This is a genomic window from Citrobacter gillenii, from assembly GCF_013337685.1.
GTDB classification, from domain to species: domain Bacteria; phylum Pseudomonadota; class Gammaproteobacteria; order Enterobacterales; family Enterobacteriaceae; genus Citrobacter; species Citrobacter gillenii.
The window spans coordinates 1-230686 of the sequence record NZ_SUQN01000004.1 but is presented as its reverse complement, the minus strand read 5'-3'; the positions used below and the strand labels follow the sequence as shown (position 1 = coordinate 230686).

Annotated in this window: 220 protein-coding genes and 6 pseudogenes (1 of these 226 cut by a window edge); 115 read left to right on the top strand and 111 right to left on the bottom strand. The window is 52.0% G+C overall.

The genetic code is table 11. From position 1 onward, the window contains the following. Together FCH32_RS10870 and FCH32_RS10865 are read left to right on the top strand one after the other, a co-directional pair. Nucleotides 1–180 carry the final stretch of an arylamine N-acetyltransferase family protein gene (locus FCH32_RS10870; RefSeq protein ID WP_115258457.1) on the top strand. It extends 687 nt beyond the left edge of the window, so 180 of the gene's 867 nt are visible here — the last part of the coding sequence; the start codon falls outside the window, past its left edge; it ends in the stop codon at nucleotides 178–180. 5 nt (nucleotides 181–185) lie between these two features. Next, a pseudogene (locus FCH32_RS10865) lies at nucleotides 186–1712 on the top strand (SulP family inorganic anion transporter); the annotation flags it as partial. Nucleotides 1713–1924: 212 nt separating this feature from the next. Here FCH32_RS10865 and yncL read toward each other — a convergent pair. Then, the gene (gene yncL / locus FCH32_RS10860) at nucleotides 1925–2020 is read right to left on the bottom strand and encodes a stress response membrane protein YncL (protein ID WP_115258458.1); all 96 of its coding nucleotides are present in this window, start codon (nucleotides 2018–2020) and stop codon (nucleotides 1925–1927) included. A 192-nt stretch (nucleotides 2021–2212) separates the two neighbouring features. Here yncL and FCH32_RS10855 point away from each other — a divergent pair, with 192 nt between their 5' ends. After that, nucleotides 2213–2386 carry a GhoT/OrtT family toxin gene (locus FCH32_RS10855; protein WP_096756988.1) on the top strand — a complete coding sequence of 58 codons (174 nt, stop codon included), beginning with the start codon at nucleotides 2213–2215 and terminating at the stop codon, nucleotides 2384–2386. An 8-nt stretch (nucleotides 2387–2394) separates the two neighbouring features. Here the strand turns inward: FCH32_RS10855 and FCH32_RS10850 are convergent, their stop codons facing one another. Genes FCH32_RS10850 through FCH32_RS10840 form a run of 3 tightly spaced genes read right to left on the bottom strand, consistent with a single transcriptional unit; the run spans nucleotide 2395 to nucleotide 8847 of the window. Next, nucleotides 2395–4554, bottom strand: coding sequence for a virulence factor SrfC family protein (locus FCH32_RS10850; protein WP_174360882.1), 2160 nt, complete (start codon nucleotides 4552–4554; stop codon nucleotides 2395–2397). Next, entirely contained in the window at nucleotides 4551–7532 is a 2982-nt protein-coding gene (locus FCH32_RS10845; RefSeq protein WP_096759398.1) for a virulence factor SrfB, read from the bottom strand. The genes FCH32_RS10850 and FCH32_RS10845 overlap by 4 nt, the downstream gene beginning before the upstream one ends. A 4-nt stretch (nucleotides 7533–7536) precedes the next feature. Then, the gene (locus FCH32_RS10840; RefSeq protein WP_174360881.1) at nucleotides 7537–8847 is read right to left on the bottom strand and encodes an SrfA family protein; all 1311 of its coding nucleotides are present in this window, start codon (nucleotides 8845–8847) and stop codon (nucleotides 7537–7539) included. Between the two features lie 282 nt (nucleotides 8848–9129). Between FCH32_RS10840 and FCH32_RS10835 the strand changes: the two genes are divergently transcribed. Further along, the gene (locus FCH32_RS10835) at nucleotides 9130–10728 is read left to right on the top strand and encodes an ABC transporter substrate-binding protein (RefSeq protein ID WP_174360880.1); all 1599 of its coding nucleotides are present in this window, start codon (nucleotides 9130–9132) and stop codon (nucleotides 10726–10728) included. Nucleotides 10729–10745: 17 nt separating this feature from the next. Continuing rightward, the gene (locus FCH32_RS10830; RefSeq protein WP_174360879.1) at nucleotides 10746–10979 is read left to right on the top strand and encodes a YdcY family protein; all 234 of its coding nucleotides are present in this window, start codon (nucleotides 10746–10748) and stop codon (nucleotides 10977–10979) included. Between the two features lie 87 nt (nucleotides 10980–11066). Here the strand turns inward: FCH32_RS10830 and FCH32_RS10825 are convergent, their stop codons facing one another. Together FCH32_RS10825 and FCH32_RS10820 are read right to left on the bottom strand one after the other, a co-directional pair. Continuing rightward, a complete protein-coding gene (locus FCH32_RS10825; RefSeq protein WP_096756993.1) occupies nucleotides 11067–11516 on the bottom strand; it encodes a DMT family transporter in 450 nt (149 codons plus the stop codon). Further along, a complete protein-coding gene (locus tag FCH32_RS10820) occupies nucleotides 11513–12031 on the bottom strand; it encodes a GNAT family N-acetyltransferase (RefSeq protein WP_096756994.1) in 519 nt (172 codons plus the stop codon). Before FCH32_RS10820 ends, FCH32_RS10825 begins: the two co-directional genes overlap by 4 nt. Nucleotides 12032–12068: 37 nt before the next feature. On the opposite strand from FCH32_RS10820, the gene FCH32_RS10815 reads away from it, so the two are divergent. The 4 genes from FCH32_RS10815 to FCH32_RS10800 all read left to right on the top strand — a co-directional run bounded on the left by FCH32_RS10815 (nucleotide 12069) and on the right by FCH32_RS10800 (nucleotide 15378). Next, nucleotides 12069–12644: a helix-turn-helix domain-containing protein gene (locus tag FCH32_RS10815; protein ID WP_096756995.1), complete on the top strand. Its 576-nt coding sequence runs from the start codon at nucleotides 12069–12071 to the stop codon at nucleotides 12642–12644. 69 nt (nucleotides 12645–12713) lie between these two features. Next, a complete protein-coding gene (locus FCH32_RS10810; RefSeq protein WP_174360878.1) occupies nucleotides 12714–13748 on the top strand; it encodes an NADP-dependent oxidoreductase in 1035 nt (344 codons plus the stop codon). A gap of 209 nt (nucleotides 13749–13957) precedes the next feature. Next, entirely contained in the window at nucleotides 13958–15019 is a 1062-nt protein-coding gene (yncE, locus tag FCH32_RS10805; protein ID WP_115258463.1) for a 7-bladed beta-propeller protein YncE, read from the top strand. Between the two features lie 137 nt (nucleotides 15020–15156). Then, nucleotides 15157–15378 carry a YgdI/YgdR family lipoprotein gene (locus FCH32_RS10800; protein WP_096756998.1) on the top strand — a complete coding sequence of 74 codons (222 nt, stop codon included), beginning with the start codon at nucleotides 15157–15159 and terminating at the stop codon, nucleotides 15376–15378. Nucleotides 15379–15421: 43 nt separating this feature from the next. Here FCH32_RS10800 and ansP read toward each other — a convergent pair whose 3' ends face one another. Both ansP and FCH32_RS10790 read right to left on the bottom strand, forming a co-directional pair. After that, nucleotides 15422–16864 carry an L-asparagine permease gene (gene ansP / locus FCH32_RS10795; RefSeq protein WP_096756999.1) on the bottom strand — a complete coding sequence of 481 codons (1443 nt, stop codon included), beginning with the start codon at nucleotides 16862–16864 and terminating at the stop codon, nucleotides 15422–15424. A 146-nt stretch (nucleotides 16865–17010) separates the two neighbouring features. Then, entirely contained in the window at nucleotides 17011–18552 is a 1542-nt protein-coding gene (locus tag FCH32_RS10790) for a methyl-accepting chemotaxis protein (RefSeq protein ID WP_153879581.1), read from the bottom strand. Between the two features lie 496 nt (nucleotides 18553–19048). Between FCH32_RS10790 and FCH32_RS10785 the strand changes: the two genes are divergently transcribed. The 6 genes and pseudogenes from FCH32_RS10785 (at nucleotide 19049) to FCH32_RS10760 (ending at nucleotide 25664) form a co-directional block, all read left to right on the top strand. Continuing rightward, a complete protein-coding gene (locus tag FCH32_RS10785; protein ID WP_174360877.1) occupies nucleotides 19049–20047 on the top strand; it encodes an MsnO8 family LLM class oxidoreductase in 999 nt (332 codons plus the stop codon). Beyond that, entirely contained in the window at nucleotides 20047–21168 is a 1122-nt protein-coding gene (locus FCH32_RS10780; protein ID WP_115258466.1) for an amidohydrolase, read from the top strand. The genes FCH32_RS10785 and FCH32_RS10780 overlap by 1 nt, the downstream gene beginning before the upstream one ends. Before the next feature lie 25 nt (nucleotides 21169–21193). Next, nucleotides 21194–23452: pseudogene (locus FCH32_RS10775) on the top strand (NtaA/DmoA family FMN-dependent monooxygenase). A 9-nt stretch (nucleotides 23453–23461) separates the two neighbouring features. Then, nucleotides 23462–23971 (top strand): GNAT family N-acetyltransferase, encoded by a 510-nt coding sequence (locus FCH32_RS10770; protein ID WP_174360876.1) that lies wholly within the window; start codon nucleotides 23462–23464, stop codon nucleotides 23969–23971. A gap of 9 nt (nucleotides 23972–23980) precedes the next feature. Further along, nucleotides 23981–24907, top strand: a complete 927-nt coding sequence (locus FCH32_RS10765; protein WP_117342809.1) for an amino acid ABC transporter permease — start codon at nucleotides 23981–23983, stop codon at nucleotides 24905–24907. After that, nucleotides 24891–25664 (top strand): amino acid ABC transporter ATP-binding protein, encoded by a 774-nt coding sequence (locus FCH32_RS10760; protein WP_146716843.1) that lies wholly within the window; start codon nucleotides 24891–24893, stop codon nucleotides 25662–25664. The genes FCH32_RS10765 and FCH32_RS10760 overlap by 17 nt, the downstream gene beginning before the upstream one ends. A 139-nt stretch (nucleotides 25665–25803) precedes the next feature. Here the strand turns inward: FCH32_RS10760 and FCH32_RS10755 are convergent, their stop codons facing one another. Together FCH32_RS10755 and FCH32_RS10750 are read right to left on the bottom strand one after the other, a co-directional pair. Then, on the bottom strand, nucleotides 25804–27114 hold the full coding sequence (locus tag FCH32_RS10755) for an MFS transporter (protein ID WP_174360875.1): 1311 nt from the start codon (nucleotides 27112–27114) through the stop codon (nucleotides 25804–25806). A 74-nt stretch (nucleotides 27115–27188) separates the two neighbouring features. After that, on the bottom strand, nucleotides 27189–28385 hold the full coding sequence (locus tag FCH32_RS10750; protein WP_135912026.1) for an L-talarate/galactarate dehydratase: 1197 nt from the start codon (nucleotides 28383–28385) through the stop codon (nucleotides 27189–27191). Between the two features lie 388 nt (nucleotides 28386–28773). Between FCH32_RS10750 and FCH32_RS10745 the strand changes: the two genes are divergently transcribed. Together FCH32_RS10745 and pptA are read left to right on the top strand one after the other, a co-directional pair. After that, nucleotides 28774–29709 carry a LacI family DNA-binding transcriptional regulator gene (locus tag FCH32_RS10745; protein ID WP_244958408.1) on the top strand — a complete coding sequence of 312 codons (936 nt, stop codon included), beginning with the start codon at nucleotides 28774–28776 and terminating at the stop codon, nucleotides 29707–29709. Nucleotides 29710–29731: 22 nt separating this feature from the next. Next, nucleotides 29732–29959, top strand: coding sequence for a tautomerase PptA (gene pptA, locus FCH32_RS10740; RefSeq protein WP_096757011.1), 228 nt, complete (start codon nucleotides 29732–29734; stop codon nucleotides 29957–29959). A 39-nt stretch (nucleotides 29960–29998) separates the two neighbouring features. Here pptA and FCH32_RS10735 read toward each other — a convergent pair whose 3' ends face one another. Then, complete coding sequence (locus FCH32_RS10735; RefSeq protein WP_137363323.1) at nucleotides 29999–31975, bottom strand: alkyl/aryl-sulfatase; 1977 nt, start codon at nucleotides 31973–31975, stop codon at nucleotides 29999–30001. A gap of 208 nt (nucleotides 31976–32183) precedes the next feature. Then, nucleotides 32184–32756: a flavin reductase family protein gene (locus tag FCH32_RS10730; protein WP_174360873.1), complete on the bottom strand. Its 573-nt coding sequence runs from the start codon at nucleotides 32754–32756 to the stop codon at nucleotides 32184–32186. A gap of 157 nt (nucleotides 32757–32913) precedes the next feature. Between FCH32_RS10730 and nhoA the strand changes: the two genes are divergently transcribed. Continuing rightward, nucleotides 32914–33759: an N-hydroxyarylamine O-acetyltransferase gene (gene nhoA, locus FCH32_RS10725; RefSeq protein ID WP_137363321.1), complete on the top strand. Its 846-nt coding sequence runs from the start codon at nucleotides 32914–32916 to the stop codon at nucleotides 33757–33759. A gap of 51 nt (nucleotides 33760–33810) precedes the next feature. Here the strand turns inward: nhoA and FCH32_RS10720 are convergent, their stop codons facing one another. From FCH32_RS10720 to FCH32_RS10690, 7 genes are all read right to left on the bottom strand, one after another. Next, nucleotides 33811–34707 carry a PhzF family isomerase gene (locus FCH32_RS10720; protein ID WP_174360872.1) on the bottom strand — a complete coding sequence of 299 codons (897 nt, stop codon included), beginning with the start codon at nucleotides 34705–34707 and terminating at the stop codon, nucleotides 33811–33813. A 120-nt stretch (nucleotides 34708–34827) separates the two neighbouring features. Further along, nucleotides 34828–35508: a respiratory nitrate reductase subunit gamma gene (gene narI, locus FCH32_RS10715; RefSeq protein WP_096757016.1), complete on the bottom strand. Its 681-nt coding sequence runs from the start codon at nucleotides 35506–35508 to the stop codon at nucleotides 34828–34830. Then, nucleotides 35505–36200, bottom strand: coding sequence for a nitrate reductase molybdenum cofactor assembly chaperone (gene narW, locus FCH32_RS10710; protein WP_174360871.1), 696 nt, complete (start codon nucleotides 36198–36200; stop codon nucleotides 35505–35507). The genes narI and narW overlap by 4 nt, the downstream gene beginning before the upstream one ends. Further along, nucleotides 36200–37744 carry a nitrate reductase subunit beta gene (gene narH, locus FCH32_RS10705; RefSeq protein ID WP_096757018.1) on the bottom strand — a complete coding sequence of 515 codons (1545 nt, stop codon included), beginning with the start codon at nucleotides 37742–37744 and terminating at the stop codon, nucleotides 36200–36202. Before narH ends, narW begins: the two co-directional genes overlap by 1 nt. Then, the gene (locus FCH32_RS10700; protein ID WP_135912029.1) at nucleotides 37741–41481 is read right to left on the bottom strand and encodes a nitrate reductase subunit alpha; all 3741 of its coding nucleotides are present in this window, start codon (nucleotides 41479–41481) and stop codon (nucleotides 37741–37743) included. Before FCH32_RS10700 ends, narH begins: the two co-directional genes overlap by 4 nt. A 55-nt stretch (nucleotides 41482–41536) precedes the next feature. Continuing rightward, a complete protein-coding gene (locus FCH32_RS10695; RefSeq protein ID WP_174360870.1) occupies nucleotides 41537–42922 on the bottom strand; it encodes a NarK family nitrate/nitrite MFS transporter in 1386 nt (461 codons plus the stop codon). A 207-nt stretch (nucleotides 42923–43129) separates the two neighbouring features. Then, the gene (locus tag FCH32_RS10690; protein ID WP_115258482.1) at nucleotides 43130–43708 is read right to left on the bottom strand and encodes a TetR family transcriptional regulator; all 579 of its coding nucleotides are present in this window, start codon (nucleotides 43706–43708) and stop codon (nucleotides 43130–43132) included. Between the two features lie 116 nt (nucleotides 43709–43824). On the opposite strand from FCH32_RS10690, the gene FCH32_RS10685 reads away from it, so the two are divergent. Then, nucleotides 43825–45312 carry an MFS transporter gene (locus tag FCH32_RS10685; RefSeq protein WP_096757025.1) on the top strand — a complete coding sequence of 496 codons (1488 nt, stop codon included), beginning with the start codon at nucleotides 43825–43827 and terminating at the stop codon, nucleotides 45310–45312. On the opposite strand, the gene FCH32_RS10680 is transcribed toward FCH32_RS10685, so the two are convergent. The 3 genes from FCH32_RS10680 to yddG form a co-directional block, all read right to left on the bottom strand. Then, nucleotides 45313–45693, bottom strand: a complete 381-nt coding sequence (locus tag FCH32_RS10680) for a GFA family protein (protein WP_096759399.1) — start codon at nucleotides 45691–45693, stop codon at nucleotides 45313–45315. 143 nt (nucleotides 45694–45836) lie between these two features. Continuing rightward, complete coding sequence (gene ompD / locus FCH32_RS10675; protein WP_115258483.1) at nucleotides 45837–46916, bottom strand: porin OmpD; 1080 nt, start codon at nucleotides 46914–46916, stop codon at nucleotides 45837–45839. A gap of 460 nt (nucleotides 46917–47376) precedes the next feature. Next, nucleotides 47377–48258 carry an aromatic amino acid efflux DMT transporter YddG gene (gene yddG, locus FCH32_RS10670; RefSeq protein ID WP_115258484.1) on the bottom strand — a complete coding sequence of 294 codons (882 nt, stop codon included), beginning with the start codon at nucleotides 48256–48258 and terminating at the stop codon, nucleotides 47377–47379. A gap of 288 nt (nucleotides 48259–48546) precedes the next feature. On the opposite strand from yddG, the gene fdnG reads away from it, so the two are divergent. Genes fdnG through fdnI form a run of 3 tightly spaced genes read left to right on the top strand, consistent with a single transcriptional unit; the run spans nucleotide 48547 to nucleotide 53141 of the window. Continuing rightward, the gene (gene fdnG, locus FCH32_RS10665) at nucleotides 48547–51594 is read left to right on the top strand and encodes a formate dehydrogenase-N subunit alpha (RefSeq protein ID WP_117342799.1); all 3048 of its coding nucleotides are present in this window, start codon (nucleotides 48547–48549) and stop codon (nucleotides 51592–51594) included. Nucleotides 51595–51607: 13 nt separating this feature from the next. After that, entirely contained in the window at nucleotides 51608–52492 is an 885-nt protein-coding gene (gene fdnH, locus FCH32_RS10660) for a formate dehydrogenase N subunit beta (protein WP_115258486.1), read from the top strand. Next, entirely contained in the window at nucleotides 52485–53141 is a 657-nt protein-coding gene (gene fdnI, locus FCH32_RS10655) for a formate dehydrogenase-N subunit gamma (protein WP_096757031.1), read from the top strand. Before fdnH ends, fdnI begins: the two co-directional genes overlap by 8 nt. Nucleotides 53142–53245: 104 nt before the next feature. On the opposite strand, the gene FCH32_RS10650 is transcribed toward fdnI, so the two are convergent. The 5 genes from FCH32_RS10650 to sra all read right to left on the bottom strand — a co-directional run bounded on the left by FCH32_RS10650 (nucleotide 53246) and on the right by sra (nucleotide 58038). Further along, entirely contained in the window at nucleotides 53246–53530 is a 285-nt protein-coding gene (locus FCH32_RS10650; protein WP_096757032.1) for a HigA family addiction module antitoxin, read from the bottom strand. Then, the gene (locus tag FCH32_RS10645) at nucleotides 53530–53808 is read right to left on the bottom strand and encodes a type II toxin-antitoxin system RelE/ParE family toxin (protein ID WP_096757033.1); all 279 of its coding nucleotides are present in this window, start codon (nucleotides 53806–53808) and stop codon (nucleotides 53530–53532) included. Before FCH32_RS10645 ends, FCH32_RS10650 begins: the two co-directional genes overlap by 1 nt. A 187-nt stretch (nucleotides 53809–53995) precedes the next feature. Next, nucleotides 53996–55711, bottom strand: a complete 1716-nt coding sequence (locus tag FCH32_RS10640; RefSeq protein WP_174360869.1) for an ABC-F family ATP-binding cassette domain-containing protein — start codon at nucleotides 55709–55711, stop codon at nucleotides 53996–53998. 309 nt (nucleotides 55712–56020) lie between these two features. Continuing rightward, nucleotides 56021–57718 (bottom strand): malate dehydrogenase, encoded by a 1698-nt coding sequence (maeA, locus tag FCH32_RS10635; RefSeq protein ID WP_115258488.1) that lies wholly within the window; start codon nucleotides 57716–57718, stop codon nucleotides 56021–56023. A 179-nt stretch (nucleotides 57719–57897) separates the two neighbouring features. Beyond that, entirely contained in the window at nucleotides 57898–58038 is a 141-nt protein-coding gene (gene sra / locus FCH32_RS10630) for a stationary-phase-induced ribosome-associated protein (RefSeq protein WP_096757036.1), read from the bottom strand. 228 nt (nucleotides 58039–58266) lie between these two features. On the opposite strand from sra, the gene FCH32_RS10625 reads away from it, so the two are divergent. Beyond that, on the top strand, nucleotides 58267–58698 hold the full coding sequence (locus tag FCH32_RS10625) for an OsmC family protein (RefSeq protein ID WP_096757037.1): 432 nt from the start codon (nucleotides 58267–58269) through the stop codon (nucleotides 58696–58698). A gap of 42 nt (nucleotides 58699–58740) precedes the next feature. Here FCH32_RS10625 and FCH32_RS10620 read toward each other — a convergent pair whose 3' ends face one another. Genes FCH32_RS10620 through FCH32_RS10595 form a run of 6 tightly spaced genes read right to left on the bottom strand, consistent with a single transcriptional unit; the run spans nucleotide 58741 to nucleotide 64456 of the window. Next, nucleotides 58741–59511 (bottom strand): 3-hydroxybutyrate dehydrogenase, encoded by a 771-nt coding sequence (locus tag FCH32_RS10620; protein WP_174360868.1) that lies wholly within the window; start codon nucleotides 59509–59511, stop codon nucleotides 58741–58743. An 11-nt stretch (nucleotides 59512–59522) separates the two neighbouring features. Next, a complete protein-coding gene (locus FCH32_RS10615; protein WP_197970846.1) occupies nucleotides 59523–60917 on the bottom strand; it encodes a GntP family permease in 1395 nt (464 codons plus the stop codon). Nucleotides 60918–60960: 43 nt separating this feature from the next. Then, a complete protein-coding gene (locus FCH32_RS10610) occupies nucleotides 60961–61884 on the bottom strand; it encodes a 3-hydroxyacyl-CoA dehydrogenase family protein (protein WP_115258490.1) in 924 nt (307 codons plus the stop codon). Next, entirely contained in the window at nucleotides 61874–63079 is a 1206-nt protein-coding gene (locus FCH32_RS10605; protein ID WP_146716832.1) for an acetyl-CoA C-acetyltransferase, read from the bottom strand. Before FCH32_RS10605 ends, FCH32_RS10610 begins: the two co-directional genes overlap by 11 nt. Before the next feature lie 10 nt (nucleotides 63080–63089). Next, entirely contained in the window at nucleotides 63090–63746 is a 657-nt protein-coding gene (locus FCH32_RS10600; protein WP_115258492.1) for a CoA transferase subunit B, read from the bottom strand. 2 nt (nucleotides 63747–63748) lie between these two features. Then, the gene (locus FCH32_RS10595) at nucleotides 63749–64456 is read right to left on the bottom strand and encodes a CoA transferase subunit A (protein WP_096757043.1); all 708 of its coding nucleotides are present in this window, start codon (nucleotides 64454–64456) and stop codon (nucleotides 63749–63751) included. 142 nt (nucleotides 64457–64598) lie between these two features. Between FCH32_RS10595 and FCH32_RS10590 the strand changes: the two genes are divergently transcribed. Continuing rightward, complete coding sequence (locus FCH32_RS10590; RefSeq protein ID WP_096757044.1) at nucleotides 64599–65489, top strand: LysR family transcriptional regulator; 891 nt, start codon at nucleotides 64599–64601, stop codon at nucleotides 65487–65489. Nucleotides 65490–65516: 27 nt separating this feature from the next. On the opposite strand, the gene FCH32_RS10585 is transcribed toward FCH32_RS10590, so the two are convergent. Genes FCH32_RS10585 through FCH32_RS10555 form a run of 7 tightly spaced genes read right to left on the bottom strand, consistent with a single transcriptional unit; the run spans nucleotide 65517 to nucleotide 72442 of the window. After that, nucleotides 65517–66455, bottom strand: a complete 939-nt coding sequence (locus FCH32_RS10585) for an oligopeptide/dipeptide ABC transporter ATP-binding protein (RefSeq protein ID WP_174360867.1) — start codon at nucleotides 66453–66455, stop codon at nucleotides 65517–65519. Further along, nucleotides 66448–67434: an ABC transporter ATP-binding protein gene (locus FCH32_RS10580; RefSeq protein ID WP_174360866.1), complete on the bottom strand. Its 987-nt coding sequence runs from the start codon at nucleotides 67432–67434 to the stop codon at nucleotides 66448–66450. The genes FCH32_RS10585 and FCH32_RS10580 overlap by 8 nt, the downstream gene beginning before the upstream one ends. Beyond that, entirely contained in the window at nucleotides 67431–68327 is an 897-nt protein-coding gene (gene ddpC, locus FCH32_RS10575) for a D,D-dipeptide ABC transporter permease (RefSeq protein WP_174360865.1), read from the bottom strand. Before ddpC ends, FCH32_RS10580 begins: the two co-directional genes overlap by 4 nt. Beyond that, nucleotides 68324–69346, bottom strand: coding sequence for an ABC transporter permease (locus FCH32_RS10570; protein ID WP_096757048.1), 1023 nt, complete (start codon nucleotides 69344–69346; stop codon nucleotides 68324–68326). The genes ddpC and FCH32_RS10570 overlap by 4 nt, the downstream gene beginning before the upstream one ends. A 48-nt stretch (nucleotides 69347–69394) precedes the next feature. Then, a complete protein-coding gene (locus FCH32_RS10565) occupies nucleotides 69395–70957 on the bottom strand; it encodes an ABC transporter substrate-binding protein (protein WP_096757049.1) in 1563 nt (520 codons plus the stop codon). Nucleotides 70958–70973: 16 nt separating this feature from the next. Continuing rightward, nucleotides 70974–71561 carry a D-alanyl-D-alanine dipeptidase gene (gene ddpX, locus FCH32_RS10560; RefSeq protein WP_096757050.1) on the bottom strand — a complete coding sequence of 196 codons (588 nt, stop codon included), beginning with the start codon at nucleotides 71559–71561 and terminating at the stop codon, nucleotides 70974–70976. A gap of 14 nt (nucleotides 71562–71575) precedes the next feature. After that, nucleotides 71576–72442, bottom strand: a complete 867-nt coding sequence (locus tag FCH32_RS10555; RefSeq protein WP_117342793.1) for a MurR/RpiR family transcriptional regulator — start codon at nucleotides 72440–72442, stop codon at nucleotides 71576–71578. A 400-nt stretch (nucleotides 72443–72842) separates the two neighbouring features. Between FCH32_RS10555 and hdeB the strand changes: the two genes are divergently transcribed. Both hdeB and FCH32_RS10545 read left to right on the top strand, forming a co-directional pair. Continuing rightward, nucleotides 72843–73172, top strand: a complete 330-nt coding sequence (gene hdeB, locus FCH32_RS10550) for an acid-activated periplasmic chaperone HdeB (RefSeq protein WP_115258498.1) — start codon at nucleotides 72843–72845, stop codon at nucleotides 73170–73172. Nucleotides 73173–73328: 156 nt separating this feature from the next. After that, the gene (locus tag FCH32_RS10545) at nucleotides 73329–75272 is read left to right on the top strand and encodes a methyl-accepting chemotaxis protein (RefSeq protein WP_115258499.1); all 1944 of its coding nucleotides are present in this window, start codon (nucleotides 73329–73331) and stop codon (nucleotides 75270–75272) included. Nucleotides 75273–75320: 48 nt separating this feature from the next. Here FCH32_RS10545 and FCH32_RS10540 read toward each other — a convergent pair whose 3' ends face one another. Together FCH32_RS10540 and FCH32_RS10535 are read right to left on the bottom strand one after the other, a co-directional pair. Beyond that, nucleotides 75321–76460: an HlyD family secretion protein gene (locus tag FCH32_RS10540; RefSeq protein WP_115259944.1), complete on the bottom strand. Its 1140-nt coding sequence runs from the start codon at nucleotides 76458–76460 to the stop codon at nucleotides 75321–75323. 2 nt (nucleotides 76461–76462) lie between these two features. Continuing rightward, complete coding sequence (locus tag FCH32_RS10535; RefSeq protein WP_096757054.1) at nucleotides 76463–76801, bottom strand: DUF3302 domain-containing protein; 339 nt, start codon at nucleotides 76799–76801, stop codon at nucleotides 76463–76465. A gap of 375 nt (nucleotides 76802–77176) precedes the next feature. On the opposite strand from FCH32_RS10535, the gene FCH32_RS23360 reads away from it, so the two are divergent. After that, nucleotides 77177–77638, top strand: coding sequence for a helix-turn-helix domain-containing protein (locus FCH32_RS23360; protein WP_137363555.1), 462 nt, complete (start codon nucleotides 77177–77179; stop codon nucleotides 77636–77638). A gap of 40 nt (nucleotides 77639–77678) precedes the next feature. Here the strand turns inward: FCH32_RS23360 and FCH32_RS10525 are convergent, their stop codons facing one another. From FCH32_RS10525 to FCH32_RS10505, 5 genes are all read right to left on the bottom strand, one after another. Beyond that, nucleotides 77679–79046: a glycoside hydrolase family 10-like protein gene (locus FCH32_RS10525; RefSeq protein ID WP_174360864.1), complete on the bottom strand. Its 1368-nt coding sequence runs from the start codon at nucleotides 79044–79046 to the stop codon at nucleotides 77679–77681. A 12-nt stretch (nucleotides 79047–79058) separates the two neighbouring features. Beyond that, on the bottom strand, nucleotides 79059–79346 hold the full coding sequence (locus FCH32_RS10520) for a VF530 family protein (protein WP_096757060.1): 288 nt from the start codon (nucleotides 79344–79346) through the stop codon (nucleotides 79059–79061). A gap of 157 nt (nucleotides 79347–79503) precedes the next feature. Then, a complete protein-coding gene (locus tag FCH32_RS10515) occupies nucleotides 79504–80838 on the bottom strand; it encodes an HlyD family type I secretion periplasmic adaptor subunit (RefSeq protein ID WP_135912042.1) in 1335 nt (444 codons plus the stop codon). A 2-nt stretch (nucleotides 80839–80840) separates the two neighbouring features. Further along, nucleotides 80841–82580, bottom strand: coding sequence for a type I secretion system permease/ATPase (locus tag FCH32_RS10510; protein WP_135912043.1), 1740 nt, complete (start codon nucleotides 82578–82580; stop codon nucleotides 80841–80843). Nucleotides 82581–82590: 10 nt separating this feature from the next. Next, nucleotides 82591–87918, bottom strand: coding sequence for a peroxidase family protein (locus tag FCH32_RS10505; RefSeq protein ID WP_174360863.1), 5328 nt, complete (start codon nucleotides 87916–87918; stop codon nucleotides 82591–82593). Between the two features lie 849 nt (nucleotides 87919–88767). Between FCH32_RS10505 and FCH32_RS10500 the strand changes: the two genes are divergently transcribed. From FCH32_RS10500 to FCH32_RS10480, 5 genes are all read left to right on the top strand, one after another. Next, nucleotides 88768–89955, top strand: a complete 1188-nt coding sequence (locus FCH32_RS10500) for an OmpP1/FadL family transporter (RefSeq protein ID WP_174360862.1) — start codon at nucleotides 88768–88770, stop codon at nucleotides 89953–89955. A gap of 279 nt (nucleotides 89956–90234) precedes the next feature. Beyond that, nucleotides 90235–90864: a winged helix-turn-helix transcriptional regulator gene (locus FCH32_RS10495; RefSeq protein WP_117342784.1), complete on the top strand. Its 630-nt coding sequence runs from the start codon at nucleotides 90235–90237 to the stop codon at nucleotides 90862–90864. A gap of 308 nt (nucleotides 90865–91172) precedes the next feature. Further along, nucleotides 91173–93155 carry an alkyl/aryl-sulfatase gene (locus tag FCH32_RS10490; RefSeq protein WP_137363302.1) on the top strand — a complete coding sequence of 661 codons (1983 nt, stop codon included), beginning with the start codon at nucleotides 91173–91175 and terminating at the stop codon, nucleotides 93153–93155. A gap of 112 nt (nucleotides 93156–93267) precedes the next feature. Next, nucleotides 93268–93564 (top strand): type II toxin-antitoxin system TacA family antitoxin, encoded by a 297-nt coding sequence (locus FCH32_RS10485; protein WP_174360861.1) that lies wholly within the window; start codon nucleotides 93268–93270, stop codon nucleotides 93562–93564. Further along, nucleotides 93555–94037 carry a GNAT family N-acetyltransferase gene (locus tag FCH32_RS10480; RefSeq protein ID WP_137400129.1) on the top strand — a complete coding sequence of 161 codons (483 nt, stop codon included), beginning with the start codon at nucleotides 93555–93557 and terminating at the stop codon, nucleotides 94035–94037. Before FCH32_RS10485 ends, FCH32_RS10480 begins: the two co-directional genes overlap by 10 nt. 100 nt (nucleotides 94038–94137) lie before the next feature. On the opposite strand, the gene FCH32_RS10475 is transcribed toward FCH32_RS10480, so the two are convergent. Next, nucleotides 94138–94902 (bottom strand): SDR family oxidoreductase, encoded by a 765-nt coding sequence (locus FCH32_RS10475; RefSeq protein ID WP_174360860.1) that lies wholly within the window; start codon nucleotides 94900–94902, stop codon nucleotides 94138–94140. Between the two features lie 148 nt (nucleotides 94903–95050). On the opposite strand from FCH32_RS10475, the gene FCH32_RS10470 reads away from it, so the two are divergent. Beyond that, nucleotides 95051–95944 carry a LysR family transcriptional regulator gene (locus FCH32_RS10470; protein ID WP_146716824.1) on the top strand — a complete coding sequence of 298 codons (894 nt, stop codon included), beginning with the start codon at nucleotides 95051–95053 and terminating at the stop codon, nucleotides 95942–95944. A 34-nt stretch (nucleotides 95945–95978) separates the two neighbouring features. Here FCH32_RS10470 and FCH32_RS10465 read toward each other — a convergent pair. Next, nucleotides 95979–96251 (bottom strand): annotated as a pseudogene (locus tag FCH32_RS10465) (aldo/keto reductase); the annotation flags it as partial. A gap of 462 nt (nucleotides 96252–96713) precedes the next feature. On the opposite strand from FCH32_RS10465, the gene FCH32_RS10460 reads away from it, so the two are divergent. From FCH32_RS10460 to FCH32_RS10450, 3 genes are all read left to right on the top strand, one after another. After that, nucleotides 96714–97763: an NAD(P)-dependent alcohol dehydrogenase gene (locus FCH32_RS10460; RefSeq protein ID WP_137363299.1), complete on the top strand. Its 1050-nt coding sequence runs from the start codon at nucleotides 96714–96716 to the stop codon at nucleotides 97761–97763. 92 nt (nucleotides 97764–97855) lie between these two features. Continuing rightward, the gene (locus FCH32_RS10455) at nucleotides 97856–98011 is read left to right on the top strand and encodes a cyclophilin-like fold protein (protein WP_161959027.1); all 156 of its coding nucleotides are present in this window, start codon (nucleotides 97856–97858) and stop codon (nucleotides 98009–98011) included. A 24-nt stretch (nucleotides 98012–98035) separates the two neighbouring features. Continuing rightward, nucleotides 98036–98827: a carboxymuconolactone decarboxylase family protein gene (locus tag FCH32_RS10450; protein WP_174360859.1), complete on the top strand. Its 792-nt coding sequence runs from the start codon at nucleotides 98036–98038 to the stop codon at nucleotides 98825–98827. An 89-nt stretch (nucleotides 98828–98916) separates the two neighbouring features. On the opposite strand, the gene FCH32_RS10445 is transcribed toward FCH32_RS10450, so the two are convergent. Continuing rightward, on the bottom strand, nucleotides 98917–99432 hold the full coding sequence (locus FCH32_RS10445; RefSeq protein WP_174360858.1) for a LysR family transcriptional regulator: 516 nt from the start codon (nucleotides 99430–99432) through the stop codon (nucleotides 98917–98919). A gap of 220 nt (nucleotides 99433–99652) precedes the next feature. Here FCH32_RS10445 and FCH32_RS10440 point away from each other — a divergent pair, with 220 nt between their 5' ends. Beyond that, nucleotides 99653–100525 carry an aldo/keto reductase gene (locus FCH32_RS10440; protein ID WP_174360857.1) on the top strand — a complete coding sequence of 291 codons (873 nt, stop codon included), beginning with the start codon at nucleotides 99653–99655 and terminating at the stop codon, nucleotides 100523–100525. A gap of 52 nt (nucleotides 100526–100577) precedes the next feature. Here FCH32_RS10440 and FCH32_RS10435 read toward each other — a convergent pair whose 3' ends face one another. Then, on the bottom strand, nucleotides 100578–101642 hold the full coding sequence (locus FCH32_RS10435; protein ID WP_174360856.1) for an alpha/beta hydrolase: 1065 nt from the start codon (nucleotides 101640–101642) through the stop codon (nucleotides 100578–100580). Between the two features lie 138 nt (nucleotides 101643–101780). Continuing rightward, nucleotides 101781–102023, bottom strand: a pseudogene (locus tag FCH32_RS10430) (carboxymuconolactone decarboxylase family protein); the annotation flags it as partial. Here FCH32_RS10430 and FCH32_RS10425 point away from each other — a divergent pair. Beyond that, a pseudogene (locus FCH32_RS10425) lies at nucleotides 102022–102867 on the top strand (alpha/beta hydrolase); the annotation flags it as partial. The pseudogenes FCH32_RS10430 and FCH32_RS10425 overlap by 2 nt on opposite strands. A 344-nt stretch (nucleotides 102868–103211) precedes the next feature. Here the strand turns inward: FCH32_RS10425 and FCH32_RS10420 are convergent. Next, nucleotides 103212–103466 carry a hypothetical protein gene (locus FCH32_RS10420; protein WP_174360855.1) on the bottom strand — a complete coding sequence of 85 codons (255 nt, stop codon included), beginning with the start codon at nucleotides 103464–103466 and terminating at the stop codon, nucleotides 103212–103214. Between the two features lie 177 nt (nucleotides 103467–103643). Between FCH32_RS10420 and FCH32_RS23450 the strand changes: the two genes are divergently transcribed. The 3 genes from FCH32_RS23450 to FCH32_RS10415 all read left to right on the top strand — a co-directional run bounded on the left by FCH32_RS23450 (nucleotide 103644) and on the right by FCH32_RS10415 (nucleotide 104804). Next, nucleotides 103644–103898 carry a phage baseplate protein gene (locus FCH32_RS23450; protein ID WP_420838399.1) on the top strand — a complete coding sequence of 85 codons (255 nt, stop codon included), beginning with the start codon at nucleotides 103644–103646 and terminating at the stop codon, nucleotides 103896–103898. Between the two features lie 476 nt (nucleotides 103899–104374). After that, nucleotides 104375–104503, top strand: coding sequence for a hypothetical protein (locus FCH32_RS23315; RefSeq protein ID WP_255432753.1), 129 nt, complete (start codon nucleotides 104375–104377; stop codon nucleotides 104501–104503). Then, nucleotides 104490–104804: a hypothetical protein gene (locus tag FCH32_RS10415; protein WP_244958402.1), complete on the top strand. Its 315-nt coding sequence runs from the start codon at nucleotides 104490–104492 to the stop codon at nucleotides 104802–104804. Before FCH32_RS23315 ends, FCH32_RS10415 begins: the two co-directional genes overlap by 14 nt. 372 nt (nucleotides 104805–105176) lie before the next feature. Here FCH32_RS10415 and FCH32_RS10410 read toward each other — a convergent pair whose 3' ends face one another. Both FCH32_RS10410 and FCH32_RS10405 read right to left on the bottom strand, forming a co-directional pair. Beyond that, complete coding sequence (locus tag FCH32_RS10410) at nucleotides 105177–105386, bottom strand: DUF6500 family protein (protein ID WP_115258510.1); 210 nt, start codon at nucleotides 105384–105386, stop codon at nucleotides 105177–105179. Nucleotides 105387–105388: 2 nt separating this feature from the next. Further along, nucleotides 105389–105943, bottom strand: coding sequence for a GNAT family N-acetyltransferase (locus FCH32_RS10405; RefSeq protein ID WP_137400117.1), 555 nt, complete (start codon nucleotides 105941–105943; stop codon nucleotides 105389–105391). 157 nt (nucleotides 105944–106100) lie between these two features. Between FCH32_RS10405 and tam the strand changes: the two genes are divergently transcribed. Continuing rightward, nucleotides 106101–106859, top strand: coding sequence for a trans-aconitate 2-methyltransferase (gene tam, locus FCH32_RS10400; RefSeq protein ID WP_117343113.1), 759 nt, complete (start codon nucleotides 106101–106103; stop codon nucleotides 106857–106859). Between the two features lie 104 nt (nucleotides 106860–106963). Here tam and FCH32_RS10395 read toward each other — a convergent pair whose 3' ends face one another. Both FCH32_RS10395 and FCH32_RS10390 read right to left on the bottom strand, forming a co-directional pair. Then, nucleotides 106964–107470 (bottom strand): CaiF/GrlA family transcriptional regulator, encoded by a 507-nt coding sequence (locus FCH32_RS10395; protein ID WP_174360854.1) that lies wholly within the window; start codon nucleotides 107468–107470, stop codon nucleotides 106964–106966. 369 nt (nucleotides 107471–107839) lie between these two features. Beyond that, the gene (locus FCH32_RS10390; protein WP_174360853.1) at nucleotides 107840–110599 is read right to left on the bottom strand and encodes an autotransporter outer membrane beta-barrel domain-containing protein; all 2760 of its coding nucleotides are present in this window, start codon (nucleotides 110597–110599) and stop codon (nucleotides 107840–107842) included. Nucleotides 110600–110926: 327 nt separating this feature from the next. On the opposite strand from FCH32_RS10390, the gene FCH32_RS10385 reads away from it, so the two are divergent. Beyond that, nucleotides 110927–111310 carry a GFA family protein gene (locus FCH32_RS10385; protein WP_115258515.1) on the top strand — a complete coding sequence of 128 codons (384 nt, stop codon included), beginning with the start codon at nucleotides 110927–110929 and terminating at the stop codon, nucleotides 111308–111310. Nucleotides 111311–111315: 5 nt separating this feature from the next. On the opposite strand, the gene FCH32_RS10380 is transcribed toward FCH32_RS10385, so the two are convergent. The 6 genes from FCH32_RS10380 to sad all read right to left on the bottom strand — a co-directional run bounded on the left by FCH32_RS10380 (nucleotide 111316) and on the right by sad (nucleotide 117404). Beyond that, nucleotides 111316–112230 (bottom strand): bestrophin family protein, encoded by a 915-nt coding sequence (locus FCH32_RS10380; protein WP_174360852.1) that lies wholly within the window; start codon nucleotides 112228–112230, stop codon nucleotides 111316–111318. A gap of 215 nt (nucleotides 112231–112445) precedes the next feature. Continuing rightward, the gene (locus FCH32_RS10375) at nucleotides 112446–113897 is read right to left on the bottom strand and encodes a tagaturonate reductase (protein WP_096757073.1); all 1452 of its coding nucleotides are present in this window, start codon (nucleotides 113895–113897) and stop codon (nucleotides 112446–112448) included. A gap of 106 nt (nucleotides 113898–114003) precedes the next feature. After that, nucleotides 114004–114531 (bottom strand): GNAT family N-acetyltransferase, encoded by a 528-nt coding sequence (locus FCH32_RS10370; RefSeq protein WP_135912062.1) that lies wholly within the window; start codon nucleotides 114529–114531, stop codon nucleotides 114004–114006. Nucleotides 114532–114612: 81 nt separating this feature from the next. Further along, the gene (locus FCH32_RS10365) at nucleotides 114613–114972 is read right to left on the bottom strand and encodes a DUF4186 domain-containing protein (RefSeq protein ID WP_117343108.1); all 360 of its coding nucleotides are present in this window, start codon (nucleotides 114970–114972) and stop codon (nucleotides 114613–114615) included. Further along, nucleotides 114972–115898, bottom strand: coding sequence for a glutaminase B (gene glsB, locus FCH32_RS10360; protein WP_096757076.1), 927 nt, complete (start codon nucleotides 115896–115898; stop codon nucleotides 114972–114974). The genes FCH32_RS10365 and glsB overlap by 1 nt, the downstream gene beginning before the upstream one ends. 117 nt (nucleotides 115899–116015) lie before the next feature. After that, nucleotides 116016–117404 (bottom strand): succinate-semialdehyde dehydrogenase, encoded by a 1389-nt coding sequence (sad, locus tag FCH32_RS10355; protein ID WP_174360851.1) that lies wholly within the window; start codon nucleotides 117402–117404, stop codon nucleotides 116016–116018. A 102-nt stretch (nucleotides 117405–117506) separates the two neighbouring features. On the opposite strand from sad, the gene ptrR reads away from it, so the two are divergent. Beyond that, a complete protein-coding gene (gene ptrR / locus FCH32_RS10350; RefSeq protein WP_174360850.1) occupies nucleotides 117507–118382 on the top strand; it encodes a putrescine utilization regulator PtrR in 876 nt (291 codons plus the stop codon). A 150-nt stretch (nucleotides 118383–118532) separates the two neighbouring features. Beyond that, a complete protein-coding gene (locus tag FCH32_RS10345) occupies nucleotides 118533–119723 on the top strand; it encodes a sugar transporter (RefSeq protein ID WP_096757079.1) in 1191 nt (396 codons plus the stop codon). A gap of 53 nt (nucleotides 119724–119776) precedes the next feature. Here the strand turns inward: FCH32_RS10345 and FCH32_RS10340 are convergent, their stop codons facing one another. After that, entirely contained in the window at nucleotides 119777–120442 is a 666-nt protein-coding gene (locus tag FCH32_RS10340) for a MarC family NAAT transporter (RefSeq protein WP_096757080.1), read from the bottom strand. A gap of 256 nt (nucleotides 120443–120698) precedes the next feature. Here FCH32_RS10340 and marR point away from each other — a divergent pair, with 256 nt between their 5' ends. Genes marR through marB form a run of 3 tightly spaced genes read left to right on the top strand, consistent with a single transcriptional unit; the run spans nucleotide 120699 to nucleotide 121784 of the window. Continuing rightward, nucleotides 120699–121133, top strand: a complete 435-nt coding sequence (gene marR, locus FCH32_RS10335) for a multiple antibiotic resistance transcriptional regulator MarR (RefSeq protein ID WP_096757081.1) — start codon at nucleotides 120699–120701, stop codon at nucleotides 121131–121133. 18 nt (nucleotides 121134–121151) lie between these two features. Continuing rightward, the gene (marA, locus tag FCH32_RS10330; protein WP_138140554.1) at nucleotides 121152–121535 is read left to right on the top strand and encodes an MDR efflux pump AcrAB transcriptional activator MarA; all 384 of its coding nucleotides are present in this window, start codon (nucleotides 121152–121154) and stop codon (nucleotides 121533–121535) included. A gap of 30 nt (nucleotides 121536–121565) precedes the next feature. After that, entirely contained in the window at nucleotides 121566–121784 is a 219-nt protein-coding gene (marB, locus tag FCH32_RS10325; protein WP_096757082.1) for a multiple antibiotic resistance protein MarB, read from the top strand. A gap of 31 nt (nucleotides 121785–121815) precedes the next feature. Here marB and eamA read toward each other — a convergent pair whose 3' ends face one another. Continuing rightward, nucleotides 121816–122715, bottom strand: a complete 900-nt coding sequence (gene eamA / locus FCH32_RS10320; protein ID WP_174360849.1) for an O-acetylserine/cysteine exporter — start codon at nucleotides 122713–122715, stop codon at nucleotides 121816–121818. 198 nt (nucleotides 122716–122913) lie between these two features. Between eamA and ydeE the strand changes: the two genes are divergently transcribed. The 3 genes from ydeE (at nucleotide 122914) to FCH32_RS23445 (ending at nucleotide 124556) form a co-directional block, all read left to right on the top strand. Beyond that, complete coding sequence (ydeE, locus tag FCH32_RS10315; RefSeq protein ID WP_115258524.1) at nucleotides 122914–124101, top strand: efflux MFS transporter YdeE; 1188 nt, start codon at nucleotides 122914–122916, stop codon at nucleotides 124099–124101. 243 nt (nucleotides 124102–124344) lie between these two features. Next, nucleotides 124345–124440: a protein MgtS gene (gene mgtS / locus FCH32_RS10310; protein ID WP_096757085.1), complete on the top strand. Its 96-nt coding sequence runs from the start codon at nucleotides 124345–124347 to the stop codon at nucleotides 124438–124440. Next, the gene (locus tag FCH32_RS23445; RefSeq protein ID WP_420838396.1) at nucleotides 124440–124556 is read left to right on the top strand and encodes a hypothetical protein; all 117 of its coding nucleotides are present in this window, start codon (nucleotides 124440–124442) and stop codon (nucleotides 124554–124556) included. Before mgtS ends, FCH32_RS23445 begins: the two co-directional genes overlap by 1 nt. A gap of 153 nt (nucleotides 124557–124709) precedes the next feature. Here the strand turns inward: FCH32_RS23445 and FCH32_RS10305 are convergent, their stop codons facing one another. Both FCH32_RS10305 and dcp read right to left on the bottom strand, forming a co-directional pair. Beyond that, a complete protein-coding gene (locus tag FCH32_RS10305; RefSeq protein ID WP_153879549.1) occupies nucleotides 124710–125630 on the bottom strand; it encodes a diguanylate cyclase in 921 nt (306 codons plus the stop codon). A 151-nt stretch (nucleotides 125631–125781) separates the two neighbouring features. Continuing rightward, complete coding sequence (gene dcp / locus FCH32_RS10300; RefSeq protein WP_174360848.1) at nucleotides 125782–127827, bottom strand: peptidyl-dipeptidase Dcp; 2046 nt, start codon at nucleotides 127825–127827, stop codon at nucleotides 125782–125784. A 71-nt stretch (nucleotides 127828–127898) separates the two neighbouring features. On the opposite strand from dcp, the gene ydfG reads away from it, so the two are divergent. The 3 genes from ydfG to ydfZ all read left to right on the top strand — a co-directional run bounded on the left by ydfG (nucleotide 127899) and on the right by ydfZ (nucleotide 129812). Further along, nucleotides 127899–128645 carry a bifunctional NADP-dependent 3-hydroxy acid dehydrogenase/3-hydroxypropionate dehydrogenase YdfG gene (gene ydfG / locus FCH32_RS10295; RefSeq protein ID WP_096757088.1) on the top strand — a complete coding sequence of 249 codons (747 nt, stop codon included), beginning with the start codon at nucleotides 127899–127901 and terminating at the stop codon, nucleotides 128643–128645. Nucleotides 128646–128731: 86 nt separating this feature from the next. Then, on the top strand, nucleotides 128732–129418 hold the full coding sequence (locus FCH32_RS10290; protein WP_115258527.1) for a GntR family transcriptional regulator: 687 nt from the start codon (nucleotides 128732–128734) through the stop codon (nucleotides 129416–129418). Between the two features lie 190 nt (nucleotides 129419–129608). Beyond that, nucleotides 129609–129812, top strand: coding sequence for a putative selenium delivery protein YdfZ (ydfZ, locus tag FCH32_RS10285; protein ID WP_096757090.1), 204 nt, complete (start codon nucleotides 129609–129611; stop codon nucleotides 129810–129812). Between the two features lie 76 nt (nucleotides 129813–129888). On the opposite strand, the gene FCH32_RS10280 is transcribed toward ydfZ, so the two are convergent. From FCH32_RS10280 to FCH32_RS10260, 5 genes are all read right to left on the bottom strand, one after another. Then, nucleotides 129889–131355 carry a mannitol dehydrogenase family protein gene (locus tag FCH32_RS10280; protein ID WP_174360847.1) on the bottom strand — a complete coding sequence of 489 codons (1467 nt, stop codon included), beginning with the start codon at nucleotides 131353–131355 and terminating at the stop codon, nucleotides 129889–129891. A gap of 155 nt (nucleotides 131356–131510) precedes the next feature. Beyond that, nucleotides 131511–132890, bottom strand: coding sequence for an MFS transporter (locus FCH32_RS10275; RefSeq protein ID WP_174360846.1), 1380 nt, complete (start codon nucleotides 132888–132890; stop codon nucleotides 131511–131513). A gap of 53 nt (nucleotides 132891–132943) precedes the next feature. After that, nucleotides 132944–133963 (bottom strand): Zn-dependent oxidoreductase, encoded by a 1020-nt coding sequence (locus FCH32_RS10270; protein WP_135912069.1) that lies wholly within the window; start codon nucleotides 133961–133963, stop codon nucleotides 132944–132946. Between the two features lie 13 nt (nucleotides 133964–133976). Next, complete coding sequence (gene rspA / locus FCH32_RS10265) at nucleotides 133977–135191, bottom strand: starvation-sensing protein RspA (protein WP_096757093.1); 1215 nt, start codon at nucleotides 135189–135191, stop codon at nucleotides 133977–133979. A 108-nt stretch (nucleotides 135192–135299) separates the two neighbouring features. Continuing rightward, a complete protein-coding gene (locus FCH32_RS10260; RefSeq protein ID WP_115258531.1) occupies nucleotides 135300–135626 on the bottom strand; it encodes a YnfA family protein in 327 nt (108 codons plus the stop codon). A 153-nt stretch (nucleotides 135627–135779) separates the two neighbouring features. On the opposite strand from FCH32_RS10260, the gene FCH32_RS10255 reads away from it, so the two are divergent. Continuing rightward, nucleotides 135780–136121 (top strand): DUF1283 family protein, encoded by a 342-nt coding sequence (locus FCH32_RS10255; RefSeq protein ID WP_096757095.1) that lies wholly within the window; start codon nucleotides 135780–135782, stop codon nucleotides 136119–136121. Between the two features lie 37 nt (nucleotides 136122–136158). After that, a complete protein-coding gene (gene speG, locus FCH32_RS10250) occupies nucleotides 136159–136719 on the top strand; it encodes a spermidine N1-acetyltransferase (protein WP_115258532.1) in 561 nt (186 codons plus the stop codon). Between the two features lie 5 nt (nucleotides 136720–136724). Here speG and FCH32_RS10245 read toward each other — a convergent pair whose 3' ends face one another. After that, nucleotides 136725–137435: a YnfC family lipoprotein gene (locus FCH32_RS10245; protein ID WP_146717034.1), complete on the bottom strand. Its 711-nt coding sequence runs from the start codon at nucleotides 137433–137435 to the stop codon at nucleotides 136725–136727. A 106-nt stretch (nucleotides 137436–137541) separates the two neighbouring features. Here FCH32_RS10245 and FCH32_RS10240 point away from each other — a divergent pair, with 106 nt between their 5' ends. The 6 genes from FCH32_RS10240 to clcB all read left to right on the top strand — a co-directional run bounded on the left by FCH32_RS10240 (nucleotide 137542) and on the right by clcB (nucleotide 143864). Further along, nucleotides 137542–137847, top strand: coding sequence for a DUF1161 domain-containing protein (locus FCH32_RS10240; protein WP_174360845.1), 306 nt, complete (start codon nucleotides 137542–137544; stop codon nucleotides 137845–137847). A gap of 148 nt (nucleotides 137848–137995) precedes the next feature. Then, nucleotides 137996–140434, top strand: coding sequence for a selenate/tellurate reductase subunit YnfE (ynfE, locus tag FCH32_RS10235; protein WP_117343091.1), 2439 nt, complete (start codon nucleotides 137996–137998; stop codon nucleotides 140432–140434). Nucleotides 140435–140444: 10 nt separating this feature from the next. Next, on the top strand, nucleotides 140445–141062 hold the full coding sequence (locus FCH32_RS10230) for a DMSO/selenate family reductase complex B subunit (protein WP_117343090.1): 618 nt from the start codon (nucleotides 140445–140447) through the stop codon (nucleotides 141060–141062). A gap of 1 nt (nucleotide 141063) precedes the next feature. Then, nucleotides 141064–141918 carry a dimethyl sulfoxide reductase anchor subunit family protein gene (locus tag FCH32_RS10225; protein WP_174360844.1) on the top strand — a complete coding sequence of 285 codons (855 nt, stop codon included), beginning with the start codon at nucleotides 141064–141066 and terminating at the stop codon, nucleotides 141916–141918. Between the two features lie 42 nt (nucleotides 141919–141960). Then, nucleotides 141961–142575 carry a Tat proofreading chaperone DmsD gene (dmsD, locus tag FCH32_RS10220; protein ID WP_115258537.1) on the top strand — a complete coding sequence of 205 codons (615 nt, stop codon included), beginning with the start codon at nucleotides 141961–141963 and terminating at the stop codon, nucleotides 142573–142575. Further along, nucleotides 142575–143864 (top strand): voltage-gated ClC-type chloride channel ClcB, encoded by a 1290-nt coding sequence (clcB, locus tag FCH32_RS10215; protein ID WP_137363276.1) that lies wholly within the window; start codon nucleotides 142575–142577, stop codon nucleotides 143862–143864. The genes dmsD and clcB overlap by 1 nt, the downstream gene beginning before the upstream one ends. On the opposite strand, the gene bioD is transcribed toward clcB, so the two are convergent. The 3 genes from bioD to FCH32_RS10200 all read right to left on the bottom strand — a co-directional run bounded on the left by bioD (nucleotide 143820) and on the right by FCH32_RS10200 (nucleotide 146889). Then, nucleotides 143820–144515 (bottom strand): dethiobiotin synthase, encoded by a 696-nt coding sequence (gene bioD / locus FCH32_RS10210; protein WP_096757100.1) that lies wholly within the window; start codon nucleotides 144513–144515, stop codon nucleotides 143820–143822. The two genes, clcB and bioD, sit on opposite strands and share 45 nt — an antisense overlap. 125 nt (nucleotides 144516–144640) lie before the next feature. After that, nucleotides 144641–145861 (bottom strand): sugar metabolism global transcriptional regulator Mlc, encoded by a 1221-nt coding sequence (gene mlc, locus FCH32_RS10205; RefSeq protein WP_115259946.1) that lies wholly within the window; start codon nucleotides 145859–145861, stop codon nucleotides 144641–144643. A gap of 128 nt (nucleotides 145862–145989) precedes the next feature. Further along, nucleotides 145990–146889 carry a LysR family transcriptional regulator gene (locus FCH32_RS10200; RefSeq protein WP_115258538.1) on the bottom strand — a complete coding sequence of 300 codons (900 nt, stop codon included), beginning with the start codon at nucleotides 146887–146889 and terminating at the stop codon, nucleotides 145990–145992. A gap of 96 nt (nucleotides 146890–146985) precedes the next feature. Here FCH32_RS10200 and FCH32_RS10195 point away from each other — a divergent pair, with 96 nt between their 5' ends. Continuing rightward, on the top strand, nucleotides 146986–148239 hold the full coding sequence (locus FCH32_RS10195; protein ID WP_117343085.1) for an MFS transporter: 1254 nt from the start codon (nucleotides 146986–146988) through the stop codon (nucleotides 148237–148239). 32 nt (nucleotides 148240–148271) lie between these two features. Here FCH32_RS10195 and FCH32_RS10190 read toward each other — a convergent pair whose 3' ends face one another. Next, complete coding sequence (locus tag FCH32_RS10190) at nucleotides 148272–148961, bottom strand: CPBP family intramembrane glutamic endopeptidase (protein ID WP_135912074.1); 690 nt, start codon at nucleotides 148959–148961, stop codon at nucleotides 148272–148274. Nucleotides 148962–149139: 178 nt separating this feature from the next. Between FCH32_RS10190 and FCH32_RS10185 the strand changes: the two genes are divergently transcribed. The 4 genes from FCH32_RS10185 (at nucleotide 149140) to FCH32_RS10175 (ending at nucleotide 152177) form a co-directional block, all read left to right on the top strand. Next, a complete protein-coding gene (locus FCH32_RS10185; RefSeq protein ID WP_135912075.1) occupies nucleotides 149140–150627 on the top strand; it encodes a carboxypeptidase M32 in 1488 nt (495 codons plus the stop codon). Nucleotides 150628–150764: 137 nt separating this feature from the next. After that, nucleotides 150765–151085 carry an acid resistance repetitive basic protein Asr gene (gene asr, locus FCH32_RS10180; protein WP_115259947.1) on the top strand — a complete coding sequence of 107 codons (321 nt, stop codon included), beginning with the start codon at nucleotides 150765–150767 and terminating at the stop codon, nucleotides 151083–151085. Between the two features lie 89 nt (nucleotides 151086–151174). Continuing rightward, nucleotides 151175–151255, top strand: a complete 81-nt coding sequence (gene ydgU / locus FCH32_RS23525; RefSeq protein WP_459554019.1) for a small membrane protein YdgU — start codon at nucleotides 151175–151177, stop codon at nucleotides 151253–151255. A 100-nt stretch (nucleotides 151256–151355) separates the two neighbouring features. Next, a complete protein-coding gene (locus tag FCH32_RS10175; RefSeq protein WP_117343082.1) occupies nucleotides 151356–152177 on the top strand; it encodes a trypsin-like serine peptidase in 822 nt (273 codons plus the stop codon). Nucleotides 152178–152212: 35 nt separating this feature from the next. Here the strand turns inward: FCH32_RS10175 and mdtI are convergent, their stop codons facing one another. From mdtI to FCH32_RS23440, 3 genes are all read right to left on the bottom strand, one after another. Further along, complete coding sequence (gene mdtI, locus FCH32_RS10170) at nucleotides 152213–152542, bottom strand: multidrug/spermidine efflux SMR transporter subunit MdtI (RefSeq protein WP_174360843.1); 330 nt, start codon at nucleotides 152540–152542, stop codon at nucleotides 152213–152215. Continuing rightward, nucleotides 152529–152894: a multidrug/spermidine efflux SMR transporter subunit MdtJ gene (gene mdtJ / locus FCH32_RS10165; protein ID WP_170972989.1), complete on the bottom strand. Its 366-nt coding sequence runs from the start codon at nucleotides 152892–152894 to the stop codon at nucleotides 152529–152531. The genes mdtI and mdtJ overlap by 14 nt, the downstream gene beginning before the upstream one ends. Nucleotides 152895–153001: 107 nt before the next feature. Continuing rightward, nucleotides 153002–153172, bottom strand: coding sequence for a protein YdgV (locus FCH32_RS23440; protein ID WP_096757107.1), 171 nt, complete (start codon nucleotides 153170–153172; stop codon nucleotides 153002–153004). Nucleotides 153173–153308: 136 nt separating this feature from the next. Between FCH32_RS23440 and FCH32_RS10160 the strand changes: the two genes are divergently transcribed. Beyond that, a complete protein-coding gene (locus FCH32_RS10160; protein WP_115258543.1) occupies nucleotides 153309–154343 on the top strand; it encodes an AI-2E family transporter in 1035 nt (344 codons plus the stop codon). Nucleotides 154344–154422: 79 nt separating this feature from the next. Here FCH32_RS10160 and pntB read toward each other — a convergent pair whose 3' ends face one another. Continuing rightward, entirely contained in the window at nucleotides 154423–155811 is a 1389-nt protein-coding gene (gene pntB / locus FCH32_RS10155; RefSeq protein WP_096757109.1) for a Re/Si-specific NAD(P)(+) transhydrogenase subunit beta, read from the bottom strand. 10 nt (nucleotides 155812–155821) lie between these two features. Continuing rightward, nucleotides 155822–157351 (bottom strand): Re/Si-specific NAD(P)(+) transhydrogenase subunit alpha, encoded by a 1530-nt coding sequence (gene pntA / locus FCH32_RS10150; RefSeq protein WP_096757110.1) that lies wholly within the window; start codon nucleotides 157349–157351, stop codon nucleotides 155822–155824. Between the two features lie 525 nt (nucleotides 157352–157876). On the opposite strand from pntA, the gene ydgH reads away from it, so the two are divergent. The 3 genes from ydgH to folM all read left to right on the top strand — a co-directional run bounded on the left by ydgH (nucleotide 157877) and on the right by folM (nucleotide 161147). Then, nucleotides 157877–158821 carry a DUF1471 family protein YdgH gene (gene ydgH / locus FCH32_RS10145; RefSeq protein WP_096757111.1) on the top strand — a complete coding sequence of 315 codons (945 nt, stop codon included), beginning with the start codon at nucleotides 157877–157879 and terminating at the stop codon, nucleotides 158819–158821. A 186-nt stretch (nucleotides 158822–159007) separates the two neighbouring features. Next, the gene (locus FCH32_RS10140) at nucleotides 159008–160390 is read left to right on the top strand and encodes an amino acid permease (RefSeq protein ID WP_174360842.1); all 1383 of its coding nucleotides are present in this window, start codon (nucleotides 159008–159010) and stop codon (nucleotides 160388–160390) included. A 37-nt stretch (nucleotides 160391–160427) separates the two neighbouring features. Continuing rightward, entirely contained in the window at nucleotides 160428–161147 is a 720-nt protein-coding gene (gene folM / locus FCH32_RS10135) for a dihydromonapterin reductase (protein WP_153879534.1), read from the top strand. Here the strand turns inward: folM and FCH32_RS10130 are convergent. Continuing rightward, nucleotides 161144–161479, bottom strand: a complete 336-nt coding sequence (locus tag FCH32_RS10130) for a GlpM family protein (protein WP_096757114.1) — start codon at nucleotides 161477–161479, stop codon at nucleotides 161144–161146. The genes folM and FCH32_RS10130 overlap by 4 nt on opposite strands. Nucleotides 161480–161605: 126 nt before the next feature. Here FCH32_RS10130 and rstA point away from each other — a divergent pair, with 126 nt between their 5' ends. Both rstA and FCH32_RS10120 read left to right on the top strand, forming a co-directional pair. Beyond that, entirely contained in the window at nucleotides 161606–162340 is a 735-nt protein-coding gene (gene rstA, locus FCH32_RS10125; protein WP_167456051.1) for a two-component system response regulator RstA, read from the top strand. A gap of 242 nt (nucleotides 162341–162582) precedes the next feature. Then, on the top strand, nucleotides 162583–163935 hold the full coding sequence (locus tag FCH32_RS10120; protein WP_115258545.1) for an L-cystine transporter: 1353 nt from the start codon (nucleotides 162583–162585) through the stop codon (nucleotides 163933–163935). A 57-nt stretch (nucleotides 163936–163992) separates the two neighbouring features. Here the strand turns inward: FCH32_RS10120 and FCH32_RS10115 are convergent, their stop codons facing one another. The 3 genes from FCH32_RS10115 to FCH32_RS10105 all read right to left on the bottom strand — a co-directional run bounded on the left by FCH32_RS10115 (nucleotide 163993) and on the right by FCH32_RS10105 (nucleotide 166715). Then, on the bottom strand, nucleotides 163993–165021 hold the full coding sequence (locus FCH32_RS10115; protein WP_115258546.1) for a HoxN/HupN/NixA family nickel/cobalt transporter: 1029 nt from the start codon (nucleotides 165019–165021) through the stop codon (nucleotides 163993–163995). A gap of 121 nt (nucleotides 165022–165142) precedes the next feature. Continuing rightward, nucleotides 165143–165973 (bottom strand): aminoglycoside phosphotransferase family protein, encoded by an 831-nt coding sequence (locus FCH32_RS10110; protein WP_174360841.1) that lies wholly within the window; start codon nucleotides 165971–165973, stop codon nucleotides 165143–165145. A 289-nt stretch (nucleotides 165974–166262) separates the two neighbouring features. Continuing rightward, entirely contained in the window at nucleotides 166263–166715 is a 453-nt protein-coding gene (locus tag FCH32_RS10105) for an SgcJ/EcaC family oxidoreductase (RefSeq protein WP_096757119.1), read from the bottom strand. Nucleotides 166716–167310: 595 nt separating this feature from the next. On the opposite strand from FCH32_RS10105, the gene rstB reads away from it, so the two are divergent. Both rstB and tus read left to right on the top strand, forming a co-directional pair. Next, a complete protein-coding gene (gene rstB / locus FCH32_RS10100) occupies nucleotides 167311–168612 on the top strand; it encodes a two-component system sensor histidine kinase RstB (protein WP_174360840.1) in 1302 nt (433 codons plus the stop codon). A 73-nt stretch (nucleotides 168613–168685) separates the two neighbouring features. After that, the gene (tus, locus tag FCH32_RS10095; protein WP_117343078.1) at nucleotides 168686–169615 is read left to right on the top strand and encodes a DNA replication terminus site-binding protein; all 930 of its coding nucleotides are present in this window, start codon (nucleotides 168686–168688) and stop codon (nucleotides 169613–169615) included. Here the strand turns inward: tus and fumC are convergent. Together fumC and fumB are read right to left on the bottom strand one after the other, a co-directional pair. After that, complete coding sequence (fumC, locus tag FCH32_RS10090) at nucleotides 169612–171015, bottom strand: class II fumarate hydratase (RefSeq protein ID WP_096757122.1); 1404 nt, start codon at nucleotides 171013–171015, stop codon at nucleotides 169612–169614. The two genes, tus and fumC, sit on opposite strands and share 4 nt — an antisense overlap. Nucleotides 171016–171158: 143 nt before the next feature. Beyond that, on the bottom strand, nucleotides 171159–172805 hold the full coding sequence (gene fumB, locus FCH32_RS10085) for a class I fumarate hydratase (RefSeq protein WP_174360839.1): 1647 nt from the start codon (nucleotides 172803–172805) through the stop codon (nucleotides 171159–171161). Nucleotides 172806–173068: 263 nt separating this feature from the next. Between fumB and manA the strand changes: the two genes are divergently transcribed. Further along, the gene (gene manA / locus FCH32_RS10080) at nucleotides 173069–174244 is read left to right on the top strand and encodes a mannose-6-phosphate isomerase (protein ID WP_153879526.1); all 1176 of its coding nucleotides are present in this window, start codon (nucleotides 173069–173071) and stop codon (nucleotides 174242–174244) included. A 107-nt stretch (nucleotides 174245–174351) separates the two neighbouring features. After that, nucleotides 174352–175854 carry a YdgA family protein gene (locus tag FCH32_RS10075; protein WP_174360947.1) on the top strand — a complete coding sequence of 501 codons (1503 nt, stop codon included), beginning with the start codon at nucleotides 174352–174354 and terminating at the stop codon, nucleotides 175852–175854. A gap of 74 nt (nucleotides 175855–175928) precedes the next feature. Here FCH32_RS10075 and FCH32_RS10070 read toward each other — a convergent pair whose 3' ends face one another. After that, the gene (locus tag FCH32_RS10070; protein ID WP_117343075.1) at nucleotides 175929–176957 is read right to left on the bottom strand and encodes a Mal regulon transcriptional regulator MalI; all 1029 of its coding nucleotides are present in this window, start codon (nucleotides 176955–176957) and stop codon (nucleotides 175929–175931) included. 170 nt (nucleotides 176958–177127) lie between these two features. Between FCH32_RS10070 and malX the strand changes: the two genes are divergently transcribed. The 4 genes from malX (at nucleotide 177128) to add (ending at nucleotide 181465) form a co-directional block, all read left to right on the top strand. Next, nucleotides 177128–178720 (top strand): maltose/glucose-specific PTS transporter subunit IIBC, encoded by a 1593-nt coding sequence (gene malX, locus FCH32_RS10065; protein ID WP_174360838.1) that lies wholly within the window; start codon nucleotides 177128–177130, stop codon nucleotides 178718–178720. Nucleotides 178721–178730: 10 nt separating this feature from the next. Then, the gene (locus FCH32_RS10060) at nucleotides 178731–179903 is read left to right on the top strand and encodes a MalY/PatB family protein (protein ID WP_174360837.1); all 1173 of its coding nucleotides are present in this window, start codon (nucleotides 178731–178733) and stop codon (nucleotides 179901–179903) included. 163 nt (nucleotides 179904–180066) lie between these two features. Beyond that, entirely contained in the window at nucleotides 180067–180237 is a 171-nt protein-coding gene (locus FCH32_RS10055; RefSeq protein ID WP_164496619.1) for a YnfU family zinc-binding protein, read from the top strand. A 226-nt stretch (nucleotides 180238–180463) separates the two neighbouring features. Then, the gene (gene add, locus FCH32_RS10050) at nucleotides 180464–181465 is read left to right on the top strand and encodes an adenosine deaminase (protein ID WP_174360836.1); all 1002 of its coding nucleotides are present in this window, start codon (nucleotides 180464–180466) and stop codon (nucleotides 181463–181465) included. A 47-nt stretch (nucleotides 181466–181512) separates the two neighbouring features. Here add and FCH32_RS10045 read toward each other — a convergent pair whose 3' ends face one another. Beyond that, nucleotides 181513–182553, bottom strand: a complete 1041-nt coding sequence (locus tag FCH32_RS10045) for an oxidoreductase (RefSeq protein WP_096757129.1) — start codon at nucleotides 182551–182553, stop codon at nucleotides 181513–181515. 241 nt (nucleotides 182554–182794) lie between these two features. On the opposite strand from FCH32_RS10045, the gene blr reads away from it, so the two are divergent. From blr to gstA, 12 genes are all read left to right on the top strand, one after another. Next, nucleotides 182795–182929 carry a division septum protein Blr gene (gene blr, locus FCH32_RS10040; RefSeq protein ID WP_096757130.1) on the top strand — a complete coding sequence of 45 codons (135 nt, stop codon included), beginning with the start codon at nucleotides 182795–182797 and terminating at the stop codon, nucleotides 182927–182929. A gap of 285 nt (nucleotides 182930–183214) precedes the next feature. Next, nucleotides 183215–183430 carry a transcription modulator YdgT gene (gene ydgT, locus FCH32_RS10035; protein ID WP_096757131.1) on the top strand — a complete coding sequence of 72 codons (216 nt, stop codon included), beginning with the start codon at nucleotides 183215–183217 and terminating at the stop codon, nucleotides 183428–183430. Between the two features lie 91 nt (nucleotides 183431–183521). Next, on the top strand, nucleotides 183522–183962 hold the full coding sequence (locus FCH32_RS10030; RefSeq protein ID WP_115258559.1) for a DUF2569 domain-containing protein: 441 nt from the start codon (nucleotides 183522–183524) through the stop codon (nucleotides 183960–183962). 76 nt (nucleotides 183963–184038) lie between these two features. After that, complete coding sequence (gene rsxA / locus FCH32_RS10025) at nucleotides 184039–184620, top strand: electron transport complex subunit RsxA (RefSeq protein WP_174360835.1); 582 nt, start codon at nucleotides 184039–184041, stop codon at nucleotides 184618–184620. Further along, the gene (gene rsxB, locus FCH32_RS10020) at nucleotides 184620–185198 is read left to right on the top strand and encodes an electron transport complex subunit RsxB (RefSeq protein WP_096757133.1); all 579 of its coding nucleotides are present in this window, start codon (nucleotides 184620–184622) and stop codon (nucleotides 185196–185198) included. Before rsxA ends, rsxB begins: the two co-directional genes overlap by 1 nt. After that, nucleotides 185191–187218 carry an electron transport complex subunit RsxC gene (gene rsxC, locus FCH32_RS10015; protein WP_174360834.1) on the top strand — a complete coding sequence of 676 codons (2028 nt, stop codon included), beginning with the start codon at nucleotides 185191–185193 and terminating at the stop codon, nucleotides 187216–187218. The genes rsxB and rsxC overlap by 8 nt, the downstream gene beginning before the upstream one ends. Beyond that, nucleotides 187219–188271: an electron transport complex subunit RsxD gene (rsxD, locus tag FCH32_RS10010; protein ID WP_174360833.1), complete on the top strand. Its 1053-nt coding sequence runs from the start codon at nucleotides 187219–187221 to the stop codon at nucleotides 188269–188271. Nucleotides 188272–188280: 9 nt separating this feature from the next. After that, on the top strand, nucleotides 188281–188901 hold the full coding sequence (rsxG, locus tag FCH32_RS10005) for an electron transport complex subunit RsxG (RefSeq protein ID WP_115258562.1): 621 nt from the start codon (nucleotides 188281–188283) through the stop codon (nucleotides 188899–188901). Between the two features lie 3 nt (nucleotides 188902–188904). Then, the gene (locus FCH32_RS10000) at nucleotides 188905–189600 is read left to right on the top strand and encodes an electron transport complex subunit E (RefSeq protein ID WP_115258563.1); all 696 of its coding nucleotides are present in this window, start codon (nucleotides 188905–188907) and stop codon (nucleotides 189598–189600) included. Then, entirely contained in the window at nucleotides 189597–190232 is a 636-nt protein-coding gene (gene nth / locus FCH32_RS09995) for an endonuclease III (protein WP_174360832.1), read from the top strand. Before FCH32_RS10000 ends, nth begins: the two co-directional genes overlap by 4 nt. A gap of 614 nt (nucleotides 190233–190846) precedes the next feature. Next, on the top strand, nucleotides 190847–192352 hold the full coding sequence (dtpA, locus tag FCH32_RS09990) for a dipeptide/tripeptide permease DtpA (protein WP_115258565.1): 1506 nt from the start codon (nucleotides 190847–190849) through the stop codon (nucleotides 192350–192352). Between the two features lie 104 nt (nucleotides 192353–192456). Then, on the top strand, nucleotides 192457–193062 hold the full coding sequence (gene gstA, locus FCH32_RS09985) for a glutathione transferase GstA (protein WP_096757141.1): 606 nt from the start codon (nucleotides 192457–192459) through the stop codon (nucleotides 193060–193062). An 85-nt stretch (nucleotides 193063–193147) separates the two neighbouring features. Here gstA and pdxY read toward each other — a convergent pair whose 3' ends face one another. The 5 genes from pdxY to anmK all read right to left on the bottom strand — a co-directional run bounded on the left by pdxY (nucleotide 193148) and on the right by anmK (nucleotide 197720). After that, on the bottom strand, nucleotides 193148–194008 hold the full coding sequence (gene pdxY / locus FCH32_RS09980; protein WP_115258566.1) for a pyridoxal kinase PdxY: 861 nt from the start codon (nucleotides 194006–194008) through the stop codon (nucleotides 193148–193150). A 55-nt stretch (nucleotides 194009–194063) separates the two neighbouring features. Further along, nucleotides 194064–195338, bottom strand: a complete 1275-nt coding sequence (tyrS, locus tag FCH32_RS09975; protein WP_096757143.1) for a tyrosine--tRNA ligase — start codon at nucleotides 195336–195338, stop codon at nucleotides 194064–194066. 126 nt (nucleotides 195339–195464) lie between these two features. Then, nucleotides 195465–196121, bottom strand: coding sequence for a pyridoxamine 5'-phosphate oxidase (gene pdxH, locus FCH32_RS09970; RefSeq protein WP_096757144.1), 657 nt, complete (start codon nucleotides 196119–196121; stop codon nucleotides 195465–195467). 60 nt (nucleotides 196122–196181) lie between these two features. Then, on the bottom strand, nucleotides 196182–196505 hold the full coding sequence (mliC, locus tag FCH32_RS09965) for a C-type lysozyme inhibitor (protein WP_096757145.1): 324 nt from the start codon (nucleotides 196503–196505) through the stop codon (nucleotides 196182–196184). Between the two features lie 93 nt (nucleotides 196506–196598). Continuing rightward, nucleotides 196599–197720, bottom strand: a complete 1122-nt coding sequence (gene anmK, locus FCH32_RS09960; protein WP_115258567.1) for an anhydro-N-acetylmuramic acid kinase — start codon at nucleotides 197718–197720, stop codon at nucleotides 196599–196601. Between the two features lie 273 nt (nucleotides 197721–197993). Between anmK and slyB the strand changes: the two genes are divergently transcribed. Beyond that, nucleotides 197994–198461, top strand: a complete 468-nt coding sequence (slyB, locus tag FCH32_RS09955; RefSeq protein WP_096757147.1) for an outer membrane lipoprotein SlyB — start codon at nucleotides 197994–197996, stop codon at nucleotides 198459–198461. 50 nt (nucleotides 198462–198511) lie between these two features. Here slyB and slyA read toward each other — a convergent pair whose 3' ends face one another. Further along, the gene (gene slyA, locus FCH32_RS09950) at nucleotides 198512–198952 is read right to left on the bottom strand and encodes a transcriptional regulator SlyA (RefSeq protein ID WP_269473706.1); all 441 of its coding nucleotides are present in this window, start codon (nucleotides 198950–198952) and stop codon (nucleotides 198512–198514) included. Between the two features lie 193 nt (nucleotides 198953–199145). Here slyA and FCH32_RS09945 point away from each other — a divergent pair, with 193 nt between their 5' ends. The 3 genes and pseudogenes from FCH32_RS09945 (at nucleotide 199146) to FCH32_RS09935 (ending at nucleotide 202285) form a co-directional block, all read left to right on the top strand. After that, nucleotides 199146–199382, top strand: coding sequence for a DUF1656 domain-containing protein (locus tag FCH32_RS09945; RefSeq protein ID WP_096757148.1), 237 nt, complete (start codon nucleotides 199146–199148; stop codon nucleotides 199380–199382). A gap of 2 nt (nucleotides 199383–199384) precedes the next feature. After that, nucleotides 199385–200248, top strand: coding sequence for an efflux RND transporter periplasmic adaptor subunit (locus tag FCH32_RS09940; RefSeq protein WP_117343063.1), 864 nt, complete (start codon nucleotides 199385–199387; stop codon nucleotides 200246–200248). Continuing rightward, nucleotides 200245–202285: pseudogene (locus FCH32_RS09935) on the top strand (FUSC family protein). The gene FCH32_RS09940 and the pseudogene FCH32_RS09935 overlap by 4 nt, the downstream one beginning before the upstream one ends. Here the strand turns inward: FCH32_RS09935 and sodC are convergent. From sodC to FCH32_RS09920, 3 genes are all read right to left on the bottom strand, one after another. Continuing rightward, nucleotides 202261–202782, bottom strand: a complete 522-nt coding sequence (gene sodC, locus FCH32_RS09930) for a superoxide dismutase [Cu-Zn] SodC (RefSeq protein ID WP_115258570.1) — start codon at nucleotides 202780–202782, stop codon at nucleotides 202261–202263. The pseudogene FCH32_RS09935 and the gene sodC overlap by 25 nt on opposite strands. An 80-nt stretch (nucleotides 202783–202862) precedes the next feature. Next, complete coding sequence (locus FCH32_RS09925; protein ID WP_174360830.1) at nucleotides 202863–203759, bottom strand: aldo/keto reductase; 897 nt, start codon at nucleotides 203757–203759, stop codon at nucleotides 202863–202865. 49 nt (nucleotides 203760–203808) lie between these two features. Further along, a complete protein-coding gene (locus FCH32_RS09920) occupies nucleotides 203809–204048 on the bottom strand; it encodes a DUF1289 domain-containing protein (protein WP_137362581.1) in 240 nt (79 codons plus the stop codon). 101 nt (nucleotides 204049–204149) lie between these two features. Here FCH32_RS09920 and FCH32_RS09915 point away from each other — a divergent pair, with 101 nt between their 5' ends. From FCH32_RS09915 to rnt, 4 genes are all read left to right on the top strand, one after another. Further along, nucleotides 204150–204749: a TetR/AcrR family transcriptional regulator gene (locus tag FCH32_RS09915; protein WP_174360829.1), complete on the top strand. Its 600-nt coding sequence runs from the start codon at nucleotides 204150–204152 to the stop codon at nucleotides 204747–204749. 58 nt (nucleotides 204750–204807) lie between these two features. Continuing rightward, nucleotides 204808–205905, top strand: coding sequence for an alkene reductase (nemA, locus tag FCH32_RS09910; RefSeq protein ID WP_096757155.1), 1098 nt, complete (start codon nucleotides 204808–204810; stop codon nucleotides 205903–205905). A 97-nt stretch (nucleotides 205906–206002) separates the two neighbouring features. After that, entirely contained in the window at nucleotides 206003–206410 is a 408-nt protein-coding gene (gloA, locus tag FCH32_RS09905) for a lactoylglutathione lyase (RefSeq protein WP_115258575.1), read from the top strand. A gap of 94 nt (nucleotides 206411–206504) precedes the next feature. After that, nucleotides 206505–207152 (top strand): ribonuclease T, encoded by a 648-nt coding sequence (gene rnt, locus FCH32_RS09900; protein WP_096757157.1) that lies wholly within the window; start codon nucleotides 206505–206507, stop codon nucleotides 207150–207152. Between the two features lie 50 nt (nucleotides 207153–207202). Here the strand turns inward: rnt and grxD are convergent, their stop codons facing one another. Continuing rightward, nucleotides 207203–207550: a monothiol glutaredoxin 4 gene (gene grxD / locus FCH32_RS09895; protein WP_003832760.1), complete on the bottom strand. Its 348-nt coding sequence runs from the start codon at nucleotides 207548–207550 to the stop codon at nucleotides 207203–207205. 332 nt (nucleotides 207551–207882) lie between these two features. Here grxD and FCH32_RS09890 point away from each other — a divergent pair, with 332 nt between their 5' ends. Continuing rightward, nucleotides 207883–208713 carry a C40 family peptidase gene (locus tag FCH32_RS09890; protein ID WP_117343058.1) on the top strand — a complete coding sequence of 277 codons (831 nt, stop codon included), beginning with the start codon at nucleotides 207883–207885 and terminating at the stop codon, nucleotides 208711–208713. A 127-nt stretch (nucleotides 208714–208840) separates the two neighbouring features. Further along, entirely contained in the window at nucleotides 208841–209422 is a 582-nt protein-coding gene (gene sodB / locus FCH32_RS09885) for a superoxide dismutase [Fe] (protein WP_174360828.1), read from the top strand. A gap of 40 nt (nucleotides 209423–209462) precedes the next feature. On the opposite strand, the gene FCH32_RS09880 is transcribed toward sodB, so the two are convergent. Further along, nucleotides 209463–210632, bottom strand: a complete 1170-nt coding sequence (locus FCH32_RS09880) for an MFS transporter (protein ID WP_115258577.1) — start codon at nucleotides 210630–210632, stop codon at nucleotides 209463–209465. Nucleotides 210633–210810: 178 nt separating this feature from the next. Then, complete coding sequence (gene cydH, locus FCH32_RS09875; RefSeq protein WP_072036634.1) at nucleotides 210811–210900, bottom strand: cytochrome bd-I accessory subunit CydH; 90 nt, start codon at nucleotides 210898–210900, stop codon at nucleotides 210811–210813. Nucleotides 210901–211197: 297 nt separating this feature from the next. Between cydH and purR the strand changes: the two genes are divergently transcribed. Beyond that, nucleotides 211198–212223, top strand: a complete 1026-nt coding sequence (gene purR / locus FCH32_RS09870; RefSeq protein ID WP_096757161.1) for an HTH-type transcriptional repressor PurR — start codon at nucleotides 211198–211200, stop codon at nucleotides 212221–212223. 17 nt (nucleotides 212224–212240) lie between these two features. Here the strand turns inward: purR and punR are convergent, their stop codons facing one another. Next, nucleotides 212241–213152, bottom strand: a complete 912-nt coding sequence (punR, locus tag FCH32_RS09865; RefSeq protein ID WP_096757162.1) for a DNA-binding transcriptional activator PunR — start codon at nucleotides 213150–213152, stop codon at nucleotides 212241–212243. A gap of 112 nt (nucleotides 213153–213264) precedes the next feature. Between punR and punC the strand changes: the two genes are divergently transcribed. After that, a complete protein-coding gene (gene punC / locus FCH32_RS09860; RefSeq protein ID WP_096757163.1) occupies nucleotides 213265–214473 on the top strand; it encodes a purine nucleoside transporter PunC in 1209 nt (402 codons plus the stop codon). A 285-nt stretch (nucleotides 214474–214758) separates the two neighbouring features. Beyond that, nucleotides 214759–215907: a cyclopropane fatty acyl phospholipid synthase gene (cfa, locus tag FCH32_RS09855; protein WP_174360827.1), complete on the top strand. Its 1149-nt coding sequence runs from the start codon at nucleotides 214759–214761 to the stop codon at nucleotides 215905–215907. 45 nt (nucleotides 215908–215952) lie between these two features. Here cfa and FCH32_RS09850 read toward each other — a convergent pair whose 3' ends face one another. Beyond that, a complete protein-coding gene (locus tag FCH32_RS09850; protein WP_096757165.1) occupies nucleotides 215953–216594 on the bottom strand; it encodes a riboflavin synthase subunit alpha in 642 nt (213 codons plus the stop codon). Between the two features lie 217 nt (nucleotides 216595–216811). On the opposite strand from FCH32_RS09850, the gene mdtK reads away from it, so the two are divergent. Continuing rightward, nucleotides 216812–218185, top strand: coding sequence for an MdtK family multidrug efflux MATE transporter (gene mdtK, locus FCH32_RS09845; RefSeq protein WP_153879519.1), 1374 nt, complete (start codon nucleotides 216812–216814; stop codon nucleotides 218183–218185). 45 nt (nucleotides 218186–218230) lie between these two features. Here the strand turns inward: mdtK and FCH32_RS09840 are convergent, their stop codons facing one another. Then, nucleotides 218231–218929: an RluA family pseudouridine synthase gene (locus FCH32_RS09840; protein WP_115258581.1), complete on the bottom strand. Its 699-nt coding sequence runs from the start codon at nucleotides 218927–218929 to the stop codon at nucleotides 218231–218233. Nucleotides 218930–219072: 143 nt separating this feature from the next. Between FCH32_RS09840 and FCH32_RS09835 the strand changes: the two genes are divergently transcribed. Next, the gene (locus tag FCH32_RS09835) at nucleotides 219073–219381 is read left to right on the top strand and encodes a monooxygenase (RefSeq protein WP_096757168.1); all 309 of its coding nucleotides are present in this window, start codon (nucleotides 219073–219075) and stop codon (nucleotides 219379–219381) included. A gap of 127 nt (nucleotides 219382–219508) precedes the next feature. On the opposite strand, the gene catA is transcribed toward FCH32_RS09835, so the two are convergent. The 4 genes from catA to FCH32_RS09815 all read right to left on the bottom strand — a co-directional run bounded on the left by catA (nucleotide 219509) and on the right by FCH32_RS09815 (nucleotide 221736). Beyond that, a complete protein-coding gene (gene catA / locus FCH32_RS09830; protein ID WP_174360826.1) occupies nucleotides 219509–220186 on the bottom strand; it encodes a type A chloramphenicol O-acetyltransferase in 678 nt (225 codons plus the stop codon). Between the two features lie 214 nt (nucleotides 220187–220400). Beyond that, the gene (locus tag FCH32_RS09825) at nucleotides 220401–220649 is read right to left on the bottom strand and encodes a hypothetical protein (protein ID WP_135912098.1); all 249 of its coding nucleotides are present in this window, start codon (nucleotides 220647–220649) and stop codon (nucleotides 220401–220403) included. A gap of 82 nt (nucleotides 220650–220731) precedes the next feature. Beyond that, nucleotides 220732–221106, bottom strand: coding sequence for a hypothetical protein (locus FCH32_RS09820; protein WP_174360825.1), 375 nt, complete (start codon nucleotides 221104–221106; stop codon nucleotides 220732–220734). Nucleotides 221107–221346: 240 nt separating this feature from the next. Continuing rightward, on the bottom strand, nucleotides 221347–221736 hold the full coding sequence (locus FCH32_RS09815) for a hypothetical protein (RefSeq protein WP_117343051.1): 390 nt from the start codon (nucleotides 221734–221736) through the stop codon (nucleotides 221347–221349). A gap of 729 nt (nucleotides 221737–222465) precedes the next feature. Here FCH32_RS09815 and FCH32_RS09810 point away from each other — a divergent pair. Further along, nucleotides 222466–222810 (top strand): DUF1294 domain-containing protein, encoded by a 345-nt coding sequence (locus FCH32_RS09810; RefSeq protein WP_117343122.1) that lies wholly within the window; start codon nucleotides 222466–222468, stop codon nucleotides 222808–222810. A gap of 28 nt (nucleotides 222811–222838) precedes the next feature. On the opposite strand, the gene FCH32_RS09805 is transcribed toward FCH32_RS09810, so the two are convergent. Beyond that, the gene (locus FCH32_RS09805) at nucleotides 222839–223411 is read right to left on the bottom strand and encodes a TetR/AcrR family transcriptional regulator (RefSeq protein WP_174360824.1); all 573 of its coding nucleotides are present in this window, start codon (nucleotides 223409–223411) and stop codon (nucleotides 222839–222841) included. Between the two features lie 99 nt (nucleotides 223412–223510). Here FCH32_RS09805 and FCH32_RS09800 point away from each other — a divergent pair, with 99 nt between their 5' ends. The 5 genes from FCH32_RS09800 (at nucleotide 223511) to trpS (ending at nucleotide 229694) form a co-directional block, all read left to right on the top strand. After that, entirely contained in the window at nucleotides 223511–224404 is an 894-nt protein-coding gene (locus FCH32_RS09800) for an ABC transporter six-transmembrane domain-containing protein (RefSeq protein WP_174360823.1), read from the top strand. A gap of 119 nt (nucleotides 224405–224523) precedes the next feature. Next, nucleotides 224524–225633, top strand: coding sequence for an AI-2E family transporter (locus FCH32_RS09795; protein ID WP_096757171.1), 1110 nt, complete (start codon nucleotides 224524–224526; stop codon nucleotides 225631–225633). Between the two features lie 118 nt (nucleotides 225634–225751). Next, nucleotides 225752–227536, top strand: coding sequence for a diguanylate cyclase (locus FCH32_RS09790; RefSeq protein ID WP_117343049.1), 1785 nt, complete (start codon nucleotides 225752–225754; stop codon nucleotides 227534–227536). A gap of 116 nt (nucleotides 227537–227652) precedes the next feature. Next, entirely contained in the window at nucleotides 227653–228456 is an 804-nt protein-coding gene (locus FCH32_RS09785) for a PhzF family phenazine biosynthesis protein (RefSeq protein WP_174360822.1), read from the top strand. Nucleotides 228457–228689: 233 nt separating this feature from the next. Further along, nucleotides 228690–229694: a tryptophan--tRNA ligase gene (gene trpS, locus FCH32_RS09780; RefSeq protein WP_174360821.1), complete on the top strand. Its 1005-nt coding sequence runs from the start codon at nucleotides 228690–228692 to the stop codon at nucleotides 229692–229694. On the opposite strand, the gene FCH32_RS09775 is transcribed toward trpS, so the two are convergent. Continuing rightward, nucleotides 229680–229865, bottom strand: coding sequence for a hypothetical protein (locus FCH32_RS09775; RefSeq protein WP_115258589.1), 186 nt, complete (start codon nucleotides 229863–229865; stop codon nucleotides 229680–229682). The genes trpS and FCH32_RS09775 overlap by 15 nt on opposite strands. 197 nt (nucleotides 229866–230062) lie before the next feature. Here FCH32_RS09775 and FCH32_RS09770 point away from each other — a divergent pair, with 197 nt between their 5' ends. Then, nucleotides 230063–230446 carry a cupin domain-containing protein gene (locus tag FCH32_RS09770; protein WP_174360820.1) on the top strand — a complete coding sequence of 128 codons (384 nt, stop codon included), beginning with the start codon at nucleotides 230063–230065 and terminating at the stop codon, nucleotides 230444–230446. Nucleotides 230447–230686: the final 240 nt, after the last annotated feature.

The window sequence follows — 230686 nt, the reverse complement described above, 5'->3', positions numbered from 1 at the left end:
AAAACCGATGGCGAAGTCGTTACGACTCACATCTCAACGTCTTTACCAGAGTGGCAGGAAGTGCTTGATGAAGAATTCGGTCTGACTTTCGAAAACGTTCCTGAGATATCGCTTAAAAAACTGTGGGTTAAAGTACAGAAGATCCATGAAGAATGGGTCCAGACTCGCGAAAGTACGTAAAACATTCACGTCAGCTTATTGTTGGCCCTGATGCTACAACCTGCGCGGTGATTGCGGCCGTCGTGTTTCCCCTCTCTGCAGGTAATCCCGAACTGCACTGGCAACTGACGATCATCATGACATTGATGATGGGCGGATGGTGCCTGCTTGCCAGTAAATTTCGCCTGGGCGCACTTGCCGATCTGCTTTCTCATCCCATTCTTACTGGTTTGCTTAATGGCGTAGCCGTGACGATTATTGTCGGGCAATTAGGTAAGGTTTTAGGGATCACACTTGATGAGGCGCAGGTTATTGAAAAAATAATTGCCTTGCCAGGCCGAATCGCAGACAGCCATTTATTAACCTTAGGACTATCACTTTTAACGTTAGTTATTTTAATGGTTATCAAAACGTATCGCAGCCACTGGCCAGCACCGTTGATTGCCATTGTGATAACAACGGCGCTGGTATGGGGAACATCAGCACAAAATCATGGGATTGCCACTATTGGAGGCGACGGTTTTCAGCCTGGTTTACCCGTCGTTAACTGGGCGGCGTTCCAGCCAGGTCTGATGCGTGATTTAGTGATCCCGGCGCTGAACCTGGCTTTGGTCAGTTTTGTCAGTCTTATGCTGACCGCCCGTAGTTTCGCCGCGAAAAATGGCTATGACATTAATGCTGATGCTGAGTTTAGAGCTCTGGGTATTGCGAATCTCATGTCTGGATTATCTCAGGGGTTTGCTATCAGTGGAGCCGATTCCCGAACCGCTGTTAATGATTCAACTGGGGGGAAAAGTCAGCTGGTTTCCGTGGTCGCAGCCTTACTCATCGGTATCATAGTCGTATTTTTTACTCAGCCATTACAGTTTATTCCGGTTTCTGCATTAGGTATTGTTCTAATGTATGCCTCGTGGTCATTGATTGATTTACGTGGGCTATGGAACCTGAGGCGAAGAAATAAACAGGCATTTCGTTTGGCCTTCTTCACCTTTGGCTGTGTGTTAATTATCGGTGTAATCCAGGGAATCGGGCTTGCCGTGTTGCTCGGTCTGTTACAGTTCCTGCGTACAGTCTTTCGTCCTTCTGAGCACTTACTGGGAACTGACGAAAATGGAATGATTCACTCATTAGGTAATTCAACCGATATTAAAATGGTTCCGGGCGTGTTGATGTATCGATTTAACTCCCCGTTGACCTATTTTAATGTGGCTTATTTTAAACGTCGGGTATTGAACTTAGTTGATGGTACAACATTACAACCTAAATGGGTGGTTATTGATGCCGTTGCCTGCTTCACCTATTCAGATATAAGTGTCCTGGCCACCATTAATGAGTTAAAGCGTGACCTGAAAAGTCGACAGATTACGTTAATCCTTGCGGGCCGGAAAACGGAATTAACACGCTGGTTTAAAGAAAGCCGACCAACAATGAATGATGATGACATGCTTCTGGCTCCAGACCTCTATTTGGCACTCCGGTTCATTCAAAGCAAAGAGAGTGCGGGTGAGGGCGAATCCGACGGTGATGTACCATCCCAGCGACACAATTCCTGAAAGGGGTCCAAATTCAGTAGACCACTTCATACGGAACAGTTTAGGGGGCAATGCATGCCGGGTTTCGCTATCTCATTACCGCAGAAAGGTTAGGGCTATTACACACTAAGGATAATTTACTGGCAGGTGAAGCAGTGGGAAGATCGCACATCAATGGCAGAGAGAATGTTCTCTCTGCCAGCAGACGCTGCAATTAATCAACAAGAGTCACATCAAGCAAACCAGCCAAACCTTGCGGATATCAGGCTGAAAAGTCCTACAGCAGCAAAGAGATTTATCAGTACTACGGTTTTACTGGAAACATTCATTTTTGCCACCTTTCGATTTAACCCTTATGGGTATAGTACGGGTTAAAACTATCCGCAATAGTACGAAATCTGAACATTACGGAGAACGGTTGTTTTCTCGCCAGTTTTCTTAAAAAAATGAATAAAACTTGATGTGTGTCATAAAAAAGAGCATATTGCGCTCGATTTTCCCTTCTGGCCCGGATGCCCTAAATGTCTTTGTACCAAAACATGCTGGTTTTTTATGCGGTAATGGCCGCCATCGCGGCTATCATCACCTGGTTTCTATCGCGCGATAAAAAGCGTATTCGCTTTCTCAGCGCGGTATTAGTCGGGGCGACGTGGCCGATGAGCTTTCCCGTCGCACTCCTGTTTTCTCTTTTCTAATGACGTCGTCAGGCCTTTAGCAGCGCGATTAATCGCAACCTGTCAGCGTCAGTCACGTCCAGCGGATGCTGATAGCCGACGTTTTCATTGGCGCGGGTGTACAGGGCAACCAACCAGTCATACACGTATCGGCTGGCACCATGCCGAGGTTGCTCGTCCAGTTTTGCCAGTCGACGCATCGGTTGTTGCGGCGGGGCGCTAAAGATAGCGGCACCTTTTAGGATCCTGCTGGCAGGGCGCTGTTCCTCGGCAACGCGAGCAAACCCAAGCCAGGTAATAAAATCACCGATATCCGCGTGCAGCTGCGCTGCGCAGACGTTCTCGCGCTGCATAATAGCGTGCAGGCGTTGCGGCATCTCCAGCCGGTAACTGGTGGTCACTAGGATGTCAGCAACCTGCCTTAAAGTTTCCGGCTCCAGGTGCAGGCGACGCGCGTTATTCTCATTACGACACCACTGGCGCACATGGTTGATCCACATTTTATGCGCCAGGTATCCGGTCTCTTCACTCTCTTGCGGGTGAGACGTATCTCGCGCGTCAGCAAACAGGTCGATCGCATCATTAAATAAGCCGCTAACCTGCTCCTCACGCGGTTGTTGAATACGTAACAACGACTCCACGCTGCGCATAGGCGGCAGTAGTCCCTCCAGCAGCTCGCCATGTTTTGCCGCCTGAGCTTGCAACTGGCGAATAAGTGATTCACTCGCCCCAGTCGTCTCGTCATCCGTGTGTAGCCAGCTCATTAACGTGGCGCGAATTCGCTGCTGGAGCTGTTCGTGCAGAGAGATAAACCGAGCCTGACGCTGAGCGGGCGAAGTGGCCTGCGACAACCATTCAACCAGCCGCTGTAAACTGTGCTTATCCAGCGCCTGCAGCGTGCCCCAGTGCAGTCCGGGTTTGCCCAGTAATTGCTGAACGGCTTCATCGAGGTTCTGCTGGGTGCTAAAACGCGCATCCTGTGGGGTAATGGCCCACACCACGCCCGGTAACGCAGCATCGTGCAGCGGTTGGGTATCGTTGATCCAACCGAGTAGCGTGCGGGTGACGGTCGGCGTCTGCGAACGGGTGGATACCGCGTTGCAGATGACTAACACATCGGGTTGCAGACACTGGCGGTAATGCTCCAGCATCCAGTCTAATTTTGCTTGCCATAGCGGGTGTGGATGCGCATCCGGTGCCAGGGGGATATCCAGCAGGTCCGTGCTCTCCAGCACTGTGTCTTCTACCGTCAGTACCAGTTCGCGGGTCAACAGCGCCAGTGATTCCAGCGACAGGCTGACCGCATTAAGCAACTGATTGTCGGCAATGGGATGCACCACCACATCACTTGGCGCGTCGTGCCCGGTCAGTGCCGCCTGAGTGAGAAAGCTTTCGGCGGGCAAGCCGAAATGGTCGACCAACAGGCTAAACGGCGCAGCTAATTCTTTGGCATGCCCGGTTTGTTGCAGCGTATGCGCCAGTGCCAGAAACTGCTGCGTGAGTTCTGGCTGTTCTCCCCACAGTAATGCCCAGGCATGTGCCCGGGTGGTGAGATCCAGTGCCGGAAGCAGCATGGCAAACTGGTGCCACAGCGCATCGTCAATTTGCTGCTGGTTTGAGGGAACACGAGAACGCCAGAAACGCGCGATGGTGGCCACGTCTTGTGCGCAGATCCCCGGCACAGGATGGCGCTGGCGCAGCGTCTGCCATTTTTCTAACCGCGTCTCAATGATCGCTTTTTCAACCTGACGGTTGTCAAGTAACGCACAGAACTGGGCGATAAACAGCTGAACCAGATCCGCCTCGCTCATCAACCGCAGGCGCAGCGGCCATGCGCTGTCCAATGGTGTTTCGTCGCGGGTGAAGCGAATAGCCATGTTGGTTGGCGCATGGCCGGGGTTAATGTGCGTAAAGTAATCGATGCTGCGATCCGGCGTGGTGATGTTCAGTTTGCCACCCGAATCGCTGCACAATGCGCAGAGCAAATGCGCTTTCGCCGCCTGTGAGTGGCCGTACAATCCCACACAACCCGGCGCGGCGAATGTCTCATTGAGCGCGGTTTCATTGACCGCGGCTAACGTGAGCTGAGCCAGCAGGGAATCTGCTTCATCATCCAGGCGTGCCGCGCGTGTACGTACGTCCGTTACCCATTCGATGGCGGCCTGTGCGGTGTTTAACGTCTTGCTCATTTCAGGTACACACTCCCGCTATCAATCCAGTAATGGCTGCCGCTGTGGCGGCGGTCTGCCAGCGTATTCAGTTTTAAGGTTAAGGCGTTAGCGGCAACGGGTGTGCCATCCTGCAGCCAGGCATCGCTGAGGACGAAGTATTCCGGGCCGGTCTCTTTGCTACCGCCACGTAATTGCAGACGCACATTTAATACGCCATCACCGGCGATGGTTTTCGCCAGCTCAGCAGAGTTGATACTGAGCGTATACAGCGGGGTGGCGGGCCAGCGGCTGTTCTCCAGCTGGCGGAAACCTAACGTCACATTGCCACGCAGCGGGAAATTCAGGCGCGCGTCCAGCTTTGCGCCTGGCTTGTCGAGGTCGATATCGTGATACCAGATATTCTCATCGCGCAGCGTATTAACCGTGTTATCTAACACGCCGAGATAGCGTACCGTCGAGTACGCGCCGATATCGGCGGCTTTAAAGTTAAAACGCGGCAGACGCAAATCCAGCGCCAGGCTGCACAGCATGGCGCCCACGGCGGCGGTGGACTTCGGATTGCCAATGCGCCCTTGCTGGCTAAACGGATACCACTCATGCACGCGGTAGCTGTCCATCCAAATCATACGATTAACCGGAACGGGTTGCAGATGACGAATCAGCGCCTGTACGCCTGGTAAACAGGCGGGTCTGCCGGTTACCAGTAAAATGTCACAACGATAGTGCGAGATGGCTTCACACACGGCGTGCAGCGGAGAGGTCAGGGTAAACTGCCCGGCCAGCAAGGCTTCCTGTAATGGCCTGAACTGCACTTGCAGTGGCACGCTCAGCACGTCAAAAACCGGCGAGCCCGCAGGCAACGCATGATCGATGGCCTGCTGGATATAGTTCATCACGTTGCGCGTTGGCGGCTGGGCCAGCAGTTCACCAAAGGTGGCATGTAGCCCCGCTACCGGGTCGTTAACATCGCTTTGCTCCCACGCGGAGAGCACCGCATGCCCGAGCGGCATAAACAGCTGTAACGCCGTTTGCTGGCGTAAAATCGCTTGGGTGTCGATGCGCCCGGAGTCGCCAAACAGCGTGGCCAGCAGGGCGGCGGCGTCGGTAACCCCCGCCTGTTGTAAGCGGGTTTGCAGGGCAGGTAGCACGCAGCGTTGGATAACATCGAGCAGCAAGTCATCCCCGGCAACCTTGAATCCTTCACGAAACAACAGATGCGGCGTGATTTTGACATTCGCCCCCACGCCATCATCTAACTGATAATGGACCACGGCCATATCCGTGGTGCCGCCGCCAATGTCGATTGATGCCACACGCAGGGCGCGACCGTTGACTTCACCCGGTTCCGGCAGGCGGTCCGGGCGGGCGAGGGCGTTGAAGAACGATTCGGTGTGCCCGTCGTAGTGTGAAATCGCTTCATTGTATAGCCAAACCAGCTGCCCACAGCTGGCTTCATCCCATTCCATCTGGATCTCAGGGACGGGGACTACGCTTTTTTCCTGCTGCTTGCGGGTGGTAAAATCGTCATCCTGCGGATGCCAGCCCATCGCTTTCCACACTAATGCAATAGCCTCAAACATGCGCAGGCGGAAGATCTCACGCTCTTGTTTTGGCATCGCCGACGGCAGGGTCAGGATCAGCGTACGCAGCTGGCGAGGCGAGGCCGGAAAACCAAGGCGCAGACGTGTCGCCACGCTGTTAATTTGCCCCAGCGCCTGCGCCAGAACTTCGCACAGCATATGAGTCATCAGCGTGCTGCGACTGTACTGCGGTGAGAATACCGGCAGCCGGTCATCCTGCGGCAGGCTAAACAGCGGTTGGCCATCATCGTTCATCAGATTCATCAGCGGGAAGGCAGTTGCCAGCGGTTCGCGCTGAGTTTTGCCATTCATCTGGCTAAAGCGCCAGTCGTGCAACACCGGTGTTTCATCCCACAGATACCGACGCGGGCTGGAGATCCCGCTGCTGCCTTCGGTGCCGACGCGCTGCATGGCCAGTTTGCGGGCTTCATCGCCGACACGAACGATCGACGGCCAGATGAAGGCATCGTCACGACCGCTCTCCACGGAAAAGTGCTGTTTCCCAAAACGCGCCTCGGAAAACTCCAGTCGGCTAGTGAACAGCGGATCGTTGAGGTATTGCGGCTCGCTTAATGAACGGACCTGTAATTCTGCCGTCTGGCGTAGCCCGTCATTGGCGTCACCGTGATCTTCAATCAATACGCCGCAGGTATGGGTATTGCCGATATCCAAGATCAGATCGACGGGGATGGCCGGGGTGCTAAGGGTGTGCGTCACCAGCTTTACTTCCGGAATGGCAAGCTGCTCGCCTAACAGGGTCAGCACATTCAGCCAGTGCGCCTGATATTCGAAATTTCGCAGCGCGAGCTGGATCTCTTGTTCGGCGCGGTTTTCTTGTTGCGTCACATAGTGCAAAAAAGACTCGCGCAGCCAGCCGTCAATCCACGTCTGGTCGAGGAAATCAGCGATTTCTTTATCGTGCCAGGCCAGCGCAAATCGCGTGCCGTTGAGCAAATCGTTTTCATTTGGCGTCAATACGGCGGGGGCATGCTCGGTTAACTGGCTGTCCAGCGCCACGGTCACACGGTGCGTGTTGCCCGCACTGTCCGGTTGTGCCAGCTTGCGCACCTGTACGCGCGCCCAGTTATCCGGGCCTTCGACAAACGTGCGCGGCGGATTAAAGCGCAGGAATGGCAGCGGCAGCCAGACGCCGTCGAGCACGTCCAGTGAATAATGTAATGTCTGGGTGCTTTCTGGCTTGACCACTTCGGGTTGCCCGCCAGTGCTACCTGGTAACGTATAGCGGCCCGTTGTCAGGTCGAAATCCAGTCGCAGCAGCGGGCCGTTGGCCGTTTTGCGCACAAAGCGCCCGTGATGCGCGGATTCCTGCGGCGTCAGGCCAAAATCCAGAAACTGTACGCCGCTATTGGCAATGAGCGTCACACTCTGTTTGTAATCACACAGATTCACCAACATAAAATCAGGCACCTATCTTTTTGATGGTCATGGGGATCTCCGCGTGATCGTCATAACGTGCGGTGCAGGCGGCTACGTCGTTGGTTCCCGCTTTACAGGTGATTTCCGGCATCGGATAACGCGAGCCGTCCGTACAACGCGCGTTCCCACGACTTTTAATCATTAATTCACCCGACTGGTGCAGACCGGAGAAAATCTCCGCACGACACACCACATTGTCGCCGTGGACGACTCGCGCAGTGCCTTTATTGGTCTGGATCTGATAACGCAGCGAGGGCGCTTTACCGCTGACCGGATCTTTGATGTCGACCATCACGCGCCAGTTACCGTTGAGGAAGCGGGTGGTGCCGACCTTCATCTGGTTCGCGTCCATGACCAGCGCATCTTTCGGGATCGCGGCAATCACCACCGGCCCCTCGGCAGGCTTCTCTTTTTTTACCACCGGGACAACTTCTGCGCGATGCAGCGGCAGCGAAGGTGTCAGTACGGGTAGCGGCTTGATGTCGACCTTCGCAACCTCAATCGGCTGCAGCGCGGGCGCAGGGCGTGTCGCCTGCTGTTTCCACAGTAACGGTCCAACGATAGCGGCAATAATGACCGCGGCAACCGGCAGGCTCCACAGCGGCAGTTTACGCGCAGGTGTTGGCAATACGGGCGGTGGTGAGGCCTCGGGTTCATTTACGATGACCGGGGGCTGCGGTTCAGGTTCTGCGGACTTGGGTGTTTCCACGACCGGAGTCAGTAAAGGTGCATCGGCTTCGGCAAAGGTGATTTCCGGGACGACCATATCTTCTTCAGGTTCGGCTTGCGGTGCGGGCATGACCGGAGGAACATCGGCAATCCGCAAGCAGTCGAGCACATCGTCACGCGTGTTTTCGTTCAGATTGACGAATCCCCAGAACGTTATCACCGGTTTGCCATCAACCAGAAAAACGTGATTTTCCCCAGGAAACTGAACTGCCTTTTCCAGCAGAGATCCAAACAATTGCAGCGAGGTTTTACCCGATTGCAGGCTTTTACGACTGAGAGTCGCCGCGCTGTCCAGCGTGCTGGCCAGATAGCGTAATGCCCGAAAGCGCGCGTCTTCATCAGCGGCTTTCCAGGCGACGGCTTGTCCTTCAATCGGGGAGTACCAGTCAACCCTATCGCCATTATCATTGACTTGCGGGATCGCCAGACAATCGGCCATGGCCTGCTGTTTTCGCAGACGAAGCGTTTCACGAATTTGCAATGCTGAATCAAAAACGGCCTGACCACCGCCGCCCACGGCCTGATAGTCATCCAAATTGCCGCTGCGCAAGAGAGTTTTTGCCACGTTGTTATCCCTTAGACTTCTTCACACATCTACTTTACGGCTTATAAACGCGAGCAAACGGTGGAAGAGAGGCAAAAAGGGGCGAATTTTCATGGCATAGAGCACGGGGAAAAATCTTGACGTTTTGAAAAAGACTTAAGGGAAATTATTTCACCGGTGCTGTCGAATTAATCAGCGAAAACCACCGGATAAGAATAACCTGATAGTGATTTGTTATTAGTCAGTTTTTGTCAGCTATGCTCTGATAATGAGATGAATAATAAAATAAGAAGGCATACAACAATGATTGCAAGGAAAACGTTGCTCGCGCTGGCGCTCAGCGCGGGATTACCAACCGGTGCTGCATTTGCTGCCAATACCGACACCCTTATCTACTGCTCTGAAGCGTCTCCCGAATCCTTTAACCCGCAAATCGCCAGCTCCGGTCCGTCGTTTGTGGCCAGTTCTCAGGTGCTGTATAACCGACTGATTAACTTTGATCCGGTGAAAAACACCCCGGTGCCGTCTCTGGCTACCGACTGGACGATATCCCCGGATGGCTTGACGTATACCTTTACCCTGCGTCAGGGCGTGAAGTTCAACAGCAATAAATTCTTCAAACCGACCCGTGATTTCAACGCGGATGACGTGCTGTTCTCGGTATTACGTCAGAAAGATGCCGATCATCCGTACCATAACGTCTCGCAGGGTAACTATGAGTACTTCAACGATGTCGGGTTGGACAAGCTGATCAAAGAGGTGAAGAAGGTTGATGATTATCATGTCCAGTTTGTGCTGAACGAACCTAATGCGGCGTTTCTGGCTGACTGGGGGATGGACTTCGCGTCCATTCTCTCTGCGGAATATGCCGACCAGATGCTGAAAAAAGGTACGCCGGAAAACGTCGATACCTGGCCGATTGGCACCGGACCTTACGTGCTGCAACAGTATAAGCAGGATTCACAGATCCGCTATCTGGCCAACCCGAACTACTGGGATGGTGACGTTCCGACCAAACACCTGATCTTCGCCATTACGCCAAACGTGCAAACGCGACTGGCAAAACTGCAAACCAATGAGTGCCAGATAATTCCCGCGCCTGCGCCGGTGCAGTTTGAGGAAATTAAGAAAAACAGCGACCTGACGCTGCATTCGGTCGACGCACTGAACGTCGGGTATCTGGCATTTAATACCGAGAAAAAACCATTTGATAACGTATTGGTACGTCAGGCGCTGAACTACGCGACCGATAAAAAAGCGATCATTAACGCCGTCTTTTTAGGTTCAGGTACGGTGGCAAAATCACCGATTCCGCCGAATATGATGGGCTTCAACAACGATCTGAAAGACTACGATTACGACCCGCAAAAAGCGAAAGAACTGCTGAAGAAAGCTGGGCTGGAGAACGGTTTTGAGGCGACGCTATGGTCGATGCCGGTTCAACGTCCGTACAACCCGAACTCCCGTCGGATCGCTGAGATGATCCAAAGTGACTGGGCGAAGGTTGGCGTGAAGGCGAAAATCGTTTCCTGGGAGTGGGGTGAGTACCTCTCCGGAATGCGTAAGGGCGAGCACGACACCGCGCTGTTTGGCTGGATGTCTGACAACGGCGATCCGGATAACTTCGCTGATGTCCTGCTGGGCTGCAACAGCATTAAAACCGGATCCAACGCCGCACGCTGGTGCGATAAAGCGTATAATGCGCTGGTGCAAAAGGCGAAACAGGTGAGCAAGCCGCAAGAACGTGCCGCGCTTTACCAGCAGTCGCAAGAGATTTTCTACCAACAGGCACCGTGGATTGCGCTGGCAAACGGCAAAACGTTCTATGCCACACGCAGTAACGTCAGCGGATACAGCGTTAGCCTGATGGGCAGTGATTTTTCAAAAGCTAAATTAAATTAATCAGTTAAGGAGAAAGTATGTCGCACCTGGATGAGGTCAGCGCTCGCGTCGACGCCGCCATTGAAGAGAGCGTCATTACGCATATGAACGAACTGCTGATTGCGCTCAGCGATGATGCAGAACTGAGCCGGGAAGATCGCTACACCCAGCAACAGCGTCTGCGCACGGCGATTGCGCATCATGGTCGTCAGTATAAAGAGGATATGGAAACCCGCCGCGAGCAGCTCACCAAAGGTGGCACTATTCTCTGATATTTCCTTGCCGGATGGCGGTGCTCACACCTTATCAGGCCTACAGGCATATTCCGTTGGCCTGATAAGCAAAGCGCCATCAGGCAGTTAAAACGCGCGTCTGGCCACCAGCCAGGCGCCGATTACCAGCAACACCGCGCCACAAACTGGCCCCACCAGCGCACGCAGCGGTACGCCGTTGCTTCGCAAGATATCCAGTAGCAGACCGCCAATCAACTGACTGGCAACCAGCACCGCAATGGTGGTGGCAGCCCCCACATTTTGATAGCCGCTAATACTGGCGAAGACAAAAAACGAACCCAATAAACCGGGAATTAACGTCCACCAGCGTACGCTGGAAACCAGCTCACCAAACCCCGCCATACCTTGCTTAAACCACAGAATGCTGACAAACAGCACAATCCCCACCAGCGAATTGAGCAGCATGGCAATCAGAATGGTTGAAGAGGTCTGAGTAATACGTACCATTAAGGTATTCTGCACCACCAGACCAATGCCGGCGGCAATCAGAAAGGAGAGGGTTAGCGTCGAGTTCATCCGCGTGCGTCCGGATCGCGGCGATCGTCCAGTTGCAGCTGCATAAAGGTCAGATCCAGCCAGCGGCCAAACTTCGTCCCTACCTGCGGCATTTGCGCGGTTAAGACAAAACCGAGCGTGCTGTGCAGGTGCAACGATGCCTGATTCTGCGACTCAATGCCCGCGACCATCACATGCTTACCGCACCTGCGGGCCTCATCAATCAACCGGCTGAGTAATGCGCGCCCCAGGCCTTTGCCTTGATGATCCGGATGCACATACACCGAATGCTCAACGGTATGACGAAAACCATCAAAATTACGCCAGTCGCCGAAAGACGCATACCCGGTGACCACGTCATTCTCTTCACTCACCAGCACCGGATACCCCAGTATTTGCCGGGCTTCGTACCAGGATATACGGTTTTCGGCATCGACAGTTTGATCGTTCCAGATAGCCGCCGTATGCAGCACCGCGTGATTGTAGATTTCTGCAATAGCGGCGCAGTCTTCTTTACTGGCAAAGCGAATTGACATGTTGAACCTCAGGTGTTGTTCACTATAGTATTACAATATGAATACTATTGAAGACAGCATAAATCAACGGATCGGTGCAAGAATTCGCATAGAACGGGAATCTCGCGGCTGGTCGCTGACGGAACTTGCCGAGCGCGCGGGCGTGTCGCGGGCCATGATCCATAAAATTGAGCGTGGCGAGAGTAGTCCAACGGCAACGCTGCTGGGGCGGCTTTCCGGGGCATTTGGCATCAGCATGTCAACGCTGATGGCACGGGCTGAAATGCAGGAGGGCAAGCTGCTGCGCTTCGCCAACCAGCCAGTCTGGCACGATCCGCAAAGCCATTATCTGCGCCGCCACGTCTCCCCGCGCAGCGATCTGCCCATCGATCTGGTGCAGATAGAACTGCCAGCCGGGAGCGACATTCCCATGCCCGCTTCGTCCTACGTGCAGGCCAGACAGCTTATCTGGCTGCAGCAGGGGGAGTTAGTGTTTGTCGAAGGGGACACGCGCCACGAAATGAAGGCCGGTGATTGTCTGGAACTCGGCCCGCCGAATGACTGCCGATTTATTAATGAAACCGCGCAACCCTGTGTTTATCTGGTTGTGCGGTTAAACGCCGTCGGCAATTAATGTGAAAGCATCGCTAGCGCGGGGCGTCTACTATTGATGGATTCATGTCAAAAGCAGAGGAGAACATCAATGAGTCAACAACTGCAACGCAATCGCCGCTGGGTACTGGCTTCACGCCCCCATGGCGCTCCGGTACTCAGTAATTTCCGTCTGGAAGAGGGGGCTGTCGCCACTCCCGGGGAAGGGCAAGTTTTACTGCGCAACGTGTATCTGTCTCTCGATCCCTATATGCGCGGTCGCATGAGCGATGAGCCTTCATATTCTCCCCCGGTGGAGATTGGCGCGGTGATGGTCGGCGGTACCGTCAGCCGGGTGATGGCATCAAATCATCCTGATTATCACGTTGGTGAATGGGTGTTGAGCTACAGCGGCTGGCAGGATTTCGACATCTCCGATGGTAGCGGGTTGGTAAAATTAGGCGATAACCCTGAACATCCATCCTGGGCGTTAGGTCTGTTAGGCATGCCGGGCTTTACCGCGTATATGGGGCTGCTGGATATCGGCCAACCTAAAGCCGGAGAGACGTTGGTGGTGGCAGCAGCCACCGGGCCGGTAGGCGCAACCGTCGGGCAAATTGGCAAACTCAATGGGTGTCGGGTAGTCGGCGTGGCCGGTGGAGCGCAAAAATGCCGTCATGCCACCGAGGTGCTCGGCTTTGATCTTTGCCTCGATCACCATGCGCCTGATTTCGCGCAACAGCTGGCGCAGGCTTGTCCGCAGGGGATCGACATCTATTATGAAAACGTTGGCGGCAAAGTCTTCGACGCGGTGCTGCCGTTACTCAACACCTCTGCGCGCATTCCGGTGTGTGGGCTGGTCAGTGGTTATAACGCCACGGCGTTACCGGCAGGTCCCGACCGTTTACCGCTGCTGATGGCCACCATACTGAAAAAGCGCATCCGGATGCAGGGCTTTATTATTGGTCAGGATTACGGTCATCGCATTCATGAGTTCCAGCAGGAGATGGGACGCTGGGTCAAAGAAGGCAAAATCCAGTACCGGGAACAGATTACGGAGGGGCTGGAGAATGCTCCGGCAGCCTTTATTGGTCTGCTGACCGGGAAAAACTTTGGCAAGGTTGTGATCCGGCTCGCTGAAGACTAATCGCGAAAATCCGCTGTGCCGCTCTGTTTGTGAGCGGCACGTTAAGCATTTATGGAGAAAATAAGAAGGTTGTTGCCAGAAAGCGAATAAACACTCCACTTTGAGATAAATAATGATTACTATTCTCATTCTTAAAAAGGCAAAACCATGATTTTGCTGATTGAAGCATTGTGAAGCAGTAACAAATGAATTTATCAAAGGGAGTCGTCATGTCTTTACGTCATCTGTTTTCACCGCGTCTGCGTGGTTCTTTACTGTTAGGTTCACTGCTTGTTGCATCCTCTTTTAGTACGCAGGCTGCGGAAGAACTGCTGCGCAAAGCGGTAGGCAAAGGCGCCTACGAAATGGCGTACAGCCAACAGGAAAACGCGCTGTGGCTTGCCACCTCCCAGAGTCGTAAGCTGGATAAGGGCGGGGTGGTTTACCGTCTCGATCCGATCACGCTGGAAGTGACTCAGGCGATTCATAACGACCTGAAACCGTTTGGCGCCACCATCAATAATGCGACACAGACCCTGTGGTTTGGTAATACTGTCAACAGTGCAGTCACCGCGATGGATGCTAAAACCGGCGACGTAAAAGGCCGTCTGGTACTGGATGCGCGTAAACGTTCGGAAGATGTCCGTCCGCTGCAGCCGCGTCAGCTGGTAGCCGATGACGCCACCAACACGGTCTACATCAGCGGGATTGGTAAAGAGAGCGTGATCTGGGTGGTCGACGGTGAAACCATCAAACTGAAAACCACCATTGCTAACACCGGTAAAATGAGCACCGGTCTGGCTGTCGACAGCAAGGCTAAACGCTTGTACACCACCAATGCTGACGGTGAGTTTATTACCATCGATACCGCAGACAATAAAATTCTCAGCCGCAAAAAGCTGCTGGATGACGGCAAAGAGCATTTCTTTATCAACCTGAGCCTGGATACCGCTGGTAACCGCGCGTTTATTACCGATTCTAAAGCGGCAGAAGTGCTGGTGATTGATACCCGTGACGGCAAAGTACTGGCGAAAGTCGCCGCGCCGGAATCTCTGGCTGTGCTGTTCAACCCTGCGCGCAATGAAGCCTACGTGACGCATCGTCAGGCCGGTAAGGTCAGCGTGATTGACGCGAAAAGCTATAAAGTCGTCAAAACATTCGACACCCCGACGTTCCCGAACAGCCTGGCGCTCTCCGCTGATGGCAAAACCCTGTATGTTAGCGTGAAACAAAAATCTTCACGTGAGCAGGAAGCCACACAGCCGGATGATGTGATTCGCATCGCGCTGTAATTTACCCGGAGGGGGAAACCCCTCCTGTTATTTATCCATACCCCACGATACGCCTCGTTACACCCCATCGCTGGCCTGATAAACATCAGGGACTTACACTAGGTCCTTATCGGCTCATTGCATAACACAGGAATATCATGAAAAAGCCATTTATCTGCCTTTGCGCAGGCGTAATGCTGTTTACTCTGGCAGGTTGTTCAACGGATTACGTCATGACCACGAAAAGTGGGCAAACTATCGTCACCCAGGGCAAACCGCAGTTGGATAAAGACACCGGGATGACCAGCTATACCGATCAGGATGGCAACGCGCGGGAAATTAACAGCAATGATGTTGCGCAGTTAATCGAAGCCAACTAAGAAAGCAGGCCTGACGGGGATACGCTGTCAGGCCTGAATGCGATTACGGCGCGGTGCGCTGGATTTCCGCCACGCGTTTACGCACGCCAAACCATCCGGCAACCAGCAGAATAGCAATCAACGGTAACGACGCGATGGTGTAGGTGCCGTTCGGATAATCAAAGGCCATCAGCACCAGCACGCTTAGCAGGAACAGCAACGTTAACCATGAGGTAAACGGCGCGCCCGGTAGCTTGAAGCTGACGTCTGCCGCTTTGCCGTCTTTAATGGCCTGACGCAAACGCATCTGGCACACCACGATAAATCCCCACGACGCAATAATCCCTAACGACGCGAAGTTCAGCACGATCTCAAACACCTGCGAAGGCACCAGATAGTTGAGGAAAACACCAACCACATACACCACCAGCGTGGCGAGGATCCCAGCCCAGGGGACCTGCTGACGGCTCATTTTCGCCATAAATTTGGGGGCTGAACCGCCCATCGACATCGAACGTAAAATTCGCCCGGTGCAATACAACCCCGAGTTGAGGCTGGAAAGGGCGGCGGTCAGCACCACAATGTTCATGATACTGCCGATATACGGCACGCCGAGTTTCGAGAAGAAGGTCACAAACGGACTTTGGCCCGCTTGATAGGCGTTCCATGGCAGCAGCAGCACCAGCAGTACGACGGAGCCGACGTAGAAAAGGCCAATGCGCCAAATCACGCTGTTGATCGCTTTTGGCACCATGGTTTGCGGATCTTTGCATTCTCCGGCGGCCGTACCCACCAGTTCAATAGAGGCAAAAGCAAAGACCACACCTTGTACCAGCACCAGCGCGGGTAACAGACCGTGCGGGAAGAAGCCACCATTATCGGTGATCAGATGAAACCCGGTGGTGTTACCGTCCAGCGGTTGTCCGGTACCTAAAAAGACCGTACCAACCACCAGAAAAATCACGATTGCCAGCACTTTGACCAGCGCAAACCAGAACTCCATCTCGGCGAACCATTTCACGCCAATCATGTTCATGGTACCAACAATCGCCAGCGCACCAAGGGCAAATACCCACTGTGGCACATCGCCAAACGCCCCCCAGTAGTGCATGTACAGCGCGACAGCAGTGATATCGACGATCCCGGTCATCGCCCAGTTGATAAAGTACATCCAGCCAGCCACATAGGCCGCTTTCTCTCCCAGGAACTCACGGGCGTAGGAGACAAAACTGCCGCTGGAAGGGCGGTGCAGAACCAGTTCTCCGAGCGCACGAAGAATAAAGAATGAAAAAATACCGCATACCAGATACACCAGCGCTAAAGCGGGTCCAGCCATTTGTAAACGTGCCCCGGCCCCTAAAAACAACCCGGTACCAATCGCGCCGCCGATGGCGATCATCTGTACCTGTCGGTTGCCCATCGCTTTGTGATACCCCTCTTCGTGAGCATTCAGCCAGCGTCGTTTCGCCGCATGTTGTTCTGCGGCTTGCGTGTTGTGTGTGTTCATTGCGTTTCCTGTTGGCCTGACAAATTAACAAAATCCTTTTTGCCGCCCGTGCAGCGGCGAAAACAGCGTTACCCTTCATTGTGTTAGAGGGGAAAACTGTCGGCCGAGCATCCTACAGTCAATTAATCAGTGACGCAAAGCCTGCATTATGCCGATACGCCAAAGACCTGAACGGCCTGCTGCAGTCGTGAGGAACGCTGAGTTAAATCGGCGGTGGCATCAGTGACACGTTCCACCATCTCGGCGTTAGTGTGGGTCATGGTGCCGACGCGTGAAATCGAGTCATTGATCAGATCCAGCGCCTGGGTTTGTTCCCGCGTCGCGAGGCTGATGTCTTTAATCATCATCGACATCTGCAATACGTCACCGATCATGCCCGTGAGATGCGTTTCCGTCTGCTCCACCATTTTTACGCCGGAGTTGACGTTCGCGACGTTCTTCTCAATTAGCTGCTTGATCTCTTTGGCGGCTGAGGCTGAGTGCTGAGCCAGGTTGCGTACTTCCGCCGCCACAACGGCAAAACCACGACCGGACTCCCCGGCGCGTGCGGCCTCGACGGCAGCATTCAGCGCCAGAATATTGGTCTGAAAGGCGATACTGTCGATAACACCGATGATGTCGACGATCTGACTGTTATCACGCGAGATAGCCTGCATCATGCCGATGGTCTGTTTCATGATATCGCCGCCTTCCGTCGCGTTGACGCTGGTTTTATCGGCCATGGTCATCGTTTGCGCGGCGGTATCGGCGGTTTGTTGCACCGCGCTGCCAATTTCTTCAATGGCGGCAGCGGTTTGCTGCAGGTCAGCGGAGGTTTCTTCGGAACGTGTATGCAGTGCAACGCCTTCTTTTGATACCCGTTGACTGATTTCGCGGATCCCGGCGATTTGTGTACTGACATCATCCACCAGAGAATTTAGATTCAGCCCGGATTGATTAACCAGTCGCATCAGCATCCCGATTTCGTCTACGCGATTTAAATGACAGTTATCGGGTTTACGGCCGGAGACAACCTTTTTCATTTGACTGAGCAGCGTATTAACTGGCTGACAAATTTGGCACTTAAGGTAAATACCAAATAGCAGAAATAGCACGATCATTCCGCCAGCCTGAATAAATGAATTCACCGGTGCGAGTGTTAATAATACGCAGAGCAGGGCTACTACCCCTAAAGCATAATTGACTCGCTGACTTATGCTTAACCATTTAAACGCAGATGTCCATGCCAGTATGCCATGACGAATAACAATGCCTTTAAACAGTCGGAAACCTTTAAATTGCTGGCTATTTATTTTTTCATACAGCTGCTCACTCTGGGCTATTTCTTCTCGTGATGGAACGGTACGCACAGAGATGTAGCCGGTTAATTTTTCACGGTGCCAGACGGGGGTGACGTTGGCGCGAACCCAGTAATGGTCACCATTTTCCCGGCGATTTTTCACCATCCCGGTCCAGCTGTCACCCTGCTGGAGAGTGTGCCACATGTCGGCGAAGGCGGCAGAGGGCATATCAGGATGGCGAATAATATTGTGGGGTTCGCCCATGAGCTGGGTTTCATTAAAGCCGCTGGCTTCAATAAAAGCCGTGTTGGCATAGGTAATATGGCTTTCTTTATCCGTCGTCGACAGCAGCGTCGCTTTTGCGTTAAGTGTGTGCTCAACTTGTGTAACGGGCATGTTACTTTTCATAGCGGTCCCTGGTGGTATGTTCAAGTCATACAAAAATCCCCGGAATAATACCAGGGGATATTAAAAAGCTGTTTTAAACCATTTTTAATAAGAAACGCTGCATTCTCTACTAATCATTAGCCTGACGAAAGTATTTCAAATAAAATTTTTGTTGTATGCAGTTTGTTAATGGTCATAAATATGAAACAATAAATACAAGTGTATAACCTAAAGAGATACTTCAGCTGACTTAAATTAAATTCAGAATAAATATAGTGAGCAAAAATAAAACTATCGCAAAATGATATTGTTGGGTTTCTGGCGTAAACAGTAACCCTATTATATTTTGTAGGGTATGTTTTTTCTGCTTCTTATACCTGCCCAGGAGAGACCTTACCCGTAGTAGAAGTAAGGTTGGTTAGCGATTTTTTAGCTGAGTAAATGTGAATTAAATGTTTCTGAATGGTTGTTTGATAATTTAATAATGACGACATGTTAACAATCGTGAGCCTGTAACATGTCATATCGCCTGAGTATTCTCGATAAAAGCCCCATAGGGGAAACCGAAACTGCCGCCATTGCGCTTGCCCGTACGCTACAGCTGGCACAGCTGGCAGAGGCGTGGGGATACCACCGCTTTTGGATAGCGGAGCATCACAATACGCCGCAGCTAGCCAGTCCGTCACCGGAGCTGGTGATCGCCTGGATCCTTGGCCAAACACAACGTATCCGCGTTGGCTCTGGTGGCGTTATGCTGCAACATTACAGCCCGTATAAAGTAGCGGAAAACTTCAATTTACTGGCATCACTGGCCCCAGGGCGCGTTGATCTCGGCGTGGGGAAAGCCCCAGGCGGTCTACCGCTGTCAACGCAGGCGCTCCAGCAGGGGCTACATCAGAGTGAAAAGGGCAGCTTTGCCGAGCAGCTTTCGCAGCTCGATGCCTGGCTGGCATTGACCGGGACGGAAACCGGGCACGCGGTATTTCCGACGCCGATCCCGCCCTCTCCGCCGCAAAGATTCGTGTTGGGGGCCAGCGTGCCAAGCGCACAGTTGGCGGCCGAGTCTGACTGGAATTTCATCTTTGCCGCGCACCTGAACGGTGATCCGGCGCTGCTACGCGATGTTCTGACTTACTGGCAAGCCAGCAGTGTGCGCCCGACGATTGTCGCCGTGCAGGTGATTGTGGCGAACAATCCGGAGACTGCCGCGCAATTGGCGGAGAACGTACAAATATGGGGCGTTGAGCTGGAAGATGGTCAACGCGTGACGGTGGCCAGTGAAGAGCAGGCGTTGGCATTCGCCGCACAGGCGGGCAGCGTGCCACGAAAAATTGCCCGTCGAGCGCAGGCGTTGTTGCACGGAACGGCCGAAGATGTGGTCGCAAAGCTGAACAGCCTGCACGCGCAGTACGGCATTGATGAATTTATTATCGATACCCCGCTAGCAGAAGGTCATGCGCGTCTGACATCGCTGCATTTGTTGGCGCAGGCCCATTCCGCTGTGGAGGTCGTCTGATGTCATTGGCCTCGACGCTTATCGGCTGGCGCCGTGAACTGCACCAGTATCCGGAGCTGTCCTTACAGGAGGTGGCGACTACAGCACGTATTCGCGACTGGTTGCGTGCTGCCGACGTCAACATTTTGCCCTTTGAACTGAGCACCGGTCTGGTGGCTGAGGTTGGGCGAGGAGACGATGTTATCGCCCTGCGGGCCGATATCGACGCCTTACCGATAGAAGAGAATGCCGATGTGGCGTTTCGCTCCGTAACGCCGGGGGTCATGCACGCCTGCGGACACGACGTGCATACCAGCGTCATGCTCGGTGCTGCGCTGTTGTTGAAACAGCAAGAAAGCGCATTACCGGGGCGGGTTCGTATCCTGTTTCAGCCTGCGGAAGAAAACTTTGGTGGCGCGAAAGCGTTAATCCGCGCCGGGGCGCTACAAAACGTAGCGGCGATTTTCGGTATGCACAACGAGCCTGGGTTACCGGTGGGTGAGTTTGCCACGCGTGGCGGCGCATTTTATGCCAACGTCGATCGCGTCGTGCTGCGTATCCATGGCAAAGGCGCACATGCCGCTCGGCCACATGAAGGCAAAGATGCCATTCTGCTTGCCAGCCAACTGGTGACGGTGTTGCAAGGCGTGGCCAGCCGGGAGGTTAACACGCTGGATTCGGTGGTGCTGAGCGTGACCCGTATTCAGGGCGGCAACACGTGGAACGTGCTGCCAGAATCCGTTGAGCTGGAAGGGACGCTCAGAACCCATCGCACAGTCGTTCAGCAGCAGGTCAAATCACGGGTGAATGACATCGCCGCCGGATTTGCCCACGCCTTTGGCGCACAAATTGATGTTATCTGGCACGCGGGCCCCACGGCGCTGGTCAACGATTCGCGCTGGGCAGAGATTGCCACCGAGGTGGCAAAAACCTCCGGGTACACGACGCACTATGCCGATCTGCATATGGGGGGAGAGGATTTTGCCGTCTATCTGCAAAATACGCCCGGGGCATTTGTCAGTATTGGCAGCGCCAGCGAATACGGATTACACCATCCGGGATTTAATCCTGACGAACGATTAATTGAACCCGCCGCGCAGTACTTTACGCATTTAGCGAAAACGGCATTCACACACCTTTAATTTTACCTGTTGGGTAGGGGGTACTATGGCTAAAAAAAGGCAATTACGGTTGGGCACTATTCTGCATGGTGCCTCCGGAAATATGTCAGCATGGCGTCATCCGGCAGCACTTGCCGATGCCAGTATTAATTTTGAGTTTGTCAAAGACACTGCATTAATTGCCGAGAAAGGCAAACTGGATTTTATTTTTGTTGCCGATGGTTTGTATATCAATGAGAAATCCATCCCACATTTTTTAAATCGCTTTGAACCGCTAACGGTATTGTCGGCACTGGCGAGCATCACCAACAATCTGGGACTGGTGGGCACGGTTTCAACGTCATACAGCGAACCGTTTACCACCGCGCGGCAATTTGCCAGCCTCGATCATCTCAGCCAGGGGCGCGCTGGATGGAATGTGGTGACATCGCCCCTGGAAGGTTCAGCAAAGAACTATTCTCGCGCGCAGCACCCGGAACATGCTCAACGCTACCGTATTGCCGATGAATATTTGCAGGTGGTCAAAGGATTGTGGGATTCGTGGGAAGAGGATGCGTTTACCCGCAATAAAACGAGCGGTGAATTCTTTAATCCGCAGAAACTGCATACGCTCAATCATCATGGCGATTATTTCCAGGTTGCCGGCCCCTTAAATATTGCCCGTACACCGCAGGGCAGGCCGATTATATTTCAGGCTGGCGCTTCTGAGGATGGCAAGAAATTAGCAGCAACACACGCTGACGCCATTTTCACCCATCAGGAATCACTGGCAGAGGCCAAAGTTTTTTATCAGGATGTGAAAAGCCAGCTGGAAATAGCGGGGCGGGGTGACGATGATCTGCATATTTTCCAGGGCATCAGCGTCATTGTGGGTGACAACGAGCAGGATGCTGAACAGCAATATCAAACCACCGCAGCGCTGGTTTCCATTAACGACGCGCTGAATTACCTCGGCCGCTATTTTGAACATCACGATTTCGCGCAATATTCCCTTGATGCGCCGTTCCCGGAGCTCGGCGATCTCGGGCAAAACAGTTTTCGCAGCACCACCGATGAAATCAAGCGCAATGCACGTGAGCGCGGGTTAACCCTGCGCCAGGCTGCGCTGGAAGCGGCCAGCCCACGCCCCCGCTTTAGCGGTACGCCGGAACAGGTGGCTGACGGCCTGCAGCAGTGGTTCGATGAGAGAGCCGCCGACGGATTTATCATTCAGGGCGGCACGCCGGACACCTTCCCACGCTTTGTTGAACAGGTGATCCCGTTACTTCAGGCGCGCGGTCTGTTCCGTCTTGACTACCCCGGCACGACTTTGCGTGCCAGCCTTGGCTTAGCGACACCTGCCAATCAATTCACACAATAAGAGACAAATACGATGCAGAAAAAATCATTACTTTTGGCGCTGTCCCTGGCTTTCAGCGCTTCCGTCTGGGCAAACGATGTCACCATCAACGGCACGGGCGTAAGCCTGGAGGCCAATAAAACGCCGATTAACACGGTGAAAAACGCCCAGGCGATCGCGCAGTTGCCCGCCAGGCTGCAGCTGGCCGTACCGGGTAAATTCACGGTGGCGATTGCCGGACTGAGCCAGCCGCCGCTGACGGTGTTTGCAGATGACAATAAAACGCTGATCGGCAGCGAGGCGGATATCGCCCGTCTGGTGGCCGACAGTCTGGGGCTGGAGTTGAACGTGGTGCCAACGTCATGGGAAGACTGGCCGTTGGGCGTAGCTTCCGGCAAATATGATGCTGCGATAAGCAATATTACCGTCACCAAAGCGCGCAAAGAAAAGTTCGACTTCGCCACGTATCGTAAAGATTCACTCGGTTTTTACGTTAAAACCGGCAGTAAGTTGACCAAAATTGAACAGGCAAAAGATATCGCCGGGCTGCGCATTATTGTCGGCTCCGGGACCAACCAAGAAGCCATTCTTCTGGCATGGAATGAAGAGAACCTGAAGAAAGGGTTACCGGCGTTTACGCCAGTCTATACCAAGGATGATGCCGCCCAGACGCTGGCGCTACAGTCAGGCCGCGCCGATGCCTATTTTGGCCCTAACGTTATCGGCGCGTGGAAAGCAGCGCTCAATGGAAAAACGCAACTCGTGGGTAGCGTCGACGGTGGCTGGCCAAAGGCCGCGCATATCGCCGTAACGCTGAAAAAAGACAGCGGGTTGGTGCAGCCGGTGCAAACCGCGCTTAACGGTGTGATCGCCAACGGTGACTACGACAAAGTCTTGAATCGCTGGGGAGAGGGGGTGGAACGCATTCCACAATCTGAAATCAACCCGGCCGGTTTAGGCGACTAAGGAGGTAACGTGAGCGATCAATTCCGCGTGGTCTCGCCGGAGGCGGCAGAACTGCAGCCGATTCTGAACGGTCTGTTTGCCGAATATGCCGCGCTCTATGGCGATTATTTTTCCCGTGATGTTGAAGTTGAATTGACTGAATGGTATCTGGCGCCGCAGGGGATCTTTGTGGTGCTGGAGCGCGACGGCGAGATTATCGCCACCGGGGCCTACAAACCTTACGACAAAGACACGGCTGAGATTAAACGCATCTGGACCCAAAGCACCCTGCGTAAGCAGGGGCTGGCGGCGCACGTGGTACAGGAACTGGAACGACGGGCGCTACTGGCGGGCTACAGCCGTATCTACCTGACGACAGGGTTTCGCCAACCGGAGGCCGTTCAGCTCTATTTGCGTCAGGGGTACGATCCACAATTTGATATTGCACGTAACCCGGAAGAGTACAGCCTGCCGCCGTTTGACGGTCGGCTGCGCTTTACCAAACTGTTGACCATCGCAGGTCAGGCAAAAATTGCCTGAGGAGAAAAAATGAAAACGACGGAAACCATCAAAGTCGTCCCGGCACGCTATCCGATGCGCACGGCAGGTGCGATAGTCGCGCTGTTTGTGCTGGCGGTGATTATCCAGTCGGTGGCGTTTAATCCGCGTTGGGAGTGGGGCGTGTTTGCCCGCTGGTTCTTCGACCCGGTGATTTTGTCCGGTCTGGGGCAAACGTTGCTGCTGACCCTTATCGGCACACTGTTGAGTGTGGTGTTCGGTGGATTGCTGGCACTGGCACGTCTCTCATCATCGTGGCTGCTGAATAGCCTGGCCTGGGGATACATCTGGCTGTTTCGCTCGCTGCCGCTGATCGTGGTGCTGATAATCTTATACAATTTCTCGTATCTGTACGACACGCTGACGATTGGCATTCCTTTCACCCACGTTCAGTGGGGCAGCTTCGCGACCATCAATGTACTGGGTCAGTTTTCTACCGCGGTAGTGGGTTTGACGCTGGTGCAAAGCGCCTATACCGCCGAGATTATTCGTGGCGGATTTCTCGGTGTCGATCACGGCCAGTATGAGGCTGCGGCAGCGCTGGGTTTACCTGCCTGGCGACGCACGCTGCGCATTATCCTGCCGCAGGCGCTGCGCACCATTTTGCCTGCCGGCTTCAATGAAATTATTAGCCTGGCGAAAGGCACGGCGATGGTTTACGTGCTGGCGATGCCGGAGCTGTTTTACACCATCCAGATGATCTACAACCGTACCCAGGAGGTGATCCCGTTGCTGATGGTTGGGGCGGTGTGGTATCTGGCGATCACCAGCGTTCTGTCGCTGATTCAACACCTGGTTGAACGCGCGCTGGCCCGCAGCGAACGGCGCTCAGCCATCAATACCACCCGCGTCAGCCGCGCAGTTAAAGGTCGCCGTCAACTTACGCCTCAGGAGGTCGTCCATGTCCCACTCGCCTGAAGGCCATATTTCCATTACTGGCGTCAGCAAGTCCTTCGGCCGCCATAAAGCGCTGGATGACGTGTCGCTGGAGATCCCGCCTGGTACGGTAACGGTTATTCTCGGGCCATCGGGTTCGGGAAAATCCACGTTACTGCGGGCCATCAACCATCTGGAGCGCGTCGATGAAGGCTTCATTCAGATCGACGGCGACTATATAGGTTATCGCCGTCAGGGAGACAAACTGTATGAACTGAAAGAGGCAGACATTCTGCGCCAGCGCATTAACGTGGGTTATGTGTTTCAGAACTTTAATCTCTTCCCACACTTAACGGTACTGGAGAACCTGATTGAAGCGCCAGTGGCTCACGGACTCGCGTCACGGAAATCCGCTACCGAGCGGGCATTAACCCTGCTGGATGCGGTAGGTTTGCGGCATAAAGCCGATGCCTGGTCACGACACTTATCTGGCGGGCAGCAACAGCGTATCGCCATCGCTCGTGCGCTGGCGTTGAACCCGCGTGTGATGCTGTTTGATGAACCGACATCCGCGCTTGATCCTGAACTGGTGGGCGAAGTGCTGGATGTCATTAAAGCCCTGGCAAAGTCCGGTACCACGTTAGTGGTGGTGACGCACGAGATTGGTTTTGCCCGGGAGGTGGCGGATCAGGTAGTGTTTATGGTTGATGGTAAAATCGTCGAGCAGGGCAGCAGCGAGCAGGTACTGAATCATCCGCGTCATACGCGCACGCAGCAGTTTTTGTCGAAGGTGCTGTGAACCGGGGCGCGCTATGTGCCGCGGGAAAATGGCTAACCTCGATGCAGCGAGCGCTGAGCAAATCCTAGCCGTAAAAAAACGCTGTTCCGCAGGAGTGCAAGTCCCGGAACAGCGGGCGAAATATCGCCATACGGTTAAATCACGCGACGGACGGCGTCAGGGTAATCCGATCCAACGGTCCGACGACAAACAGATACGAACACAGCCCAATCAGCCCCATCGAGCCGACGTATAAAATGGCGTAATCAAACGACTGGGTATTGGCAAGGATGACGCCGATAACCAGTGGGGTGATGATACTGGCCATGTTGCCGCACATATTGAACACACCTCCGGCAATGCCCAACACTTCTTTTGGTGAGGTATCGCTGAGTACGCACCAGCCCAGATTGCCAAAACCTTTGGCGAAAAATGCCAGGCTCATGGCGGCAATCACCACAAATTCTGAAGAGGTGTAGTTGGCGATAACAATCACGCAGGAAAGCAGCATCCCGCAGATGACCGGCAGCTTACGGGCAACCGTCAGGCTGTAGCCGCGTTTCAATAACCAGTCAGAGAATACGCCACCTAACAATCCACCGATAAAACCGGCAATCGCAGGAATACTGGCGACAAACCCGACCTTGAGAATCGACATTCCCTTAGCCTGGTACAGATAAGTCGGAAACCAGGTCAGGAAGAACCAGGTAATGGATGTGACACAGAACTGCCCGATATAAACCCCGATCATCATCCTATTGACGCAAACGCTTTTAATCTGCGCAAAGGTGATTTTTTGTGGTTCTTTCTTATTTCCCAACGATGGTTCGCCACCGCTATTACGAATGTAATCAAGTTCCTGCTGGTTCACTTTCGGGTGATGCATCGGATCTCTGATCTTAACCAGCCAGAATATACCCAGAATAACGCCAATTGCCCCGATATAATAAAAGACAAAATGCCAGCTCAAATTATGCAATATGATGGTCATCAGCGGCGTAATAATGCCTAGCGAGATATATTGCGCTGCCTGATAAACTGAGGTGACAAACCCGCGCTCGTTATTAGGAAACCACTGTACACTCAGGCGACTGTTGGCGGGGAAGGCGGGGGCTTCGATAGCGCCCATCATCAGACGTAAGATAATCAATACGATCAGCGGACTGGCATACAGATAAATGGTGCCCTGAAACATGGTCACCAGCGACCAGCCGATCAGCGCGCAGCCGTACACCAGGCGAGAGCCGTAACGGTCCAGTAACCAGCCGCCTGGCAATTGCATAATGACGTATGAAATACCAAATGCAGAAAAGGCCAGCCCCATTGCTTCAGGGTCAAAACCCAACTCTTTACTCATAATCGGTGCGACAACGGATAACGTTGCACGATCGGCATAATTAAATACGGTGGCCAGAAACAGAAATATCAAAATACTGTAACGCACTTTAGTGCGCTTTATTATTGTGTTCATCACCCACTCCTGTTATTAGGTTTGAGAGCGTTTCTGTAGGGAAAGAGGGCGGGTATTATTCCCCGCCAGATACGTTAAGGGCGCTTGCCAAATTCACAGCTTAACTGCGTCCAGCGGCGTGCCTGTTCGCTAATACTGAATCCCAGACCATGGCGATCTGAAACCCACATCCGACCATCGCGCAGTTCCAGTTGTTCATTGAATAACGGGTTCAGCCATTCAAAATGCTCCAGCCACGGTTCAAGTGGGTAAGCGGCGGACAGATGCAGGTGCACTTCCATGGCAAAGTGTGGAGCCAGCTTGCGCCCGTGTTTTGCCGCCAGGTCCATAATTTTAAGGAATGGAGAAATACCGCCCACGCGTGGGGCGTCGGGCTGCACAAAATCACTGGCGTTGCCGAGGATCAACTGCTCGTGCTCGCGGAAACTGGTCAGCATTTCGCCAGTGGCAATCGGTGTATCAAGCGCAGCAGCCAGTTGAGCGTGGCCTTCAATGTCATAGGCATCCAGCGGCTCTTCAATCCAGATCAGATTGAACTGTTCCATTTTGCGTCCCATGCGAATGGCGGTTTCCCGATCCCACTGCTGATTGGCGTCAACCATCAGCGGGAAGTCATCGCCCAGCGCTTCACGCACCGCGGTTAAGCGACGAATATCTTCGGCGCAGTTTGGCTGACCGACTTTCAGTTTGATGCCGCCAATGCCGTTTTCGCGGGAGATAACCACGTTTTTCAGCACCTGATCCAGCGGCGTATGCAGGAATCCTCCGGAGGTGTTATAGCACTGAACGGAGTCGCGATGTGCGCCCAGCAGTTTTGCCAGCGGCAGGCCCGCGCGCTTGGCCTTCATATCCCACAGGGCGATGTCGAGAGGGGAGATGGCCTGGACCGCCATCCCACTGCGGCCAACGGAAGCGCCGGCCCACAGCAATTTGGTGTAGATCTTGTCTATATCGTTCGGATCTTCGCCAAGCAGATTATCGGCGATCTCTTTGGCATGCGCATAAATACCCTGACCGCCTGCGCGCTTCGAGTAGCTAAATCCCACCCCTTCAAATCCGTCACGGCTACGGATCTCAGCGATGATAATGGCGACTTCAGTTAACGGTTTCTGGCGACCGGTGAGCACTTTAGCATCGCTGACTGGCGTTGCCAGCGGCAGAAAGGCCAGAGACAGTTTTACCCACTCAATACGGTCGCCTGTTTCAGCCGCTGTTTTTGCGTTGGCCGTTTTGGCATAAGTTACGGCATCGGAATTCGCACTTAGTGACATCTTGTTCTCTCCTGGTGGTTACAAAATGATTGCGCTAACATTTCTAATGATGGCGCAATCATTACGCCAGTAAATTGCTTCTGATTTGAACAATCGATCACAAATGCGGAGATAACAGGGGCTGTTTTTATAAACAGCATCACATTCCAATGCATTGTGTGAAAATGCACAAATCATTATGATGGCGCTAACATTTTACAAGGTGTTATTTCACTAAGCTGCTGTTTTCTCAGCGTTATGCACCAGGGATGCTGGCAATGGCTGAAATCATGATGAATAATGCACAAATCCATCGGCGATTTTTACAAAGGCATCAACCGTGAAAAATTCCAGACCTCCCCGCGCACCAACGCTGGAAGATGTTGCCCGCACCGCGGGATTATCGCCAATGACCGTAAGCAGGGCGCTGAATACCCCGCAAATGGTGCGCCCGAAAACAGTAGAAAAGGTGATGCAGGCCGTTCGCGCCACCGGATATATTCCCAACGCACTGGCGGGGGGGTTGGCCTCACGTCGCAGCAAACTGATTGCGGTAGTGGTCCCACAAATTAACAACAATATGTTTGTCGATACCATTCAGTCGCTGAGCGACGAACTGGCTGATCGTGGGTATCACATCTTGCTGTGCGTGGCTGGGTATACGCAGCAAACCGAAGCCGAGCTGGTAGCGACGCTGCTTTCTCGTCGACCGGACGGCGTGGTGCTCACGGGTATCCACCACACCGTTGAGCTGAAAAAAGTGATCCTCAACGCCGCCATTCCGGTGGTGGAAATCTGGGATTTGACGCCAACCCCCATCGATATGCTGGTGGGGTTCTCGCACGAAAAAGTTGGGCAGGCGGTGGCTGACTATCTCCTTGCAAAAGGTTATCGTCGCCCGGGCCTGTTATGGACCGCCGATCGCCGCGCCGGTCAGCGTAAACACGGACTCTGTGATGTGTTGAGTCGCCATGGCATTACCACGGTGCCGCAGGTGGATGTGCCGCTTCCGGCTTCGCTGGCGTTGGGACGCAGTGGCTTGACGCAGCTTTTTGCCGACAGCGAATTTGATGTGATTGTCTGTAGCTCGGATACCCTCGCGCAGGGGGCAATTATGGAGGCGGAAAGCCGTGGTTTGGCGGTACCACACGATTTAGCTGTGGTGGGCTTTGGCGATCTTGATTTTGCCGCTAGCAATCGCCCGGCAATTACCACCGTCAGCGTAGACCGCCGCGCCATTGGACAGCGTGCCGCCTCGCTGCTCGCCGACAGAATTGAGCACATTCCTCGTGAAGACGATATTATCGATGTCGGATTTCATCTTATCGTACGCGAGTCCGCGTAAAGACAATAATAAGGAACCTGCTATGCCGCACGTTGATATTAAATGTTTTCCCCGCGATTTGAATGACGAACAAAAATCCGCGCTGGCGGCGGAGATTACCGAGGTGATCGTTCGCCATCTGCAAAGTAAAGACAGCTCGGTGAGCGTCGCGCTCAATGAGGTTGACCCCAAAGCCTGGCAGCAGGTGTGGGATAGGGAAATCGCACCGCACATGGATACGCTGATTAAAAAACCGGGTTACAGTATGTGAGAGAAAACGGGCGGATAATCCGCCCGTTGTACGTTATGTTTAAGGGGTAACGATATTGAACCAGAACTCGAATTTATCCATGTAGCCCAGCATAGAATCAAGTTTAGCGCCGTCGCCGGTCACCTTCACATCGCCACTCTGTTCAGCCTGTTTCAGCGTCACTTCCTTAAGGATGATTTTGTTCAACGTGTCACGGTTGAGCGTGATAGTTGCGTCTGCGTCTTTGGCTTCAGAATTGGCGGTGTGGTTTAGCACGCCGTTTTCCAGCTCCAGCTTGTATTTACCGCCGTCGCTACCGAGGTCGATGTTGAATACCGATTTCGCGTCGCCCGCTTTCTGCCCGTTAATATGCACGGCCAGATAGTCAAAGAACATTTCTGGCGTCATCGCGCGGACGGTATCCGGGCTGGCGGTATTCGGGGTTGGCCCTTTGATCACGCCGTTACGCAACTCTTGTGCGCCGGTGAGGTAGAAGTTACGCCACGGTCCGGATTCAGCCTGGTAGCCTAATTGTTCCAGCGCATCGGCTTCCAGATTACGCGCGGCCTGGTTGTTCGGATCGGCAAACACCACTTTGCTCACGACCTGCGCCACCCAGCGGTAGTTACCCTGGTCATAGTCGGCTTTCGCTTTTTGCAAAATAGCATCGGCACCGCCCATATAGTCGACGAATTTCTTCGCGGCTTCTTCCGGTGGCAATTCATCAAGCGTTGCCGGGTTGCCGTCAAACCAGCCGAGATACAGCACGTAGGTGGCTTTCACATCGTGGCTAACAGAGCCATAGTAGCCCCGGTTGGCCCAGGTATGTGCCAGCGAGTCCGGCAGTTTAAAGTTCGCGGCGATCTCGTCGCGGGTCAGACCTTCGTTGGCCATACGTAACGTCTGATCGTTGATGTAACGGTACAAGTCACGCTGGCTTTTCAGCAGTGTCATGACCTTGTCGTTACCCCAGGTTGGCCAGTGGTGCTGTGCCATCAGGATTTCAGCTTTGTCCCCCCAGCGCACAATTGCTTCGTTGATGTATTTGGACCACGGCAGCGGTTCGCGAATTTTAGCGCCGCGCAGCGAGTAGGTGTTGTGCAGGGTATGGGTGACATCTTCGGCAGATTCAATCAGCTTTTTCTCTTCGATGTACCACAGCATTTCCGACGGGGCTTCAGAGCCTGGTGCCAACATGAAATCATAGGTCAGACCGTCGATAACTTCTTTTTGCCCATCTTTCTCAATGATATTGGTGGGTGCAATCAGAGTAACCGTGCCCGCAGAGGTGGTGGTGCCGAGTCCCGCGCCGACCTGGCCTTTGGCGTCCGGTTTTAGCAGGTTGCCGTACATATAGCTGGCGCGACGGCTCATGACGTTACCGGCCATGATATTTTCCGCCACCGCGGCTTCCATAAAGCCAGCTGGCGCATAAATCTTCACCTTGCCCGCTTTCACGTCGGCTTCATCAACAACGCCGCGTACGCCGCCATAATGGTCAACGTGGCTGTGGGTGTAAATTACCGCTACAACCGGTTTGTTACCCCGGTTTTTAAAGTAAAGATCCATCCCTACTTTAGCTGTTTCAGCAGAGACCAGCGGATCAACCACGGTGATGCCTTCTTTACCTTCGATAATCGTCATGTTCGACAAATCGAGGTTACGGATCTGGTAGACGCCATCCGTTACTTCAAACAGTCCGCTGATGTTGATTAGCTGAGCCTGTCGCCACAGGCTTGGGTTAACCGAATCCGGTGATTTATCACCTTCTTTAATAAAGGCGTACTGTTGCGGGTTCCAGACCACGTTACCTTGCTCACCTTTAATCACCTCCTGAGGAATCGGGGCGATAAAGCCTTTATGGGCGTCAGTAAAGTCGGTGTTATCAGAGAAGGGCAGTTGATTGTATAGCGCATTGTTGGCCTGTTGCGTGGCGGCAGTGGCGTCTTTTGGCGCTTCAGCAGCCATAACAGGGACGGCAAACGATGTTAATAACCCAGCCAGGAGTAAACTTTGTGCGATTCTATTAAGTTGCATCGTAAATCCTCTCAGAGACTTCAGGACGTGCGGTGTCTACGGATAGCGTTTTGGTTAAATATTTGAATTAGAGCAAACTTAACTATAATTCACATGAATGAATCGGCAAGGTCACGGTGGCTGTTTTATCCAATTGTTTTTTTTGGAAGTTTTAAGAAAAAGTAGAATAAAAAAACGTGGATGACAGGGGGGCTGTCATCCGTTCCGATCACTCACCTGCAGTAATGCGTTTTCCGCTGGTGATAAAGGTGCCCGCACCGAGATGATGCAGGGTGTTGAGTTTGTCATCATCGAACTGCCAGCGTCCGTCGACAAAGACGCGATCGTCCGCTGCAGCGGAAACAACCTGACCGAACAGGGTGTCATATTTCTCTTGCGCAGTTGTTGCAGGCAGCAGGCGACACTCCATCCACGCCAGGCATTTAGCCTCTATCAGCGGTAAGCCCAGCACCGGACCTTTGACTACCGGAATGCCGTAGCAGTTAAATTTATCTTCCACGCGACCAGAAACGCTGCCCACCGCGTAGGTCCAGTTAGTTGCCGCCACGCCGGGAATGACAATGCCAAACATGCCGCTACGTTCAATGAGTTCACGCGACCAGGCGGTCTTATCCACCACAATGGCAATACGCGGCGGGTCAAACTCAACGGGCATGGACCACGCCGCCGCCATCACATTTCGCCGCTGCGTATTTTCATCACGACTGGTTATCAAGACCGTTGGACCGTGATTTAACAGTCGGCTGGCATGGTGTAATTCAACCGGACGGAAATGACTCATGGTGGATCCTCAGTTGAGTGGATAGTGCACACAATTAATATAGATATTAACGGGATTAGCGATTTTGTCGCCCGGCATACGGCGGGAGCGCACAAAATCGACGGCGGAAAATGAAAAATGCGTTATAAGTACAACATTCAACGCACAGGGATCCGGTATGACGCCTTTTTTAACCGCTTATTTTTCCCGTATTGGCTGGTCAGGTACGGCTAACGTCAACATTGACACTTTGCAGGCGCTGCATTTACTGCACAACGGTGCGATTCCGTTTGAAAATCTCGATGTGCTGCTGCCGCGAGAAATGCAGCTCGACGAGCAGTCGCTGGAAGAGAAACTGGTGGGCGCGCGTCGCGGCGGCTATTGCTTTGAGCAGAATGGGGTATTTGAGCGTGCGCTGCGGGAGATTGGCTTTACCGTGCGCAGTTTACTTGGGCGGGTGGTGCTGGCAAATCCGCCCAGCTTGCCGCCGCGCACGCATCGACTGTTACTGGTCGAATTGCAAGGTGAAGCGTGGATTGCCGATGTTGGTTTTGGCGGACAAACGCTAACCGCGCCGATTCGTCTGCAGGCCGACATTGAACAGCAGACACCGCACGGTGAATATCGGCTGATTCGGGAAGACGAGGACTGGATCCTGCAGTTCCGTCATCATGAGCACTGGCAATCGATGTACCACTTCGATCTGGTCACTCAGCATCAGAGCGATCATCTGATAGGTAACTTCTGGTCCGCGCATTGGCCACAGTCGCATTTTCGCCATCACTTGCTGATGTGTCGTCATCTGCCAGACGGCGGTAAGCTGACCCTGACCAACTTCCATTTTACGCACTATGAAGCGGGCCATGCGGTAGAGCAGATTAACTTACCTGACGTCGCGAGCCTGTATGCCCTGTTACAGGACCGCTTTGGTCTGGGAGTTGATGATGCCAAACACGGCTTTACCGAGGCGGAACTGGCAACGGTGATGGCGGCGTTTGATACGCATCCGGAGGCGGGTAAATAGGGTGATGATTTGCCGGATAGCGACGCGATGCGTCTTATCCGGCCTACCGACTCAATTAAAATCTATCGCCCATTCGGCATGAAACAGGATCACCGCCGCACCGGTAATCGTCACTTTTTGCGGCTGATTGTCCTGGATTGCCACCGTCACCTCGACAATGCCGTCGCGTCCCAGCGCACGGCCTTGATGCCCCTGAACATGCAAGATTTTTCCGTCATGAGCCATTAGGTTGTGGTGCACCAGCCATGCGCCCATTGGACCATTGGCATTGCCGGTGACCGGATCCTCCACAATGCCAATCGCCGGTGAAAACATCCGACCATCAGTGGCATTTTCCCATGGTCGAATCTGAAACGGGAAGAAGCCGTTGCAGCCAATGTGCTGGCTGATCGCGATTAATGCCGACAGGTCCGGGGACAGGGCGTCGAGGTCGACCTCTGGTTTCAACGGGATCATCACTTTCGAATGCCCGGTCGAGGCAATCTGGAGCGGCAGTCCCGGCAGTATATCGTCTTCGGTCAGATGCAGGGCGGCGATGATGGCTGCACGCGTGGGTCCCTCCAGCGGCGGCTCAAAAGTCGGCGTACCCTGTTCCAGACTGATGCGATAGCCGTTATCTTCAGCATGAATATCAACGCGGTGACGCCCGGCCAACGACGTTTGCCAGACGGTCGTATTGCCCAGTCCAAGCACGCTGGCGCGAACATAGTGTGCGGCGACGGTGGCGTGCCCACAGATAGGTACTTCGACGGTTGGCGTGAAATAGCGAATACGCACGTCACTGTCGTCGCTGGTGAGCAGAAAAGCGGTTTCAGAATGACGCAGTTCACGCGCAATCAGCTGCATCTGCGCCTCACTCAGTCCGTCAGCATGCAGCACAACGCCTGCGGAATTGCCGCGAAACGGGTGTGGAGTAAAGGCATCGACGTGGTAAACCTGTGGTTTCATTGGCGTTCTCCCTGGAGTGGAGAAGCATCATAACGTGCAAAATGCTGGATGGCGACGCCCTGCGTCTTATCCGGCCTACGGAATCTCCCTGTAGGCCGGATTTGGCAATACAACGCGAATTTATCGGCGAGAACGGACGATCTGGTTACGACGGGTGAAATATTCGACCGGCGCGCTCCACACGTGGACCAGACGGGTGAACGGGAACAGCAGGAAGATGGTCATCCCCAGAACCAGATGGACGCGGAAAATTAGCGCCACGCCATCCAGATGCGCAGACGCACCGCCCTGGAAGGTCACCACCGACTGCGCCCAGCCCACCAGTTTCAGCATTTCACTGCCGTCCGGATGTTGTGCTGAGAACGGAATGGTGGTCAGACCGAGGATACACTGAACCAGCAGAACACACAGGATCAGAATATCAGCGGTAGAGGATGTCGCGCGAATTCGCGAATTCGTCAGACGACGAACCAGCAAACCCGCGCCGCCTACCAGCGTCAGCACGCCGCAAATCCCGCCCGCAATCATCGCCATTTGCTGCTTCACTGCGATAGGCAGGAACCAGGCGTACATCCAGTGCGGGGTTAACATGCCAAACAGATGGCCGAAGAAAATCCCCAAAATGCCGATGTGGAACAGGTTTGACCACAACACCATGCCGCGTTTGTCCAGCATCTGGCTGGAGGAGGCGCGCCAGGTGTACTGGCCGTAGTCGTAGCGTAGCCAGCTGCCGAGGATAAACACTGTCCCGCACAGATACGGGTAGATGTCGTAAAAAAAGACGTTCAGGTACTGTATCATTTCGGGCCTCCCGAGCTGACGTCAACATACTGTGGCGCCACGTCCTGGCTAAAGCGCCGTTGGTAGCTTTGCAACGGTGAACTGTCACAGGCGGTGGCGTTATCCTCAATGAACTTCACCTGTTCCTCTTCCCATACAGCGTCGAGCGCCTGGCGGGTATCGTCACGGGTTTCTGCGCCGACCTGTTTCGTGACACTGTCACTTGAAAGCGGACTGCCCGCCAGCATGAGAAGGGCGTCAAACAGCTGATACCATGGGGTATCACGCTGCTTTAAGCGCCCGCCAAGCAGCGCCAGGATCGGCGCGACATTTTGCAATCCCTCTTTAGCCTCTGCCTCCGGCAGCACGCTCAAATACTCCAGATACAGCGGCAGGTGATCAGGCAGCTCACGGCAGGCGAGCTGTAACCCGACCTTATCGTACTGTGCCAGCAGGTCAACCATCGCCTGACCGCGATCGCGTGATTCCGCATGAACATGTTCAAACAGCAGCAGCGAGGTGGCGCGCCCCCGGTCAAACACCTCGCACCATTCGGCTTGCTTATCCAGCAGCGGGGCATTTAACAGTTCTCGGGTGAACTCGCTCAGCATCGGTGCATCACTGGCGACCAGCGCCAGCGCATCGTCCTTACATTCCCACAGCAATTCATCCGGATACTCCATCAACAGCCCGATAACCTTGAGGATCTGCATTATTCACCCTCCGCTTTATCGCGCACTTCGGTGATGTCGATAGCATCAATGCGGCTGCTGTTGAACAGGTTGAATTTGGTATCTGAACCGTGGCAACCATCGCCGAAGGTAAAGCCGCAGCCGTTTTTCTCCGGGAAGGCATCACGGGCCATTTCGCGGTGGCTGGTCGGGATCACGAAGCGGTCTTCGTAGTTGGCAATCGCCAGATAGCGATACATCTCTTCGACCTGCTCCACGCTCAACCCGACTTCGTCGATAGCGCGGGTATCGGTGACACCTTCAACGGTTTGCGAGCGCATGTAGTGGCGCATCGCCATCATACGTTTCAGCGCGCGCAGCACCGGGCCGGTATCGCCCGCGCTGAGCATGTTGGCGAGGTATTGCACTGGAATACGCAGCGATTCTACCGCGGGCAGGATATTGCCATTGTGCGGCAGGCCACCGGCGTCGGCGATCGACTGAATCGGTGACAACGGCGGCACATACCAGACCATTGGCAGGGTGCGATACTCCGGATGCAGCGGCAGAGCCAGCTTCCAGTCCATTGCCATTTTGTAGACCGGCGAGCGCTGGGCAGCGTCAATCACGTTTTGCGGAATACCCTGTTTCAGCGCTTCTTCAATGACCGCTGGATCGTTCGGGTTGAGGAACACGTCGCACTGGCGCTCGTAGAGATCGGTTTCATGCTCGGTGCTGGCCGCTTCTTCAATGCGGTCGGCGTCGTACAGCAGGACGCCGAGATAGCGAATGCGTCCGACGCAGGTTTCTGAACACACCGTCGGCTGGCCGGATTCAATGCGCGGATAGCAGAAAATACATTTTTCCGACTTGCCGCTCTTCCAGTTAAAGTAGATTTTCTTATACGGGCAACCGCTGATACACAAACGCCAGCCGCGGCATTTATCCTGGTCGATCAACACAATGCCGTCTTCTTCACGCTTGTAGATGGCACCGCTCGGGCAGGTCGCCACACAGCTCGGGTTCAGGCAGTGTTCACACAGGCGCGGCAGATACATCATGAAGGTGTTTTCGAACTGGCCGTACATCTCCTTTTGCATCTTCTCGAAGTTACGGTCGCGTGCGCGCTTAGAAAACTCGCCGCCGAGCAGTTCTTCCCAGTTTGGCCCCCAGATAATCTTGTCCATCCGTTTGCCATCAATCAGCGAACGCGGACGGGCGGTGGGCTGATGTTTGCCTTCCGGTGCGCTATGCAGATGCTGGTAATCGTAGGTGAACGGCTCGTAGTAATCATCAATTTGCGGGATCACCGGGTTGGCAAAAATTTTGGTGATCACGCCCATCTTGCCGCCCAGGCGCGGTCTGATTTTACCGTTAACGTCGCGGATCCAGCCGCCTTGCCACTCTTCCTGATCTTCCCAGTTTTTGGGGTAACCAATCCCCGGTTTGGTTTCGACGTTGTTAAACCATGCGTATTCCATACCTTCACGTCCGGTCCAGACGTTTTTACAGGTGACGGAGCAGGTGTGGCAGCCGATGCACTTATCCAGATTAAGAACCATGCCTACCTGTGAGCGTATTTTCATTTTTTCGCCTCCTGTACCTGATCGCGACCTTCATCATCCAGCCAGTCAATATTTTTCATTTTTCTAATCATGATGAACTCATCGCGGTTAGAGCCGACGGTGCCATAGTAGTTAAAGCTGTAGGACAGCTGCGCATAACCGCCGATCATGTGCGTCGGTTTCGGACACACGCGGGTCACTGAGTTGTGAATACCACCGCGCATGCCGGTAACTTCAGAACCGGGGATATTCATGATTCGCTCCTGCGCGTGGTACATCATGGTCATTCCCGGCGGCACACGCTGGCTGACCACCGCACGGGCGGTCAACGCGCCGTTGGCATTGAAGGCTTCGATCCAGTCGTTATCCTCGATCCCCAGCTCTTTGGCGTCGGTTTCACTGATCCAGACAATCGGCCCGCCGCGCGACAGCGTCAGCATCAGCAGGTTTTCGCTGTACGTGGAGTGGATGCCCCATTTCTGGTGCGGCGTCAGGAAATTCAGCGCTTTTTCCGGGAAGCCGTTCGGTGGAACCTCACGCATTTCCGTCACGCTACGGGTATCGATTGGCGGTCGATAAGCCACCAGGCTTTCGCCAAAGGCACGCATCCACGCGTGATCCTGATACAACTGCTGGCGACCGGACAGGGTGCGCCATGGGATCAGTTCGTGTACGTTGGTATAGCCGGCGTTGTAGGAGACATGCTCGCTTTCAAGACCCGACCAGGTTGGGCTGGAGATGATTTTGCGCGGCTGTGCCTGAATATCGCGAAAACGAATCTTCTCGTCTTCTTTGTTCAGAGCCAGATGCGTGTGATCACGCCCGGTCATCGCCCCCAGGGCTTGCCAGGCTTTCACCGCCACCTGACCGTTGGTTTCCGGTGCCAGCGCGAGGATCACTTCAGACGCGTCCAACGCGGTGTCGATCAGCGGTCGGCCTTTCGCCGGGCCTTCTCGCTTGGTGTAGTTCAGCTTACCGAGGAAATCGACTTCAGCCTGGGTGTTCCACGAAATGCCTTTCCCGCCGTTACCCAGTTTATCCATTAGCGGACCGAGCGAGGTAAAGCGTTCGTAAGTGGCAGGGTAGTCGCGTTCGACAACCGTAATATTGGGCGCCGTTTTACCGGCAATGAGGTCACATTCACCCTTGCGCCAGTCCTGAATATCAAACGGCTGCGACAGCTCTGCCGGAGAGTCATGCTGGAGCGGTTGCAGCACCACATCGGTTTCCTGACCCAGATGCCCCACGCAGACCTCGGAGAACACTTTGGCAATGCCCTTGTAAATCTCCCAGTCGCTTTTGGATTCCCAGGCCGGATCAACCGCCGCTGACAGGGGGTGAATAAACGGATGCATATCCGAGGTATTCATGTCGTCTTTTTCATACCAGGTGGCGGTCGGCAACACGATATCGGAGAACAGGCAGGTGCTGGACATACGGAAATCAAGCGTGACCAGCAGGTCAAGCTTGCCTTCGATGGCCGCCGTTTGCCATTCCACCTCTTCAGGTTTAATACCCTCGCTTTCGCCCAGCGCTTCACCCTGAATACCACTTTCGGTACCCAGCAAATATTTGAGCATGTATTCATGCCCTTTGCCGGAGGAGCCAAGCAGGTTCGAACGCCAGACAAACAGGTTACGCGGGTGGTTACTGCCGTTGTCCGGTTGCTCACAGGCCATGCGGATATCACCGGACTTCAGCGCCTGCGCGGTGTATTCCGCTGGAGACAATCCCGCCTGTTCCGCTCGGGCTTTAACGGTTAATGGGTTCAGGTTGAGCTGTGGGGCAGAAGGCAGCCAGCCCATACGCTCGGCACGGACGTTGAAATCGATCAGATGTCCGGTAAATTTCGACGCGTCGGCCAGCGGAGAGAGCAACTCCTGGGCGGTGACTTTTTCATAGCGCCACTGGCTGGAATGGTTGTAGAAAAACGAGGTGCTGTTCATCTGACGCGGAGGGCGGTTCCAGTCCAGCGCAAAGGCCAACGGTAACCAGCCGGTCTGCGGGCGCAGTTTTTCCTGTCCGACATAGTGCGCCCAGCCGCCGCCGCTTTGACCGACACAGCCACAGAACACCAGGATGTTAATCATCCCACGGTAGTTCATGTCCATGTGGTACCAGTGGTTGACGCCTGCCCCGAGGATGATCATCGAACGACCATGGGTTTTGTGCGCGGTATCGGCAAATTCACGGGCAATTTGTTCGATATGACGGCGAGGCACGCCGGTGATTTGTTCGCCCCAGGCCGGGGTGTAGGCTTTAATCTCACTGTAATCACGGGCCGCGAGGTCATCATCGAGTCCGCGATCGAGCCCGTAGTTCGCCAGGACTAAATCGTACACGCTGACCACCGGACAACGGCGGCCATCAGCGAGGGTAAGGTGCTTAACCGGTAGTTTACGCACCAGCACCGGCTCCTGCTTCACGCTGCGAAAATGCGGATTTTCGTTACCACCAAAATAGGGGAACGCCACACCCGCCACCTCATCATGCTGGCCGAGTAATGACAGGGACAGTTCTGTTTCCGTGCCGGCAGCCAGCGACTCGAGGTTCCATTTGCCTTTTTCGCCCCAGCGAAAACCAATAGAACCATTCGGTACCACCAGTTCACCGGCGCTGTTGAAGGCCACGGTTTTCCATTCAGGGTTATTACTTTCACCCAGTCCGTCGACGAGGTCCGAGGCGCGCATCATCCGTCCGGGTACAAAGCTACCGTCTTCCCGGGCATCCAGCAGCACCAACATCGGCATATCGGTATAACGACGGCAATAGTTGATGAAGTAGTCGCTGGGCTTATCAAGGTGGAATTCTTTGAGGATAACGTGACCCATGGCCATCGCCAGCGCGCTGTCAGTGCCTTGCTTCGGTGCCAGCCACTGATCGCACAGCTTGGCAACTTCCGAGTAGTCCGGCGTAATAGCGATGGTCTTGGTGCCTTTATAGCGGACTTCGGTAAAGAAGTGAGCATCTGGCGTACGGGTCTGCGGAACGTTTGAGCCCCAGGCAATGATATAGCTGGAGTTATACCAGTCAGCGGATTCCGGCACGTCAGTCTGCTCGCCCCAGGTCATAGGCGAGGCCGGAGGCAAGTCACAGTACCAGTCATAGAAGCTCAGGCAGGTGCCGCCGAGCAGCGACAGATAGCGTGTCCCCGCTGCGTAGGAGACCATCGACATGGCAGGGATGGGGGAGAATCCGGCTACGCGATCCGGGCCGTAGGTTTTCACCGTCCAGACGTTAGCGGCGGCGATCAGTTGATTTAACTCTTTCCAGTTGGAACGGATAAATCCGCCACGTCCGCGTACCTGTTTGTAGCTCTGGCACTTTTGCGGATCGTGCATAATGGATTCCCACGCCAGCACCGGGTCGGGCTGGCGGGAAAGGGCGTCGCGCCACAGTTCGACCAGGCGTTTACGCACCAGCGGGTATTTCAGGCGGTTGGCGCTGTAAAGATACCAGGAATAGCTGGCACCGCGCGGGCATCCGCGAGGTTCATGGTTGGGCAGGTCCGGGCGGGTGCGTGGATAGTCAGTTTGCTGGGTTTCCCAGGTGACCAGGCCGTTTTTAACGTAGATTTTCCAGCTGCATGAGCCGGTACAGTTGACGCCGTGGGTCGAGCGGACAATTTTATCGAACTGCCAGCGTTGACGATAGCTGTCTTCCCAATCCCTATTGGTGTGCATGACTTGCCCGTGCCCGTCGGCAAACGTATCGCCCTTTTGTTTAAAGTAACGAAAGCGATCCAACAGTTTACTCATGACATTTCTCCTGCTCCTAATGGACGCTGCCTACGATCTGCAGGCCAAATAGTTGTTATTTTTTTTGTGATTTGCGGCCATAGACCAGCCAGGTCACCAGCACGCAGACGATGTAAAACACTAAAAATATTTTCATGGCGCCCACTGGTGATCCAGTCAGCGCCAGCGAGGTACCGAAGGCTTTCGGAATAAAGAAACCACCCACTGCGCCAATGGCCGAGATAAAACCAAGGGCCGCTGCGGTGTCGGTTACTGCTTCGCGCTGGGCCTGTTCTTCCGTACCACCGTGCAATTTCACGCGGTAAATGGTTATTTTGCGAAAGATCACCGCAATCATCTGGAAAGTTGAGCCGCTGCCCAGACCGGCGGTCAGGAACAGTCCCATAAACACCAGGTAGAAGGCGGTGAAGTTTCCAGAACCCGAACCCGGCAAGGTGAGGAACAGCAGGCCGCTAAACAGTGCCATAAACATAAAGTTGATTAACGTCACCCGCACACCGCCAAACTTGTCCGAGATAACGCCGCCCGCAGAGCGCGCCAGTGCGCCGATAAACGGCCCAAAGAACGCCAGCTGCAGAATATTCACGTCAGGAAACTGGGTTTTGGCCAGCATGGCAAACCCGGCGGAAAAACCGATAAATGAACCGAAGGTGGCGAGATACAACAGGCTTAACAGCCACAGATGAAAACGCTTCAGTACCGGCAGCTGTGAGGCGATAGAGGCTTTGGAACTGGCGATATCGTTCATGCCGATGCCCGCTGCCAGAGTGGAGAGCAGCAGCAACGGCACCCAAATCCAGGCGGCGTTGGTCAATGACAGTAACGAACCATCAGGTTGCGGCACGCCCTGGACGCCGAGGAAGGTAAAAATAGGCAGAAAAATCACCAGTGGAGCGATCAATTGCATCACGCTGACGCCCAGATTGCCGAGACCGCCGTTAACGCCGAGTGCGCTGCCTTGCTTCGCTTTCGGGAAGAAGAAACTGATATTGCCCATGCTAGAGGCAAAGTTGGCGCCAGCAAAACCACACATCAGCGCAATAACGATAAATACGCCAAACGGAGTAGCTGTATTTTGCACCGCAAATCCGAGCCACAGGCACGGGATAACAAGAATCGCAGTGCTAAAAACCGTCCAGCGGCGGCCGCCAAATATAGGCACCATAAAGGAGTAGGGGACGCGTAATATTGCACCAGAAAGGGACGGTAATGCGGTTAATAAAAAAAGTTGATCGGTGCTGAAATTAAAACCAATTTTATTTAAGTTTACTGCTACGGCGCTAAATAGCATCCAGACACAGAACGCAAGAAGGAGACAACTGACTGATATCCAGAGGTTTCTTCGGGCAATATGCTTACCTTTATTTTCCCAAAAGGCGGCATTTTCTGGTTTCCAGTCGGTTAAAAGATAACGATTATTTTTCTCATTTGATGGTGACATATTATCCTCACATGCGCACGTCGTTCAAGAAATAAACGCATACAGAGCCGTACTGGCCCTGATTAGAAATTATTGAAAAGCGTTAAGAATATTGAATGAAAGGATAGATAAAAAAGCGCAATAGTGCGGAGTGAGTGGAGAATTAAGCGTTGCTTATGTGTTACTAATTGTAAATATAAAAGATATATTATTAATGTATCAATAACATTAACTAAACAGCTCCAGACGAATCATTCGATCCAGATGCCGTGTAAAGGCCGGATCCGCCATTTCTGACATCCCCAGCGCATACATACCGTCGAGGCCACACACGAGACCGATCAAGCGCCAGGCGACGTCGGCGGCATCCGGTTCGGCCAAAAACTCACCTTCTTGCTGGCCGCGAAGAATGATCGCCGTTGTTTCTTCATGCCACATGCGCATGGTCAGTAGGTAAGCGCTTTTGATTTCGGGGTCTTTGTCAGCCAGAATCTGCGCTTCTCGCCAGAGTTTAATGTACGGCTCAAACCCGCCGTCATCACTGCCAAGCATAGCGTGGAGTTGCTCGCGGAAGGTCGCACCTTCGCTGACCTGTTCCGCATCAAGCAGGGTACGAATCAGACGAACAAACGCCTGAGACTTAAGCTCACCGGCTGACGTGAAATGGTGATGCAGTTGGCCGGTCGCCACTTTCGCCTCGGTTGCAATGCGTCGTACCGTCATGGCGCTAAACCCTTCTTCCAGCGCGACGCGCATTGCCGCCTGCAGGATCACTTCCCGACGTTCATCCCGATTCAAATAACTCATACATCCCCCTCTACCTACGTTGAAGGCAGTCTAACAAAAAGTTGGACATATGTTCAATTTTCCGTAGGATCGTTAAAGCTGGACATGTGTCCAGTTTAAGTTTTGTAGGGAGTTTTATGTTTCGTCAGTGGTTAACGTTAGTGATTATTGTGCTAGTCTACATCCCTGTTGCGATTGATGCAACGGTGCTGCACGTTGCCGCGCCCACGCTGAGTATGACGCTGGGTGCCAGTGGTAACGAGCTGCTGTGGATCATTGATATTTATTCCCTGGTGATGGCAGGGATGGTGCTGCCGATGGGGGCACTGGGCGATCGCATTGGCTTTAAACGCCTGCTGCTGTTGGGCGGAGGCCTGTTTGGTCTGGCCTCGCTGGCTGCAGCCTTTGCCCATACCGCCGGATGGCTTATCGCCACGCGCGCCGTGCTGGCAATTGGTGCGGCAATGATCGTCCCGGCGACGCTGGCCGGTATTCGTGCGACCTTTGCTGAACAGCGCCACCGTAATATGGCGCTTGGCGTCTGGGCGGCGGTCGGTTCCGGCGGGGCAGCATTTGGTCCGCTGGTTGGCGGTATGCTGCTGGAGCACTTCTATTGGGGTTCTGTATTCTTAATCAATGTGCCGATTGTGTTAGTGGTGATGGCATTGACCGCGCGTTACGTTCCGCGCCAAACCGGTCGTCGCGATCAGTCATTAAATTTCGGTCATGCGATTATGCTGATTGTCGCCATTCTGCTGCTGGTGTATAGCGCGAAAACGGCGCTGAAGGGACACATCGCGACGGGCGTGATTGTGCTGACGCTGTTGGTGGGCGCTTTACTGCTGGGGCAGTTCGTGCGCATCCAGCTTGCCGCATCGCGCCCGATGATCGATATGCGACTGTTTACCCATCGCATTATCTTAAGCGGCGTTGTCATGGCAATGACTGCGATGATAACCCTGGTAGGCTTTGAACTATTAATGGCCCAGGAACTGCAGTTTGTGCACGGATTAACACCGTATCAGGCGGGTCTCTTTATGCTGCCAGTGATGCTGGCCAGTGGATTCAGCGGGCCGATTGCCGGGATGCTGGTATCGCGCCTGGGACTACGTTGCGTGGCTACCGCGGGCATGGCGCTGAGTGCCGTCAGCTTCTATGGGCTGGCGATGACCGATTTTAGCACCCAGCAGATCCAGGCCTGGATATTAATGGCCCTGTTGGGCTTCAGTGCCGCCAGCGCGCTGTTAGCCTCCACGGCGGCCATTATGGCGGCGGCACCCGCAGAAAAAGCGGCCGCTGCCGGGGCTATCGAAACCATGGCCTACGAGTTGGGTGCGGGTCTGGGGATCGCGATTTTTGGTTTACTGCTAAGCCGCAGTTTTTCCGCGTCAATTCTGCCGCCTGCAGGACTTAACCCGCAGGAGCTTGAGCGCGCCTCATCATCGATGGGGGAAGCGGTACAGCTGGCGCACTCGCTTCCGCCCTCACTCAGTGAGGCGCTGTTGACGGCCGCCAGAGACGCCTTTACCTGGTCGCATAGCGTGGCATTGAGCAGCGCGGGCAGCATGCTGATCGTCCTGGCGGTAGGAATGTGGTTCAGTCTGGCAAAAGTGAAACAGCAATAACTAGTGGGCTAAATGGCAGGGGTAATCCATCTCTTCGACTTCTTTTCCACTCAGTCGAGCGTATTGCCCCGTCAGTCTCCAGAACGCAGGCTGTGTTTCGGTGTAGATCTCTGCCGCTAAAATCAGGCGGCGGCGGTCTACTTCGTTCAGTTCCAGCAATGTCCACGGAATAAAGTAGCGTTCGCTGTCGGTCAGCGTAAACCACAGCGGGCACCCGCAACCGGAACAGAAGAAACGTTCACCACGATTTGAAGAAGGAAAGTGCGAAGGTTCCGCAGATTCTGGCGACATCAGCGGATGACCGCTGGCTTCCAGATACATGGCGATGCCGCCAGACCACTTCTGGCACAGCGTGCAGTGGCAGGCATAGACATCAAGCATGTCGACGTTAACGGTAAAATGACTTTGTCCGCAAAGACAACGACCTGTGAACGTCTGCACGTCATACTCCTTATGACCGAGTCTACTTCAAGAGAAAAAGCCAGCCCGTAGAGGACTGGCTTTGTATTTCACTTACAACAAAATTAGAACTGGTAGTTCAGGCCAACAGCCACAACGTTGTCGGTGCTTACACCAGCAATACGTGTGAAGTTGTTGTCATCCAGCAGGTTGATTTTGTAATCAACGAAGGTGGACATGTTTTTGTTGAAGTAGTAGGTCGCACCCAGGTCTACGTATTCAACCAGATCCTGGTCGCCGAAGACGGCAATGTCTTTACCTTTGGATTTCAGGTAAGCGATGGACGGACGCAGACCGAAGTCGAACTGGTACTGAGCCACAGCTTCAAAGTTCTGCGCTTTCTCAGCGATACCGGCAACGTTGGAACCATAAGTGGTCATGTTGCGGGTTTCAGAGTATGTGGTTGCCAGGTAGATGTTGTTCGCATCATATTTCAGGCCAGCAGCCCATACTTCAGCGTTTTCACCATTAGCTTTGAAGATGTTGTTACGGTTGTTCTGCTCGTCGGTACGGTCAGATTTCGCATAGGTTGCACCTACACCGAAGCCTTCGTACTCATAAGTGGTAGACAGACCGAAACCGTCGCCATTCGCTTCTTGAACGTCGCTACGGTCATTTTTACCCTGGTACTGCGCGGCAAAGTTCAGACCTTCAACCAGACCGAAGAAGTCGGTGTTACGGTAGGTTGCAACGCCGGTAGCACGCTGGGTCATGAACACGTCAGTCTGGGTCCAGGTATCACCACCGAACTCAGGCAGAACGTCGGTCCATGCGCCGATGTCGTAAGCTACGCCGTAGTTACGGCCGTAGTCGAAAGAACCGTATTCAGCGAATTTCAGGCCAGCGAATGCCAGACGGGTTTTGTCTGCTTCGGAACCCTGACTTTCAGAACGGTTGCCTTTAAATTCGTATTCCCACTGGCCATAACCAACCAACTGGTCGTTGATCTGGGTTTCGCCTTTGAAGCCCATACGTGCGTAAGTTTTGTCGCCATCGCTGCCGTTGTCGTCAGAGAAGTAATGCTGAGCGTGAACTTTACCGTACAGATCCAGTTTGTTGCCGTCTTTGTTATATACCTCAGCTGCGTTTACCGCACCTGCTGCCAACAGGGAAGTCACTGCCACTGCAACTAATTTAAGTTTCATTCTAAATAATCCTTATAATTTTCTTCTTGGTGTGATTCCTAAACCATTGCTAAACGAAGGGGTTCGTCAATGGCGAACTATTTTTAAATGACCTTGTGGTATGAGTTCAATAATAAGTTTCATAATATTGCAGAATATTTGAAGTTGTGTGATCTAGATCTACTTAATACAACTGATTATATTAGTCGTAATATGTGATTTATCGATATGGGTATATTTACACAAGGAACTATTATGCTGACTATGGTTTAATTAGCGTTAATTACGCATGTGTAATATATACATTTAGAGGGATATAGATAACCATGCAATATTTTCATGGGTTAATTAATTACCATATATTTAACATTTAATTAAACAAAATAAAACATAAAACACAAGCAGAATGAACAATAAATATCCATTAATGTGACGATAATATAACCGGACTTCGTTTTTAGGCTCCACCCGGCGTCTTTTTTCAGGCGCGGCGTGTTGCCAGCCAGCACAGCAAAGAGCCAGCGCAGACCATCAGTGCACCTTGCCAGAACGAAAATGACAGCGGGGCGCTCAGCAGCACGGCGGCAAGTGCTGAAGAGAGGACCGGTGTGAAATAAGAGCCAACGGCCATAACCGTGACATTCCCGTGCAGGATACCGATATTCCACGCTGCATAGGCAAATCCTAAGGTTAATGCGGCGGTAAACAGTTTAATGGTCACCGGCGTGCTGAATACCATCTCAGGTTGTGGCGTAATAAAATAATAAATCCACAAACTGGTGGCCGTCAGTAAAACGAACACGGTGATGCCGTTAAAGCCTTTTGCATATTTATTGGTCACAGTGCAATAGGTCGCCCAGATAAATGCGCCAAGAAAAGCGAGAAAATAACTGAGCGGGCTACTGGCGACGTTGCTGACAATTTCACCTAAGTTAAGTCCATTATCTCCACCTAATACCCAGCAAACGCCGGTCAATGCCACGATTAATCCGGGGATAACCAGCCAGGTTGTTTTTTGACCATTAAATAATATCGCAAACAATATGGTCAGGCTGGGCCAGAGATAATTAACCATACCGACCTCAATCGCCTGGTGGCGGGTGGCGGCATAGCCCAGCGCTAACGCTAAACATATTTCATAGCTAACGAACAGTACGCTGCCGGCGATTAAATAGCGAACAGGAAACTGACGGATATTCGGGAAGCCCACGGTGAATATTAGCAGCAGACCGCTTAAAGAAAAGATCATGGCAGCGCCGCCTGCAGGCCCCAGTCCCTCGCTAACGCCACGGATCAGCCCAACCATGGTGCTCCAGAGTATGATGGCGATAAGCCCAATCAACGTTGCTTTTTGTTTTGTCATTCGGTTTGTCTGTCCATAGTACTGGCAAAAAAATGGAGCTGAAATGTATAGCACTTTTAGGTCGTAGCACGCTAACGAATTAGCTTTTGGCTAACCCCTTGTGGGTATGAGGGTTAAATAAACTGCACTATTTAGTAGCGGAACCGTTTCGTTATTGATTTGACGCAAAAAATTTATGGATATAGCTGTTAGTTTCGTCGCGAAGTTGTACACATCACCTTTCAAGCTGCCGCTTTAGTGCAACGAGAAGGTGCCAGTGTACGCATCCCTGCAAAAAAGAGGAAAGCAATGGACGTCAGCCGCAGACAATTCTTTAAAATCTGCGCGGGCGGTATGGCGGGAACAACGGTAGCCGCACTGGGTTTTGCACCCAAGATGGCTCTGGCTCAGGCGCGAAATTACAAGCTGATACGCGCGAAAGAGATCCGAAACACCTGCACATACTGTTCCGTAGGTTGCGGGCTATTAATGTATAGCCTGGGTGATGGAGCAAAAAATGCCAAAGAATCGATTTACCATATCGAGGGGGATCCGGATCATCCGGTGAGCCGTGGGGCATTATGTCCGAAGGGCGCAGGATTGCTGGACTACGTACACAGTGAAAACCGTTTACGTTATCCTGAATATCGTGCACCGGGTTCCGATAAATGGCAGCGCATTAGCTGGGATGAAGCATTCACCCGCATTGCAAAATTAATGAAAGCTGACCGTGACGCCAACTTCATTGAGAAGAATGAGCAGGGCGTAACGGTAAACCGCTGGCTTTCAACCGGGATGCTGTGCGCATCTGCGGCAAGTAATGAAACTGGCATGCTGACGCAAAAATTTGTGCGCTCACTCGGCATGCTGGCGGTAGATAACCAGGCGCGCGTCTGACACGGACCAACGGTAGCAAGTCTTGCTCCAACATTTGGTCGCGGTGCGATGACCAACCACTGGGTTGATATCAAAAACGCTAACGTCGTGATGGTGATGGGCGGTAACGCCGCTGAAGCACATCCGGTGGGATTCCGCTGGGCGATGGAAGCCAAGAACAACAATGATGCCACGCTGATTGTTGTCGATCCCCGTTTTACACGTACAGCCTCCGTCGCGGATATTTACGCGCCGATTCGTTCCGGTACGGACATTACGTTCCTTTCCGGTGTGTTGCTGTACCTGATTGAAAACAACAAAATTAACGCTGAATACGTTAAGCACTATACCAACGCCAGCCTGCTGGTGCGGGATGATTTTGCTTTCGAAGATGGTCTGTTCAGCGGCTACGACGCAGAAAAACGTCAATACGATAAATCGTCGTGGAACTACCAGTTCGATGAAAACGGCTACGCCAAACGCGATGAAACGCTGTCCCATCCGCGCTGTGTCTGGAACTTGCTGAAACAGCACGTTTCCCGCTATACGCCGGACGTGGTGGAAAACATCTGCGGTACGCCAAAAGCCGACTTCCTGAAAGTGTGTGAAGTGCTGGCCTCTACCAGCGCGGCCGATCGTACCACCACCTTCCTGTACGCACTGGGCTGGACTCAGCATACCGTGGGCGCGCAGAACATCCGCACCATGGCGATGATCCAGTTGCTGTTGGGTAACATGGGGATGGCCGGTGGCGGCGTCAACGCTTTGCGCGGTCACTCCAACATTCAGGGGTTAACCGACTTAGGTCTGCTGTCTACCAGCCTGCCGGGCTATCTGACGCTGCCGTCTGAGAAACAGACCGATCTGCAAACGTATCTGACGGCGAATACGCCAAAAGCAACGCTGGCCGATCAGGTGAACTACTGGGGTAACTATCCTAAGTTCTTCGTTAGCCTGATGAAATCTTTCTACGGCGATGCGGCGCAGAAAGACAATGACTGGGGCTTTAACTGGCTGCCGAAGTGGGATCAGTCCTACGACGTCATTAAATACTTCAACATGATGGATAGCGGGAAAGTCACCGGCTACATCTGTCAGGGCTTTAACCCGGTTGCGTCCTTCCCGGACAAAAACAAAGTGGTGCAGTCGCTGAGCAAACTGAAGTATCTGGTGGTTATCGATCCGCTGGTGACAGAAACCTCAACGTTCTGGCAAAACCATGGCGAATCGAACGATGTCGATCCGTCGACTATCCAGACCGAAGTGTTCCGTCTGCCATCAACCTGCTTTGCGGAAGAAGACGGCTCCATTGCCAACTCCGGACGCTGGCTGCAGTGGCACTGGAAAGGTCAGGATGCACCGGGCGAAGCGCGCAATGACGGCGAAATTCTGGCCGGTATTTACCATCGTCTGCGCAATATGTATCGCACTGAAGGTGGTAAAGGCGTAGAACCAGTACTGAAAATGAGCTGGAGCTACAAGCAGCCGGACGAACCGCATTCAGAAGAAGTGGCGAAGGAGAACAACGGCTATGCGCTGGAAGATCTCTATGATGCCAACGGCGTGCTGGTTGCGAAGAAAGGCCAGTTGCTGAACAGCTTTGCGCTGCTGCGTGATGACGGTACCACGGCATCCTCCTGCTGGATTTACACCGGTAGCTGGACCGAGCAGGGCAACCAGATGGCTAACCGCGATAACTCTGACCCGTCAGGGCTGGGGAATACGCTGGGTTGGGCATGGGCATGGCCACTGAACCGCCGCGTGCTGTATAACCGCGCATCGGTCGATCCGCAGGGTAAACCGTGGGATCCGAAGCGTATGCTGATCAAGTGGAACGGAACGAAGTGGACGGGTAACGATATCCCGGACTTCAACAACGCACCGCCAGGTAGCGCGACCAATCCGTTTATCATGCAACCGGAAGGTCTGGGTCGTCTGTTCGCCATCGACAAGCTGGCGGAAGGGCCGTTCCCGGAACACTACGAGCCGATGGAAACGCCGCTGGGTACAAACCCGCTGCACCCGAACGTCATCTCTAACCCGGCAGCACGTTTGTACGAAGCGGATGCGTTACGTATGGGGAACAAGAATGACTTCCCATATGTTGGTACGACCTATCGTCTGACCGAACATTTCCACACCTGGACCAAGCACGCGTTGTTGAATGCGATTGCCCAGCCAGAGCAGTTTGTGGAAATCAGCGAAACGCTGGCGGCGGCGAAAGGGATTGCCAACGGCGATCACGTGAAAGTCAGCAGCAAGCGCGGGTTCATTCGTGCGGTTGCGGTGGTGACGCGTCGTCTGCGCTCGCTGAACGTCAACGGTCAGCAGGTAGAGACGGTGGGGATCCCGATTCACTGGGGCTTTGAAGGAGTCGCGCGTAAAGGCTTTATCGCCAACACCCTGACACCAAATGTCGGTGATGCAAACTCGCAAACGCCGGAATACAAAGCGTTTTTAGTTAACATCGAGAAGGCGTAAGGGAGGCGATCATATGTCTATGGAAACGCAGGACATCATCAAAAGGTCCGCTACCAACTCCATCACGCCGCCTCCTCAGGCACGTGATTACAAAGCAGAAGTCGCGAAGCTGATTGACGTTTCCACTTGTATTGGGTGTAAAGCCTGTCAGGTGGCATGTTCAGAGTGGAACGATATCCGTGATGAAGTCGGCCATTGCGTCGGGGTGTACGACAACCCTGCCGATCTCAGCGCCAAATCCTGGACGGTGATGCGTTTTACCGAAACCGAACAGAATGGCAAGCTGGAATGGTTGATTCGTAAAGACGGCTGTATGCACTGTGAAGATCCGGGCTGCCTGAAGGCGTGCCCGTCTGCCGGAGCCATCATCCAGTACGCCAACGGGATTGTTGATTTCCAGTCAGAGCATTGCATTGGCTGCGGTTACTGTATTGCCGGGTGTCCATTTAATATTCCGCGCCTCAATAAAGAGGATAACCGCGTGTATAAATGTACGCTGTGTGTGGATCGCGTGAGCGTCGGGCAGGAACCTGCCTGCGTGAAAACGTGTCCGACCGGGGCGATACATTTCGGCACCAAGCAAGAGATGCTGGAAATGGCCGAGCAGCGCGTGGAAAAACTGAAATCGCGCGGCTACGAACATGCCGGTGTCTACAACCCGCAGGGTGTGGGTGGAACGCACGTTATGTACGTCCTGCATCACGCCAACCAGCCGGAGTTGTACCACGGTTTGCCAAAAGATCCGCAGATAGATACTTCTATCAATCTGTGGAAAGGGGCACTGAAACCGCTGGCCGCCGCCGGATTTATCGCCACCTTCGCCGGGCTGATTTATCACTACATCGGTATTGGCCCGAACAAGGAAGTGGACGACGACGAGGAGGATCATCATGAGTAAGTCGAAAATGATTGTGCGCACGAAGTTTATCGACCGCGCCTGTCACTGGACAGTGGTGATCTGCTTCTTTCTGGTGTCGTTGTCGGGGATTTCGTTTTTCTTCCCGACGCTGCAATGGCTGACGCAGACCTTCGGTACACCGCAAATGGGCCGCATTTTGCACCCATTCTTCGGTCTGCTGATTTTCGTCGCGCTGATGTTCATGTTTGTGCGCTTTGTGCACCACAACATCCCGGATAAGAAAGATATTCCGTGGCTGAAAAACATTGTGGAAGTGCTGAAGGGCAATGAACACAAGGTGGCGGACGTTGGTAAGTACAACGCCGGACAAAAAATGATGTTCTGGTCGATCATGAGCATGATTTTTGTACTGTTGATTACCGGGGTGATTATCTGGCGTCCGTACTTTGCGCAGTTCTTCCCAATGCAGGTTGTGCGTTACAGCCTGCTGATCCACGCTGCGGCGGGTATTATTTTGATGCACGCCATCCTCATCCATATGTACATGGCATTTTGGGTGAAAGGATCGATTAAAGGCATGGTCGAAGGGAAGGTCAGCCGCCGCTGGGCGAAGAAGCATCACCCACGCTGGTATCGCGAAGTCGAAAAAGCCGAAGCCAAAAAAGAGAACGAGCAAGGGCTGCAATAACCCATTGACGTTCTGCTGATAAAAATGGCGCTACCGATGTAGCGCCATTTTTTTGTCCATTAAGACCTGCCGGATAGCGCAGGTTTATTCAGCCTACAATACCGTTACTGTGCTACCAGTTTGCGCAGACGTGAGATATCCACGCTTTTTTGCGCTTCAGCCAGACTCCAGGCATTCTGCAGATTCAACCACATTTCGGGCGAACTGCCGATCACCACTGAAAGTTTGATCGCCATTTCCGGGGTTAATGCTGCCTTGCCCGTTAACAGTCGGCTCGCGGTTGAGGGGGCAATCTCCATTGCTCTGGCAAATTCGCGCAGGCTGACGTTTAACTCATCCAGCGCTTCCTGAATAATATCCCCCGGACGGGGATGATTAGCCATTTTCATCAATGATAGTCCTCGTAATCCAGTATATATGCATCGCCATTAACGAATTCAAACGTAATACGCCAGTTGCCTGAAACAGAAATCGACCAAACGCCGTCGCGATCGCCCGTTAACGCATGCAGTTTATAACCAGGCATATTGATATCTGTTACATGGCTCGCTGCATCAATAACGGCAAGTCGGTGCCGCAATCGCCGGACATGCTTCGCCGTCACGCCTGATGTTCGCCCCTGAAGAAACAAGTCGCGCAATCCTTTGTGTCTGAAGTTCATGATCATCCATAACTTACTTGTTCCCTCAAAAGGAACATTATCATTAATGTTCCGCTGAACGCAACACTAATAGCCGAATTTTGCCAAAGTGTGCAGCGAGTGCGGTAAAAGGAAAAGCGGGCAGGGGGATAAATGGAAAGCGGCGCGCAAGATTCGCCGGACGGCGACATAATGCCGCCATCCGGCAACCGTTTTACTCCAGCAGTGAATTCAGATGCTCAATCTCCTTGCGCCATTGTGCCTGCAACTGCGGTTTTTGATGTTTGGTTTTGCGTGCCAGGTCATCAAACAGCCGCTGCTCCAGTTCGAGAAGTTTCTCCAGTATTTCGTCGCCATGATGATGAGGATCAGGAACAACCTCTGCCACCGTTTTGCTCGCCGCTAGCTCACTGGCGGTTTCCTGAATGCGGGCGTTAATCGCTTCCAGGTCGTGCCATTCGCTAAGTTCACCCTCATCAATAAACCAGAAGCGGTTGCAGCTTTGGCGGATAAGCTGACGGTCATGACTGACCAGCAGCACGCCGCCGCTGAAGTGTTGCAGCGTGTGCGCCAGCGCTTCTTTGCCTTCCATATCCAGATGGTTGGTCGGCTCGTCGAGCATCAACAGGCTATAGCGGGCAAGCGTCAGCCCGATAAACAGCAGGCGCGAACGTTCGCCGCCGCTTAAGGTGCTGACCCGTTGAGCGTGGCGGATCCACGGGAACCCCGCGCTAATCAGTGCCATTTTGCGCACATCCGGCTGCGGGGCAAACGGCTCGAGAGCCTCGAACAACGAATCGTTATCCGCAAGCTGGTTGAGCGACTGGTCGTAATACCCCAGCGTCACCCGCGGGTGCAGCACCAGCGATGTCGAGGTCATTTGCGTCTGATATTGCTGCCAGATAAGCTTTAATAGCGACGATTTTCCACAGCCGTTACGCCCGACAATCGCCACGCGATCGCCGCTTTTGATGCGAATACCGGCAATGGAAAACAGCGTTGCCGCATCCGCTGCCGGAGAGACGGGGAGGTCTGTCATTCCCAGCAAGCGGTCGGCACGCAGGGCATCGCCATTCAATGTTAGTGACCACTGACTTCCGGCGGTGACATCCGTCTGGTCATCCTTCAGGCGCTGCACTTGTTTTTCCATCTGTTTGGCTTTGCGAGACAAATCTTCGTTGTCGTAGACCCGTCCCCAGGTGGCCAGACGTTTGGCGCTGGCAGTAACGCGATCGATTTCCTTTTGTTCTGCCTTATGGCGCAAGGCATCGCTGGCATCTCTGTCCACCAACGCTTGGCGCGCCGCACTACAGGGGAGATCGAACGCATGCAGGGAATGATCCCGGAGGATCCACGTTCCGTGCGTCACTGCATCCAGCAATTGTGGATCGTGAGACACCACCACAAAACTGCCGGACCAGCGCTGTAAAAACTGCTCCAGCCACAGCAATGTGGGCAAATCCAGATGGTTACCCGGTTCATCCAGCAACAGCAGGTCGGGATTGCGCATCAGCGCGCGGGCCAGCAGCAGGCGCGTGTGCTGGCCGCCGCTCAGCGTTTGTGCGGTGAGGTGCAAATTCTCCGGCGTAAAGCCCATTTCTGCGAGTAGTGACTCAACCCGCCATTGCTGACCCGCGCGTTCATGCTCGGGAAGTTGTGCCAGTACGGCTTCCTGGAGTGTTAGCGGCAGGATCTCATCCGGCAAATGCTGTTCTACGCGCGCAAGATGACAGTGATGTGCCTGGGCAATGGATCCGCTGGTGGGAGAAATCGTGCCATCCAGCAGTTTTAACAGCGTGCTTTTGCCGCAGCCGTTGTAGCCGATAAGCCCAATGCGGTCGCCTTTTTTCAGGGTAAAAGTGAGATCGTCGAATAGCGTGCCAAATGCCGTATCAACGTGTAAGGATTGTGCGGTTAGTAATGTGCTCATTGTTGCTTACTCAAGAGTTACAGACGTAAAAACGCCTCGTCAAACATCGCTGACGATAACCCGGTAAGCCCGAGAGAAGGGGATTTAGAAGTTAGCTTCGCTCAAGCAGAAGTTATCGCAGCACGATACCGATAACGCTTGAGCACTGGCGATCGCCAAAAGCATGTGAAACGATCAAACGTTCACAGTACAGCATAAGTATCCTCCTTAGTTTTTCCCGAATGTTAATCGATGGTGAAAGTGTAATCGCAAGTCGCTGAATTGTGCAAGTGTTGAACACCCGGCGGCAGGGCGCCGCCGGGTAAACCGTCAGATAGAGGTACGACGGTAGTCGCGATATTCTGCTTGCCAGAAATTCTCGTCAATCGCCTGCTGCAGGGCTTCAGCCGATGTTTTCACTGCCATGCCTTGCTGCTGGGCCATTTTACCTACGGCAAAGGCTATGGCGCGGGAAACGGTCTGAATATCCTTCAGTTCCGGTAATACCAGCCCTTCGCCGTTCAACACCAGCGGTGAATATTGTGCCAGCGTTTCGCTGGCCGACATCAGCATTTCATCAGTGATGCGCTTGGCGCCAGAGGCGATCACGCCAAGACCGATACCCGGGAAGATATAGGCGTTGTTACACTGGGCAATCGGGTAGATTTTATCTTTCCAGGCGACCGGGGCAAACGGGCTACCGGTAGCCACCAGCGCATTGCCTTCGGTCCAGGCAATAATATCCTGCGGTGTGGCTTCCACGCGCGATGTCGGGTTAGACAGCGGCATGACGATTGGGCGCGGACAGTGCTTGTGCATCTCGCGAATAATTTCTTCGGTAAACAGGCCCGTCTGACCGGAGACACCAATCAGAATGTCCGGCTTCACGTTGCGAACCACGTCGAGCAGAGACAGCACATCTTCTTTCGTATCCCAGTGCTGCAGGTTTTCGCGTTTTTGCACCAGTTTGGTCTGGAACGAGAGCAGGTTCGGCATTTTGTCGGTTAACAGACCAAAGCGGTCAACCATAAACACGCGCTGACGCGCGGCCTCTTCGCTTAATCCTTCACGCTGGATCTGCGCGATGATCTGCTCGGCAATCCCACAACCGGCGGACCCCGCACCAAGGAAGACAATATTTTGTTCGCTCAACTGGCTGCCCGCCGCGCGGCTGGCCGCAATCAGCGTCCCGACGGTAACCGCCGCCGTGCCCTGAATATCGTCATTAAACGAGCAAATTTCATCACGATAGCGGGTCAGCAACGGCATGGCGTTTTTCTGCGCGAAGTCTTCAAACTGCAGCAGCACTTCGGGCCAGCGATGTTTCACCGCCTGGATGAACTCATCAACAAATTCGTAGTATTCATCGTCGGTGATGCGCGGATTACGCCAGCCCATATACAGCGGATCGTTCAGCAACTGCTGATTGTTGGTACCGACATCCAGCACTACCGGCAGGGTGTAGGCCGGGCTGATGCCGCCACAGGCGGTGTACAGCGACAGTTTGCCGATAGGAATGCCCATCCCGCCGATCCCCTGGTCGCCAAGACCCAGAATACGTTCACCGTCGGTCACGACGATAACTTTGATATTGTGGTTCGGGACGTTTTGCAGGATATCGTCCATGTTATGGCGGTTCTGGTAGGAGATAAACACGCCGCGCGCGCGACGATAAATCTCGGAGAAACGCTCACAGGCGGCACCCACCGTCGGGGTATAGATAACCGGCATCATCTCATCAAGATGGTTTTGTACCAGTCGGTAAAACAGAGTTTCGTTGGTATCCTGAATGTTGCGCAGGTAGATATGTTTGTCGATTTCCGTTTTGAATCCCTGATATTGGATCCAGGCGCGTTCAGCCTGTTCTTCAATCGTCTCGACCACTTCCGGCAGTAACCCCAGCAGGTTGAAGTTACGGCGTTCTTCCACACTGAAAGCACTCCCTTTGTTCAGTAAGGGAAATTCCAGCAGTACCGGGCCAGCGTAAGGGATGTAAAGGGAACGCAGTTTGTTAGTTTCGTTTTCCATGTCACTCACTCTTTTTTGAATAACCCTCCCTGGCACTGTTTATGATCGTAGGTTGCCTTCCGCCAGGGAAACGGCCGAAGTATAAAGCATTGTGAATGGGTTAAGGGGTTTTATAAGCAAAAACACCACTGCGGTTGCAATGGTGTATATCATCATTATTCAGTATAACGTGCGGGGTATTACTTGGCGTCAGCGCGGCGTTTTCTTCCGGTAGGGTTGTTGACCACGCTGGTTTTGTCGCCTTCGGTTACGGTTTTACGTTGATTGGAGATTTTGTGGTCCAGTCCGAGAACATGACGGGCCTGACGGTTCGATTTCATTCTAACTCCTTAATCCTGTTACTGGTTTCAAGGGCGAGCCCGCGTAAGCGCGGACGAAATACAACCTGATTAACAGCCGGTGTCTAAAATAACGGCTTTCTGGATGGTCGGTCATTTCATCTGAAAGGTCAATGCTTAAGCAGTTAATACAGAACTATCCAATATGCGTCATGTGTTTCCCTCAGCGTCCTATACTTGTTACTCCGACGACAACACAGGAGAGCGGTAATGACTATCCATAAGAAAGGTCAGGCACACTGGGAAGGCGACATTAAACGCGGTAAAGGGACCGTGTCGACCGAAAGTGGCGTGTTGAACCAGCAGCCGTATGGGTTTAATACGCGATTTGAAGGTGCGAAAGGCACCAATCCTGAAGAGTTGATTGGCGCGGCTCATGCGGCCTGCTTCTCGATGGCGCTTTCGTTAATGCTGGGTGAGGCGGGCTTCACGCCAGACGCCATTGATACCACTGCCGATGTTTCTCTGGATAAGGTGGATGCGGGTTTTGCCATCACCAAAGTGGCGCTGCACAGTGACGTTTCCGTGCCCGGCATTGATGCCGCAACCTTTGACGGTATTATCCAGAAAGCGAAAGCCGGATGTCCGGTGTCACAGGTTCTGAACGCGGAAATTACGCTGGATTACCAGCTGAAGTCTTAACGATGATGTGCCGGATGCGAGAGCGCATCCGGCTGACATAACTTACTGCGCCACCCAACCGCCGTCCATATTCCACGCCACACCGCGCACCTGCGCCGCACCGTCTGAACATAAGAACAGCGCCAGCTCTCCCAGTTGTTCCGGGGTGACAAACTCGCGTGACGGTTGCTTCTCCGCGAGCAGAGCATCGCGCGCAACATCCGGCGCGGTGCCCTCGGCAATGCGCTTGTCGATCTGCTGTTGTACCAGCGGCGTCAGCACCCAGCCGGGACACAGTGCGTTACAGGTTATGCCGGTCTGCGCCGTCTCAAGTGCGGTGGTCTTGGTTAGCCCCACCACGCCGTGTTTAGCCGCGACATAGGCCGATTTTTCTTTTGACGCCACCAGCCCGTGCACAGAGGCGATATTAATGATGCGGCCCCAGTTGCGTTGACGCATGCCGGGCAGCGCCAGACGGGTAGTGTGAAAAACGGAGGACAGATTAATCGCGATGATCGCATTCCATTTATCGACCGGGAACGTCTCCAGCGGTGAAACATGCTGGATCCCGGCGTTGTTGACCAGAATATCCACGCCGCCGAACTCGCTGTCGGTGTAGCGCATCATCTCGGTAATTTGCGCTGCATCGCTGAGATCCGCCCCGTGATACCCCGGTGTTTTGCCATACTTCGCCACGGCATCTTTTGCCGCTTCAGCATCACCAAAGCCGTTAAGAATCAGAGTGGCGCCGGCTTTTGCCAGCACCTGCGCAATGCCTAATCCAATACCGCTGGTGGAGCCGGTAACCAGGGCCACTTTTCCCGTTAAGTTCATGATGATTCTCCTTAAACAATGCCGGTGGTGTAGAAGACGCCGATCACAAACAGAACGGCCAGACTTTTGATTATGGTGATGGCGAAGATCCCGCCATATGCCTGACGGTGACTGAGACCGGTGATGGCCAGCAGCGTGATTACCGCCCCGTTATGCGGCAGAGTATCCATGCCACCACTGGCCATAGAGGCCACGCGGTGAAAGACTTCCAGTGGAATGTTGGCGGCATGTGCGGCGGCGATAAAGGTGTCGGACATTGCCGCCAGCGCAATACTCATCCCGCCGGATGCTGAACCGGTGATCCCGGCCAGAGTGGTGATGCTGATGGCTTCGTTGAGCAACGGGTCGGGAATGGCCGCTAGCGCTTTTGACAGCACCAGGAAGCCCGGCAACGCGGCGATCACTGCGCCAAAACCGTATTCTGAAGCGGTATTCATTGCCGCGAGGATCGCACCGCCCACCGCCGTTCGGCTGCCTTCCGCCAGGCGACCTTTTATATTGCGAAAACCAAAAATCACGACCAGCAGGATCCCGGCAATCAGCGCGGCTTCCACCGCCCAGATAGCGGTAATTTTGCCGACTTCAGTGGTAATCGGTTTGGCAAGACCCGGTAGCTCCAGTTGATGAGTCGAGCCATAAAACACCGGGATCCAGCGGGTGAACAACAGGTTAAACACCCCCACCAGAATCAGCGGCGAAATCGCAATAATCGGGTTTGGCAGATTAATATTATCCGGCGTTTCCGGTTCGTTAAGCAGTTCGGTGCCATAGCCCTCGTTCTTTGCCTGCGCTTTTCGGCGCTGACGCTCAAGGTAAATCAGGCCGACAAAGATAATAAACAGCGAGCCTATCAGCCCCAGCCAGGGCGCGGCCCAGGCGTTGGTGCCAAAGAAGCTGGTCGGGATAATGTTCTGGATCTGCGGTGTACCGGGCAGTGCATCCATGGTGAAAGAGAAGGCGCCCAGCGCCACGGTTGCCGGGATCAGTCGCTTCGGAATGTTGCTCTGACGGAACAGCTCAGCGGCAAACGGATACACCGCAAACGCCACCACGAACAGCGAGACACCGCCGTAAGTCAGCAGCGCGCACACCAGCACGATCACCGGAATGGCGTGACGCCGCCCGAGGATGTTGATGGCGGCGGCGACGATTGAACGGGAAAAACCCGATAATTCGATTAACTTGCCAAACACTGCACCCAGTAAGAACACCGGGAAGTACAGCTTCACAAAACCGACCATTTTTTCCATGAACAGGCCGGTAAAGGCAGGACCGACGGCGCTGGGTTCAGTCAGCAAAACAGCACCTAATGCCGCGATGGGGGCAAACAGGATGACGCTGTATCCGCGATAGGCTGCCAGCATCAGCAGGCCCAGCGCGGCCAGGGCGATTAATACACTCATCATGACTCCTCAATATCATTGTTATAGTGGGGTACAGAAAGAGAAGTTACGGTTTCAGGGCAAAACGCAGCTGATGCTCTCTGCGTTGCTGGATGTATTCCTTGCGCGAATCATCCCAGTGATAAAACCCCTGACCACTGCGTAAACCGGTTTCACCGCGAGCAACCTTGTCGGCGACCAGCGACATCATGTCGCTGCCGGTGGCGAGTGTTGGAAGCAGATGGCGACAAATATCCTGCACCGTGGCAAGTCCGGTCATGTCCGCCGCTTCCAGCGGGCCGACCATCGCGTAACGGCGGCCCAGCGACGCACGCATCACCTGGTCTACCACCTCGGCGCTGGCAATACCGCTTTTGACGATATGCAGCGCTTCACGCAGCAGGGCAAACTGCAGGCGGTTGCCGACAAAGCCCGGTGCGGCGCGATCGAGCACCACCGCCTCAAGCTGCATCGCGACCAGCCATTGCTGCAATTCACTGAGATATTCTGGTTTGGTTGCTGTGCCCGGCACGATTTCAACCAGCGGAATAAAGTGCGGTGGATTCCAGAAATGTGCGATCAGCAACCGCTCCGGGTGCGCGAGTTTTTCCGCCAGCGCATCCGGCGGCAGGCCACTGGTGTTGCTGGCGATAATCGCTTCGGGTGAGATAACGGCTTCCAGCTGTGCGTACAGCGCGTGCTTCAGCTCTAGCCGTTCCGGGATCGCTTCGATTAATAATCCAGACGCGGCGATATCCGCCAGAGAGGTTGTGCCGTGCAGTCGCGCGAGAACCGATGCTTTATCTGCGGCGGCAAACTGGTCGGTGACAATCAGCTCGTCCAGAATGCTGCTGGCAACAGCCGTTATCTCGGCAATACGGTTGCTGTCGGTATCAAACAGCCAGATAGGATGACCAAAACGGGCAAAGTGGGTCGCGATGCCGATGCCCATTAGCCCGGCGCCCAGTACGCTAATGTGATTAGTCTGCATAGTGTGCTCCTGTTGGACGTTCCACCGTTAGCGCCACGCCATGGCCACCACCCACACACAGCGTGGCCAGCCCTTTGGCCACATTGCGCCGCGCCATTTCATGTAGCAAGGTAACCAGAATGCGGCAACCTGAGGTCCCGATTGGGTGGCCCAGCGCAATTGCACCGCCGTTAACGTTAACCTTGCTGCTGTCCCAATTCAGCGATTCGCCGACCGCCAGCGCCTGGGCGGCAAAGGCTTCGTTGGCTTCGATCAGATCAACGTCATCCAGCGTCCACCCGGCGCGCTTCAGGCACTTCAGCGAGGCTTCCACCGGGCCGATCCCCATAATGGCTGGATCAACGCCCGAGACGGCGTAACCGGTGATTTTTGCCAACACCGGAAGGTTTAATTCAGCGGCTTTGGCGGCACTCATTACCATTACTGCCGCCGCACCGTCGTTTAGGGAAGACGCATTGCCCGCCGTCACCGTGCCGCTGCCGGGACGAAATGCCGGTTTCAACTGCGCCAGTTTTTCCGCCTGAGTCTCCGGGCGAGGTTGCTCATCACGCTCCACCACGCGCGGTGCTTTTTTCCCTTGCGGAACGCTAACTGGGGTGATTTCTGCGTTAAACCGACCGGCTTCGAGGGCGGCGGCCGCTTTTTGCTGGGAGTGCAGGGCGAAGGCATCCTGTTGCTCGCGACTGATGGCGAATTTATCCGCCAGATTTTCGGCGGTAATACCCATATGGTAGTCGTTGAACGCATCCCACAGCCCGTCATGCACCACGCTGTCTTTCAGGCTGGTATGACCCAGACGTAATCCTGCGCGGGCACCGTCGAGAAAATAGGGTGCATTGCTCATGCTTTCCTGACCGCCGGCAATCACGATGTCCGCATCGCCGCAGCGAATGGCCTGCACCGCCAGATGAACCGCTTTTAGTCCTGAACCGCACAGTAAATTGAGGGTCATCGCTGGGGTGGTTACCGGCAAACCGGCACGAATTGCCGTCTGTCTGGCCGGATTCTGCCCACAGCCGGTCGTTAAAACCTGACCTAAAATCACGTCGTCTATCTGTTCTGGTGCAACCCCGGTCTTTTCCAGCAGAGCGCGGATGACCGTTGTCCCTAACTCAACGGCAGAAAGCGGGGCAAGGGCACCATGAAAACTGCCAATTGGCGTGCGCGTTGCTGCGACAATAACAACATCCATCATGGTCAGATCCTTAGTTGAAGTGCATTTCGGGGACATGATCGGGAACGATCAGCTTGCCGGCGGTTCTGGCAACAATGTCGTCCACGCTGACGCCCGGCGCCCGTTCGCGCAGAATGAACGCGCCGTCGGCAATTTCCAGCAGCGCCAGGTCGGTCAGCACGCGCTTGATACAGGCCACGCCGGTCAAGGGCAGAGTGCAACTGGGAAGCAGTTTGGACTCACCGCTTTTCGAGGCGTGCGTCATCACAACGATGATGTTTTCAGCGCCAGCGACCAGATCCATCGCGCCACCCATACCTTTCACCATTTTTCCGGGGATCATCCACGAGGCGATATTGCCATTGGTATCCACTTCGAATGCGCCAAGAACCGTCAGGTCGACGTGGCCGCCGCGGATCATGGCGAAGGATTGTGCGGAGTCGAAAATTGCCGCGCCTTTACGCGCCGTCACGGTTTGCTTACCGGCGTTGATCATGTCGGCATCAATGTCGTCCTCGGTAGGGAACGGCCCCATACCAAGCAAGCCGTTCTCTGATTGCAGCATCACGTCCATGCCGTCGGGGATATAATTGGCCACCAGGGTCGGGATACCGATACCGAGATTGACGTAATAACCGTCGCGCAGCTCGCGAGCGACACGCATCGCCATTTGTTCACGCGTTAACATGGTCAGGCTCCTTGATGGCGTAGGGTGCGTTGTTCAATACGTTTTTCGAACTGCCCCTGAATAATGCGATTGACGAAAATTCCGGGGGTGTGAATAGCGGCGGGATCCAGCTCGCCGGGAGGGACAATTTCTTCCACTTCGACTACCGTGATGCGTCCGGCTGCTGCCATCAGTGGGTTAAAGTTTTGTGCGGTATGGCGGTAGATGACGTTGCCGTACCAGTCGGCTTTCCAGCCTTTGACCAGCGCGAAATCACCGGTAATCGCCTGCTCCATGATGTAAGGCCGGCCGGCAAACTCGCGCACCTCTTTGCCTTCGGCGACAGGGGTACCGTACCCGGTGGCGGTGAAGAAGGCGGGAATGCCTGCACCACCGGCTCGTAGCTGCTCCGCCAGCGTGCCCTGTGGCGTCAGAATGGCTTCCAGCTCTCCGCTCAGCACCTGCTTTTCGAACAGGGCATTTTCACCGACATAGGACGCCACCACTTTGCGTACCTGGCGTGCTTCCAGCAGCACGCCGAGGCCAAACCCGTCCACGCCGCAGTTGTTCGACACCACGGTCAGTCCCTGAACGTTCCGACGGCGCACTTCTGCAATCAAATTCTCAGGAATACCGCATAAGCCAAAACCGCCTGCCAGCAGTGTCATGTTGTCAGTCAGCCCTTCCAACGCCTGTTGATACGTGGCGACCCGTTTATCCAGTCCAGCCATACACTTGCCCCTCCAGTTGTTCCTGGCGACATCATTAGGGGTGAAAAATGATTTGTTAATTTTAAATTTGTGACTCACTCATTGGGTTTTTTTATCAATTTAATGTTAATTAAAGGTATTCAACAAGTTAAAGGAATGAGTAATGAGAATGAGCATCAAACAGTTACGCGCGTTTTTAGCGGTAGCTCACACTCTGAATTTTGCTCATGCCAGTGAACGGCTGAATATGTCGCAACCCGCGTTAAGCCTGGCGATCAAAGGACTGGAAGAGTCGTTAGGGGGCGCTTTACTGTTAAGAACCACCCGCAAGGTGACCCTGACGCAGGAGGGCGAAACGCTGCTGACCATGGGGCGACAGCTGCTTGCCGACTGGGAAAATACCGAAGAAGCCATGCGCCAGCGCTTTACACTGCAACGTGGCAAAATTTCGATTGCTGCGATGCCGTCATTTGCCGCGAATGTGCTGCCGCCGGTGCTCAAGACCTTTCGCGACAGCTATGCCGGTGTCAATGTCACGGTGCACGACGTAATTAACGAGCAGGTGATTGAAATGGTCAGCGAAGGGCGGGTCGAGATGGGGATTGCCTTTGAACCGGACTACTCCGGACACCTGCATTTTACCCCGCTCGGGATGGATCGTTTTATCGCCATCGTCCCTCCGACCAGTCGTCTGGCTGGCCGGGAACGCATCGCATGGAAGGACTTGCTGACGCTGGATTTTATTACCTTGCAACGTCCCTCTGCCGTACGTCTGATGCTGGAAGAGCAACTGGTACAAAGCGGCCATGCGCTGGAAGTGGCGCTGGAGAGTCACCAGTTGGTGACCATTGGACGCCTGGTGGCGAATGGTTTAGGCGGCAGTGCCGTGCCTGCATTGTGCCGCACCCAGATGACCGAACTTGGCGCAACCTGTATTGAGCTGGACGGCCCGGTTATCCAGCGTCGTATTGGGATCCTACGTTCCTCGCATCATAAGTTGTCGACTGCATCCGAAATGCTGGTGGATGCGCTGAAAAAGGCATATTGCGCCTGATACACCAGGCACACTACGCCCGTGAGGTCAGATTTCGCTAACTGCCCGCCAGCAGCGGACTTCACTCCCGGTCTCGTTGTTCAATAATGCCTGTTTCTTCTCACATCCCTGAGTCGCCAGTGGGCAGCGATCGCGGAAATAACATCCCTGCGGTAGGGTTCGATTCCCCGGCAACTCGGTTTTACGTAACACCAGATCTTCCGCCAGCGGTGCTCCGGTTTTAGGGACCGAGTCCAGCAACAGACGTGTATACGGGTGCGCGGGAGAGGTTAATACATGCTGCGTGTCACCCAGCTCGACGATTTGCCCGAGGTACATTACCGCCACCCGGTCGCTCATATGCCGCACGACCGACACGTTATGCGAGATCAGCACATAGGTCAGGTTTCTGCGTGCCTGTAGCGCCACCAGCAGGTTGAGGATTTGCGCCTGTACGGAAATATCCAGCGCCGAGGTGGGTTCATCAAGCACAATCACATCCGGCTCAGAGGACAACGCGCGGGCAATGGCAATGCGCTGGCGTTGCCCGCCGGAAAACGCGTGCGGCAGGCGGTCAAGGTATTCCGGACGAATCCCCACGTGTAACGCCAGCTCTTCCGCAAGGGCGCGGCGGTGACGTTCGGCGCTGCGCTTTTGGATCCACACCGGTTCGGTAATGATCCGCCACACCGGCAAGCGCGGATCCAACGACGAGAGTGGGTCCTGAAAGACCATTTGCATGCCGCTGTGTTTTTCTGTGCTGCGAGCGTATTGCCCCTGACTCGGCCTGAGCATCCCCATGAGCAGTTGAGCCAGCGTACTTTTGCCACAGCCAGACTCACCAACGATACCCAATGTTTCCCCCTGGCGAATCTGTAAATCTAACCCGTTGAGCGCGTGCACGCGCTCGGTGACCTTGCCAAGCCAGTTTTTTCGGGCCGGGAAGTTGACATGTATATCCTGAAGCGACAGCAAAATGTCAGTCATGACGAGTCTCCAGTTGGGGATTCCAGCAGGCGGACTGCTGATCCGCATGCCCCTGACTGCGTAATGCCGGGACCGCGTCACACTGTGTCCTGGCCGCATAACAGCGGTCGCGGAATGCACATCCGGCAGGCAATTGGGTTAAGTTCGGCACGGTACCCGGGATTGCGGGCAGCGGCGCGCGGGGCTCTCCGTGTTCTGGCGCGCATTTCAGCAAACCAATGGAGTAGGGATGCGTCGGGTGCTGAATCACCGTCTGCGTCGGGCCGCTTTCGATCACGCTTCCGGCATACATGACATACACCCGGTCGCACAGTTGCGAAACCACTGCCATATCATGGCTGATAAACAGCACCGCCGTGCCGCTGGCCCGCGCTTTATGCTTCAGCAAGCGCAGTACCTGCAGTTGCACCGTCACATCCAGCGCGGTCGTCGGTTCATCAGCAATAATCAGCTCCGGCTCGCAGGAAAAAGCCAGCGCGATCATCACCCGCTGGCGCATACCGCCGGAAAGCTCAAACGGGAAGCGCGACATGACTTCGGAGGCGTCCGGGATTTGCATCTCCTCCAGTAAGGCGATGGCTTTTTGTCGCGCATCCGTGCGGCTGAGTAATTGATGATGGCGGATCACCTCTACCATTTGCTGGCCAATGCGCCGGGTCGGGTTTAGGGCCGTCATCGGCTCCTGAAAAATCATTGCCACGCGCGCCCCGCGCCATTTGCGCATTTGCTTCTCGCTGGCGTTCAGCACATCTTCACCGAGCAGCGACACGCGCCCCTGGTGAATGCGATAACTGCCCTCCGGCAGCAGGCGCATGGCAAGCATGGCGGTAACGGATTTCCCGGAGCCGGACTCGCCGACCACGCCGACAATCTCACCCCGGTTGATGTGCAACGAGACATGGTTCAACGCATGCACGTCAGCTTTATAACCGGGGAAGCTCAGGTGCAAATTTTCAATTTCCAGGACGGGTTGGCTCATGACTGTTTTCCTCCGGCTTTCGGGTCCAGCAGGTCACGAATACCGTCTCCAAAGAGATTGAAACCCACGGCGGTGATCAGAATGGCAGCACCGGGAAACGCACAGTACCACCACTGGTCAAGCACGTAGTTGCGGCCAATTGCCACCATGGCTCCCCATTCCGCGCTCGGTTGCTGCGCACCCAGCCCGATAAACCCCAGCGTGGCGGCCATCAGGATCGCACTGCCGATGTCCAGCGAGGCCTGCACGATCAGCGGCGGCAGCGAATTACGTAAGATATGCCAGCTAATCAGATGCCAGCGGGACGCGCCGTACGTACGGGCAGCCTGTACGTAGGTAAACTGGCGGACTACCAGGGTTTGTCCCCGGGCCAGACGTACGTAGAATGGAATGCGCACAATCGCAATGGCCAGCATGGCGTTAAACAGGCTGGGCCCCAGCGCGGCGGCCAGCGCCATAGTCAGCACCAGCGAGGGGATCGACAGCATCACGTCCATCACGCGCATAATAATCGCGTCCGCCCGTCCGCCCATCACGCCGGACAGGCAGCCCAACAGTGAACCAATCCCACCGGCGATACCCACTACCACCAGTCCTGCAACGATCGACTGCTGGCTGCCGACCAGTACACGGCTAAACAGATCGCGTCCCACTTCATCAGTACCAAACCAGTGAGTAGCTGACGGGGGGAGCAGACGTGCGGTGAGGTCGATCGCATTGGGATCGTAAGGCGTTATCCACGGTGACAGCACCATCATCAACAACATCAGCACGATGATCGCTCCACCAATCAGCGTCAGCGGGCTGCTTTTCATCATCCAGAACAGTTTGGCCCAGTCGCGGCGACGGTGAGCGCTCGGCGCGGTGGCGGGCGTTTCTTGTGAGAGCATCATTGTGTACCTCCGCGTCCGATGCGCGGGTCAATCCACAGGTAGAGTAAATCCACCACCAGGTTGACCAGCACATAGGCAAATGACACCACCACGGCAAATCCCATGACGGCCGGGAAGTCGAGCGCCTGTATGGAGGTGACGACCCAGGCGCCCATGCCTGGCCACGCGAATACCGTTTCGGTAAGTACCGCGCCGTAGAGCAGATCGCCCAGCGCCAGCCCCAGGACGGTGATGGACGGAATGAGCGCGTTGGGCAGCGCATAACACAAAATGATGTACCAGCCCGGTAAACCGCTGGCGCGGGCAGTGCGGATGTAATCCTCGCTAAGCTGTTCGAGCATAGCGGAGCGGATCTGGCGGGCGACAATGCCAAGATGTACAAAGGCCAGCGTCAGGGACGGTAAGATCAGATGCTGGAGCGCATTGAAAAACACTTCGCCATTGCCTTCCAGCAGCGCATCTATCAGGTAAAACCCGGTAACGTGCGTCGGTGGATCCAGCCAGTCATCCAGGCGTCCACCGCCGGGTAATATTTGCAGATGACCGTAAAACAGTACGATAACCCCGAGACCAAGCCAGAACGCCGGCGTCGAAATACCGGTGATTGCCATCAGACGCACAAGGTGGTCGAGCCAGCGGTTACGCCAGACTGCGGATAAAATCCCCAGCGGGATCCCGATAATTAGCGCCAGCAGCAGGGAGCAAAAGGCCAGCTCAAGCGTGGCGGGGAAGAACACGCGCAGCTCATCCATCACCGGACGTCCGGTACGAATCGAGGTGCCTAAATCGCCCTGAAACACATCGCTGACGTAGCGAAAAAATTGCACGTACAGCGGCTGATTAAGACCCAGCTGTTGGCGAATATTCTCAACAATTTCATCACTGGCGCGATCGCCCGCCAGCAGCCGCGCGGGGTCGCCCGGGATCAGGTGCGAAATAATAAAGGTGATGACGCAAACACCGGCCACCACCAGGATAAGTCCCCAGCAGCGCTGGCGTAAAATGCTCCAGAAAGTCATTGGCTTCCCCTTGCGGAGCCAATACGGCTCCGCATAAACGTGGTGAGATTATTTACTCATGGTGGAGATGTTGAAGACCTGTTCCAGCATTGGGTTAAATACAAATCCTTTGACGTCTTTGTTCATCGCCAGCTGGTAGTTTTTCTGGAATAAATAGACGTAGGCCGCTTCATCAATCACGATGGTTTGCGCCTGCTGGTAATCGTTGGTTCTGGCCACCTGGTCGGTCGTTGACAACGCGCTGCGCAGCAGCTTATCGACCTCACTGTTTTCATAGAATGAACGGTTGCCTGGTAAGCCTTTTTTATCCGACTCAAACCAGTAGTTCATAAACATGTACGGGTCAGCGAAGTCCGGGCTCCAGTTGCCGATGGCGATGTCGTAATCACCTTTACCAACGCGGTCACGCATGGTGGCGTTGGCCAGTTTTTCCAGCTTGACCTTGATCCCCAGCTTGCCAAGACTGGCCTGCGTGGCGAGGGCAATCGGCTCCCAGTTCGGGTCGTTATCCGAGTACAGGAAGCTCAGGCTGTCTGGTTTGTTTGCGACTTTGTCCCACTCGGCTTTGGCTTTCGCTTCATCAAAGCTGTATTGCATGGCTTTTTCATCAAAGCCCCACATGCCTTCGGGGATCGGGCCGCGCATCTGCTTACCGTTGCCGCTGAGGATCCCGTTCACCATGCCCTTATAATCCGTTGACCACGAAATAGCGCGGCGTAAATCCACCTGATTGAGCGGTGCTTTACTGTTGTTCAAGTACAGGTAGGTCACGCGCAGTGACGGGTAATCCGCTACTTTGACTTTGCCTTCCTGCTTTAAGGCGGCAAGCTGATCGACGGGCAGTGCATCAGCGATGTCGATATCGCCGCGCGACAGCTGCAGACGGCGGGAGGCGCTTTCACCGATGATTTTCACCGATACGCGCTTAAACACCGGCTTGGTGCCCGCCCAATGCGGGTTCGGCACCAGAACCAGCTGCTGTCCTTTTTGCCAGCTCTTTAACATAAAAGGACCCGAGCCCGCCGTATTCTGGGCAAGGAAACCGCGCGCATCGTCGGCGGCATGTTCTTTTAACACCGCCGGGTTGATTATTGACGCGCCGTCATTCGCCAGCGTGTACAGGAAAGGCGCGAACGGCTGGCTGAGGGTAAATTTCACCGTACTGGCATCAATGGCCTCTACCTTCAAATCTTTCGGGAACGCTTCGGCAGGTCCCTGACCAATTTTGATCAGGCGTTCAAAAGATTGCTTCACCGCCTCAGCCGTTACCGGCGTGCCATCGGCAAATTTGGCCTCGCTTTTCAGGGTGAAGGTCCACTCTTTTTGATCGTCAGACGCCTTCCAGCCGCTGGCTAAATCGCCTTCTACTTCCGTGGAGCCTTTATCACCTTCAGTTTTGTACTGCACCAGACGCTGATAAGACGGATAGGTTACCGTCCAGTCGTTGTTATCAATCGTGACGGCAGGATCGAGCGTTTGTGGATCGGCGGCTTTACCGATCACCAGCATATCCTTAGGTACCGCGGCTTGTGCAGCGGGCAGGGCTGCCGCTAATGCTAAAGCAATCAGCGCGGGGCGAAACAGCGATGTTAAGGCGTGTGTTGTCTTCATAACCAGGCTCCAGAAATTAAAGGGGGTGTGGTGTTGTTATTTGGGGGGCAGGGAAACACGCAATACAGTCATCAAGCAGGGGGTAACGAGCTGCGTCTGGTAATTCAAAATGCCACCATTCGCTGCTGATCCCGACAAAACCGCCACCGGACATAATGGCATTCAGCATCAGTCGATTACGCTGTGCGGGTGGCGCAACGGAAGGATGCCAGGCGTGGGAACGATCGTGCATTTCATCAAAATCGGCCCCCATATCGAGGACATTGCCACGTTCGTCCATCAGCGTGACGTCAATGGCCGTGCCACGGCTGTGATTGGAGCCAATCGCGACATCGACAACGTACTGCGGATCCGGGCAGGCATTCCATAGCATCGCCTGCGCCTGCTGCGGGCGATAAGCGTCGTACACCACCAGATTCAGGCCCGCCAGTTTCGCAATGCTGATGCTTTTGGCCAGTCCCGTGACCGCATCGGTGTGTAACAGGCAGCGCGCTTCCCGGTAGACAGGTGCGCCGGTAATGTTATCGCGGGTAGCGTATTTGAGATCGATATGCAGTGACGGAAAGATCACCGACAGATCGACCAGAACAGAGGTTTCTGGCATAGCACGATTCCTGTTTATTGTTCGAATTGACCAAACTGCTGTTGGAGTTGGCGATTGGTTTGCAGGCGCCCGGCGAGAGCGTCGCCCAGTTGCGCCACCACCGCGGAGAGTAATAAGTTGAACAGACAGCTGACGGGGGCAAGGGAGTCCCAGAAATGCCCGGTGTCGGTTTTCACCTGGAGTAAATCAATACCGTAGTCTCTGGCCCACGGACACCAGACATCGGTTATCAGCGCCAGCGGAATGTGGCGGTCGCGGGCGACCCGGCAATATTGTCGTGATGTTGCAGAGTAGGCGCGCATATCGGTTATCACCACATACGGCTGGTCAAACCCTGAATTCAGTGACTCAACCCAGCTTCCGGACAAGCCCTCGGAGTAACTGACTTTGGGTCGCAGGTATTCCAGATGGCTGAAAAAGGCGTTGGCAATCCCGCGGGTCGACTGAATGCCGAGGATATACACGGCCTCGGCGTGTGCCAGCTGTTGCGCAATGCGTAAAAATGTCTCGCTTTGCGCCAGTTGATAAACATGGGTAATGGCATCAATTTCCAGCAGCAGCGACTGCTGCGCCCGGTCCGGCAGACGTTGCTGCTGGTGCCAGGAATCAAGCCGTTCATTCATTCCCCAAGGCTGATAGGGGATAACAGGCAGTTCGCGCAGGCTGGCTTTAGCATCTTCCAGATTGCGAAAACCCAGCTTGCGCAGATAGCGTCCAACGGTAATGCCACTGGTTCCCGTGGCCTTAGCAATGCCGTCTGCAGTTTCAAACGGGATCTGCGCAGCGTGTGCTAACAGCCAACCGGCAACACGCTTTTCACTCGGCGTAAGCTGGCTGAAGGTATGTTCTACGCGGGCGAATAATTCAGGTTTTGATGTCATTACCGTCTCGCTGTTAGTTGCCTGTCAGATGCCGTGTCGTTGTTACTGGATTAACAATGCAGGACGCGTGCCATGTCTGCCCCCCGGTTTACTGGCGTCATTTGTTAAATAATGCGTAATTTTATTAACCAATGATCAACATTTGTGCAGCGTAGTTCAGTTTTGGTGCAACGGTAGGGAAAGCGGGGTATGAATCGGTGGATTTCGTCGGGACGATCACATTGTGAGCGATATTTTCCCCACTGACATCAGAATTGGTAACCCGAAATATAAATTTCAGCCATATCAACGACCATCATCTTTATTCTTTTAATAGTAGGGGTATTATTTTTTCCCGAGCTACATTAACGGTTTAAAGCGCAAGTGTAGATATTATCTATATTATAAATGGAGTACTACAATGAATAAATTCTCCCTTTCTACCGCAGGTATTCTGGTTGCCGCGTTGTTAACCAGTGTCAGCGTCAATGCAGCAACCGAGACCACAAAAACTGAAGTGACGCCTAAAGGAATGAGCTGCCAGGAGTTTATTGATTTGAACCCACAAACCATGGCGCCGGTTGCCTTCTGGGTGCTGAACGAAGATGAAGACTTCAAAGGGGGTGACTACGTAGACTATAACGAAACGATCACTACTGCGGTTCCCCTGACCATTGAAATGTGCAAAAAAAATCCACAGAGTGAATTAAGTAAAATAAAAGCCGAGATCAAAAAAGAATTATCTAAATAAGATTAAACACTTATTAAAACCCAGCCACAGTGCTGGGTTTTGCTATACGTGACAGTGTCACATATATATTTTCACATCCTCTGATAAATCATCATAAAGATATAAACACCCGTGCCGATACTGCTTAAAAGTTAGCCTTTTGCAGAAGGAGTTTGTATGGCCTGGTATCCTACTCGTATTTCCACGCGTTTAACCATTGGCGGCATTCTGCTGCTTGCCGTCACCACCCTGGTGATTGTCGCGATTATGCTCTGGCGCGGTCAGCCCAGGGTTGTTGAGATCAATACCGCCCTGATCGAAGAGACGGGGCAAGGGTTAACCCGCCAACTGAGTACCGTGTTATCGCGTATTGAGGGCGAGACCGTTAGTCTGTCACGTCTGGCTGAAGTATTACCTAACGATGAATCCCTGTACCAAAGCGTGGTGCCGCACCTGATTGGCGAGGATAAGAATTCGATTATTACCGGCGGCGGGATCTGGCCGGAGCCAAATGCTTTCACTCCGGGCGTGGAGAAGCGCAGCTTTTTCTGGGCGCGTAACGCGGAGGGAAAACTGGATTTTTCCAACGACTATAACGCCGAAGGTTCAAATGGCTATCACAACGAAAGCTGGTATCAGCATGCCAAAGGGCATTCGCAGAACAGTTGTTTGTGGTCTGATGTTTATCAGGATGCCAGTTCTGGCGTCAATATGGTGACCTGCAGTATCCCATACCTGCACTCGGGCACGTTTGCCGGAGTAGCGACCACCGATATTCGTCTGGATAACGTCGCGACCTTTATGCAGCAGCAGGGCAACAGCACCGGTGGCTATGCGTTTGTGGTCGATAAACAGGGACAAATCCTGTACTTCCCGCAGGCCGATAACGCAAAACAGAAAACATTTAGCGATCTGTCCCGCAGTGCGCAATGGCTGGCTCCGGTCGAAAATGGCCTGAAGTCGCTTCGCGTTGCCGACGGGGTGAAAACCATTACGCTGGAAAACGATGGCGTGCTGAACACACCGTCGCGGGTGATGCTGTTCCCGATGGCGGACACCGGCTGGGTGGTGGGCCTGGTCACGCCAGAATCACGCATTGTTGGCCTTGCAAAAGTGATGATGCAGGACGTCCTGGAAGTGTTGATCCCGATTATGACGGTTCTGCTGGTGGGCTCCTGGCTGGTGGTGCGCAGACTGATCTCGCGTCTGGACGATACGCGTCGCGCTCTGGATGATATTGCGCAGGGCGAAGGTGATTTGACCCGTCGTCTCGATGTCCGCGGCAAAGATGAGATTTCAGCCATCGCGGAGGCGTTTAATCTGTTTGTCGATAAAATCGCGGCCATCCTGATTACCGTCAGAAGCAGCAGCGTGGTGGTCGCCAATAACGCGGTCAGCCTGGCAGACAGCAATATGGAGCTCTCTTCACGGGTGACGCAGCAGGCAGCGGCGCTGGAAGAAAGTTCAGCGGCAATGGAACAGTTAAATGCGACCGTTCATCAAAATGCGAGCAATACGCAGCTGGCAGATGAGTTATCCGACAATACCGCGCAAACGGCCAACCGCTGCGGCGATGTGATGCAGGGGGTGATCTCCACCATGGATAACGTCAGCGGTTCATCCGGCAGAATGGTAGAAATTGTCGCGGTGATCGATAGCATTGCTTTCCAGACCAACATTCTGGCCTTGAACGCTGCCGTTGAGGCCGCCCGCGCGGGCGATGCGGGGAGAGGATTTGCCGTTGTCGCCTCTGAAGTTCGTACGCTGGCACAGCGCAGTGCTACAGCCGCTCAGGAAATCAAAGCGTTGATTGATGAGTCGGTGTCTCATGTGGGCAGCAGCAGTCAGCAAATTCACACTGCCGGCGAACGGCTGGAAGAACTGGTCAGCAATGTGCGGCAGGTACGCCAGTTGATGGGTGAAATTCGCGTAGCGGGGGAAGAACAACGCAAAGGTGTTTCAGAAGTCACGTTGGCGGTAACTGAAATGGACAGCACCGTGCAGCAGAATGCGTCGTTAATCGATGACGCTGCCGCACGTACCCAGGTGCTTAAAGAAGAGGCCGAGCAGTTAGCGCTGCTGGTTTCGACATTCAAATTGCCTGAACCAGCCGCGGCCTGATTCCGCAAAACTGGTATTCGGGCGCAACGCCTGCGCCCGAATACGCCATTAGTGATCCAGATACAGGTAGTGCATCCAACTGGTCATACGCAACAGTATTTTTCGCAGCAACGACAAGGCTTCAAAATGGTGTGCGGAATAGACCGCAACCTGCGCGGCCACGCCATCTGGCAACTGCTGTTCCGCCTGATTCTCACCGACATCAATGCTCACTAGCACTTTGTTGCTTCCTGGCGCCATATTCAGCGATTGTAACGTGCCCTGGGCGTAATAGGCTCCGGTAGGGATTACCGGGGCCACGTTCACCACTTTTCCTTCGATCACCTGTCCCGGCAACCCGTTAAAAACAATCTCTGCATCGTCGCCTACATTAAGACGTAAAATAGCGTTCTGACGGAAAGCCGCCACAATTTGATTCTTGTGGGCAGGAATAAATACCATCACGGGTTTAAAAGGGAGCCTCGAGGCATAGGTTCCGGGCCGCACCAGGAGTTGACTGATATAACCGTCACTTGGAGCACGAACAATCGTTTGTTCATAATTGAATCGCGCCTCATCAATTTGTGCCTGTAAACTGGCAATCTGTGAATTTTGACCATTAATACTGCTGTCGAGTTCTTTTTGAATGCTGTTCAATTCAGCATGGGCGGCATCCATCGCCGCATCCTGCGCCAGATAATCCTGACGCGCGGTATCAATATCATTGGCGGTAAAGGGATTAACCTTAGCCCGACTTCCTTGCTGGTAGCGCTGATAATTTTTGTAATACTTATCGCGCTCTGCTTTCGCCTGCTCAAACTGAAGACGCGCGCTGTTGCGTTTTTCTTCCAGCGCCATAACGTCATGCTTTTCCGTGACAATGTCCGCTTCCAGTTTTTCCAGTTTGGCTTTGTAGCGGGTAGGGTCAATTTTAAACAGAATCTCACCTTTTTTGATCGGTGTATTAATTTTGTCCGTGACTTCAGACACCACGCCCGTAACCTGTGGGACAACAGGAATACCCACTACCAGTTTTTGCGCATCCTCGGTATAGGGATGGTTGTAATTCATGGTGAGAATTAACGCGCCCAGCATAACTATCCCACCAAGAACCGCTGTAGGGACTGTCCATTTATTTAACGGTACTTTAAATATCTTGAAAATGGCATAAACAATAGCGGCGTAACTTAATACTAATAATGTTTCCACGATCAATTCACCTTCGATTCCTGCACATTACCGGGTGCTATTTTTTCGAGTGTTTTCTCCAGCGAGGCGATCCGCGCGGTAAGTTCCTGCGTGTCATTACGCGAGACATGACCATGCCAACCCTGTTTATCACTGTATAACGTTGCCCATATCCACAGAAATGGCCAGAGCGCATGTAGCGTAAACAGGCTTACCCAACCAGCTACATGGATCGCATCCAGATGTGGGTGATTTCTCTTTTTGGCAATTTCATAGGGAATGTCATGCAAAATCAGTACGCCATAAAAAATAACTAAGAACACGAAAATGAGCATCGCTAATGCAATATAATTGAGTACCATAAAAACTCCCGTTGTTAGCGATACATTATCGCCATATTTTTAATGGCAAAGAGTGTTAATATGTTAAAAGTATAAAATAAGACTTCCTCGAAAATTATCCGATATAAGCCAATCCAAAATTGGATTTTCCTCATTTGCTTTTTCCGTTCAGAAGGATAATTATTGAAGAGAGGCAATATAAATAATCTTGAGAACGCTATGACAAATCCCCCCGAACAATCAGGTCGCAGTGAAGAACTTCTGGCGGTAAATATTTCCAGACTTTTCAACGCATTATTACCACTTTCCGAACCACAATCCTTATATCGCAGTGGGTCTTTTATTATGGACTCGCAGGGAGAGAACGGAATTTGGCTGCTGACAGAGGGGAGAATCGTGATAAGACGTCGCATTGATGGTCTTATTCTGGCAAGCCAGCAGGCGCCAATAATGCTGGGAATGGCAGAGTTTTTTCTTCCTACCGGGCAAAATTTTTATGATATTGAGGCCGTCAGTCCTTGTACGACACACGTTATCAAGAAAACAGATTTTATGACGGTCGTGAATCGCGATCAGTTATGGGAGTCGGTAGCGGTCGTTGAAGCCTACATTATCCAGGTAATGAGCCAACGCGATCGCCTTATCACCAGCCGGAGTGCCACAGATATGGTCTGGGGACACCTCGAACTGCTGCAACAAGAACCTGAGGAGATCAGACAAAGGATCTCTGCAGCACAATACATTCGGGATCGTACCGGACTTTCGCGTAGCACGGTTATGGATACCCTTGCCAGACTCAAACGGCAGGGGGCAATCCAGCTTCAGCGCGGTCATCTGGTGTGCATCTGTATCGACTAACATCCGCCGCTTGATGCCATAGCGGCGGACAGTGGCAACATTACTGCCCCCAGCGGGTGCGGATATAGGTTACCGCATCCTGGGTTTGGGGTTGATTAAGGTAATCCTCTCTGAACAGGATCGTACCGTTGATGTGCGGTTCAGTCTCGTTCATATCGAGCTGTTTTTTCAGTTCCGGAACACCACCGTTAACCGCCCAGTCGGGCTCTTTTCTTGACGGCTCACCAACCTTATACAGCGCAACCCCGATATACAGGCGCGTGTTGGTTGACTTGACCACGTTCGCCCACCATTTTGCCAACACATCGTAACGCGCGGCATCCCGGGCAAAAGGCCAGTAAAGCTGTGGGGCGATGTAATCCAGCAGGCCCAGTTGAACCCAGCGGCGTGTATCTGCATAGGATTCATCATAGGCCGCCGCACCGCGCGTGTCGGAACCCGCCGGGTCGTGCGAACGGTTACGCCATACGCCTGCCGGGCTGACGCCGAACTCCACTTCAGGATTCAGTTTCTTGATAGTCTGCGAGACCTGCGCAATGAGCTTTTCTGTGTTATGGCGTCGCCAGTCCGCTTTCGAGGCAAATCCTTGACCATATCTTCTGAAGGTCTGACTGTCGTTTAGCGCAGAACCGGGTGATTCGGTATAGAAGTAGTCATCAAACTGCACGCCGTCGACGGGATAATTCTCAACCACTTCCGCCACGATGCTGGTTACCCAGTCCCTGACTTCAGGAATGCCCGGGTCGAGGACGAAACGCTCACCCGCCGTGCGGATCCAGTCCCGATGCAGAACAAAGACGCTGGATGGATTCTGGGACAAGGTATTATTTAATTCCGTTACCGTTCCGGGTTTGGTGTTGACAGAAACGCGATACGGATTAAACCAGGCATGGACTTTCATCCCACGCTTATGGGCTTCGTCGAGCATAAACTGCAGCGGATCGTAACCCGGATCTTCACCAATTTTGCCCGTCAGGGTATCTGACCACGGCAAAATTTTGGATTGCCATAGCGCGGTGGCATCTGGCTTGACCTGGAAAAACACGGTGTTGATCCCAAGACGCTTAAGATTATCCAGCTTATCCGTCAGCGCTTTTTTCTGCTGGCTAATGCGGATGGCGGACGAACTGCCGTTAACCGAGGAGATCGGCGGCCAGTCCAGGCGCGAAACCGTTGCCAGCCAGACACCACGCATCGGCTCCTGACTACGCTGCGGTTTGGTTAACGGCGGCTGTGGCGAGGTTTTCGGCACCGGCGGCTCGGAAGAGCAACTGCCGAGTAAGAGCATGCTGCCGACGAGCACGGCGAACCATTTCACGTTGGTTATTGGCAGTATGTTGCGAGAACGGGCGACGAGATTCGCCAGCTTTTTCTGGTAATGACCTGAAATAAAACCGGGTGCAGACATCTGAAAGGGCTCTTATTTCTTATTAGCGCGACTATTAGCCCAGGGATCGAAGTCCGGTGACTCGGTATTTTCCGGGGCGTCATCATTCAGGGAATCAAGATACAACGCTTCTACTTCAGCGCGCGCCCAGGGCGTGCGGCGCAGAAATTTCAAACTGGATTTAACGCTGGGATCGTTTTTAAAACAGTTGATGTTGATGAGTTGGCTCAGCTCAGCCCAACCAAAGCGGTCAACCAGCGCAGTGACCTGCATTTCAAGCGTTACGCCGTGTAAAGGGTCTTTCGAAGTATGAGCATTCATATGAAGTCCAGTTCAGGGGTGCAAATTAATCATTCACGCACGCAGTAGGCTTGCGAAGGGGAAGGTTACAAGAAAGCAGGGCGACCAGCAATGGCATAAACAGGCCTGATGCTCGCCAATGAGCACCAGGGTTCCTGTCAGGGTAATGAATTGACGATCAGTACTCTTTAAACGCCAGTTCCAGACGGGCGAGTAAGGGTTTAAACAGGTAGCTTAAAAATGTCCGCTCGCCGGTTTTTATCGTTACGCTGGCGGGCATCCCGGCTTTAATCTTGTAATCACCCAGCAAGCGCGCACCTTCAGAGGAAACCTGCACTTCGGCGAGGTAATAGGGCTGTTGAGTGGCTTCATCAATTAACCGGTCAGCGGAGACGGTTAATACATGCGCAGGTACTGACGGCAGCAACGCGTGGTTAAGGGCCGGGAACAGGACGTCCACGGTTAACCCTGGCGCCAGTTTATCAATGGCATGTACCGGTATTTTGGCATCGATTTGCATCGGTTGTCCGGCGGCAACAATATCCATCAGATGTTCGCCCGGCTGAATTACACCGCCAACGGTACTGACCTTAACGTCCAGTACCACACCGTTAATGGGGGAGCGAATTTCTGTGTTATCCAGCTCATGACGGGTAGATACCAGTTCATCTTCCAGCATGGCGACTTCTTTTTGGTTTTCGGTCAGTTCAGACTCTACCTCACGCAGGTATTGATGACGCGCCTGATATGCTTTGATTTTCAACTCATTTTGCTGAGATTTGAGTTTGGCAATGTTCAGAATATCTTCGGATACACTGCTGGAGATTTCAGCGGCCTCACGTTCAAGCACCAGTAATTGCGCTTTCGGGTAGTAGTTTTTTTCACTCAATGCACGAATTGCGCCGAGCTCGCGGTTAATCAGCGTGAACTGATGATCGCGATAACCTTTTATTTTGTTGAGATTTTCTGTCTGCCCGATCAGGCCATCAAGCGTTTCCTGAATCATCGACAATTCATCCTGAATCGTTTTACGCCGGGTATCAAAGAGTTTGGCCTGCAAATTTCTGACTTCTGTCAGACGTTTATTCCCGGAAAATTGCTGAGTCAGCGCGCTATTGAAGGCAATCTCCTCCAGGCCGTCTCGCTCTGCCATCAGCCGGTCTTCAATACTTTTTGCTGAAATATACTGCGCGTTTAAGGCACTGAAACGCATATCGAGCTGCATTTTATCCAGACGGATGAGGACCTGATTTTTTTTGACCTGGTCACCTTCTTTAACGAAGATATCCGTTACACGTCCGCCGCTCAGATGTTGAATTGTTTTCCGGTTGCTTGATACCGTCACCGTGCCATCCGCGACCACCCCGGCATCCAACGGCGCTTGTACCGCCCAGAGCAGAAAGCCGCCAACGCCGAGCACGATGACGACGATTCCCCGAACAATCGGTGCCCAGATATTGGTATCCACACCTGAAGACCCCGGATTTCCAGAACCTTTTGTATTCTTTTTCATCTTCATGCCTCGCGTTTTTGTTCATTGTTGGATGAAGACGCTGTCGCCACTGGTTTTAATACATTGGCCTGGCGTAACGTGGTAAAGACTTGATCACGGGTACCAAACTCCTGGATAGCCCCTTCATTGAGCAGTAAAACCTTGTTCACCACACCGAGCAGCGTGGGGCGGTGGGAGATGATCACGGTGGTTTGCCCCTGGGTTCTGAGGGTATTAATCGCCTTGATGAGGGCAAATTCACCGGCATCATCCAGGTTAGCATTTGGCTCATCAAGGACCAGAAATGCGGGGTTGTTATACACCGCGCGCGCCAGCCCGATACGCTGACGCTGACCACCTGATAATTGATATCCACCTGAACCCAGTAAAGTGTCATACCCCTGCGGCAGGCGCAGGATCATCTCGTGCACACCCGCAAGCAGCGCGGCCGTCACGATAAGTTCACTGTCATTTTTCGTAAAACGGGCAATGTTTTGCGCGATTGTGCCGTCAAACAGTTCGACATCCTGCGGAAGGTAGCCGATGGACGGGCCCAGCAGTTCTTTATCCCACTGACAAATATCCGCGCCGTCGAGCCTGACTTTACCCGATAACGGTTTCCACACGCCGACCAGCACTTTAGCCAGCGACGTTTTGCCTGAGGCTGACGGGCCAATAATCCCCAGTACTTCGCCTTGTTCAAGCTGAAATGAAATATTGCGTAGCAGCGGAGTATGCTGACCGGGGGCGGCCGCAAAGACGGCTTCGACGCTGATATTGCCTTTGGGTTTTGGCAGAGTCAGGACATCTTTCGGTGCCGGGTACTCCTTCAGCAGGTTTGATAACTGGTGCCACGCGCTGCGAAATTGCACAAACTGCTTCCAGCTGCCGATCACCTGTTCAACCGGGTTCAGAACGCGCCCCAGAATAATCGAGGCGGCAATCATCAGGCCGGGGGTAATTTGTCCCCCGATCACCAGTAGCGCACCGGCGCCCAGCGCGATGGACTGCAATAACACTCGCACGAAGCGGCTCAGGCTGCTTAATCCTGCCGTTTTGTCGGCGATCTGCGTTTGTAATACCAGCACCTTGTCATGCTGGGTTTGCCAGTTGGACTTGAGGGTAGAGAGCATCCCCATCGCTTCAATGGCATCGGAGTTTTGCAACTGCTTATTGAGTTTTGTGGCATTGTTGATGGTCAACGCATGGGCTTGCTGAATAGGTCGCTTCGTCGATAATTCAGACACTATGGTGAGAATAAACAGTATGGATATCCCGCCGAGGGAGAGATATCCCAATAAAGGGTGGACAAGAAAGGCGATGAATAAATAAATGGGGGTCCACGGAATATCCAGCAGAGCAAACAGGCTATTGCCAGAAAGAAACTGACGAACCTGGTCAAGTTCTGCTATTGACTGCGCGGGATTGTTCTCTCCGGTGGCAATCTTTCTTTTAAACGCTGAGTTAAAAATCAGCTGGCTTAACTTCACATCCAGCCGATTTCCCAAACGAACCATGACCTTAGCACGGGCTGATTCAATCATGGCAATGACAGTATATAAACCGACAATGAGTAAGGTTAACATTAACAGTGTGGTGGTGTTTTTACTCACCAGAACGCGGTCATAAACCTGTAGCATATAAATTGCCGGCGCCAGCATAAGCATATTAATCACACAACTAAAAAATAACAGGATAAGAAAAGTAGGTTTCGTTCCTTTTAATGCATCATTCAGTTCTGTTGGCGTATGCTGGCGCGACATAGTCTTCTCCTTATACGATCAATGAACCGTTGCCGTTATTACTGGCAAGGGTGTTCGGCGTTTCCAGATAAAAATCACCTATCGTGACGGTGCTTGAATTGACGCCGACCAACGTGATGTTGTCAGCCCCGATAGTGACGATGGTATTGCCGTTGCTGCCGGTGATGGACACGCTGCTGGCAAAATTCCCTGCATTAATGCCCAACTGAACCAGGTCAAGATAGTCCTGACCACCATTAGGATTACTGTCAAAACCGGTGATGCGGTCTCGCCCAAAGTTGGCGGCAAAGGCGAAGATGTCATTCCCGGTACCGCCATCCAGATTGTCATTGCCTTCCTGACCATTGAGGATATCGTCACCGTTACCGCCGGTGAGGGTATCGACGCCCGCGCCGCCAATCATGACGTCGTTGCCGTTTCCACCTTGCAGGTTATCATTGCCGTCTCCGCCATCCAGGAAGTCATTCCCGATCCCACCGAACAGCTGATCGTTGCCTCCCATACCAAATAGCTGATCGTTGCCCGCACCACCGGTAATGATGTTGGCGAGTCCATTACCGGTACCGATAAAGCTGCCGCTGCCGGTGAACACCAGTTCTTCAACGTTACCGGTCATGTCGTAGCTGCTGAGGCTGGTGCGAACCACGTCCGTCCCGCCGTTCAGACCTTCGATCACCACATCACCAACGTCATTCACGATGTAGGTGTCATTACCGGCACCCCCGGTCATGCTATCTGCCCCCAAACCACCATCGAGGAGGTCATCTCCGGCATCGCCTTGCAGCGTATCTTGTCCCGCGTCACCAGACAGGCTGTCGTTTCCGGCCCCTCCGACCAGCAGGTCATCACCCGCACCACCAAACAAATTGTCATTGCCATTTTCACCGCGCAGAATGTCACTCCATGCGGTACCGTTCAGCGTGTTGTTTCCGTTATTACCAACAATCAGATCCCCCACCGGTTGAGTGGTGGTTGATGTCAGAACAACAGGGGGGTTGCCTTCGTCATCAACGACGGTGACCACTACCTGCAACGTGCGTCCCACAGCGGCCTGACCTGGGGTATAGGTTGCCGATGTTGCACCAACAATGTTGATGAACCCTGTCGGGGAACTCATTCGCCATTGGTAGCTGAAGTTGCCGCCACTCAGACCGTCAGCATCAGCAATGCCGGAGACCACTGCGGTCAACGTCAGGCTTTCAGTCGGCGTCAGGTCGTTAATCACCGGTGCGCCGGTGGTCGCCTGATTGCGTGGCATAATGGCCTGGGTTTGTGCTGAGACTAAGGTTTCCGCATCGCCCATTTGGTCGTTAAAACTGGCGACCACACGCAGCGGAGCGCCCTGAATAGAGCCCGGTACTCTGAACTCTACGCCGGTTGCCTGATCGCGCCATTGTCCGTTGACCAGAGCCTGCCAGGTCATGGTGATCACCGTATTTGCCGCGAGTCCGTTACCATCCAGCAAGTTGGCCACGTTAACGCGCAGCAAGTCACCGACCGAAGGTGTCGCGCTGCTAATGTTGACGTTACCTGTCGCTTTTTGTGCGGTGACCCACAGCTGTTGACCGTCGCCAAACTCCAGTTTTTCGATATTCAGCAGGCGGTCAGTGCCGTCATCCAGGTTGAGGGCGGCATTCGGCGTTGCGTGGTCGACCCGAAGGCTACCGTCCGCCATACGGGTAAAGGCATAGTTCGTGCTGATATCGCGATACACCGCAACGTCAGTTTCGGTGCCGTTACCTTCACGCAAGATCTCACGCACGATCGACAACTGGTTCGGTTTCAGGGTGCCGGCCAGCATGTACGACTTCAGCTCAGCCATGCTTTCTGCACTGGTGAGTCCTGCCATGCCGGTGACGGCAATACGCACGTTCAGCCAGGCATCGCCATCAATGATGTCGTTACCCGCTTTACCCATAATACGGTCGCTGCCGCCACCGCCGAGGATGATGTCGCTGCCGTCATCCGGATTCAGCAACACCGCATTCGGGTTAGAGGAACGCTCGACGCCGAGAATGGACTGTAGGCCGTTGATCCTGTCCGCACCTTCCTGCGTCAGGTTATTGGAGAGCGGGGTGCCCTGAACCGGCGCAGTGCCGATCGGCTGTTCCGTGCCGGTCAAAATGTCGTTGTGCTTCCATCCTGAAAGCCCTTCGACCAGGTCAAAGCGGTCACGCAGAATGAATTCCTGCTGATTAACGAAAATCGGGATCCCGAGATCGGAGTTCGCACCGTTCGGGTCGCCTTTATGGATTGCCCAGTCGAAACCGGCCATGCCATTGTTGCGTTGAATACCCGCACCCTGAACCATAATATCGTCGCCAGCTTCACCATCGTAGTCGGTATCGTTGCCCTGACCGTTCAGCACATCATGACCAATAATGGTACTGTTGAAGAACAGCTCAGAGTTATCACCGGCAAGCGTGTCGAAGCCGTCGCCGCCTTCCAGCCAGTCGTCACCTTCGTTACCCATCAGGGTATCAGCCCCGGATCCGCCCAGCGCAAAGTCGTTATCCAGACCGCCGAAGACCTCCTGTGCATCTTCGCCAACCACCACGAAGTCGCTACCGCTGCCGCCAAAGACCAGGTCGTTACCGTTACCGGAGAAGATGACATCATGCCCGGCATCGCCGTGCAGGAAATCAGCATCGCCAACCGGTGTCCCGGTGTCGGTAATAATGTCATTGCCATCACCACCGTGGACCACATCGGCTTCGTCGCCACCGTCCAGACGGTCATCACCACCGTCACCCCACAGGCTATCGATACCTTTACCACCAATTAACGTGTCGTTTCCGGCAGTGCCGCCGAGTACCACATGTCCGTCGCCGATGTATTTCAGGTAGCCGCCGTCGGCATGGGTATCACCATCCACATCATTCCCCGGAGCCCGTCGCACCAGCAAAGGTGTCAGCAGGTCTTTCAGCGGATTCCCCCATGTTGGATCACTTTCCATTTGCAACACGGTATTGACTTCGAAGATATGATCCGGCGTCTGGAACAGGTTAGCGGGCAGGTGAGAGGAATTCGCTTCGCCAAGGTCGCTGTTACGCATCACCAGTGCGGAGAACGAGTTTGCCTCCAGTTCATTGAGCAGGTTCAGGCCCTGAACACGGCTCAGGTAGTAGAACCGGTCGCCGTCCTGCAGCATTTCCATCTGCGTTTCAAACACAAAGTTGAAGGTCGAACCCAGCATGCCGCCGAATTCGTTTTTGCGCTCGGCCAGGCCGCCGATCCAGAAATCGACCATATTCAGGCCGGTTTCTTTGGTAGCCCATGAGTTGGTGCTGTTGAAGAAATCGAGCGCATCTGCTGGTGGGGCATTGTTTTTATCGCCAAACAACAGGAAGTTAACCGCCGCGCGTTTTTCGACGAGGGTGGTGGCGTTAAGGATCAGCTCATGCTGACCGTAGGCGGCCATAAAGTTAATAATGGACGCCGGGTTTTTCAGGTAGGTGGTGAAATCGGCCCAACTGGTATAGGGGCGCAACTGCGAGTCACCGCTGAGTTCAAAGAACTGCTCGCGAGCCTGGTTCAGCGTCGGCATTGCGGTATCACGACCGCGCGCAATGTTGAGTGCACCTAAGTCCAGCGGTAACCCGATGAGGTTATTGCGCAAGGCATCGGTAATAAACTCATCAATCTCGTTGCCCACCTGACGCGTCATGCCGCGAACAATTGCGCCGATGGCCGCATCATCAGAAACACCCACACCGTTGATTTGATTAAATGCCACCGGGTTGAGGAACGCAGTAATTAAATCGAGATCGCCGTTTTCGTTGTCGATATCGATACGCGCCACGGTTTCTGTGAGCATCGAATGGCCAAAGCGATACACCACATGTGCAAACTCGGCAAAGATCAGCGGGTTAATATCCGCCGTGTTAGAGAAGACAAACGGGTCGACGGCAGGCTGCACTGTACGGGCAAATTCCTCGAACACCAGGTGCTGGTACTGCATTTCCGTAGAGAAACGTCCTGCCTGGAATAAGTACTCACCATTCCAGACCAGGGTGCTGGTATCTTCGGGCAGTTCGGTTATTTGGTGTTTGGGCATTAACCACTGATTGATGAGGCCAACATCGCCGGTTTCCAGCAGGGTGGTTTTATATTGTTCCACCAGGCGGTTATGTTCGCTGTGGAACACCGCATGGACGGCAGTCAGGCCAATGTTTTCATTACCACGCCCGTCGCCGGTGATAAAGTGGCGATCGAGAAGCTCATCATCATACGTTCCGGGAGCTTGTTCGCCGCCAATGACATCATCATCATCTGCGATCAGACCCGCTTTTGGTGCAGCCGTGTGGGCAATATCATCGAGGAACGCATGCCCCGTCCGGAACGTATCTGTGGGTAACACGCCACCGTTAGCCTCAACCAGGCCACCTTTAGTGACAATTTGTACTTTACCGCTGTCACTTAAAATCAAATTACCGTAACGGTCGGTCGCCAGCAGTGGAACACTAAAGACATCCTGATCGGTGAGTGTAATACCGAGTAAGGTCTCAGCCTGCTGTTTGACGTCAGCCCAGGTCGCCAGACCACCGTTAGCACCGCCCAACAAATTACCGGTAGGCTCAGGTTTACCGTCAATTAATACGTATTCACGGATGAAAATCTGATGCGAAGGGTGAGAGGTGTAGGTTTGGTTTTGATCAATAAATGGCGTCGTCGTGTTGACCGTTTCACGGTTTTCATCAACCGTGGCCCGGGTTAGGATCATAAAGTTAGTTGGTGAACCTTCCTCGTACAACGGGTCATCGGGTTGCAAGGGAATGAAAACAATCCCGTTGCCACCTTTGGGGATCAGATCCAGGCCGTGATCAAAAAACTGACCAAAGAACGTCATCCAGCCGTTAAAAGCAGGGGAGAGTCCCACATCCGGAGACTGGTTAGGGATGGTTAAGGTATTGCCTTCCCCGGTGATGGTCCCACCACCAGGCACACCCTTTAATGCGTCAAACACCTCCTGAGCGGCAGGGTTAGAGGCTGTTTGGTCCGAAATCAAGTTACTGATGATTCTGGGGTCTGCATCAGTAACCGTACCACCAAGTTGGAAGTAGCTGGACCCCTCATCGGCATCCTGCCAATTCAATGCGGTTAACCTCGGCATTGTCTGGTCGGCAGAGCCGTATAACTCCTGGCCGGGCAAAAGGCTATTCCACGAACCGTCTACCGTGCGCAGTCCATAGGGTAATAGCGGGCTGGATACTGACTCTCGAAGGGCATCGCCATTGATCGAACCATCCGGATTAGTTGCTGCTTCAGATATTTTGATCTGCTTAAGAATAAAAGCGAGATCGTGGAGTGTGACAGTAAAGTCATATTGTGAGGCCATAAATAATTACCCCTATCTTTACTTTGGATTAGCTATCATCTGTCATCTCTGTTACTAACTAAAACAGATATGAGAATGAGTCTTATTTGATTCTCGTGTGCTATTACGTGTACAGATTCCATTCTTCAAATAGTTAAAATACTGGCGTCATTATTAAAGTTATTCTCCTGGTTTGCGTGCTAATATATTCACCTCACTTATTGATTAGGTTTGAAAAAATGGAAGTATGTTTAACCTATTGAATCTAATCACATACTCAGGGCACACAGTTTTGCGAAGACGACGTCTTCGCAAGGGTTAAAAGTGGCGTTTTTATCTCACATGACATTTTTGTTATGATCATAACTATGGATTTTCCTGTGGCGACTTCACTCATACTTTATAATGAAAATATTAAATTTTCATTTCTTTACACTTGAGTTAATTATCACCGCGCGGTGCTGGCGCCCACCATTAAATAATGCTTCAGAGACCAATATGTATTGAGGAGTGGTAAGGTATGAGGACCTATGATTCTTTAAGCATTTTGGTCATTATTTAACAAACTAAGCCACTGAGGGTATGCAAACCCTGTGACGATCGTCAATGTAGTCTTATTCTTAATACTCTACGTAAAACAGATGATTTAAATGTGTTTTGTAATAGTGAAGTCGTAGTACTGAATTTGAAAATTTAATATTGGATCGATTTTGTCACGACACCACGCCAGTCCCCTGATTATGATGTTACCGAAAACAATAAGACAATCTTTGCGAAACAGAGGGGTAACTCTATAGTTTTTAGAGAGACGGGCACGTTGTTGGCCATACTCCTTACACAAAAAGATTATCCATCAATGCAGGTAACCAAATGAAGAAAAAAATCATTCTCATCTCCGGGATGCTATTTTCAACGCTCAGTCATGCAAGTGCGCTCTATTTTTACGAAATAGGTACGGAGGATACCGCGCTAGCGGGAGCCGGGCAGGCTGCCCGGGCCCAGGATGCGTCAACGCTATTCACTAACCCCGCAGGCATGACTCGCTTACCTGACCACATGGTTACCACAGGATTGCAGGCAATGGGGGGAGATATTCCCTATTCGTTGAATAACGAATCGGCGGATCGACAAAGCCCCGGCAACGTCATGACAATTTTTCCTAATGCCAGTCTGTTTTATACACAGCAACTCAGTGATTCCGTTTCGGCGGGGATTGGATTATATGGCAACTATGGACTGGGTATCGATTTTGGCAACTGGGCAGGGGATCGGCTAATTAAAAAAAGTACGATGGTAGCAATGACCCTCAGCCCTGGGATGGCCTGGAAGTTGAATGATAAAGTCTCAGTGGGTGCGGCTGTGGGGCTAAACTATGGCTTTCTATCGCTAACCCGAAATGTCGGGGGTAATGATGAGAAACAAAACGATCATGACTGGGCGACGAATTACCGTCTTGGCTTGCTAATGGATTTAACCGATCGCACCCGAGCAGGTATTACCTGGACCAGTAAGACCGATTATCATTTCAATATCGATGGAAAAGCGCGTTTCCCAAACCTGCCAAATGTTGAGTATGACCTGCCGATCTCCGCACAAGTTCGTGCACCGCAGCAGGTGATGTTGAGTCTGGTTCACGATATCAACACGCAGTGGTCGGTGATGGGCGATCTTGGCTGGCAGGACTGGAGTCAGTTTGGTAGCCCACAAATAACCGTTAATGGTCAATCGAACGAACACGCCAATCGTATGAGAGATACATGGCATACCGCGTTAGGCGTACAGTATCGCCCTGATGAGCAGTGGCGAATTAATGCGGGAGTTGCGTTTGACAGTTCGCCGTACAAAACACAAAGTGATGTTGCTCTGTCGTTACCTACCGGCGACGAATGGCGATTTGGCACCGGGGCACAATACCAGATTACACCTGCCAGTAATATTGGGTTTGCCGTGGAGTACTTGCATATGCAGTCTTCTCAGGTTAAATCAGATGCTTTTGCGGGCGAATATAAAAAACCGTGGCTTTGGTTTGCCAGCGTTAATTACAGCTATCAATTTTAGCGCATCATTTTAATAAACCCGGCTTTAGAGTGATGCTAATAGTAACGGTTGTGGACTATTGAATTCACAACATCTGTTCCCGTGTCATACAGGGAGCGTACAGCGGCATAATTAATCGTCTGTCGCTACCAGCTGGTGGCCTTTTCCATATGACATAGCCTAATAAAAATAAATTTGTTCTTTTATTAATAGGAACCCTATGGCTGGAATATGGTCTATCTTCATTGAAGTTATCTTGGTTTACATCGTTAGCTCAATTGAAAGAGTACGGGTTTTATCATGCAAATTTTACCACCGGTACGTCCTGAACAAAGTATCCAACGCTTGACGCAAGCGCTTGAACCCATAGCCGAAAAACTCAAGGTTGTGCCACGTCGGCGTATCCTTTGGATGCACAAAAATCAGCCTCAGTTGTATCTTTTTCTGCAAGGAGAGCTTTCTATTTTGCGTTCGTCGGATGGCCTACTGATCGTCACGGTCTATGAACCTCATCTGTTCGGTCTCGCGGAGATGCTCCAACCAATTCACGGTCATTTATTACGTGCAGAAACAGAGTCAACAATACTACGCGTCGATGCGCATAAAGCGCGAGAGCTGTTTCATAAAAATGGTTTATGGGAAGACGTTGCCTCCATAGTTTCCTACCATACCGGTTATCTCTTCTATCGTGATGATTTAGTGGTACAGCAGCGTACCTATTCAGTAATACGCAATCATCTGGAGGAGATGATGCTTTTACCCGAGGAGACACGCCAGCGAGTCGCTATTTTAGATTATATTCAAGAGCGTACGCACTTATCGCGTAGCAGCATTTTGAATGTTGTCTCCGCGTTAAAAAAAGGTGGTTATATTGATTTCGAACGTGGGGGGTATCTGACATCAATCAGCAGATTACCTGAGAGGTTCTGAGTAAATCCAAAAATAAATTAAATATCAGTTATCAGCAGGGCTTGAATATTCTATTGTGGTGGTACGTTATATCCATCAACCATGGCTGTATTTCCACAATAGGTAAGATATGAAAAAGACAATCATCACACTCATTTAAGAGTAAATGAAAATTTATAATTAAACATCTTTTTAATTAACCCCATTGGTTTTTGGTGTTAGTCTTTTATTATCGAATAATACAGACTTACATTTTCACCCTTATACAATGTTTCAACATTCAAAAGAGTAGGGAAGCCCTGCTCATAAAGTATATTAGCCGAGGATTTATGCAACTTAATAAAATAGTGGGTTATATGGTCATCGCTGGTGTGTGTTCCACATCATTAATGTCGCTGCCAGTTATGGCGCAAGAGGGAGCGAAAGATGCCACGGCACAAACGAAAAGTGCAAACGATGCATTGTACGGGCAGTTACCTTTCAATGATAAAACTGATTTTTCTAATGCTCACAAAGGATTTATTGCTCCGCTTCCGGCTGACCTGATTAAAGGAAAACAAGGCAATATAGTCTGGAATCCGCAGCAGTATGCGTTTATTAAAGAAGGTGAAAAAGCGCCCGATACAGTGAACCCAAGCCTGTGGCGTCAGTCACAACTGATCAATATCGGTGGACTTTTTGAAGTAACCGAAGGGGTTTATCAGATCCGAAATCTGGACCTTTCAAATATGACCATAATGGAAGGTAAAGAGGGTATTACCGTGGTTGATCCGCTGGTATCCGCTGAGACCGCAAAAGTGGGGATGGATCTCTATTATCAACATCGTGGAAAGAGACCCGTCGTGGCGGTCATTTATACTCACAGCCATGTTGACCATTATGGTGGTGTTCGCGGCGTCGTTGATGAATCCGACGTAAAATCCGGGAAAGTGAAGGTATATGCACCGGCTGGTTTTATGAAAGAAGCGGTATCAGAAAATATTATGGCAGGTAATGCCATGAGTCGCCGTGCCAGTTATATGTATGGCAACTTATTACAGCCCGATGCGAAAGGACAGGTTGGGGCGGGGCTTGGGACGACAACCTCCGCCGGGACGGTGACGCTGATTGAACCTACCAACTACATCACCCACACCGGGCAGAAAGAAGTTATCGACGGGCTGACCTACGATTTTATGATGGCTCCAGGTTCGGAAGCTCCATCAGAAATGCTGTGGTATGTAGAAGAGAAGGGCATGATTGAAGCGGCAGAAGATGTGACTCACACGCTGCATAATACCTATTCGCTACGCGGTGCAAAAATTCGCGATCCGTTGGCATGGTCAAAATATATCAACGACGTGATTGGTCGCTGGGGCGGTAAAGCAAACATTATTATTGCTCAACACCACTGGCCAACATGGGGCAATGAAAATGTCGTGACGCTAATGAAGAGCCAGCGCGATATGTATCGCTACATTAATGATCAGACTTTACGCATGGCTAACCAGGGACTGACCCGTGATGAAATCGCGGCGAACTTCACGTTGCCGCCCGGTCTGGCAAAATCATGGGCCAGCCGCGGTTATTACGGTTCTGTCAGCCATGACGTGAAAGCAACCTATGTTTTTTACCTCGGCTGGTTCAACGGCAACCCGGCAACCCTCGATGAATTGCCACCCGTCGAAGCGGCAAAGAAATATGTTGATTACATGGGCGGCCCTGATGTCATTATGCAAAAAGCAAAAGCAGATTATGCCCAGGGCAATTATCGCTGGGTGGCGCAAGTTACGAACAATATCGTCTTTGCCGATCCTAACAACAAAGAGGCACGCAACCTCGAGGCCGATGCCCTGGAGCAAATGGGATATCAGGCTGAATCAGGTCCGTGGCGGAATTTTTATCTGACCGGTGCCCAGGAGTTACGCAACGGCGTGGTGAAAGGTGCGACACCAAATACGGCCAGCCCAGATACGGTTAAAGCTATGTCACCGGAGATGTTCTTTGATTATTTGGCGGTGCACATCAACGGCGAAAAGGCAGCAAATGCAAAAGCGGTCTTTAATGTCGATTTAGGCAATGACGGTGGCAACTATAAGCTGGAGCTGGAAAATGGCGTGCTTAATCATAGTGCTAACGTGCAGGCCAGTAACGCTGATGCTTCAATTGTATTGAACCGCGCGACCCTGAACAAAATCATCCTCAAAGAGGAGTCACTAAAACAAGCAGAAGAAAAGGGCGAGTTACACGTCAGCGGTAATCACGCAAAACTTGACGAATTCCTCGGCTATTTAGACAGCTTCGATTTCTGGTTTAATATTGTAACACCTTGATTATGTAGAAGGTGAAGTTAAAACCCGCCGAATCAGGCGGGTGCAACTCAAGTTTCGTATAGCAATCTGCTACCAATTGAGCTAAGGTTTGTGTATAGCAATTTGTTACCATATGGAGAAACTTATGCAAACCAGCGCTCGTAAGCCAACTCGCGATAAGCAAATTAATATCCGCGCTACTGATGAGGAACGCGCAGTGATTGATTATGCCGCAAGTTTGGTTAATAAAAACCGCACTGACTTTATCATTGAGAAGGCCGTGCATGAGGCCCAGAATATCATTCTGGATCAGCGTGTGTTCGTTCTGGACGATACCCGATATCAGTCTTTCATTGAGCAGCTTGAAGCGCCTGTACAAAATGTTGAGGGGCGTCAACGCCTGATGGATGTGAAGCCAGAATGGAAATAAACGTCACGGCGCCGGCGTTGCTGACCGAAGGGCATGAGCTGCAGCCATTCGATTGCGGTAATGAGGTGTTAAATGATTGGCTACGTCGCCGGGCGATTAAAAATCAGTACCTCAACGCATCGCGCACATTCGTCATTTGTCTGGAGTCTACTCAGCGCGTAGTGGGTTACTATTCCATTGCAACTGGATCCGTGAGCCACGCTGACTTAGGGCGTAGTTTACGTCAGAATATGCCCGATCCTGTTCCGGTTGTTCTGTTGGGCCGTCTTGCTGTTGATGCCAGTACGCAAGGTCATAGTTTTGGAAAATGGTTGCTTAATGATGCTGTACTGCGCATTTCCAACTTAGCCGATCAAGTGGGTATCAAAGCCATCATGGTACATGCTATTGATGGCAAGGCCAGAGCGTTCTATGAATATTTTGGTTTCGTTCAGTCCCCAATAGCGGCAAATACGTTGTTCTACAAAATTTAAGCAACCGCATTGTTCCCGAATCGCCAGAATGCGTATTACTTGACCACTACAAATGAAAGTCCTGAAAGTCAAAACGGCAGGGTATAACCTCCTCTAAAATCTAATATAGGTTCAGCTCGTTAATAATGCAGTCAGGTTCTTCACGCAGAGGCATATTGTCCATGTCTAAAACCCCATCATTTTTTTGTGGATCATCAGTCTGCAGGTCTGCAAACAGTGGCGTAAGATCCTGCTGTGCTTCGCCTCGTTCAGCCACCAACTCGAATGTTTTATTTTTTGCCTCGTCGTTGGTCAGGGCACTGACCAGGACCTGGGCGATTTGCTCTCGAGATATCACACCGTCTTCCGGCGTTCCCGCATGGCGACGATCTCCCTGGAACATTACGATTCTGTGCTCATCATCATTGTTGTAATCAAACCAGCCGGGCCTGACGATGGTATAGGGATGACCGCTGGCCCTGACCAGACGCTCGGCACGTCTTTTCCAGTCATGAACCTCAGTGCGCTGATTCCAGGTGCTGAGCCGTTCAGTCACGCCAATCGTGGTCATCAGGTTGATACGAACAGGTACATCCTTGAATATTCGTAAAATATTGCGTACTCCGCCGTAATCGATAGCGCGGGCACCAATTCGACCCTGACCATCAGAACCGAGTGTGAAGATGATGGCATCAATATCTTTCGGTAATTCGGTGAGTGTTTCAGGCATTGAAACATCGCCGTAAAAAATATCCGTTCCCCGAGGAAGCAATTTTACTTTGCGTTTATTTCTGACCAGCGCCACGGGCTGATGACCCATTTCAATAGCGGTATTGACGACATGAAGACCAATACTTCCTGTCGCCCCGGCAACGAGTATTTTCATGATAAACCTTCTGATAATGCAGACTTATTTTCGATACAGCCAGAATATCAATTATCATTATTGTCAGTAATAGGGCTAAAATGATTGTGTCTATGAACACCCTTCATGAGTGTGCGATGAAGGGAATGCCTCCATAAGGAAATCGCCTATGCTCAAAGAAAACTTCAACGAACTGCAAATCTTTCTTGTGGTAGCGAGGGAGCGAAGTTTTACCAAAGCAGCGGGTAAACTGGGGGTTTCTCAGTCAGCACTCAGCCACGCGATGAAGGCCCTGGAGGAAAGGCTGAATATCCGCCTTCTGACCCGCACGACTCGAAGCGTTGCCCCTACAGAGGCCGGTGAGAGAATTATTGCCTGCCTTGAACCGCGTATTGCCGATCTTGAACAGGAGCTGGAATCGCTGGTTCAACTGAACGGTACTGCCTCCGGCAATATCCGTTTATCTGCCGGGGAGCATGCCGCGCGAAGTCTGGTCTGGCCGAAGCTAAAACCCTTCCTCAGAGAATATCCGGAAATTAATCTCGAGCTGGTGGTGGATAACGGCTTTGTCGATATTGTTGAGGGGCGTTTTGATGCCGGGATCCGACTGGGTGAAAGCGTGGATAAGGACATGGTTGCGGTAAGAATTGGGCCGGACATGAGAATGGCCGTAGTGGGAGCCCCATCTTATTTCGCTACAAACCCTGCACCTGAAACGCCGCACGAGCTACAAAATCATCGGTGTATCAATATGCGCCTGCCGACAGCCGGTGGGCTTTACCACTGGGAGTTTGAGAAGGAAGGGAAACCGTTACGGGTCAGAGTGGAAGGGCAGGTCACATTTAATCTGCAGGCAGAAAGGATTGATGCGGCGTTATCCGGTTTTGGCATCGCCTGTATACCTGAAGACAGGGTGCAGGATTATATCAAGTCAGGAGAGCTTATTCAGGTTTTGCAGGACTGGTGCCCATCTTTCCCCGGATATTACCTCTACTACCCGAGCCGTAAGCAGCATCCGCCGGCTTTTGCGCTGTTGATCGATGCACTTCGCTATTCAGAGTAACGGGCCCGCATTTTGCTGTGGACCCGTTTGGGTATTAACGGCCTACGCGTACCTGGTGTTCAGGAGAATAACGTTCACCGACGATTTTAATCGTTTCAAGCGCCTGGGTTATCTGCCGTGAGTCATCCTGTGAAAGAACAATGTCGGCAGCCGCCAGGTTTTCTTCCAGCCGGTGTAGCTTGGTGGTACCAGGGATAGGAACAATCCACGGCTTTTGTGCCAGCAGCCATGCCAGCGCGATTTGTGCAGACGTCACACTTTTCTCTGCCGCCAGTTCACCCAGCAATGAGACCAGCTTTTCATTGGCTTAATCAAGGGGAGACGTTGCGATGAGGATAAAAACGCGGGTAAAACCAAAACAGTGAAAGCGCTGATCGATTTTCTGATAGCCACAACGGTGTGATAAAAACCAGCAATCCACTGTTAAGTACAGAGCGATGAATCTCGTGGACGTTTATGATGATCTCTGCGATTTATTAATTATGTTCATTATTGATATCACAATTGTGCTGTTGTGCGGAGAAAGTCGTTGTTGTTACCTTTATGAACGTTTTGATGAATAATCTTCGCATCAAAATGGCACCAATTCATTAATTGGCGCGTCTCTTGCCAGATAACTGCACGCGCTAACCAGAGGCTTTACTGATTCTGAAATTGAAAAAGGGCGTTGTTATTAACAATCGTTAACAGGCGATACGGCTTCATCTGTCAAAATTATCTGATTGCATATTAAAACAACGCCATTTTTCCGTCACGATATGAGGTAGTTATGAAAACGGTTGGTTATGCAGCGCACACTGATGACGCGAAACTGGTTCCTTATCATTTTGAGCGTCGCGATTTACGTGAAAACGATGTCGCCATTGAAATACTTTACTGCGGCGTCTGTCACTCAGACTTGCATACGGTCAATGGGGACTGGGGCCCGCAGCCTTATCCTTTGATCCCGGGCCACGAAATTGTGGGTGTCGTCACGTCCGTGGGACCGCGCGTCAAAAAATATCATGTAGGCGACCATGTCGCCGTTGGCTGCATGGTGGATAGCTGTATGCACTGCGATCAGTGTGAGCATGGCGAAGAGCAATTCTGTCGTAACGGGATGACGCCAACCTATGGCGCACCGGACCGCTTGAGCGGTGAAATCACTCAGGGTGGATACGCCAAACATATTGTCGTCCGCGAAGAGTTTGTACTGCGCGTACCGGAAAATATGGACTTGGCAAAGACCGCACCGATCCTTTGCGCTGGTATCACCACCTTCTCTCCGCTGCGTACCTGGAATGTGGGTTTGGGAAGTCGCGTTGGCGTGATCGGATTAGGTGGCCTGGGTCATATGGCGGTTAAGCTGGCCGTGGCGATGGGGGCCGAGGTGACCGTCATCAGCCGCAATAAGAACAAAGAGGAAGAGGCAAAAGCACTGGGTGCGAAAGGAATTCTGCCTTCTTCTGATCCACAGTCATTGCAGGATTCAGCCTGCGCATTCGATTTAATTATTGATACTGCTCCCGTTAAGCATGACCTGAATATCTATACCCCATTATTAGATATTGATGGCTCGTTAGTCATTGTCGGCCAGGTTGGTCTGATGGATGAACCGCTCACGGTACCTCTGATCATGGGACGCCGTCGCGTTGCGGGTTCGCTGATCGGCGGCATTGCGGAAACTCAGGAAGTCCTGGATTTCTGTGCGAAGCATGATATCTATCCTGAGTGCGAAATGATTAGTATCGATCAGATAAACGATGCTTTCACCCGCCTTGCACAGGGAGACATGGCCCACCGTTTCGTCATTGATATGGCCTCGCTGAGCGCAGAGTAAGCAGATACTGCAGGGGAGGAGAAAATAAGTGACTTACCTTCCCGGTTGACCACCGAAGGTTCACCCGAAAGAACGACAGCAAAAAAAGGGATATAACGATTTATGCCCCATGGGGAAATCTGGCTATTTTTTATAAATCCCATAGTTATGTGTCTGGCTTAATTAAACTGGGGCAATTAGATGAGCCTGACGCATTGCCCGTCCCCCCTGATGCCTACAGCGCCAGATTTGAACTGATGACAGAATAATCGTCACTCGGCGGGAGAACATGAATGATAAACAGGGCATTCCTGGCGATTGTTTCTCTGTTATTGATGAGCGGATGCGTTTCCCAAACCACGCAAAACAGGAGTTTGAAAATGACACCAGAAGATACACATGGTGCTGTCGCTCAAGTCGCGCCCGCTATGGCTGCGTATGCTGAACGACTTATTGAAAAGGATCTCTGGAATCGTCCGGAGTTGTCGCGTCGCGACCGCAGCCTTGTCACAGTTGCTGCACTCATCAGCCGCAATGATACGGCTGAGCTTCCGCACTACCTTAACGTGGCGCTGGATAGCGGCGTTAAGCCTGCTGAAATCTCTGAAGTAATTACCCATCTGGCATTTTATGCTGGCTGGCCAAATGCCACCTCTGCGGCGCTGGTTGCCCGCAACGTCTTTGCGCAACGCCATATCGATACGGCGTCATTGTCAGGGGATAAAGTGGATTTCCTGCCTCTTGATAAAGCGTCGGAAAACCAACGAGCCACGATGGTTGAGTCAAACTTTGGCAAGGTATCACCAGGTGTAGTGAAATACACCACGGATGCGCTATTCCTTGACCTGTGGCTGCGGCCGGGTCTGGCACCACGGGACCGAAGCTTGATAACCGTCAGCGCACTGGTTACCGCCGGACAAGTGGCGCAAGTGCCGTATCATCTTAATCGGGCGATGGATAATGGTTTGACCCAGACTCAGGCCTCAGAGGTCTTGACACAGCTGGCCTTTGTGGCGGGCTGGCCAAACATTTTCTCGGCATTACCCGTATTTAAAGAGGTATTTACAGGCAGAAATCACACCTGACGGATGACGATGAGCAAAAGCCAGGACCTGAACAGGTGCTGGCTTTATTCTCCCTGGAGTCATATGTCGTTAATCCTGCCAGGGAATACTCAGGGATGTTTGTAGTGGCGCAGCGCGTCAATAACGAGCTGGAAAGCTTTCGAGTGATTTCTGTTTTCCGGGTAGTAAATGTAATAACCATCCCAGTAAGGACACCAGTCTTCAAGGACGCTAATCAGTTCGCCGTGGGCGAGCTGTTTCTCAGCGATATCACGGGGAACATATGCCAGTCCGTATCCTTCTATGGCAGCCTGTAGATTCTGATAGATACGGCTAAACACAAGCTGACCGCTAACTTTGACGTTCAGGCTCTTACCCTCTTTTCTCCCCTGGATCCCATCGATATAAGGGCCGAGGTCATCCAACATGGATTGCCCTATATCGGTCAACGAAATACTGCGCGTGGTTCGGGTCAGAAGTTTCATCCCAAGACGGGATTCGAGGGTTCGAATGGTATGGCTGAGGGCTGATTGTGAAACGCCTAAATGCGCCGCTGCTTTGGTAAAGCTCTTTTCACGCGCGACGACTATAAACGCCATTAAATCATTAAGGTTTTCCCGTGCCAACCTGTGCCCCTTACTGCCAAAAGAGAGTGAAGGGGTAGTGTAGCGTAATGCATAGCGAAGGGGCACTTAATGGATGGGCAATTTACTGATTTTAACCGGGTCGGCTTCAGAGGGCGTAATTTATGAAAATCGTGCATAAGTCATATCAGATTTCGCGCCTTACTCATGTCTGTCTTTTTATTCTAGAATGATTGATTAGGTATAACAGAGGAATTCAATAGTGGATTATTCATTATTAAACAACAACCTGAAAATGCCGATGGCTGGCTTTGGTGTTTTTCAGGTAACAGATAAAGAAGAATGTAAACAGTCTGTATTGACTGCTATTCGTGCTGGCTATCGCCTTATCGATACCGCAGCAGTTTACGGTAATGAAGATGCCGTTGGTGACGCAGTGCGCGAGGCCATTGCCGAAGGGTTATGTAGCCGCGCAGAGCTATTTATTACCTCAAAACTGTGGGTACAAGACATGGCCAATTACGATATGGCCAAAGCCGGGATTGAAGCGTCGTTAGAAAAATCTGGGCTGGAATATTTTGACCTTTATTTACTGCATCAGGCCATGCGTGATTATTTCAGCGCGTGGCGTGCACTGGAAGATGCCTATGATGCCGGTAAGCTTAAGGCAATTGGGGTGTCCAATTTCTATGCTCATGTATTAGCAAACTTCTGCGAAACCGTCAGAATCAAGCCAATGGTGAATCAGGTTGAATTGCATCCTTACTTTGCTCAGCCTGCTGCACTTGAAACCATGAAGTATTACAACGTTCAGCCGGAAGCCTGGGCACCCTTAGGTGGCGGAAGACATAAGCCCTATGAGAATGAACTGCTGCAACAAATTGCCGATGCTCACAAAAAAACGGTTGCTCAGGTTGTCCTGCGCTGGAATGTACAGCGTGGTGTCACTGTCATCCCTAAATCCACCCGTCAGGAACGTATTGAAGAGAACTTTGCCATCTGGGATTTCTCATTGACTGAGCGCGAAATGGCACAAATCAGCTCACTCGATTTAGGCTATGTTGGTGATGCCGTGAAACACTTTAATCCTGAATTTGTGCGTGGCTGTCTTGGTGTAAAAATTCACGATCGTTAATGCTGATATTAGTATTGAGCCTTCAATAATGAAGGCTCAATACGACTTCTTTCTATTGCAGATTTTTCTCTTTCAAAAACTGACTCACCAAATCAGCAATCTGCACATTATTTAAATCAGAGAACGGGAAGTGGGTATTCCCTTTGATTCCCACTTCTGGCAGATGCGTCACTGTCACATCCCCGCCATGTTTGTTCACCACGTCACGCCACTCACGAGCCATTGCCAGACGTACGCGCCAGCTGTCCTGCGCGGGCATGGCGACAGGTTTATCCGGTATGTTATCGCCGTAAATAATCAGAATCGGGATTTTGGTCAGTGCCATAAACTGCGCCATTGGCACAGACTCACCCTTCAGCGTGTCGAATGCGCTTGGCATAGGGGCAGGGAGTTCTTTTTCCGGGAAGACAAAGCTGCTGCCTGGCTCGAAGGCGACAATGGCTTTGACCTTGTCATTTTTCATCGCCGTGTACCAGCCTGGTCCGCCACCCTGAGAGTGGGTGAAGAGGATAGCGGGGCCGGATTTATCCACGACGGCGGACATCGCATCAGAGATGACATTGATATCAAACGGCCCGGTATTTGGGGTCATCTGACGGAAATACTGATTCAGTGCTTCTTTGTCGTGAGAGAACTGAACGCCTTTAAAATACTCTGGCCACACGCCAACGCGGAACTGGTTGAACCACATCTGTTCATCCGGTTTTGGCGTAACAGTACCTTCTACAGTCGTGCGACCGGCGCTGCCCCGGCGAGGCTGATCGACAAGATAAGTTGAGAACCCGCGACGCAGGAAGATGTTCTGGAACCCTTCGCGACCATCCGGGGTACTTTCCCAGGTACGGGAGAACTGACCTGCGCCGTGCAGCATGACGATAGGGTATTTATGCGGATTTTCCGGAATTTGGTAGAACACAGATGCATGATCGCCATGATAGGTTTGGCCAGCAGAATCCAGCGGCTTTTTCGCGTCAAATGTTCCAGGCGCGGTGATGATAGTGCCACCTGCAGAAAAGCTTCCCTGTTCCTGAATGACCAGCGGCTCGGCATAGACCGACTGAGCCACCAGGCCACCCGCCATGATGCAGATGGCCAGCGTTTTTAAGATTGTCTTCAATATTACATCCTCTGTTATGTTTGCCGTTCAATCATATCTGAGTTGTCAGCGTTAATTATTTAGCACCCCTGATTGCCCTTATTTGGCAGACTCATGAATGCGGACGATTAACTGCGTATCGTCTCTAGCCAACTTAACTTATTTGCTATCGAGCGCCTGCTGTAGCGCCTTTTCAGCTCGCGTTGCTGCATCACTTTCGCCATGTTCACGCAGCACCTTTGCCAGTTGGCGCAACTGCGCTGCCGTCAGGCCGACCCGCATGCTGGCTCGCGTATGTGACAGCAGTTGTGATTCCACGCCCGGCGTGGCGGCTAATGCGCCAACCGTTGCCAGCTCGCGGCTTTGCCAGTCGAGGTTATCGCGGGCGAAAATATCGCCAAACTACGATCCCGCCAAAAAATACCCTGCCGTGGTGGTCGCGCATCCTAATGGCGGCGTAAAAGAACAGGTCGCCGGGTTGTATGCCCAGCGTCTAGCCGAGCAGGGTTACATCACAATTACCGCCGACGCGGCGTATCAGGGCGCCAGCGGTGGGATGCCGCGCAGCGTGGATAAACCCGCTTATCGCATTGAGGATATCCACGGTATGGCTGACTACATCAGCCAGTATCCTGGTGTAGATACCGCCCGCCTTGGTCTGCTGGGTATTTGCGGTGGCGGCGGGTATTCACTTGTTGCGGCTGAAACTGACAAGCGGTTTAAATCGATAGCCACCATCAGCATGTTTAATTCAGGCCTTGTGCGCCGCAACGGTATGCAGGATTCACAGCTGGATACTATCCAGCAGCGTCTTCAGCAGGCTTCCGATGCACGTGCTCAGGAAGCTGCCGGAGGAGAAGTGCTTTACTCCGGTGATGCCAACCTGACTGATGAACAGATTGCTAAATTACCTTTCGCCTTGTATCGCCAGGGCTACGAGTACTACTGGAAAACCCACGCGCACCCAAACTCCACGTTTAAATACACCACCAGTAGTCTTCTGGATTTGATGAGCTTTGACGTCACGGACCATATCAATCTCATTAATAAACCGCTGCTGATGATTGCCGGTACAAAAGCGGATACGCTCTATATGACTGAAGATGCGTTCGCGAAAGCCACCGGTACGAAGGACAAAGAACTCTTCCTGATCGATGGCGCTACCCATATCGAGACGTATTGGGTGCCCAAATACGTTGACCAGGCAATGCAAAAGTTAGACGTCTTCTTCGATAAGAATATTTAGTTAGCCTCTAATGAAGCCCCAGCCTTGCAGGCTGGGGTATGTCCATCAGCTGTCGCCACTTTCCGCTTGCGTGTTCACGCGATAGACCCAGATTAACGAAGTTGCGGTTAAAGATAATTACGCTGCTTAAATAGACGCTATGAATGGAATTCATAAGAGTGGTGGATGTGGGTTGGGGCGGCAGTGTGGCTTGTGTGTGAAGTGATAAGTGATTTCAAATCATAGATGGACGGGAACGGCGGGAGTATATTTTCTTCCATGTTCGGCAGCTACCTTTTAATCTGGCAGAAACAGCGGGCGCTGTGTCAGACTAAAAAAGCCCCGCGTCAATGCGGGGCTGATGTTTATTGCTTGTCTTTTTCTAGTGCATTACAAATGCGGAACAGAAATTCGTTATTTTTAAACGAAATCATTATCAGTTCAAATGAAATGCGAGTAATAACCAAAACAAGAATACTTAAACCACTGACGTTAAAATTACCGTTAAATGCAAATATAACAGCAGCAATAATATAAATAATAGTTAATACCCAGTAAACGGCGACGAGTATTTTTGGTGTTATTAAAGTACCAAACGTTGCAAACTCTTTAAAAGCCATAATCAATCCCTTTGAAATATTAAAAGTGCGGTCATCATACACCTACGCACACCACCTATAGCAAATGTTTTTTAAAGCATCATGTCTAGGATATAAACACATTTAAATTGATTCGTTAATTAAATATGACGGCAATCAGCAACGGCGGGTTAAACCCCCACAAAGTAACACTGCAATATTGTCACCGAATCCGGGCTTGCCATCACCTTTGATGCCAAGACGAGCGAGGGTTACGAGCTGTCGCGCGACGTGGCGGAAGCGGCACTGGAGACAGGTTATAAAATTGCTGACGGTATCGTAACGAATCAGCCTGAAATCAGTTTCGAGGGCATCGTCACAAGCGTTTATCAGACGGGGGTTGTCAGGGCGTCGGGTGTGGGATTCTGTCGCCGCTGCAGCCGCCGTGGCGAATATGCAGGCGATATGGGATAGCGGGGAATTCTTTTCGGCGTACAATCAGTAAAAACAGTAACGTTTGCATATACAAAAAAACGCGCCACCGGCGAAGAATAAATCCGGCGATGCAAGCGCGAGCGGGAAAGAATCATCGGGAAAAAATCGACCGAAACTATTTTACCTACAGGCGGGATCGGTATTTATCCGACATTCACACATGTTGACGTCCGAAAAAGTCGCACGCGCTGGCAGGGTCACTGATGGTCAGTAAATACATTCTGGAAAACTTACACTGTCACTTTTTTGGGTTCTCGGCGGCGTCGTATACAAAAACAAACAGGTCAGGCGGCGGCACGGTTACACACGCGCAGGTCATGCCAGGTGCAACGCTAAAATACGAACCGATAACCGGTGAATTATGTCTGACCGCTGCCAGTGTAGGTGGCAAGTGTGAATGCAAAACGATTTCAGACGATAAATAATTTGCCTGCATTGCCATTCGGGTGTATCTGATGCAGGACGGCGACGAGATTGTCATTTTACTGTGTGCCGGTTTCAAGGACCGGCAAAATAACGACCTGGACGCCGCCGAAAAATATCGGGCTGATTATCTGAGGAGTAAAAAACATGGCCGCGCATGACATCGAAAAAATGTGGGAAAACCTGCTTAAAGAGGACATCGGGTCACGTGTTCAGATTATCCAGGAGATCCACGAGTTAATCCTGGCCGGTGAAATCGAAGTCGCAAAAGGAATGCTACGCACGCTGATTAAGGTCACGTGCGGTTATCCAGCGATTTCTGACGAGGTCGGCAGGAATTCAAAATCAATTATGCGCATGTTGTCGCCGGATGTGGATCCGGGTGTCAAAGCGTTTATGGCTGTTGTCAGAGCTGCAGAACGCCAGTCAGAGAAAGCAGCGGCCCGGGCAAAAATCCATTAAGTCAGAAACCGTCACGACGAACCGGCCACAATGGCCGGTTTTTTTATGTCTGCGTGGTGTGCTACGTGAAATCGTGTGCAGGATTACTGGTGAAAATCTGCAGAATTCACGCAGCGTCACGACAGGGAAGGGATCAAACGGACAGGCACGATTCAGACTGCATTAACACGTCTTTTTTACATGTTCCTTTGCATTTAACATAATATACATTATGCGCACCAATGTGGAATAAGACAAAATCCAGCGCTTTATGGTCATCCTTGGTCTGGTTGTTGATAGACTCTGAACGCTATTTCTCCAGTGCGGCCCTCACATAGTTATGATGTCTGTCATTGTACGATTCACAGACAAATCCATGACCTCAAGTACGCTCTACAATACAAGCGCTATAACTTTTCGGGCTTTCTCAAAGTGATCCAGTTTCATTTCCATAATCCACCATTGGGCTACTTCCATGAGCAATTCAGGGTCATCATTCTTGTTGGCAAAAAAAGCATAAAATGAGACTCCCACATCGGGTCCTTTAGCTGCAATCTTGGCTTCACATACCTTCACTATCTTTGCTCGAATACTGTCTCTCATTTTCATCCTTGGCCTTCAGAATTAACCAATACAGAAATCTTTTGGATTCGATACAGAACATGCAGGGACAGCCGATGATTTGCCGGCAACGCTGGATGCGGAAACTCTTCCACTTTTTTCATACCAAGCCGTTTCATTAAGTGTTCTGAAGGTTTGTTGAGTACCGATGTAAACGATACGACTTCATCCAGCATCAGAACCGTAAAAGCATATTGCAGACAGGCTTCAGCAGCCTCCATGGCTAACCCTTGATGCCAGTACGTTTTGCTGAGACGCCAGCCTATTTCGGTACAGGGAGAAAATGGAAATTTATCAGGCTGCGGGTGCAGACCGACACAGCCAACAAATTCATGCGTTTCTTTGGATTCAACGGCCCAAAAACCCCAGCCGCGTTGTTCTATTCCGTCCCTGAATCTCTCTGCCAGACTGTCGCTCTCCTGTCTCGTCATCGGTGCCGGAAAAAAGCGCATCACATCTGGGTCAGCATTCAGATCGGCAAAGGCTGCCATATCTGTTTTTCCCCACTGCCTTAAAATGAGCCTTGATGTTTCAATCATATTGCATTCCTTACCATTATGTTTACATCATCACTCAGCGTTATTCTACGCGCTAGACACTTTTCTGCGCCCTTCCCGCTTCAGCAAATACAGCCATAATGTCGTACGCTTAACGTGAAGATTGAATACGATCTCATCTTACACAGGAGATAGCTACATGGCCGACTGGAACCCTGCACTTTATCTGCAATATGGCAGCGAACGCTCAAGACCCGCAGCAGAATTATTGAGCAGAGTAGCGTTAGAAAATGTTCGTTCAGTCGCCGATCTGGGGTGCGGTCCGGGAAATAGCACGTCATTACTGTATCAACGATGGCCTTCGGCCAACATAACAGGCGTGGACTCTTCGCCAAATATGCTCAACGAGGCGCGTGCAACCTTACCGAACTGTCATTTTGTTGAAACAGATATCAGCGAGTTCCGGGCGGAGCAACCTCTTGATCTGCTTTATGCGAATGCTTCATTACAGTGGGTACCCGATCACTACGAATTATTCCCATATCTTGTCTCGCAGTTACACCGTAACGGCGTACTTGCTGTGCAAATGCCGGATAACTGGCTGGAGCCGACACATATTTTAATGCGTGAAGTCGCCTATGAGCAGGATTATCCCGATCGCGGTCGTTCGCCTCTTCCCGGCGTGCATGCTTATTATGATATTTTGACTGAAGCGGGATGTGACGTTGATATTTGGCGCACGACCTATTACCACATTATGGATTCACATCAGTCGATTATCGACTGGGTCAGTGCGACAGGCTTACGTCCTTGGTTGCAAGATCTGAGCGAAAGTGAGCAACGAAAGTATCTGGCTCGATACCATGAACTTCTACAGGAGCAATATCCGCTGCAGGAAAATGGCAAAATCCTGCTGGCATTCCCACGCTTGTTTATTGTTGCCAGACGCGATTTTTAATCCCCTTATACCTGCATTGGCCTTTCATTGTAGAGGCTAATGTAGGTAAATAGAAATAGTATTTAGTTGGTATTATTTTATTTCGAAAAGTGACTATTCAACAATTACTCTTCGGTGAATTTGATATTATCATAAATTGGGCACCCCGCTTTCCATGCTTCCAATTGTGTTGCATTATTACCAGTCGGCCTTGATAACATCCAACGGGCCATAAGCTGGTCCAGTTGATTGTTTGTTTTCACGTCCTTTCTGGTATTGCTGCTTTTTTCTGGTTTTCTTACCGATTTCGGGGACGTTGCTACCTTGAGAATTCGTACGGCAAGTTGACAACAACCGCCCTGTACTGGGATTTTACGCATTTCAAATGTGATATCATCATACCCATGTCGATGACAAATATAGCTAAGTATGCCACTGGAACGTCTCAAATCTATCTGAAACGCCTGGCTAATATCATCCCGAGTAAACTCAGTTTTACGCAGAAAACCCCACCAGGCTACCGCCCTGTAAAGCGACATATCACCAAGATGGCGGATCTCGTCTGGAATATGAAAATGACCATGGTGTTTTTGTTGGGACTGTTCACCTGCCCTATTTGACTGATTTATCATAAAATTAACCTGTTTATTCACTATTCATAAAGAGAGGATAAGCAACGTCAAATGCTTTATTGTAAAAAGCGGGAATGAAATATATCTCATGGGTTAATGCAGTGTTGATTTTAAGATGATCAATAAAGAGATATTAGCGATTCGACAAGCCATTACTTTTTTACATGATAGTACGCAGGAATCAATTGATCTTAACCACTGTCTTTTAGTTAGATGAAATAACCTTGTAACACGCCTGTCGGTATATTTTCACACCGTAAGATTATTATGCGATTTGTGAATTAACACTTTTGGTTAATACATTTTCCGCGTGCGAATGGTAGTGGCAAAATAAACACCCCGCATCCTGATTTAGGATGCGGGGTGTTGTCAGAATAACACCTTCACACCGAACATTGCCTGAGAATCACTGTAACCACTGTCGCCAATTTGTTGACCTACGTTTCCCCAAAGGTGCAGACGCGTATTTACTTTCGCTTCAACACCTGCTCTGAGTTCAGCGATATTTTTTGCGCCATCAACGTCACCCTGTATTTCATTCATTGATATCGAATAATTTCGGGAATTATGAAGCCAGTTAGTTTCAATAAATGGCTGAAAAAGCCGTTCTTTTCCTTCATCGCGTTGGTTATAGCCTCGCAAATACGCTTTAACCCCCAACCGGCTTTGCAGATTCCCTTTGCCTTTATCTCGGATCACGGTGCCGTTTGCCTCCTGATGATCGTCAGACGATACGTCCATCCAGGTCAACTGAACCTGGGGTTGTAGCCAGTAACTCAGGCGTGCCGTCTCCTTCAACTTAAAGGCATATCCTGCTTCAAGCGAGGCGGTCACCCCCCGTGAACGATATTTCTCTGTCGCCAGTTGTTCACCGCGAACGGTGTTATCAAACCAGTTATAAAGCATCCAGCTGTCAAGATATCCCCCGCTTTTCTCCACATTGTTGGCATACCAGGTTGCGTACAATCCGGCGCTGTAACCTGATATCGAACCGTCAGCGCGGTAATGGCTGACGTCTGACCGCGTATTACTTTGGCTGTTTGCGTAGCCGAACATGACGCCCAGATGCCAGCGCTCAACCTCGTCTGAACTCCATTGTGCGACATCACCACCTATTTGCAGAACATAACGGTTACTTTGCGTCTTCAGCTGCCCGCTACTATCACGAAACCGGGTATGCCCACCGACGTTGCGTAACCACATGCTGGTCACGTCTGACTCACCCGTTATGGGGTCAATATAGTGACTTTCGCCCAGGCGATCGTGCAAACGTGTCGTAAACAGCGTATTTCCCGCCGATTTATTCGCAAGGTAGGCGCCTAATTCAGGGCGTAAAACCGAATCGTGAGATGCGGGTTCTTCTTGTTGGACAGGTAACACCGGTGTGTCGGGATCAATAGCCGGTTCTTCTGGGTCACGTATCGGTTCTTCTGGATCGCGTATCGGTTCTTCAGAAGGAGTCCACGTATTGGTCAAATACCAATGATTCGAATCAGGAATGAGTGCGGAATCATCCGTATTATTTCCCCGCAGTAGTGCGTAATCATAGGCGCCCGCGGTCAAACGGCCAACTGCAACAAACTCACCACCTGACTCGCCGTCCACCCGCACTACCCGTGCACCATTGAGATTACTGACTGTCTGGCTGCCCAGTGCCTGCAAAGCGACACGGGTGGTCCCTGATGTATTCCCCATCACATGAAGTTGGTTCACCACCGCTTTGTGTTGCACGGCATCTTCTGTTGTATTGAGGATAAGAAGACCGTTGTTGCTGCTGTAATTACCGCTAACGGTCAGGATACTATTGGAACGTTTTAGTGCCTCGTCCGTTCCCGGCTGGCCAAAACTGAGCATACCGTCGAGCGACAGCGAGCGGATAGTCTGACTAAAACCATTCAGATCGACAGTCGCCGTCTCATTCACAGTGAAATCTGAGTTGCGGCTAAAGGCATCCGTGCTGCCAGCCCGCAGCGTACCGTTGCGTAGCGACGTGGTGCCCGTGTAGGCATTATTTCCCGATAATAATGTCGTTCCCGGACCATTATGATTGACCTGACCACGTCCGGTTATATCTGCTGCGAGTGAAAAATCGTCACTGTTATGATTAAAATTCAGTTGAACGGTGCTGGTATTGTCGGCAGTATCGCCAAGATAGATCCACGGAACGTTAATGACGCCAGCGCGCTGCGCGACGTCCCCCTCTTCAGACCCTACGTTGACAATGCCTGTACTTCCCTTACCGACGCCTAACCATAAATATTTCCCAGATTTTACCGTGCCACCATTACTCACGGTTAGCACGCCGCGTGCATCATTGTTGCCGGTTCCGTATCCCCCTAACAAAATCGGCTTAGCGATATCCAGTAACGAATCCTCACCATCAACCCTGACGGCACCGTTACCAAACAAGTTATTGCGATCTGTTTTACCAACATAGCCGATATTCATGTGTTCGGTTGCGACCAGCTGCCCACCATTAAGAATATCGAGCTTACCAGTGTCCTGATCGCCCACCACGACCCAGTTCGTTTTAACAGTAGATCCCGTTCCGTCAATCATGACGCTGCCGTAGGCGCCGGCATAAAATTCGCCGATGCGGAGTTCATTAATTCCGCTTATTTGGCTGCCAAGCTCCACCAATAAGCGGCCACTGCCGCTGTTAGTCCCTAAAACGAGATCTCCCCCTCTCAGTATCCAGATTGCCCCATTGGTCAGGGTCACAATGCCGGCACTTCCCCGACCAATTGAGCCTGTAAGCGAAGAAATTTGGCGCCCATCAATGACCAACGCACCTGCAGAATCTTTACCAACAATCAGGCCACGAAAAGTATTCCAGACGTCGTCAGTATTTTCAGTATTTGATAACAGAACACTGGCGTTATTATTAATGATCGCATCACTGGTGGCATTGGCGGGTGTATACGGTTGGGCCGCCAATAATATGCGGCTGGCTTGCAGTGTAGTTTTACTTTTATTTTCCGTGCATAACGCGGCTGATTCACGTTCACATAGCCGTTCTTCTGCGATGGCGTCTACAGGTACCAGCAGACCTGTTGACGCTAACAGCAGTCCGGGAATAATCGCTAATCGGCCGGGGCGTTTTGCAGGCATTAGCTGAAAGTTTTTCATAGATAATCCTCCTGATTATCGTGCGTACATCCTTTTAAAGCGTCAGCAGGTTAATCCCCCTGACGACATGGATTTTTTATACGAACGCCATGATTACACTTTCAACGGTTTTATCGAGACAATGATCTATTCTGTGAATGGCCTTACGCTCCGCGGAGATAAATAAGCCTTCGTATTGACAATCACAGGTTGTCGTTCATTTAATGGTCTGTTTTATCTTTACACCGGGTATCGCATATGCGTGCCATCGCTTTTTTAAGATGTGCTTCTAGTGGCGAGGCTTGTCATCTGCTAGTGTCAGATAACGTTTCGCTGAAGAGAGTCGTCGTGTCTAAAATCTATTCTGGCGGTTGCCTGTGTGGTTCGGTACGCTTTACCGCAACGAATCCCAACAACTCACATTCCTGCTCCTGTGATATTTGCCGCAGACATACGGGTGCGCCCACCGTAGTGTGGATTGAATTTAACGCTGAAAACGTAGAATGGACGGGCATTGCGGGTCAACCTGCTACCTGGCGATCATCAGAAATATCCAGCCGAGCCTTTTGCCCACAGTGTGGTAGTTCCGTGGGCGCCATCGATGACGCCCCGATTATTGCCCTGTTAGCCGGGGGATTTGACGATCCCGATGATGAGAATCTGGCGCCACAGTTTCACTCTTTTTCCGATATGATGCCGGTATGGTGGCAAAAAGGACATGGCGAAAATTGATTCGGTTATGTCAGTTGATAGTGCTTATCGGGCATATGTTTAGCAGGTACATTCGTTTCATCGTTCATTTGCAGCAAATCAATTTCAATCGCATTACAAATCGCATCCAGCGGCAAGTCGTTATTTTCCGTGCCGAACGGGTCTTCAAGCTCTTCTGCCAACGTGTCGAGAGAAATGAACGTATATGAAATCAGCACGGAAATGAACGGCGTCATATAGTGCAGATCGACCACCAATGCGAATGGCAGCATGATACAAAACAGATAGACCGTGCGATGCAGGATCAAGGTATAGGCAAATGGCACCGGTGTATTAGCAATCCGCTCACAACCTGCAAGTACCGCCGACATATCATTTAATCTATTGTTTAAACTGTGAAATAATATGTCAGATAGCTCGCCATTACGCCTGCGTACGGCTAACCACTCCCCCATCAACAGCAGAATACGGTTGGCCGGTGATTGGCAGGCAAAGACAGTTTGCAAATCTGCGGCACTGAGATATTTCGCTAATGGTTCCGCCTGCGGGTTACGACGCAGGGTCATGCGTAAACAGTGGGCAAAGGCGATTTGCAGACGTACAAACTGCCCCAGCTCGACGTCGTCCGGTAATGTGTTTTTTACCTCACGCAGTAGCGAACGGGAGGCAATCATTAATTGTCCCCACAGGTGTCGAGCTTCAACGTAGCGCGAGTAACAGGCATTGTTGCGAAAGCCTAAAAAGATAGCAATGGCGACGCCCAGGATGCTGAATGGCGCCAGGGTAAATTTGATACCCAGCATCGTATACCATGGCAGCATGATGATAACGGCAATGGAAAGCAGAAAATTCAGCAGCAGGCGCGAGAAAATCTTCGATAACACTGAACCATGCCAGACGAATATCAGACGCAGCCAGTGTTGTTGAGGTCGAACAATCATAGTTATCTTCGGAAAATGTGAAAGCCGCGCCATTAAACGTGATCGCGATCAATGTTGCAAGCACCTCACCGCACTAAATCCCGCCTTTTTACCTGTCTGAACAAATGAGGCGCTACAGTCTCAGACGGTAACTGTATTTAAGAAGCACACTGTATGTTGTAACTAATAAACAGGTATAAAAAACCCGGCCTAAACCGGGTAATTATGTGACTATTTTAGCACAGTGGCTTCACGGCTTCGCGCATACCGTTGGACAGAATGGCGTCCAGATCGGCAGAAACCTGTTCAACCAGACCGGGAACCTGCGTCAGATCCTGCTCCCAGTGCTCGTTGACCGCCAGTACCGAGTGGACCAACGCTTGCGTGCTTATTTGACGATCGTGGTGCTGACTCCATAGCAGCTGGAAGCGCTCAATCCAGTGGGCATCATCCTGAACAGGATAAGACTCACCGTTACGCTCGCCACGATAGAAAGCAATCAACGCCGCCAGCGCAAACGTCAGACGCGCCGGCAATTGACCATTGGCCTGCTGCCCTGCCAGCAACTGCGGCAAAATACGCGTGCGGAATTTGGTCATTCCGTTCAGGGCAATCGACAACAGCTGATGCTTGATGTACGGGTTGCAGAAACGTCCGGTCACCGCGCTGGCGAATGATGCCAGCTCATCACGCGGTAAATCGAGCACCGGAATGATCTCTTCGTAAATGGCTTTTTCGACAAAAGCGCAAATCTCTGCGTCATTCATCGCCTCACCCACCGTGTCTAGCCCTGCCTGGTAGGCTACCGGTACCAGCGCGGTGTGCGCACCGTTAAGGATGGCAACTTTACGCTCTTTGTACGGCTTAATGTCATCAACAATCAGTACATTCAGCGGATATTTGTCCAGACGTAGTTCAGTCGCTAATGACTTCGGCCCCTGAATCACAAACAGGTAGAAGTGCTCTGCAGTATCGAGGAAAGCATCGTGATAACCCAGCTCGGCTTCCAGCGTGGCCACTTCGTCACGCGGGTAACCGGTAACGATGCGGTCCACCAGCGTAGAACAAAATGCGTTAGCCTTGTCCAGCCACTGCACGAACGCGTCCGGCAACGCCCACTCCTGCGCATAACGCAGCACCAGTTCACGCAGCGCATCGCCGTTGTAATCAATCAGTTCGCAAGGAATGATTATCCAGCCTTTATCCAGCGCGCCGTCAAAATGGCTGTAACGCTCAAACAGCAGGCGGGTCAACTTGGCCGGATAGCTTACCGCAGGCGCATCGTCGAACTTGTCGCCCGCGTGATAACTGATCCCGGCTTCCGTTGTATTGGAGAAAACAAAACGCATATCAGGGTTATGCGCCAGTTTCAGGAACTCATCGTATTCGCTATAGACGCTGATTTCACGGTTAACCGAGCGAATTAAACGCGCGTCGCTGACGGCTTCGCCCTTTTCATTCAGACCACGAATGATGGTGGTATAGAGACCATCCTGCGTGCTCAGTGATGGCGGAAATGTACTTTCGATAGGACGAACAATGACCACACCAGAATTCAGATCGGTATGTTCATTCAGTAAATCAACTTGCCAGTCAACAAAGGCGCGCAGGAAGTTTCCTTCACCAAACTGAATGATGCGTTCAGGATAGTGAGCACCGGGAAAATCGCGACGATTTAGTGTTTGCACAATGGGTTCCCTTTTTGATTAGTCATACAACCTGATTGAATTGGTCCAATAGGTTAGCAAACTTTAATACCTTGAAACCCTGTTTTGATCAATCCCTGGTAACAAATTACAATGATTTATAGAAAAGTGTGGTGCCCGTCAGCGTTCCGTCCGGCATTTGGGCGTAGTTGGGGATCATGCCCGCTTTTTGCCAGCCGCAATTGTGGTAGAACAACTCCGCAGCGCTACCGGTGGCCGTGTCGAGCACCAGCGTAGTTTTATGCTGTTGACGCGCACACGTTTCCAGCGCGTTCATCAATTCCCGGGCGATACCCGTTCGTCGTGCAGACGGATGCACCAGTAATTTGGCGACGTCGGCACGATGCGGTTGGTTTTCAGGTTGATCGACAATAAGCTGGACGGTTCCCACCAGGATACCCTGCGTGTTTTCAGCCGCCAGCACAATTCTCTCGCCACGGGCAACGCTTTGCGCAACGCCCGTCCAGAATGGCAGTGACTTATCGCGATTGAAGGGGTGTATAAAACTTACAGATGCACCGTCATTCACGCACTGTTCAAGAACGTCACAAAGCTCGTCGATTCTCGACACAATCTGTTGTGCGCTCAGCACGATGCAGGGGGTACCAGTGGCCATTTTTTTCTCCTCAGATAGTCCCCATGATAGTGCGTTTAACTTTTTCGCAACACAAGGGGTCTTATCATAGGATTATGTTATCTATGGCTGGTTCATTTGCCGCACTAACCAGTGATAAATTACCGTGACAACGTAACGTTGCTGTTCTGCACTTAGCGCCTGCCCTTGAGGAATATCATGCCATTTTGCCAGACAGCCGCGACAGCAGGTTGCCGTCGCATGCTGGGCAATAAATACCGGATGCCCGCGCATCGGCGTCTGCTTACCGTCGTTGGCCGGGAATGCAGGCGCCAGGCGTTTGGCAATAAAATCGGCGGCATGTTGCTCAATCACCGGCGCGCCTTTCTCCATACAATAGCGTCGTTCTTTGTCACCAAGGCGAAACCGTGAACGAAAGGTCGATTTCGCCAGTCGGGAAAACAGCGGTTCGAGCGAGTTCATCAGTAAACCGAACGCCCCATCTGTTGGGTTAACTGTTCCAGCACCGCAATACCTGCCAGTGAATTCCCTGCCGGATCCAGTTCCGGGCTCCAGACCGCTATCGCCATTTCATGCGGCACGATCGCCACGATACCCCCCCCCACCCCGGATTTTGCCGGCAGCCCCACTCGCCACGCAAATTCACCGGCGTTCTGGTACATACCACTGGTCGCCATCAGCGCATTAATTTGTCGGGCCTGCATCGGCGTGACCACCGGTTCATTGAGATGAAAGGCATGCCCCTGATTAGCCAGAAAGACAAAGGTACGCGCCAGCTCCACGCAGCTCATTTTCAGCGCACAGTAGTGGAAATAGTTTTGCAGAACGGTGGCAACATCATGTTGAAAATTGCCAAAGGATTTCATCAGCCAGGCAATGGCCGCATTACGTGCCGAATGCTCAAACTCAGAGCGGGCAACTGTCGCATCATAGGCGATATCCGGCACACCGCTTAGCGCCCGTACGACTTCGAGCATGCGTTGACGTGGCGCACTCAGACGCCCCTGCAGCATGTCGCAAACCACTAGCGCCCCGGCATTAATAAACGGGTTGCGCGGTATTCCTTGCTCCATTTCCAGCTGTACCAGAGAGTTAAACGGATGTCCTGACGGATCTTTGCCTACTCGCTGCCAGATCTCATCTTCCTGATAATGACGCATCGCCACCACCAGACTGAGCACCTTCGAGATCGACTGAATTGAAAAACGTTCTTGCGCATCACCCGCCTGATAGTGCTGACCATCAACGGTACAAATGGCAATACCCAGTTTGGAACCATCAACGGAGGCTAATGCGGGGATGTAGTCAGCGACCTTCCCCTGACCAATCAGCGGGCGAACCTGCTGCACAATGGTTTCTAAGATTGAATTGTCCATGGCCCTGGCCACAACATGCTCCTTGCTCGCAGGTCTGAAAGGCCTGCGAGTATAACAGAGCTGAATGCACCGCGTCAGGATGCAGATGATATGCGTGGACGGGTGTCCCGTGTGGAGACACCCTGAAGATTAGATACGGTTTTTCCAGACGGTCTGCACGTTACAAAACTCATGCAGGCCAAAGTGCGAAAGCTCCCGACCAAAACCGCTTTTCTTCACCCCGCCAAACGCAACGCGGGCATCACTGGCACTATAACCATTGATAAATACCCCGCCACATTCCAGGCGTGCAGCCATATTCTGCGCCAGCGTCTCATCAGCGGTGAAAATCGTTGCCGACAAGCCAAAATCACTCTCATTCGCCAGTACTAACGCATGCTCTGCGTTCTTCGCAACGGTAATTGCTGCTACCGGGCCGAACAATTCCTGGCGGAAAGCGGTCATCTCAGGTGTCACGTCACCAAGAACCGTGATGGCATAGTAGTTACCTTTTCCGGCAATTTTTTCGCCACCGAGTAACAACGTCGCCCCTTGAGCCATCGAAGCCTCAACCTGCTGATGCAGTTCATCACGCAGATCAACGCGTGCCATTGGGCCGAGATCGTTTTCCTCATTCAGAGGATCGCCCATTTTTAGCGCACTGGCCGTCGCAACAAAACGCTGAGTAAATTCTGCCGCAATCCCTTCCTCAACAATAAAACGTTTCGCTGCCGCACAAACCTGCCCGGTATTCTGATAACGACCGGCGACTGCCGCCTTCACGGCCAGATCGAGGTCAGCATCGTTAAGGACAATGAACGGATCGGATCCACCCAGTTCAAGCACGCATTTCTTCAGCGCCGCCCCCGCCTGAGCACCAATTGCCGCCCCGGCTCGCACACTTCCCGTTACCGTAACGGCGGCAATACGCGGATCATTGATCATCTGGCTAACGCCCGAGTTATCGGCATTCACCCAGCCATATACCCCCTGCGGGATACCGGCATCAGCAAACGCCTGCGCAATAATACCGGCACACCCGGTTACATTCGGTGCATGCTTTAACAGGTAACCATTCCCGGCCAATAAAATAGGCACTGCACCGCGCATGACCTGCCACAGCGGGAAGTTCCACGGCATAACGGCCAGAATAGTGCCCAAAGGACGATATTCGATCACCGCCTGGTTATTCTCCACCTGTGTTGGTTCAGGATTAAGCATCAAAGGCCCATGCTCTGCATACCAGTCACACAGCGCCGCGGATTTCGCCACTTCTGCACGAGCCTGTTTTATCGGTTTCCCCATTTCCCGTGAGATACACTGCGCCATCTCTTCCGCACGCTGGCGCAGAGCGTGCCCAACCTTGCGCAGCATCTGCGCCCGATGCGCCACGGTGGTGTGTTTCCATTCATTAAATCCACTGGCGGCCAGATCAAGCGCATGGGCAATCTCATCCCGACTAGCCCACGGCATCGCCGTTAACCTTTCGCCGTTCACAGGATTGACGGAAATCGCATGTGTTGCTGATGTGATGGTCATAGCTGTCTCTCTTTTTGCAGGGTATGGTCATATCATGAGCGTATTTACTCTTTCTGAAAAATGAATAATATTAACTACACCATTCACGAATAGAGAAAAATAATGGATCTGACGCAACTGGAAATGTTCAATGCGGTGGCGGAAACCGGCAGCATTACGCAGGCCGCTGCGAAGGTACATCGTGTGCCGTCCAATCTCACCACGCGTATTCGCCAGCTTGAAGCCGACCTTGGCGTCGATCTGTTTATTCGTGAAAACCAGCGCCTGCGACTTTCCCCGTCCGGGCACAATTTTTTGCGCTATAGCCAGCGGATCCTTGCCCTGGTAGAGGAAGCACGTATGGTCGTTGCTGGCGATGAGCCGCAGGGACTGTTCTCTCTCGGTTCGCTGGAAAGCACCGCTGCCGTACGCATTCCCGCGACGCTGGCTGAATATAATCGACGCTACCCTAAAATCCAGTTTGCGTTGGCTACAGGGCCTTCAGGCACCATGCTGGACGGTGTACTGGAGGGGACGCTGAGCGCCGCCTTTGTCGATGGCCCGATCACCCACCCGGGACTGGAAGGCATGCCGGTCTACCTTGAGGAGATGATGATCGTTACCCCTCACGGACACGCCCCCATACAGCGGGCCAGCGACGTTAACGGCTGCAGTATTTATGCCTTTCGCGCGAACTGCTCTTACCGCCGCCATTTTGAAAGCTGGTTTCACGCCGATCGCGCAATGCCGGGCACCATCCATGAAATGGAGTCGTATCACGGAATGCTCGCCTGCGTGATTGCCGGGGCGGGAATTGCGCTGATTCCGCGATCGATGCTGGAAAGTATGCCGGGACACCATCAAGTTAACGCCTGGCCGTTGAGTGAAAACTGGCGTTGGCTCAATACATGGCTGGTCTGGCGTCGGGGAGCGATGACGCGACAGCTGGAAGCATTTATTGAGGTGTTGAACCCCCAACTGGTGCAGAATGCAGATTAGCTGACGCCGGGTGACGCAAGTTCACCCGGCCCTACCTTCCAGGCATCAGGCATAAAAATGTGATTTGAATCACGAAATGATTGTATTTTCACCAGTAACCGTTTTAAGATCGTGACCTCACCTTTTCGCAGCTAATCCAATTTATTTGATATGACAACACACACTGTTTCCCGCAAGGTCGCGTGGCTACGGGTCGTTACGCTGGCTATTGCCGCTTTTATTTTCAATACCACGGAGTTTGTTCCCGTCGGTTTGCTCTCCGACATCGCGCAAAGCTTTAATATGCAAACAGCGCAGGTCGGGATCATGCTGACCATCTATGCCTGGGTCGTTGCCCTGATGTCACTGCCGTTTATGCTGCTTACCAGTCAGGTGGAGCGACGCAAACTTCTGATTTGCCTTTTCGCGCTGTTTATCGCCAGTCATGTGCTCTCTTTCCTGGCATGGAACTTTACCGTGCTGGTCATTAGCCGTATTGGTATTGCCTTCGCACACGCCATTTTCTGGTCGATTACCGCGTCATTAGCGATTCGCATGGCACCCGCCGGCAAACGTGCGCAGGCGTTGAGCCTGATTGCTACCGGGACCGCGCTGGCGATGGTGCTGGGTCTGCCTATTGGCCGTATCGTCGGCCAGTATTTTGGCTGGCGCACAACCTTCTTCGCTATCGGCGTCGCCGCATTAGTCACCTTGCTCTGTCTGATTAAACTGCTGCCAAAACTACCCAGTGAGCATTCAGGCTCGCTAAAAAGCCTGCCGCTGCTGTTTCGCCGTCCGGCGCTGATGAGCATTTATTTACTGACGGTCATTGTGGTCACCGCGCACTACACGGCTTACAGCTATATAGAACCCTTTGTTCAGACCGTTGCCGGACTGAGTGCCAATTTTGCGACCGTGTTGTTACTGGTTCTGGGTGCGGCGGGCATTATCGGCAGCCTCATCTTTGGCAAGCTGGGTAATCAGCATGCATCCGGGCTGATAAGTGCGGCTATCGCGTTACTGACGGTGTGCCTGGTGCTGCTATTACCAGCCGCTGACAGCGAGATGCACCTCGCCATACTGAGTATTTTCTGGGGTGTGGCCATTATGGTGATAGGTCTGGGGATGCAGGTGAAAGTGCTTGCGCTGGCACCCGATGCTACCGACGTCGCCATGGCGCTGTTTTCCGGGATCTTTAATCTGGGTATCGGCGCGGGCGCACTGGTGGGAAATCAGGTCAGTTTGCACTGGTCGATGTCCACAATCGGTTACATCGGTGCGATACCCGCACTGGCTGCGCTGATATGGTCCGTGATTATCTTTCGCAAGTGGCCGGTCGCGCTGGAAGAACAGCCTAACTAGCCATAAAAAAGGGTCCGGTAGACTATACCGGACCCTTTTTTTAAGCGTAGGTTTTATGCGTAGGTTTTGATAATTTCCAGTACGCCATTAATAATAAACTGCACGCCCATACACACCAGCAAAAAGCCCATCAGACGGGAAATCGCTTCAATGCCCCCTTTGCCGACCAGACGCATAATTCCGCCTGAACTGCGCAGGCAGCCCCACAGAATGACCCCGATCACCGCAAAAATGATCGGTGGAGCGACCATAATAACCCAGTCCGGAAACTCAGAGCCTTGACGTACGGTCGAGGCCGAACTGATGATCATCGCAATGGTACCCGGACCGGCAGTACTGGGCATTGCCAGCGGCACGAAGGCAATATTGGCCGTCGGTTCGTCTACAAGTTCTTCTGACTTACTTCTCGCTTCCGGAGAGTCGTGCGCCTTCTGCTGCGGGAACAGCATCCGAAAGCCGATAAACGCAACGATTAACCCACCCGCAATACGCAATCCGGGAATCGAAATCCCGAAGGTATTCATCACCACCTGCCCGGCATAGTACGCCACCATCATGATGGCAAACACGTAGACAGACGCCATTAATGACTGACGGTTACGCTCTGCGCTGTTCATATTGCCGGCAAGGCCGAGGAACAACGCCACGGTGGTTAACGGGTTCGCCAACGGTAACAGGACTACCAGTCCCAGACCTATGGCCTTAAACAAATCCATCATAATTCATCTTTCCTGTGCGTTAATCGTCAACGGCAAGTATACGGTGAAAACACCCGTTTAAGCCATTTTCGCGATGTAAGGATTCATTTTTCTCCTCTACGCATAAGCCTGTGAAATCAAAATATTGAAACGAACGTTCGGTTAGCCAGGTGCTGACGTTTTAGCAAAACGTGGCATTTGCCGACCCATTCATTTGACTTATATTTGCCTAAGCAATAATATCAGCCGTGACTAACTACTTGCCAGGGCAACCATTGTGAAAAACACCAGTGATCTGTTCAACGAAATCATCCCACTGGGCCGTTTGATCTATATGGTTAATCAGAAAAAAGATCGTTTGCTAAACGACTACCTGTCACCGCTGGATATCACGGCATCGCAGTTTAAGGTGCTTTGCTCCATCCGCTGCGCGGTGTGCATCACCCCTGTTGAATTGAAAAAAGTGCTGTCTGTCGATCTTGGTGCGCTGACGCGTATGCTCGACAGACTGGCCTGTAAAGGCTGGATTGAAAGACTTCCTAATCCACATGACAAACGCGGCGTGCTGGTGAAACTCACCGAGCATGGCGCGACAATTTGTGAGCAGTGCCATCAATTAGTCGGGCAAGACCTGCACCAGGAACTAACAAAAAACTTAACGGCGGACGAAGTGGCAACACTTGAGCATTTGCTTAAGAAAATCCTGCCGTAAACAGAAAGAGGTATGACGATGTCCAGACGCAATACTGACACAATCACTATTCATAGCATTTTGGACTGGATCGAGAATAACCTTGAATCACCGCTGTCACTGGAAAAGGTGTCAGAGCGTTCAGGTTACTCCAAATGGCACCTGCAACGGATGTTTAAAAAAGAAACCGGCCATTCATTAGGTCAATACATCCGCAGCCGCAAAATGACTGAAATAGCGCAAAAATTAAAAGAAAGTAACGAACCGATCCTCTACCTGGCGGAGCGTTATGGCTTTGAGTCTCAGCAGACGCTGACCCGGACCTTCAAAAACTATTTTGATGTGCCACCCCATAAGTACCGTATGACAAATATGCACGGCGAATCCCGGTATTTGCATCCGCTGAATCAATGTAACTGCTAATCGCCTGATAAAGACGTAACCGAGGAAATCATGAAACTTCTGTCATCTGCAATGCTGGCCCTGCTGCTTGTTGTTTCGGGCCAGAGCATGGCGGAACAAACCGCGCAGCCCATAACACCCAATAATCGCGACGCAATAATTATGCCTCCTACGCAGGAACAGTCCCCGTTTGATTTTAATCATATGGGTGCCGGCAGCGACAAGTCCGACGAACTGGGTGTGCCTTATTACAACATGCGCAGTTTATAAGTCATGATGCCCCGCCACGGCGGGGCTACTGTTATCCCCTCGCCTGAGCGGTCCTGCGCAAACGAAAACCAAACACGTTGATGTACAGCCCCGCCATAATCAACAGCGCGCCGATAAGTTGCAGCCCACTTAGCGTTTCATCCAGTAACACTGCCGCACTCGCCAGCCCAACCACTGGCACGAGTAAAGACAGCGGGGCCACGCGCCAGGTCTCATAGCGTCCCAGCAACGTACCCCATATGCCGTACCCCACAATCGTCGCCACAAATGCCAGATAGACCAGTGAGAGAATAGTCGTCATATCAATAGCAATAAGGCTGTGTACGATGAGACCTGGGCCATCAAGGACGAGCGATGCCAGAAAGAACGGTAAAATAGGGATCAAGGCACTCCACACCACCAGCGACATCACTGGCGGGCGGGATTCATGTTGCATAATTTTCTTGTTGAAGATATTGCCGCAGGCCCAACTCAGCGCTGCCGCCAGCGTCAGCATAAAGCCGAGCATCGTCACGTGCTGTCCATTCAGGCTGGCTTCGATCAACACCAGCACGCCAAACACTGCCAGCGCGATACCGACCCGTTGCTTGCCCTGTAAACGCTCACCAAAAGCGAATGCGCCCAGCACAATGGTGAAAAATGCCTGCGCCTGCAATACCAGTGACGCCAGTCCAGCGGGCATGCCAAATTTTATGGCGCTGAACAGAAACGCGAACTGGCCAAAGCTGATGGTCAGGCCATAACCGAGCAGCAATGAGAGAGGGATTTTCGGGCGGGGAACAAAGAAAATAGCCGGAAATGCCACCAGTAGGAAACGTAGCCCTGCCAGCATCAGCGGCGGCATATTGTGCAGGCCCACTTTGATGACGACAAAATTTAGCCCCCATACCACCACGACCAGTAGTGCTAACAACCCGTCTTTACGTGACATTCACCCGCCCCTGAAATTATTAAATTTTTGTAAACAAGTTAAAGTAGCGGAAATCGTTGCCGGGTAACAGATCATTAATACAGGTAGGTATAACTGGGCATTTTCAGACAACTTTTTGAGTGTACATCACACTTTTGCCGTGCTATTTCTGTCTGAAATTTAATAAAAACATAACAACATGCATTGTCGGGCAAGAAAATGAATACCACTCTGAGAAGATCCACCCTCGCTTTACTCGCCTCCTCACTATTACTGACGATTGGGCGGGGTGCCACGCTCCCGTTTATGACCATCTATCTCAACCGACAGTACGGCCTGAGCGTCGATCTGATTGGTTACGCCATGACGGTCGCCCTGACTATTGGCGTTATCTTCAGCCTGGGCTTCGGTATTCTGGCCGATAAGTTCGATAAAAAACGCTATATGCTGCTGGCGATTACCGGTTTTGCGTCTGGCTTTATCGCGATCCCTCTGGTGCATAATGTTATCGTAGTGGTGTTGCTTTTTGCCCTGATCAACTGCGCCTACTCCGTCTTTGCCACCGTGCTGAAAGCCTGGTTTGCCGATAACCTCTCTGCCACCAACAAGACCAAAATTTTCTCACTTAACTATACAGTACTCAACATTGGCTGGACCGTGGGTCCGCCGCTCGGCACGCTGCTGGTGATGCAAAGTATCAACCTGCCGTTCTGGCTGGCAGCGCTTTGCTCAGCCTTCCCGTTGGTATTTATCCAGACGTGGGTGAAACGTTCAGAAGTGCCATCCGAGGGACTGAACGTATCCGTCTGGTCCCCCTCGGTACTGCTGCGCGATAAAGCGTTATGCTGGTTTACCCTGTCAGCGTTTTTGGCCTCGTTTGTGGGCGGCGCATTTGCGTCCTGTATTTCTCAGTACGTGATGGTGGTTGCTGACGGTGATTTCGCAGAAAAAGTGGTGGCCGTGGTCCTGCCCGTCAACGCGGCAATGGTGGTTACATTGCAATATGTCGTCGGGCGCCGTCTTTCCAGCGCCAACATCCGCCCGTTAATGGCCGGCGGAACATTATTCTTTGTGCTGGGATTAGTGGGTTTTATTTTTTCCGGCAACAGTCTGCTAATGTGGGGCATTTCTGCAGCGTTTTTTACCATCGGCGAAATCATTTACGCACCGGGCGAATATATGCTTATCGACAACATTGCCCCCGCGGGGATGAAAGCGAGCTATTTCTCCGCCCAGTCACTGGGCTGGCTTGGCGCGGCATTTAACCCGTTAGTCAGCGGCGTTATTCTGACGACCCTGCCGTCATGGTCGCTGTTTGTGGTGCTGATGATTGCCATCATTCTGGCCTGGGCGCTGATGCTAAAAGGCATGCGAGCTAAACCCTGGGGCCAGCCTGTAGTCTGTTAATTTCTCTGGCGACAGAGCATGTGCTGCCCTGTCGTTTTTTCAGAAAACCCCGATATATTTTCCCTGCTCCGCATATTTTGACATCCTTATTTATTTTTCTCTGCCAATAACGCGATAACTTTACTATTCAGACGAAATAATTCACCTGGTTCAATCTTTGTTTAAGATTAAATTGCTAGTATGGTCCTTAACGAGGTGAAATTAAGGTAAGAGAGGAAACTCACAAATAAAGGAGCATAGACAATGCTGGGTAATATGAATGTTTTTATGGCCGTTCTGGGAATTATTTTATTTTCTGGTTTTCTGGCCGCCTACTTTAGCCACAGATGGGATGATTGATGAACGACGATAGTCCTGCACCGAACCGGCCCCTTGTAGCATCACTGCTCAAGGGGCCATTTTTTTGTCCTGAATGCCGACTACCTGAACGACAGGTAAAAAAAACCGCCGGATAAACCAGCGGTAAATGCTTGCATGGATAGATTTGTGTTTTGCTTTATACGCTATCAGGCAATTCCCTGCACAGATAGCGAATAGTCACCCAACATAGCATCGACAACCCCAATGAACGTTAAACGAAACCAAATCATCTCAACAAGACTCATTGTTCAGACCAGCGTCGTTATCCGCTCTTTGGCACCCACCCGTGTGATCTGCTCATGTTCATCCATAAACATGCAGCGATTCCTGCCAGTCTGCTTCCCTTCATACATGGCTCGGTCAGCACGCCCGAGAGCCGTGTCCAGCGTTTCGCCCTGACGAACTCGTGTGATCCCGGCCGTTACCGTAATATCAATCTCCCCCTGCGGGTAAGGGATCTTTTTTTGTTCAATGAGATGACACAGGCGCAAGCCCGCGAGAGATGCCTGCTCATCCGTTTTTGTTCTGATCAGAATGATGAACTCTTCGCCACCGTAGCGATACGCGATCTCATCATAACGAGTCCATGACAATAAATTTGATGCCAGATTGCGCAGTACGACGTCACCAACCAGATGGCCGTAGGTATCATTGACGTATTTAAAACGGTCGATATCCAGCAATAATAAATATAAATTAAGCGGTTGCGCGTCAAGTAACTGCTGGTCAAAAGACTCATCCAGCATTCTTCGTCCAGGTAAGCCGGTTAATACATCGATATTACTGCGGATAGTCAGTAAATGTATTTTATAATCCATCACCGCCGACGTAAAAGCCAGAAGCGCATCCTGAAAACTGTCGAAATGCCATGACTGACTGCGTTCTTCTACTATTACCGATAGCAAGTCCTTGCCTAATAAATGCATTTTTTCATGGGCCGCATTTATCTTACTCAAATAACTATAATCTGCGTCATCCTTGACCAGACGCGGGGTAAGCCACTGTCCGAATTGACAGGCACAGTGCGAATTCTTACCTGAAATATCCGCCTGAGTGACATCAGATGACACCACGCAGTGAAACATTTTGACTAGCCATTTATAGTGCGCATCAATCGAGTGATTCAACTCCATCAAGATTGAATCTATTTCTGCCGTTTCTCTCATCATCACGAATCCTTTCCCTGTGTGAGTATTGCTGATAGACAATAGTTTAGCGGCTATAAAGAAAATTTATGTAAATTTATTAATAGTAATTAATATGCCGCAGTCTCGGCCACTGATAATACGGTCAGATTGTAAGCTGACCGTATTATCCCGGCTACTGTTCTAATCCCCGGTTGCGCAGCATTGCATTAATTCCTGGTTCACGCCCACGCCATGCGGGATACAGACCATGCAAATCTGCACTATTACCGCGAGAGAGGATTGCCTCACGAAAATACTGGCCGTTTTCACGGGTTAATCCACCGTTTTCGACAAACCACTGATAGCCATCGTCGGCCAACATTTGCGTCCATAAATAGGCGTAATATCCCGCGGCATAGCCACCACCAAAAATATGAGCAAAATAAGTGCTGCGATAACGCGGCGGCACAGCAGAAATATTCAGCCCTTCCGCAGTCAACGCACACTGCTCAAACTCCGCTACTGACAATATCCTCTCGCCGTTTTCCAACGTGTGCCAGTGCATATCCAGTAATGCGGCACTGAGCAACTCGGTCATATCGTAGCCCTTGTTAAACAAGCTGGCCCGCTGCATCTTATCCTGCAGCGATTCTGGCATTCTTTCCCCGGTTTCAACATGGCGCGCGTAGCGGGCAAAGACCAGTGGATGACTCGCCCAGTGTTCATTAATTTGCGAAGGAAATTCAACGAAATCACGCGGGGTATTGGTTCCTGAGAGTGTGGCATAACGTTGACTGGCAAACAGGCCGTGCAGCGTGTGTCCAAACTCATGGAACAGCGTAATGACGTCATCCCACAGCAGCAAGGCGCGCTGACCCTGGGCAGGTTTTTGGTAGTTACAGACGTTGTAAATCACCGGTCTGGTTTCGTTAAGCATCGATTGCTCAACAAAATTCCCCATCCATGCGCCACCGCTTTTTGATTCCCGGGCAAAGAAATCACCGTAGAACAACGCCAGCCCCGTGCCGTCGTGGTCAAAAATTTCCCATACCCGTACATCCGGGTGATATACAGGGATGTCGAAACGCTCGATAAACGTAATGCCATAGAGCTGGTTTGCCGTCCAGAACACACCATCGTTCAGCACCGTATCTAACGCAAAATAGGGTTTCAGCTGTGCCTCATCAAGAGCATATTTTTCACGGCGAACCTGTTCGGCATAATAGGCCCAGTCCCAGGCCTGCACGCTAAAATCGCCCTGCTCTTTATCTATGGCATTTTGGATTTCAGCCAGTTCATCATGGACTCTCCGACGCGCAGCCGGAACGATAGCGCGCATAAAAGTGAGCGCTGCTTCCGACGTTTTTGCCATTTGGTCGGCAATTTTCCACGCTGCATAATGAGCAAAACCAAGTAACTTCGCCTGCTGCATTCGGATTTCCGCCAGCCGCTGAACGATGGCGCGCGTATCGTTGGCATCATTATTTTCAGCCCGCGTCCATGCACGGGTAAACAGCGTCTCACGGGTCTGCCTGTCATGTAACGCGGCAAGCGCAGGCTGTTGTGTCGTGTTCAACAGCGGGATAACCCAATGGCCCTGAAGCCCTTTCTCCCTGGCAATTGCAGCCGCCATGGCTTTCTCTTCCGGGCTTAATCCATCCAGTTGATGGACATTATCCACCACCAGGGCACCTGATTTATTCGCCGCCAGCAGGCGCTGATTGAACTGGCTTGTCAGCGTGGCTGATTCGGTGTTCAGCAATTTGAGACGCGCTTTGTCTTCTTCATTCAATTGGGCACCAGCCAGTACAAAACGCTGATAGACGACCTCCAACAACCGTAAGGACTCTGCATCCAGTCCTAACACGGCACGCTGTCGCCAGACGGCCTCTACGCGCGCAAAAAGTGCCGCGTTAAGATAAATATCATTCGCCAGCGCCGCCAGCTCAGCGGAAAACGCTTCATCAAGACGCTGTAATTCATCGTTGGTATGCGCTGCCGTCATGGCAAAGAACACGCTGGTGACGCGCGTTAACAGTGCCCCGCTCTGCTCAAGTGCCAGCAGCGTATTAGCAAAATTTGCGGGCTGTGAATTTTGCACAATGGCATCGATTTCGGCACGCTTTTGCCGAACACCTTCGTCAAACGCGGGACGGTAATGATGAACGTCTATGCGATCAAATGGCGGAGCCTGATAAGGCAAAGTGCTTTGACGTAAAAAAGGATTCGTTAACGACATCTTTCACTCCTGAAAACGATTTATTGACGTGGTATGGTAATAGCACATAAAAAGCGTTGAGGAACAGTGAGATGATCGTTTTAGTAACCGGAGCAACCGCAGGTTTTGGTGAGTGCATTACGCGTCGTTTTATTGAGAATGGGCATAAAGTTATTGCCACCGGACGCCGCCATGAGCGTCTGCAAGAGCTGAAAGACGAGCTGGGCGATAACCTGTATACCGCACAACTTGACGTACGTAACCGTGCCGCAATTGAAGAGATGCTGGCCGCCCTACCAGCCGAATGGCGCAACATAGATATTCTGGTCAACAACGCCGGTCTGGCGCTGGGTCTTGAACCGGCCCATAAGGCTAACGTTGACGACTGGGAAACCATGATCGACACCAACAACAAAGGGTTGATTTATATGACCCGTGCCGTACTGCCGGGTATGGTCGAACGTAATCGTGGTCATATTATCAATATCGGTTCAACCGCCGGTAGCTGGCCCTATGCCGGAGGTAACGTGTATGGCGCAACAAAAGCGTTTGTTCGCCAGTTTAGCCTGAACTTACGTACCGACCTGCATGGCACTGCCGTGCGCGTGACCGATATTGAACCGGGCCTGGTTGGCGGTACGGAGTTCTCTAACGTGCGTTTCAAAGGCGACGATGATAAAGCCGTCAAAGCCTACGAAAACACCACCGCGCTGACGCCGGAAGATGTCACTGAAGCCGTGTGGTGGGTGGCGTCATTACCTGCGCATGTCAACATTAACACCCTTGAAATGATGCCTGTTGCACAGTCTTTTGCAGGCTTGAGCGTCCACCGGGGTTAATTTTTATACCCGGCCTTGTGCCGGGTATAGATACCACCGAATAAGTGATAAAGTATTCGGGTTAACTCTCTAAAAAGTAAGAATGAATGACCGTAGAAACGCAACTCAACCCTACACAGCCGGTAAATCAGCAGATTTATCGTATTCTTCGTCGCGACATCGTGCAGTGTCTGATTGCGCCCGGTACGCCGCTTTCAGAAAAAGAGGTTTCCGTCCGCTTTAATGTATCACGCCAGCCAGTACGCGAAGCATTCATCAAACTGGCTGAGAACGGCCTGATTCAGATCCGTCCTCAGCGTGGCAGTTACGTGAACAAGATTTCGCTGTCGCAGGTGCAAAATGGGTGTTTTGTTCGCCAGGCAATTGAATGCGCGGTTGCCCGTCGCGCCGCGTCGATGATCACTGACAACCAGTGTTATCAGCTCGAGCAGAATCTGCATCAGCAGCGCATCGCTATTGATCGTAAACAGCTTAACGATTTTTTCCTGCTGGACGATGAGTTTCATCAGAAGCTGGCGTTAATAGCGGATTGTCAGCTCGCCTGGGACACAGTGGAAAACATCAAGGCAACCATCGATCGCGTTCGCTATATGAGCCTCGATCACGTCTCCCCGCCGGAAATGCTCCTGCGTCAGCATCACGACATTTTTGCCGCGCTGGAGAAGCATGACAGCGATGCCGTTGAGCGCGCGATGATGTTGCACCTGCAGGAAATCGGTGAATCTGTTCAGCTGATTCGTCAGGAAAATAGCGACTGGTTTAGCGAAGATTAATCACTCCCTCACCTCGTTCCGGGGTGAGTTTATGCATCCCTTTATCTCCCCCTCTGAACCGCCAAAAAAAAGCTGTGATTTTGATCGAAAACAAAAAAATTCTTTAACGAGAAGCGTATTTATATTGCGCCCGTTACGTGGGTCTAAAAGCCCACGGGCTTTGACGGTAAGTTGGAGAGGAGAAACCACCATGAAAACATACGATCGTAACCGTAACGCAATCACCACCGGCAGCCGCGTCATGATCAGTGACACTGGCATTACTGGCCGCATCAAGGCTATTGATTCCGATGGCCTGACCGCAGAGCAAATTCGCCGCGGGAAAACAGTGGAAATCGAGGGTTGTGAAGGTAAATACGCCCCTCTGGAATTGATTCGTCTGGGTATGAACTGATTGGTGTGAGTACCAGAAAATAACGCGCCATCTGGCTGGAGTATAAGCCGGATGGCGACATCAACGTTTTACGTCGTTACTTCAATTTCGCGGCATACTTCGCCACCGTCACCTTCGCCCCTTCCGCCAGTAAGGCCAGATACGCTTCGGTAACTCGGGTTCTGAACAACTCAACCTGCGGCAGCTCACGACCAAAGATAGCATCGATTGCCAGCAGCGCCTGAACACGTTCTTCGCCCTCTTTACTGCTCCGCACCGCATTCTGGATAACCGGCAGTAACGGATCGCTAATCTCAATCGCGTCGCCCTTTTCATCCACGCCACCTACGTAGCGCATCCAACCCGCCACACCCAGCGCCAGCAGGTCGAAACGGCTGCCGTGCACAAGATGCCAGCGTACGGAATCGAGCATACGCTGCGGAAGTTTTTGGCTGCCGTCCATTGCTATCTGCCAGGTACGGTGACGCAGTGCCGGGTTGCTGTAACGTTCAATCAAACGATCGGCATACTGCTGTAAATCAACGCCTTTCACTTTCAGCGTCGGGGCCTGCTCCTGCAACATCAGCGCACGGGCGGCAACACGATAATTGTCGTCCCCCATACAATCGTTAATGTGTTGGTATCCCGCCAGATAGCCGAGATAGGCGAGAAAAGAGTGGCTGCCGTTAAGCATACGCAGCTTCATCTCTTCGAACGGGATAACATCGGCCACCAGCTCAGCTCCTGCTTTTTCCCATTGTGGACGACCGGCAACAAAGTTGTCTTCAATTACCCACTGACGGAACGGTTCACACGCCACGCCCGCCGGATCGCGCACGCCGGTAAGCTGTTCAATTTTATCCAGCGTATCGGGCGTTACGGCAGGAACAATACGGTCAACCATGGTCGACGGGAACGTCACATGCTGTTCGATCCAGTCTGCCAGCCCGGCGTCCACCGCACGCGCGTACGCAGTAACCACGTTACGCATGACATGACCGTTTTCAGGCATGTTATCGCAGGACATCACGGTAAATGCGGCCAGACCGGCAGCTTTGCGGCGAGCAAGCGCTTCAACAATGACGCCCGGCGCAGATTTGGGCTGATGCGGATTTTGCAGATCGGCGGCGATCAGCGGGTTTTCCAGCATCAGTTGTCCAGTTGCCGGGGAGTGGCAGTATCCTTTCTCGGTAATAGTGAGAGAAACGATAGCCACCTGCGGTTCGCACAGGGCGGCAAAAACAGCCTCAAGACCATCAACCTGCGCATGCAGCGCGTTTTTGACAACGCCAACCACTCTCGCCGTCCAGGCATCGGCCGACATTTCCGCGACGGTATACAGATTATCCTGCTGTTTCAGGTCGGCAATCTGCTGCTCGCCGCCGATCAGGTTAACTTCGCAATATCCCCAGTCACTGTTGTGCTCGGCCGCCAGGATATCCGCGTAAACGCCCTGATGTGCACGGTGAAACGCACCAAACCCCAGATGAACAATACGTGGGACCAGTTTGCTACGATCGTAGTCAGGAAGTGCAGCCTTAGCTGCCAAGAGTTTGTTTTGCATGGTATGACCTACTTATCAATGAAATCAGGACTGTCTCAGAGTAACGCCTGTATGGTTGTATGTTTTGATTTGCATTAAACTTTTTACTATTGGTATGACATCATTTGAAGTTATGTGACAGCATGGCCGAATTCCCGACCATGCTGATTAGCGCATCAACTGACCTGAGTCGCACCGGCACGGATCTTCTCGGTTTTACTCACCTCAGCCGCATCTTCCAGAACACTCAGGTCACGATCTTTAACTTCAGGCATCAGGAGTGCTGAAACTAAACCGATCAGTGAGTAGATAATGACCATCACTAAAATAGGCCACCAGGACTGGGTCATGTTACAGAAAATACCGGCTAACACGGGACCAAAACCAACGGCCACTAATCCGCCAGCCTCTTTTGAAATGGCCATGCGCGTAAATCGATTACGAGCACCGAACATTTCAGCCATGGTGATATTTTCGAGGGCAAATAACCCCAATACGGCAAAGTTATGGATAACAATCAGCGCGGTCATGATGACGCCAGGACTATACGAATTATCAACCACAATAGACAGCATTGGATAAGCCAGAATGATGGCTGATATATTCAGGATGATATAAGGCAAACGACGACCATATTTATCAGACAACCACCCCAGAAGCGGTATAGTAATAAATCCAATAACCGAACTTATCATCAACGCATCGGTGGGTATTGATTTATTAAATAACAACGTCTGTACCAGATAACCGGCAAGAAAGGTCTGAATTAAACCTGAGTTACCCGCCTGACCAAAGCGTAATCCGGTTGCCAACCAGAAAGATTTACTGCTGAACATCGCACCCAGCGAACTCTCTGAAGGGTCATTCAATGCAGGTGCATTTTCCCCATCATTTACTTTCTCAAATACCGGGCTTTCTTTGAGATTCATACGTAACCAGATGGCGAAAATCATCACCACCACACTAGCCAGGAACGGAATACGCCAGCCCCAGGCTAACAACTCTTCGCGATCAAGCGCGAAGAACATCACCGCCCAGATGGCCGTGGCGCTGAGCGTCCCGCAGTTTGTTCCCATCGCAACCAGGGAGGAAATAATGCCGCGTTTTCCTTTTGGCGCATACTCTGCAAGCATGGTTCCCGCGCCAGAAATTTCAGCACCGGCACCCAATCCCTGCACAATACGCAGCGTCACCAGCAACACTGGCGCAAAGATACCAATCTGCGCATAGGTCGGCAGCACGCCAATTAGCGTGGTACAAATCCCCATCATGGTAATGGTAATGAACAGCACCTTTTTACGCCCGATGCTGTCCCCCATCTTTCCAAATATAAATGCCCCAACGATACGAGCAATATAACCAGCTCCGTACGTGCCCATCGCTAAAATGAGCGCCATGGCGGCTGATTGTTCCGGGAAAAATATCTCATGGAATACCAGTGCGGCACCCAAAGAATATAACTGAAAATCCATAAATTCGAGAGCCGTGCCTAACCATCCTGAAATGGCGGCTCTCACCAGATCTTTCGTTGATCTTTCGTGTTTTTCTTGATTCATATTGGCTATCTCTAAGAGGTAAGATGCGTACCACTTACTCGCAGTAATTAATATTATTCAGCGAATGTGAGTAAAACTTTGCAGCAGTGCTGCTGGTCTTTCTCAAACAATTCGATTGCGTCTGTAACGTGGTGATAGTCAAAAGTGTGGGTAATCAATTTATTCGGGTCGATAAGCCCTTTAACCAGCCAATCAATAACCACCGGGAATTTATTCGCGTTTAACCGTGATGAATAAATGGAAAGTTCTTTCCCGGTAATGCCCTGCTGTACAATCTGGCAAGGTTCGCTGGAGAATCCCATCAACACAATCCGTGCCGCCGGCGACGCCAGCGTAATAGCCTCCTGTAAAATAGATGGATGACAAGCTGCATCAACGATGATTGTGGGTTTTAACCCTTTTTCAGCCAGAAAATCCTGTAGCGATTGCTGACCATTATTTATGGTCCAGTCAGCACCACACTGTTTAGCCATTGCCAGACGTTCTTCAATCCTGTCGGCAATCACCACCGTTTTTACGTTATAAACACGTTTAAGTGCCTGAACGGTCGTCAGCCCCATCGGCCCCGCACCGTAAATCAGCGCAATGTCGTTTTCTGTGGGTTTAACTTGTCCGGTCACGTTTGCCGCAATAGTAAAAGGCTCAACCATAACGGCATGTTCATCTTTCACTGAGTCCGGGATCGGCCAGGCATTTTTTGCCGGTACAACAGCAAATTCACTGAAACCGCCATCACGATGGACGCCCAGCACCACCAACGACGTGCAGACGTTCGGTTTACCTATTGAGCAGGGGTAACAGTGTCCACAGCTGATCACGGGATCAACAGATACTCGCTCGCCTAAACGCGAACGATCAACACCCTCGCCTACCGCATCAATAATGCCAAAGAACTCGTGGCCGATGACGCGTGGATATTTTGCGAAGGGATTATGCCCACGATAGATATGACTATCGGAGCCACAAATTCCTGCCAGCTTAATCTTGACCCTGACTTCGCCCGACGCTGGAGTAGGAATTGCTCTTTCTTCAATCACCAGCGTATTCGCTTTTTCAATCACAATACTTTTCATAGCAAACCACTCCTTACCAGTTCCACAAAGTGCCATCTTCCAGGCGCGCGACGGGCAAATAGGCCGGATCGTACGGATATTTCGCCGCGAGTTTTTCGTCGAATTCAATACCCAGACCCGGTTTGTCACCAGGGTGCATATAGCCGTTATCGAACGTCCAGTTATGCGGGAAGACCTCCAGCATCTGCTCGGAATAACCCATATATTCTTGTACGCCGAAATTTGGCACCCACAGGTCAAAGTGCAGCGCAGCAGCCATGCAGACAGGTGACAAATCAGAAGGTCCGTGAGAGCCGGTGCGCACCTGGTACAGCGACGCAAAATCCGCAATGCGACGCATGCCGGTGATGCCGCCCGCATGGGTAATAGTGGTGCGGATGTAGTCGATCAGCTGTTCTTCGATCAGCTGTTTGCAATCCCAGATACTGTTGAAGACTTCCCCTACCGCAATCGGCGTCACCGTGTGCTGGCGAATCAGTCGGAAACATTCCTGGTTTTCAGCTGGCGTCGGATCTTCCATCCAGAACAAACGATACTGCTCAATGCTTTTGCCAAACCGCGCGGCTTCAATCGGCGTCAGGCGATGGTGCATGTCGTGCAGCAGGTGTTCGTTGAAGCCGAATTTATTACGCACGGCGTCAAATAACTGAGGGGTAAAATCAAGGTACTTTTCCGTCGACCACAACTGCTCTTCCGGCCATTGCCCTTTGGTCGCTGGCTCATAGGCCAGGCCTTTGCCTTTTGACATACCGTAGGTGGTTTTCATACCCGGCACGCCGCACTGGACGCGAATCGCTTTAAAGCCCATCTCCTGATGGCGTGCGTAATCTTCCAGCACATCATCAATGGTACGGCCAGTGGTATGGCAGTAAACCATCACGCCTTCGCGGGACGCGCCACCCAGCAGCTGATAAAGCGGCATATTCGCGGCTTTCGCTTTGATATCCCACAGCGCCATATCAACGGCAGATATCGCCGACATCGTGACCGGACCACGACGCCAGTACGCGCCTTTGTAGAAGAACTGCCAGATGTCTTCAATGCGGTGCGCGTCGCGGCCAATAAGTTGCGGACACACATGGTCCTTCAGATAGGACGCAACGGATAACTCACGTCCGTTCAGCGTGGCATCACCTAACCCCGTGATCCCGTCCTCAGTGGTAATTTTCAGCGTGACGAAATTACGCCCTGGACAGGTGACAAAAACTTCAGCCCCTACAATCTTCATTCTCTATTCCTTACATCGCTGTGTCTGATGCAGGAAATCTACTCAACTGAGCTACTACCATACAAGTATAATGATCGTAAAATCGCTAGCTGATCACAAAAAAAGGCGCTATGCGCGCCCCCATCCAGCCACGATGATCAACATCCCGCACAGCGCGATCAGCGCGCCAGACCAGTCGTACAGGCTCAGTTTTACACCATCAACAATGCGCAGCCACATCAGTGCGGTTACCACATACACGCCGCCATACGCCGCGTATACGCGCCCGCTCGCGGTCGGGTGCAGCGTCAACAACCAGACAAACAAGGCCAGTGACACCCCTGCCGGAAGAAGCAACCAGGCCGTTGCGCCTCGCTTTAACCAGAGCCAGGGTAAAAAGCAGCCGATAATTTCGCACAGCGCGGTGATAAAAAAAAGTAATGTCGTTTTAAGCATGGACAGTATTCAGTGACGTTTGGTTTAAACATGATACGACAGAATGCGGGCAGTTTATCCATATCCGTCAGGCGGGTATGACCCGGAACAGGAATGGTGTAGAATTTAACCCTGTTTTATCGTTTTTTGCCTTTCTCATTAAAGGAATCCACCATGAACAACACACTGAGCAAACGCCTGTGCCTGACGGCCATGTTGACGCTGGCGGCAGTTGTATACACCTCCTCCGCCTTTGCTGAAACCAGCAAACTGGTCATTGAGTCCGGCGACAGTGCCCAAAGTCGTCAACAGGCGGCGATGGAAAAGGAACAGTGGAACGACACGCGTCAGTTACGCCAGAAAGTAAATACGCGCACTGAGAAAGAGTGGGATAAAGCCGACGTGGCCTTTGACAGCCGCGATAAATGCGAGCAAAGCGCCAACATTAATGCCTACTGGGAACCGAACACCCTGCGCTGCCTTGACCGCCGCACCGGCCGTACCGTCGCGCCATGATTTTTATGCCCAATAAAGGAAATGGAAAGGATACGTTATGACAAGCGCCCTCAGTGTTAAGCTGCGCCCGCTGGAGCGTGAAGATTTACGATTTGTCCATCAGCTTGATAACAATGCCAGCGTGATGCGTTACTGGTTCGAAGAACCGTACGAAGCGTTCGTTGAGCTGTCGGACCTGTATGACAAGCATATTCATGACCAAAGCGAACGCCGCTTTGTGGTGGAGTGCAACGGTGAAAAAGCCGGTCTGGTGGAACTGGTGGAAATTAACCATGTACACCGCCGTGCCGAATTCCAGATCATTATTTCGCCAGATTTCCAGGGCAAAGGTCTCGCCACTCGCGCGGCAAAACTGGCAATGGATTACGGTTTCACCGTACTCAATTTATATAAGCTGTATCTGATCGTTGATAAAGAGAATGAAAAAGCCATTCACATCTACCGCAAACTTGGTTTTATGGTGGAAGGCGAGTTGATTCACGAGTTCTTTATTAACGGACAGTACCGTAACACCATCCGCATGTGTATCTTCCAGCATCAGTATCTGGCGGAACATAAAACACCCGGTTCCAACCTGTTGCAGGCTACTGCACAGTAACGCGGTTAGTAGTAATCAATGGTGTTTTTAATCGTGTAATGGTGTTCAACTGCCGGCTTCACGCTATCATCAACGATGACAAGCTGGCAGTTGAGCGGATTCGCATGATCATCGTATTCACACGTTTGCGTGACGTTTCCCAACGAACGATCGTTCAATAGACTCTCTGCCGTATAATCCAGTTTTTTCAGCGGATCGGCTGACGGTTTCGCATTAACACGTAACGTGTTGTCTTTACTGATGGTGGTTTTTCCCAGCGGATAGCCCTCCGCGTCGTACCGGTACTGCACCTGCATTTCTTTCCCTGTTCCTGAAACAACGAAGCCGTTATCATCTGTGTCCCACACCACCCCGGCAGCAGGTAATTCCGCCAACTGGCATTTCCCCTGTAAACGGATCTTTTTTTCCAGCGTCTCGGCGTCCAGGTAATAGTTAGCATCCAGCACTAACGCCATTCCGCTGTTGCTCTCAATATCGTGTAATTCCAGCGTATCAAAACAGCCTTCCTGCGAGAGAGTGCCACGCACACGCTTGGCCACTTCACCTTTCTCATTCAGCAGTGTCTGGCTGAAATCTTTTACCGGACCACGCAGCGGATCAAACTCGAATTCATTGGAAAAACTGGCCATTTCCGGCGTGAAGGAAACCAACGCCTTGCCGTTATCACAGCCGCTCAACACGACGCACAGGAAACCTAACAAGGTCTGTTTCTTCACATTTTTCACCGGCATAAAGAGATTATTCTCAATCATATTAGCAAATACAGTTATTTACACCAGAAATGCTAATCTTAATAAATGTCTGTCATGAAAGGAGTTGGTGATGAAATTCTCTACAGGAATTGTCACAAGTTTGCTTATCCTCGCCTCCCCACAGGTTCTGGCGGCACCTGAATCGTGCGAGAGAGTCAGGAGCGATATTGAGCAGCGTATTATTAATAATGGCGTTGCACAAGACAGCTTCACCTTAAGTATCGTGCCAAACGACCAGGCCGATCGACCGGATTCTCTGGTCGTGGGACATTGTGCCAACGACACGCATAAAATCCTTTACGCGCGTACCAGCAGCGGCAACGCCCCCGCCAATAGTACGCCATCTCAGGACGGTCACCCCGCCGAACCGCAATAAACCTGCCCTCCGTTCGCGGAGGGTTACGCTTAATTTGATATGCATTAATAAGCCCTACCCCAGAATAGGTAAACTCAGCCCATCATTAGCATGCTATTAATTTCGTTGTGACACGTAATATATAGCGATAACTATAATGGAGTGGGTTATGTCTGAAGTTGACCAATATGGAGGTATTAGCCGCAGGACGTTAGTGAAGTCCTCGGCTATCGGTACACTCGCGCTTGCCGCAGGTGGCGTATCACTGCCTTTCGGGATGCGTACCGCCGCCGCTGCGGTACAGCAATCAATCTCGCCGGTTGAAGAAAAAATCGTCTGGGGCGCATGCTCAGTTAACTGCGGCAGTCGCTGTGCTTTGCAGTTACATGTCAAAGATGACGAAGTTTGTTGGGTAGACACCGACAATACCGGCGATGACATCTATGGTAATCACCAGGTCCGCGCCTGCCTGCGCGGTCGTTCTATCCGCCGACGTATTAATCACCCTGACAGGCTTAATTATCCTATGAAGCGTGTTGGTAAACGTGGTGAAGGTAAATTTGAACGTATTAGCTGGCAGGAAGCCTTGGACACCATCAGCGCCGGTCTAAAAAATACCATACAGAAATACGGCAATGAAGCGGTATACATTAACTACACCTCCGGCATTGTCGGTGGCAACATTACCCGTTCTTCCCCTTATGCCTCGCTAGTGGCGCGCCTGATGAACTGCTATGGCGGCTTCCTCAGCCACTATGGGACGTACAGTACGGCCCAAATTGCAGCCGCAATGCCCTACACCTACGGCTCAAACGACGGCAATAGCACTTCAGACATCGAAAACACGAAACTGGTCGTTATGTTCGGCAATAATCCTGCCGAAACGCGTATGAGCGGTGGCGGTATTACTTACTTCCTGGAGCAAGCCCGGGAACGCTCAAATGCCAGAATGATTGTTATCGACCCTCGTTATACCGATACCGCAGCGGGTCGTGAAGATGAGTGGATCCCGATTCGTCCGGGCACTGACGCCGCACTGGTGGCAGGAATTGCCTGGGTACTGATTACTGAGGAGCTTGTCGATCAACCGTTCCTCGACAAGTACTGTATTGGTTATGATGAGAAAACCCTTCCGGTCGACGCTCCCGCAAACGGACATTATAAAGCCTATATAATGGGTGACGGCGACGATGGCATTGCAAAAACACCAGAATGGGCATCGCACATCACCGGGATCCCAGCCGCGCGCATTATTAAATTGGCCAGAGAGATTGGGAGCGCCAAACCAGCGTACATCTGTCAAGGATGGGGGCCACAGCGCCAGGCAAACGGTGAGCTGACTTCCCGCGCCATTGCCATGTTACCCATCCTGACCGGTAATGTGGGCATCAACGGCGGTAACAGTGGCGCACGCGAATCCACCTATACCATTACGATTGAGCGCATGCCGCTGCCCGACAATCCCATCAAGACGCAAATATCCTGTTTTAGCTGGACCGACGCTATCGCACGTGGAACCGAGATGACTGCCACCCGCGACGGCGTGCGCGGAAAAGAGAAGCTGGATGTACCGATTAAATTTATCTGGAACTATGCGGGCAATACCATTATCAATCAGCATTCGGATATCAATAAAACGCATGAGATCCTGCAGGATGATTCGAAATGCGAAATGATTGTGGTCATTGAGAATTTCATGACCTCCTCCGCCAAATATGCCGATATTCTGCTGCCCGACCTGATGACCGTTGAACAAGAAGACATTATTCCGAACGATTACGCCGGGAATATGGGATACCTGATTTTTATTCAACCCGCGACTTCCGCAAAATTCGAGCGTAAACCCATCTACTGGATAATGAGCGAAATCGCGAAACGTCTTGGAGACGACATCCACCAACGGTTTACCGAAGGACGCACGCAAGAACAATGGCTGCAGTACCTGTATGCCAAAATGCTGGCTAAAGACCCTGCACTGCCTTCGTATGATGAGCTAAAAAAAATGGGGATCTATAAGCGTAAAGATCCTAACGGGCACTATGTCGCCTACAAGAAGTTCCGCGAAGACCCTGATGCCAATCCACTGAAGACACCGTCAGGCAAGATTGAGATCTACTCGAGTCGACTGGCAAAAATTGCCCGTACCTGGGAACTAGAGAAAGATGACGTGATTAGTCCGCTGCCTGTTTACGCATCGACCTTTGAAGGCTGGGACGATCCCAAACGCAGTCATTTCCCACTACAGCTATTTGGTTTCCACTATAAATCTCGAACCCACTCAAGCTACGGCAACATCGACGTTCTCAAAGCGTCCTGTCGCCAGGAAGTCTGGATTAACCCACTGGATGCGCAAAAGCGTGGTATTTCCAATGGCGATATGGTGCGTGTTTATAACGATCGTGGCGAAGTGCGTATTCCCGCAAAAGTGACCCCGCGTATTCTCCCCGGCGTTAGCGCAATGGGCCAGGGTGCCTGGCACGATGCCGATATGTCTGGCGACAAAATTGACCATGGTGCCTGTGTTAACACGCTGACCACCCAGCGCCCGTCACCGTTAGCCAAAGGTAACCCGCAGCACACTAACCTGGTTGAGATTGAGAAGGTTTAAGGAATAGCTCATGAATGCGCAGTACGGATTTTTTATCGACTCCGCCCGTTGCACCGGTTGCAAAACCTGCGAACTGGCCTGTAAAGACTATAAAGATTTAACCCCGGATGTTAGCTTCCGGCGTATTTACGAATACGCAGGGGGTGACTGGCAGGAAGATAACGGCGTCTGGCAGCAAAACGTCTTCGCCTATTATTTGTCGATCTCATGTAACCACTGCGAAGATCCGGCCTGCACTAAGGTGTGTCCGAGCGGAGCCATGCATAAACGTGAAGATGGCTTTGTCGTTGTTGATGAGGACGTGTGTATTGGCTGCCGCTATTGTCATATGGCCTGCCCTTACGGCGCTCCGCAGTACAACGCGACCAAAGGACATATGACCAAATGTGACGGCTGCCATGACCGCGTTGCCGACGGTAAAAAACCCATCTGCGTTGAGTCCTGCCCGTTACGCGCGCTGGACTTTGGCCCCATTGATGAACTGCGCAAAAAGCACGGGACGTTGGCGGCGGTGGCTCCACTACCGGGTGCACACTTTACCAAACCGAACATTGTGATTAAACCCAACGCCAACAGCCGTCCAACCGGGGATACCACCGGTTATCTGGCAAACCCGAGGGAGGTGTAACATGGGCAATGGATGGCATGAATGGCCGCTGGTACTGTTTACGGTACTAGGACAATGCGTCGTTGGCGCACTGATTGTGAGCGGGCTATGTTGGCTCTCCGCCAAAGATGATGCGACAAGACAGCGTCTCGTTCGCAGCATGTTCTTTCTGTGGGTGGTGATGGGCATCGGGTTTCTCGCCTCGGTAATGCACCTGGGCTCTCCACTGCGGGCACTTAATTCACTAAACCGGGTCGGTGCCTCGGCGCTGAGTAACGAAATAGCCAGCGGATCGTTATTTTTCGCCATCGGTGGCGTCTGGTGGCTGGTGGCTTTTCTCGGTAAAATGCCCGCAGCGCTGGGTAAAATCTGGCTGCTGGTGAGCATGCTCCTCGGCGTTGTATTTGTCTGGGCGATGACCCAGGTTTACCAGATAGAGACCGTGCCGACCTGGTATAATGGTTACACCACCGTGGCCTTTTTCATGACGGTGTTGCTGAGTGGCCCGCTGTTTGCTGCCCTGCTACTGCGTACCGTTCGCGTCTCATTTAACGCCGCTACATACGCCAGCATTAGCGTTCTGGCCCTGTTGGTTTGCATTGGGGTTATTGCTCTACAGGGCGTGTCGCTCGGTGAAATTCACAGTTCGGTGCAACACGCAACGACGCTGGTACCCGAGTATGGCCGTTTGCAGGTTTGGCGCATCCTGTTGCTCGCCGCCGGTCTGGGTTGCTGGATTTGCCCCCTGATCCGCCGCAAAGAACCTCATATTACAGGTCTGGCGCTCGGCTTAATTCTCCTGCTTGGCGGTGAAATCATTGGCCGCGGATTGTTTTACGGTCTGCATATGACAGTCGGTATGGCTGTTGCAGGTTAACTCACGAGTGCGGGGAAGCCCGCACTTTTCAGGATTGTTTGCATGACCTCTTTTTCTCAACGTGACAACTTCTCCACCGCCGCGCGCGTGCTGGGTGCACTATTTTACTATGCGCCAGACAGCGCAGAAGCGGCCCCGCTCATTAGTGCGCTAAGAGCCAATGGCTGGCAGACGCAATGGCCACTGTCTGACGATACGCTGTGCGAACTGGTTAGCCAGTTTCAGATTGAAGCCGATGAATCACTCTCACAGGCCTGGCAGCGTTTGTTCGTTGGTCCGTACGCACTGCCTTCTCCGCCATGGGGTTCCGTCTGGCTGGATCGTGAAAACGTCTTGTTTGGTGAATCCACGCTGGCATTGCGTCAGTGGATGCGCGACAACGGTATCCAGTTCGACATGCAGCAAAACGAACCCGAAGATCACTTCGGCTCTCTGCTGCTATTAACTGCCTGGCTTGCTGAAAATGGCCATCACAACGCGTGCGAACAACTGCTGGCCTGGCATCTGTTACCCTGGTCGGGCCGTTTCCTCGAAGTCTTTATCGAGAAAGCCGATCATCCGTTTTATCAGGCCCTGGGGGAACTGGCCCGACTCACGCTGGCGCATTGGCAGTCGCAGTTGCTGATCCCCGTCGCTGTGAAGCCATTATTTCGTTAATGCATCATTTGCACGCCTATCCCGACCTGCGCGCGATGCTTCGCCGTCTGGTGTTCGCTGCGCTGATTGGTATCCTGGCAGCACTGGCGGTGGCCGGGTTCCGCCACGCCATGCTGCTCCTGGAGTGGCTTTTCCTGAGTAATGATACCGGCAGTCTGGTTAATGCGGCGTCCAGTCTGTCACCACTGCGACGCATGCTGACCCCGGCTCTGGGCGGCCTTACCGCAGGCTTACTGCTGTGGGGCTGGCAGAAATTTAACCGGCAGCGCCCGCAGGCGCCTACGGATTATATGGAAGCACTGCAAACTGACGGCCAGTTTGACGTTAGCGCCAGCCTGGTGAAGTCGTTGGCGTCATTGCTGGTGGTCGCCAGCGGGAGTGCCATCGGACGTGAAGGCGCCATGATCTTACTGGCGGCGCTGGCAGCATCCTGTTTTGCACAACGCTTTACCCCACGCACGGAATGGAAGTTATGGATTGCCTGCGGTGCTGCCGCCGGCATGGCCGGTGCGTACCATGCGCCACTGGCCGGCAGCCTGTTTATTGCTGAAGTCCTGTTTGGCACGTTAATTTTGGCATCGCTGGGACCGGTTGTCGTCTCCGCCGTTGTCGCCTTGCTCACCACTCATTTACTCAGTGACAGCAACGCGCTGCTTTATACCGTGCATTTGTCGCGAGAGCTGCACGCGCTGGACTATCTGATGATTGTCAGTACCGGCGTGGCGGCAGGGATCTGCGGCCCTCTCTTTATGTGGCTGATGACCACCAGCCACACCGGTTTTTTACGCCTGAAACTTTCACCACCGTGGCAACTGGCGCTGGGGGGATTGATCGTTGGCGTGCTGTCGATATTCACACCAACCGTTTGGGGAAATGGCTACAGCGTGGTGCAGTCGTTTTTACTCTCCCCGCCGCTGCTTTCGGTTATCTCCGGGATTTTTATCTGCAAATTACTGGCTGTACTGGCCAGCAGTGGTTCTGGCGCGCCGGGCGGTGTGTTCACACCGACCCTGTTTGTCGGCCTGTCGGTTGGTATGCTGTTGGGTCGTCTGTGGGGATTCTGGCTTCCCGGTACAGATGAGATTGCGGTGCTGCTGGGATTAACCGGGATGGCGACGTTGTTGGCGGCGACAACGCACGCACCGATTATGTCTACGTTGATGGTCTGTGAAATGACCGGGGAGTATCGTCTACTCCCCGGCTTATTGATTGCTTGCGTCGTGGCTTCCGTGCTGTCGCGAACGTTACGCCATGACTCTATCTACCGACAGCACGCTGCCGAGCATTGACAGTCGGATATACTGAGACAGCTCTCGCTGCTCTGCGCGCGGCAGGTACGGTAACTCGCCGATCAACGGGGCAGGTAATTTCTTGCCGAGCACGTCGATGATTTCAGCGTAATGCGCCAATCCGGGGTTAATGCGGTTCGCTACCCAACCAATCAGCGGCAGTCCGTCACTGGCAATCGCCTGCGCCGTAAGGATGGCATGATTAATACAGCCTTCCTGAATCCCCACTACCATCAGCACGGGTAGCTGTTCCTGAACCACCCACTCCGACAACGGACGCAAATCGTTCATCAGACTGCGCCACCCGCCGGTCCCTTCGACCACCACGTGATCAACCTTTTCGCTCAGGCTGGCGAGTCCATTGGACAACAGGGTGTAGTTGATCGGGCCGCTATGCGCCACACTACTTTCGTCTTCGCTCAGCGCAATAGGATTGACCGCCTCGTAAGGCAATTCCAGGGAAGAAACGCTTTGCAGCACTAGCGCATCTTTGTTCCGCAAGCCTTCCGGCGTCTCTTTGCTGCCTTTAGCCACGGGTTTATAACCCGCAACACATTTACCCCCTGACGCTAACGCTTGTAGTAATGCGCGGGAAACCACTGTCTTCCCAACAGAAGTGTCTGTACCTGTAATAAAGAAACGCTTCAGCATCACTAACTCCACCGTTATGCTTTGAAAATATAAGCCAGGAAAATAATACAGTGGAGAAAGTCTAAGGTAAGAGAACCTGAATCAGCTTGAGATAGCGCAATTTTTTGTACAACAGTTAAAAAATGTTAACCCTGTAATAGACGAATCAACAAAGAACCGTTATACATCGCATCCTTCACGAGTGCGGCCCCCGCCATCGTTCCCTGATTGGTAAACTGTGTGCTCTCAACAACAATGTGCTTACTGTAGGCTGGCAACGCCTGTTGGCGAATACTGTCAGCAATGGTCGGAAACAGAATATCTGCGGCCTTGCTGAGCGGAGAACCGATCAAAATCTTTTGCGGGTTGAATAAATTCACCATGATGGCCAGGATGCGTCCCACATGCGTACCGACGCCGTTAATAATATCTTTCGCCAATAAATCACCCTGCATGGCGGCAAGGCATATTGAATCCACCGTCAACGGTTGGCCATGCAGTGAGGAGCTCATCGACTGCTTCAGACGCACCTGTGCGAGTTCAAGAACGCTGTCTACACTGGCTATCGTTTCCAGACACCCATGATTCCCGCAGTAACAACGCTTGCCATACGGGTCCACCTGCGTATGGCCAATCTCGACCAGACTGCTGCTGCCCGCATGCAGTAAATGGCCGTCGGTGATCACCCCCGCGCCCACGTTGTGGTCAATCACTACCTGAATCACGTCGCGGGCACCGCGCGATGCACCAAAAAGCGCTTCAGCCATGGTCCAGGCGCTGATATCGTGCTGAATGTATACCGGTACCCCGGTATGACTCTCCAGCGCGTCACCCAGTGGCATCTCTTTAACGTCATCGTAAAACGGCATGCGATGAACGATGCCATTCTCGGTATCGATAATGCCCGGCATGGTGATGGCAATGGACGTTAAGCGTTCAAGCTTTTGCTGATGACGAATGAAGAATTGATCGACCTGCGCAATCACACGATCGAGCAGCGGGATCTCGGAGACCAGCGCCATTTCAAGGCAATCTTCAACCACCAGTTTGCTGCTGAGATCGCGCAGTGCGAGAAAAATTTCGCCACGACTGATACGAATAGATAAGTAGTGCCAGGCTTCCGTCTCGACAACCAGGCCAACGGCCGGACGCCCACGACTCCCGGCTTCTTTGATTTCCAGTTCTTGCACCAAATGTGCTTCGAGCATTTCGCGGACAATCTTGGTAATACTGGCAGGCGCTAATTGCGCCAGGCGAGAGAGATCAATACGCGATACCGGTCCGAGCTGATCTATCAGGCGATAAACCGCGCCCGCATTGGTCTGCTTAATTTGATCGATATGCCCAGGCTGACTATCAGCAACCACCACTTACTCCCTTTATTTTCGCGCTCCGAAATAATCTGTAGGCTATGGTGAAGTACTTCAATGGTTTCCGTCAACTTTTTACTTAGCCGTGTGATTTACCGCACATTTTCACCGGTTTTTAAACTAATTTAAGCACGTTGTACCGCCGCTAAAAGCTGCTGGCGAAAGCGTTGCGCAGCATGGCTTTGCTCGCGATGTTTAGGCCACACCAGCCACATTTCAGATACAGCATCCTCTTCTGCTATCGGTACCCAACACATTTCATACAGCTGTACCCGTTTAAAGGAGGCTGGCAGAATAGACACCCCCAACCCCGCCGCCACCAGGCCGATAATGGTCATCGCCTCCCCGACCTCCTGAGTAATAGTCGGCTTCAGGTCGTAGCGACGCATCAGGCCAAGAATATCGTCATACAATCCGGTCCCCACGTGCGGGTCAAAAAAGACAAACGGCTCGCGGGCAAGTTCCGCCAGAGTAACAACCGGCTTTTGTGCCAATGGATGCGCTCGCGGGATCATCGCCATCAGCGGTTCGTGCAGGATAACCTCCCGGTGCAGAGTGTCAGGCAGTTGCGTATTGCGCAGCAGTCCCATATCCAGCGTCCCTTCGCTTAATGGGGCAATTTGCTCGCGGGTATTCATTTCACGGGTTTGCATATGCACATCGGGGTAAGCCTGGCGAAAAAAGGACAGCGTATCTGACACCGCCTTAATAAACGGTGCTGAGGAGGTAAATCCGATACGCAACTCACCCGCTTCGCCCAAATGCAGACGTTCGGCCCTTGCTGCGGCTTCATTCACCAGCCCGAGGATCTGCCGACTGTCGGCCAGAAACTGCCTGCCTGCGGCGGTCAGCGCCACGCTGCGGTTGGTTCGCGCCAGCAATCTGGCACCCACCTGCTGCTCGAGGATTTGGATCTGTTGGCTCAACGGAGGTTGGGAAATGTTCAGCCGCGCCGCCGCACGGCCAAAATGGAGTTCTTCCGCAACCGCCACAAAGTAGCGCAGGTGACGCAGTTCAATATTCATATTTTTAAAATATTATTTGAGATTATTAATATATTAGACAGAATATTGTGTTTTTCATACTCTAAAGACTAGTCCTGTATACCCAATGGATTTCATGTGAGCCGTACAACTACTGTCGATACTGCCCCGACAAGCGATGTTGATGAACAGATTATCTCCCCGCCAGATGCGTTTATAAAACGCGGCACCGCCTCTTTTATGCGCGTCACGCTGGCTCTGTTTTCCGCCGGTCTGGCGACATTTGCCCTGCTGTATTGTGTACAACCGATCCTGCCGGTACTGTCCCATGAGTTTGGCGTATCGCCTGCCAGCAGCAGTATTTCACTGTCTATCTCCACCGCCATGCTGGCAATCGGTCTCCTGTTTACCGGCCCGCTTTCCGACGCCATTGGCCGCAAGCCGGTAATGGTCACCGCGCTCCTGCTGGCTTCCTGCTGCACCTTACTTTCAACGATGATGACCAGCTGGCACGGTATCCTGATCATGCGTGCATTGATTGGCCTGTCATTAAGCGGGGTCGCCGCGGTAGGTATGACCTATCTCAGCGAGGAGATCCACCCTAGCTTTGTCGCCTTTTCTATGGGGCTGTATATCAGCGGTAACTCGATTGGCGGCATGAGTGGCCGGTTGATCAGCGGAGTATTTACCGACTTTTTTAACTGGCGTATTGCGCTGGCGGCTATCGGCTGTTTTGCGCTGGCCTCCGCGCTGATGTTCTGGAAAATCTTACCCGAATCGCGCCACTTCAGACCGACGTCACTGCGGCCTAAGTCATTGTTTATTAATTTCCGCCTGCACTGGCGTGACCCCGGATTGCCGCTACTTTTCGTGGTTGGATTCTTATTGATGGGGTCGTTTGTCACGCTGTTTAACTACATCGGCTACCGCCTGATGCTGTCGCCCTGGGAACTCAGTCAGGCGGTGGTCGGCCTGCTGTCCGTGGCTTACCTTACCGGTACCTGGAGTTCCCCCAAAGCAGGGTCAATGACCACCCGCTACGGTCGTGGCCCGGTGATGTTGTTCTCGACTGGCGTGATGCTCGTAGGCTTGTTGATGACGCTGTTCACCTCACTGTGGCTGATTTTTGCCGGGATGCTGCTCTTTTCCGCCGGTTTCTTTGCCGCACATTCGGTGGCCAGCAGCTGGATTGGTCCGCGCGCTAAACGCGCCAAAGGTCAGGCCTCGTCGTTGTATCTGTTCTGTTATTACCTGGGATCGAGCATTGCGGGTACGCTGGGTGGCGTTTTCTGGCATAACTACGGCTGGAACGGCGTCGGCGGGTTTATTGCGTTGATGCTGATCCTTGCGCTACTGGTGGGGTCCCGTTTACATCACCGTTTGCACGCCTGATTGTGATGCCCGGTATCGCCGGGCACACCGCATTACGTGGACGGCACGAATGCCTGAGCCGCGATTTGCATGCCCACCACCGTCCCGTTCATCAAGATATGCAGCATAATTGGCATCAGTATGCCGTTACTTTTAATTCGGGCATAAATCAGAACCAGTGACACGATAAACAACAGCAATAACGTCCTAAAATCCACATACTGCGTGTGCATCAGCGCGAAAATGGCGGACACCACCGCAGACGTCAACCAGGTTTTATCCTTGAACCAGTACTGAAAGGCATTGAACAGGCAGCCGCGGAAAATCATTTCCTCATAAACCGGGGCAATAAATATCAGCGACAAACTCGACAGCCACAGCGCGTAACTACGTAGTGATACCTGGGTTGTCACCCATTCTTCATTTTGTCTTATTCCCAGCAGCCAGGGCCCGGCAAACTGCACCAGCAAAAGTGCGACAAATAAAATACCAAACCACGTCACGTTAAACGTGCCCTTTCCCAGACCTGCTCTTTTGCTAAAGAAGAAATAATACAGCGGTACCAGCACAACGAACTCCGCAGCAAACAGCAGTGGGAACAGTAATCCCTGCGCCTGTAACAGCGCGCTTTCAGCAAAAAAAAGGGGGACAAACGTGAGGCCAAACATCAGAATAAACATCGAAAAACAACCGGATACTGCCCGAGTTCTGGCGATATAGTCACTACTGATTTCCTGTTGCATACCGGCTCCCTGCTAAAAGATTACGCCATAGTTTAAAACATCAAATTTTGTTTATGATAAAAAGTATCATTATCACTTACAAGCTACCAACATTTCGCATTCTCTGCCGAGGAATGGGTAAATGCGGTAAATCACGTTAGACTCACAGGTCTGGTCCAACAGAACGAGAACGAAAATAATGAGTAACAGTACGAATTACCAACAGCTCACCCGCGCGTTCCAGCGGCTCTCTCGCTTCTCCCACCTCTCGGCTATCGCCAGTTGGGACATGTTCACCATGATGCCTCCTGGTGGCAGCCAGGCCCGTGGCGAAGCGCTGGCGGAACTGAACGTCCTGGAACATCAGCTGTTAACCGATCCTAAGGTCGCCACCTGGATTGCCGGCGCGCAACACGAAGAATTGAATGATGTTGAACAGGCCAATTTGCGAGAAATGTCGCGTCTGCATCATCAGGCATCATTGTTGCCGGAATCACTGGTTGAAGCCAAATCCCTTGCGGGTAGCCGCTGCGAACACGCCTGGCGCAGCCAGCGCCCGGCCAATGACTGGGAAGGTTTTGCTGAGAACCTGAAGGATGTGGTGAAGTACAGCCGCGAAGAGGCCAGGCTGCGTGCCGAGGCCAAAGGTTGTTCACCGTATGATGCGCTGCTGGATGTGTTTGAACCAGACATGACCAGCGCCCGCCTGGATGTGTTATTCGCCGACCTCAAAGGCTGGCTCCCGGACCTGTTAAGCAAGGTGGTCGCCAAACAGTCCCGGCAATCGTTAATCGCGCCGGTTGGCCCTTTCCCGACGGCGGTGCAGCGCGAGTTAGGCCTTGAGACCATGGCGCAGTTGGGATTCGACTTTGCGGGCGGACGGCTGGACATTAGCGCCCACCCATTCTGCGGCGGCGTACCGGAAGATGTGCGTATCACCACACGGTATGATGAAAACGAACTGCTGAGCGCACTGTTTGGCGTTATCCATGAAACCGGCCATGCCCGCTATGAGCAGAACCTGCCGCGTAACTGGTCCGGTCAACCTATCGCCCTGGCACGCTCGACCGCCATTCATGAATCCCAAAGCCTGTTCTTTGAAATGCAGCTGGGTCGAAGCAGCGCCTTCCTGACGCGGTTAATCCCGGCGGTGAAGCGGCATTTTGGCGATCAACCCGCCTTTGAAGAAAGCAATTTTATCGCCTGGAACCAGCAGGTGAAGCCGGGCTTTATCCGCGTTGATGCCGATGAAGTGAGCTACCCCGCCCACGTGATCCTGCGCTACGAAATCGAGCGAGCACTGATTAACGGCGACATTGAAGTCGATGATATTCCGGCCTTATGGAATGAGAAAATGCAGGCGTGGCTGGGGCTGTCAACCATCGGCAATTACCGTAATGGGTGTATGCAGGATATCCACTGGACCGACGGTGGCTTTGGCTACTTCCCTTCCTATACCCTTGGTGCCATGTATGCAGCACAGTTGTTTAGTGCGGCAAATCGCGCGTTGCCGGGGTTAGAAACGGCCATTGCTCAGGGTGATTTCAGCGCACTGTTTGACTGGTTACGCCAGAACATCTGGCAGCACGGTAGCCGCTTTACCACCGAACAGCTGATTACGCAGGCCACCGGTGAACCACTCAGTAGCCGCTATTTCCGCGCGCATCTTGAAGCCCGTTATCTGTAATTGCTTACCGTGAGTCATTGTACATATGGTTACACGCCGAAACCAATGACTCACGGAAGCCTTGATATTACAGCGATATAGTTATTTCAACGGCCCCGCAGTGGGGTTGAATGAAAAACCAAATCGAGGGTATGACAATGAAAAAAGTATTAGCTCTGGTTGTTGCCGCTGCTATGGGTCTGTCTTCTGCTGCATTTGCTGCTGAAACAACGGCCACCACGACTCCGGCCGCTGCAGCCACCACCAAAGCAGCCCCGGCTAAAACCACACATCATAAAAAACAGCACAAGGCGGCACCGCAGAAAGCGCAATCTGCCAAGAAACACACCAAAAAAACCACCGCTAAACCTGCTGCAGAACAAAAAGCACCAGAGCAAAAAGCACAGGCAGCTAAAAAGCACAGCAAAAAAGCCGTAAAACACGACGCAGCTAAACCTGCGGCTCAGCCAGCGGCATAATCCGTCAGAAATAACGCTGGCGTCCCCCACGCCAGCGCCTACGGCGCTAGCTCTTGTCGGTTTAGCGCCGCGTTTCGGAGGGTAAAAGGGTGTCCCATTACCGCTTTGAGTTCATTCTTATTACACTGATAATTTGCGGCCTTATTGCCACGCACTTTTATCTTTCCTGAGTGTAGTTACCTGATTTTACTCCCACTTTCCCACCGTCCCGTCTATAGTATTCATTGAGGGTTTGCTTTTAATAATCATAATTCCCCACCAGAGTGTGATATGCATAAAACCATTGCGGTATTACTGGGTTCTATTTGTCTTTCTCCTGTCGTTGCGCATGCGGATCGGCCAGCAACGCCTGCTACTGAAGCTGAAGACATTAAAACGCTCTTCTTTGGTCATGACGATCGCGTACAGATCCCAGACCCGACTCAATCGCCCTGGGACGCCATCGGACAACTGGAAACCGCCAGCGGTAACCTGTGTACGGCCACGCTCATTTCTCCGCATCTGGCCTTGACCGCCGGGCACTGTCTGTTAACGCCCCCTAAAGGCAAGCCGGATAAAGCCGTTGCGCTGCGCTTTGTGTCAAAAAAAGGCGTCTGGCGCTATGAAATCCACGGCATTGAGGCACGGGTTGATCCTTCACTTGGCAAGCGCTTAAAAGCGGATGGCGACGGCTGGATTGTGCCCCCTTCTGCGGCACCCTGGGATTTTGGTCTGGTGGTGTTGCGTTACCCCCCATCAGGAATTACACCGCTTCCCTTGTATGAAGGCGATAAAACCGCATTAACCGCTGCGCTGAAAGCCGCCGATCGCAAAGTCACTCAGTCAGGCTACCCGGAAGACCATCTGGACGATCTGTATGCGCATCAGGATTGTGTGGTGACCGGCTGGGCGCAAAACACCGTCATGTCCCATCAGTGCGACACGCTCCCGGGTGACAGCGGTTCCCCATTGATGCTGAAGACAGATGCGGGCTGGCAATTGATTGGTGTGCAGAGCTCCGCTCCGGCGGCGAAAGATCGCTGGCGGGCCGATAACCGCGCGATTTCGGTCACCGGTTTTCGCGATAAACTGGACGCGTTAGCGAAGGGATAACAACATGCTGCCCGCAGATACAGGCAGCATTTTTATCAGGCGAGTTTAATCATTATCATACCGGCCAGTAACAATGCCACGCCGATCCAGCCTTTATTATTCAGGCGCTGACCAAAAAGCACCCAGCCTGCGGCCAACGTGGCGGCAATCCCGAACCCCCCCCACAGGGCATAAGCAACGGAAAGGTCGATGCCTTTTACCGCCTGAGACAGCGCACTAAAGGCTGCCAGCACGGCGACCAATGACAGCACGCCATAGACTTTACGACGAAAACCATCGGAAAATTTCAAAAAGACGTTAGCGACAATTTCCAGCACGATGGCCATCCCCAACCAGGCGCCGTGAACCCATTCAAACTGCTGCATGGGTCACCTCGCCCCTCGCTTTTGCTGGCTTTCGTGTGCCTGATTTAATCAGCACGATACCGAACACTAGCGAGACTAATCCGGCCACCTTCATCGCCGACAGGGTTTCGTCAAATAACAGCACGCTAAACAGCGTAATAAATAAAATACCGATACCTTCCCATAACGCGTAGGCCACGCCGAGGGCGATTTTTTTAACGGCGAAACTGAGAAAAATATACGATAAGGCGATCATTACCAGCATTAAAATAAAGCCCGCATTACCATTACCTACGCTTGCCCATTTCATCGACAGCGTACCTGTAATTTCAGCCGCAATGGCCAGACCTAATAAAATCCAGTAAAACATGATACTTCTCCTGCTAGAGAATAAAGTCCTTTGGGCTTACTGCATGCAGCAAACCAAAAAATAAAATCAGATAGCTCAGCGCATAACGCCAGCTCAGGCAGAAGAAGGGACTAAAGCGCGTTGCGCCAGAGTTGCTCACCTGCAAGCAGGAAAGTAGAAGAGGTACGAAGAAGTGTAGGTAAACGCAAAAACATCCTGAACGTATTGTCCATAATATTACAATTATCCGCAGTGTTGCTTCTCGTCATCGCGGATGATAATTGTCCTCGGTAGTTAAACACACGCAATTTGTATCATAGGTTCAAGGCGAACTCAAAATCTTTTCACTTCTTTACCTGGTTCGTTTGATTTTTGTTATAACGACTCGAGGCAGATCACACTATTATCCAGGTTCAGGATAACTCTTCAGGAATAAACATGGCGAAACCCATTATCACGCTTAGCGGTCTAAAATTAGTCATTATGTTGGGCATGCTGGTGATCATTCTGACCGGCGTCCGCTTTGCGGCCGATATCATTGTCCCCTTTATTCTGGCGTTATTTATTGCCGTGGTGCTTAATCCCGTGGTCCAGCGAATGGTCAAACTTCGCATTCCGCGAGTATTAGCCGTGTCATTGCTGGTGGTTATTATTGTGATGCTAATGGTGCTGCTTTTAGCATATTTAGGGACATCCTTAAATGAATTAGCGAGAACGCTACCGCAATACCGTTCTTCACTGGTTATCCCGCTGAAAAATATCGAACCGTGGCTGCAGCGCGCGGGAATTGGTGTTTCCGTCGACGAACTCGTGAAGTATATCGACCCTAATGCGGCGATGACGCTGGTGACCAATTTGCTGACGCAATTGTCCAATGCCATGTCATCTATCTTTTTACTGCTGCTGACCGTCGTGTTTATGCTACTGGAAGTGCCACAGTTACCCGGCAAACTCAAACAAATGATGAGCAGACCCGTTGAGGGAATGGCCGCTATTCAACGCGCAATCGACAGCGTGTCACACTACCTGGTCCTCAAAACGGCCATCAGTATTGTCACCGGTCTGGTCGCCTGGGGCATGCTGGCCGCACTGGATGTCCGCTTCGCATTTGTCTGGGGACTGCTGGCTTTCGCGCTGAACTACATCCCCAATATCGGATCCGTGCTGGCGGCGATCCCCCCTATTGCTCAGGTACTGGTGTTTAGCGGATTTTACGATGCCCTGGTGGTGCTGGCGGGCTATCTGGCGATTAACTTGATATTCGGTAACATTCTCGAACCGCGCATCATGGGACGCGGACTGGGGCTATCGACGCTGGTGGTTTTTCTGTCGTTGATATTCTGGGGCTGGTTACTGGGACCGGTTGGCATGCTGCTTTCTGTCCCACTCACCATCATCGTTAAAATTGCACTTGAGCAAACTGAAGGCGGCCAAAGCATTGCCGTTTTGCTGGGCGATCTCAATAAAGCGTGAAGCCGCCTCTCTCACTAATAAGCGGAATGTGCCATAAAAAAACGGCCTCCGAGGAGGCCGTATGACATGCTAGTAATAATTACAGCGCTTTCAGAATCGCATCCACGCTGGCTTTGGCATCGCCAAACAGCATATGGGTGTTATCTTTAAAGAACAGTGGGTTCTGCACGCCGGCATAACCGGTATTCATTGAACGTTTAAACACAATGACATTCTGCGCCTTCCACACTTCCAGAACCGGCATACCGGCGATTGGGCTTTTCGGATCGTCCAGCGCCGCCGGGTTAACGGTATCGTTCGCGCCGATGACCAGTACGGTGTCGGTATCGGCGAAATCATCGTTGATTTCATCCATTTCCAGCACGATATCGTAAGGCACCTTCGCTTCCGCCAGCAGCACGTTCATATGCCCCGGCAGACGCCCGGCAACCGGGTGGATACCGAAACGCACCTTGATGCCGCGCGCACGCAGTTTCTCGGTGATTTCGGCCACCGGATACTGTGCCTGCGCCACCGCCATGCCATAGCCTGGAGTGATAATCACCGAGTGCGAATCCTTCAGCATTTCTGCCGTTTCTTCCGCGGAAATCTCGCGATGCTCACCCGCTTCCTGATCGTCACCAGTAGAAGAACCGTCGGTACCAAAACCACCGGCAATGACGCTGATGAAGGAGCGGTTCATCGCCTTACACATAATGTAAGACAGGATCGCACCCGAAGAACCCACCAGCGCACCGGTAACGATCAGCAGATCGTTGCTCAACATAAAGCCCGCCGCCGCTGCCGCCCATCCTGAATAGGAGTTCAGCATCGATACCACAACCGGCATATCTGCCCCGCCGATAGACGCCACCAGATGCCAGCCAAACGCCAGCGCGATAATGGTCATCACCAGCAACGCCAGAACCTGCAGACCCACGCTTTCAGTACGCACGAACAGCACCAGCAGCAGGAACGAAACCACCAGCGCCGCAAGGTTCAGCTTGTGACGATTCGGCAGCATCAGCGGCTTAGAGGATATCTTGCCGCGCAGTTTACCAAACGCCACGATAGAACCCGTGAAGGTCACCGCACCGATGAAGATGCCAAGGAACACTTCAGTCAGGTGAATATTCACCAGAATCGGTTCCAGACCCGCTTCGTGATACAGGTAGCTGTTAAAACCAACCAGCACCGCCGCCAGGCCAACGAAGCTGTGCAGGATCGCCACCAACTCCGGCATCTCGGTCATTTCGACTTTCTTCGCCAGACGAATACCAATCGCGCCACCGATGATCATGGCAACCAGAATCCACGCGACGTTGCCGGTATCCGGACCAAAGATCGTGGCAATCAGCGCAATCGCCATCCCGGCGATACCGAAGTTATTACCCTGCTGGGACGTTTCATGCTTAGAAAGCCCCGCCAGACTGAAAATAAACAGGATCGCGGCAACAATGTATGCAGCTGTAACTAATCCTCCAGACATGTGCTACCCCTTAGTTTTTCCGGAACATTTTCAGCATGCGCTGAGTCACGGTGAAGCCACCGAAAATATTAATGCTGGCAATAAGTACCGCGATAAAGCTCAGGAAACTCACCCAGCCACCCTGGCCAATCTGCAATAATGCCCCCACAACGATGATCCCGGAGATGGCGTTCGTCACAGACATCAGCGGCGTATGCAGCGCATGCGACACGTTCCAGACCACGTAGTAACCGACCACGCAGGAAAGCGCGAACACGGTAAAGTGGCCAAGGAACTCTTTTGGCGCCACATCGGCCAGCCAGCCAAACAGAATAACCACCAACGCCATCAGGGCGTATTTACGCCACGGTGAGACTGGTTTTTTCTCTTCAACCGGTGCAGGTGCAGCTTTTGCTGCCGCCTGAGGCTGAGCGGAAACCTGGATCGGCGGCGCAGGCCAGGTGATTTCACCTTCGCGAACCACCGTCACACCGCGCACCACCACATCGTCGAAATCCACGGTGATATTGCCGTCTTTCTCTTTGCACAGCAGCTTCAGCAGGTTAACGAGGTTGGTCCCGTATAGCTGGGAAGACTGCGTCGGCAAACGGCCCGGAAGGTCGGTATAACCAATAACCTTGACGCCGTTCTCGGTCGTGGTCACCTGATTCGCCACGGTGTATTCGCAGTTACCGCCGTTTTGCGCAGCGAGATCGACAATCACGCTGCCCGCTTTCATGGAGTCAACCATTTCACGGGTGATCAGTTTCGGGGCCGGTTTACCCGGAATCAACGCGGTGGTGACGATAATATCGACGTCTTTCGCCTGCGCGGCGAACAGTTCCATTTCCGCTTTGATAAACGCTTCGGACATCACCTTGGCGTAACCATCGCCGCTGCCCGCTTCCTCTTTGAAATCCAGCTCGAGGAATTCAGCGCCCATACTTTGCACTTGTTCTTTCACTTCCGGGCGCGTATCGAAGGCGCGAACAATCGCCCCCAGGCTGTTGGCCGCACCAATGGCCGCAAGACCCGCCACCCCGGCACCGATCACCATCACTTTGGCTGGCGGGACCTTGCCCGCGGCGGTAATTTGTCCGGTAAAGAAGCGACCGAACTCATGCGCCGCTTCAACAATGGCGCGATATCCGGCGATGTTGGCCATCGAACTGAGGGCATCCAGCGACTGCGCACGCGAAATACGCGGTACGGAGTCCATTGCCATCACGGTGACATTGCGCTCGGCGAGTTTTTGCAGTAACTCCGGGTTTTGCGCCGGCCAGAGGAAACTGACCAGCGTGGTCCCCGGATTCAACAACGGAATCTCAAATTCTTCTGGTGCGTTGACCTTCAGGATAATCTCTGACTGCCAGACCGCATCCCCGTCAACAATTTCCGCGCCCGCTTGCACAAACGCCTTGTCGTCAAAACTTGCCAGTTGACCCGCGCCGCTTTCAACCGCGACGCTAAAACCCAGCTTCAGCAGCTGCTCAACCGTCTTCGGTGTGGCTGCTACGCGGGTTTCATTGGTTAACCGTTCTCTTGGTATGCCAATTCGCATAATGTTCCCTTCCATCTGTATTTTTGATGATGGTTTATCAATGTTCGCAAGCGGCCTGCGCGCACTTACGTAAGAGGTAAGTGTTACCCCAACAAAATAAAACAGTAACAAACTCTGTATAACCTACTGAAATTAACGCCTGTGATCTAGCGCCAAAAAACAGTATTTATTATGAAATTCGCAAAACCGGGATGAATTAACCCGCAGACAGGGATAATGCCCTTGAAATAGCCCGCAAAGGCCGATAAATCGCTCAAGCCAAGCGGCAAAACATGATTAAGCGCCACCACGGAACAATTGATTAACATTAAATTAACTTATGAAATTCAACCGATTTATCAGTTTTAGCGCTGAAATGCCGAATTTTTAGACATATCACTAAATGTTATCGATGTTGTTACGACGGCTGGCACGATGAGTGAAAAATGACGCAGACACTGACTCTATTTAAATGCAATAATCAGCCACGTTTCTAGTCAATAACAATACCAGTACCTGGTTTGCGCAAGGCGAAGGATTATTTTTATGAAGCTTAAGAACACTCTCCTGGCGTCCGCACTTCTTTCTGCGACTGCTTTTTCTGTAAATGCAGCGACAGAATTGACGCCGGAGCAAGCGGCTGCCCTGAAACCCTATGACCGCATTGTGGTGACCGGCCGTTTTAATGCTATCGGTGATGCGGTTGCCGCCGTATCCCGCCGTGCAGATAAAGACGGTGCAGCCTCCTTTTACGTTGTTGATACCTCAGATTTTGGCAGCGGCGGTAACTGGCGTGTTGTTGCCGACGTCTATAAAGCCGACGCAGAAAAAGCGGAAGCTAACAAAAATCGCGTCATCAACGGTGTTGTAGAATTACCCAAAGATCAGGCCGTGTTGCTGGAACCGTACGATACCGTCACGGTGCAGGGTTTCTACCGTAGCCAGCCTGAAGTCAACGACGCCATCACCAAAGCGGCGAGAGAGAAAGGGGCTTACTCTTTCTATATTGTCCGTCAGGTCGATGCTAACCAGGGTGGCAACCAGCGTATTACCGCATTTGTCTATAAAGCCGATGCGAAAAAACGTGTTGTACAAAGCCCTGACGCCATCCCAGCTGATTCTGATGCCGGACGTGCAGCATTAGCAGCCGGTGGCGAAGCCGCGAAGAAAGTTGAGATCCCGGGCGTAGCTACCACCGCATCTCCGAGTGCAGAAGTGGGTCGTTTCTTCGAAACGCAGTCAACCAAAGGTGGACGTTACACTGTCACGCTTCCGGACGGTACGAAAGTAGAAGAACTGAACAAAGCAACCGCCGCCATGATGGTGCCGTTTGACAGCATCAAGTTCACCGGTAACTACGGCAACATGACTGAAGTTTCTTATCAGGTTGCTAAACGTGCCGCGAAAAAAGGCGCCAAGTACTACCACATTACCCGCCAGTGGCAGGAACGTGGTAACAACGTGACCATCAGTGCCGATCTGTATAAATAACGGTCACGAGTAACAATATAAGGCGGCTTTTTGCCGCCTTTCGCATTTTTAGTCACAAATCTCCCCATGCCCATTGCATGCGCTCCCTTCTCTCCGTAAAATTCCGCGCCTTAGTGGCTTCCTCCATTTTTATGCGGTTTGCCAAAATAATTATTCTCTCACTCTCGTTTTTGTCACTGGATACAAATGGAAAAGAAATTGGGTCTGAGCGCACTGACCGCGCTGGTTTTAAGCTCAATGCTCGGCGCGGGCGTTTTCAGCCTGCCACAAAATATGGCAGCGGTTGCCAGCCCGGCCGCATTACTGATTGGTTGGGCGATTACCGGCGCGGGAATTCTCCTGCTGGCCTTTGCCATGCTCATCCTGACGCGCATCCGTCCCGATCTGGACGGCGGTATTTTTACCTACGCCCGTGAAGGTTTTGGCGAACTGATTGGTTTCTGCTCGGCATGGGGTTACTGGCTGTGCGCCGTTATCGCCAACGTTTCTTATCTGGTGATCGTTTTTTCCGCACTCAGCTTCTTCACCGATACGCCTGAATTGCGTTTATTTGGCGATGGAAATACCTGGCAGTCTATCGTCGGGGCCTCAGTGCTGCTGTGGGTGGTCCATTTTCTGGTATTACGCGGTGTACAAACCGCCGCCAGCATTAACCTGGTAGCGACACTGGCGAAATTATTGCCGCTGGGTCTGTTTGTCGTGCTGGCCTTTATGCTGTTTAAGCTTGATACCTTTACCCTGGATTTTACCGGTATTGCGCTGGGTGTTCCGGTCTGGGAACAGGTCAAAAACACCATGCTCATCACGCTGTGGGTGTTCATCGGGGTAGAAGGCGCGGTCGTAGTGTCAGCACGTGCCCGCAATAAACGCGATGTCGGTCGCGCCACGCTGTTGGCGGTATTGGCCGCACTGGGTGTTTATCTGTTGGTTACCCTGCTTTCCCTTGGCGTGGTTGCTCGCCCGGAACTGGCTGAAATCCGTAACCCGTCAATGGCCGGACTGATGGTCAAAATGATGGGGCCATGGGGTGAAATTATTATTGCGGCCGGTCTGATAGTTTCCGTCTGTGGTGCCTATTTAAGCTGGACGATTATGGCAGCCGAAGTGCCGTTTCTGGCATCGACGCACAAAGCGTTCCCGCGCATTTTCTCACGTCAAAATGCGCAAGGTGCACCGTCGTCTTCACTGTGGCTCACCAATATCTGCGTACAGGTGTGTCTGGTGCTGATCTGGCTCACAGGCTCTGACTATAATACGCTGCTGACGATTGCCTCCGAGATGATTCTGGTGCCTTATTTTCTCGTTGGCGCATTTTTGCTGAAAATCGCCACCCGCCCGATTCATCAGGCTGTTGGTGTCGGTGCCTGCATTTATGGCTTATGGTTATTATATGCTTCTGGCCCAATGCACCTGTTGCTGTCTGTGGTGCTGTATGCGCCAGGATTATTGGTCTTTCTTTACGCCAGAAAAACGCACACGCACGATAACGTGCTGAACCGCCAGGAATTGGTTTTGATCGGCCTGCTGCTGGTCGCCGCCGTTCCGGCTACCTGGATGTTGATGGGGTAAACGTCATACCCATCGTTTGATGTTAATGGAGATTACGATGGGTAAAAAGCCCCTGCCAGTACTTATCACCGGCGCAGGCCGTCGCATCGGCCTCGCAATTGCATGGCATTTTTTGAATCAAAAACAGCCGGTAATTATCAGCTATCGTACGCATTATCCATCGATTGATGGTCTGCAAGAAGCCGGCGCGGTGTGCATTCAGGCCGATTTTTCGACCGATGCCGGCGTGCTGGCCTTCGCTGATGACGTAAAAAACCGAACGGATGGATTACGCGCCATCGTGCACAATGCCAGCGCCTGGGTTGCAGAAAAACCCGGTAAACCGCTGTCTGACGTGTTGTCCAGCATGATGCAGATCCATGTCAACACGCCCTACCTGCTAAACCACGCGCTGGAAGGCCTGCTGCGCGGCCACGGCCACGCCGCCGGCGACATCATCCATTTTACAGATTACGTCGTCGAGCGCGGCAGCGACAAACATATCGCGTATGCCGCCAGCAAGGCTGCACTGGACAACATGACCCGCTCATTCGCGCGTAAACTGGCACCAGAAGTCAAAGTGAACGCCATCGCCCCATCGCTTATTCTGTTTAACGAAGATGACGACGCCGAATATCGTCAGCAGGCTCTGAACAAGTCACTGATGAAAACCGCGCCCGGCGAGAAAGAGGTCATTGAGTTAATCGATTATCTGTTGACCAGCTGTTTTGTCACCGGGCGTAGTTTTGCCCTGGATGGCGGTCGCCACCTGCGTTAGTGCAGTTTTACCCAACAAATAATCAGCAACCACGCGCTCAGGCCCCAGCAGACTACCGCCCCGCCGAGCGCGACGGGCAGGCGCATAAACCCGGTGAAGTACCACAGTGAAACAAGGTAGACAAAATAGGGAATAATTGACCACATACTGAAGACAATTGTGGTGCGTAACGCTTCAATACCGCGCTCGCTGGCCACAATATAGTGAGCGATCAGCGCAAAAGTCGGGAACAGCGGAATTAATCCGGCAATATAGTAATTCTTTGTTTTAGCCAGCACGCCAATCAACACCACCACCAGCGCACCCAGCGCCGCTTTTATAAGTAACCCCATCACTTTGCCTTAACACATCAATAACATCAGTCCCTAGCATAACGGAAGCGTTCTCGTTTAGAAAAGATTAATGGAAGGAAAAACAGGGGCGGTGTATGTTGGCACTTTATAATCAAAATGAATGATATGAACACCATCGTATTTGTTGAAGATGATCCTGAAGTCGGCTCGCTGATTGCCGCTTACCTGGCCCGGCACGATATCGAGGTCATCCTTGAACCGCGCGGCGATGTAGCCGAAGAGAAGGTCCTGCAGGTTCAACCCGACCTGGTGTTGTTAGACATTATGCTGCCTGGTAAAGACGGAATGACCATCTGTCGTGATTTGCGCGGGCGCTGGCGGGGTCCAATTGTTCTGCTGACGTCTCTCGACAGCGATATGAACCATATACTGGCGCTCGAAATGGGAGCCTGTGACTACATTCTGAAAACGACGCCGCCGGCGGTGCTGCTGGCCCGCCTGCGCCTGCATTTACGCCAGAACGAACATTCGACGCAGTCAAAAGGTATTCAGGCGGCCACCCTTACGCCGCATACCATACTGCGCTTTGGTACGCTAACTATCGATCCAACCAATCGTTCCGTGCTACTTGCTGGTGACCCCGTTTCGCTGTCTACCGCCGATTTCGAACTACTGTGGGAGCTGGCAACCCATGCGGGACACATTATGGATCGCGATGCGTTGCTGAAAAATCTGCGTGGTGTGAGTTATGACGGGATGGATCGCAGCGTTGATGTGGCGATTTCCAGACTGCGCAAAAAACTGCTGGATAACGCCACAGAGCCGTACCGCATCAAGACCATCCGTAATAAAGGCTATTTGTTTGCCCCGCACGCCTGGGATGATGAACCACGCAAATAACCCCGCCAGGCTGGTTTTAACCCAGCCAAATTCGCCATTTAACGTTACACTGTCACGCAAATCGTCTACAGGATAAGCATAAAGACCTCGTCTCGGTCTGAACCACACTTTTTGTGTGGCTGTCAGTGGTCCCCCTCCCTATAATCCGTCCCGGTCCTGAGCCACTATGGCTCAGCGTTTTATTTCAAAAATACACTCTCTTTCCGGCATTTCAGGTGCTGAATGAGGCAAGAGGCTACATTATGTTCGTTACTCTCGCGTATATCGCGTTATTTTTGGTTTGTTCATGGGCTGTATTCAGAATCGACCAAAAAAGTCACTCCCTGTCCAAAAGCGTTTTCATTGCCATTTTTATCGGTGCCGTTATTGGCTTATCCCTGCATTTTATTGCAGCCGACAACAGCAAAACAATTATCGACTGGTATAACGTCATCGGTAACGGTTATGTCAATTTACTCAAACTGGTTGCGGTTCCGCTAATCTTTATCTCTATCCTGTCGGCGATTAATAAGCTCGAAAACAGCGCCGGAATTGGCAAAATGTCACTCACTATCGTAGGGAGCATGCTCTGCCTGGTGATGATCGCCGGATTTGTTGGCCTGCTCACCGCCCACGTTTTAGGTCTGGATGCCAGCGCGTTTGGCCATATGCAGTCAACGTTGACGGCTGAGGATGTGAGTAAAACAGCCGCAGTTTCACTGCCTAAGCTAGTCACCTCGCTGATCCCCACCAATATCTTCCTCGATCTTACCGGGGCCAGAAGCGTTTCTGTTATTGGTATTGTGATTTTCACTCTGCTTGCCGGGGTAGCATTATTAAAAGTAAAACAAGATGCACCGCAAGAAGGTGAAAAATTAAGCGCGGGCATTAACGCCATCCAGATTTGGGTGATGAAAATGGTGCGCATCGTTATTGCCCTCACCCCCTATGGCGTGATGGCATTAATGGCTGGCGTGTTTTCCGCTTATCGGTTTGAACAATTTGCCAGTTTGTTAGGTTTTATTGCCGCCTGCTACATTGCCGTGCTGATGATGTTTATCGTGCATGCGCTAATTTTGCTGCTTAGCGGAAACAATCCTGTGCGCTATTTTAAAACCGTGTGGCCGGTTTTAACCTTTGCGTTTGTTTCGCGCAGCAGCGCTGCCTCTATTCCACTGGCCATTACCGCGCAGGAAAAATTTGGCGTACAAAATACCATTGCCAATATCGCGGCTTCATTTGGTTCCAGCATGGGCCAGAATGGCTGTGCCGGGATTTACCCTGCGATTATGGTGGCAATGATTGCACCGACAATGGGCATCGATCCGCTGTCGGTACATTTTCTGCTCGCGATGCTACCGGCGATTGCGCTGGGATCGATTGGGGTGGCGGGCGTCGGTGGTGGTGGGACGTTTGCCGCACTGATTGTGCTCTCCACGCTGAATTTTCCGGTCGCGCTGGTGGGGATTTTTATTGCTATTGAGCCGATTGTCGATATGGCGAGGACTGCATTAAACGTCAACGGCTCGATGATGTCGGGCGTGCTGGCTAACCGAATTTTGCGTAAAGAAACGTCCGCGCAGCAACCGTCCACATCGCTCAGCAACGCTGAATAACCGTTCAGAGCAGTGCCAGATAATAGCCTTCCCGCTGACAGGAAGGCTTTATTTAGGTTAGCTGAGCATCAACCTGTCATAGTTTTTCCAGCGATAATTCAGCGCGGAGAGGATCCAGCAACCGAGAAATACAGCAATAATCATAAAACCAACATTACCCATGTGGTCACTCATATTGCTTACCGTATCCCACATTCCGCCCTGAAGTGAAAACGCATCGGACAGTAATCCTAACGCTTCCAGCCCGCCAATAAATACCGCCACAATCACCGAGGTTCCGGTGATGGTCATATTGTAATACAGCTTTCGCTGCGGCTTATTAAAGGCCCAGCCATAGGCCTCGACCATCAGAATACTGTCGAGGCAATCAATTAACGCCATGCCACAGGTAAACAATGCCGGAAACACCAGAATGGACCAGATGGACATCCCACTGGAAGCACCTGAAGCAGAAATGCCTAACAGCGAAATTTCTGTGGCAGTATCAAAACCCAGCCCAAACAAAAAGCCGACAAAATACATATGCCAGTCTTTCCCCACCAGCCTAAAGGCCGAGCGGAAGAGCCAACTCAGAGGCCCTGAAATCGTGATTTCTTCCGCGGTTCCGTAATAGGTGCCCGTACGTTTTAAATGGCGGAATGCCTTCCATACCTGGCAGAAGATAATCAGATTGATGGTCGCCAGAATCAGCAAGAACGCTGCAGAAACGGCCGTACCGATCACGCCCCCAACATTCTGCAACCACGCCATATGATGTTTAAACACGCTGGTAGTGAGGGCAATGCCAATACTTGCCAGTACCACAATGGTGGAATGTCCGAGAGAAAACCATGCCCCGGTGGTCAATGCGCGCTTTTTTTGCTGCATCAGTTTGCGGGTTGCGCTGTCGATGGCGGCGATATGATCGGCATCCACGGCGTGGCGCAAACCGTAACACCAGGCGACCAGGCTCAGCGCCAGAAGCGAGGTATGATGACTAAATACCGTGAAAGCCCACAGCCACGCCACAATGTTTGCCCCGACCAAAATCGCCACCAGCAGCATAATATCCGGACGTTTTTTGCACACTGAAAACAACGTGTTCATTGTTTTCGGCCCATTAACTTATTCATAAGAGACACAACCTAACCCGCCATTTACTGATTGGTAATCTAAATATTTATCAGCCTAATGATAACGGTTTAAAATTGCTGACGCGTGTCGTAGATCAAAGTTGCAGAGACCCTGAGTCCAGTTCAGCAAACGCGAGATCCGCCACCCGCAGGGTTATTGCCGCAGTGCCCCCGTCTTGCAGCAACCAGGCGGATGAAAGCCCACACCATGCCGCGATCCACAGAAGAAGACGCTCGCGTTTAAGTCCGGCAGCCTCTGAAACGATGTTGACGCGCTGGGTGAACCGCGATGGATCAATGGCGATGCCAATACCAGGATCGGCAAGATCGGGATTGGTGAAAATATTGGCGTAATCAAACCCACGCTCACCCAACAACCCTTTCGGATCGATAGCCAGCCATCCAGACTCTGCAAAATCAAGCACATTACCGTGGTGTAAATCACCGTGCAGCACCACGACATCTTGCGCAGTGGTGAAAAGCACATTGGCTGCCTGCGCGCAACGAAGCATGATCCCACCAAAACGTTGCGCTGTCGGCTCAAGATCGCGAAACCAATGTTCAAGTGGCGTGAGCACCGGTGTTGAGGTATTTGCCGCAACATGGAGTCGACGGGCAGTTTGGCAAATGATGCGGCAGGCTCGCGCATCCTGGTCTTCCCGGGACATATCCGTCAGCGATTGTGTCCCTGTGGCACGTTCTAACAGAATCGCCCCATTTTCATGAGCCAGCACCCTCGCCGCCCCGTTCCCGTTCCACCAGGTCATCAACTGACAACCGGTTCGCTCACTGTCATCATCCGTGAGTTTAAGAATGGCTTTCTTGCCACCGTGAATTGTTGTCACGGGTAGCAGATACGATGTATGAGTCACGATGGGAGCACCATCAGGGATGAGTTTCCAGCGGCTTAACCAGGTACTGAACATATGCTTTCCAAAGTAATACCACCCTCTTCAGCCTGAGTGAATCGCTGGTGGAACATTAGCGAGATTTTTACCGCATTATAACGATGACGGGTCAGGGCGACACCTACATCTATACAGAATTTTATGCTAGGTTGAAAAATACAGCCCTCGAGAAAGAGGCAAACGCCAGCTTCAAAAACAGATCGTTTATGCTGCTTTACGGTCAATTGCGCCATAGAATTCAGAATAAAATAAAATCACATCATCGATAAAAACAGGGAGCGCTGAATTCTCGCCCCCTGCACTTTTTTTACCCCTCAGGCATCGCCGAAGAGTGATGGGTGGAGATTTTCCACTCTTTTCCATCCCATGCGTAAGTGAACGTATATCGTGCTGAAACGGTAGATTTATCGGCGAAGGTAAATGTGTAGGTACCGGTATCTATCGCCTTGTTGCACCCCAGACGAATAGTGCGAGTATCAATTTTTCCGGTAGGTTTCTTCGCCAGAAAATGCTCAAAATAATCAATGCGTTCAGCATCCGTTAAGCGGGCTTTATTGGATACCGTTGGCAGTAACACCGCATCGCTGAGATAGTTTTCTGAAACCGTCTTCGCGTTGCCCGTTTTTAACGATGCGTTCCACTTATCAAATAGCGCTTCGATTTGAGCGTTATCGACCTTCACGCAGTCAGGTGCCGACACCGCAAAAACCGGGCCAGACAGAAGGGTCAGTGAAGCAATAAGACCAAATAATTTCTTCATTTTAATCAATCCATTCGTGGTCGTATGGCAATGCTGAACCATTGATAACCAGGCTATAAAAATCGCATGGCATGTCATTATCAATGGGAATCATCAACATACGCTGTGTGTGAAAATAAAGAATCCGTGAGGGAAAGGGTATTCAATACGAAGGAGTTATAAGAGATTTTTGTGTTATCGCCACGGGTAGAGACTGTTCAACTTCCTGGTTAATTATAGTTCAGTGATTATTGCTGAAGCATGACTTTCAGTATTTTTGCCCGCATCCAGTACGGGCTTTCTAGATGATGCTCCCCTCATATCGCGCACTCACCTTGCACAAAGACAACCGCCAGCAGCAATTACTCTGTTAAGACGAGACTGTTTACCGGGCCCAACTGCCCTCGCACGTTCCAGACATGCTGTATTTATTACGGGCCTCATGGGCCATGAGAATGCAGAAAGGGTTTATACAGTGTACTCTGCCGGGATAAGCGCGATTGACGATGGTCAGACTGAATTTCTGAATCTGCGTCTCGGTGGATACAGCAATCCCCCGCCAGCCCCGAGTGGCAAAAGCGTATTAGCTAACTTATTGAGCGTCCGGTGATTTGTTATGAAGAAGCTGTTTGTACAGTTTTACCTGTTGCTGTTCGTCTGCTTTCTGGTGATGACCCTGCTGGTCGGTTTGGTATATAAATTCACCGCAGAGCGCGCCGGCAGGCAGTCGCTCGATGATTTAATGAAAAGCTCCTTGTATTTGATGCGCAGTGAACTTCGCGAGATCCCGCCCCATGAGTGGGGGAAGACGCTGAAAGAGATGGATTTAAACCTCTCGTTTGATCTGCGCGTGGAGCCGCTGAATAAATACCATCTGGATGCCCCTACCCAGCAGCGTCTGCGCGAGGGCGATATTGTGGCACTCGACGACCAGTACACCTTTATTCAGCGTATTCCTCGCAGCCATTATGTCCTTGCCGTCGGCCCGGTTCCCTATCTCTATTTTCTGCATCAAATGCGCTTGCTGGACGTCGCGCTGATGGCGTTCATCGCCATTTCGCTGGCCTTCCCGGTGCTTATCTGGATGCGTCCGCACTGGAAGGAGATGTTGAGGCTGGAAGCGGCGGCGCAACGTTTTGGTGAAGGACACCTGAGTGAACGGCTGCATTTTGACAGCGGTTCCAGTTTTGAGCGGCTCGGCGTGGCGTTCAACCAAATGGCGGACAATATCAATGCGCTCATTGCCAGCAAAAAACAGCTGATTGATGGCATCGCCCATGAGCTGCGCACACCGCTGGTGCGTTTACGCTACCGGCTGGAGATGAGCGATAACCTCAGCGAACAGGAATCCCAGGCGCTGAATCGTGATATTAGCCAGTTGGAAGCGCTCATCGAAGAGTTACTCACCTATGCGCGACTCGACCGGCCACAGAATGAGTTAAACCTCACGGAACCAAACCTACCGGTATGGCTCACCACCCATCTGGACGATGTACAAAGCGTTAATCCTGACCGCACGGTGCGCCTGCGCCATCTAACCTCCGGTGATTACGGTGCGCTGGATATGCGCCTGATGGAGCGCGTCCTGGATAATTTACTCAACAACGCCCTGCGCTACTGCCAGTCTACGGTTCACGCCAGTCTGCTGCTTCAGGGTAATCAAGCGATGCTGATCGTCGAAGACGATGGCCCCGGCATTCCACCTGACGCCCGTGCGCAAGTTTTTGAACCGTTTGTTCGTCTCGATCCCAGCCGCGACCGGGCCACCGGCGGCTGCGGACTCGGGCTGGCCATCGTCCACTCGATTGCGCAGGCCATGGGCGGTACGGTGATGTGTGACGAAAGCGAACTCGGCGGCGCGCGTTTCACCTTTAGCTGGCCCCTCTGGCATAACATTCCTGAATTTTCCGCTACTTGACCCCTACGGCTCGGTGGTCAGGTAACGTTGGGTGTGCTATAAAAAAGTATGTTGTAACTAAAATGGTAACTCTATGGCTCGTTACGATCTCGTTGAACGTCTGAACAGCACTTTTCGCCAGATGGAACAAGAACTGGCGCAATTCACTGAAAATCTGCAGCAGCACACGCTACTGATTGCCCGTGTGTTCTCCTTGCCAGAAATCGCAAAAGAGTCGGAGCACGCCCCGCTGGAGGCCATCGACGTTAAACAACATTTAGGTAAAGAAGCTGAAAGTCTGGCGCTGCGCCACTACCGCCACCTGTTTATTCAGCAGCAGTCCGAGAATCGCAGCAGCAAAGCTGCCGTGCGCCTACCCGGCGTGTTGTGCTATCAGGTCGACAGCCCTTCTCAGGCGACGCTGGAAGCGCAAATCCAGCGTATCAACCAGTTGAAAACAACCTTTGAGCATATTGTGACGGTGGATTCAGGTCTGCCACCCGCCGCACGTTTCGAATGGGTGCATCGCCATTTACCAGGACTCATCACCCTCAATGCTTATCGAACGCTGACGGTGGTCAGAGAACCTGCGACCCTGCGATTCGGTTGGGCCAATAAACACATTATTAAAAACCTGAAACGCGATGAGGTACTGGAACAACTGGAAAAGAGCCTGAATTCACCGCGCAGCGTACATCCATGGACGCGCGAAGAGTGGCAGGCCCGTCTGGAGCGCGAGTATCAGGACATTGCCGCCCTGCCGCAACAGGCGAAACTGAAGATAAAAAGACCGGTGAAAGTCCAGCCCATCGCCCGCGTCTGGTACAAAGGGCAGCAAAAGCAAGTGCAATATGCGTGTCCGACACCGCTGATTGCACTGATTAATAACGATAATGGTATGAGTGTGCCGGACATCGGCGAGTTGCTGAATTACGATGCCGACAACGTGCAACACCGTTTCAAACCGCAGGCGCAGCCGCTGAGGTTGATTATTCCCCGGCTGCACCTGTATGTGGCAGATTAACGTCCCGGTCGCATACTTCCGACCATCAGTTCCGGGCGCACCCAACTGTCGAACTCGGCTTCGCTAAGGTAGCCCAGCGCCAGCGCCGAGGCTTTTAACGTCAGCCCCTCTTTGTGAGCCTTTTTGGCGATCTCTGCGGCTTTATCGTACCCAATATGGGTATTCAGGGCAGTCACCAGCATCAGGGATTCGTTGAGCAACTGGTCAATGCGCTCGCGATTGGGCTCAATGCCGGTCGCGCAGTGCGCATTGAAGCTTTCCATACCATCTGCCAGCAGACGAACTGATTGCAGGAAATTATGGATAACCATCGGTCGGTAGACGTTAAGCTCAAAATTACCGGAGGCTCCGCCAATGTTGATAGCCACATCGTTGCCCATTACCTGACAGCACAGCATAGTTAAGGCTTCACATTGTGTGGGGTTGACCTTACCAGGCATGATGGAGCTGCCTGGCTCGTTTTCAGGAATCGCTATCTCGCCGATACCACAGCGCGGACCAGATGCCAGCCAGCGCACATCGTTGGCAATTTTCATTAACGATGCGGCCAGACCTTTCAGTGCACCATGGGCATGTACCAGCGCATCACAGGTGGCCAGCGCTTCGAATTTATTCGGCGCGGTGACAAACGGTGCACAGGTGATCACTCTCAGTTCATCCGCGACCCGGCGAGCATATTCAGGATGTGTATTCAGTCCGGTGCCGACGGCCGTTCCTCCCAAAGCCAGTTCAGCCACATGCGGCAGGCTGTTTTCTATGTGCTTCAGGTTATGTTCCAGCATCGCCACCCAGCCAGAAATTTCCTGACCCAGCGTCAACGGTGTAGCGTCCTGCAGATGCGTACGGCCAATTTTGACAATATCTGCAAACGCGTGGGATTTTTTACTCAGTGTTTCAATTAAAACATTCAATTGTGGAATAAGTGACTTACGCAGAGCCAGCAGTGCGGCAACGTGCATCGCCGTGGGGAACACGTCATTTGAACTTTGGCTTTTATTGACGTCATCGTTGGGGTGTATTTTACGTTCCATCCCCCGCACGCCGCCCAGCAGTTCGCTGGCGCGGTTCGCCAGCACCTCGTTCATGTTCATATTGCTTTGCGTACCGGAACCGGTCTGCCAGATAGCCAGCGGAAACTCGTCAGCGTGTTTATCAGCCAGCACTTCATCTGCCGCCTGCATGATGGCGTTCGCTTTTTCTGCCGCCAGCAGCCCGAGGTCCTGATTTACCTTCGCGGCGGCACGTTTAGTGAGCGCCAGCGCGTGGATCAGCGAGACCGGCATTTTCTCCGTAGAGATACGAAAATGCTCCAGCGATCGTTGGGTTTGTGCGCCCCAGAGTTTATCGGCCGGAACCTCAATCGCCCCCATTGAATCATTTTCGCGGCGTACCGTTACCATGACCTGCTCCTTATATTAACAATTGATTAGGTTATGTTTCGACATTGCCCATTTGCCATTGGTCTTATGAGTATTGACGAGGATGGAACCCTCGTTTGGTGGTTCGTGCGGTAAAAAAAAACCGCCCCGAGGGGCGGCTGACGTTACTTAACGCAGCGTGCGCACTGCGACGTCTGAATCTGTTGGAAGAAATCGTTACCTTTGTCATCCACCAGGATAAACGCCGGGAAATCTTCCACTTCAATTTTCCAGATGGCTTCCATCCCCAGTTCCGGGTATTCCACACATTCCAGGCTCTTGATACTGCCTTGCGCCAGCACTGCCGCAGGACCGCCGATACTACCTAAATAGAAGCCACCGTGTTTATGGCAGGCGTCAGTAACCTGCTGGCTGCGGTTGCCTTTTGCCAGCATGATCATGCTGCCACCCGCAGACTGCAGTTGATCAACGTATGAATCCATGCGTCCGGCGGTGGTTGGGCCCAGCGAACCCGAAGCATAACCTTCCGGCGTTTTCGCCGGACCCGCGTAATAGATTGGATGATCTTTAACATACTGCGGCAAACTTTCGCCGTTATCCAGACGCTCTTTCAGTTTTGCATGCGCAATATCACGTCCGACGATGATTGTGCCATTCAGTGACAGACGCGTGGAAACAGGATACTGCGACAACTGAGCCAGGATCTCTTTCATCGGGCGGTTAAGATCGACGCGCACCGCTTCGCCTTCACCGGCCTGACGCAACGCTTCCGGGATGTACTTGCCGGGATTATTTTCCAGCTTCTCAATCCAGATCCCCTGGCGGTTGATCTTGGCTTTGATATTACGATCCGCTGAACAGGAGACACCCATGCCAACCGGGCATGACGCACCGTGGCGCGGCAGGCGGATCACGCGAATATCGTGGGCGAAGTATTTCCCGCCGAACTGCGCGCCCAGTCCAAGGTTTTGCGCTTCAATCAACAGCTCTTTTTCCAGCTCGACATCGCGGAACGCCTGACCATGCTCATTACCTTCAGTCGGCAATTCATCATAATATTTTGCCGACGCCAGCTTAACGGTTTTCAGCGTTGCTTCTGCCGAGGTTCCACCAATCACAAAAGCAATGTGATACGGCGGACAGGCTGCGGTTCCCAGCGTACGCATTTTCTCGACCAGATAATTTTTCAATTTACCCGGCGTGAGCAGCGCTTTGGTTTCCTGATACAGATAGGTTTTATTCGCCGATCCCCCGCCTTTGGCGATGCAGAGGAATTTGTACTCGTCACCGTCCACGGTATACAGGTCTATCTGCGCAGGCAGGTTGGTTCCGGTGTTCACCTCGTTATACATATCCAGCGCGGCGTTTTGCGAATAGCGCAGGTTATCTTCGATATAAGTGTTATACACCCCACGCGCCAGAGCGGCTTCATCACCCCCGCCGGTCCAGACACGTTGCCCTTTTTTACCGACAATAATCGCCGTACCGGTGTCCTGGCAGGTCGGTAACACGCCTTTCGCCGCGATGTCGGAGTTACGCAGGAATTGCAGGGCCACATATTTGTCGTTCTCGCTGGCATCCGGGTCGCAAAGAATATCCGCAACCTGCTGCTGATGCGCCGGGCGCAGCATAAATGAGGCATCATGAAATGCCTGGCGGGCAAGGAGGGTTAAGGCTTGCGGATCAACTTTAATGATTTCGTGGCCTTCAAATTCGGAAACGGAAACATGGTCGCTGGTCAACAGATAGTATTCGGTATCATCCTTTTTGAGGGGGAAAGGATGCTGATAATGAAAGGGTTTGTTTGACATTGTGCTCTCACTTACTGCTCGGTCTGGTTATTCTCTGGGCAGATGTTCCATTGCCCTGCTTCCCTGTCGCGGGTCCGGTTGTGCCAGCAACGGCCTTTGTGCAACCAGAATTGCTCAGGGTATTAAAAGCGAGTCACCATATCCTACACAATTTTTTAACAAAAACTGAGACAAGTACGACTTTTTACATGCGCAGGTTACTTCCCCGTGGGTTTCTTGGTTTAATAGTCAGAGATAATTCCACATTGAAACAGGGCTTGATAATGCAAAAACTCATCAACTCAGTGCAGAACTATGCCTGGGGAAGCAAAACTGCCTTAACGGAACTTTATGGCATTGAAAATCCGACCCAGCAACCGATGGCAGAGCTGTGGATGGGCGCCCATCCGAAAAGCAGTTCTCGGGTTCAGAACGCCGACGGCCAGACAGTTTCCCTGCGTGACGTGATCGAGCACGATAAGTCAGCACTGTTAGGTGATGCCGTAGCACAACGCTTTGGTGAACTGCCTTTCCTGTTTAAAGTGCTCTGCGCTGCCCAGCCTCTTTCGATTCAGGTCCACCCGAACAAACACAATTCTGAGGTTGGCTTTGCCAAAGAAAACGCTGCAGGGATCCCAATGGACGCCGCCGAGCGTAATTACAAAGATCCTAATCACAAGCCCGAACTGGTGTTTGCCCTGACGCCTTTCCTGGCGATGAATGCGTTTCGCGAGTTCTCCGAGATTGTGGCACTGCTACAGCCAGTGTCTGGTGCGCATCCGGCCATCGCTCACTTCCTGCAGGAACCCAACGCCGAGCGTCTGAGCCACCTTTTCGCCAGCTTGTTGAATATGCAGGGCGAAGAGAAATCGCGTGCGCTGGCCGTATTGAAATCTGCCCTTAACAGCCAACAGGGTGAGCCGTGGCAAACTATCCGTCTGATAGCGGATGTCTATCCGGATGATAGCGGCCTGTTCTCTCCGCTGCTGCTCAATGTGGTGAAGCTGAATCCAGGCGAGGCGATGTTCTTGTTTGCCGAAACCCCACACGCCTACTTGCAAGGTGTGGCGCTCGAGGTCATGGCCAACTCCGATAACGTACTGCGCGCCGGACTGACGCCGAAATACATCGATATTCCAGAACTGGTCGCCAACGTTCAGTTTGTCGCTAAACCGGCGAATCAACTGCTGACAACCCCAGTCAAAACAGAGAGTGAACTTGATTTCCCAATCCCGGTTGACGATTTCGCGTTCTCCCTACATGAACTGTCTGCCCGTGAAGCCACTATCAGCCAGCACAGCGCCGCCATTTTGTTCTGCGTTGAGGGCGAAGCCGTGCTGAGCAAGGGCGAGCAACGCTTGGTACTGAAAGCAGGTGAATCGGCATTTATCAGCGCCAATGAGTCGCCGGTGAACGTCAGCGGCACCGGTCGTTTAGCGCGGGTTTATAACAAGCTGTAGCAAGATACTGATATTTTTAACAACTCTTGCTAAGCTAGTAGTGAGTTAAAGACATGTCACCCCTCCAGGCGTCTTCAAACGCCTGGATTTATTTTATGGATATCGAAATGAAAAAAACGCTGGTAGCTGCGGGTGTGGTGGTTGCACTGGGAATCGTCTGGACGGGCGGTGCATGGTTCACGGGAAAGAAACTGGAAACCCATCTTGCTGAGATGGTGACGCAGGCAAACGATCAGCTCAAACGCCTCTCGCCCGAGGCAGGCATTGAGCTGAGTTATGAGAACTACCAGCGCGGCGTGTTCAGCAGCCAGCTGCAACTGGTGGTAAAACCTGTTGCCGGTCAGGAAAATGCCTGGCTGAAGCCAGGGCAAAGCATCATTTTGGATGAATCCGTCGATCATGGCCCTTTCCCGCTAGCCCAGCTTAAGTCATTCAACCTGGTACCCGCGATGGCCGCAGTGAAAACCACGCTGGTGAATAATGACGTCACCAAACCGTTATTTGACATTGCCAAGGGTGAGTCTCCTTTCATCATCAATTCCCGCGTGGGCTATAGCGGCGATACCCGCTCTGACATATCTCTCAAGCCGCTGAGTTACGAAAAAGGCGATGAGAAAGTGGCCTTTAGCGGAGGCGAATTCCAGCTCAGCGCCGACAAAGACGGTAACGCGGTTTCCCTGACCGGTGAAGCGCAAAGCGGCGTGGTCAATGCGGTTAACGAGTACGACCAAAAAGTACAAGTTACCTTTAATAATCTGAAGACGGATGGCTCAAGCTCGGTTGCCAGCTTTGGTGAGCGTATTGGCGATCAGAAATTGTCCCTTGATAAGCTGTCTATTTCCGTCGAAGGCAAAGAGCTGGCGGTGCTGGAAGGCATGGGCATCGACGGTAAATCAGACCTGGTTAACGAGGGTAAAACCGTCAACAGCCAGCTGGATTACACGATCAACAGCCTGAAATTGCAGGGTCAAGATTTGGGTAGCGGTAAGCTGACGCTGAAAGTAGGCCAGATTGATGGCGAAGCATTACATCAGTTCAGCCAGCAGTATAGTGCCCAAACCAAAGCATTGATGTCACAGATTGACGTAGTGCAAAACCCGGAGCTGTATCAGCAGAAAGTGACCGAAGCGTTCTTCAGCGCTCTGCCTATTCTGATGAAGGGTGAGCCGGTTATTACCGTTGCGCCACTGAGCTGGAAAAATGCCAAGGGTGAGACCAGCTTTAATCTGTCCCTGTTCCTGAAAGACCCGAATGCGAACCAGGAAGAACCAAAAACGCTGGCACAGGAAGTGGATCGCTCAGTGAAATCACTGGACGCGAAGCTGGCGATCCCGATGGATATGGCAACTGAGTTCATGACCCAGATTGCCAAACTGGAAGGGTATCAGCAGGAAGAAGCGGCAGGTATGGCGAAACAGCAGGTCAATGGTCTTGCTGCGATGGGTCAAATGTTCCGCATCACGACGGTACAGGACAACACCATCGGCTCCAGCCTGCAGTACGCAAACGGTCAGGTGACGCTCAACGGCCAAAAAATGCCGCTGGATGAGTTTGTCGGCATGTTTGGTATGCCAACACTTTCCGCACCAGATGCCCCGGCCATGCCGTAGCCGTAATTTCCATCTGCGTGATGTCCGCCACAGCCCGATAAAGCAATTTATCGGGCTTTTTTACCTCTGGCGCATTACTTTTGCGTCACCAGTCTGGCGGATAACGTCAGATTGCGCGAATGCCCCTCATCACTGCTGATTCGCTGGAGTACGCGTTCAGCCAGTGTATATCCCATTTCACGCGCAGGCGTGCTGGCCCAAATAATCGGTAAATCATCCAGAGCGTTCTCTGCCACATCGGCAAAGGCGGCTAGCGAGATCTGCTGTTCAAAATAACGGTCAACGCCAATTTCACCACTCTGTCGCCCTGCTTTCATCAGGCCAAACCAAGCCCCAACGGCGATAGTTTCGTTATAGCACACCACCGCACTGATGGTCGGGTTATGCCGTAGTAGCGCCGTCACGGCGTCTGCGGCCTGCTTCTGGCTTGAGGCGCACTCCAGTACCCAATCGCTGTGAAAAGGCAGTCCAAATTTAAGCAGCGTGGCGCAATATCCCCCCACGCGTTCTGCACGGGTCAGAGAGGAGCTCTGTCCCCCTAACCAGGCGATTCGTTGATGACCATGCCCGACAAGATGCTCAACTAACAGCTGCGCAGCCTGCATATTGTCGGGTCTGACGGTGTCAGCATCATCCAGATAGCTGGCGCGTGAAGCAAACACTACCGGAATACCCTTTTCACCGGCCAACTGCCGTAACGCGTCGCTGCTGCCTGCGGCTCCGGCGATCACCACCCCGTCAACACCCTGATTGAGTAACATCGAGAAACGCTGGGCCAGCTGTTCGCCGTCCTTACCGCCATGCAGTAAAAATACCATCCGCCCCTGAGCTTCTAAGGCTTCCGTCAGTCCTGCCGTCAGTTCGGCATAAAACGGCGTCGAGAGATCGCGAACGATTAACCCAATAACCCCACTCTGCCCGCCACGCAGCGCCGATGCCTGGCGGTTACGTACGAACCCCAGTTGTTCGATGGCAGCATTGACCCGTTCTCCGGTCGCTGATGAGATACGCCCTTTGCCGCTAAGAACCAATGAGACGGTACTGACTGAGACACCGGCCGCCAGCGCTACATCATGAATGGTTATTTTTTTGGCTATAGCCATAAAACCAGAAAGCTCCCTGATAACGTGATGGATAAAACGTTTTATCAATCATCCGTATTTATACGCCCTATTATCCTTCGATAATGTGATTTGTAACGCACTAAAATTAGGTAAAACGTTTTATCTTCTCGCCATCATTCGTTGGTCGATTTTTTACAAGGAGTCGTTAGATGACGACGAGAAGCACACCAAAAGTCACGTTATGGGAATTTTTCCAGCAGTTGGGCAAAACCTTTATGTTGCCCGTAGCACTGCTCTCGTTTTGCGGGATCATGCTGGGGATCGGCAGCTCATTAAGCAGCCATGATGTCATTACGCTGCTCCCCGCGTTGGGGAACCCGATGTTGCAGGCGCTGTTTACCTGGATGAGCAAAGTCGGATCCTTCGCATTTAGTTTTCTGCCGGTGATGTTTTGTATCGCTATCCCGCTTGGCCTGGCGCGCGAAAACAAAGGCGTTGCGGCCTTTGCCGGTTTTGTCGGCTATGCGGTAATGAACCTGGCCGTCAACTTTTGGTTAACGGCCAAGGGAATATTGCCCACCACGGATGCGGCGATCCTCAAAGCTAACAACGTGCAAAACATTCTGGGGATCCAGTCGATCGACACTGGGATCCTCGGTGCGGTAATCGCCGGGATCATTGTCTGGATGCTGCATGAACGTTTCCACAACATTCGCCTGCCGGATGCGCTGGCGTTCTTCGGTGGTACCCGTTTTGTGCCGATTATTTCGTCGGTAGTGATGGGACTGGTCGGGCTGGTCATTCCGCTGATTTGGCCGTTCTTCGCCATGGGTATCACTGGCTTGGGTAACATCATCAATAGCGCCGGTGATTTTGGTCCGATGCTGTTTGGTACCGGTGAACGTCTGCTGTTGCCGTTTGGCCTGCATCACATTCTGGTGGCCTTAATTCGCTTCACTGAAGCTGGCGGTACGCAGGAGGTGTGTGGTCATAGCGTTAGCGGCGCGCTGACTATTTTCCAGGCCCAATTGAGCTGCCCTACCACTCAGGGCTTCTCTGAAAGTGCCACGCGTTTCCTGTCCCAGGGCAAAATGCCGGCGTTCCTCGGCGGTTTACCGGGCGCTGCGTTAGCGATGTACCACTGTGCTCGCCCTGAAAATCGTCACAAAATTAAGGGATTATTAATCTCCGGCCTGATCGCCTGCGTGATTGGCGGTACCACCGAACCTCTGGAGTTCTTATTCCTGTTCGTCGCACCGGTACTGTATGTTATTCACGCACTGTTGACCGGACTGGGCTTCACTATCATGGCTGTGCTTGGCGTCACTATCGGCAATACCGATGGCAACCTGATTGACTTCGTGGTGTTTGGCATCCTGCACGGGTTGTCCACCAAGTGGTATCTGGTACCGGTTGTCGCTGCTATCTGGTTCGCGGTGTACTACGTCATCTTCCGCTTCGCCATCACCCGCTTTAATCTGAAAACACCGGGTCGTGATGTCGAAATTGCCAGCAATATTGAGAAAGTCATGGCAGGAACGCCGGGCAAATCAGGCTATAACGTCCCGGCTATTCTGGCGGCGCTGGGTGGCGCTGAGAATATCGTCAGCCTGGATAATTGCATTACCCGCTTGCGTCTTTCCGTGAAAGATATGTCGCTTGTGAACGTGCAGGCACTGAAGGACAATCGCGCGATTGGTGTCGTTCAACTCAATCAGCATAACTTGCAGGTCGTCATCGGTCCGCAGGTCCAGTCGGTGAAGGACGAAATGACGGTTCTGATGAATACCGTACAGGCATAAGGGCAACAATATGTTTGATTTCTCAACTGAAGTGGACAGGCACGGTACCTGGTGCACCCAATGGGATTATGTCGCCGACCGGTTTGGTTCAGCCGACCTGCTACCATTCACCATCTCAGATATGGATTTTGCCACCGCACCATGCATTCTCCAGGCGCTGACGCAGCGCCTGTCACACGGTGTGTTGGGCTACAGTCGCTGGAAAAATGATGATTTTTTGGCGGCAATTAGCCACTGGTTCCTGACCCGCCATAACACCCAAATCGATCCGCAATCTGTAGTTTATGGCCCCTCCGTCATCTATATGGTGTCGGAGCTGATCCGCCAGTGGTCATCAACGGGTGACGCGGTGGTTATCCATACTCCAGCTTACGATGCGTTTTACAACGCCATCAAAGGCAACCAGCGTACAGTGCACCCTGTTGCACTGGAGAAACGTGCGCACGGCTGGTATTGCGATATGGCTAAGCTGGAAGAAACCCTCTCGCGGCCTGAAAGCAAAATTCTTCTGCTCTGTAGTCCGCAGAATCCGACCGGCAAGGTCTGGACCCGAGATGAACTGGAAACCATGGCTAGCATGTGCCAACGGCACGGCGTGAAGGTCATTTCCGACGAGATTCATATGGACATGGTATGGGATCAACAACCTCATATCCCATGGAATCAGGTTGCTCGAGGCGACTGGGCGCTGCTCACATCCGGCTCCAAGAGTTTTAATATTCCGGCGCTAACCGGGGCTTACGGAATCGTTGAAGACGCCGATAGCCGTAACCACTACCTTGCGGCGCTAAAAGGCCGAGATGGCCTTTCCTCACCTGCAGTACTGGCGCTTACCGCGCATATTGCTGCTTATCAGCACGGCGCCCCGTGGTTAGATGCGTTACGCGATTATCTGGCCGCTAATCTGCACTATGTCGCACATGAGCTTAATGCTGCGTTCCCTGAGTTAAACTGGCAGATCCCACAATCAACTTATCTGGCATGGATTGACCTGCGTCCGCTCAATATTGATGATCATGCGTTGCAGGATGTACTCATCCATCAGCAAAAAGTCGCGATCATGCCGGGATATACCTATGGTGAAGAAGGTCGCGGTTTTGTCCGTCTGAATGCCGGATGTCCGCGTGCAAAACTGGAAAAAGGTGTGAATGGGTTAATAAACGCTATTCGTTCGCTACGCTGACTGTATTTGCGCAATGAGCCTTTTCATTGCGCAAATTTTACCTGCTGGGGAATCCGCCTTCTTTGTTACTCTCTCACCATTGCACAATAGGGCAATGTGAGAAAAAACAGTATTTTTCAGCTAACCGTGTATAGTGGGCTTCCACTCAAATCAGGAAGAGCCTATGTCTGAACGTAAAAATGTGAAATCCCGCCGTAATTTTCTTATCAAATGTCCTTGCCCTAACTGCACCGCGCATTCTGAACACAGTTTTTCTCGCGTACAAAAAGGTGCCATGTTGATTTGCCCGCAGTGCAATAAACTATTCCAGGCCGATACCAAACTCGTCGCGTAAACTGCTATTCAGATAACCGCTGCTCAAAACAATTATCATGAATTGCGGTTATCACAGCATAAATCATCACTCCGAATCTCACGACATCTGTCATCTATAATTTCAGCAAATATCACGCCTAAATTAGGCTATTACAAAGCGAATACCTACTTTCTGGATGGTTTTAGCGGATGATGTTTCTGTTGTATAATGGTGCGCACTTTTACTAAAAACAAAGAGTGCGACCATGATTGATAAATCCCTCCCCTTAACCGACATCCATCGCCACCTTGATGGCAACATTCGTGCGCAAACCATTCTCGATCTTGGCCGTCAGTTCAATTTAACGCTTCCCGCTCAAACGCTGGAAACGCTGATCCCGCACGTGCAGGTCACCTCGACAGAACCGGATTTAGTCAGTTTTTTGTCGAAGCTCGACTGGGGCGTGAAGGTACTGGCCTCACTGGATGCCTGCCGCCGCGTGGCATTTGAAAATATTGAAGATGCCGCCCGTAACGGGCTGCACTATGTGGAACTGCGCTTTTCGCCCGGCTATATGGCGATGGCGCATCAACTCCCCGTCGCGGGCGTGGTTGAAGCAGTGATTGCGGGCGTACGTGAAGGCTGCAAGGCTTATGGCGTGGAAGCGCGCTTAATTGGCATTATGAGCCGTACTTTTGGCGAAGCCGCTTGCCTGCAGGAACTGGATGCACTGTTAGCACACCGTGACCACATTACCGCACTGGACCTGGCGGGCGATGAACTAGGTTTCCCAGGCAGTCTGTTCCTGTCTCATTTTAATCGGGCGCGCGATGCAGGCTGGCACATTACCGTGCACGCTGGTGAAGCAGCAGGCCCTGAAAGCATCTGGCAGGCAATAAGAGAACTGGGCGCTGAACGTATTGGCCATGGCGTTAAAGCTGTGGAAGATCGTGCATTGATGGATTTTCTTGCCGAGCAGCGAATTGGCATCGAATCCTGTCTGACCTCCAACATCCAGACCAGCACCGTTGCTTCACTGGCTGCACATCCGCTGAAGACGTTCCTCGAACAGGGTGTGTTGGCCAGTCTAAACACCGACGATCCCGCGGTTCAGGGCGTGGATATTATTCACGAATATACCGTTGCTGCTCCAGCTGCAGGGTTGAGCCGCGAGCAGATCCGTCAGGCGCAAATTAATGGTCTGGAAATGGCGTTTTTGAGTACTGAAGAGAAACGTGCGTTGCGTGAGAAAGTCGCAGCGGCATAACGATGATAGTGCCGGATAGCGCTAACGCTTATCCGGCATTTCCGTAATCAGGCAAGACACAACGTAGAACGATGTTTTGCCGATTCAATACCCAGCTCAATCAGTTCCATAATTTGAATGGCCTGTCGTGCTGGAACCGGGTTTTCACCATTGCCGTTCAGTGCATCACGGATACCCGCATAATAAGCCGGATAGTTACCCGGCACGGTTAACCAGGTCTCTTCCACACGTTCTTCGCCTTCGACCCGCGTCAGCACGCCATCGCGCATGTCGTAACCCCAGTCTTCCTGCGGCAAACGTTCACCATTTTTTAAACGTTCTTCCTGCGGATCAAGACCGTATTTCACATAGCTCCCACGCGAACCGTGCACGATGTAGCGTGCCGACTCGGCGGCAGCCAGCATCGTGCCGTGCAGAACCACCCGACGCTGAGGATAAGTCAAAATGGCGTGGAAATAATCTGTCGATTGTGCGCCAGGACGCAACTGCGCAAGGTCCACCGTCAGGCTGACGGGCAAACCAAACAGGTTAATGGCCTGATCCAACAGATGAGGCGCTAAATCGTACCAGATACCGCTTCCTGGACCGCCCTGTTCACGCCAGCGGTCGCGGACCTGCGGACGGAAACGATCGAAGTGGGATTCAAAGTAAGCGACTTCACCCAACACTCCGTCTGCCAGCAGGGCTTTCAGCGTCAGGAAATCACTGTCCCAGCGGCGGTTATGGAAAACAGACAGCACACGACCCAGGCTACGCGCCAACGCATCCAGTTCGCGAGCTTGTGACAGTGTCACGGTAAATGGCTTATCAACAACCACGTGTTTACCCGCTTCCAGCGCTGCTTTAGCGAGCGGGAAATGCGTGTCATTCGGCGTGGGGATCACAATCAGGTCGATGCTGGGATCGTTAAACAGATGCTTAGGCTCACTCACCACCGTAACAGAAGGCCAGTCCGCCTTCACTTTTGCTTCGTCACTACTGGATACCGCGGCCAGCTCCAGCCCCGGGGTGCCCACAATCAGAGGGGCATGGAAAGTTTTGCTGGCATAGCCATAGCCAATCAGCCCAACGCGGATGTTGTCACTCATGTTATTGCCTCTCAATTCAGGACCGACCTATTTCACACCATACATCGCAACGTCACAACAGTTTAATAACCTTTGCAGGGAAAAGGTTGTTTCTTAACTTAAGTCAAACATATGCCACTTAGTGATAACTTGCTGCGAAAAAGTCGTCGAAATCGTTCCCAATGCTCTTGCCGTCTTACTTATTGATAAGTAACATTTGCCTCCTGTGTTTAAGGATAAATCAAAGCAAATGTCGTCAGTAATGAATCGTCTTATTGAGTTAACAGGTTGGATTGTTCTCGCGGTTTCCGTCATCCTTTTAGGTATTGCCACGCATATCGACAACTACCAGCCACCAGAACCAACGGCTTCGGTGCATGCGGTGCAGAAAAAATAACCCACGGCCTCCTTTTTTAACCCAGCAGTCATGCTGGGTTAGGTTGTAACAGCGTCATTTCTATCAAAAATAGCGAATTGTGCAGTCCCCCACCTTGGCACTTATTGCCTGCGATAGCGAAGCGCGTTACCCTTTGACCGGGTGCTCAGCGTGCCTGCGTATCTATCAGTACGAACACTCTTATTTGTATCTTTGCACACCCTGCGTTTTTATCTGTGCAACCTTGTTTATTTTTTAATATTAACTACTCCGTTGGTGTTATTTTCTTAATATGGATCTCCACATATGACTGTTCAGGATTACTTATTAAAATTCCGCAAAATCAATTCCCTCGAAAGCCTGGAAAAACTGTTCGATCATCTTAACTACACGCTCACCGACGATCGCGACATTATCAATATGTATCGCGCGGCGGATCACCGCCGGGCGGAGCTTATCTCTGGGGGACGCCTGTTTGATATCGGCCAGGTGCCAAAATCCGTCTGGCATTATGTGCAATAAATAAGAAAGTAGCGCTCATCGTTAAAAGCTTTATAATAATCGCCCCAAAATGAATGGCATGTTTGTTTGCACGCGTAAATCTGGAGAAGAGATGACGACGACACCGGCACAACGTATCGGAGGCTGGCTACTTGGTCCACTGGCCTGGCTGTTAGTGGCGTTGTTGAGCGCTTCGCTGGCGATCCTGTTGTATGTAACTGCGCTGGCAACTCCGCAGACGTTTCAGACGCTCGGCGAACAAAGCGCCACTAATTTGCTGTTATGGGGCGTTTCCTTTATTACCGCTATCGCCATGTGGTACTACACGCTGTGGCTGACTATCGCGTTTTTCAAACGCCGACGCTGTGTACCTAAGCACTACATTTTATGGTTACTGATCTCCGTGTTACTGGCTATTAAAGCCTTTGCGTTTTCACCTGTTCCGGATGCCTTTGCCGTCCGCCAGCTACTGTTCCCGTTGTTGGCAGCTGCATTGCTGGTGCCCTATTTCAAGCGTTCGCAGCGCGTGAAATCGACGTTTGTGAACCCGTAATAACCCTACAGTTAACCTGTTGTCGCCTGTTGTAGATTGTCAGATAATAGGCGGCTTTTTTATTTCAGGCCGAAAAATGACTGATTACCTGCTGCTGTTTGTCGGAACTGTACTGGTCAATAACTTTGTACTGGTCAAGTTTCTGGGTCTCTGCCCGTTTATGGGCGTTTCCAAAAAACTGGAAACGGCGATAGGCATGGGCCTCGCCACGACCTTTGTAATGACGCTGGCATCGATTTGCGCATGGCTGATTGACACCTGGATCCTCATCCCGCTCGATCTCATCTACCTGCGTACGCTGGCGTTTATCTTAGTCATCGCCGTGGTCGTGCAATTTACCGAAATGGTGGTGCGCAAAACGAGTCCTGCTCTGTATCGCCTGCTGGGGATCTTCTTACCGTTGATCACCACTAACTGTGCGGTACTGGGCGTCGCGTTGTTGAATATCAACCTCGGTCATAACTTTTTACAGTCGGCGCTGTACGGTTTTTCCGCTGCCGTCGGCTTCTCGCTGGTGATGGTACTGTTCGCCGCCATTCGCGAGCGCCTCGCCGTGGCTGATGTTCCGGCACCTTTTCGCGGTAATGCGATTGCGCTGATTACCGCCGGTTTAATGTCATTGGCCTTTATGGGCTTTAGTGGTTTGGTGAAGCTGTAATGAATGCTATCTGGATTGCCGTTGCTGCAGTGAGTCTACTGGGTCTGGCATTCGGCGCTGTTTTAGGCTATGCCTCCCGACGTTTTGCCGTTGAGGACGACCCGGTCGTTGAAAAAATCGATGAGATCCTTCCGCAAAGTCAATGTGGCCAGTGCGGTTACCCTGGCTGTCGCCCGTATGCGGAAGCGATTGGCTGTCAGGGCGAAAAAATCAATCGCTGCGCCCCCGGCGGTGAAGCGGTGATGCTAAAAATTGCGACGCTGCTGAACGTCGATCCGCAGCCTATTGATGGTGATGAACAGGACGTTACGCCGGTGAGAATGCTGGCGGTCATTGATGAAAATAACTGTATTGGCTGTACAAAGTGCATTCAGGCCTGCCCGGTTGATGCCATCGTCGGCGCGACGCGTGCGATGCACACAGTCATGAGCGATCTCTGTACCGGATGCAACCTGTGCGTTGATCCTTGCCCGACTCAGTGTATTGAATTACGTCCGGTTGCCGAAACGCCTGATAGCTGGAAGTGGGATTTGAACACTATCCCCGTGCGCATCATTCCCGTGGAACAACATGTTTAAGCTATTCTCTGCATTCAGAAAAAACAAAATTTGGGACTTCGAAGGCGGCATTCATCCGCCCGAAATGAAAGCCCAGTCAAACGGCACGCCGCTGCGACAAGTACCACTGCCGCCGCGTCTGGTGATTCCGCTCAAACAGCATATTGGTGCTGAGGGTGAGCTGTGCGTAAACGTCGGTGACCACGTCCTGCGCGGCCAGGCGCTGACGCGTGGACGAGGCAAAATGCTGCCAGTGCACGCGCCAACCTCCGGCACCGTTGTGGCCATTGCTCCGCACTCCACTGCGCACCCTTCAGCATTGGCCGAGCTCAGCGTCATAATCGATGCTGATGGCGAAGATCGCTGGATTGAGCGTGAAGGCTGGGCTGACTATCGTTCCCGCAGCCGAGAAGAGCTTATTGCCCGTATTCATCAGTTCGGCGTTGCCGGACTGGGCGGTGCTGGTTTCCCTACTGGCGTAAAACTGCAGGGCGGCGGCGATAAAATTGAAACATTGATCATCAACGCTGCGGAATGTGAGCCCTACATTACCGCTGACGATCGCCTGATGCAGGATTGTGCAGCTCAGGTGGTGGAAGGCATCCGCATTCTGGCCCACATTCTTCAACCGCGCGAGATCCTGTTGGGGATTGAAGATAACAAACCGCAAGCGATATCAATGCTGCGCGCGGTGCTGGCGGACTCACATGATATCAGCCTGCGCGTTATCCCAACCAAATATCCTTCCGGCGGCGCGAAGCAGTTGACCCAAATTCTGACCGGAAAACAGGTCCCACACGGTGGACGCTCCTCGGATATCGGCGTCCTGATGCAAAACGTCGGTACGGCCTATGCTATCAAACGCGCCGTGATCGACGGGGAACCGATCACCGAACGCGTCGTAACGCTGACCGGCGAAGCCGTTAGCCGTCCGGGCAACGTCTGGGCACGTTTAGGCACGCCTGTTCGCCACCTGCTTGATGACGCAGGTTTTTGCCCTTCCGCAGAGCAAATGGTCATCATGGGCGGCCCGCTAATGGGCTTCACCCTCCCCTGGCTTGATGTCCCCGTAGTGAAGATCACCAACTGCCTGCTGGCGCCATCTGCCAGTGAAATGAGTGAACAGCAGGAAGAAAAAGGCTGCATTCGCTGTAGCGCCTGCGCCGACGCCTGCCCGGCCGATCTCTTGCCTCAGCAGCTTTACTGGTTCAGTAAAGGACAGCAGCACGACAAAGCAATCGGTCACAATATCGCTGACTGCATTGAATGCGGTGCCTGTGCGTGGGTATGTCCCAGCAATATTCCGCTGGTGCAGTATTTCCGTCAGGAAAAAGCTGAGATTTACGCCATAAGCCAGGAAGAAAAACGCGCCGCAGAGGCAAAAGCACGATTCGAAGCCAGACAGGCACGCCTGGAGCGTGAAAAAGCCGCGCGTCTTGAACGTCATAAAAGCGCCGCCGTTCAGCCTGCCGCGAAGGACAACGATGCCATTGCTGCCGCACTTGCACGGGTGAAAGAGAAACAAGCACAGGCTTTACAACCGATTGTTATTCAGGCCGGAGAGAAACCGGATAATAGTGCAGCCATTGCCGCCAGAGAAGCACGGAAAGCACAGGCCCGGGCCAAACAGGCGGAAAATGTGCCTGCTAACGACAGCACCACCGATACCGATCCGCGCAAAGCCGCGGTAGAAGCCGCTATTGCCCGTGCCAAAGCACGCAAGCTTGAGCAGCAACAGGCCGTCGCCGAGACTGCCGAACCGGTTGACCCGCGCAAAGCCGCGGTAGAAGCCGCCATTGCCCGCGCCAAAGCACGCAAGCTTGAGCAGCAACAGGCCATCGCCGAGACTGCCGAGCCGGTTGACCCGCGTAAAGCCGCGGTAGAAGCCGCCATTGCCCGTGCTAAAGCACGCAAACTTGAGCAGCAGGTTGTCGCCGAGACCACCGAACCAGTTGATCCACGCAAAGCCGCCGTTGCGGCCGCTATTGCACGCGCTCAGGCTAAAAAGGCCGCCCAGCAGCAGGTTGTTAACGAGGAATAAATGGTATTCAGAATCGCAAGCTCTCCCTATACCCATAACCAGCGCCAGACATCGCGTATTATGCTGCTGGTGTTAATTGCCGCGTTACCGGGGATTGCCGCTCAGCTTTGGTTTTTTGGTTGGGGCACGTTGGTACAGATTTTTCTCGCCGCCATCAGCGCCATTGCCGCTGAAGCAGGCGTATTGAAACTGCGTAAACAGCCGGTTGTCGCTATTTTAAAAGACAACTCTGCCTTGCTCACCGGGCTACTGCTTGCCGTCAGCCTTCCGCCGCTGGCCCCCTGGTGGATGGTGGTCCTGGGTACCGTATTTGCCGTGATCATTGCCAAGCAACTGTATGGCGGCCTCGGGCAAAACCCGTTTAACCCGGCGATGATCGGCTATGTGGTTCTGCTTATCTCCTTCCCGGTGCAGATGACAAGCTGGCTTCCCCCGCATGAAATTGCGGCCACGGTACCGGGATTTGTTGACGCCATTAACGTCATTTTTACCGGACATACCTCAAGCGGCGGTGATATGAACACCTTACGCATGGGTATCGATGGCATTAGCCAGGCGACGCCGCTTGATACGTTCAAGACATCGTTGCACGCCGGACGCACGGTAGAACAGGTTATGCAGTACCCCATTTACAGCGGGATGCTTGCAGGAGCAGGCTGGCAGTGGGTAAACCTGGCCTGGCTGGCGGGCGGCGTCATGCTATTGTGGAAAAATGCTATTCGCTGGCATATTCCGGTCAGTTTCCTGCTGTCGCTCGCTATCTGTGCGACGTTAGGCTGGCTTTTCTCTTCCGAGTCGCTGGCGTCACCACAGCTGCACCTGCTCTCTGGCGCAACCATGCTCGGTGCGTTCTTTATTCTTACCGATCCCGTTACGGCATCGACAACCAATCGCGGTCGGCTGATTTTTGGTGCACTTGCCGGTCTGTTGGTATGGCTGATTCGCAGTTTTGGTGGGTATCCGGATGGCGTGGCCTTTGCGGTATTGTTGGCAAATATCACGGTCCCGTTGATTGATTATTACACCCGCCCTCGCGTGTACGGACATCGCTAAGGACACCCTATGCTGAAAACGATTCGTAAACACGGTATCACTCTGGCACTCTTTGCCGCTGGCTCTACGGGCTTAACAGCGGCAATCAATCAGCTGACTAAGTCTACGATTGACGAGCAGGCAACGCTGCAGCAAAAAGCGCTGTTTGATCAGGTTCTGCCAACTGACCGCTACAATAATAATCTGCGCGACAGCTGTTATCTGGTCACGGCTCCGGCGTTGGGTAAAGGGATACACCGTGTTTATATCGCCCGCCAGGACGAGCGACCGGTCGCTGCCATCCTCGAAGCCACCGCGCCAGACGGCTACTCCGGCGCGATACAACTGCTGGTTGGTGTCGATTTTAACGGTACCGTGCTGGGTACGCGGGTCACGGAGCATCATGAAACGCCAGGTCTGGGCGATAAAATCGAGCTTCGACTGTCCGACTGGATAACGCACTTTAGCGGCAAAACGATCTCTGCTGAAAACGATCCTCATTGGGCGGTGAAAAAAGATGGCGGTGACTTCGACCAGTTCACCGGTGCCACCATCACCCCCCGCGCAGTCGTCAATGCGGTGAAACGCGCGGGCCTGTATGCACAGACATTGCCTGCACAACTTCCTCAACTTCCCGCCTGTGGAGAATAAACCATGAGCGAAATTAAAGACGTTATTGTTCAGGGATTGTGGAAAAACAACTCCGCACTGGTACAGTTACTTGGCATGTGTCCGCTGCTGGCAGTCACCTCTACCGCAACCAATGCCCTTGGGTTGGGACTTGCTACCACACTGGTTTTAACGCTAACCAACCTGACCATCTCTGCCCTGCGCCGCTGGACGCCGTCTGAGATTCGTATTCCTATTTATGTCATGATCATCGCGTCGGTAGTCAGTGCCGTACAGATGCTTATTAACGCCTACGCCTTCGGGTTGTATCAGTCGTTGGGGATCTTCATCCCGTTGATTGTGACCAACTGTATTGTGGTTGGTCGTGCCGAGGCCTTTGCGGCAAAAAAAGGCCCCGCACTCTCCGCGCTGGATGGGTTTTCCATCGGAATGGGGGCAACCGGTGCGATGTTTGTGCTGGGCTCACTGCGCGAGATTATCGGCAACGGCACGTTGTTTGATGGCGCTGATGGTCTGCTGGGTAGCTGGGCAAAAGTGCTGCGCATTGAGATTTTCCATACAGACACGCCGTTCCTGTTAGCCATGCTGCCGCCAGGTGCGTTCATCGGGCTGGGGCTGATGCTGGCCATCAAGTATCTTATTGACGAGAAGATGAAGAAACGTCGCGCGCAGGCTGCGTTAACAGACGTTCCGGCGGGTGAAACAGGGAATGTGTCATGAACAAAGCAAAACGACTGGAAATACTGACGCGCCTGCGCGGTAACAATCCGCACCCCACCACCGAACTCAATTTTACGTCGCCGTTTGAGCTACTGATTTCGGTGCTGCTTTCGGCGCAGGCGACCGATGTCAGCGTCAATAAAGCCACCGCAAAACTGTACCCTGTCGCTAACACCCCAGCCGCGATGCTGGAACTTGGGGTCGACGGCGTAAAGTCTTATATTAAGACCATCGGATTGTTCAACAGCAAAGCGGAGAACGTGATTAAAACCTGCCGTATCTTGCTCGAACAGCACAATGGCGAGGTTCCGGAGGACAGAGCAGCATTGGAAGCGTTGCCTGGCGTCGGGCGTAAAACCGCCAACGTGGTGCTCAATACCGCCTTTGGCTGGCCCACTATCGCTGTCGATACTCATATATTTCGGGTGTGTAACCGAACACAATTCGCCCCAGGGAAAAACGTCGAGCAGGTCGAAGAAAAGCTGCTGAAAGTCGTTCCCAGTGAATTTAAAGTCGACTGCCATCACTGGTTAATTCTTCATGGTCGCTACACCTGCATTGCCAGGAAGCCGCGCTGCGGCTCCTGTATCATTGAGGATCTCTGTGAATTCAAAGAAAAAGTCGACATCTAATGCAATAGGGGTAACGTTCGTTGCCCCTTATTACCATAACGATTAGTTATGCACTCTCCAATCGCTTAATCCCCGACAATGATGCCATGCTATTGCGTATATCTAATGCAATATTCTTGTGCTTTAACACCTGAGCAGGTTAATCGTTTTTTTAGTAGTAGAAATTTCTATTCATACGTGATCAAGATCACATTGATAATGTGATGTTAATTTTTCTTATTTTTATAGTTAAAATGACAATCAGATGACCTATTCTCGTCGATTCGATACAAAACATTACACTGGGTATTTTTCAGATAATGGCCTATATCACTGGATTCAACACTGAATAGCAGAACATATCGCCGCTTTGCCATTTTCGCCCCCATTGAACAGTGAAAAAAACTGCCATTTTTCAATTGAAGAAATTTAACGCTAGATAACATTTACCTGCCCCGATGATTTCACCATCCTGGATATATGTAACAGAGTATTACAAACCTCTTGTCTGAAGGGGCAAGATAGTGAACATTACTTGCCGTTTCCCCTCCCACTATAACAATCGGACGGATGAACTTGACTCATCACGTACCTGAACACCCCCGTAGATATGGGATGTAAAAAAAGAGGTAAAAGTGTCTACTGCAAACAATAAACCAACTGAAAGCGTGAGCTTAAACGCCTTCAAACAACCAAAAGCGTTCTATCTCATTTTCTCAATTGAGCTGTGGGAACGTTTTGGCTACTACGGCCTGCAAGGGATTATGGCCGTCTACCTGGTGAAACAACTGGGTATGTCAGAAGCGGATTCCATCACCCTTTTCTCCTCCTTTAGTGCCCTGGTTTACGGCCTGGTGGCTATTGGCGGCTGGTTAGGTGATAAAGTTCTGGGTACTAAGCGTGTCATTATGCTGGGTGCCATTGTACTGGCTATCGGTTATGCGCTGGTCGCATGGTCCGGTCATGATGCTGGTATCGTTTATATGGGTATGGCGGCCATCGCGGTCGGTAATGGCCTGTTTAAAGCGAACCCATCCTCCCTGCTTTCTACCTGCTATGCCAAAGATGACCCGCGTCTTGATGGTGCATTTACTATGTACTACATGTCCGTCAACATCGGTTCATTCTTCTCAATGCTTGCTACTCCATGGCTGGCGGCACGATACGGCTGGAGCACCGCGTTCGCACTGAGCGTCGTCGGGATGCTGATTACCGTCGTAAACTTCGCATTCTGCCAGCGTTGGGTTAAACAATACGGGTCTAAACCAGACTTTGAGCCGATCAACTTCCGCAACCTGCTGCTGACCATTGTTGGCGTGGTGGTGTTGATTGTTATCGCAACATGGTTACTGCACAACCAGGGCATTGCACGTATGGTTCTGGGCGTCGTGGCTATGGGTATCGTGTTTATCTTCGGTAAAGAAGCCTTCGCCATGAAAGGTGCCGCGCGTCGTAAAATGATCGTCGCCTTCATTCTGATGCTGGAAGCGATTATCTTCTTCGTGCTGTACAGCCAGATGCCGACATCACTGAACTTCTTTGCAATCCGTAACGTTGAGCACTCTATTCTGGGCATCGCGTTCGAACCTGAGCAGTATCAGGCACTGAACCCGTTCTGGATCATCATTGGTAGCCCAATCCTTGCCGCTATCTATAACAAGATGGGTGACACACTGCCAATGCCGACCAAGTTTGCTATCGGTATGGTGCTGTGTTCCGGTGCGTTCCTGATCCTGCCGCTGGGTGCGAAATTTGCCACCGATGCGGGTATCGTTTCCGTTAACTGGCTGATCATTTGCTACGGTCTGCAGAGTATCGGTGAACTGATGATCTCTGGTCTGGGTCTGGCAATGGTTGCGCAGTTGGTACCACAGCGTCTGATGGGCTTCATCATGGGTAGCTGGTTCCTGACCACTGCCGGTGCAAACATCATCGGTGGCTATGTTGCTAACATGATGGCTGTACCGGAGAATGTGACCGACCCACTGATGTCTCTGGAAGTCTATGGCCGTGTGTTCCTGCAAATCGGTATTGCAACGGCAGTTATCGCTGTTCTGATGCTGCTGACAGCACCGAAGCTGAACCGTATGACTCAGGACGATGATGTCAGCGAGAAAGCCTCTAAGACCGCAACAGCGTAATTCTCAGGGAAACTTCTTTTCAGGCCGCTAACTGATGTTAGCGGCTTTTTTTTTGGCTGAGGTCGCACTACCATACGATATACCTCAGCCAAAAGGAGTTACCGATGAAACTGTTCTACAAACCGGGCGCGTGTTCTCTCGCTTCGCACATCACGCTTCGCGAAAGCGGTAAAGATTTCACCCTTGATGGTGTTGATCTGATGAAGAAACGCCTGGAAAACGGCGATGATTTTTTCGCGGTAAACCCAAAGGGACAAGTTCCTGCTCTGCTGCTGGACGATGGTACGCTACTAACCGAAGGCGTGGCCATCATGCAGTACCTGGCCGATTCGGTACCCGATCGCCAGCTTCTTGCCCCAACCAGCAGCCTCTCGCGTTACAAAACGCTGGAGTGGCTTAACTATATTGCGACAGAACTGCATAAAGGCTTTACGCCATTATTCCGTCCCGATACGCCGGAAGAGTACAAGCCGACCGTACGCGCACTGCTGGAGAAAAAAATGCAGTATGTGAACGATTCACTGCAGGACAACCCGTGGATCTGCGGCCAGCGTTTTTCCATTGCAGATGCTTATCTGTTCACCGTACTGCGTTGGGCGTATGCCGTGAAATTGAATATGGCAGGATTAAGCCATATCGAAGCCTATATGGCGCGGATGGCTGAGCGCCCGGCAGTGGCAGCGGCGCTTAAGGCAGAAGGGTTAAATTAATGGTTGTTGCCGGGTGGCGCATGCTCACCCGGCCTACAGCCAAACAAACGTAAGCCCGATAAGCGTGAGCGCCATCGGGCATTGATTACAGCTGCGTAGCGCTAAAATAGTGTTCTGGTTTTGCAATGCGATCCTGTGCAGCAACGACCTGCAGTTCATACTCATGCATCTCTTTGGTCGCAATCATAATCTCATACACCGCCGCCGTTACATGCTCAAGCGCCTGCTGCACCGTCGCGCCCTGTAACAGTTTTACCAGTAGCAAACCGCTGGTCACATCACCCACACCCACAGGCTGACGCGCACCAAAATCCACCAGCGGACGACTGATATGCCACGCCTGCTCAGCGGTGACCAGCAGCATCTCGAAACGGTCGGGACTCATCCCTGCGCGAGCAAGATGTTTCACCAGCACCACCTCAGGCCCTTGAGCAATCAGCTCACGCGCCGCTAATACCGCTTCATCCACGTTGGTCACCGCGTGCTCGCAAAGGATCTCAAGCTCTACCAAATTAGGCGCGATAATATCGCTGGCCGGCAACGCGTGGCGCACGTGAAACTCGGCGACGCCCGGTGCGACAATACAGCCTTTTTCCGGATGTCCCATCACGGGGTCGCAGAAATACTTCGCCTGTGGATTAGCCGACTTTACCTGACGGACAATTCCCAGAATATGTTCGCCCTGCTCTGCTGAACCGAGGTAGCCGCTCAGCACAGCATCACAAGTTTTAAGTTTATCGATATCGGCAATACCCTGGACAATTTCGGTCAGGTGGCTGGGCGGCATCACACAGCCGGTCCATTTGCCGTATTGGGTATGGTTAGAGAACTGAACGGTATTAAGAGGCCAGACGTTGGCGCCAAGACGGCGCATCGGAAATTCTGCTGCACTGTTGCCCGCATGACCAAAAACAACGTGGGACTGGATGGCGAGGATATTCTTCATTTTTTTACCTGAACAAAAATAAGGGAGTGATTTCTCACTCCCATTCCTTAACGCATTATTTCCAGCAAATCAGACAATAGTTCTTTTTGCCGCGGCGCAGTAACGTGTAGCGCCCAAACAAAATGTCACTGTCCTGGAAGAAGTATTCCGGATCTGACTGTTTTTCACCGTTGATGGTTACCGCATTCGACGCAATGGTCTTACGCGCCTGGCCGCGAGACGGCTGCAGTTCTGAGTCCACCAGCGCCTGCATCAGATCGGCACCTTTTTCCATTTCGATCATCGGCACGCCATCCTGCGCCAACTGCTCGAAATCGGCTTCGCTGAGATCGCTTAAGTTCCCGTTGAACAGGCATTCGGTGATGCGTTTTGCCGCCACCAGACCTTCTTCACCGTGAACCAGACGCGTAACCTGCTCCGCCAGAACATACTGGGCACGCGGCGCTTTACCGCTGTTCTTATCTTCTTCTTCCAGGGCATTGATCTCTTCAATGTCCATAAAGGTGAAGAATTTAAGGAAGCGATAGACATCAGCATCGGCGGTGTTAATCCAGAACTGGTAGAACTTGTACGGACTGGTTTTCTTCGGATCCAGCCAGACTGCGCCACCTTCCGTTTTACCGAACTTGGTCCCGTCTGCTTTGGTGATCAGCGGAACCGTCAGGCCGAACACCTGATTCTGGTGTAAACGGCGGGTCAGATCGATACCGGAGGTAATGTTACCCCACTGGTCAGAACCCCCGATTTGCAGCGCCACACCGTGCAGTTTGTTCAGGCAGGCGAAGTCATACCCTTGCAGCAGGTTGTAAGAAAACTCGGTAAAGGAGATGCCCTGATCGTCACGGTTCAGACGCTGCTTCACCGCTTCTTTGTTGATCATCTGGTTCACAGAGAAATGCTTGCCGATATCACGCAGGAAAGTCAGTACATTCATACCGCCAAACCAGTCGTAGTTGTTCGCAGCAATCGCGGAGTTGTCGCCACAGTCGAAATCGAGGAACGGTGCAACCTGTTTGCGGATTTTATCCACCCACTCTTGCACGGTGTCTTCGGTATTCAGTTTACGCTCGGCGGCTTTAAAGCTCGGGTCACCAATCAGACCGGTTGCACCACCTACCAGTGCGACAGGCTTATGGCCTGCCTGCTGGAAGCGTTTCAGGCATAACAATGGAACCAGATGCCCCAAATGCAAGCTGTCAGCGGTAGGGTCGAAGCCGCAATAGAGCGCGATCGGGCCTTGCGCCAGTCGCTCTGCTAACGCTTCTTCGTCCGTCACCTGGGCCACCAGCCCCCGCTCTTGCAATTGTTTAATCAAGTTACTGCTTGCCATCAAAATCTCCATGTATAAAACGACTGCACCTTTGCCGGTACACGACTTTTCGCCTGATGCGAAAGAGACATAGAATAAAGCGCCGGATTCATCAGTGCCAGCGCTTAAAACAAGAATTTTGCATCTTTAGGGGGCCAGGCGATCGATTTTCCACGCGTTGTCTTCACGCTGGTATAAAAAACGATCGTGTAAGCGGTTTTCGCCGCCCTGCCAGAACTCCATTTGCTCAATACTCACGCGAAAACCGCCCCAGAAACTTGGCAGCGGGACTTCCCCCTGCTGAAACTTCTGCTTCAGTTCAAGAAATTTGCTTTCGAGAATACCGCGTGCGGAGATACGACTGGACTGTTTTGATACCCAGGCGCCAATTTGGCTGTCGCGTGGGCGACTGTGGAAGTACTTCACTACCTCAAGCGTAGAAAGACGTTCGGCCTTACCAATCACCATCACCTGCCGTTCCAGCGTATGCCACGGAAACAGCAGGCTAATGCGGGGGTTATGCTCTATCTGGTGCGCCTTACGGCTGCCCATGTTGGTATAAAATACCAAACCTTTGTCATCATAATGTTTGAGCAACACGATGCGCTGGTACGGCTGGCCGTTTTCATCAACGGTGGCCACTACCATGGCAGTCGGATCGGCGAGTTTGGCGTCACAGGCTTGTCCGAGCCAGCGCTCAAAAAGCGCAAGCGGCTCGGCGGGAAGATCGCGGCGGCGAAGACCGCCTTTCGTGTATTCACGGCGCAGATGCGCGATTTGCTGCAATTCGTCGTTATCAGACATGATGTTTGGGCTACGGATTGTCAGTGGGTGACGCTATTGTGCGCCGCCCAGGTGAAAATCTCAACGCTTCGGGTTCTGTAACTGACAGTTATTTAACACAACTCTGTCACGTTTATAGACCGTCGCGCTGTCGCCTTTAGACCAGAAGACATAGATGCCATCGGTGTAACGCGCGCCCGATGCTGATACACCCTGTTTAAGATTCACTAACTGATTATCGTAAACAAAGCTTGCCGTTTGTTGGGTATTGTTCAATTTCACGGTCAGCGGTTTTTCATCACAGCGATATTCGAGGGTATCCGTTTGCATACGCTCGACAAATTGGTTGTAGACACTACAGCCGGTAAGCAGTACCGGCAAACATACCAATAACAGTTTTTTCATAGCCCTATCCTGAAGACATTCCTGGTCCCGGAGGGGAATAACCCCCTCCCTAACATCCCTAGTTTACCGGCATCGTCGCCAGGATAATTTCAGTTAACTCTGAGTTCGTGGGTTTGCGGGAAAAATAGCGCCTAAAACGCTGGATTCCGTCGCACCGGTAACTGAGGGTAAATTGCCCGGTAATCCCGCCAGCGTGCGCCATGCCAGCCAGGCAAAAGCTAACGCTTCCATATCATCCCCGCTAATACCGGCTTCATCGGTCGAGGTCACTTCCGTGCCGGGCAACAGTGCCGCCAGGCGCATCATCAGCAGCGGATTACGGCTTCCACCGCCGCAGACCATCAAGCGCTCGCAGCCACCGCTCAACAGGACCTGCTCGGATATCGTCACCGCCGTCAGTTCAGCAAGCGTCGTCTGCACATCACGTGCGGCCAGTCCCGGGAACTGCGCCAGATGACGTTCGATCCAACCATAATTAAAGTACTCGCGGCCGGTGCTTTTAGGTGCCGGCGCGGCAAAATAGGGATCGCTCAGCATGCTTTGCAACAACGGAAGAATAACCGTACCTTCGCAGGCCCATTGCGCGTCTTTATCGTAAGGTTTTCCACATTGCCGCCAGATCCAGGCATCCATCAGCATATTACCTGGCCCGGTATCATAACCTCGTACAGGGCGCTGAGGAATAAGCAGTGACAAATTAGCTATACCGCCGATATTCAACACCATCCGACGCTCAGTTGGGTGCGCCAACAGCGCCTGATGAAAAGCGGGAACCAGCGGTGCACCCTGCCCGCCTAGCGCGATATCACGCCGGCGAAAATCGCCGACTACGGTGATGCCGGTATGCGCCACAATCTGGTTGTTGTCGCCAATTTGCAGGGTATGCGGCGCACTGCCTGTCGGCTCATGCCAGACGGTTTGTCCGTGGCAGCCAATTGCGACAATATCCTGCGGCTTTAATTTTTGCTGCGCCAGCAGCGCATTTACCGCCTCGGCGAATAAACGCCCCAATTGTGTATCCAGTTGCCCATACTGCGAGAGGGTGAGTTGCTGCCCCTGGCAGATATCGAGAATGGCCTGTTTCAAATGGAGAGGGATGGGCCAGGTCAGACTCGCCTGCTGCGCGACCATCGTTTCATCTATTGCTGCCAGCACAACATCAACACCATCAAGGCTGGTTCCAGACATAACACCGATAAAACGGCCCGATTTCATACGTCATCCTTTTAAACACGTTAGCCTTGACACTCAACCATAAAGTGCTGATTAATTCCATGCTTCGTTGATGATTTTTGATGGCTAATCATGACAAGCTGCCATCTATTCAATCAATTTGATGAATGATTCGTTTATACTCAGTTAACCTGATTTCGGTTAAGATTTTCATATTGTTCCAGTAGAACATGTGACCTTAGGCTCACAAATGCCATATAATTTAACCATGAAGGGTGCTTTATTAGCGTTTCGTGGTGTAAAGGAGAGTTATAAATGATTAAACGTGCACTGATTGTTTCATTAATGGGATTATCTTTAGCGGGTTGTGTTAACAGTGATAGTCTTTCAGGTGACGTGTATACCGCATCCGAAGCGAAACAGGTACAGAACGTAACCTACGGTACGATCGTTCATGTCCGTCCGGTGCAAATTCAGGGTGGCGATGATGCCAACGTCATCGGTGCGATCGGCGGCGCTGTACTCGGTGGATTCCTTGGTAACACCGTCGGCGGCGGTTCTGGTCGTTCATTAGCTACGGCGGCAGGTGCGGTTGCAGGCGGCGTAGCAGGTCAAAGCGTCCAGGGTGCGATCAATAAAACACAGGGTGTGGAACTGGAAATCCGTAAGGATGACGGGAACACCATTATGGTGGTGCAGAAACAAGGCGCGACCAAATTCGCTTCAGGTCAGCGTGTTGTGATGGCCAGCAACGGCAAAGAAGTTACCGTTTCTCCGCGCTAATCGAATTTACGTGTGGTCAGTCAGATACTGGCCACACGTAGATTTTCGCATCAGCCCTGAGACTGTAGCTCAATAATATTGTGTTCCAGTCGGGCAACCAGTTTAATCAGCAGATTAATTTCCTCGGTTGAAATCCCTTCCAGAATCTCTCCACGCGTTTTGTTGATAACCGCTTCCATATCAGCGATCAGCGGCTCGGCTTTCTCCGTCAGTTTAATTCTCTTTGCTCGACGATCGCTGGCGCAAGTCTGTCGTGAAATGAGTCCCTTTTCTTCCAGTTGGTCGAGCGTACGCACCAGAGAAGGCTGCTCAATCCCTATCGCTTTAGCCAGCTGGATCTGCGATTGATCCGGTGGCAGCTGATGAATGTTGTGCAGCGTCACCCAATGCGTCTGCGTCAACTCCAAAGGCTTCAGGCGATGGTCAATCAGAGCACGCCAAATGCGCACCAACCGTGCCAGATCAGAACCTAGTGGCGATTCCAATTTCATCTCCTTATAATTAGCTTGCTAAGTTGTTATGCTGATTTTAGAATAGTGTGCAGCATTTGTATTCCCAAAACAAATGTATTGCCAAATTTGCTTACCGGATGACATTTTTTCAGACATTATGCGTTAAAGAGACTGATTGTCCCTTTTTTTGCTAAACCTATAGCAATGCTCTCTTCCGTCAAGGATTTTGCCCGTGAAGTTTATGTTTAATGCAACAGGATTGCCCCTACAAGATTTAATGATCGGTGCATCTGTCTACTTCCCTCCACTTTTCAAAGCGTTTATCTGCGGATTTATCTTCTGGTTGGTTGTTCATCGCGTACTGCGCGACTGGATGTACTCCGGCGAAATCTGGCATCCCTTGTTAATGGATCTGTCGCTCTTTGCGCTTTGCGTGTGTCTGGGCTTTGTTATGCTGATTGTGTGGTGATTATGTCGCTCAAAACCGTTAAATACTTCTCCACTATTATAGTCGCAGTTGTTGCCGTTCTCGCGGGTTGGTGGATGTGGAATTATTATATGCAGTCTCCCTGGACGCGCGATGGCAAAGTTCGTGCGGAGCAGGTCAGTATCACCCCACAGGTTTCCGGCAGCATTACCCAACTCAATATTAAAGATAATCAGTTTGTTAATGCAGGCGACGTGCTGTTTGTTATCGATAAGACGCCGTTTCATATTGCTGAACTGAATGCACAGGCGCAGCTGGCGAAAGCACAGTCCGATCTGGCAAAGGCTAATAACGAAGCCAATCGCCGCCGTCATCTGTCGCAAAATTATATCTCTGCCGAGGATCTGGACACGGCCAACCTCAACGTGAAAGCGATGCAGGCAAGCGTGGAGGCAGCTCAGGCCCAATTACGGCAAGCGCAGTGGCAATTGACCCAAACGGAAGTTAAAGCTCCTGTCGCTGGTTGGGTGACGAATCTTTCTACACGCGGTGGCGATTATGCCAGTACCGGTAAACCCCTGTTTGCGCTGGTCGACAGTCGTTCATTTTATGTGATGGGCTATTTTGAAGAAACCAAGCTCCGCCATATTCGCGAGGGCGCACCGGCGCTGATTACATTGTACAGCGGCAATATAAAGTTACAGGGTCACGTTTCCAGTATTGGTCGTGCGATTTACGATCAAAGTGTAGAGAGTGATTCCGGTCTGATTCCTGACATCAAACCCAACGTACCGTGGGTGCGTCTGGCGCAACGGGTGCCCGTGCGTATCGAATTTGACGCACTACCGCACGATGTCACACTGGTTTCAGGTACCACCTGCAGCGTGTCGATTGGTCAGAAAAAATGAAACGGCTTCACCTGACGCCGGGCAATTTACCGTGGTTGAAAGCCAACGCGGCACAGTGGCGTTACGCGCTGCGAAACACCATCGCGATGTGCCTGGCGTTAACATTCGCCTATTACCTAAATCTGGATGAACCCTACTGGGCGATGACCTCCGCTGCGGTGGTTAGTTTTCCCACCGTGGGCGGTGTCATCAGCAAAAGTCTGGGCCGCGTGGCAGGCAGTTTGCTTGGTGCCACGGCGGCATTGATTATTGCTGGCCACACCCTCAATGAACCGTGGTTATTTTTACTCAGCATGTCGGCCTGGATTGGTTTATGCACCTGGGCCTGCGCGCACTTTACCAACAACGTGGCCTACGCGTTTCAACTGGCAGGCTACACCGCGGCTATTATTGCGTTTCCGATGGTCAACACCATTGAGGTTACGCAACTGTGGGATATTGCCCAGGCGCGCGTGTGCGAAGTGATGGTCGGGATACTCTGCGGGGGCATGATGATGATGATCCTGCCCAGCACGTCTGATGGTACAGCGTTGCTGACGGCGCTGAAAAACATGCACGCGCGTTTGCTGGAACATGCCAGCTTACTCTGGCAACCCGAAACCACCGATGCGATCCGCTCAGCCCACGAAGGGGTAATCGGCCAGATTCTGACCATGAATCTGCTGCGTATTCAGGCATTCTGGAGCCACTATCGCTTTCGACGGCAGAATGCCCTGCTCAATTCACTGCTGCATCAGCAACTGCGTCTGACCAGCGTGATCTCCAGCCTGCGCAGAATGCTGCTTAACTGGCCAGATCCTCCTGCTCACACCCGGGAAGTCATCGAACAGCTACTCAGTGCACTGGTGAAATCCGAAACCAATAGCTACACGGTAGCCCGCATTATTGCCCCCCTGCGTCCGCAGGATTCCCACGACTACCGGCATGTCGCCTTCTGGCAACGGCTACGTTATTTCTGCCGAATTTACCTGCAAAGCAGCCATTATCTGCATTTGCTGGAAAAAGGCGTGACCGCCGAGCGCATCAGCGTGAACCGCACGCCGGGCCTGGCCCGCCATACCGACAACGCGGAAGCCATCTGGAGTGGGTTACGTACCTTCATCACGTTGATGGTGATTGGCGCGTGGAGCATCGGCGCACAATGGGAATCCGGCGCGGGTGCGCTGACGCTGGCGGCGATTAGCTGCGTACTGTATTCCGCCGTTGCCACCCCGTTCAAATCACTCTCACTGCTGATGCGCACGTTGGTGCTGCTATCATTGTTCAGCTTTGTGGTGAAGTTCGGTCTGATGGTACAAATTACCGACCTGTGGCAATTCATTCTGTTTCTCTTCCCACTGCTCGCCACCATGCAACTGCTAAAGCTGCAAATGCCTGCTCTGGCGGGGCTTTGGGGGCAGTTGATCGTCTTTATGGGATCGTTTATCGCCGTAACCAATCCGCCGGTGTATGACTTCGCCGATTTCCTGAATGATAATCTGGCAAAAATAACCGGCGTAGCGTTATCCTGGTTGGCCTTTGCTATCCTGCGGCCAGGCTCAGACGCGAGAAAGAGTCGTCGTCATATTCGCGCCCTGCGCCGGGATTTTGTCGATCAGCTCAGTCGGCATCCGGCACACAGCGAACATGAATTTGAGTCGTTAACCTATCATCATGTCAGCCAGCTCAGTAACAGCCAGGATGCGCTGGCGCGGCGGTGGTTATTACGCTGGGGCGTCGTGTTGCTGAACTGCTCGCATGTGGTGTGGCAGCTGCGCGCCTGGGAAGCGCGCTCCGATCCGTTGGCCCGCGTCAGGGATGTGTGTATTTCACTGCTGCGCGATGTGATGAACGAGCGTGGCGTCCAGCAGCGTCCACTGAATGCCACGCTTAACGAGTTACAGCGCATCTGCGATACGCTTGCCCATCATCATCAGCCTGCCGCACAAGAGCTGGCGGCGCTTATCTGGCGTTTACACTGTTCGTTGTCTCAGCTTGAACAGGCTCCGCCGCCAGGCACGCTGAGCCGTTGATTATTTGATAACCCCGCAGGCGTAACGCGCCCCGCCACCGCCTAGAGGTTTTGGCTGATCGGACATGTTATCGCCACCCACATGGACCATCAGCGCCTTACCTTTGACCTCATCCAGTGATTTCAGGCGTGGGGCGGTAACAGCCGTTGTGGCGTGACCTTCGGCATTGACCACCAGCAACGGTAGGTCGCCCATGTGCCCAGCCCCCTCCGGACCTTCATGTTTTCCGGTTTTATGCGGGTCAAGATGTCCCCCTGCCGATTCAGCGGCAGAAGCTTTGCCTTCTTTAATCGCAGGCTGACAGCTGCCGTTGGCATGGACATGGAAACCATGTTCTCCTGGCGGCAGTGCTTTCAGGTCAGGCGTAAACGCCAGCCCTTGCGCAGTTTCAGAAATAGTTACTGAACCAATCGACTGACCTACCCCTTGCGAAGTCACCAGGTTCATCTCAACTTGCTCACTGGCAGCCTGTGCGCCCGCACAGGCCAGTAAGGTGATTATGGCGATACTCAAACGCTTCATACGACCTCCGTCACTATGTGTCTGACTGATAAGTGTAAACCAGTGACGCAATTTTGAGCGACGGAACGCCGAAAACGCGATTACGGTACGTCGTAACCCAACGAGGCTTTACGGATACGGAACCATTGCTGGCGGGACATGGTTAACGATTCGGCCTCAATAGCAGCGCGAACACGCTCAATTTTCCCTGAGCCAATAATCGGCAGCGGCTGTGACGGTAGACGGAGGATCCACGCATAGACCACCTGCTCAATGGACTGCGCATTCAATTCTTGCGCAATGACGGCGAGTTCATTGCGCAGCGGTTGGAAAGCATCATCATTGAACAGTCGTCCACCACCCAGACAGGACCAGGCCATTGGCCGGATACGCAGTTGTTGCAGCTGATCTAAGGTGCCATCCAGCAGCAGTGGCTGATGCACCGGGGAAATCTCAACCTGATTGGTTGCCAGCGTAAACGGCAGACGTGATTGCAACAGGGAAAACTGCGCAGGCGTAAAGTTAGACACGCCAAAATGACGCACTTTGCCGCTATGATGCAGTTTCTTAAACGCCTCAGCCACTTCGTCGGCATCCATCAGCGGATCGGGACGATGGATCAAGAGCAGATCAATATGGTCGGTCGCCAGCAGTTTCAGCGACTGCTCCGCGCTGGCAATAATATGGTCGCTGTCGGTGATGTAGTGACCGAGGGTATTTTCCGCCCGTGCCGTGGTGGCAATACCGCATTTGGTCACGATCTGCATTTTTTCACGCAGATGCGGAGCCAGCTTCATCGCCTCGCCAAACGCCGCTTCGCACTGGTATCCACCATAAATATCAGCGTGATCGACGGTGGTTACGCCCAGGTCAAGATGTTCTTCAATAAAGCTGACGAGCTGGCGCGCGGACATATTCCAGTCCATCAGCCGCCAGTACCCCATGACAAAGCGAGAAAATTCCGGGCCTTGCGGCGCAATAGTAATACGCTGAACCATAGCAGCTTCCTTAACAATGAGTGTGCATCGAGTATACGCAATTACGCTTTTAAAAGAGTGAAGGTTGTTGCGGTTCTTCTGACGGGCTGGGTTTGTTTGCACGTAATTTACGCATCAGACGCTGACGACAAAGACGCAGCACATCCTGCTTTTCGGCATCGCTCATTTTCTGCCAGTTAAAGCGCTCATCCCGGCTACGAAAACATCCACGGCAAAAGCCGCGTTCGTCGGACTGGCAGATCCCGCGGCACGGGCTCTGGACGGGGAAAAACTCCAGCTGTTCGGCCACATCCCCTCCTTACGTAAGATAGTTATACCTATTGAAGACGCTAACTGAATTTCTGGCAAGCGCTATTGCATTAGACCGACTGGTCTATTACACTCCGTGCCATGAACAAAGCAACTGAACACGACACACGCGAACATCTTCTGGCAACCGGCGAGCAGCTTTGCATGCAGCGCGGTTTCACCGGTATGGGTTTAAGCGAACTGCTGAAAACCGCCGAGGTGCCCAAAGGGTCGTTTTACCACTATTTTCGCTCTAAAGAAGCGTTCGGTGTTTCCATGCTTGAACGCCATTACGCGGCCTACCACCTTCGGCTGGCCACACATTTAGCGTCGGGTGCCGGTAACTACCGCGACAGAATCCTCGCCTACTATCAGGAAACCCTGAATCAGTTTAGTCAACACGGCATTATTAGCGGTTGCTTAACGGTCAAACTGTCGGCTGAAGTATGCGATCTCTCTGAAGATATGCGTACGGCGATGGATAAAGGCGCTCGGCACATTATTACCCTGCTGGCGCAAGCGCTGGAAAAAGGTCGCGACACACACTGCCTGTCGTTTAGCGGCGAACCGCTGCAGCAAGCGCAGGTGCTGTATGCGCTGTGGCTCGGGGCCAACCTGCAGGCCAAGATGTCTCGCAGTGCCACCCCACTGGAAAATGCGCTGGCACACGTTAAAAACATTATTGCAACGCCTGTCGTTTAACAGGCGTTTTTATTTACCCAATCGCTAGACGACCGGTCTATTCATACCTGGAGTTAATATGTCATCTGAAAAATTGTTTTCCCCGCTGAAAGTAGGAGCCATCACGGCGGCCAACCGCGTATTTATGGCCCCACTGACGCGCCTGCGTAGCATTGAACCTGGCGACATCCCAACTCCGCTGATGGCCGAGTACTATCGCCAACGCGCCAGCGCTGGTCTTATCATCAGCGAGGCCACTCAGATATCTGCTCAGGCAAAAGGCTACGCCGGTGCGCCGGGATTACACAGCGCAGCACAAATTGAAGCCTGGAAAAAAATCACCGCCGCCGTCCACGCTGAACAAGGTCATATTGCCGTACAGTTGTGGCACACCGGTCGTATCTCTCACGTCAGCCTGCAGCCGAACGGACAACCGCCAGTTGCCCCTTCCGCCATCAGCGCCGGTACCCGTACCTCGCTGCGCGATGAAAACGGTCTGGCAACGCGTGCCGACACCTCAATGCCGCGCGCCCTGGAAACCGACGAAATCCCGGGCATCGTCAATGATTTCCGTCAGGCCATCGCCAACGCACGCGAGGCTGGCTTTGACATGGTTGAGCTGCACTCTGCCCATGGCTATTTGCTACACCAGTTCCTGTCACCCACCTCTAACCAGCGTACCGATCAGTACGGCGGCAGCGTCGAAAATCGTGCACGTCTGGTGCTGGAAGTCGTTGATGCCGGTATCAAAGAATGGGGCGCAGACCGGATTGGCATCCGCGTATCCCCAATCGGCTCTTTCCAGAACGTTGATAACGGCCCGAATGAAGAAGCCGATGCGTTGTACCTGATTGAACAGCTGGGTAAACGTGGTATCGCTTATCTGCACATGTCCGAACCAGACTGGGCCGGCGGAGAGCCGTATAGCGATGCGTTCCGCGAGAAAGTTCGCGCGCGTTTCCACGGTCCGATTATTGGTGCTGGTGCCTACACCCCGGAAAAAGCAGAAGCGCTGATTGAGAAAGGGTTGATCGACGCCGTCGCCTTTGGCCGCGCCTATATTGCCAACCCGGATTTGGTCGCACGTTTGCAGCACAAAGCAGAACTGAACCCACAGCGCGCAGAGAGTTTCTACGGCGGCGGTGCAGAGGGTTACACGGATTATCCGACCCTGTAATTGCGCAATCTCCGTTCTGGCATTGATAGCGGCGCAACAACGCCGCTATACTAAAACAACATATTGAATGTACTAGCCATTTTTGAAGGGGAAAAAGATGCGTTTACTTCATACCATGCTGCGCGTAGGTGACCTGCAGCGTTCCATCGAATTTTACACCAACGTGCTGGGCATGAAGCTGCTGCGTACCAGTGAAAACCCTGAATACAAGTATTCTCTGGCCTTTGTCGGTTACGGTCCTGAGACCGATGAAGCCGTCATTGAGCTGACCTACAACTGGGGCGTCGACAAATATGACCTGGGCACTGCCTACGGCCACATTGCTCTGAGCGTAGACAACGCCGCAGAAGCCTGCGAGCGCATTCGTCAGAACGGCGGCAACGTGACGCGCGAAGCGGGTCCGGTCAAAGGCGGGACGACGGTTATCGCATTTGTAGAAGATCCGGACGGTTACAAAATCGAACTGATCGAAGAGAAAGACGCAGGCCGCGGCCTGGGTGACTAACCTCCCCTCGGGCGCAGATCGTCTGTGCCCGTAGTTTTATACTCATCATTTTGTCATAATACGCGCTGCAATTTTCCCGTATTAAGAGACCCAGATGTCCGATAACGCTCAACTTTCCGGTCTGTGTGACCGTTTTCGTGGTTTTTATCCTGTCGTCATTGATGTAGAAACAGCAGGATTTAACGCCAAAACCGATGCGCTGCTCGAGATTGCAGCCATCACGCTGAAAATGGATGAACAAGGCTGGCTGATGCCGGACATGACGTTGCATTTCCACGTCGAACCGTTTGAAGGGGCAAATCTGCAACCAGAAGCACTTGCGTTTAACGGTATTGATCCGAGCAACCCGCTGCGCGGCGCGGTCAGCGAATACGACGCCCTGCACGCCATATTCAAAATGGTGCGTAAAGGCATCAAAGACAGCGGCTGCAATCGGGCGATTATGGTTGCGCATAATGCCACCTTCGATCACAGCTTCATGATGGCAGCCGCCGAACGCGCCTCGCTGAAGCGCAACCCATTTCACCCGTTTGTGACCTTTGACACTGCGGCCTTAAGCGGTCTTTCGCTCGGGCAAACCGTACTGTCTAAAGCGTGTCTGGCTGCAGGAATGGAGTTTGATGGCAACCAGGCGCACTCTGCGCTGTATGACACCGAACGGACGGCAGTGCTGTTTTGCGAAATCGTTAACCGCTGGAAACGCCTTGGTGGGTGGCCCCTGCCAATGCCTGAAGAGGCATAAGCGGACCATAAAAAAAGCGACCAGACTGGTCGCTTTTTCGTTTCTGCTGATTACTCAGCGTCCGGCTCTTCGGTTTTGTACTTCGCCGCAGTCTCTTTGATAAGCTGCTGCAATTCACCGCGCTGGTACATTTCGATTAAAATGTCGCAGCCGCCAACCAGCTCACCATCAACCCACAGCTGCGGGAAGGTTGGCCAGTTTGCGTATTTCGGCAACTCGGCGCGAATATCCGGGTTTTGCAGAATATCAACATAAGCAAAGCGTTCACCACAGGCAGACAGCGCCTGCACAGCCTGAGCGGAAAAACCGCAGCTTGGCAGTTTTGGAGAACCTTTCATGTACAGGAGAATCGGGTTTTCAGCGATCTGGCGCTGGATTTTTTCGATAGTGGTGCTCATTATCTTGCTTCCTTAACTTCTTTTACGGCAGTAGTCTGACATTGTAACGGGTCTGACTGACAACGGAAAATAACATTTTTCTTACGGTTATTATTTTATCGCCAGTCGCCATAAGTTGCATTCAGAATCTTACTTATCCCTTTTATGCACAAGGAATTGATTATCCCTTCGCCAGTATTGGCGTTGATTGCTGTTTTTTTTTGCGGTCGGTAACGAAACACTATTTTAAACAAAAAAAGCTATTAACTTTCCCCGTTTCTATAGATTAGAATCATCAAGTTTTGAAAATCACACGCAGGCATGATAGACCTGCCCTAACAGAGGACTGCTCAGTGGCGCGGATAAACCGGATCTCGATCACGCTCTGTGCTTTGCTTTTTACCACACTCCCTTTTACGTCAGTGGCCCATGCTTCCAAGCAGGCCAGGACGACACCTGCCGTTTCCCATACGCTCAAAACGGTAGATAAAAAGAAAAGCGCGACAGCCAGTAAAAAAGTCACACAAACCAGCAAGAAAACGGCAAAAAAAACCACCAGTAAATCCAGCACCAAAACCGCTTCCTCTTCCAAAAAACGCACCGCGACACCTGCAAAAACAACCAAAACGGTCAACCGTCGCAGTAAAGTCGCAACAACACAAACCGCTGCGGTCACCTGGACTGAAAAATGCACCCCGCGCAAAGGTCACAAGCCGCGCTGTGTAAAAGTAAAATCAACAGCCCCGGTAGCCCTCGCTGATGCCCATAAAGTGAAAGTGCAAAAAGCGACCAAAACCGCGATGTCTACTCTGATGAACCAGATCGGTAAACCCTACCGCTGGGGTGGCTCTTCGCCGAGAACCGGTTTTGATTGCAGTGGTCTGGTTTATTACGCGTATAAGGACCTGGTGAAGTTCCGCATTCCGCGTACTGCCAATGAAATGTACCACCTGCGCGACGCGGCACCGATCGACCGCGATGAACTGAAAAACGGCGATTTGGTCTTCTTCCGTACCCAGGGCCGCGGCACCGCCGATCACGTTGGTGTCTACGTTGGCAACGGTAAGTTTATTCAGTCACCACGTAGCGGTCAGGAGATCCAAATCACCTCCCTGAGTGAAGATTACTGGCAGCGCCACTATGTGGGCGCTCGTCGTGTCATGACGCCAAAAACAATTCGCTAAAATCTTACCCTACAGTATATGCTGTAGGGTAAGTTCTTCTTTTGCATAACCTTTCAATTTGCTACCCTATCCTTACTCACAATGAGGCTATTGTGTGTACTCAATATAAATAATAAGGAGAGAAGCAATGTCGTTCGAATTACCTGCATTACCGTATGCCAAAGATGCTCTGGCGCCGCACATTTCTGCTGAAACGCTGGAATACCACTATGGCAAACACCACCAGACTTACGTTACTAACCTGAATAACTTGATCAAAGGCACGGCGTTTGAAGGCAAATCACTGGAAGAGATCGTACGTAGCTCTGAAGGTGGTGTGTTTAACAACGCGGCTCAGGTCTGGAACCACACCTTCTACTGGAACTGCCTGGCACCCAACGCGGGCGGCGAACCGACCGGTGAACTGGCTGAAGCCATTGTTGCATCTTTTGGTAGCTTCGCTGACTTCAAAGCGCGATTCACCGATGCGGCGATCAAAAACTTCGGCGCTGGCTGGACCTGGCTGGTAAAAGGTACTGATGGCAAACTGGCTATCGTTTCCACGTCAAATGCCGGAACACCGCTGACCACCGATGCAACGCCGCTGATGACCGTTGATGTGTGGGAACACGCCTACTACATCGACTATCGCAACGCGCGTCCTGGCTACCTGGAACATTTCTGGGCGCTGGTGAACTGGGAGTTTGTTGCGAAAAACTTCGCAGCATAAAAATGATAACGCAGAAGGGACTCCCTTCTGCGTTTTAGCGTTAGTTCGTGACGCTGCAGGCCTCGTCAGGCTGTTTTCTCGCGGAGACAAAGACCAGTAGCAACGCCATCCCAGCCACAATTGCCCCCATCACCGGGACAAAACTGTAACCTAAACCACCCGATATCACTGCGCCACCCGCCGCCGCACCTAGCGCATTCCCCAGATTAAACGCACCAATGTTGACCGAGGATGATAAGCCCGGCGCGTCGCTGGCAACGCGCATCACACGCATCTGTAACGGCGGAACTACCGCAAAGGTTGCCGCACCCCAGACTACCATGCTGATGGCTGCACCCAATTCACTACGCGCCAGTAACGGGATTGCCAGCATAATCACCATCAATAGCAGTAAGAAGCCTTTCAGCGTGCCGTTGACTGAGCGGTCCGCCAGCTTGCCGCCCAGATAGTTACCGATTGAGAACCCGACGCCAATCAGCACCAGCATTCCGGTTACAAAGGCAGGCGTGGCATGGGTGATGCTATGTAGCACCGGTGAAATATAGGTATAGAGCGTGAACATCGCACCGGCGCCCAGCACAGTAGTCAGCAACGCTGACACCACCTGCGGGCGCATGAGCACCGCCAGCTCTCTGCGCACGTTCGGGCGCTCCCCTGCTCCGCCTTTCGGCAACGAGAAGAACAGGCTGACCATCGAGATAACCCCCAGACCCGCCGTTGCCATAAAGGACATGCGCCAGCCGATGGTTTCACCCAGCCAGGTCGCTGCAGGAACGCCACCAATATTGGCGATGGTGAGTCCCATAAACATGGTGGCGACAGCGCTGGCCTGTTTGTGCTTTGGCACCACGCTTGCCGCTACAACCGAGCCGAGACCAAAAAAGGCCCCATGGTTAAGACTGGTCAGAATACGCGACAGCATCAGAGTAGTGTAATCGGGAGATAACGCCGACAGCACGTTGCCGAGCGTAAAAATCGCCATCAGAAAAATCAGCGCATTGCGGCGCCCGCGATGAGAAAGCAATAAGGTCATTAACGGTGCACCGACCATCACCCCTACCGCATAGGCGCTAATTAGCATCCCTGCCGCCGGAATCGAGACATCGACGCCTTTAGCGATGACGGGTAATAACCCCATCGGAGAAAACTCTGTCGTGCCGATACCAAACGCCCCTATCGCCAGCGCCAGTAGTGGATAATTTATTTTCATACAGCGACTCCGTAACGTCGAGCCGTGGCACGACACAGAATAAGAGTCAAAAGCATGACATTGATCGCAAAAATAATAAAGTTAACAAAAATGCAAAAGACTTTTGCTTATTTGCAAACAATAGCAGTGGGAGGACGGGTTGGCGGGATGAGGGAGATAGCTCTCCCTCGGCGATACATCAATGCAGCGCGGCGGTTAAACCACTGGCAACAATCAAACCCAGAACAATAATGGTGGTGACTAACGAAAATTTCAGATCGGTGCTCATCAAGTTTTCTCCTTTTTATTCCCACACAAAAAGTGATATTGCGCATTTTTGCACACTTGAAGGTAAAAATCTCTCACGATTTATATTGATAAATGCTTTTAACTCTTCCCCTTTTCGTAAAGATCAGACAAAATTCCACGCTTACTTGATTAGCGTACCGGCCATTGACCCCTTCCTGACGTTCCGTGTCGTTTTCCTGGCGTACCGCAACCCTGATGTTGCGCGAAGGGTGTGTGAAGGCAAACGTTTACCTGGAGTATTCTCAGGAACTTAGGATATGGTCTGGAGTGAGATGTAATGGCAACAATTAAAGATGTAGCGAAGCGAGCAAACGTTTCCACTACAACCGTATCACACGTAATTAACAAAACACGCTTTGTCGCGGAAGAAACGCGCAATGCCGTCTGGGCAGCAATTAAAGAACTACATTATTCCCCAAGCGCGGTGGCACGCAGTCTGAAGGTGAATCACACTAAATCGATTGGCTTGTTGGCGACCAGCAGCGAAGCCGCCTACTTTGCGGAAATCATCGAAGCCGTTGAGAAGAACTGCTTCCAGAAAGGCTATACGCTGATTCTGGGCAACGCGTGGAACAGCCTCGAGAAACAGCAGGCCTACCTCTCCATGATGGCGCAGAAGCGCGTAGATGGTCTGCTGGTGATGTGTTCTGAATACCCGGAACCTCTGCTTTCCATGCTCGAAGAATATCGCCATATTCCGATGGTGGTGATGGATTGGGGCGAAGCCAAAGCCGATTTTACCGATACGGTCATCGATAACGCCTTTGAAGGCGGTTATATGGCAGGCCGTTATCTGGTTGAACGCGGTCATCGCGAGATTGGTGTGATCCCAGGACCTATGGAGCGTAACACCGGCGCCGGACGCCTGGCGGGCTTTATGAAGGCGATGGAAGAAGCGCTGATTAAAGTGCCTGACAACTGGATTGTCCAGGGCGATTTTGAGCCTGAATCCGGGTATCGCGCCATGCAGCAGATCCTCTCCCAGTCGCACCGCCCGACCGCCGTCTTCTGTGGTGGTGATATCATGGCGATGGGCGCGCTTTGCGCCGCTGACGAGATGGGCCTGCGCGTCCCCCAAGATGTGTCGCTGATTGGTTACGACAACGTGCGTAACGCCCGCTTCTTCACCCCGGCATTAACCACCATTCATCAGCCAAAAGATTCGCTCGGTGAAACGGCCTTTAACATGCTGTTAGACCGTATCGTGAATAAACGCGAAGAGTCACAGTCTATTGAGGTGCACCCGCGCCTGGTAGAACGTCGCTCCGTGGCCGATGGTCCGTTCCGCGATTATCGTCGTTAATCTGTTGTGCGGGAGCCTTACTCTGGCTCCCGCAACCACTCTTTATTCAACGTTTCACTGTCCCCTAAATAGTCCAGCAGCCATCTCAGTGCGGGTGACGTATCGTTTTGCTGCCAGGTCAGGCAACACGCGGCATCAGGAAAGGGATTTTCAAGCTGTAGTGCAACCCATTTTCCGCTGTCGATCCACGGTTTGGAAAAATGCGTCGGCACCATCCCAACACAGAGCCCAGCCGATAAGCAGGTGGCAGATGACTCCCAGTCAGGCACTACCACCCGTTTTTGGTTATCCAGTAGCCAGGTAATACGTTTTGGCAACGTACGGGAGGTATCTTCTCGTACCAGCGACGGCCAGTTGCGCAACGTATCGTCACTGAGCGGTCCCGGCATCGACGCCAGCGGATGATGACTTGCCACCACGCAGTTCCAGCTCAACATTCCCATATCGCGAAACGTATAGCGCCCCCCTACCGGAATAGCCTGCGTCGCGCCAATCGCCAGCTCCACGCGCCCGTCCGATAACGCATCCCAGACGCCGTTAAACACCTCCTGAAAAACGATTAACTCCACATCATCAAAATGACGGTAGAAATCCACAATCATCTGCCGGGTCCGCTCCGGCCTGACAATATTATCGACGGCAATCGCCAGTTGCCCACGCCAGCCGTTGGCAATTTGCTGACATTGTTGGCGAGTGATCTGCATTTTTTTGATAACAGAACGCCCTTCTTTTAAAAACCACGCCCCGGCGGGGGTTAATTCCACATCCCGATGGCGACGTTCGAAAAGAGGCACAGCCAACCACTCCTCCAGTTGACGCACGGTATAGCTCACCGCCGAAGGCACGCGGTGCAACTCCTGGGCGGCAGAACTAAAGCTGCCGTTGCGTGCGACTGCATCCACCACTTCAAGGGAATATTCTGACCACATACTCTGCCTGCAAAAAATTTGAAATCAATAAGCAAATATTAGCGTTTCACAGCAAGAATTTCACTCACTACACTCAGCGACACTGTTCTATTGCTTATAAAGAGAAATAATGATGCAACCTGGAAAAGGGTTTTTAGTCTGGCTGGCAGGTCTTAGCGTGCTCGGTTTTCTGGCAACGGATATGTATTTGCCAGCATTTGCGGCTATTCAGTCCGATTTGCAAACCCCAGCATCAGCCGTCAGCGCCAGCCTTAGCCTGTTCTTAGCGGGTTTTGCCATCGCGCAACTTCTGTGGGGGCCACTCTCCGACCATTATGGCCGCAAGCCTATTTTGCTACTGGGCCTCTCCATCTTCGCGCTGAGCAGTCTTGGCATGCTTTGGGTCGAAAACGCCACCGGCTTGCTGGTGCTGCGCTTTATCCAGGCTGTGGGTGTCTGTGCGGCGTCGGTTATCTGGCAGGCGTTGGTTGCTGATTATTATCCCTCGCAAAAAGTGAACCGTATCTTTGCCACCATTATGCCGCTGGTCGGGTTATCTCCCGCGCTCGCGCCATTATTAGGCAGTTGGATCCTGATGCATTTTTCTTGGCAGGCTATTTTTGCCACCCTGTTTGCCATCACCCTGATCCTGATGCTGCCGGCCCTGCGCCTGAAGCCCACGGCTAAAGCGCGTGACGATAGCCAGGATAAGCTCACCTTTGCCACCCTGCTGCGCTCCAGAACCTACCGCGGCAACGTGCTGATTTATGCGGCCTGTTCCGCGAGCTTTTTCGCGTGGCTGACCGGCTCGCCGTTTATCCTGAGCGAGATGGGCTATAGCCCGGCCGTCATTGGCCTGAGCTATGTGCCGCAAACCATCGCCTTTTTGATCGGCGGATACGGCTGTCGTGCCGCCCTGCAAAAATGGGAAGGTCGTCAATTACTGCCGTGGCTGCTCATTCTGTATGCGGTGAGCGTTATCGCTACCTGGGCGGTCGGCTTTATTCACCACGTTGCGCTGGCCGAAATCCTGATCCCATTCTGCGTGATGGCAATAGCGAACGGTGCTATCTATCCGATTGTCGTTGCTCAGGCTTTGCGTCCCTTCCCACAGGCAACAGGACGTGCCGCAGCGCTGCAGAATACGCTTCAACTGGGCTTATGCTTCCTGGCAAGTCTGGTTGTGTCGTGGTTGATCAGCACGCCGCTATTCACCACCACCGGCGTCATGCTGTCTACGGTGTTGCTGGCCGCGCTGGGGTACAAAATGCAGTCGCAGAAAGAATGTCGCTCTCACGCTGATGAGGTTTCTACTGCTGCGCCCGGCGAATCACATTCATAGCGCTTGAATAATTAATTAGCGGGCTAATATTTTTTGATTGAACCCACAAAAATTCAGGCCTATACTGATTTCTAGTTGTTACAAAAACGATAATTTTTATGTGTTAACGGGAACACGCATGTTCCCGCTTAACCACGGATGGCCTTTTCGGTAAGGGGTTCTCCCTTCCTCTGTTCTACGTCGGAAAACAGATTCGCGGATTCATTCCGTGAGATTTCTCACAAAGCCCAAAAAAGCGTCTACGCTGTTTTAAGGTTCTGATCACCGACCTGTGATGGAGAAGCTATGAGTTCATCGTGTATAGAAGACGTCAGCGTACCAGATGATGACTGGTATCGAATCACCAGTGAATTATTAAACCGTGCGGGCATTACCATTAATGGTACTGCACCGGCAGATATTCGCGTTAACAACCCCGATTTTTACAAGCGAGTTTTACAGGAAGGTTCGCTGGGTTTAGGTGAAAGTTATATGGATGGCTGGTGGGAATGCGATCGGCTGGACATGTTTTTTACTCAGGTTTTACGTGCCGGCCTTGAAGGCCAACTCCCCCGCCACTTTAAAGACACGCTGCGAATCGCCGCCGCGCGCCTGTTCAATTTACAGAATAAAAAACGCGCGTGGGTTGTCGGAAAAGAACACTACGATTTAGGCAACGATCTCTTCACCCGCATGCTTGATCCCTACATGCAATATTCCTGTGCCTACTGGAAGGACGCCACGACCCTGGAGTCAGCCCAACAGGCGAAGCTCAATATGATCGCCGAAAAATTACAGCTCAAACCGGGGATGCGCGTGCTGGACATTGGCTGCGGCTGGGGAGGCTTGTCCCAGTTTATGGCCGCCCATTACGGCGTCAGCGTCGTGGGGGTGACCATTTCTGCCGAACAGCAGAAACTGGCACAAACACGGTGTGAAGGGCTGGATGTCACTATTTTGCTTGAGGATTACCGCGACCTGCACGATCATTTCGACCGCATTGTCTCCGTTGGCATGTTTGAGCATGTGGGTCCAAAAAACTACAACACCTATTTTGATGTTGTCGATCGCAATTTAAAACCAGAGGGTCTGTTTTTGCTCCACAGCATTGGATCCAGAAAAACCGACAATAACGTCGATCCGTGGATCAATAAGTATATTTTCCCGAATGGTTGCTTGCCGTCCGTGCGCCAGATTGCGAAAGCCAGCGAGCCGCATTTTGTGATGGAAGACTGGCACAACTTTGGCGCCGATTACGATACTACGCTGATGGCCTGGCATACGCGCTTTATGGCAACCTGGCCTGAAATCACCGATCACTACACCGAGCGCTTTAAACGTATGTTCAGCTACTACCTCAACGCCTGTGCCGGCGCATTTCGCGCCCGTGATATTCAGCTCTGGCAGGTGGTGTTCTCACGTGGCGTAGAACACGGTCTGCGCGTTCCACGCTAGTCATTCTCGCCCCCGCCTTCAACGGGGGCCTGGAAACGCGCCGGCTTAGACTTCGCCGGTGACGTGATTTACTGCACTTTCTTTTGCCGCCAGCACGCGCTCAACGGTATCCACGACCGCCTGCGTTTGTGGGTCGATTTCGATGTTGACCCGAGCCCCCAGTTTTTTCTTACCAAGCGTCGTACGCTCCAGCGTTTCCGGGATCAAATGCACGCAAAAACGCGTCGGTGTTACTTCGCCAACCGTCAGGCTGATACCATCAATGCCGATAAATCCTTTGTACAGGATATATTTCATCAACGACGCATCCTGCACCTTAAACCAGATCTGACGATTATTTTCTGAGGTCAGAATTTTTGATATCTCAGCGGTAGTCATAATATGGCCTGACATTAAATGCCCGCCGATCTCATCGCTGAATTTTGCCGCGCGCTCTACGTTGACCCGATCGCCCACTTTAAGCTCGCCCAGGTTGGTAATACGCAGCGTTTCTTTCATCAGGTCAAAGCTGATGTGATTGCCGTTAATGTCGGTCACCGTCAGACAACAACCATTGTGTGCAACTGATGCACCCGTCTCCAGGCCATCCAGCATGTATTCAGGTAACTCCACTACATGCGTACGAAAATTTGGTTTCTCATCAATAGACACCAGTTTCGCGGTGCCCTGCACAATACCCGTAAACATACCTCTAACTCCTGAACGTAATTAAGACATATCTGTTGTGCACAATAGCAGGTGAAAATTGCGGTTGCCAGCAATGCACCGCCCCCACCTGTTTTTTCACTGGAGAATTACGTATTCCTCGCTACAATAGACTGCAATTTCCCCTGTATTTTCTTCTTGCTGCCCTCTCAGGCGGCTTTTTTAGTCTCTCAAATAACAACAATATAATGGTGTAAACGTGCAAAAGTATGTAATCGAAGCGCGTCAGTTATTAGCTCTGGCAATTCCGGTGATTCTTGCGCAAATCGCCCAAACCGCAATGGGGTTCGTCGATACCGTCATGGCGGGTGGATACAGCGCGACGGACATGGCTGCCGTCGCTATCGGGACCTCCATTTGGCTCCCGGCCATCTTATTTGGTCACGGACTCCTGCTGGCATTGACGCCAGTCATTGCGCAACTTAACGGATCGGGTCGCCGCGACCGCATTGCTCATCAAATACGCCAGGGTTTCTGGCTGGCGGGCAGCGTATCTGTGCTCATTATGGTGGTGCTCTGGAATGCGGGATACATTATCCGCTCCATGCATAATATCGATCCGGCGCTGGCCGATAAAGCCGTCGGCTACCTGCGCGCGTTGTTGTGGGGCGCGCCTGGCTATTTATTCTTCCAGGTAGCTCGTAACCAGTGTGAAGGTCTGGCCAAAACCAAACCGGCGATGGTGATGGGGTTTCTCGGCCTGTTGGTCAACATCCCGGTTAACTACATTTTCATCTATGGGCATTTTGGCATGCCAGAACTCGGCGGCGTAGGCTGCGGTGTTGCCACTGCGGCGGTGTACTGGGTGATGTTTCTCGCCATGTTGTCCTACGTTAAACGTGCGCGCTCAATGCGTGATATTCGCAACGTCCGCGGTTTCCAGAAACCCGATACCGCGGTGATGAAGCGCCTGATCCAGTTGGGCTTACCGATTGCGCTGGCATTATTCTTTGAAGTAACGTTGTTCGCCGTAGTGGCATTGCTGGTTTCCCCGCTGGGGATTGTGGACGTGGCCGGACACCAAATCGCGCTCAACTTTAGCTCGCTCATGTTCGTTCTGCCGATGTCGCTGGCAGCCGCCGTAACGATTCGCGTGGGTTATCGTCTGGGCCAGGGGTCAACGCTTGATGCCCAAACTGCAGCCAGAACCGGGTTGGGCGTCGGTGTTTGCATGGCGGTGTTAACCGCAGTGTTCACCGTGACCCTGCGTGAGCACATCGCCCTGCTCTACAACAATAATCCTGAAGTGGTGACGCTGGCTGCCCAGCTCATGTTGCTGGCCGCCGTGTATCAGATATCTGACTCGATTCAGGTCATTGGCAGTGGGATCCTGCGTGGTTATAAAGATACGCGCTCCATTTTCTTTATCACCTTTATCGCTTACTGGGTGTTGGGTTTACCGAGCGGATATATCCTCGCACTGACCGACCTGGTAGTTGAACGCATGGGTCCAGCAGGTTTCTGGATCGGCTTTATTATCGGTCTGACCTCTGCTGCAGTAATGATGATGCTGCGCATGCGTTATCTGCAACGCCAGCCGTCCGCCATTATTTTACAACGCGCGGCGCGATAACACCCCGCAATAGCCGTCCCCCGGCGGCTATTCTCTCCACCCTATTCAGAACGGACTGCCATTGTGGGCGTTGATCGCTTCTCCGCTGACAGGATGCTTAAAATGCAGTTCGCTGGCATGCAGCATCAGTCGTGGCGTCCGTTCTGTACCCGGCAACAGACGCCCCCCGTACAGATCGCAGCCCCAAATGGCGTATCCCAGATGTTGACAGTGAATACGCAACTGATGGGTGCGACCGGTTTCGGGGAAAAGCTGTACCCGCGTTAATGGCAGTACAGTCCCGTCTTTCAGCGGATGATTAAAGCGCTCGACAACCCGATAGCGGGAGCGCGCGGGTTTGCCGCTGATGGCGCATATCGACATCAGCGGAAACAGCGCAGGATCCTTGGCAATAGCAGCGTCTATCACCCCTTCATCCTCGCTCAAATGCCCACAGAGCAAGGCGCTATACACCTTGGTAACAGCGCGTAGGCTGAATTGCTGGCACAGCGCAGCATTGGTAGCCTTATTGCGGGCAATCACCATCAGCCCGGAAGTGCCAAAATCAAGTCGATGCACCAGCGTGCAGCCGGGATAAATCTGAACCAGCCGGTGATGTACCGAGTCAATATTTTGCGGATTTTTTCCCGACAGGCTTAGCAAACCGGTGGGTTTATTGATAAGAAGCAGATGGTCGTCCTGATAGAGGACCTCTATCTCGTCATGGCACGGCGGAGCAATAAAGGTATCAAAGAGAGTAGACATCAGGCAGCCATGATAAAGTACGGGAGCGGATCATAACGAATTTTCAACCGACTGGCGAATCAGCGATCTTTTGCCGTTTATTGTGCAATAAATTAAAAATAAGATACTGACTTACCCGCATCAGCGTTATCCATGGAGGAATTATGTCAAACACACTATTGCAGTTGCACTTTGATTTTCAGGGCCCGTTTGGCGAAGAGATGTCACGCCAGCTTGTCGACCTGGCAGAATCCATTAACCAGGAGCCTGGCTTTATCTGGAAAATCTGGACAGAAAACGAAGCAACCCAGGAAGCCGGCGGCATCTACCTGTTCCAGGACGAAGAAACTGCGCTGGCATATGTTAAAAAGCATACAGCCCGTCTGAAGCCGCTGGGTGTGCAAAACGTGCAATTCAAAATCTTTAATGTCAATGAACCGTTAACGCGCATTAACCACGGCATGGCTGAGTAACATTGTTGCTTTATCACAGGCAAAATAGAGGGCGGCTTTACGTTCAAGCTGCCCTGTAGCGGGAGGTTATGTACTCTTAGCAGACATGACTGCTATCTTTGCTGGTAATAAGAGATCGTCAGGCACATCAAGCATTGCGTTCTTCTGAATGGTGCAATATGTTATCGCTAATCTCTTGTAATTCATTGATCAATCTTGCCACATGAAAACCATCGCACACGGAATGATGTACCTGAACAGCGAGAGGTAACATTACTTTTCCATCCTGGTTGTAGTATTTCCCAATAGTGAACATGGGGGAAAAAAAGTTCTGCATGTTGGCAACGTTGATATTGAAACTGGTAAAACTTACCCAAGGAATGGCCGACACGAAAAATATATTTTCCAGCGACTCTCCCTTAGGCCAGTAAGAAAGGTTATTACCATAGCGTGCCATGTCTTCTGCATAAACATGTTGAAAGTGATGAATATTGCCATCGTAGTGACTCCATAATGATGAAAAGGTCTCCGTTTCATTATGGAAAATCGTATAACTTGGATGAACTTCATTCCATATGACAAGCTCATTGTCCTTTATCGCCATACGAAACTCTGTATGTCTGTTTACGACTTTAGAGAGCAGGAAAATAATAGTAGGATAAAATTTCCAGCCAACCTCTTTTATATGTTTTAACAGCGCGGTAATGTCTAAGAGAACTGTTTGGTTAAATGTGCTTTGTGCAAAGGTCTGAAATACCTCAAAATGCTCCTTCCTTGCCCAACAAGATAAGTCAACTGGCGTATATTCTGGGATTGTTTTTTTCATTTTTAGTAGCCTTTAATAAGCACGCATACAGACCCGAACCATTTTGGTTGCGAACGCATTCGTGAGAGTAGCGCATCCTTGTAAATAAGGGAAGGAAATGATAACCCTTTAATATATAAGATGATAAAGGGAGACGTATCGCCTCCCTTGAAGTATTGAACGCGAGCACTATCAATGCGCTAACACGACAATGCTGTCAGTTGCGTATCGTTTATCATTCGAACCAGCAACGGTTGCCATTATCTGCCTGGGAGGCATCGGGGATTTCATCACAAGGCGGCAGAGTGAATCCGTCTCGAGTCACATAATGGCTATGATTTCCTGCTTCTTCATTATAACCCTTATTGTTTTTATGATGATGGTGGCCAGCTCCCTGATAATCATCATTTGCAAGAGGTACCACACAGCCATAGAGGGAACCACAAACCGCAGAAACCATCAGAATTTTAAAAATAGTTTTCATTGATCAACTCGATAAAGATGAAGTGTTATGATGTAACCTACTAAACAGACTACCGCCCACAGTATAAAAATAGGATTATTCATTATTTTAAATTTACGCCCTGTACCTGATCATTAGACTGATTAACGTCTAAAATCATCCGTACACCTTCTTTTGAGACAAATTCTAAAGGTGCGTTATCATCCTGTTTCCAGCCATTAGCAACCAGTAGGGGAACAACCTCACTCAATTTTTTACCGGCTACAGCCTGATCTATAGTGCGTTCAGCGGGGGCTAATTCCGCGTGATGGTGTTTCATGTTTTCGCGTTTACTTTTATGAATATCACATGTGCCGTTACCATCAGTAACTTGTGTGCAACCTGATTTCTCAAGCTGGCTTCGGTATGAGGCGCTAATAGCGTTAGCATTACCCACCACAGACAAACAAAGCAACACCATAATTAATTTTGCTTTCATTACATTTACCCTTTGTGTATATCGTCAATGTTTTTATTTACAGCTCACCCAATCATACCGCCACGTATTTTATGCTTTAAAAAGCTTTTCTTTATCCATGGCGATAAACTACATATTTCTGAAGAACATCCCCCCTATATCCAAAATAATTCGAATTTCATAAAGTCAGTAATTGTGTGATAAATTCGTCAGGAACGAGTTTGAACAGCCGAAGGCTGGCCCCCGGTGTGGGGTCTTTTATTACTTGATGATCTGGGCATTTGCCACAAATCCTTTTTTATCCTCAATGACGCGCATCAGGTGAGCGCCTTTTTTCCAGTCGCCATCTGCCTGCTGACGCCAGCCACGCTCTATCAAATATTCTTCTGCGGCGATCCCTTTGAGGTTGATAATATTCTCAGCCTCTTTAACGTACTGCGGCACGTTGGATTCATTTACCGAGTTAGGTGTATGCTTCACGGCGTTTTTTGCATTCTCTGCCTTTGTTTTGTGGATGTCGCACCCCTTGCCAGCATTCATCTCGTTGCAGCCGGAACGCTCCAACTGGGCACGGTACTGTGCGTTGATGGCGTGCGCTGGTGCGGTGGTCATTGCGACTAAGGTCAGGCTAGCGATGAGTACTTTTTTCATTCTTTGGTTTCCAGTTCGTTAAATCCGTTGCACCGCGTCCACGGGCGGTAGTGATATTTCGCGTGTTGAAATATGACCGTCTGGTAAATTCAAGTCAACGGCTGAAAACACCTTGAAATTTGTTCGTTAAATGTTAAAAGCAGCATCTATTTAGCGCATTTACTTCATATGAAAGTTATCATAACAAGTGGGAAATCAGAAGAACGATGAGAAGACACAGTGATATTGAAAGGAAAATATGGTGGCATTGAATACATAAAAGTGAATCTGCATTACACTATGCTCACTTTAATTATAAGCACTGACAATACATTACGATATATAATAAAAATCGGTTTATAATATATTAATGTAGACATTCACACCTTCCCAGTCATTAACTTTTCAATTTCCCCACTCATCAAGCCTTTCCTCTTAGCAATAACCCTCTATCATCTCTGTCCATATCTGTAACAACCCCTTAAAGAGGGATGCGTATTTATCTCTAAAGGAGTAGTAAAAATAGGACTAAAGATTGATGTAAGTCAATTGGCATCGCGTATTTTTATTTGTGAGCGTCCTTGCGCACAAGTCTGGTATTAAAAAGACAAATTTTAGAATAGAACATTATTCCAGTAAGGTTTATGAGTAACAGGTTATGGTTACGGCTTCCGACAGGGGTTCAGCTCACCGTGGGTATTGCGTACAATGCAGGGTCGATACTCTCTGGAAATGGCTGTGGCGAATACTATGAATCTCAATCGCGGTTGTTATTTGCTGCTGATCCTCGCCGCGATCGGCAGCCTGTTTACATCTCATCCCTTTATTATATGGTTACTGCTCGCCAACGTACTGACGCTGGTGATTTACGGCATGGACAAAATGGCGGCGCGAAAAGCCTGGCGCAGAGTGCCAGAGTTCACATTACTGATGTTTGGCGTTGTCGGCGGATGGCCCGGCGCGATAGCAGGTCAGCAACTCTTTCGCCACAAAACACAAAAACAGCCATTCAAAACCTACTTTATCATCAGCGTATTATTGAGCATCTCCGTGATGGTAGCGGTGTATCAGCTCTATCCTTTTTCGCCTTTCTGAACATTGGCTACGCGCGAACTATACAGCTTTACAACATCTGCCTGATAAAGTCGTGGAGATCGTCGCTGGCCAACTGACATTTTTCAGGTGAAGGATGAATAATCAGGTTCTCTGAGTACCCGTTAAGCATGGCAACGAACTGGCGTGTAACACGTTCGGCATCCAGCGCCCGGAACGCTTTCAACCCCACACCTTCACGAATAATGTCGGCGATCATTTCCATCCAGCAATTCATATTGCGCTCTGCAAGCTCTGCGTAAGCGGCGTCATGGCTCGCCAGACGCCATAAAGAGTCATAAAGCTGCCAGACGGCATCCGGACCTTCAGGAAGGTAGTATTTGATCAATACGCTTAACTTTTCGTGAGGTTCGCGCCCGGCTAACGATTCGGCTAAATCGTCCAGCTCTTGTTGCATAAATCTTTCCAGCGCGGCGAGGCACAGTGACTGCCAGTCCTTAAAGTAGTGATAGATATGGCTGCGAGAAAGGCCGAGATATTCCGTCAACTCCCGGGTTGTCACCTTCTCTATCCCTTTTTCGATAAACAGCGCCACCGCGCCATCCAGAATTCGTACTCTCAACTCTTCTGTCTTTTTTTTCATCAATTCACCCCGCATTGACTTTGAGCAACCGCTCAAATACACTCGACCTGCAATAATTGAGCAACCGCTCAATTATTAATTTTAACAGAATCACAGATAATGATAAGCCTGAAGAGTCACGATAAATCCACATCCTTATACAGTGCAGTTGGCACGCTTAAGTCTCTGGCCCGCCGCCACCGTAAAAAACTCCTGGTCACATTTCTTCTCGTCGTTGCCGAGAACCTGACGTATCTGCTGTATCCGCTAATGGCCGGCTTTGCCATCAATGCAATTATTGCGGGTAACGCCTTACACGCGGTTTTTTATGCCGTTGTGGTCTTTATTATGTGGGCCATAGGGGCGGCTCGTCGGAGTGTTGATACCCGTACATTTACCCGGATCTATGCTGAGTTGTCTGTTCCCGTCATTCTCGCTCAACGTCGGGACAATCAAAATACCTCGACCATTGCGGCACGGGTCGCGCTTTCCCGCGAGTTCGTCGATTTTTTTGAAAAGCATCTGCCTGCGCTTATCACCTCGATCGCCTCTATTCTGGGGGCTGCCATCATGCTGCTGGTTATAGAGTTGTGGACGGGTGTGGCCTGTCTTGTCATTCTTGGTTTTTTTTCACTGTTCCTGAGCAGCTATACACGCAAAAACGAAGCGCTTTTCCTGCGATTAAATAATCGACTCGAAAAAGAGATAGCCATGGTCAATAGTGCCGCCGCCTCCCCGCTCGGCAAACATTACCGCCTGTTGTCCAGGCTGCGTATTTGTTTATCCGACCGTGAAGCGCTGGGTTACTTGTCCATTGGCATTGTGGTCGCTCTGTTATTTGGCATGACGATCCTCATCATGACGCTCGGCGGCGGGGCTGATGCGGGTCACATTTACTCTGTGATGACCTATATGTGGATGTTTGCCATGAGCCTGGATGATGCTCCGCAGTTGCTGGAAAAGTATTCTCAGCTCAAAGATATTGGTAAACGAGTAAACACCGGACATGAATAAACCCCGGTAGACTCACGTCCATTTCGCTCAGCGTGCCCTGGCACGCCGACAGTTGCAGGTTGGTAAATCCGCTGAACAGTTCTATAGTCGGGACTGCTTCTTATTTACAGGATCCACTAATGCGTTTTAACGGACTGACCAAAGGTTTTTTCATTTTCATTCTCGCCCTAGTGACGTGGGCGTTCTTTGATGTGCTGTCCCCTTACTTTTCCGCCATTCTGTGGGCCGCGATATTAACCACTATTTTTAATCCGGTGAAAAACAAACTGCGCAGCGCGCTGGGCGATCGCAACGGGCTGGCGTCGCTTATCACCATTGGCATTATCTGCCTGATTGTCTTTATTCCCCTGATGGTGATCCTGTCATCACTGGCTATCGAACTGAACGTGGTGTACAGCAAGCTGCAACAGAACAACACGCAGTTCCCGGAAGTCGTCACCGCGATCCTGTCGTATCTCCCTGACTGGGCCAGAGGATTCCTTGCGGACCACCATCTGGATAACGTGGCACAAATTCAGCAAAAGCTCTCCGATGTTGCATTACAGGGCGGGCAGTACCTCGCCGGCAGTGCATTCCTGATTGGCAAAGGGACATTCGGCTTTGCCATCAGCTTTGGCATCATGCTGTATCTGCTGTTTTTCCTGCTCAAGGACGGGCCGTACCTGGTGCGTCAGATTCTGGATTCTTTACCGCTGACCGATTTCGCTAAACAGCACCTGTTTGCCAAATTTGTCGGTGTCACCCGTGCCACGGTAAAAGGCACAGCGGTGGTCGCGGTGGTTCAGGGCACACTCGGTGGCATTGCTTTTGCCATTGTGGACATCGACGGCAGCGTTCTGTGGGGCGCATTGATGGCGTTTCTCTCACTGGTGCCTGCAGTGGGTTCAGCCATTGTCTGGGTACCCGCGGCAATTTTCCTCTTTGCCACACAGCAGTTGTGGCAAGGACTGTTTATCGTCGGATTCTTCGTCATTATCGTCGGGCTGGTAGACAATATTTTGCGCCCATTGCTGGTGGGCAAAGACACCAAGATGCCCGATTATCTAATTTTGATTTCCACCCTCGGCGGGATGGAGATTTACGGTATTAACGGGTTTGTCATTGGCCCATTGATCGCGGCACTGTTCCTTGCCTGCTGGAATCTGTTATCCGGGCGCGATCACGAGGGCAACGTGGAGGAGATCGATAAAGACTTTATGGAAGAAGGAAAAAATCCTCCAGATTTATAACGGTATGACGATAACAAAGGGCGACCACGGGGTCGCCTTTTTATTGTCACGCAAAATCATACGTTTTCTATAATTTCAATCATGCACATTCATTACTCGTCGCAAAAGGAATAAACAGGTGCGAATAGCCACAATCACCAACTGGGCCTACAGTGCGACGGTATGCCTGACCCTCGCCTCCGGCGTGGTCATGCTAATGGCGTCAAACGCCGATAACACCGAACGACAGGCGGTAGAACAGCGGTATATATTCGATCAGCTGACCGAAGAAGTTGAAATTGACGCCTGGTCACTGTCCGATCTGGCGCGCCTGTATGTGGTCAGTAAAGATCCTGATGCGTTGCAAGCCTACCAACAGAAAGAGACCTCGCTAAAAGCCGTTGAGCACCGATTGACGAAATTGAAGGATACCGGAGCATCAGGGGAAGAATTGGCGCTCCTGCACGAGGGATTGCAAATTGTTGATACGCTACAGAACGAACAACAGACGGCGATCGAAAGCGTCGCGCGCGGAGAGCAGGCGCAGGCTATCGCCCTGCTCTTCGGTAAATCCTATGAGCAGGAGCTCGAACGGACGCAGGATAAAATAGACCATTTCCGCCAGATGCTCGACAGCCGCGCCCGCAACGCCATTGAGGACGCCACGCAGACGTCCCGTACACTGCGCACGCTGTCTGAAGTGATGGTCGGACTGACGGCACTGCTGTTTTTGTTTGTCCTCGGCTTTATTTTAAAACGTCGGGTGCTACGCCCCGTCGTGCGACTGAGCGACGTCGTTCATCGACTGGCCTCGCAGGATTACGCGGTTGAAACACCTAACTTTAACCAGATTGATGAAATCGGCGATATGGCACAGGCCATCCGCATTTTTCGCGAGAACGGCCTGGTACGGCAGCGGCTGGAGAAAGAGCGTGACGCCGACTGGGCGATACGCGAACTGCTGGCACGGATGACTCAGCGCTTACAGGGGTGTGAGAACTTCGCTGACGTTATCAATGTTGCACAACTGTTCGCGCCGAATATTGCTCCCGGCGTCGCCGGACGCCTCTACATTCTTGACCGGGAACCATGGCAGATGCGCTGCGTCGCTGAGTGGCTTTCTCCGCAGGGAAAAGCGGATGCCTTCCACCCGGACGAATGCTGGGCCGTGCGTCGCGGGCAGAGTCATCCCCCGGTCCACGGCGAGCCGGACATCGCCTGCTACCATCTGCCAGAGTCATGTCAGGATCACACGCTGTGTGTGCCGTTGATTGCTCAAGGTGAGGCTATCGGCCTGCTCTCATTTCAGAATCTCAGCGATGATACCGCGCCTTCCCGCGCGTATCTGGAACTGATGGCAGAAGCGCTCGGTCTGGCATTAGCCAATCAGCGTCTGCGCGATGCGTTACTGGAAAAAGCACTCTACGACCCGCTGACCGGTCTGCGCAATCGCCATCATCTGGAAGACACTTTGCGCACCCAGATGGGCCAGGCGATACATAATCAGACACCCATCAGTTGCCTGATGATTGATATTGATCACTTCAAAGATGTCAACGATCGGTTCGGCCACGAGGCGGGCGATGGCGTTATCAAGGGCGTTGCCGCAATTATTCAGCGCGCCATACGCGACAGTGGGATGGCGTTCCGCTACGGTGGTGAAGAGTTTTTGGTCCTGCTCAGCGGCATGGGTGAAGAAGAGGCTAACCGCATGGCGACGGACATCTACAACGGCGTGCATGCGCTTACGCTGCGCTTTGGGACGTCGGACATCAGCCATATCGACGTGTCTATTGGCGTTGCCAGCTACCCACAGCACGCCCAAAGCGACAACCTGCTGCGCGCCGCTGACGTGGCCCTGTATCGCGCCAAAGAGTTGGGCCGGTCACGAATTGTGAGCTTCGGTATGCTGCAAGCGAGCTAAACGCGGGCATATCGCGATATGTTATTGCCTGCAAGAGCATAAACCAATACGAAATTGCACGTTGTCATGGCATGGTAGAGCGTGAGATGACCGGAGAACAACAAGAGGACTATACGATGAAGCACATTGATTTTTACATGATAGATGCCTTTACCAACACCACTTTTGGTGGCAATGCCGCCGCAGTGTGTCCTCTTACAGAATGGTTGCCCGATGAGATATTATTAAAAATGTCTCAGCAACATAACCAGTCAGAAACCGCCTTCTTTGTCACCACCGATAGCGGCTTTGAGCTACGTTGGTTTACCACTCAGGGTGAAATCAATTTATGCGGGCATGCCACACTGGCTGCTGCACACGTCATCTTTGAACATCTTGACTACCCGGACACCACAATTCACTTCGAAACCCGATTTATTGGCCCGCTGACCGTGACCCGCAGTGGCGAATGGCTGACGCTTGATTTCCCCGCCTGGAATACCGAATCGGTTATACCGCCGCCTTTACTATTGGAAACGCTGGGTATCACGGAATACAAAGAAGTCCGCGTGGCACGTGATTACATGGTCGTTATGGAGAATCAGCAGCAGATTGCAGCAGTACGCCCGGATATTCACGCCATGCTTCCGCTGGGAAAAATGGTCTGCATTACGGCGCCAGGCGATGGGGAATACGATTTTGTCAGTCGTTTCTTCTGCCCAGGCGAGGCCGTTGCGGAAGACCCTGTCACAGGTTCGGCACATAGCATGCTCATTCCATACTGGGCTGAGAAACTGAACAAAACACAGATGCTGGCACGCCAGGTGTCCGAGCGCGGCGGGGATTTACGCTGCAAGTTAGTGGGCGATCGTGTCCATATTGGTGGTCAAGCCACAACGTATCTGACAGGTAAAGTACAGTTGCGTGAGAACGCGCGATAACAACGGTTGTCACGCCAGTCAGCTCGCAGCGTGCATGGCTTTACCTCTTCATCACACCATGATATGTTCATTAAATGAATACAAAACACGATGTAAACAGCGTTAATAACAACCTGTGGTGGCAGCCTTCTTAAAGGCGGCCAGAATGTGTTTTCCCCATTTTAAATAACCGCCGAAAGGCGGTTATTTGCATTTGAAAGACCCCTTTCGGTTTGATGACTAAGGAGTCTGACATGAACAACAAAACCATTATTCTTACTGGCGATCGCCCAACCGGCCCATTACATCTCGGCCACTTTGTTGGCTCGCTACGCCAGCGTGTTGCCCTGCAACGTGACTATCAACAGTTTGTGCTGGTCGCGGATCTTCAGGGGCTTACCGATAACGGCAGCAATCCGCAAAAGATCCGCAATAACATCCCCGAAGTGCTCGCCGATTATCTTGCCGCAGGGATTGATCCTTCACTCACGACAATTTGCTTGCAGTCTGCTCTACCGGCACTTGCTGAACTGACTGCGCTTTATATGAACATTGTTACCGTGGCGCGCGTAGAGCGTAACCCAACGGTAAAAAATGAAATTATGCAAAAAGGGTTCGCCCGCTCTTTGCCGGTTGGTTTCCTGGTTTACCCGATCAGCCAGGCGGCAGATATTACGGCCTTCAAAGCCAACGTTGTTCCCGTCGGCGACGATCAATTACCGATGCTCGAGCAGACTAACGAAATTGTACATAAGATGAATAACCTGTTACCGACTCCCGTTTTACAGCATTGTAAGGCAATGCTCAGCGAAACCAGCCGCCTCCCGGGTATCGACGGCAACGCCAAAATGTCGAAATCACTTGGCAATACGTTGCTCCTTTCTGCCAGCGAAGAGGCCATTCATCGCGCGGTCAGCGCCATGTACACCGACCCTCACCATTTAAAAGTGACCGACCCGGGGCAGATAGACGGCAATATAGTGTTCACATATCTGGACGCATTTCACCCGAACAAAGCAAAAGTTGCGGAGATGAAAGCGAACTATCAACAAGGCGGGCTGGGGGATAAAACCTGTAAAAATGAGCTGGAGGTGTGTTTACAAGAACTCATTGCCCCCATGCGAGAACGCCGTGCGACCTACATCCAGGATAAGGGCATGTTGATGGCGCTATTGCAAAAAGGGAGCGAGCGGGCGCACGACGTCACGCAGAAAACAGTAAGGGAAGTGAAGTGTGGGCTGGGATTACCCGTTTTCTGACACGCGCAATTTCCCGCTTCTCAGCAGCGCCATCTCTTGCTTGCAGAGCAGCACCACAGCCTGACGTCCCTTGACACGGCGGGATGTCAGAGCCCTTTTCACCGTACGGCGACTCGCGCCAGATTCCAGCATCTGAAAACACATCAGGGAGAGCGTCGGATTATTTTTCATCAAAAATTCACTTGGTTGAGTTAGCCAGTAGCGTTGCGGCAGAAAGCGGACATTTTACGCTAATCCGGGCACGGCTTAAACCCGGTCTACGGGTAGGTCCTGTTGCAGAATTCCCCATGGTGAAACCGAACAAAAAACAACCAGGCTGATATAATTGAAGAGCGGCCATGTGCGTAATCAAGCTAAGGAGGTGCGCAATGGACAAAGCAGATGTGAAATCATTCGATATACCCGATGAGGTTCGCGAGTTTGCGAATGGACGACTGGAACTTCTCAATATCAGCGGAGCCATCGTCGGACGTGCGGTGCTGGAGCCCGGCTGGCGATGGGCGACATCGATCCAGTCGATAGCGGGAACAAAGAGTTGTGAAGCCCCGCATTTTCAATACCATGTAGCTGGGGTGCTGCGGGTAAAAATGGACGATGGCAGTGAATTTGATTGCCGCCCCGGCGATCTGTCACGCATCCCTCCAGGGCACGATGCCTGGGTCGTCGGGGATGAGTCGGTGGTCATTGTTGACTTTCAGGGCATGGTCGACTGGGCCAGACATAAAGATACCGGCTGTAACGACTCGCCATAACAGCAAAAAGCCCCGGATGATCGCGACAATCACGACGATAACGGGGCTGATGCCTCTGAAGTTTGCGCAACTTATCAGATGCTGAACATGACGTTCAGGTTCAGTTGGCAGACAGCAAAGTAACCTCACTGCCGCCAGAAATTTGACAGGCTCCGGCTGACAAAACCTGTATGAAACAATGGCAAGCCTCTTCCTGAGGCCTGCCATGACTTTATGACCTAGAAGCTGTATTTCATCCCC

Bases quoted from the DNA above. Each gene is read 5' to 3' on its own strand.
- yncL (WP_115258458.1), bottom strand. From the start codon at position 2,020: ATGAATGTTTCCAGTAAAACCGTAGTACTGATAAATCTCTTTGCTGCT.
- FCH32_RS10855 (WP_096756988.1), top strand. From the start codon at position 2,213: ATGTCTTTGTACCAAAACATGCTGGTTTTTTATGCGGTAATGGCCGCC.
- FCH32_RS10850 (WP_174360882.1), bottom strand. From the start codon at position 4,554: ATGAGCAAGACGTTAAACACCGCACAGGCCGCCATCGAATGGGTAACG.
- FCH32_RS10845 (WP_096759398.1), bottom strand. From the start codon at position 7,532: ATGTTGGTGAATCTGTGTGATTACAAACAGAGTGTGACGCTCATTGCC.
- FCH32_RS10835 (WP_174360880.1), top strand. From the start codon at position 9,130: ATGATTGCAAGGAAAACGTTGCTCGCGCTGGCGCTCAGCGCGGGATTA.
- FCH32_RS10830 (WP_174360879.1), top strand. From the start codon at position 10,746: ATGTCGCACCTGGATGAGGTCAGCGCTCGCGTCGACGCCGCCATTGAA.
- FCH32_RS10825 (WP_096756993.1), bottom strand. From the start codon at position 11,516: ATGAACTCGACGCTAACCCTCTCCTTTCTGATTGCCGCCGGCATTGGT.
- FCH32_RS10820 (WP_096756994.1), bottom strand. From the start codon at position 12,031: ATGTCAATTCGCTTTGCCAGTAAAGAAGACTGCGCCGCTATTGCAGAA.
- FCH32_RS10815 (WP_096756995.1), top strand. From the start codon at position 12,069: ATGAATACTATTGAAGACAGCATAAATCAACGGATCGGTGCAAGAATT.
- FCH32_RS10810 (WP_174360878.1), top strand. From the start codon at position 12,714: ATGAGTCAACAACTGCAACGCAATCGCCGCTGGGTACTGGCTTCACGC.
- yncE (WP_115258463.1), top strand. From the start codon at position 13,958: ATGTCTTTACGTCATCTGTTTTCACCGCGTCTGCGTGGTTCTTTACTG.
- FCH32_RS10800 (WP_096756998.1), top strand. From the start codon at position 15,157: ATGAAAAAGCCATTTATCTGCCTTTGCGCAGGCGTAATGCTGTTTACT.
- ansP (WP_096756999.1), bottom strand. From the start codon at position 16,864: ATGAACACACACAACACGCAAGCCGCAGAACAACATGCGGCGAAACGA.
- FCH32_RS10790 (WP_153879581.1), bottom strand. From the start codon at position 18,552: ATGAAAAGTAACATGCCCGTTACACAAGTTGAGCACACACTTAACGCA.
- FCH32_RS10785 (WP_174360877.1), top strand. From the start codon at position 19,049: ATGTCATATCGCCTGAGTATTCTCGATAAAAGCCCCATAGGGGAAACC.
- FCH32_RS10780 (WP_115258466.1), top strand. From the start codon at position 20,047: ATGTCATTGGCCTCGACGCTTATCGGCTGGCGCCGTGAACTGCACCAG.
- FCH32_RS10765 (WP_117342809.1), top strand. From the start codon at position 23,981: ATGAAAACGACGGAAACCATCAAAGTCGTCCCGGCACGCTATCCGATG.
- FCH32_RS10760 (WP_146716843.1), top strand. From the start codon at position 24,891: ATGTCCCACTCGCCTGAAGGCCATATTTCCATTACTGGCGTCAGCAAG.
- FCH32_RS10755 (WP_174360875.1), bottom strand. From the start codon at position 27,114: ATGAACACAATAATAAAGCGCACTAAAGTGCGTTACAGTATTTTGATA.
- FCH32_RS10750 (WP_135912026.1), bottom strand. From the start codon at position 28,385: ATGTCACTAAGTGCGAATTCCGATGCCGTAACTTATGCCAAAACGGCC.
- FCH32_RS10745 (WP_244958408.1), top strand. From the start codon at position 28,774: ATGACCGTAAGCAGGGCGCTGAATACCCCGCAAATGGTGCGCCCGAAA.
- pptA (WP_096757011.1), top strand. From the start codon at position 29,732: ATGCCGCACGTTGATATTAAATGTTTTCCCCGCGATTTGAATGACGAA.
- FCH32_RS10735 (WP_137363323.1), bottom strand. From the start codon at position 31,975: ATGCAACTTAATAGAATCGCACAAAGTTTACTCCTGGCTGGGTTATTA.
- FCH32_RS10730 (WP_174360873.1), bottom strand. From the start codon at position 32,756: ATGAGTCATTTCCGTCCGGTTGAATTACACCATGCCAGCCGACTGTTA.
- nhoA (WP_137363321.1), top strand. From the start codon at position 32,914: ATGACGCCTTTTTTAACCGCTTATTTTTCCCGTATTGGCTGGTCAGGT.
- FCH32_RS10720 (WP_174360872.1), bottom strand. From the start codon at position 34,707: ATGAAACCACAGGTTTACCACGTCGATGCCTTTACTCCACACCCGTTT.
- narI (WP_096757016.1), bottom strand. From the start codon at position 35,508: ATGATACAGTACCTGAACGTCTTTTTTTACGACATCTACCCGTATCTG.
- narW (WP_174360871.1), bottom strand. From the start codon at position 36,200: ATGCAGATCCTCAAGGTTATCGGGCTGTTGATGGAGTATCCGGATGAA.
- narH (WP_096757018.1), bottom strand. From the start codon at position 37,744: ATGAAAATACGCTCACAGGTAGGCATGGTTCTTAATCTGGATAAGTGC.
- FCH32_RS10700 (WP_135912029.1), bottom strand. From the start codon at position 41,481: ATGAGTAAACTGTTGGATCGCTTTCGTTACTTTAAACAAAAGGGCGAT.
- FCH32_RS10695 (WP_174360870.1), bottom strand. From the start codon at position 42,922: ATGTCACCATCAAATGAGAAAAATAATCGTTATCTTTTAACCGACTGG.
- FCH32_RS10690 (WP_115258482.1), bottom strand. From the start codon at position 43,708: ATGAGTTATTTGAATCGGGATGAACGTCGGGAAGTGATCCTGCAGGCG.
- FCH32_RS10685 (WP_096757025.1), top strand. From the start codon at position 43,825: ATGTTTCGTCAGTGGTTAACGTTAGTGATTATTGTGCTAGTCTACATC.
- FCH32_RS10680 (WP_096759399.1), bottom strand. From the start codon at position 45,693: ATGCTTGATGTCTATGCCTGCCACTGCACGCTGTGCCAGAAGTGGTCT.
- ompD (WP_115258483.1), bottom strand. From the start codon at position 46,916: ATGAAACTTAAATTAGTTGCAGTGGCAGTGACTTCCCTGTTGGCAGCA.
- yddG (WP_115258484.1), bottom strand. From the start codon at position 48,258: ATGACAAAACAAAAAGCAACGTTGATTGGGCTTATCGCCATCATACTC.
- fdnH (WP_115258486.1), top strand. From the start codon at position 51,608: ATGTCTATGGAAACGCAGGACATCATCAAAAGGTCCGCTACCAACTCC.
- fdnI (WP_096757031.1), top strand. From the start codon at position 52,485: ATGAGTAAGTCGAAAATGATTGTGCGCACGAAGTTTATCGACCGCGCC.
- FCH32_RS10650 (WP_096757032.1), bottom strand. From the start codon at position 53,530: ATGAAAATGGCTAATCATCCCCGTCCGGGGGATATTATTCAGGAAGCG.
- FCH32_RS10645 (WP_096757033.1), bottom strand. From the start codon at position 53,808: ATGATCATGAACTTCAGACACAAAGGATTGCGCGACTTGTTTCTTCAG.
- FCH32_RS10640 (WP_174360869.1), bottom strand. From the start codon at position 55,711: ATGAGCACATTACTAACCGCACAATCCTTACACGTTGATACGGCATTT.
- maeA (WP_115258488.1), bottom strand. From the start codon at position 57,718: ATGGAAAACGAAACTAACAAACTGCGTTCCCTTTACATCCCTTACGCT.
- sra (WP_096757036.1), bottom strand. From the start codon at position 58,038: ATGAAATCGAACCGTCAGGCCCGTCATGTTCTCGGACTGGACCACAAA.
- FCH32_RS10625 (WP_096757037.1), top strand. From the start codon at position 58,267: ATGACTATCCATAAGAAAGGTCAGGCACACTGGGAAGGCGACATTAAA.
- FCH32_RS10620 (WP_174360868.1), bottom strand. From the start codon at position 59,511: ATGAACTTAACGGGAAAAGTGGCCCTGGTTACCGGCTCCACCAGCGGT.
- FCH32_RS10615 (WP_197970846.1), bottom strand. From the start codon at position 60,917: ATGATGAGTGTATTAATCGCCCTGGCCGCGCTGGGCCTGCTGATGCTG.
- FCH32_RS10610 (WP_115258490.1), bottom strand. From the start codon at position 61,884: ATGCAGACTAATCACATTAGCGTACTGGGCGCCGGGCTAATGGGCATC.
- FCH32_RS10605 (WP_146716832.1), bottom strand. From the start codon at position 63,079: ATGATGGATGTTGTTATTGTCGCAGCAACGCGCACGCCAATTGGCAGT.
- FCH32_RS10600 (WP_115258492.1), bottom strand. From the start codon at position 63,746: ATGTTAACGCGTGAACAAATGGCGATGCGTGTCGCTCGCGAGCTGCGC.
- FCH32_RS10595 (WP_096757043.1), bottom strand. From the start codon at position 64,456: ATGGCTGGACTGGATAAACGGGTCGCCACGTATCAACAGGCGTTGGAA.
- FCH32_RS10590 (WP_096757044.1), top strand. From the start codon at position 64,599: ATGAGAATGAGCATCAAACAGTTACGCGCGTTTTTAGCGGTAGCTCAC.
- FCH32_RS10585 (WP_174360867.1), bottom strand. From the start codon at position 66,455: ATGACTGACATTTTGCTGTCGCTTCAGGATATACATGTCAACTTCCCG.
- FCH32_RS10580 (WP_174360866.1), bottom strand. From the start codon at position 67,434: ATGAGCCAACCCGTCCTGGAAATTGAAAATTTGCACCTGAGCTTCCCC.
- ddpC (WP_174360865.1), bottom strand. From the start codon at position 68,327: ATGATGCTCTCACAAGAAACGCCCGCCACCGCGCCGAGCGCTCACCGT.
- FCH32_RS10570 (WP_096757048.1), bottom strand. From the start codon at position 69,346: ATGACTTTCTGGAGCATTTTACGCCAGCGCTGCTGGGGACTTATCCTG.
- FCH32_RS10565 (WP_096757049.1), bottom strand. From the start codon at position 70,957: ATGAAGACAACACACGCCTTAACATCGCTGTTTCGCCCCGCGCTGATT.
- ddpX (WP_096757050.1), bottom strand. From the start codon at position 71,561: ATGCCAGAAACCTCTGTTCTGGTCGATCTGTCGGTGATCTTTCCGTCA.
- FCH32_RS10555 (WP_117342793.1), bottom strand. From the start codon at position 72,442: ATGACATCAAAACCTGAATTATTCGCCCGCGTAGAACATACCTTCAGC.
- hdeB (WP_115258498.1), top strand. From the start codon at position 72,843: ATGAATAAATTCTCCCTTTCTACCGCAGGTATTCTGGTTGCCGCGTTG.
- FCH32_RS10545 (WP_115258499.1), top strand. From the start codon at position 73,329: ATGGCCTGGTATCCTACTCGTATTTCCACGCGTTTAACCATTGGCGGC.
- FCH32_RS10535 (WP_096757054.1), bottom strand. From the start codon at position 76,801: ATGGTACTCAATTATATTGCATTAGCGATGCTCATTTTCGTGTTCTTA.
- FCH32_RS10525 (WP_174360864.1), bottom strand. From the start codon at position 79,046: ATGTCTGCACCCGGTTTTATTTCAGGTCATTACCAGAAAAAGCTGGCG.
- FCH32_RS10520 (WP_096757060.1), bottom strand. From the start codon at position 79,346: ATGAATGCTCATACTTCGAAAGACCCTTTACACGGCGTAACGCTTGAA.
- FCH32_RS10515 (WP_135912042.1), bottom strand. From the start codon at position 80,838: ATGAAAAAGAATACAAAAGGTTCTGGAAATCCGGGGTCTTCAGGTGTG.
- FCH32_RS10510 (WP_135912043.1), bottom strand. From the start codon at position 82,580: ATGTCGCGCCAGCATACGCCAACAGAACTGAATGATGCATTAAAAGGA.
- FCH32_RS10505 (WP_174360863.1), bottom strand. From the start codon at position 87,918: ATGGCCTCACAATATGACTTTACTGTCACACTCCACGATCTCGCTTTT.
- FCH32_RS10500 (WP_174360862.1), top strand. From the start codon at position 88,768: ATGAAGAAAAAAATCATTCTCATCTCCGGGATGCTATTTTCAACGCTC.
- FCH32_RS10495 (WP_117342784.1), top strand. From the start codon at position 90,235: ATGCAAATTTTACCACCGGTACGTCCTGAACAAAGTATCCAACGCTTG.
- FCH32_RS10490 (WP_137363302.1), top strand. From the start codon at position 91,173: ATGCAACTTAATAAAATAGTGGGTTATATGGTCATCGCTGGTGTGTGT.
- FCH32_RS10485 (WP_174360861.1), top strand. From the start codon at position 93,268: ATGGAGAAACTTATGCAAACCAGCGCTCGTAAGCCAACTCGCGATAAG.
- FCH32_RS10480 (WP_137400129.1), top strand. From the start codon at position 93,555: ATGGAAATAAACGTCACGGCGCCGGCGTTGCTGACCGAAGGGCATGAG.
- FCH32_RS10475 (WP_174360860.1), bottom strand. From the start codon at position 94,902: ATGAAAATACTCGTTGCCGGGGCGACAGGAAGTATTGGTCTTCATGTC.
- FCH32_RS10470 (WP_146716824.1), top strand. From the start codon at position 95,051: ATGCTCAAAGAAAACTTCAACGAACTGCAAATCTTTCTTGTGGTAGCG.
- FCH32_RS10460 (WP_137363299.1), top strand. From the start codon at position 96,714: ATGAAAACGGTTGGTTATGCAGCGCACACTGATGACGCGAAACTGGTT.
- FCH32_RS10450 (WP_174360859.1), top strand. From the start codon at position 98,036: ATGATAAACAGGGCATTCCTGGCGATTGTTTCTCTGTTATTGATGAGC.
- FCH32_RS10420 (WP_174360855.1), bottom strand. From the start codon at position 103,466: ATGGCTTTTAAAGAGTTTGCAACGTTTGGTACTTTAATAACACCAAAA.
- FCH32_RS23315 (WP_255432753.1), top strand. From the start codon at position 104,375: ATGCAGGACGGCGACGAGATTGTCATTTTACTGTGTGCCGGTTTCAAG.
- FCH32_RS10415 (WP_244958402.1), top strand. From the start codon at position 104,490: ATGGCCGCGCATGACATCGAAAAAATGTGGGAAAACCTGCTTAAAGAG.
- FCH32_RS10410 (WP_115258510.1), bottom strand. From the start codon at position 105,386: ATGAGAGACAGTATTCGAGCAAAGATAGTGAAGGTATGTGAAGCCAAG.
- FCH32_RS10405 (WP_137400117.1), bottom strand. From the start codon at position 105,943: ATGATTGAAACATCAAGGCTCATTTTAAGGCAGTGGGGAAAAACAGAT.
- tam (WP_117343113.1), top strand. From the start codon at position 106,101: ATGGCCGACTGGAACCCTGCACTTTATCTGCAATATGGCAGCGAACGC.
- FCH32_RS10395 (WP_174360854.1), bottom strand. From the start codon at position 107,470: ATGATAAATCAGTCAAATAGGGCAGGTGAACAGTCCCAACAAAAACAC.
- FCH32_RS10390 (WP_174360853.1), bottom strand. From the start codon at position 110,599: ATGAAAAACTTTCAGCTAATGCCTGCAAAACGCCCCGGCCGATTAGCG.
- FCH32_RS10380 (WP_174360852.1), bottom strand. From the start codon at position 112,230: ATGATTGTTCGACCTCAACAACACTGGCTGCGTCTGATATTCGTCTGG.
- FCH32_RS10370 (WP_135912062.1), bottom strand. From the start codon at position 114,531: ATGGCCACTGGTACCCCCTGCATCGTGCTGAGCGCACAACAGATTGTG.
- FCH32_RS10365 (WP_117343108.1), bottom strand. From the start codon at position 114,972: ATGAACTCGCTCGAACCGCTGTTTTCCCGACTGGCGAAATCGACCTTT.
- sad (WP_174360851.1), bottom strand. From the start codon at position 117,404: ATGACCATCACATCAGCAACACATGCGATTTCCGTCAATCCTGTGAAC.
- ptrR (WP_174360850.1), top strand. From the start codon at position 117,507: ATGGATCTGACGCAACTGGAAATGTTCAATGCGGTGGCGGAAACCGGC.
- FCH32_RS10345 (WP_096757079.1), top strand. From the start codon at position 118,533: ATGACAACACACACTGTTTCCCGCAAGGTCGCGTGGCTACGGGTCGTT.
- FCH32_RS10340 (WP_096757080.1), bottom strand. From the start codon at position 120,442: ATGATGGATTTGTTTAAGGCCATAGGTCTGGGACTGGTAGTCCTGTTA.
- marA (WP_138140554.1), top strand. From the start codon at position 121,152: ATGTCCAGACGCAATACTGACACAATCACTATTCATAGCATTTTGGAC.
- marB (WP_096757082.1), top strand. From the start codon at position 121,566: ATGAAACTTCTGTCATCTGCAATGCTGGCCCTGCTGCTTGTTGTTTCG.
- eamA (WP_174360849.1), bottom strand. From the start codon at position 122,715: ATGTCACGTAAAGACGGGTTGTTAGCACTACTGGTCGTGGTGGTATGG.
- ydeE (WP_115258524.1), top strand. From the start codon at position 122,914: ATGAATACCACTCTGAGAAGATCCACCCTCGCTTTACTCGCCTCCTCA.
- mgtS (WP_096757085.1), top strand. From the start codon at position 124,345: ATGCTGGGTAATATGAATGTTTTTATGGCCGTTCTGGGAATTATTTTA.
- FCH32_RS23445 (WP_420838396.1), top strand. From the start codon at position 124,440: ATGAACGACGATAGTCCTGCACCGAACCGGCCCCTTGTAGCATCACTG.
- FCH32_RS10305 (WP_153879549.1), bottom strand. From the start codon at position 125,630: ATGATGAGAGAAACGGCAGAAATAGATTCAATCTTGATGGAGTTGAAT.
- dcp (WP_174360848.1), bottom strand. From the start codon at position 127,827: ATGTCGTTAACGAATCCTTTTTTACGTCAAAGCACTTTGCCTTATCAG.
- ydfG (WP_096757088.1), top strand. From the start codon at position 127,899: ATGATCGTTTTAGTAACCGGAGCAACCGCAGGTTTTGGTGAGTGCATT.
- FCH32_RS10290 (WP_115258527.1), top strand. From the start codon at position 128,732: ATGACCGTAGAAACGCAACTCAACCCTACACAGCCGGTAAATCAGCAG.
- ydfZ (WP_096757090.1), top strand. From the start codon at position 129,609: ATGAAAACATACGATCGTAACCGTAACGCAATCACCACCGGCAGCCGC.
- FCH32_RS10280 (WP_174360847.1), bottom strand. From the start codon at position 131,355: ATGCAAAACAAACTCTTGGCAGCTAAGGCTGCACTTCCTGACTACGAT.
- FCH32_RS10275 (WP_174360846.1), bottom strand. From the start codon at position 132,890: ATGAATCAAGAAAAACACGAAAGATCAACGAAAGATCTGGTGAGAGCC.
- FCH32_RS10270 (WP_135912069.1), bottom strand. From the start codon at position 133,963: ATGAAAAGTATTGTGATTGAAAAAGCGAATACGCTGGTGATTGAAGAA.
- rspA (WP_096757093.1), bottom strand. From the start codon at position 135,191: ATGAAGATTGTAGGGGCTGAAGTTTTTGTCACCTGTCCAGGGCGTAAT.
- FCH32_RS10260 (WP_115258531.1), bottom strand. From the start codon at position 135,626: ATGCTTAAAACGACATTACTTTTTTTTATCACCGCGCTGTGCGAAATT.
- FCH32_RS10255 (WP_096757095.1), top strand. From the start codon at position 135,780: ATGAACAACACACTGAGCAAACGCCTGTGCCTGACGGCCATGTTGACG.
- speG (WP_115258532.1), top strand. From the start codon at position 136,159: ATGACAAGCGCCCTCAGTGTTAAGCTGCGCCCGCTGGAGCGTGAAGAT.
- FCH32_RS10240 (WP_174360845.1), top strand. From the start codon at position 137,542: ATGAAATTCTCTACAGGAATTGTCACAAGTTTGCTTATCCTCGCCTCC.
- ynfE (WP_117343091.1), top strand. From the start codon at position 137,996: ATGTCTGAAGTTGACCAATATGGAGGTATTAGCCGCAGGACGTTAGTG.
- FCH32_RS10230 (WP_117343090.1), top strand. From the start codon at position 140,445: ATGAATGCGCAGTACGGATTTTTTATCGACTCCGCCCGTTGCACCGGT.
- FCH32_RS10225 (WP_174360844.1), top strand. From the start codon at position 141,064: ATGGGCAATGGATGGCATGAATGGCCGCTGGTACTGTTTACGGTACTA.
- dmsD (WP_115258537.1), top strand. From the start codon at position 141,961: ATGACCTCTTTTTCTCAACGTGACAACTTCTCCACCGCCGCGCGCGTG.
- clcB (WP_137363276.1), top strand. From the start codon at position 142,575: ATGCATCATTTGCACGCCTATCCCGACCTGCGCGCGATGCTTCGCCGT.
- bioD (WP_096757100.1), bottom strand. From the start codon at position 144,515: ATGCTGAAGCGTTTCTTTATTACAGGTACAGACACTTCTGTTGGGAAG.
- FCH32_RS10200 (WP_115258538.1), bottom strand. From the start codon at position 146,889: ATGAATATTGAACTGCGTCACCTGCGCTACTTTGTGGCGGTTGCGGAA.
- FCH32_RS10190 (WP_135912074.1), bottom strand. From the start codon at position 148,961: ATGCAACAGGAAATCAGTAGTGACTATATCGCCAGAACTCGGGCAGTA.
- FCH32_RS10185 (WP_135912075.1), top strand. From the start codon at position 149,140: ATGAGTAACAGTACGAATTACCAACAGCTCACCCGCGCGTTCCAGCGG.
- asr (WP_115259947.1), top strand. From the start codon at position 150,765: ATGAAAAAAGTATTAGCTCTGGTTGTTGCCGCTGCTATGGGTCTGTCT.
- FCH32_RS10175 (WP_117343082.1), top strand. From the start codon at position 151,356: ATGCATAAAACCATTGCGGTATTACTGGGTTCTATTTGTCTTTCTCCT.
- mdtI (WP_174360843.1), bottom strand. From the start codon at position 152,542: ATGCAGCAGTTTGAATGGGTTCACGGCGCCTGGTTGGGGATGGCCATC.
- FCH32_RS10160 (WP_115258543.1), top strand. From the start codon at position 153,309: ATGGCGAAACCCATTATCACGCTTAGCGGTCTAAAATTAGTCATTATG.
- pntB (WP_096757109.1), bottom strand. From the start codon at position 155,811: ATGTCTGGAGGATTAGTTACAGCTGCATACATTGTTGCCGCGATCCTG.
- pntA (WP_096757110.1), bottom strand. From the start codon at position 157,351: ATGCGAATTGGCATACCAAGAGAACGGTTAACCAATGAAACCCGCGTA.
- ydgH (WP_096757111.1), top strand. From the start codon at position 157,877: ATGAAGCTTAAGAACACTCTCCTGGCGTCCGCACTTCTTTCTGCGACT.
- FCH32_RS10140 (WP_174360842.1), top strand. From the start codon at position 159,008: ATGGAAAAGAAATTGGGTCTGAGCGCACTGACCGCGCTGGTTTTAAGC.
- folM (WP_153879534.1), top strand. From the start codon at position 160,428: ATGGGTAAAAAGCCCCTGCCAGTACTTATCACCGGCGCAGGCCGTCGC.
- FCH32_RS10130 (WP_096757114.1), bottom strand. From the start codon at position 161,479: ATGGGGTTACTTATAAAAGCGGCGCTGGGTGCGCTGGTGGTGGTGTTG.
- rstA (WP_167456051.1), top strand. From the start codon at position 161,606: ATGAACACCATCGTATTTGTTGAAGATGATCCTGAAGTCGGCTCGCTG.
- FCH32_RS10120 (WP_115258545.1), top strand. From the start codon at position 162,583: ATGTTCGTTACTCTCGCGTATATCGCGTTATTTTTGGTTTGTTCATGG.
- FCH32_RS10115 (WP_115258546.1), bottom strand. From the start codon at position 165,021: ATGAACACGTTGTTTTCAGTGTGCAAAAAACGTCCGGATATTATGCTG.
- FCH32_RS10110 (WP_174360841.1), bottom strand. From the start codon at position 165,973: ATGTTCAGTACCTGGTTAAGCCGCTGGAAACTCATCCCTGATGGTGCT.
- FCH32_RS10105 (WP_096757119.1), bottom strand. From the start codon at position 166,715: ATGAAGAAATTATTTGGTCTTATTGCTTCACTGACCCTTCTGTCTGGC.
- rstB (WP_174360840.1), top strand. From the start codon at position 167,311: ATGAAGAAGCTGTTTGTACAGTTTTACCTGTTGCTGTTCGTCTGCTTT.
- tus (WP_117343078.1), top strand. From the start codon at position 168,686: ATGGCTCGTTACGATCTCGTTGAACGTCTGAACAGCACTTTTCGCCAG.
- fumC (WP_096757122.1), bottom strand. From the start codon at position 171,015: ATGGTAACGGTACGCCGCGAAAATGATTCAATGGGGGCGATTGAGGTT.
- fumB (WP_174360839.1), bottom strand. From the start codon at position 172,805: ATGTCAAACAAACCCTTTCATTATCAGCATCCTTTCCCCCTCAAAAAG.
- manA (WP_153879526.1), top strand. From the start codon at position 173,069: ATGCAAAAACTCATCAACTCAGTGCAGAACTATGCCTGGGGAAGCAAA.
- FCH32_RS10075 (WP_174360947.1), top strand. From the start codon at position 174,352: ATGAAAAAAACGCTGGTAGCTGCGGGTGTGGTGGTTGCACTGGGAATC.
- FCH32_RS10070 (WP_117343075.1), bottom strand. From the start codon at position 176,957: ATGGCTATAGCCAAAAAAATAACCATTCATGATGTAGCGCTGGCGGCC.
- malX (WP_174360838.1), top strand. From the start codon at position 177,128: ATGACGACGAGAAGCACACCAAAAGTCACGTTATGGGAATTTTTCCAG.
- FCH32_RS10060 (WP_174360837.1), top strand. From the start codon at position 178,731: ATGTTTGATTTCTCAACTGAAGTGGACAGGCACGGTACCTGGTGCACC.
- FCH32_RS10055 (WP_164496619.1), top strand. From the start codon at position 180,067: ATGTCTGAACGTAAAAATGTGAAATCCCGCCGTAATTTTCTTATCAAA.
- add (WP_174360836.1), top strand. From the start codon at position 180,464: ATGATTGATAAATCCCTCCCCTTAACCGACATCCATCGCCACCTTGAT.
- FCH32_RS10045 (WP_096757129.1), bottom strand. From the start codon at position 182,553: ATGAGTGACAACATCCGCGTTGGGCTGATTGGCTATGGCTATGCCAGC.
- blr (WP_096757130.1), top strand. From the start codon at position 182,795: ATGAATCGTCTTATTGAGTTAACAGGTTGGATTGTTCTCGCGGTTTCC.
- ydgT (WP_096757131.1), top strand. From the start codon at position 183,215: ATGACTGTTCAGGATTACTTATTAAAATTCCGCAAAATCAATTCCCTC.
- FCH32_RS10030 (WP_115258559.1), top strand. From the start codon at position 183,522: ATGACGACGACACCGGCACAACGTATCGGAGGCTGGCTACTTGGTCCA.
- rsxA (WP_174360835.1), top strand. From the start codon at position 184,039: ATGACTGATTACCTGCTGCTGTTTGTCGGAACTGTACTGGTCAATAAC.
- rsxB (WP_096757133.1), top strand. From the start codon at position 184,620: ATGAATGCTATCTGGATTGCCGTTGCTGCAGTGAGTCTACTGGGTCTG.
- rsxC (WP_174360834.1), top strand. From the start codon at position 185,191: ATGTTTAAGCTATTCTCTGCATTCAGAAAAAACAAAATTTGGGACTTC.
- rsxD (WP_174360833.1), top strand. From the start codon at position 187,219: ATGGTATTCAGAATCGCAAGCTCTCCCTATACCCATAACCAGCGCCAG.
- rsxG (WP_115258562.1), top strand. From the start codon at position 188,281: ATGCTGAAAACGATTCGTAAACACGGTATCACTCTGGCACTCTTTGCC.
- FCH32_RS10000 (WP_115258563.1), top strand. From the start codon at position 188,905: ATGAGCGAAATTAAAGACGTTATTGTTCAGGGATTGTGGAAAAACAAC.
- nth (WP_174360832.1), top strand. From the start codon at position 189,597: ATGAACAAAGCAAAACGACTGGAAATACTGACGCGCCTGCGCGGTAAC.
- gstA (WP_096757141.1), top strand. From the start codon at position 192,457: ATGAAACTGTTCTACAAACCGGGCGCGTGTTCTCTCGCTTCGCACATC.
- pdxY (WP_115258566.1), bottom strand. From the start codon at position 194,008: ATGAAGAATATCCTCGCCATCCAGTCCCACGTTGTTTTTGGTCATGCG.
- tyrS (WP_096757143.1), bottom strand. From the start codon at position 195,338: ATGGCAAGCAGTAACTTGATTAAACAATTGCAAGAGCGGGGGCTGGTG.
- pdxH (WP_096757144.1), bottom strand. From the start codon at position 196,121: ATGTCTGATAACGACGAATTGCAGCAAATCGCGCATCTGCGCCGTGAA.
- mliC (WP_096757145.1), bottom strand. From the start codon at position 196,505: ATGAAAAAACTGTTATTGGTATGTTTGCCGGTACTGCTTACCGGCTGT.
- anmK (WP_115258567.1), bottom strand. From the start codon at position 197,720: ATGAAATCGGGCCGTTTTATCGGTGTTATGTCTGGAACCAGCCTTGAT.
- slyB (WP_096757147.1), top strand. From the start codon at position 197,994: ATGATTAAACGTGCACTGATTGTTTCATTAATGGGATTATCTTTAGCG.
- slyA (WP_269473706.1), bottom strand. From the start codon at position 198,952: ATGAAATTGGAATCGCCACTAGGTTCTGATCTGGCACGGTTGGTGCGC.
- FCH32_RS09940 (WP_117343063.1), top strand. From the start codon at position 199,385: ATGTCGCTCAAAACCGTTAAATACTTCTCCACTATTATAGTCGCAGTT.
- sodC (WP_115258570.1), bottom strand. From the start codon at position 202,782: ATGAAGCGTTTGAGTATCGCCATAATCACCTTACTGGCCTGTGCGGGC.
- FCH32_RS09925 (WP_174360830.1), bottom strand. From the start codon at position 203,759: ATGGTTCAGCGTATTACTATTGCGCCGCAAGGCCCGGAATTTTCTCGC.
- FCH32_RS09915 (WP_174360829.1), top strand. From the start codon at position 204,150: ATGAACAAAGCAACTGAACACGACACACGCGAACATCTTCTGGCAACC.
- nemA (WP_096757155.1), top strand. From the start codon at position 204,808: ATGTCATCTGAAAAATTGTTTTCCCCGCTGAAAGTAGGAGCCATCACG.
- gloA (WP_115258575.1), top strand. From the start codon at position 206,003: ATGCGTTTACTTCATACCATGCTGCGCGTAGGTGACCTGCAGCGTTCC.
- rnt (WP_096757157.1), top strand. From the start codon at position 206,505: ATGTCCGATAACGCTCAACTTTCCGGTCTGTGTGACCGTTTTCGTGGT.
- grxD (WP_003832760.1), bottom strand. From the start codon at position 207,550: ATGAGCACCACTATCGAAAAAATCCAGCGCCAGATCGCTGAAAACCCG.
- sodB (WP_174360828.1), top strand. From the start codon at position 208,841: ATGTCGTTCGAATTACCTGCATTACCGTATGCCAAAGATGCTCTGGCG.
- FCH32_RS09880 (WP_115258577.1), bottom strand. From the start codon at position 210,632: ATGAAAATAAATTATCCACTACTGGCGCTGGCGATAGGGGCGTTTGGT.
- cydH (WP_072036634.1), bottom strand. From the start codon at position 210,900: ATGAGCACCGATCTGAAATTTTCGTTAGTCACCACCATTATTGTTCTG.
- purR (WP_096757161.1), top strand. From the start codon at position 211,198: ATGGCAACAATTAAAGATGTAGCGAAGCGAGCAAACGTTTCCACTACA.
- punR (WP_096757162.1), bottom strand. From the start codon at position 213,152: ATGTGGTCAGAATATTCCCTTGAAGTGGTGGATGCAGTCGCACGCAAC.
- punC (WP_096757163.1), top strand. From the start codon at position 213,265: ATGCAACCTGGAAAAGGGTTTTTAGTCTGGCTGGCAGGTCTTAGCGTG.
- cfa (WP_174360827.1), top strand. From the start codon at position 214,759: ATGAGTTCATCGTGTATAGAAGACGTCAGCGTACCAGATGATGACTGG.
- FCH32_RS09850 (WP_096757165.1), bottom strand. From the start codon at position 216,594: ATGTTTACGGGTATTGTGCAGGGCACCGCGAAACTGGTGTCTATTGAT.
- FCH32_RS09840 (WP_115258581.1), bottom strand. From the start codon at position 218,929: ATGTCTACTCTCTTTGATACCTTTATTGCTCCGCCGTGCCATGACGAG.
- FCH32_RS09835 (WP_096757168.1), top strand. From the start codon at position 219,073: ATGTCAAACACACTATTGCAGTTGCACTTTGATTTTCAGGGCCCGTTT.
- catA (WP_174360826.1), bottom strand. From the start codon at position 220,186: ATGAAAAAAACAATCCCAGAATATACGCCAGTTGACTTATCTTGTTGG.
- FCH32_RS09825 (WP_135912098.1), bottom strand. From the start codon at position 220,649: ATGAAAACTATTTTTAAAATTCTGATGGTTTCTGCGGTTTGTGGTTCC.
- FCH32_RS09820 (WP_174360825.1), bottom strand. From the start codon at position 221,106: ATGAAAGCAAAATTAATTATGGTGTTGCTTTGTTTGTCTGTGGTGGGT.
- FCH32_RS09815 (WP_117343051.1), bottom strand. From the start codon at position 221,736: ATGAAAAAAGTACTCATCGCTAGCCTGACCTTAGTCGCAATGACCACC.
- FCH32_RS09810 (WP_117343122.1), top strand. From the start codon at position 222,466: ATGAATCTCAATCGCGGTTGTTATTTGCTGCTGATCCTCGCCGCGATC.
- FCH32_RS09805 (WP_174360824.1), bottom strand. From the start codon at position 223,411: ATGAAAAAAAAGACAGAAGAGTTGAGAGTACGAATTCTGGATGGCGCG.
- FCH32_RS09800 (WP_174360823.1), top strand. From the start codon at position 223,511: ATGATAAGCCTGAAGAGTCACGATAAATCCACATCCTTATACAGTGCA.
- FCH32_RS09795 (WP_096757171.1), top strand. From the start codon at position 224,524: ATGCGTTTTAACGGACTGACCAAAGGTTTTTTCATTTTCATTCTCGCC.
- FCH32_RS09785 (WP_174360822.1), top strand. From the start codon at position 227,653: ATGAAGCACATTGATTTTTACATGATAGATGCCTTTACCAACACCACT.
- trpS (WP_174360821.1), top strand. From the start codon at position 228,690: ATGAACAACAAAACCATTATTCTTACTGGCGATCGCCCAACCGGCCCA.
- FCH32_RS09775 (WP_115258589.1), bottom strand. From the start codon at position 229,865: ATGAAAAATAATCCGACGCTCTCCCTGATGTGTTTTCAGATGCTGGAA.
- FCH32_RS09770 (WP_174360820.1), top strand. From the start codon at position 230,063: ATGGACAAAGCAGATGTGAAATCATTCGATATACCCGATGAGGTTCGC.